This window comes from Streptomyces sp. NPDC088745, from assembly GCF_044751045.1.
In the GTDB taxonomy this organism is placed as follows: domain Bacteria; phylum Actinomycetota; class Actinomycetes; order Streptomycetales; family Streptomycetaceae; genus Streptomyces; species Streptomyces cremeus.
Window position 1 is genome coordinate 323,400 of the sequence record NZ_JBIVLB010000004.1, and the last position, 225,878, is coordinate 549,277.

Consider the following 225,878-nt stretch of genomic DNA (forward strand, 5'->3'; position numbering starts at 1 on the left):
CGCCGCCGACCACGGCAACTTCCTCTCCCGCACCGGCCCGCTGCGCGCCGAACTCGTCTGGTCCCTGGAGTCCGCATGCTGACGCCCGCCGACGCGCGCCCGCCGGTCCTGGTGGCCCGCGACCTCGTCAAGGAGTACGCCCGGGGCCGCGCCGTCGACGGCGTCTCCCTCACCGTCCGCGCGGGCGAGCGCCTCGGGCTGCTCGGCCCCAACGGCGCGGGCAAGACCACCACCCTCCTGATGAGCCTCGGCGCGGTCGAACCCGACGCGGGCAGCGTGGAGATCCTCGGCCACCGGCTGCCCGCCGAACGGGCCCGCGCCATGCGGGGCGTCGGCTTCGTCGCGGGCTACCTCCCGCTGCCCGACCGGGTCAGGGTCTCGGAGTACCTGCGCCTGTACGCCGACCTGTACGGGCTGCGCGACCCCCGGTCGGCGGTCTCCGAAGCCCTGGAACGCTTCGGCATCGGCCACCTCGCCGCCGCCATCGGCACCCAGCTCTCCAGCGGCCAGCGCACCCTGGTCGGCATCGCCAAGGCGGCCCTGCACCGGCCGCGCCTGATGATCCTGGACGAGCCCACCGCCTCCCTCGACCCGGACATCGCCCTGCGGGTCCGTACCGCCCTGCTCGCCCTGTCCGCCGAACGCGGCACCGCCCTCCTGGTCACCAGCCACGACATGACCGAGGTCGAGCGCCTCTGCGAACGCGTCGTCTTCCTGCACGGCGGGCGCATCGCCGCCGACGGCACCCCCGAGGGCGTCGCCCGCGCCTTCGGCCGCGACGACCTCGAAGGCGTCTTCCTCCACCTCGCGGCCGAACGGGACGAGGACCGCGCCCGCCGGGACCGCGCCCGGGAAACGGCGGCCACCCCATGAGCAGCAGCCCCACCCGCACTCCGTTCCCGGACACCGAGGGCCCCGCCCTCCGCTCCCCGGCCGCCGCCTCCGCCCACCGGGTGCGGGCCGTCGCCCGCCGCCACTGGCTGGTGCTCAAGCGCAGCCCGCACCGCTTCTTCGACGTGCTGGTCTGGCCGCTCGTCGACACCCTGCTGTACGGCTCGATCGGACTCTTCGCCGCCGAGGCGGCCGGGGACGGTCCGAACGCCGCCACCGCCGTCGCCGTCTACCTGCTCAGCGGCACCGTCCTGTGGCACCTTGTGCACCAGACCCAGATCTCGCTGGCCACCGGCTTCCTGGAGGAAACCTGGTCGCGCAACGTGCTGGGCCTGCTGGCCACCCCGATGCGGGACTGGGAGTACCTGGCGGGCGTCGGCCTGTTCGCCCTGGTGCGCACGGCCGCCAGCACCGTCGCGGTCGCCGCCCTCGCCTTCGCCGCGTACGCCTTCGACGTCACGCGCCTGGGCCTCGGGCTGATCCCGGTGGCCGCCCTGCTCCTCGCCTCGGGCTGGGCGGTGGCGCTGCTGGTCGTCGGGCTCGTCCTGCGGTACGGCAGCGGGGCCGAGGCCCTGGTGTGGGGCGCCCTCTCGGTGGTCATGCCGCTGTCCGGCGTCTTCTACCCGATCACCACCCTGCCCACCGTCCTCCAGCCCGTCGCACAGGTCCTGCCCACCACCCACGTCTTCGCCGTCGGCCGCACGCTGGCCGCCGGGAAGCCGATGCCGTGGGGCGAGTTCGCGCCGGCCGCCGGGGGGACCGCGGTGCTGATGCTGCTGAGCCTGCTGGCCCTGCGCCGGATGCTCCGCACCTTCCGGCGCAGGGGGCTGGTGACCCGCTACTCCTGAGGGCCGCCCGACACGGGCGGGACCCCCGGTCCGGGGGGACCGGGGGCCCCGCTCACCCGTACCGCCTGCGGGAGCGCCGCGCGCTCACGCCTGCGGCGCCGGCTCCGCCGCCAGGGCCGCCACCAGCAGCGGGGTGACCAGCTCGACCTGCCAGGGGCGCGCCCCGTACGAGGCCAGCGTCCCGGCCACCTGCTCCGGCGTCGCCGGCTTCGGCGGCTCCCAGCAGACCCTGCGCACCGTGTCCGGCGTGATCAGGTTCTCCTGCGGCATGTTGAGCTCCTCGGCCAGCGCCGAGACCGCGGCCCGCGCCGCCGAGAGGCGGGCCGCCGCGGCCGGGTCCTTGTCGGCCCAGGACCGCGGCGGCGGAGGGCCCGCCACCGCCTGGCCCGGCTGCGGGAGCTCGACGTCGGGGAGCGCCTTGGCCCGGTCGATGGCCGCCTGCCACTGTTCGAGCTGACGGCGGCCCATCCGGTGGCCGAAGCCGGGGAGCGCGGCGAGCGCGTTCGCGTTCAGGGGCACCGCGAGGGACGCCTCGACGATCGCGGCGTCGCTGAGGACCTTGCCGGGGGAGACGTCACGGCGCTGGGCGATCGTGTCGCGGGTGTTCCACAGTTCCCGCACGACCGCGAGGCGGCGGCGGCCGCGCACCTTGTGCATCCCGGACGTGCGCCGCCAGGGGTCCTTGCGCGGCGGCGCGGGCGGGGCCTCGGCGATGGCGCGGAACTCCTGGAGCGCCCAGTCCAGCTTGCCCTGCCGGTCCAGCTCCTTCTCCAGGGCGTCCCGCAGGTCCACGAGGAGCTCGACGTCCAGCGCGGCGTAGCGCAGCCACGGCTCGGGGAGGGGGCGGGTGGACCAGTCGACGGCGGAGTGGCCCTTCTCCAGGGCGTACCCGAGCAGGTTCTCGACGATCGCGCCGAGGCCCACGCGGGGGATGCCCGCGAGGCGGCCCGCCAGCTCCGTGTCGAAGATCCGGGTGGGGATCATGCCTATTTCGCGCAGGCAGGGGAGGTCCTGGGTCGCCGCGTGCAGGACCCACTCCGCGTCGGCGATCGCGTCGCCGAGGCCGGAGAGGTCGGGGCAGCCGACCGGGTCGATCAGCGCGCTGCCCGCGCCCTCGCGGCGCAACTGGACGAGGTAGGCCCGCTGGCCGTACCGGTAGCCGGACGCGCGCTCGGCGTCGACGGCGACGGGGCCGGTTCCGGCGGCGAATGCCGCGATCACTTCGTCGAGGGCCTCCTGCGTCGCCACGACGGGCGGGATGCCCTCCCGTGGCTCCAACAGTGGGATCGGCGCCGGTTCGACGTCGTCCGGGGGGCCGCCCCCGGTGGTTCGCAGGTCTGCTTCTGCTGCGGTCTCTTGGGCGTCGGTCACCTGTCAAGGGTATAGGGGTATGACAGCGGCACGACGCCCGAGCGTACGGAAGAGCCCGGCGGCGGAACGTTCCGCCGCCGGGCTCCGGTGCCGCGGGGTCACCGGGTCCGCCGGGAACCCGGAGGTTCACCCGGCGAGGACGCCCGGGGCGGAAGACCCGCGGGCACGGCCGTGACCGGGAGAACGAGAGACGCAGGGAAAGGACGGGAAGGAGGGGGAGGGAGGGGAAGGGGGGAGGGGGGGAAGGGACGGGGGAGAGGTCAGTGGATGATGCCGGTGCGGAGGGCCACCGCCACCATGCCCGCCCGGTCGCCGGTGCCCAGCTTGCGGGCGATGCGCGCCAGGTGGCTCTTGACGGTGAGGGCGGACAGGCCCATCGAGACGCCGATGGCCTTGTTGGACTGGCCCTCCGCGACGAGTCTCAGTACTTCGACCTCACGGCCGGAGAGTTCGCGGTAGCCGCCCGGGTGGCTCGGGGCGCCCGGGGGGCGGCGGTGCATACGGGCGGCTGCGGCGCCGATGGGGGCGGCCCCGGGGCGGCCGGGGTGCTGGCCGATGTTGTTGCGGGTGCCGGTGACGACGTAGCCCTTCACACCGCCCGCGAGGGCGTTGCGCACGGCGCCGATGTCGTCGGCGGCGGACAGGGCGAGCCCGTTGGGCCAGCCCGCGGCACGGGTCTCCGACAGCAGGGTCAGACCCGAGCCGTCGGGCAGGTGGACGTCGGCGACGCAGATGTCGCGGGGGTGGCCGACGCGCGGCCGGGCCTCGGCGATGGAGGACGCCTCGATGACGTCACGTACCCCGAGGGCCCACAGGTGGCGGGTGACGGTGGAGCGTACGCGCGGATCGGCCACGACGACCATGGCGGTCGGCTTGTTCGGCCGGTAGGCGCCAATGCTTGCGGGCTGCTCAAGGAGAACGGACACCAGGCCTCCGGAAGAGTGGCGGAAGGCACCGGCCTGATGGGGGTCAAGCCGGGGCGAACCGTGCTGGAAGGGTCAATGACTCCTTCGGCAGCAACCCCGCCCGGCTTTAGGGAAAGATCACGAATTGATGAGTAACATTTCGGGCAATTCGGACGGGCGATCGAGAGGGCCCCCGGTGGGAGCGACTCCCGAACGCCCCGTCAGCGCACCGCCGCAGAAGCCGCCGCGGACCGGCTGACGGGTCGTCACCCCAGGTCAGGGCAGTTGCGGGCCGCGCCGCTGCGGCAGTGACACCACGCCCGGCAGGCCCGAGAGGCCGGTCTCGGGACCGTTCACCGGCGCCGGGGGCAGACCGGCGACCTGGCACAGCAGATCGCACCAGGCCGCCAGATAGGACGCCGTGTCCGGCACCCCGCCGAGTCCCTCGCGCGGGGTCCAGGAGGCCCGGATCTCGATCTGGGTGGCGGGCCTGCGGTCCGAGAGGCCCCCGAAGTAGTGCGAACCGGCCCGGGTGACCGTGCCGCTGGCCTCTCCGTACGACAGGTTGCGGGCGTCCATCGCGCCCGTCAGCCAGGACCAGCAGACCTCCGGCAGGAGCGGATCGGCGGCCATCTCCGGCTCCAGCTCCGCCCGCAGCAGGGTCACCAGGCGGAAAGTGCCCTGCCAGGCGTCGTGCCCGGCCGGGTCGTGGAGCAGGACGAGACGGCCGTCGGCCAGGTCCTCATCGCCGTCGACCACCGCCGCCTCCAGCGCGTACGCGTACGGGGCGAGCCGTTTGGGGGGCTTCGTCGGGTCGATCTCCACCTCGGGACGCAGCCGGGCGGCGCGCAGCGCGTCCACCGCCTGGCGGAAGGGGAGCGGGGCGGTGTTCTCCTCCATGCCGTCCCTGTCGTTGCTGCCATGCGAGTGACCGTGCGCGTCATCTGAAAATCGTCCCTGAGCCGGAGCCATGCGGGGAAGGGTAGGCGGAAGGCGGCCCCTACGGCGGGAGGGACACCCGGCCCGGGGCGAGTGCTTCCGCGCGCGTGCGAAGATTTGGTACGTGAGTGCCAACGAAGCCCCCACGGGCCGCCCGCAGAGCAAGACGTACGACTCGGCCTTCCTGAAGGCGTGCAGGCGCGAAGAGGTGCCGCACACGCCGGTGTGGTTCATGCGGCAGGCGGGGCGCTCGCTGCCCGAGTACCTGAAGGTGCGCGAGGGCATCCCGATGCTCGACTCGTGCATGATGCCGGAGCTGGTCAAGGAGATCACCCTCCAGCCCGTGCGCCGCCACCAGGTGGACGCGGCGATCTACTTCAGCGACATCGTCGTCCCGCTCAAGGCCATCGGCGTCGACCTGGACATCAAGCCCGGAGTCGGCCCGGTCGTCGCCGACCCGATCCGCACCAGGGCCGACCTGGACCGGCTGCGCGACCTGACCCCCGAGGACGTCTGGTACGTCACCGAGGCGGTCGGGATGCTGGTGGAGGAGCTCGGCGGGACCCCGCTGATCGGCTTCGCGGGCGCGCCGTTCACCCTCGCGAGCTACCTCGTGGAGGGCGGCCCGTCCCGCAACCACGAGAACACCAAGGCCATGATGTACGGCGACCCGCAGCTCTGGGCCGACCTCGTGGACCGCCTCGCGCACATCACCGGCGACTTCCTCAAGGTCCAGATCGAGGCCGGCGCCTCGGCGGTCCAGCTCTTCGACTCCTGGGTGGGGGCGCTGTCCCCGGCCGACTACGTGAAGTCCGTGATGCCCGCCTCCGCGAAGGTCTTCGAGGCCGTCGCCCCCTACGGCGTGCCGCGCATCCACTTCGGCGTGGGCACCGGCGAGCTGCTGGGGCTGATGGGGCAGGCCGGTGCGGACGTGGTGGGCGTCGACTGGCGGGTGCCGCTGGACGAGGCGGCCCGCCGGGTCGGCCCCGGCAAGGCGCTCCAGGGCAACCTGGACCCGGCCGTCCTGTTCGCCGGTCCCGAGGCCGTCATGGCCAAGACGGACGAGGTGCTGGCGGCAGCGAAGGACCTGGAGGGGCACGTCTTCAACCTCGGGCACGGGGTGCTGCCGTCGATGGACCCGGACGCGCTGTCCCGGCTCGTCGAGTACGTCCACACCCGGACCGCGCGCTAGGACCGGCGTTCCCCGGCCCGGCCGTAGTGCCGGGCCAGGGTGTGGAAGGACTCCTTCGGCTCCCAGTGCCAGGCCGCCGTCGGCCGGTCCTGCCTCTTCCAGAGCGGCTTGACCAGGGCGTAGGACGCCAGGTCCAGGTCGTGCCGCGGATCGTGCGGGCGGTGCGGGGCGTCCGGCGCCACGAACTGGTAGGCCTGCGCGGCGTACAGGTTCAGTGACTCGAAGACGTCGAGCACGTCGGCGAGGTACGCGGCCTGGGCGCGTTCGCTGCGGACCGGGCCGCCGACGATCTCCGGCGGGTCCTTGGTGTGGTCCACGGCGTCCCAGCCCATGCCGCCCTTCTCCGGTGCGCCCTCGAAGGTGCAGGTGCCGAACTCCGTGACGGCCACGGGCTTGCCCCACTTCTGATGGCGCGTCAGGTCCTTGACGTATCCGGAGCGTCGGCGGTGGTGTCCGTAGTAGTTGACGCCGACCACGTCGAAGAGGCGCCAGTCGACGTCGTCCTCGTGCGCGGCGCCGTACGTCAGCGGGCCCCGGAAGACCGACCGGCCCGTGCTCGCCGCGCGGGCGATGAACTCGCTCAGCCCGCGCGCCAGTCGCACCGGGTCGAAGTTCCCCTCGGTGAGGTTCTTGATCCGTTCGACGGCGTCGGCCCCCGGCGCGATGCCGGGCACGAAGAGGACGAACTCGCAGCCCACGCTGAGTTCGACCCGTGCGCCCTGGCGGCGCAGGCGCTCCGCGACCCGGCCGGTCTCGGCGAGGTGGTCGAGGATGTCCGCGTGCGGGGCGTCGGCGAGCCGGGGCTGGAGCCACAGGTGCAGGCCGCGTTCGGCGGCCTCGGCCGCCGTGGCGGCGAGGCGGTCGATGCCCGTGCCGAACAGGGAGACCGAGCTCGCGTGCAGGCGGTCGGCGATGACCCGCAGGTCGCGGCGCATCCGGTCGGCGTGCCAGCCGGTCTCCGGGTGCTCGCCGTCCTCGATCTCGTAGCCGACGCCGTGGTGGGTCAGGCCGGGGCGTCCGCGCGTCCGCGGCGCGGCGCCGCGTCCGGCGGCCGGGGCCGGGCCCGTCGCCGCCGTGAGCGCGGCCGCCGCCGTGCCGGTCAGGAACGCCGCTCTGCTGAGTTCCGCGTCGCGCATGGTGCCTCCCGTGGTCCGGTGTCCTACCGGTCGCACTCTGGCCCGGCGCGGGTCCTCGCGGGCATCCGCCGATGGTCTACGGCGCGCAGACCTCGGGAGGAGGGGCGGACCGCCCCGGATGTACGGTCCGCCCCTCCCAGGCGCTATCCCCGCGCCCTGCGCACCGCCGCCACCGCCTTGCGGGCCGCCACCAGGACCGGGTCCCAGACCGGCGAGAAGGGCGGGGCGTACCCCAGGTCCAGGGCGGTCATCCGGTCGACCGTCATGTTCGCGGTGAGGGCGACCGCCGCGATGTCCACCCGCTTGGCCGCGCCCTCGCGGCCGACGATCTGGACGCCGAGCAGCCTGCCGGTGCGGCGTTCGGCGGTCATCTTGACCGTCATCGGGGACGCCCCGGGGTAGTACCCGGCGCGGCTCGTCGACTCGATCCGTACCGTCACGAACTGGAGGCCCTCCGCGCGGGCGTCCTTCTCGCGCAGGCCCGTGCGGGCGATCTCCAGGTCGCAGACCTTGCTGACCGCGGTGCCGACCACGCCCGGGAAGGTGGCGTAGTCGCCGCCCACGTTGGAGCCGATGACCTGACCGTGCTTGTTGGCGTGCGTACCGAGCGGGATGTGGCGCAGCCGGCCCGAGACCAGGTCCAGGACCTCCACGCAGTCGCCGCCCGCCCAGATGTCCTCGTGGCCGCGCACCCGCATGGACAGGTCGGTGACCAGGCCGCCGGAGGGGCCGACGGGGAGGCCCGCGGCCTTCGCGAGCGTCGTCTCCGGGGTGACGCCGACGCCCAGGACCACCACGTCGGCGGGGTAGGTGGCCGCGCCGGCGGCCACGCCGCTCACCCGGCCGTCCGCGCCGGTGAGGATCTCGGTGACCTCGGCGTCGGAGACCACGGTGATGCCCATGCCGGTCATCGCTTCGTGCACCAGGGCGCCCATGTCGGGGTCGAGGGTGGACATCGGCTGCTCGCCGCGGTTGATGAGGGTGACCTCGTAACCGCGCTTCATCAGGGACTCGGCCATCTCGACGCCGATGTACCCCGCGCCGACCACGACCGCGCGGCGGCCCTCGGTGCCGGCGAGGGTGTCCAGGAGGGCCTGGCCGTCGCCCAGGTTCTGCACGCCGTGGACGCCCGGGGCGTCGATGCCCGGGATCGGCGGGCGCACCGGGCGCGCGCCGGTCGCGATGACGAGCTTGTCGTACGAGGTCCAGACGTCGTTGCCGGTCTTGAGGTTGCGGGACCTCACCCGGCGGCCCTCCACGTCGATCCCGACGACCTCGGTCTGCATGCGCAGGTCGATCTCGCGGGCCCGGTGCTCTTCGGGCGTACGGGCGATCAGGTCGTCCCGGTCGGAGACGTCGCCGCCGACCCAGTACGGGATGCCGCAGGCGGAGTACGAGGTGAACCGTCCGCGCTCGAAGGCGATGATCTTGAGCTCGGCGGGGCTCTTGAGCCGGCGCGCCTGGGAGGCGGCGGACATGCCGGCGGCGTCGCCGCCGATGACGATCAGGGTCTCGGGGGAGGTGGAAGTCATGAGCACACGCTATGGCCTCTCCTTGACGGAGGGTGGCGGGCGGGTTCCTCGCGCGTGGTGCGGGGTGTTTCCTGGCGGCCCCGTGCCCGGCCCGGCTGCGGCGTGCGGCCGGTGGCCCGGTTGCCTGCGGCGACGCCCCGGCCCCGCCCCTTCACCCGGAGCGCACCGCCACGCGGCCCGGTGGCGGGCTGCTCGCGCGGTTCCCCGCACCCCTGGCAGGGGCGCGGGGCCGTGTGGGTGTGCGGCTCCGCCGCGCGCGAGCGACCAGCCGCAACGCATCCGCGCGGAACCGTCCACCCCCCGACCGGGCTACCCCTCCTCCGGCGCCCCGCCCTCCCCGGGAGCCGACGGCCCGCTCCCCACGGCCCTGCGCGGGACCCGCGGGGCGAGGACCTTGCGCCACAGGAGCCAGAGCAGGGCGAGCGCCGCCGCGAAGGGGGCCACCGCGCCGGCCACCACCGCGATCCACCTGACCGTGGTCAGGAACGCGTCCCAGCCGCCGCCCAAGGCGTCGAGGAAGCCCGGTCCGTCCTCCTCCGGCTCCTCGGCGGGCTTCTTCGGCGGCGTCTCCGTCAGCACCAGCGTGATCGTGCTCATGCCGGTCTGGTCGGCCAGGGTGTTCTGCCGGGCGAGCAGCGACTCCAACTCCGCCTGTCGGTTGGAGAGTTCGGCCTCCAGTGTGACCACGTCGCTCAGCTTCGTCGCGCGGTCCATGAACTCCTGGACCCGCGCCACGCTCACCCGCTGCGACTTGATCCGGCTCGCCAGGTCCACCACCTGGCCGGTGACGTCCTTGGCGTCCACCTTGCGGCCGAGGATCTTGCCGGGCTTCTTCTCCAGCGCGGCGAGGGTCTCCGAGAACCTGTCCTGCGGAACGCGCAGGGCGATCCGGGAGTGGATGTGGTCGCCGTCGTCGCGTTCCGTCGACTCGTTGCCGACGTAGCCGCCCGCCGTCTCGGCGGTCGCCCGTGCCTCGGTCAGCGTCCGGACCGTGCTCTTGACCTCCATGTGGAGCTCCGCGGTGCGGATCACGTGGGCCCTGGCCACCGGGGCCGTGGGCCGCGCGGCGGACGGCGCGCCCGGCTTCGCCGCGTCCGCCCCGGCCCCCGCCCCCGTGCCTGGCTGCTTCGCGGCCGCTTCGGGCGCCGCGGCCTTGTCGTTGCCGTGGTCGGAGCGGCCCCCTTCGTCGCCCGCCCCGCAGCCGCCGAGCGCGAGCGCCGCCGCCACCACCGCCGCCCCGATCATGGACGTCCGCCGTGTCCTGCCGCCCGCCGTCGTCACTGTTGCCCGCATCTCGGTCCCCCCGGAAGTGGTGAAGGATGTTGCCGGTTCGACGTGTGGGGTGGCGGCGCGGGTTGCCGGTTCCCGGTTCCGAAGCGGCCCCGAACCGGTCACGGTCGGGACTCGAAGGTCACGGTCGGGACGCGGCGCGTCGTTTGAGACAGTGGACACATGAACGGTACGGACAGCCCCCCCAGCACCGGTGCGCACGCGGGAGCGAGCGCCCCGCACGTCGTCGTCGTCGGAGGCGGCATCGCAGGCCTCGCCGCCGCCCACCGGCTCACCGGCGCCGGGGCCCGGGTGACCCTCCTGGAGGCCACCGACCGGCTCGGCGGCAAGCTGGAGACCGGGGAGATCGCCGGGACCCGGGTCGACCTCGGAGCCGAGTCCATGCTGGCCCGCCGGCCCGAGGCCGTCGCCCTGGCCCGCGAGGTCGGGCTCGGCGACCGGCTCCAGCCGCCGTCCACCGCCACCGCCTCCCTCTGGAACCGGGGCGTCCTGACCCCCATGCCCCGGGGGCACGTCATGGGTGTGCCGGGCGACCCGGCCGTGCTGGGCGGCGTGCTGTCCGCCGCGGGTCTCTCCCGGGTGGCGGAGGACCGGACGCTGGCCCGCACCGAGGTCGGGGAGGACATCGCCATCGGCGAGTACATCGCCGCCCGGCTGGGGCGCGAGGTCGTCGACCGGCTCGTCGAACCGCTGCTCGGCGGGGTGTACGCCGGGGACGTCTACCGGACCTCGCTGCGGGCCGCCGTGCCCGCCCTCTTCGAAGCCGCGCGCACGCACGCCTCGCTGCTGGAGGGCGTCCGCGAGGTGCAGGAGCGCGCCGCCGCCCAGCAGCGGACCGGGCCCGTCTTCATGGGTATCGACGGCGGCATCGGCAGCCTTCCCGAAGCCGTCGCGGACGCGGTGCGCGCGCGGGGCGGGCAGATCCGTACCGAGACCCCCGTACTCGCCCTGACCAGGACGGACGGGCAGTGGACCGTACGCACCGAAACCGGCGGACTGCGGGCCGACGGCGTCGTCCTCGCCGCTCCCGCCTGGTCCGCGTCCGCGCTGCTCGCCGAGGTCGCGCCGGCCGCCGCCGCCGAGCTCCGGGAGGTCGAGTACGCGTCCATGGCCCTCGTCACCATGGCCTTCGCCCGCGAGGAGGTGGAGGACGTGCTGCCGGCCGGGTCCGGGTTCCTGGTGCCGCCCGTGGACGGGCACACCATCAAGGCGTCCACCTTCTCCTCGCGCAAGTGGGGGTGGGTGAGCGAGCGTTCCCCCGACCTGTTCGTGCTGCGCACGTCGGTGGGGCGGTACGGCGAGGAGGAGCACCTGCACCGCGACGACGCCGAGCTGGTGGACGTGTCGCTGAAGGACCTGGGGGCGGCGACGGGCCTGGCCGCGAGGCCCGTCGAGACCCGGGTGACCCGGTGGATCGGGGGACTGCCGCAGTACCCGGTGGGCCACCTCGCGCGCGTCGCCCGCATCCGGGAGGCCGTCGGGCGGCTGCCCGGACTGCGGGTCTGCGGGGCCGCGTACGACGGGGTCGGCATCCCCGCCTGCGTCGGCAGCGGGCAGCGGGCAGCCGACGCGCTCGCGGAAGAGATCTTGGTCATGCCCACCCTGGTGGAGGGCACGGCAGGCGGCACGGGACAATAGCCTCATGACTGCTCAGGAGAACGCCGCGAACGAGGTCCCCGCCAATGGCGGCAAGGCCCCGAACGCCGGCAAGAAGGCCAAGGACCTCAACGAGGTCATCCGCTACACCCTGTGGTCCGTCTTCAAGCTGCGCGACGTCCTGCCGGAGGACCGCGACGGCTGGGCCGACGAGGTCCAGGCGCTCTTCGACAAGCTCGCCGCCGAGGACGTCACCGTCCGCGGCACCTACGACCTCTCCGGGCTGCGCGCCGACGCCGACGTCATGATCTGGTGGCACGCCGAGACCGCGGACGAGCTCCAGAGCGCGTACAACCTCTTCCGCCGCACGAAGCTGGGCCGCGCGCTGGAGCCCGTGTGGTCGAACATGGCGCTGCACCGCCCCGCCGAGTTCAACAAGTCGCACATCCCGGCGTTCCTCGCCGACGAGAACCCGCGCGACTACGTCTCGGTGTACCCGTTCGTGCGGTCGTACGACTGGTACCTGCTGCCCGACGAGGACCGTCGCCGCATGCTCGCCGACCACGGCAAGATGGCCCGCGGCTACCCCGACGTGCGCGCCAACACCGTCGCCTCGTTCTCGCTCGGCGACTACGAGTGGCTGCTCGCCTTCGAGGCCGACGAGCTGTACCGCATCGTCGACCTGATGCGCCACCTGCGCGCCTCCGAGGCCCGGATGCATGTCCGCGAGGAGGTGCCCTTCTACACCGGCCGCCGCAAGAGCGTGGCGGACCTCGTGGCGGGGCTCGCCTGACCCTTCCCGTACGGTCGGCTTCCGTACGGAACACCTGACTTGGCGGTCTCCCTGGTGCGTATTCACCAGGGGGACCGCCCCAGCCCGGAAGATCAGACGGCGGCCGGAATCCCCCGCAGGGGGAGGGCACGTCCGTCCAGCGACACCGGGTTCGGCTCCCGGTGCGGCGCGCACACAGCGCGCCGCACCGGTGTGGCACCGGTCAGCAGATACGTCTCCAGGTGTTTGTTGACGCAGGCGTTCGCGCCGCCCCCGATGCCGTGCGTGCCCGCGTCCTCCTCCGTGACCAGCGCCGCGCCCGGCAGCCGCTTCTGGAGTTCGAGCGCGCCCCGGTACGGGGTCGCCGCGTCACGTTCGGCGGCCAGGATCAGGGTCGGCGGCAGGGCCCCCTTCGCGACCCGGACGTCCACCGGCCGCTGCCGGGGCTGGGTCCAGTAGGCGCACGGCAGGTTCATCCACGCGTTGTCCCAGGTCTCGAACGGGGCGCGCTTCGCCAGCCGCGTGTTGTCGCGGTCCCAGGTCCGCCAGTCGCCCGGCCAGGGGGCGTCGTTGCACTCCACGGCCGTGTAGACGGCGGTGCCGTTCTCGTTGTCCCGGGCCGCCTCGGGGCGGGGAGCCGCCTGGTCGACCAGCGGCTTCGGGTTGCCCTTGAGGTACTCGGACAGGGCGGTGGCGCGCATCGCCCACACGTCGTCGTAGTAGCCCGCCTGCAGGTACGCCGCCTGGAGCTGGCCGGGGCCGACCCTGCCGCCCGCGGGCCTGTGGGCCAGCTCGGCGCGGACCTTGGCGTAGCTGTGCTGCACGGCCTCCGGGGTGTCGCCCAGCCCGTACGTCGTGTCGTGCTTGGCGACCCAGGTGCGGAAGTCCTCCCAGCGGCGCTCGAAGGCGGCCGACTGGTCGAGGTTGTTGCGGTACCAGATCTGCGCGGGATCGGGGTTCACCGCCGAGTCGAACACCATCCGGCGCACGTGCGAGGGGTGGAGGGCCGCGTACAGCGCGCCGAAGTAGGTTCCGTACGAGGCGCCCATGAAGGTGAGTTTCGGCTCGCCGAGGGCGGCGCGCAGGACCTCCAGGTCACGGGCGTTGTTGAGCGAGTGGTAATGGCGCAGCGCGTCGCCCGCCTTCCGCGCGCAGCCCTTCGCGTACGTCTTCGCGCGGGCGATCCGCTCCTTCTTGTACGACTCCGAAGGGTGCACCGGCGCCTGGGTGGGGGCCTGGCCGAAGTCCTCGGGGTCCGCGCAGGACAGCGGGGCGCTGCGGGCGACGCCGCGCGGCGAGTAGCCCACCAGGTCGTAGGCGGCGGCGATGTTCCGCCACTCCGGCATCCCGGAGACCAGCGGGAAGTACATGGAGGAGGCGCCCGGGCCGCCCGGGTTGTAGACCAGGGCGCCCTGGCGGGCGACGGGCTTCTTCGTCTTCGGGTCCTTGCCGCCGGCCTTCAGGCGGCTGACGGTCAGTCCGATCTGCCTGCCCCCGGGCTTCGCGTAGTCGAGGGGGACCTTGACGGTGGCGCAGCGCACCGCCTCGGGCAGTTGCTCCGACTCCGGGCACGGGCCGAAGGACGTCCCGGAGTCCGAGGCGCGCTGGGCGGCCAGGGCGACGCCGCGCGCCTCCGGGGACCCGCCGGGACCGCCCGCCGCCCCGGTGGGGGCCGCCGCGAGGGCCGTCAGGACCAGGGAGCCGAGGGTGGCGGCTCCGTACAGCGCTAGTGCTCTCATCGCGATCCCTGATCCCTTGTTCCGGCCGCTGCTGTGGGCGTCGCGCCCGGGGCGGCTGTCGTGCTCGGCTGGCGTGCTGGACAAAAGGGATACTTGGCAAGGCAGTTGGCTATGTAAAGCACCGGTGTCCGGTGTCGGGCTCATTGACCCCGTTGCTTCACGGCCCTGTCAGCGCGGTGCGCAGCCGCGGGTCGGGTATCGCCCGGGCGCCCGACACGGCGACGGCGGTGAGCAGGGCGCGGCGGTCGTCCCCCGGCGCGTCGCCCCGCAGGGCACGCAGCCGGATCCGGCCCGCCGTGGACGCCCACTGGGTGTACGGACGCACCTCGAAGCGGGCGACGGCCAGGCAGCCGAGGGTGAGGAGCAGGGGCAGCGAGAACCAGAGCGCGACCGGGGTGGACCCGCCGGGTTCCTGCGGCAAGGCGAACGAAGCCGCCGCGCCCAGCGCGAGGATCAGCGCGCTCGCGGCGCGCACCGCGCGGACCCCGTGCCGTTCCGCCTGCCGGAGGGGGGCGGGGACGGCCAGCCCGGAGGCGGTCAGGCGGTCGGCCAGGGCCCGTACGGCGTCGGCGGCGGCCACCGCGGCGCGTACCGCTGACGTACGGGAGCGGCCCTCCGGGCCCGCCGCGGCGATGACCGCGCGCTCCAGGGCGTTGTGGCCGTGCGGGGTGACGACGGTGGCCCAGCCGGTGTGGGCGAGCAGCAGGCGCCGGTCGGCGTGCATGGTCAGCAGGGTCAGGTCGGCCACCCGGTCGGGGCCCCCGCACAGGAACGCGGTCTCGTGCAGCGTGAGCGGGCCGTCGTGCGGCGGGACGTCGGGCGCGTGGTCGCCCACGGCCGCCACGGCGGTGGCGGCACGGAGGAGCCGGGTGCAGGAGCCGATGGCGGCGGCCCAGGCGAGGGCGAGGAGCGGGAGCCAGAACATGGCGGAGTTCTACGTGAGGAGAACACCCCGCCGTTGTGTCGTGTCCATGATGTCGACGGGGTGTTGTGGATTCGTGACCGGGCGTGGGGGATGTGGGGTGCGGTGGGGTGTTTGAGCGCGCGGCGCGCGGGGGTCAATCACCGCCCCCGCCGCCTCCGCCGCCACCTCCTCCTCCTCCGCCGTCGCCCCCGCTTCCGCCGCCTCCGCCGGAACAGCCCCCTCCGCCGGAGCAGCCGCCACCGCCGGAGCAGCTCCCTCCGCCCGAGCAGCCTCCTCCGCCGCCCGAGCAGCCTCCCGCGCCGCCGCCGCACCCTGCTCGGGGGTTGCCGCTGCCCGGCGCGTGGGCGGCGCACCAGACCGTCGCCACAGCCGGGACGTACGGGACCGGCGAGCCCGAACGCGCCCGCGTCCTCCCCGGGCGGACGCGGGCCGCCGCGAGGAGCTGGTGGCGCAGACCGGGGTCGGGAACGGCCGCGAGGCCGCCCAGCGCGACCTGCTGAGCGGGCGTCAGGGCGTTCGCCGGGTCGGCGCGGTGGGCGAGCAGCGAGGCCCGGCCCGGATCGGTGACCCGGCGCTTGGCACGGATGCCCCACCTGAGGCCGGTGAACACGCCGAAGAACAGGGCGGGCAGCGTCGGCGCAGCGAAGGGGACGTAGTCCACGAACGGGGTCCCGTCGTCCGACACGACCAGCAGGACGACCGCGAGGGGCACGGTGAACACCGTCCCGATCCAGCACAGGAGGGCCTGCACATGGCCCCAGACGGACCACAGGTTGCTCCGGTCCGGCGGCAGGAGCAGCCCGCGTGCGGCCAGGCTGTCGCCGATCTCCTGCACGGCGGGGTGGTGGGCGGCCGCCAGGCGCAGGGTGTGCAGGGCCCCGCCGCCCGTGGTCCCGTACGCGTGGAGCACGGCGCGTTCGACGGTGTCACGGGCCCTCGGTCTGTGCACCACGACGACGCCGGGCGCGCCGACGCTGATCCGGCCGTCCTGGTGCAGGGCGGTCAGGGCGGCGTCCACGGCACGCAGGGGACCGCCGATCAGGAACGCGGCCTCCATGGGGTCGAGACGGCCAGGTCCGACGCCCTCGGGGCGGTGCCCCCGGCGCACGGTGGCCGCCAGGCGGAGGCCGGAGCCGAGGGCGCAGCAGGTGACGAGGACCGCGAACATCAGAACGAGTGGGTTCTCCACGGCTACGGCTCACCTCCCGACCAGGGCCGCCGCCGCCCGGACGAGGCGGGTGGCGAGGGACGGCGGCCGGGCGTCGGCCCGGTCCCGCCACCAGTGCGTCAGCTCGCGGCGCCGCGCGGGGTCGAGGTCCGCGTGGAGGAGGGCGTGCGCGGCGAAGTCCAGGGCGTCCCGGCGGTATCCGCCGCACAGCGGGCGCGGCCTGGCGTACGCGACGAACGCGGGCCGGAACCCGTCGCCGAGGATGCGCGGCAGCTCGGGCGCCACCTTGGCGACGATCCCGGCCCGCTTGGCGACGAGGGCCCTGGCCTGCACCCGGATGCGCGGCCCGTCGAACCCCTCGGGCACGGGCCCGCCGGCGACGAGGGCTTCCAGCAGGGAGGCCTGCGCGATGGCGAGACCGCCCCGGGCGGCCTCGGCCGCGGGGTCGCCGGTCGCGCCGCCGCTCGCCACGGGCCGCGCGGGCACCGCGACAGCACCGCCGGTCCGGGCCCGCTCGCCGCCGTGCGCCGGCGAGCCGACCGTGCTCTCCGGAGCGGTGCGGGCGGGCGTGCTCTCCGGTGCGGTGCGCGCGGACGTGGCGGTGCGGCCTGTCGTACGGGCCTGCGCGGACGTGGCGGTGCGGGCTGACGTACGGGCCTGCGCCGGCGTGGCGGTGCGCGCCGCCGTCCCCCTCGACGGGGTGCCGCCCGGGGCTCCCGCGCCCACCAGCCGCGGAGAGTCCAGCACGCCGCGGATCAGGTCCAGTTCCCCGGCCAGCTCCGCCGCCTCCGGGAAGTTCTCGTCGCGCTCCAGCAGGACTCCGGGCGGCGAGATCCGCGAGCGCAGTTCGGCGAGCACCTCCAGGACCGGTTCCGTGACCGGGTGGGCGTGCGTGTCGTGCCACACGCCGTCCCGCTCGACGCCGCCCGCCACATGGACGTACGCGATCGACTCGACCGGCAGCTCGTCCAGCGCCCGCGCCGGGTCCTCGCCCCGGTTGACGCGGTTGGTGTGCAGGTTGGCGACGTCGACGAGCAGCCGTACACCGGTGCGCCCCACCAGCTCCGCCAGGAACTGCCCCTCCGTCAACTCCTCGCCCGGCCAGGCGAACAGGGCCGCGATGTTCTCCAGCGCGAGCGGCACCGGCAACTGGTCCTGGGCGATCCGCACGTTCTCGCACAGCACCCGCAGCGCGTCCCAGGTGCGCGGCATCGGCAGCAGGTGCCCGGCCTCCAGGGGCCGGGACGCGGTCAGCCGTCCGCCCGCCCGTACGAACGCGATGTGCTCGGTGACCAGCGGCGCGCCCAGCGCCTCGGCGCGCGCGGCCAGGGACGCGAGGCGGTCCGGGTCGGGGCGCTCCGCCCCGCCGATGCCCAGCGACACGCCGTGCGGGATCACCTTCGTGCCGCGCTCGCGCAGCCGCAGCAGGGAGGCGGGGAGGTGGCCGGGGCAGATGTTCTCCGCGACCACCTCCACCCAGTCGACGCCGGGCAGCGCCTCGACCGTGTCGGCGATCTCGGGCCGCCAGCCGATGCCGACGCCGAGCCTCAGTCCCTGGTCCTCGCGTTCCATACCGTCCCCCTCGGTGCGTGCCGTGCAGGGGTCATGGCCCCGTCGCGGGGCGCTGAACCCACGAGGGGGGACGTTCAGAGGTTGATTTGAGGTTCCGCCCCGCGCGTCACGGCCGGGCGGCCGGGCTGCCGATCTCGCCGACCGCCGGCGCGGACGGCAGCGAGGTGAAGGTCTGGGTGCCGGTCGGCCGGGCGGGCGGCGGAACCGGGACGGGCACGCCGGGCACCGGCGGGGGAGGGCCCGTCGGGGCGGCGGTGGCGTTGCCCGCCGCCTCGTTGGCGATCGCGTCGAAGTCGACGAGGCCGGTCGCCTCCAGCATGGTGATGTGGTCCAGCACGGTCTGGTTGGAGGCGTCCGCGAGCTGCCGGACCAGCGCGTTGCGGGTGGAGTGGCGGACCTGGGCGATGACGGCGAACACCTTGCCGTGGGCGCGCCGCAGCAGGTTGGCGAAGAGACGCTCGTACGTCGTCCCGCTCGCCGCCGACAACTCCCGCAGCCAGCCCTGCTGTTCGGGGGACGGCTGGTTGGGCAGCTCGACGCCCAGCCGGGCGGCGACCGCGCGGACCCGGGCGTCCAGGTCGGTGTGCCCGACCACGAGGTGGTCCCCGGCGGCCTTGACGGACTGGCTGGGCGCGCGTTCGATGGCCTGCTGCCCGGCGGGCAGCTCCCACAGCCCGGCGAGGCGCACCTTGACCAGCAGGTCCCGGTCGGCGGCCGACAGCGGACCCCACTTGGTGGGCACGGAGGACGCCGCGAGGTCCGCCTGCCCGGTGCCGGAGCGGTCGGCGTACGACCAGATGGGGAAGGCCAGCGCGGCGAGGGTGGCGATCAGGGCGGTGACGATGAGCGCGGTGCCGTTGATCCGGCGCAACAGGGCGAAGAGGACGGGGGGCATGGACGAATCTCCCGGACGCTGTGCGTGGTGCTGCGGTACGCGAACGAATCAACCGCCAAGTGCCTTGATCCTTCAGGGGTTTGGCGGCATCCGTGCGTACGTGTGAGACACCCGACACGTTCAGGGGAGCGTGGTGCGGGGGCGGAGGGGGGCGCTGTCAGTGCTGCCCGGCCGGCCGGCTGCCGAGCGCCGGATGGTCCGCGATCACCGTCTCGGAGCCCGGGGCGATCTCCGTGAAGCCCGCGTCGCGGACCACCGGCAGACCGGACGCGGTCAGCCGCCGCCACTGCTCGGGGGCGGCCGTGCGGACGGCGAGCGGGAAGCCCGCCGCACGCCACGCCGCGCGGTCCGCGTCCGCGAGGTCCCACCAGGCGAGCTGCGCGCCGTGCCCCGCCTGGGCCATCGCCTTGCCCGCCGACATGTCCAGGTCCGGGCTCGTCCAGAGGACCGGAACGCCGGGGTCCGGGGCGCCGGGGTCCTGCGGGTCGTCCAGGTCGGTGCCCGACACCTGGAGCTTGGCCAGCTCCTTGGGCCAGCCGTCCAGCGGGACGGGCGGGAAGACCCGTACCTCCGCCGCCTTGCCCGTGACGGTGATCCCGGGCAGCGCGGACGCCTTGCGCCACTCCGCGCCGCGCGCCCGCCGCACCACCTTGCGGATGCGGGCGTCCTGCCAGTCCCGCATGGCCGCGGCCCATTCGCCCTCGCCCAGCGAACGCTCGTCGGCCAGGATCGTCAGGACCGCCCGCGCGGCCGTCTCCAGTGCGTCGGTGCGGGCCGGCGGATCCGTCTTCTCGATGTGCGCCACCAGCGGAAGGACGAACTGCGGCGCGGCGTCGCGCTCGGCGGAGACGGACTGGACGTCGGCGGACGCGGGCGGCGCGCCGGTGGTGTCGTTGCTGCTCATGGGGCCAAGTTTGCCAGGGCGTGACGTGCGGCTCCTTGTCGGACCAAAACCCGGCGCGCGAGGATGAGCCGCATGAAGAGCGAGATCTTTGCCTCCGAGAACATGGTCCAGCCGGCGACCGCCCCCGGCATGACCCTGCAGAACGCGAAGTCGGTGAAGTACGCCGTCAACGGCGAGATGCACGCCCGCCAGGGCTCCATGATCGCCTACCGCGGAAACCTCCAGTTCGAGCGCAAGGGCCAGGGCATCGGCGGCATGCTCAAGCGCGCCGTGACCGGCGAGGGCCTGCCGCTGATGGCGGTGCGCGGCCAGGGCGAGGCCTGGTTCGCCCACGAGGCGCAGAACTGTTTCATCGTCGACCTGGACCAGGGCGACGCCCTCACCGTCAACGGCCGCAACGTGCTCTGCTTCGACGCCACGCTCAGCTACGAGATCAAGATGGTGAAGGGCGCCGGCATGACCGGCGGCGGCCTCTTCAACAGCCTCTTCACCGGTTACGGCAGGCTCGCCGTGATCTGCGACGGCAACCCCATCGTCATCCCCGTCACCGGGAACATGCCGGTGTACGTCGACACCGACGCGGTGGTCGGCTGGAGCGCCCAGCTCAACACCTCGCTGCACCGTTCGCAGTCCGTGGGGTCGATGATCCGCGGCGGCTCCGGCGAGGCCGTGCAGCTCGTCCTCCAGGGCGAGGGCTTCGTGATCGTCCGGCCGAGCGAGTTGACGCAGACGAAGCCCACCGCGAACTGAGAAGATCCCCGGATGCGATGCGTACGGGTGGGACGGCGCTACGGGCTGCGCGGCGACTGGATCCTGCGGGACCTCGACCTGGAGCTGCGCCCCGGCTCCCTGGTCCGCTTCCGGGGGGCCAACGGCACCGGGAAGTCGACCCTGTTGCGGGTGCTGGCCGGGATCGACGCGCCCACCGAGGGACGCGTCGAGGACCGCCCCCGCCGGGTCGCGTACGTGCCCGAACGCTTCCCCGGCGCCCTGCCGCTGACCGCGCTCGGCTACCTCGTCCACCTCGGCCGCATCCACGGCCTGGGGCGGGCGCGGGCCCGCACGGAGGCGCTGGCGTGGCTGGAGCGTTTCGGCGCCGCGAGCCACGCCCGCACCCGCGTCCGCGAACTCTCCAAGGGCACCGCGCAGAAGGTCGCCGTCGCCCAGGCCCTGCTCGCCGCCCCCGGACTGCTGGTCCTGGACGAGGCGTGGACCGGCCTCGACGAGGCCGCCCGGGGCGAGCTGGACCGGGCCGTCGCGGAACGCGTCGCCGCCGGGGCGACCGTGGCCTTCGTCGACCACGACCCGCGCCGGCTGGCCGGCGCGGTGGACGCCGCCTACGAGGTGGCGGGCCTGGGGCTGCGAGCCGTCGACCACCGCCCGGCGGAGCCGGATTCGGGTCCCCGGGTACGGATCGTCGCCGCCGGCCCGCCCGGCGCGGTGCTCCCGGCCGCACTTCCCGGCGCGCCCCTCGTCGTACCGGAGGGCGACGGGACCACGGCGCTCACCGTGGCCGCCGTGCACTCCGACGGAGTGCTGCGGACCCTGCTCGCGGCCCAACCCCCCTGGCACGTCGAGACGGTGGCCCCGGCCGCCGCCCCGGCCGTACGAGAGCACCCGCCGGCGGACCGGGCCCGCCTGCCCGAACCCGCCCGGGCGCCGGAACGGAACCAGGCATGACCGCCCTCGCCCCCCTCACGGGCTACCAACTCGCCCTGCTCGCCCGGTCGCAGCGCTGGCTGGCGCCCGTCCTGCTGTACGCGGCCTTCGTCGCCGTCGGCGTCCAGGGCGGGCAGCCGGTCCTCGACTCACTCGGCTACGGCGCGGCCGCCCTGCTGCCCGTCGCCGCCTGGCTCACCCGCCTCTGCGTCACGGGCGAGCCGCCCGCCGCCCGGCACTGCGCCGCGGCCGCCGCCTCGCCCGCCCGGACACACCTCGCGGCGCTGCTCACCGCGTTCGGCTGCGCGGCGGCGCTCGGCGCCCTGGCCACCGCCTTCGTGGTGCTGGTCAGCAGGTGGGCGGACACGGACGGGCAGGTACGGATCAACCCGCTGAGCGCCGCCGGGGCCGGCCTCCTCGCCGTCCTCACCTGCGCCCTGCTCGGCACCGCCGTGGGCGCGCTCGGCAGCCGCCCGGTGCTGCACGGCACCGGCTGGAGCATCGCCCTGACCGCCATCGGCTCGCTGCTCGCCCTGGTCACGGCGGGCTCCCCGGCCCGCCTCGCGGTGAACGCCCTGGTCGACGGCTCGCACTCGGGGGCGGTGGTCCTGTCGCCGGTGCCGTTCGCGGTGGCGGTGCTGCTGACGGGGGCCGTCGGGGCCGCGGTGTGCGCGCTCAGCTCCCGGCGGGACTGAGCGGGCACGCGTACGACAGGCCCCGGTTCCGGGCGGTGCGCCGGCTAGCCGCGGGCGATCAGGTCCGAGACCTTGACGAAGCGGTAGCCCCGCTTCCGCAGCTCGGGCACCACCCGCCGCAGTGCCTTCTCCGTCGTCGGGGCGGCGCTGCGGGTGCAGTGCATGACCACCAGCGAGCCGGGCCTCACCCCGGCCAGCACCTGCTCGGCGACCGCGTCCGCGTCGGTGGCGAAGGCGTCGCCGCTGACCACGTCCCACTGCACCGCCGTCACCTTCGCGGGGGCCAGGCTGCGCAGCGCGCGGTCGTCGTAGCAGCCGCCGGGGAAGCGGAAATACGGCACCACGTTGACCGCCCCCGCCGCGCGGAACGCGGCGAACGCCCGGTCCACGTCCGCCTTCATGGCCTTCGGCCCGACCGTCGGCAGCCCGTAGCAGGGCGAGGAGAAGGCGTGGTGGCTGTAGGAGTGGTTGGCGATCTCGAAAAGCGGATCGGTGCCGATGGAACGTGCCTGGTCCGGGTACTCCTCGGCCCACCGCCCCGTCATGAACACCGTCGACGGCACCTTCCACTTCCGCAGTGACGCGATGAGCCGCGGGTTGTCGAAGTGCTCGCCGAGGGCCGCCCGGGGCCCCTGGTCGGCGGTCATGTCCGCGTCGAAGGTGAGCGCCACGACCTTGTCGCCGCCCTTCGTGCGCGCCCGTTCGAACACGGGGGTGAGCCCGCCGGGGCCGGCCGCGATCGTGGGGGCGGGGGCCGGGGCGGCCGGGGGAGCGGCCGGCGTCGACGGTGCGGGCGCGGAGGGCGACCGGCGGGACGCGGCGCCGTCGCTGCCGGTCCCGCCGTCGGTGCTGCCGGTCCCGCATCCGGCGAGAGCCGCGCCCAGAGCAGTCGCCGCGAGCATTCTTCGTACAAAAGTGGTCACCGACGGAAAGTAGCCGATCAGAACGAGCGGGTACGGCTGCGGCACGGCGTACCCCGGGCAGGTCATACTCCCGGAGTGATCTCAGACATGACGCCGGAAGGGCCCGCCCGCGTCCGGCGTGCCGTCGCTCGGGACGCCAAGCGCCTCACCGGCCTCGTCCGCACCTCGCGCGCCTACGAGGGTCCGTACGCCTCGATGGTCGAGGGGTACCGGGTCGGCCCGGACTACATCGAGCACCACGAGGTGTACGTCGCCGAGTCGCCGGACGGACGGGTCCTCGGTTTCTACGCGCTGGTCCTGGACCCGCCCGAGCTCGACCTGATGTTCGTCGCCGACGCCGCGCAGGGCACGGGCGTCGGCCGCCTGCTGTTCGGCCACCTCACCGGGCGGGCCCGGGAGGCGGGGCTGACCGAGGTGCGGATCGTCGCCCACCCCCCGGCGGAGGGCTTCTACCGGAGCGTGGGGGCGGTGCCGGTCGGCACGGTCCGGGCGAACCCGCCGGCCGTGCGCTGGGACCGGCCGGAACTGGTGCTCACCCTTCGCTGAGCAGCCGCCCGCGGCACTCCCGCACGTCGAAACCGGCCGGCGGGAACCGCGGATCGAGCGCCGTGAGGTGTTCCTGGAGGAGGCTGCTGACGGCCCAGTCGCGGTACCACTTGCGGTCGGCCGGCACCAGGTACCAGGGGGCGGCGGGGGTCGAGCAGCGGGCGAGGGCGATCTCGTACGCCTCCTGGTAGGCGGGCCACAGGGCGCGCTCCTCGATGTCGCCGGGGCTGAACTTCCAGTGCTTGTCCGGGTTGTCCAGCCGTTCCAGGAGGCGGCGTTTCTGCTGCTCGTAACTGATGTGCAGGAAGACCTTGACGACGGTGACGCCGCTGTCCGCGAGGGACGCCTCGAAGGTGTTGATCTGCTCGTAGCGGCGCTCGATCTCCTCCAGCGGAGCCAGCGAGCGGACCCGGCCGATCAGGACGTCCTCGTAGTGCGAGCGGTCGAAGATGCCGATCTCGCCCGCTTCGGGCAGCGCCTTGGCGATCCGCCAGAGGAAGGAGTGCGCGCGCTCCTCCTCGGTGGGGGCCTTGAAGGCGCGGATGCGGCAGCCGGACGGGTTGAACAGGCCGATCACGTGTTTGACCGTGCCGCCCTTGCCGCTGGTGTCCATCCCCTGGAGGACCAGGAGGAGGCGGCGCCTGTCGCCCGCGGTGCTGGCGGCGTACAGGCGTTCTTGCAGGTCGGCGAGGGGTCCGCCGAGCAGGGCGGTGGCGGCCGCTCCCGTCGCCTTGTCCTGCGGGCCGACGGGGGTGGCGTTCGCCGCGTACGAGGCGAGGGAGACCCGGGAGCCCGGCGGGACGCGCAGGCTGTCCCGTACGGAGGGCTGCGGACGGGCCTGCTGCCGGTCCTGCTCCGGCCGGCCCCTCCCTCGGCGGTTCTTCTCCGGCCGGTCCTTCTCGTGCGGGTCCTTCTCGTGCCGTTCCTTCTTGGGCATGGGGCTCCTTGTCCGGGCGGGCGGCTCCCTCGATCCTGCGCCGTATCCTTCCCCTCCGCGAGCCCTGGAAGCCGTCCTCAGCCGCCTTGCGGCGGACGAGGGGGCCGGCGGGGCCGGGGGAGCGCGGACCGGCCCGCCCGCCCCCGGCCCCTCGGGTCAGTCGTCCCAGGGTCCCGTCACCGCGAACGTCGTCCCGGGGGTGTAGCAGTTCACGTACATCGTCGACTCGTCCGGCGAGAAGGTGACCCCGGCGAACTCGCCCCACTCGGGCGCCTCGGGCGTGCCGATGTTCTGCCGGTTGCGGGCCATCGGGTAGACCTGGCCCCGGCGGCTCAGACCGAACACGTGCTGCGCGCCGTCGCCGTCCTCGCACACCATCAGGCCGCCGCTCGGCGCGAGACAGATGTTGTCCGGGTACTCACCGGGCAGCCGGTGGTCGGTGTCCGGGCCGAAGACCACCACCAGGGTGAGCCGGCGCCGGTTCGGCTCGTACTTCCAGACCTGCCCGAAGTGGTCCTTGAGCGAGCCCTCCTTGGTCCTGGCGTAGCTGGAGACGAAGTAGACGGCGTTGTCGCCCCAGTAACAGCCCTCCAGCTTCTGGGCGTGGGTGATGCCCTTCTTGCCGAAGTCCTGGAGCCGGACGGGGGTCTGCTCGGCGAGCGGGTCCGGCACCGGCACCCACTCCACCCCGCCGAAGCTGCGGCCGGCCTCGTGGACGGCGGAGAGGTCCGGCACGCCGGGGACCCGCATGGCCTCCAGCGCGCCGCCCGCCCGCAGCGAGTTCACGCCGCCGCAGGGCTTCTCGGGCAGGAAGCGGTAGAAGAGGCCGAAGGGGAACGCGAAGGCGTCCTCCGTCTCGTACACGATGCCGCTCTTCGGGTCGACGGCGATCGCCTCGTGCTGGAAGCGGCCCATCGCGGTCAGCGGGACCGCGCCGGTGCGGTGCGGGTCGGCGGGGTCCACCTCGAAGATGAAGCCGTGGTCCTTGGTGTACCCGGCCGTCCCGGCCTTGTCCTCGTTCTCCTCGCAGGTGAGCCAGGTACCCCAGGGGGTGGGCCCGCCCGCGCAGTTGACGGCCGTGCCGGCGATGCCGACGCGCTCCTCCAGGACGTTGCCGCGGCCGTCCAGGGTGAGCGAGGTGCAGCCGCCCTTGGCGGCCGGGTCGTAGGTCAGGCCCTTGACGGTGGGCACGCCGTACCGCGCGCTCTGCCGGTTCTCGTGGTTGCGGACCAGGTGGACGCGGCCGCGGCGGCCCCGGAGCGCCGTCATGCCGTCGTGGTTGCCGGGCACCGGGCCCTCGCCGGATCTGAGCGGCTCGCCCTCGCGGGAGAGGACCCGGTAGCGGAAGCCCCGGGGCAGGTCGAGCAGGCCCTCGGGGTCGGGCACCAGCGGCCCGTATCCCGCGCGGTGCCGGCCCCCGCCGCCGCGCGGTCCGGCCAGGGCCGTACCCGCGAAGACTTCGGAGAGGGCCCCGGTGAAGGCGATGCCCGCACCCAACGCGCCCGTGCGGGCGAGGACCTGGCGTCGTGAGGCGTCGGCGGCCGGGGGCTTTTCGGACGCCGGAGACGTGCCGGGCGTCGGGGACTTCTCGGTTGCTGACATGAGGCAACTCCCTGCTGGCGGACAGGAATGTGACCCGCACGTGTGTATCACGCAACCGGTGACACGTGAACCATGCGGGCCACAACTCCTCGCCGGACGCCCGGAGTCACCCGAAAACACCCCTGGATCAGCGGACGCCCGGAGTCGCCCGGAAGCACCGCTGGATCAGAGGGCTCCCGAAGTCACCCGGACACGCCCCGGGACCTCAGACCAGCTTGGCGTCCAGCGTGATGTTCTTGACGCCCGCGAGCGCCTGGCTGACCGGGCAGTTGGCCTTGGCGTTCTCGGCGGCCTCCTGGAAGCCCGCCTCGTCCAGACCCGGGACCTCGCCCTCCACGGTGAGGTGGATGCCGGTGATGCCCTCGCCCGGCTGGAAGGTCACCGCGGCGGCGGTGCTGATCCGGGTCGGGGTGTGACCCGCGCCGGACAGGCCGTGCGAGAGGGCCATCGAGAAGCAGGACGAGTGGGCGGCGGCGATCAGCTCCTCGGGGCTGGTCTTTCCGTTCGCCTCCTCGGCGCGCGACGGCCAGGACACGGCGTAGCTGCCGACCCGGGAGGAGTCGAGGGAGACGGTGCCCTCGCCCTCCATGAGGCTGCCGGTCCAGTCGGTGTGCGCGTTACGGGTGGTGGCCATGGTGAAACCCTTCGCAGATTCGCAGAAATGACGGACAACACCCAGAACCTACTGCGCCACCAGCCCCTTCGCGTCCCGCGCCAGGGCCGTCAGCCGGGAGATCGCCCGGAAGTACTTCTTCCGGTAGCCGCCGTTCAGCATCTCGTCACTGAAGAGCCTGTCGAAGGGCACCCCGGACGCGAGCACCGGCACCTCGCGGTCGTACAGCCGGTCCGCCAGCACCACGAGCCGCAGCGCCGTCGACTGGTCGGGCACCGGGGTCACCCCGGTCAGGCAGACGGCCCGCAGGTCGTCGGTGAGCGCCCCGTACCGGCTCGGGTGCACCTTGGCCAGGTGGTCCAGCAGCTCCGGGAAGGCGTCCAGGCTGGCGCCCTCCGTCGCGTGCGCGGCCCGCGTGACCTGCTCGTCGGTGTACGGAGGCGGCGCTTCCGGCAGGCCCCGGTGGCGGTAGTCCTCGCCGTCGATGCGCAGCGGACGGAAGTGCGCGGACAGGCCCTGGATCTCCCGCAGGAAGTCCGCGGCGGCGAACCGGCCCTCGCCCAGCTTGCCGGGCAGGGTGTTGGAGGTGGCGGCGAGCGCGACCCCGCTCTCGACCAGGCGGCTGAGCAGCGAGGACACCAGCACGGTGTCGCCCGGGTCGTCCAGCTCGAACTCGTCGATGCACAGCAGCCGGTGCCCGCTCAGGGTCGCCACCGTCTGCTGGAAGCCGAGCGCGCCGACCAGGTTCGTCAGCTCCACGAACGTGCCGAAGGCCTTGAGCTGCGGCTCGGCGGGCGTCGCGTGCCAGAGCGAGGCCAGCAGGTGCGTCTTGCCGACGCCGTAGCCGCCGTCCAGGTACACCCCGCGCGGCCCGGTGGCCTTCGCCGGGGCCTTCTTGCCGAACCAGCGCCGCTTCCCGGCCGACGGCGCGGACCCGAGCCCCGCCGCGAAGGCGCTCAGCACCCGGACCGCCTCGGGCTGGCTCGGCTGCTTCGGGTCGGGGATGTACGTATCGAACCGTACGGAGTCGAAGCGCGGCGGCGGCACCATCTCGGCCACCAGCCGGTCGGCCGGGACGTGCGGCTCGCGGGCGGACAGCGAGAGGGGGGCCGCGTCGGCTATGGGGCTGCCGGGGCCCTGAGCGGCGGATTTCGACGGAGACGGCTGTGAGGACGACACAACCGTCCACTCTATGTGCCGTGCCAGACTGCCCCCATGCGACGCCTGTTCCCTGTGACCGACGAAACATCCCGCGCTGCGGCGGAAGCTTCCGTGGAAGCGCCGACGGAAGCCACGGCGGAAGCGCCGGCGCGGACCTCGGCGGAAGTCCCGGAGGAAGTCCCGGCGGCCGGGACCTGGAGCCTGGACGCACTGGCCGACGCCTACGCGTACCCCACCGGGCCGGACGTCTGGCTGCGCGCCAACATGGTCTCCACGCTGGACGGTGCGGCCCAGCACGACGGCCGCTCCCAGCCGATCTCCTCCGACACCGACATGCGGATCTTCGGCACCCTGCGGGCGCTGGCCGACGTGATCGTGGTGGGTGCGGAAACGGTACGGCAGGAGGGCTACCGGCCCGCCCGCGCCCGGGACGCCTTCGCCGCCCGCCGGAAGGCCGCGGGCCAGGGCCCGGCCCCCGCCGTCGCCGTGGTCAGCGCGAGCCTGGACCTGGACTTCGCCCTGCCGCTCTTCACCGAGCCCCTCGTCCCGACCCTGGTGCTGACCGGCGCCACGGCCCCTCCGGAACGGGTGCGCGCGGCCCGCGCGGCGGGGGCCGAGGTGCTGATCGCCGGGGACGGCGCCGGGGTGGAGACGGGCAGGGCGGTACGGGTCCTGGCCGAGCGGGGCCTGAAACGCCAGCTCACCGAGGGCGGGCCCAGGCTGCTGGCCCAGTTCGTCGCGGACGGCGTGCTGGACGAGCTGTGCCTGACCCTGTCCCCGATGCTCACCTCCGGGCACGCCCAGCGGATCGCGGACGGACCGGGGCTCGCGGTTCCGGATCGTTTCGTCCTGGCGTCGATTCTGGAAGAGGCCGGGTTCCTGTTCACCCAGTACCGTCGGAAACAGCGCCACATGTGATCATTTGCCACAGGCCGACAAACGGTGGAATTTGTCGTTCCGCTTTAGCCCGGGTGGGCACACTTAACCCCAGCGGTTCCCGTGCCCGCGCGGGGAACGATGGTTTCCGCGAGGTTTCGCGCCGGCCGGAGCGCGCAGACGTACAGGTCAGGCGTACAGACCCAGGCGTACAGACCCACTGGCGTACAGGGCCAGAGAAGGAGAAAGGGCGCCCGACATGTTCACGAGCGTATTGATGATCGAGAAGCCCCTCACCGCGGCCGACGTGGAGTTCGTCACGACCCTGCACGGGGAGGAGCAGGTCTCGTTCGTGGTGCTGATGCAACCACGGGGCGATCAGGCCGACGTCCTGCTGAGAGCCATTGACGACGTGGCGATGGGCGAACTGGACGAGGCGGTCCGCGAGGGCGACGAGCCCGAGGGCGAGGACGCCCGGCCGATCGCCGAGCGGGGCCTCGCGGTCTCCCTCACGGCACTGCGCGCCACGGGCAGCGAGGCGGTGGGCCGGGTGGTCGAGGACCACCCGCTGGACCTGCTGAAGTCCGTCGTCGACGAGACGGGCGCCGACGAGGTGATCGTCCTGACCGCACCGCACTACGTGGAGGAGTTCTTCCACCGCGACTGGGCGTCCAGGGCGCGTCACAAGGTCGGCGTCCCGGTGCTCAAGCTCTTCTCGCACAGCGAATAGGGTGGGGCTGCCTTCCGCCGAGAAGGCCGCAAGCGGCTTGCACGAAGTCCGCAAGACGACCGCCTGACGACCGCAAGACGACCGAAACGTACGGAGAACCGCATGGCACCCGGCATTCCCACCGCCCTGGACCGACCGCACTTCATCGGCATCGGCGGCGCCGGAATGTCGGGCATCGCCAAGATCCTCGCCCAGCGCGGCGCGAAGGTCGCGGGCAGCGACGCCAAGGAGTCCGGCACCGCCGAGGCCCTGCGCGAACTGGGCGCCACCGTGCACATCGGCCACGCGGCCGGCAACCTCGCGGACGACGCCACCGCCGTCGTGGTGTCGTCCGCGATCCGGGCCGACAACCCGGAACTGGTCCGCGCCGCCGAGCTGGGCATCCCCGTCGTCCACCGCTCCGACGCGCTCGCCTCCCTGATGGACGGCCTGCGCGCCATCGCCGTCGCGGGCACCCACGGCAAGACGACCACGACCTCCATGCTCGCGGTCGCCCTCACCGACATGGGCCTGGACCCCTCGTACGCCATCGGCGGCGACCTGGCCGGGCCCGGCACGAACGCCCTGCACGGCGAGGGCGACATCTTCGTCGCCGAGGCCGACGAGAGCGACCGCAGCTTCCAGAAGTACGACCCCCAGGTCGCGATCGTCCTCAACGTCGAACTCGACCACCACGCGAACTACGCCTCGATGGACGAGATCTACGAGTCCTTCGAGACCTTCGCCCGCAAGATCGTCCCGGGCGGCACGCTGGTCGTCAACGCCGACCAGGGGGGCGCGGTCGAACTCGCCCAGCGCCTGCGGGGCGAGGAACTGCTCAACATCGTCACCTACGGCGACTCCGCCCAGGCCGACGTCCGCGTCCACAAGATCACCCCGCGCGGCCTGTCCAGCGAGGTCACCGTCCTCCTGAACGGCAAGTTCCTCACCTTCACGGTCTCCGTCCCCGGCGCCCACTACGCCCACAACGCGGTCGCCGCGCTCGCCGCGGGCGTCGCCCTCGGCCTCCCGGCGCACAACCTGGCCTCCGCCCTCGGCACGTACACGGGCGTCAAGCGCCGCCTCCAGCTCAAGGGCGAGGAGCAGGGCGTGCAGGTCATCGACTCGTACGCGCACCACCCGACCGAGATGACCGCCGACCTGGAGGCCATGCGGGGCGCGGCGGCCGACGCCCGCCTCCTCGTGGTCTTCCAGCCCCACCTCTTCTCCCGCACCCAGGAACTCGGCCAGGAGATGGGCGAGGCCCTCGCCCTCGCCGACGCCTCGGTGGTCCTGGACATCTACCCGGCCCGCGAGGACCCGGTCGAAGGCGTCACCAGCGCCCTGATCATCGACGCGGCGAAGGCGGCGGGCGCGCAGGTGACGGCCGTCTCCGACATGTCCGCGGTCCCCGACGTGATCGCGGGAATGTCCCGGCCCGGTGACCTGGTTCTCACCATGGGCGCGGGCGACGTGACGGACCTGGGCCCGCGGATCCTGGCCCGCCTGGCGAGCCCGGCCGACAAGTAAGGGGACTCAAGGTCATGCCGTACGACATCGAAAAGCCCGACGAGCAGTGGCGCGAGGAACTGACCCCCGCCGAGTACGCGGTCCTGCGCCGGGCCGGCACGGAACCGGCCTTCGTCGGCGAGTACACCGACACGAAGACGACGGGCGTCTACTCCTGCCGCGCCTGCGGCGCCGAGCTGTTCCGCTCCGACACCAAGTTCGAGTCGCACTGCGGCTGGCCGTCCTTCTACGACCCGAAGGACACCGACGCGGTCGAGCTCGTCTCCGACACCTCGCACGGCATGGTCCGCACCGAGGTCCGCTGCGCGCGCTGCGGCTCGCACCTGGGCCACGTCTTCGAGGGCGAGGGCTACCCGACCCCGACCGACCAGCGCTACTGCATCAACTCGATCTCCCTGCGGCTGACGCCCGACGAGGGGTGACCGCTCACCCCCGGTCCGTACGTTCGCGGCGCGGCCGCAACCGGTGGAAGAGGAAGAAGCAGAGCCGTACGTACTGTCCGACGAGGACGCCGTTGATGACGGTGCCCTCGCGGACGAAGTGCGGTGCGCCGAGGCAGATCAGGCCGACCGCCGCCGAGACGACGAGCAGGGTGCAGTCGAAGGCCGTCTTGATGTTGCCCCACTTCCAGCCCTTCCGCCGGAAGACGGTGTTGACGAACATGTCGACCGGCATGAGGACCAGGTTGGCGCGGATCATCAGGAACAGGCCGAAGGCCAGCAGCGCGTCCGCGAAGACCAGGAGCGCGAACCTGGCGGCGTAGGCGTCCGGCACGATCCACTGCGTCAGCCTCAGGTTCAGGTCGAGGAACGTGGCCAGGGCGAGGGCCGGGACCAGCGACAGGAAGTTCCTGAGCCGGAAGGCCTTCGGCATGACCAGGTAGGTCAGCGCGAGCATGACGAGTTCGAGCAGGAAGTTGAATGTCCCCTGGCTCATCCCGGGAAACACCAGGGTCATGGTGCGGGTGAGGCTGCTCTGCGGCGAGATGCCGATGCCGGCCCTGATGGCGAGGCTGACGCCCAGCGTCAGCAGGTAGATGCCGGCCGCGTAGGTGATCCACCGCCGCGGCAGACCTCCGGTGTCGACGACTCCGACTTCCTGTTCGTGCCGTTCGTGCTGCAACACGGGCTTCTCCTGTGTCTGCTGACCGGATGGGGAGGCGGTGTCTGCTGACCGGACGGGAGGCGTTCGTCAGATCATGAACCCGAAGCGGTCGAGCGAGATGAAGAGCGTCAGGAGCTTGTTGACGACCGGTTCGCCCTCGTTGTGGTGGCCCAGCTTCTCCAGTTCCGCGTCGATCGAGCGGGTCGCGGCGAGGAGTTCGGACAGGTTCATGTCGGCCATGACGCCGTAGATGTCCAGCGCCAGCTCGGCCTTCACCTGTCCCCCCTCGGTCACCAGGCAACCGCCGACGCGGGTGTCCAGCCGGGTGAGGCTGTCGTGCATCTCGGTGCTGTCGGAGCCGACGGCCACGAAGTAGGCGCGGGGCGCCGGCCAGAACGTCGAGACCGCGCCGCGGGAGATCGACACGCCCCTGAAGAGGCCGTTGACCACGTGGCGCTCGCCGTCCGCGTACCGCTGCACGACCGAGATCCGGTTGAGCGGCTCGCCGTCCAGCTCCGGGACGACCGCGCCGTCCCGCAAGGGCACCCAGACCTCCTGGGCGAACTTGAGGTGGCCGCGCCCGTACACGTCGAAGAGCAGGACCTTGGCCCGGCTTCCGTCGGCGGAGACCTCGGTCGGGGTGAGGTCGAGCTGCCCGGGGGACAGGCCGGCGAGCCCGGGGCGGGGCTCCTGCACCATGCCGGAGTAGTCCAGTTCGGCGGCCTTGAGGAGCCTGCGGTCCCGGGCGACGAGTTCGCCGCCCTTGAACACGTACAGCGGATTGATCCGGGAGAGGCTGTCGGTCAGCACGATGTCGGCGAACCGGCCGGGGGCGAGGGAGCCGAACTCGTTGTCCATCCCGAAGGAGCGGGCCGCGTAGAGCGTGCCCATCTTGATGGCGTGGATCGGGTTCATGCCCATCTCGACGGCCAGGGAGATCACCCAGTCGATGTGGCCCTTGGTCAGGACGCGGTCGACGGAGATGTTGTCGGCGCACAACTGGAAGTTCTCGGCCGGCCAGCGGCGTTTCACGAGGGCGCGCAGCATCGTCCTGATGACCTCGGGGCTGCCCACGCCGAACTTGATCTGGGTGCGCAGGCCGTAGCGGACGCTCTTCTCGATGTCGTCCTCGTTCCAGACGTCGTGGTTGTTGTGCGCGCCGATCGCGGGCAGGTAGTTGAGGAGCATGTCCGGCAGCGCGGTCACGCCCCAATGGCTGTTCACCCAGCCGCCGTTGGCGCGGCCCAGGGCCGCCCTGCGGAAGTCGTCGTCGTTGCCGGTCATGTACGAGAGGTGGGCGAGCTCGCCGAGACCGATCACCGGGTCCATCTTCAGCATGGCCTCGGTGACCTCGACCGAGGTCTTCTTGCCCGGTGCGAAGGCGTAGATCCGGTAGGGCAGCTTCTCGTGGTCCCGGAACAGGGCGCGGACCGCCTCGACCGCCTCGTCACCGGCCGCGCTCGCGAAGTCCAGGGTCTCGGCGAAGATGGTCGTCGTGCCGCTCGGTACGATCGCCTCGCCGAAGGCGGCGGGGTGCGCGAGCTGGGCGTCGAAGTGCAGGTGCGCGTCGATGAGTCCGGGGATGGCGTACAGGCCCTGCCCGTCGAACACCTCCCGGGTCCGGACGACGGACTCGTCGGGGTCCAACGCGATGATGCGTCCGCCGTGCACGAGAATCGACCCCTGGAACACCGCCTCGCTGTGCACGTCCAGAATGCTCAGATTCCGCAGCAGGAGATCGGCTTCCCGCTCGCCGTGCAGAATGCCGAACACCGTCCGGACGTGTTCGTCGTGAAGGGGAACGGAATGCGCGATGTCCGTCCGGTTGTCCCTGTGCGCCTGCACCATGATGTCCTCGCCTCGTCGTCGGTCTGCTGTGTGCCGTCGTCCGCCCACCACGCATTCATTGCCGACCGCGGACCGCCGATCGCCGTGCGGGAGACGGAAATGCGTTGTGTGCGGTGAGGACATGAAAGGGCAGGCGACTGTTGCTGACAAGCAGCCGTTTTCGCACGGACCGTGCGCTTTTTGTGTACGGTCGGGCTCGGGGAGGCCGACATGCTGCACTCACGCCTGCTGCTCTACATCGACGAGGTGGCGCGCTGCGGATCCATCCGGGCGGCGGGGGCCCGGCTGCACGTCGCGCCGTCGGCCATCAATCGCCAACTCCTGCTGCTGGAGAAGGAGTTGGGGGAGAAGCTGTTCGAGCGCATGCCGCGCGGGATGCGGCTGACGCCCGCCGGTGAGGTGCTCCTCGCGCACGCCCGGCGGACCATGCGGGACTACCGCGAGGCAGTGAGCGCGATGCGCGACCTGCACGCGCTGCCCAGCGGGGAGGTGGCGATCGCCACGATGACCGGGCTGGCCAGCGGTGTGGTCGCCGCCGCGACGGCGAGTTTCCGCGCCCGTTATCCCGAGGTGCGGATCTCGATCCGGGTGATGTCGAGCCACGACATCCTGCGGGCCGTGCAGAACGGCGAGGCCGACCTCGGCCTGGGATTCAACGTCCCGCCCTCCCCGCAACTGGAAACCTGCTGGCAACTGGCCACCCGCCTCGGAGCGGTGCTCGCCCCGACCCACCCCCTGGCTCCCATGGAAACCATTCCGCTGGCGCGGTGTGCGGCCCATCCCCTCGTTTTCGCGGACCGCTCGATGACGATTCACGGAATCATCGCCGACACCTTCAACGAGGCCGGAATCAAGGTCGAGCCGGCGTTCCGCACCAATTCCATCGAGACGATGAAAAAGCTCGCCGTCTCGGGCGACGCCATCGCCTTTCTCAGCAAATTCGACATGGCCGAGGAGCGGCAGAGCGGAATCCTGGTGTTCCGGCCGGTACGCGACCGGGCGTTCAGCAACAACATCCTCGCCCTCGTCCGCCGCGAAGGCCACGGCCACGGCCCGGCCGGGCTGCTGTTCGCGGAGGAGGTGCTGGGAACGCTGGAATCGGTGGTCAGGGGGCCGGTGGGATGAGGCTGGTCGCTTGAGACTCCCCCCGCCCCGAGGGCCCCGGCCGCCGAGCGCCGGGTTCGGGAGCGGTTCGGCGGCCGCGGTTACCGGCTTGTCGCAGCAGCGCGGGCCCGGCCCGGTGAACGGGAGCATCCGGAACGGCTCCGGCACCGTGATCACGCCGGCCGCACTGCCGTGAGCCCCTCGCACGCTCCGGCAGATGGCCGGCCCCGGCTACATGTTCCGGATGTGTTCGAGCGCGGTGTCGAGGAGCTCGCCCACCTGGTGGAGAGTGGTGGCGGTGGCGGTGGCCAGGTAGGCGGGGTGCCGGGCGAGCGGGGTGAGAACGGCGTGGCCCTTCTCCCGGTCGTCGCCGATGAGGACCGATGGGCGGTCGGCGGGGAGGCGGGGGTCCACGACGAGGAGCTGGCCGGCGGCGCGGTGCCCGCCCAGCACGGCGGGGCCGTCCCAGGCGGGCGTCGTCCCGCCGTAGGCGGTGTGCTGGTCGAGTACGGGGCGGCCGCCGCGCAACACGGTGAGGCGGGTGGAGAGGCGACCCGGGGGCTCAGCCGTGCGGCCGAGGAGTTGCTCCTCGCGCAGGAGGACGGCGGCGGTGGACGCGAGGTCGACCGTGCAGCTCTGGTGAAGGGTGCTGCCCGAGGCGCTGATCAGGGGTTTGGGCAGCCAGGACAGCATGGCGTGGTCGGCGACGGTGAGGCGGACGTCATAGGTGGCCGGGGCGGTGGTGGCGCCGGGCAGCGCGATGGTGGCGGTCGGCGTGGTCACCTCCAGTTCGGCGCGTTCCCCGGCGGTGATGTCGAGGGCGAGCCGGTCCCCGCCGAGGGGTGCGCACATGGAGCTGATCACGCTGACCCGGGCCCACCCGTTGTGGGGTTGCGTCTGGTGCAGGTGGAAGGGGCCGCTGTTGCGCATGAGCGGCACGGTCGTGGTGGAGCCTTTGCGGACGGCTCTGATGACGGCGGTGGCCCGCACCCCGGAGTGTTCGGGGTCCGTGGGGTGCACGCGCCCGGCCATGTGTGTTCCGACTGTCTGACCGCTGGCCGTCTCGTTTCCCGCGGCGGCCGGCGCGGGGGGTGCCATGGTGGGCGGTGGGCCCGGATGCGGTGCGGTGGCTGTCATACGGCGGCCTCGGTGCGCCAGGCGGCCAGGCAGCCGTCGACCCAGTCGGCGACGGGCTGAATGCCGTCGTCGGAGGTGAGACTGGTGAAGACGACGGGGAGCTTGCCGCGCTGCCGGCCGGCGTCGGAGGCCATGGTGGCGAGGTCGGCGCCGACGTAGGGCGCGAGGTCGGTCTTGTTGACGACGAGGAGGTCGGCGGTGGTGATGCCGGGGCCGCCCTTGCGGGGGATGTCGTCGCCGCTGGAGACGTCGATGACGAACACCTGGTGGTCGACGAGGCCCTTGGAGAAGGTGGCGGTGAGGTTGTCGCCGCCGGACTCGATGAGGATCAGGTCCAGCGGAGGCAGTGATTCCTCCAGCTCCTCGACGGCTTCCAGGTTGGCGGAGATGTCGTCGCGGATCGCGGTGTGCGGGCAGGCGCCGGTCTCGACGGCGGTGATGCGCTCCGGCGGCAGCACGGCTTCGCGGAGCAGGAACTCGGCGTCCTCGCGGGTGTAGATGTCGTTGGTGACGACCGCGATGGACAGCCGGTCACGCAAGGCGCGGCACAGTGCGGCGACGGTGGCGGTCTTGCCGGATCCGACGGGCCCGCCGAGGCCGATACGCAGGGCACGGCGGCTGCCGTCGGGGTGCAGCGCCTCGGCGCTGGGCGTGTGGTGGTGCGGCGGCATCGTGTCGTGGTCGAGGTGCATGGCGTACTCCGAACGGTCTGGGGGTCAGGAGGCGAAGAGCCGCATGGGCCAGGCGGCGTGCTGTTCGCCGGTGATGTCGAGGAGCGGCGAGGAGGCGGCGGGCAGGACCGCGACACCGTCGGCCGCGAGCCGTGCTGCCGCCCTGGCGGCGGTGTGGGCGACGTCGTCGAGTTCGCCGGCGAGCCGGGCGAGGAGGGCGGTCGCGTCGAACGGGTTGAGACTGAGCAGCCGCACCGCCGCCGTCGCCGGGCCGCCGATGCTCTCGTACGCGGCGCACTGGGCGGCGTCCAACGGGGTCAGACCGGCGGCGCGGGCGGCGACGCCCAGCACCACGGGCTGGTGGGCGCCCTGCGGCAGGCGCTGGGCGATCTGGTCGAGCTCGGGGCAGGGCCAGGCGGCCCGGGCCGCGCGCAGCATCTGCCGGCCGAGCTTGCGGGCGACCTGCCGCAGCGCCGGCACGGGGGTGCGGGCGTCGGCGGCCTCGTCCAGCGCCATCGCGTCGTACCCGGTGGCGGCAGCGGCGGCGAGGCCGGCCGCGGTGAGCCCTGCGGTGTGCAGGCGGCCCCGGCAGAACGCCTCCAGGCTCGCGGCGTCGTGGACACCGCGCGAGGCGACCGCGGCCTCGACACCGCCGGAGTGGGCGTGCCCACCGGCAGGGAAACGGCCGTCGGCCAGGACGAGCAGAGCGGCATGGCTCATGGGAACGGTGGCCTGCCTTTCACAGGTACTGAGCTCAGGAAAAGGACTGCTTGCCGAGCAGGCGGTCCGGGGGAGGGGGCGCCGCCGGACCGACGGCATGCTCAGAAGAGGAAGTACCGTTGCGCCATCGGCAGTTCGGTCTCGTAGAGCTCCGGATCCCTCTGCGGGTGATCCTTGTCGAACATCAGCTTGTCGTCGGGCTCGTCGCCGTCGTCGGCGCCGTCCGCAAGGGCCTTCTTCAGCACGGTGCGGGCGTCAGTCGTCGTACCCCTGTTCGCGCCCGGTTCCCCTGTTCCGGGCTCTGTGCCCGTACCCGTGCCCGTGCCGGCACCCTCTCCGATGGTGACCTGGAAGGTCTCGGGGCCGATCTCGATCTCCGGCGACTCACCGTTGAGCTTCATGCTCCGCTTGGTCAGGCCGCGAGTGGACTTGGTCTCTTTCACTCCCTTGGTCAGGTCGTACTTCGCCTTGATGCCGACCGCCTCGGGCACCACGAAGTTGAAGGAGTTGCCTCCCGGGGCCCGGCCGCACGCCCCCCACACCGGGCGGGGCAGGTACGGCTGCGGTGTCGGGATCGACGCGTTGGCGTCGCCGACCTGCGCGTAGGCGATCTGTCCGCCCTTGATGACCATGTGTGGCCTGACGCCGAAGAACTTCGGCTCCCACAGCACCAGATCCGCGACCTTGGACGTGCCCAGAGGCCCGGTTGTCTCGACGGAGCCGACGTGCTCGTCGATGCCGTGGGCGACGGCCGGGTTGATCGTGTACTTCGCGATGTAGCGCCTGATGCGGTGGTTGTCGTGCCTGTCGGTGTCCTCCGGCAGGTGGCCGCGGCGCTTCTTCATGACGTGCGCGGTCTGCCAGGTCCGCATGATCATCTCGCCGATGCGCCCCATGGCCTGCGAGTCGGAGGACATCATCGAGATGGCGCCGGTGTCGTGCAGCCAGTCCTCGGCGGCCATGGTGGAGGGCCGGATGCGCGAGTCGGCGTACGACTTGTCCGCGGGGACCTCAAGGTTGAGGTGATGGCAGATGACCATCATGTACATGTGCTCGGCGACGGTGTTGACCGTCAGGGGCCGGGTCGGATTGGTCGACGCGGGCAGGACGCTTTCGTAGCCCTTGCCGACCAGTTTCATGATGTCCGGTGCGTGGCCGCCGCCGGCGCCTTCGACATGGAAGACGTGAATGCCCCGGGGCTCTCCGGTGCCGGGGTCCCTGGTGGCGTTGTAGGTGTCCTCGACGAACCCGGACTCGTTCATCGAGTCGGCGTGCAGGGCGACTTGGGCGTGATAGGTGTCGCAGATCTCCAGCGCCCTGTCGATGGCCGCGGGGGTGGCTCCCCAGTCCTCGTGGACCTTGAGGCCGATGGCGCCGGCCAGGATCTGGGCCTCCAGCGCCTCGTAGGAGATCGTGCCGCCCTTGCCGAACAGGCCGATGTTGACCGGGTAGGCGTCCAGGGCCTCGAACGTCCGCCGGAGGTGCCACTCGCCGGGCGTCACGGTGGTGGCCCGGCTGCCTTCCGCGGGGCCGGTGCCACCGCCGATGAGCGTGGTCACTCCCGACGCGAGTGCCTCGTGGATCTGCCCGGGGCCGATGAAGTGCACATGGGTGTCGATGCCGCCCGCGGTCAGGATCCGCCCGTTGCCGGAGATCACCTCGGTCTCCGGCCCCACCACGAAGTGCGAGGCACGCCCGCCCCGGTCCTCCTCGGCCGGGTAGGGCTTCGGTGTCATCGTTTCCGGGTTGTACGCCTGCCCGATCGCCTTGATCTCGCCGTCTCGCAGGCCGACGTCGGCCTTCACCACACCCCAGTGGTCGATGATCAGCGCTCCGGTGATCACCGTGTCCACCGGGTTGTGCGTGGTGTCGCTCCTCGGGAAGTGCGACTGGCCCATCGACTCCCGGATGACCTTGCCGCCGCCGAAGAGCATCTCGTTGCCGCTACGGCCCGGCCCCCCGCACCAGTCCTCCTCGATCTCGACGACGAGGTTCGTGTCGGCGAGCCTGACCCGGTCGCCCTTCGTCGGGCCGTACAGCGTGGTGTAATCCTGCCGCCACAGCGGCACCGGAGGACGCACGGTGAAGCTGAGCTCGCGCGGCGTCGACCGCGCAACACCACTCGCCTGGCTGGAGCCACCGCTCATCGGGCCACCGACCAATCGTCGTCGGTCTTGCCGCGTTGAAGTCCCTTGACCACTTGGTCTCCCCTGATGGGCACCACCCACACTCTGCACACGTGCTCCGGCTCGATCCGCTCCGACGTGCCGGCCGCGATGTGCAGCCGCTTCCCCTTCACGTCGGCCTCGTCGGTGCACTCCTCGTCCTTGAAGAACTTGAGGCACGCGTTGACGTCGCCCAGGTGGAAGTGGGAGCCGACCTGGATTGGGCGCTTAGCGGTGTTCTTCGCCCACAGCGGCCCCTCCCGCAGGGAGTCCTCGTGGTCGTCCGCGTCGAACGTCACCGCGTGCTGGCCGTCGTCCGCGAGAAGTTCGTACTTGCCCGGGTAGACCTGCGCACGAGGGTCCGCCTTGCCGAGCGGGTCCGGGATGGTCACCAGCTTCGTGCCGTCCTTGAACGTCGCTTCGACCTGCACGTCGCGGATCATTTCCGGCAGGCCGTCCATGACCTTGAAGTCCGTCAGGTCGACGCCGGCGGTCTTGCTGGGGATCTTGAGCGACTTGGCCACATCGCTGAGTTTGGTGTCCATGAGTTCCGCGACCGTCTTCGTGCCGTGGCGGGCCTCCTCCAGCACGTAGGCCGCCAACAGTGCCATGACCTCCGGGTAGTTCAGTGCGAGATCAGGCTGGCGCCTGAGTCGCCGTTCGGCCAGATCCGCCGCGACACGGATCATGAGCCGTTCCTGCTCGTGGGGCGTCAGGTGCATGCGGGTTCTCCTTCCTGGTTCGGCGTGACGTGCGGCGGCGAGTCACCGAAGGAGAAACCGGTGCGGACGCCACTCATGTGCTCAACGACCCAGGCAGGGATAAAAGCGGAAGTAGTACATGCATTCATGCTTTCGGATGTAGCTTGATCAGCGAGTCTTCAGCGCCGCCCTCGTCGGGTACTACCTGCGACGGCTTCTGCCGCGCCCCAGGGATGCCGGCTCGTTCTCAGTCGCTCGCTCTGCGGTGCTCCTGGTGCTCGGCTGGACACAGGCGAAGCGGCGCTGCGGCGTCGTCCTTCGCGCGCGCTCGTGCACGTCCTGCTGGAGCGGCGCGGTCAGTTGGCAGAGCAGTACGCGTCGCAGCGCTCCCGAGTCCCGGGCATGCAGGGAGATCAACTGCTGTACGTACGGGCCGGGGTCCGCCGCCGTGACGGGGCGCACGTGCCGGATCACCTCGGTGTCCACCCGCTGCCATCCGCGTGGAACCCCTGGCACGTACAGGCCGCCGAGTACGCGCACGGTCTTCCCGACCCCCACCGGGTGCCCCAAGGCCGCGTGGACCTCACCTGTGATCGGCCATCCCGGCGCGTGCCGTCACGGACGGATACGGAATAGGGAAACCTCCCCGGCCCGGAGCGAGTTGTTGCACAGATCCCGACCGTAAGATATTGCTCAACAATCCCACAATGGGTTTCGCGTGCGACGGGGTGCGTCGTCGGCCCCCGCCGCCCTGGTCCGGGAAACCCTGCCGACATCGCGGAGGTCTGACATGACCGACAAGCCCGGCGTCATCGATCTGAACGCCGATCTCGGGGAGGGGTTCGGACGGTGGACCCTTACGGATGACGAAGCCCTGCTCGCCGTGGTGACCAGTGCGAACGTCGCCTGTGGGTTTCATGCCGGTGATCCCGTGACCATGCGCCGAGTGTGCGAGACAGCCGTCGCGCGAGGGGTGCGGATCGGGGCGCAGGTGTCGTACCGGGATCTGGCGGGCTTCGGGCGGCGGGCGATGGATGTTCCGGCGGAGGAGTTGGCCGCCGAAGTCGCCTATCAGGTGGGGGCGTTGGACGTGTTCGCGCGGGCCGCCGGGGGTCGGGTCGCGTACGTCAAGCCGCACGGTGCGCTCTACAACCGCACCGTGCACGACGCCGAGCAGGCTGCCGCGGTCGTGGCCGGTGTGCGGCTGGCGGGTAGGCTGCCCGTGCTCGGGCTGCCCGGGTCGCGGCTTCTGGCGGCGGCGGAGGGGGCCGGACTCCCGGCCGTCAGCGAGGCGTTCGCGGACCGGGCGTACACCGCGCGGGGGACGCTGGTTCCGCGCGGGGAGCCGGGGGCGGTGGTCCATGATCCGGACGCGGTCGTCGCCCGGGCCCTGGCGATGGCCACCGAGCACGCGGTCACCGCCCTGAGCGGCGAGAGGGTTTCCGTTCGGGCCCGGTCCCTGTGCCTGCACGGGGACACCCCGGGGGCGGCGGGGCTGGCCGTGCGGGTGCGGGACGAACTGGTGCGTGCGGGAGTGGAGTTGGGGGCGTTCGCGTGAGGGGAGGAGTGCGTGGGGGTGGAGCTGGAGGTGGTGCTTCGCCCCTTCAGGTGTTTGCCGTCGGGCGCCGGGCCCTCCTCGTCGAGCTCGGCGACCTCGCCGGCGCCCAGGCCCTGCACGCCGAGGTGCTGCGGCGGCGGGCCGCCGGGACCCTGCCCGCCGTGCGGGACGTCGTGCCGGCCGCGCGGACCGTTCTGCTCGACGGCGTCGAGGACCCGAAGGGGCTCGCGGCCGAGATCCGGGCGTGGGAGATCCCGCCGCTCACCGCTGACGCGGGACCGCTGATCGAGATCCCGGTCCGGTACGACGGGCCCGATCTGGCGGAGGTCGCCGGGCTCTGGGGAGTGCCCGTCGGGCGGGTCCCGGCGATCGTCGGCGGGCTCGAACTCCGGGTCGCCTTCTGCGGGTTCGCCCCGGGCTTCGGCTACCTCGGCGGGCTGCCCGAGGAGCTGCGTCTGCCGCGCCGGGCCACCCCGCGCACCGCCGTGCCCGCCGGGTCCGTCGCCCTCGCGGGCGAGTACGCGGGCGTCTACCCCCGCTCGTCCCCCGGCGGCTGGCAACTCGTCGGGTCCACCGACGCCGTCCTGTGGGACCCCCGCCGCGAACCGGCCGCCCTGCTCGCCCCCGGCACCCGGGTGCGCTTCACCGAGGAGCCCCGCACGTGAACACCGCCGCCGTCCTCGACGTCGTACGGGCCGGAGCCCTCACCACCGTCCAGGACGAGGGGCGTCCGGGCCAGGCCCACCTGGGGGTGCCGCGTTCCGGCGCCCTGGACGTCCCCGCCCACCGGCTGGCCAACCGGCTCGTCGGCAACCCCGCCCGCGCCGCCGCCACCCTGGAGACCACCCTCGACGGCGTCGCCCTCCGCCCCCGTACCCCCGTGATCGTCGCGGTCACCGGCGCGCCCGCCCCGGTGCGCGTCGACGGGCGGCCCGTCGCGTGGGGGGCGCCGGTGCGCGTTCCGGCCGGGGCCGTCCTCGACGTCGGGCGTGCGACGGACGGGCTCCGTTCGTACGTGGCGGTGGCGGGCGGCGTCGACGTCGAGCCCGTGCTCGGCAGCCGGGCCACCGACCTGCTCTCCGGGCTCGGGCCCGCCCCGCTCGTGGACGGTGCTGAACTACCGCTGGGCGCCGCCCGCTTCACCCCGCCCGCCCCGGACGCCGCCTCGTTCCGGGCGCCGCCCCGCGAGCTCGTCCTGCCGTTGTTCCTCGGTCCCCGCCACGACTGGTTCACCCCCGAGTCGCTGCGGACCCTCGCCGGGGGCGGCCATCGCGTCTCCCCGGCCGCGAACCGTATCGGCCTGCGTACCGAGGGGCCCGCCCTCACCCGTGTCAAGGAGGACGAACTGCCCAGCGAGGGAATGGTGTTGGGGGCCGTCCAGGTGCCCCCGGACGGCCTTCCGGTCGTCTTCCTCGCCGATCACCCGGTGACGGGCGGCTACCCGGTGGTCGGCGTCGTCCCCGAGCGGTGCCTCGCGGCGGCCGCCCAGGCGGTCCCCGGCACCCCGGTCCGCTTCACGGTGCGGGACGCCTGACGGCTGTCGCGTACCGGGTCACCGTCGCCCCCGGAGGGCGGCCGCCGGCCGGGCCGTCGCCCCCGCACTCCCGCTGTCACGGGCAGGCCGCTCAGCCGCCCGGCCCCGAGCGCGCCGGCGGGGTCTCGGGCGGGGGCGCGGCCTCCTGGGCGTGGCCGCGCAGGGCGAGCAGGTAGCCCGCCTGGAAACGGCTGTCGGCGCCGAGCTCGGCCATGAGCCGACCGGTACGGGAGCGGGGCGTTTCCCAGCGCGGTGTCAGTGCCCGGCGGAGGTGTGCGGCCGGTGCAGGCACTTGCGCGGGGGGCGGCACCCGGGTGGGCCGTGGGCGGGAGGGCGTCGGTCAGCGGCGGCCGAAGCGGCGGGCCAGGCGGCCCAGGGTCCCCCCTGGCCTGTGCCAGGCGCGGAAGTCCGCCGCATGCGTCCCGCCGGAACGGTCCAAGTGCTCCAGGAGGGAGGCGATCTCACGACTCGTCATGTGTTGCAGCGCCGGTCGCAGCACCTCCTCCAGCAGGGCGCCCCGCGTCTCGTCCCACACCCCGCTCGCCCCCACGTGCGACGTCCACGCCACGAAGCAGTCCGCCGCGTAGGAGGGCGCGGTCCGCAGCCGGTCCAGGAGCGGGGCCGTGCGGGCCGCCGTCCCGTACGCACCGATCAGGTCGGCGTCCCCCGACCGGGCGAGCGCCGACAGCTCGCCCACCGGACGCTGTTCCGCCAACAGGTCCCGCGCCACCAGCCCGAACGTCCGCCGGAGGACGGTCGGCTCCACCGGGTGCGCCGCCGATCTCAGCGTGAGCGCGGTGGCCACCGGCCCCGCTCCCGCCCGCCCCTCGGCGAGGGACTCCGCGAACTCCAGCATCCGCAGCGCCCCCAGTTGCCGCGCGTCGATCTCGTGCGGGAAGCACCGGATCAGGTCGGCGGCCAGCGGCGTCACGTCGGGGTCGTCCGCCGGACCCTCCAGCGCGGCCCGGATCAGCTCGGGATAGGTCCCCGCCGTGCGGTGCGCGTCCGAGCCGGTCTCGCCGAGGATCCACCGGGCCTCCTGCGGCGTGGGCAGCAGGTTCTCGGGCCACACCAGCCGGAATCCGGTCCGCAGCACCAGGGGTTCGACCATCGGCGACACCCCGGCCGCCCGCAGCACCGTGTGCAGCGTGGACTCCCGGTCCTCGTCGGAGCCCTGCCGGGAAGCCCCCGGCAGCGAGTAGGCGGCGCACATCCGCAGGTGGGGCAGCCCGTCCGGGACGCCCCGCACCAGGTCCGCCGTGTGCAGCAGCCGCACCACCGAGAAGGGGTTGTCCGGAGCCAGGCCGTCGAGGTGGAAGAGGAGTTGGGCGTGCAGGTCCGTGTGGCGGTCCAGGGCCTCGCGGACCGCCGCGCTGCGGGCCCGCTCCGGATCGGCGAGGAGTTCGTGGGCGAGCTGACGCGCCAACTCCGGTACGGCGGCCGGGTTGTCGTCCTCCGCCGCGAAGAGCGCCGCCAGCGGGGCCAGGATCTCGGTCGGCACCTTGCCGTCGACGCGCTCGGCGAGGCGTGCCAGGGCGTCGAGTTCACCGTCCGGGCGGGGCCCGGGGACCGGCGCGCACAGGGCTCCGACCAGGGCCGGCCAGTCGGAGGCGCTGAGCCCGTCCGCGTGCTGCTCGGCCCACCGGGCGGCAGCCGTCCGCCCTCGCGAGTCCAACGGCACCCCGGCGCTCAGCGCGGTCGCGGCGAGCGGTCCCTCCTCGAACTCCCCGTTGGAGAGCGAGGGTTGGGCGGCGGCACGCTTGAACAGCTCGGGCCGCCCCGCCCGCCACACCTGCGCGGCCACCGCGGCCCACGCGTCGTCGCCGCCGCGGGCCGGTCCCGCACCCGTATCGGAGGAGTCCGGCCCCGCACCCGTATCGGAAACCGCCGACCCTCCGTCCGTAACGGACGGGACGGACCCCGCGCCCGTGACCGACGGGCCGGAATCGCAGCGGTGGACGCGGAATCCCGCCGTCGGGAACACCACGTCCGGCGACGTGCCGATGATCTGCTGGAGCGCGTGCTCCGGGCGTTCGGCGTACGTCGTGAAGGTCAGCCCGTGCGCGTGCTCCCGCGGCAGGGCGGCCCCCACCACCGCCACCCAGCGCGCGATGTCCGCCGGGTCCTGTGCCACCAGGACCACCGGCTGCGCGCCCGGGTCCTCGCACAGGGCGCGCACATCGGCCAGCACGCCCGCCAGCCGCCCCCCGCACGCCGCCGCGAAGGCCGCGAGCCCCTCCCGGTCGAAGAAACCGGCGGCCGGGGTGAGCAGGTCGAGCGGCTCCGGGGTGCTTCCCGGCGCAGGCGCGACAGGCGCCCAGCGCGGCGAGTCCCACGCGGTGACGGGCAGCGCGCCGCCCGGCAGGCGCTCCCCGGCGGGCAGGTGGACGGCGTGGGTGTGCGCCGCGCCGGACTCCGGGTCCGTCGTCGTACGACTCAACAGGCGGCTGCCGTCGGACAGTTGGGTGAGCGAGAAGGCCGGGGCGGGGAACGCCGCGAGGACCTCCTCCGCCTCGTCGAGCAGCTCGCGGGGGACGTCGGGGCTGACCGCCGTGAACCCGGCGGCCGAGGTGTAGTGAAGCTGGGCCAGGCTCATGCGGGTCGCTCGCTCCCTTGGTGCGGTGGGTGGGACGACGGTGGTGTCGTGCCGGGCGTACCTCGACAGGGACGTCGTACCGGCGGACCTCCATGATCACTCGTCCCTGCGACGGACCCATACCAGCAGATCCCGGCGCTGCTTGCTGCGCTTTGCGGGATTTTCATGCTCGTAAGGGAGCGGAAACGGTCGAGGACGGCCCGGTCGCGCTCGTGGGCCTCCTCCTGCTGTCGGCGGCCCGTCCCGCCCCCGCCGGTGTCCCCGGGGTGCGGAGGTACGAGAATTCTCGAACCCGTCACGTGTGAACCCACGTCTGAACCCCACGTCTGAACCCAGGAGTCCGTCATGACCACCCCCCGGCCGGTCGTCGCCGTCCTCGGCACCGGAATCATCGGCGCCCCCGTCGCCCGCAACCTCGCCCGGGGCGGCTTCACCGTCCGCGCCTGGAACCGCACCCGCATCAAGGCCGACGCGCTCGCCGCCGACGGCGTGCACGTCGCCGACACCCCGGCCGACGCGGTCGACGGGGCCGACGTCGTCCTCACCGTCCTCAACGACGGCCCCCGCGTCCTGGAAGCCGTCCGTGCCGCCGCCCCGAAACTGGCCGCCGGCACGGTCTGGGTGCAGGTCAGTACGGTCGGCGAGGACATCGACGCGATCGCCGCGCACGCCGCCGAGGCAGGGCTCGTCCTCGTCGACGCCCCCGTGCTGGGCACCCGCCGGCCCGCCGAACTCGGCGAGCTGACCGTCCTCGCGGCGGGACCCGAGTCCGTACGGGAGACGGTCCAGCCGCTCTTCGACACCATCGGCTCGCGCACCGTGTGGGTCGGCGAGGACGGCGCCGAAGGCCGGTCCAGCCGTCTCAAGCTGGTCCTCAACACCTGGGTCGTCGCCCTCACCAACGGCGTAGGCGAGGCCCTCTCGCTCGCCAAGGGGCTCGACGTCGACCCGAAGCTCTTCCTGGACGCCATCACCGGCGGGCCGCTCGACAGCGGGTACCTCCAGGGCAAGTCCGGGGCCATCCTGACCGGCGACTTCACCCCCAGCTTCAGCGTCGACAACGCGGAGAAGGACGCGCGGCTCGCCGCCGAGGCCGCCCGCCGCACCGGCCTGCGCCTGGACGGCATCGAGGCGGCCCGCGACCGCTTCGCGCGCGCGTCCGCGCAGGGGCACGGCGGGGAGGACATGGCCGCCGTGTACTTCGCGAGCTTCGAGGGGGAGGGGACGGCCGGGGACTCCGACGGGTCCGGCCGTTCCGCGGACGCCGGGCCGCGTGCCTGATCCCGGGGTGGGGGGCGGCCCGGAAGCCCGGGTGGCGGAACGGCCGACCACCCCCGGGGCAGGGCGGGCGGAACTGCCTGGCGGCGGTCTTCCGGGCCCCCTACCGTGGCGTGCATGACGACGCAGATGATCGTGCTCAACGGTGGTTCCAGCTCGGGGAAGACGGGCATCGTCCGCTGCCTGCAAGCGGTGCTGCCCGATCCCTGGCTGGCCGTCGGCACGGACGTGTTCGTCGATCTGCTGCCGCTGTCGATGCGCGAGCCCGAGGCGGAGGGGGCGGGTTCGGGCAAGGGGCTGGTGATCGCCGCCGACGGGACGGTGACCGTGGGGGAGGAGTTCCTGCGGTTGCAGGACGCGTGGGTCGCCGGCGTCGTGGCGATGGCGCGGGCCGGGGCCCGGGTGATCGTGGACGAGGTGTTCCTCGGCGGCGGGGCCGGCCAGGAGCGCTGGCAGAAGGCGCTCGGCGGGGACGTCGAGGTGCTGTGGGTCGGCGTGCGGTGCGACGCGGAGGTGGCGACGGGGCGGGAGATCGCCCGCGGCGACCGGGTGCCGGGGATGGCTGCCGGGCAGGCGGGACAGGTGCACCGGGGGATGCGGTACGACCTGGAGGTCGACACCACGCACAGCGAGTCGCTGGAGTGTGCGCGGCGTATCGCGGCGCACGTGAAGTGAGGGGGCGGGGGCGGGGTGGCCGGCCCCGGTCCGGGCCCTGCACCCGGAGTGCTCGGCCGGCCGGGCGCGGGGCACAGGGAGGGCGGAGGTCCCCCCGGCACCGGGTGCCGGTGAGTCGCCGCGCATCTCCATCACCCGGGTACTTGAGCTCCGCGACACCTGTCCCTTCCGGTGCCGGGGGCAGAGGAGCCGCCGCGCACCTCCCCTGCCCACACTCTTGGGGACCTCAACCCCGCGTCATCCCCAGCCTTCCGCCGCCGGGTGCCGATGAGCGGCTCGCACATCCACCACCCCACGGGCACCGGAGCCCTACGTCACGCGTGACCTCCCTGGCGCCGGGTGCCGACCAGCCGCCCGGCGCCTCCACCTCCCCCCCCGGGGGGGGCCTCATTCCCGTGTCATGCGCAGCCCCCGGCACCGGGTGCCGATCAGCCGCGTCGCACCTTCGCCTCCCGCCCCGGGGAGGGCCTCAGCCCCGTCCCACTCGCAGCGTCAGGATCTGGAACGGTCGCAGGGACACCTCCACCTCGCCCCCGGCGCCGAGCGCATACGTCCCCGCCTCCGGCAGTGCCCGCTCCAGCAGGTCCGTCTCCGTGACGGACGACGCCGGGAAGTCCACGGTCAGCGTTCCCGTCGCCCGTCCGCCCGCCGACTCGTAGAGCCGTACGACCACGTCCCCGCTTCCGTCCTCCGCCAGCTTCACCGCCTCCACGACGATCCGCTCGTCGGAGACGCGGAACAGCGGCGCGACCTCCGCGCCGGAACCGGACACCGTCCGTTCCGGAAGGTTGATCCAGTGGCCCTCGCGGACCGCGTCCGTCACCGAGGCCCCGGGCGCGAGCGCGAAGCGCAGCCGGTGGGAGCCCTGGTCCGTCTCCGGGTCCGGATAGCGCGGAGCCCTGAGCAGGGAGAGGCGGACGGTCGTGGTCTGGCCGCCGTCCTCCCGTACGTCACGCGTCACGTCGTGCCCGTACGTCGAGTCGTTGACCAGCGCCGCGCCCCATCCCGGCTCCTCCACCTGGATCCACCGGTGCGCGCAGATCTCGAACTTGGCCGCCTCCCAGGAGGTGTTGGTGTGCGTCGCCCGGAAGACGTGCCCGAACTGCGTCTCCGCTGCCGACCGGTCCGCCTTCACGTCCAGCGGGAACGCCGCCTTCAGGAACTTCTCCGTCTCGTGCCACTCCACGTCCGTCTCGATGTCGAGCACCTTCGCCCCGGCCCGCAGGGCGAGCCGCTGGACGACTGTCGACGCGCCGAAGGAGCGCGACACCGTGACCGCCGCCAGGTCCTCGCCGGACGCGGTGAGTTCGAGGGAGTCGACCGCCGTCAGGTCCGTCACGTTGTGGCGGTAGAACTCGTCGATGTCCCACGCGTCCCACATGTTCGGGAAGTCCGGGTGCACCTGGAGGAGGTTGGCCGCCAGGCCCGGCGCGACGGCCTCCCGGCCGCTCTCGACGTCGTACGCCGACACGACCAGCCCGCGCCCGTCGATCACGACGCGCAGCCGCCCGTTCGCCAGCTCGAAGCCGCCGTCGCGGGCGGCCGCCGTGACCGCACGGGCCGTACGCGCCGGAACGGCCGCAGCTCCCATCGCCGCCACCGTGTTCCGTTCGTGCGGGGCCGAGTTGAAGACCAGGGGAGCCGAGCCCTCGCCCGCGAGCGCCGTCTGCGCGGCCAGCGTGATCGCCTCCAGCTCCGCCCGCACCCGCGCGTACGTCTCCCGCGCCTCCCGGTGCACCCAGGCGATCGACGAACCCGGCAGGATGTCGTGGAACTGGTGCAGCAGCACCGTCTTCCAGATCCGCTCCAAGTCCGCCCGCGGGTAGGAGAATCCGGGCACGCGGACCGCCGCCGTCGCCGACCACAGCTCCGCCTCGCGCAGCAGCGACTCGCTGTGCCGGTTGCCCTGCTTGGTCTTCGCCTGCGAGGTGTACGTCCCCCGGTGCAGCTCCAGGTACAGCTCGCCCGCCCACACCGGCGCGTCCGGGTACTCCGCCTCCGCCTTGGCGAAGAAGGCCGACGGCTTCTCCACCGTCACTTTCGGCGAGCCCTCCAGGTCCCGCAGCCGCTCCGCCCGCGCCAGCATCTCGCGGGTGGGGCCGCCGCCGCCGTCGCCCCAGCCGAAGGGGGCCAGCGAGCGCGAACCCCGGCCCTTCTCACGGTAGTTGCGGGCCGCGTGCGCCATCTGCTCGCCGCCCAGGTCCGAGTTGTACGTGTCCACCGGCGGGAAGTGCGTGAAGACGCGCGTCCCGTCGATGCCCTCCCACCAGAAGGTGTGGTGCGGGAACGTGTTCACCTGGGACCACGAGATCTTCTGCGTCAGGAACCACTTCGACCCGGACAGCTTCACCAACTGCGGCATCGCGGCGGTGTATCCGAAGGAGTCCGGCAGCCAGACCTCGTTGGTCTCGATGCCGAACTCGTCCAGGAAGAACTTCTTGCCGTAGAGGAACTGGCGCGCCATCGCCTCCCCGCCGACCATGTTGGTGTCCGACTCCACCCACATGCCGCCCACCGGCACGAACTGCCCGTCCGCGATCTTCTTCTTGACCTTCGCGAACACCTCCGGCCGGTGTTCCTTGATCCAGGCGAGCTGCTGCGCCTGCGACATCGCGAACACGAACTCCGGGTGGTCGTCCATGAGGTTGACCATGTTGGACGACGTCCGCGCCACCTTGCGCACCGTCTCGCGCAGCGGCCACAGCCAGGCCGAGTCGATGTGCGCGTGCCCGACCGCGCTGATCCGGTGCGCGGAGCGCGAGGCGGGCGAGGCCAGTACCTCGGCCAGTTCGGCGCGGGCGCGGGCGGCGGTGCCCGCGACGTCCGTCAGGTCGACCGCGTCCAGACAGCGCTCGACGGCGCGCAGGATCTCCCAGCGCCGGGCGTCGTCCTTGGAGAGGTTGCGCATCAGGGAGTCCAGGACCTCCAAGTCCTGGACCAGCTCCCAGACTTCGGTCTCAAAGACCGTCAGGTCCATCCGCTCGATGCGGTACAGCGGGTCCTGGCGTGCCGTCAGGCGGTCGCCCTCGTACGTCGGGGCGTGGTCGACCAGGATCGGGTTCGAGGACGCCTCGACATAGAGCAGCACTTCCTCGCCGCCCGTCACCCGGTCCCCGCCGATCCGCACCCAGTCGTTGCGCGGATTGAGCGCCTTCACGGCCTCGCCGTCGGGGCGGTAGACCAGGCCCTCGCACTGGAAGCCCGGCATGTTGCGGTCGAAGCCCAGGTCGATGACGGCCTCGACGGTCTTCCCCGCCCACTCGGCGGGCACCCGCCCGGTCACCCGGAACCAGGTCGTGCCCCACGCCGGCCCCCACGGCTCACCGGCCGCGGCCGGACCGTACTCGGCGGCCAGCCCCTCCGCCACGGGCACCGGCTCGCCCGGTGCCTCCCAGCGTTCGACGGTGAGCGGGAGGGGTTGGGTGTGGACGGCGGGGCGGATGCGGTCGCGCAGTACGCGCTGGAGGCGGTGTTCCACGATGCTGCGGTCGTCGTGCATGGGGTTACTCCGTAGGTGATCGAGGGGATGGTGCCCCTTTCAGGGGCGCGGGGAACTGCGCGACCAGCCACGCACTCACCTGCACGGGAACCGTGCGCTGGCCGCGCGGCGAGCGCTTTAGGTGGAGGGGCGGGTCCGGGGCCTCTTCTGCCCGAGCCGGGCGGGGCTGCCTGGTCCGGTGCCGGGGTTGAGCTCTCGGCTTTGGCGGGGTCGCGCGTCCGGCGCAGGCGCTCGGGCAGGGGGGCGGCACCCGGGTGGGCCGGGAGCGGGAGGGGCCGCCCCCTTGCCCGCCCGTCCCGCCCCCTTGGGGCGGCCCCGTCGCCCAAGGGGGCGGGGGTGGCAGGGCGGCCGTGATGCCCGAGGGAACGGGGACGGGAGGGCGGCCCCGTCGTCCAAGGGAGCTCGCGGGCGGCAGGGTGGCTGCGATGGGCAAGGGGAGGGGGCAAGGAAGCAAAAGTGAAGGGGAGTCGAAGCGGGCGAGGGTGCTTCGGGGGAGCGGGTCACGGGGAAGCGAGACGCGTGCGGCCCGGCACGTCCGGCACCCGAAGCAGCTCCTCGATGCCCCGCTCCGCCAAGTACCCCCCGTCCTCCGCCCGTTCCGCCAGCACCACCCCCGCCCGCACCCCCTCCGCGGCCAACCGCCCCCACGCCTCGAAGAAGTCCCCACCGGGCGCGCACACCTCCCGGCCCGGGGCCGTCTCCGCGTCCCCCACGTCGAGCACCAGCGCGGTCGTCCTGCGCACGGGGGCGGGAGCCGTGCCCGCCCGCACCCGCGCCGCCATGTCCCCGAGCGCCTTGCCCTGCGGCTTCACCACCCGGTCCGAGGTGAGCAGCCCGAGCCCGTACTCCAGCTCGGGGAAGTCCGCCAACGACCGCGACACGTCGTGCGAACACCACCAGGTGACCCCGTACACGTCCGCACAGCTCAAGACGTTCTCCACGGTCTCCGTCACGAACTCCGCCGCGTGCTCCGCCGGTATCAGCGGCGCCGGGGCCCCCACCTCCTGGAGCCACACCGGCCGGCCCGCCGGCGCCCACGCGCGCGACAGCTCGACCAGGTACTCCGCGAGGTGGACCGTCGCCGCCCCCGTCCGCCCGTGCCGCTGCGCCGTCCCGTTGAACACCCACGAGTGGATCGTGGTGATGTCCCCGAGCCGCGAGGCATGCGCCGGGGTGAAGGGGTGCCCGGGCTGGAACCACACCGCGTCGTACTCCGAGTGGGTGTGCAGCTTCCCCGGCGCTCCGCGCTCGCACGCGGCGAGCAGCCGCTCCAGCCACCGTCCCGCCTGCTCGTACGTGCACGGGTCGGGGTCCGGATGCGGCCGGTCGGAGAACTGGTTGACCTCGTTGCCGAGCGTCATGCCGATGAAGTTCGGCCGGCCGGCCAAGGACGACGCGAGCGTCTCCACGTACCGTGCCTCCGCCTCCACCACCTCCGGGTCCGTGAACATGTTCCGCCGGTGCCACGTCGTCAGCCACGACGGTACGAAGTCGAAGCTCGACAGGTGTCCCTGGAGGGCGTCCACCGCGACGTCGAGCCCCCGCTCGCCCGCCGCGTCCACCACCTGTCCGAGCTGCTCGACGGCCCGCCCCCGAATCAACGACCGGTTCGGCTGGAACAGCGGCCACAGCGCGAAGACCCGCACGTGGTCGAGCCCCAGTTCCGCCAGAGAGTCGAAGTCGCGCCGCACGTCGTCGAGTTCGAAGTCCAGCCAGTGATGGAACCAGCCCACCGACGGCGTGTAGTTGGCCCCGAAGCGCGGGCGCGGAGGTACGGCGGCGTTCATCTGCGGAATCCCCATTTCACGTGCGCGGAAAGGAAGTTCGGAGAAGGAAGGAGGGGCGGGTCAGGTTTTGATCGCGCCCTCTCCGACCCCCCGGAAGAAGTACCGCTGCAACGCGAAGAACAGCAGCAGCATCGGCAGCAGCGCGGCCATCGCCCCGGCGGCGATCAGCCGCTGGTCATTGACCGTGGTGGCCCCCGCCAGCGTCTTCAGCCCGAGCTGCAAGGTGTAGTTGTCGCTGTCCGTCAGCACGATCAGCGGCCAGAGGAAGTCGTCCCACGCCCCCATGAAGCTGGTGATGCAGACCACCGCGAGCGCGCCCTTGGCGCTCGGTACGAACACCCGCCGGAACCGCTGCCACTCGTTGGCCCCGTCCAGCACGGCCGCCTCCTCCACCTCCTTCGGCACGGCGAGGAAGGCGGCCCGCATGATCATCAGGTTCAGCACCGACACGGCGCCGGGCAGCCACACGCCCACCAGGGTGTCCACCAGACCCATCTCCCGCACCGTCAGGAACATCGAGATCATCACGGACTCGAACGGGAACATCAGCGTCGCGATCAGCACGGTGAACACCGTCTTGCGCCCCCGCCATCCGGCCCGCGACAGCGCGTACCCGCCCATCGCCGCGAACAGGCAGTTGGAGGTGATGGCCAGCGCGGCGACGACCAGCGTGTTCCCGACGTACTGGAACAGCGGGAACGCCTCCGCGACGCGCGTGTAGTTGTCGAGCGTGGGGTCGCTGGGCAGCACCCCCTCGTACACGTTCTCGCCACGGCCCTTGAGCGAGGTCAGGAACTGCCAGACGATCGGCCCGACCAGCACCACCAGCATCAGACACAGCGTCAGGTACCGGCCGGACAGGCCGACGACCACCCGCCTGCTGTACCGCTTCGGCTTCCGGGCGCCGGCGGCCGGCTCCTCCGGGCCGGCCCCCGCGACGGCCTGCGTGCCGGCCTCCGCGGCGGTCTGTGCGGCAGCCTTCGCGGCGGCCGGGCCTGTCGTGCTCAATTCTCGTCCCCCTTGGACAGCCGGTGTCCCAGCACGCTGAACACCAGCGTCAGCAGGAACAGCAGAATCGAAATCGCCGCCGCGTACCCGGTCTCGCCCGCGAACCCCAGGCCCACCTGCCGGATCAGGAACGGCAGCGTCCGGGAGTCGCCGCCCGGACCGCCGCTCTCGCCGCCCAGGATGTAGATCTCGGTGAACACCCGCAGCGCGGAGATCGCCGACAGCGTCCCCACCAGCAGCATCATCGGCTTCACCGTCGGCACGGTGATCGAGAAGAACCGGCGCACCGGCCCCGCGCCGTCGATCGCCGCGGCCTCGTACAGCGAGGTCGGCACATTCCCGAGCGCGGCCAGGTAGAAGACCATGTAGTAGCCGAGGCCCTTCCACACCGTCACGATCATGGCCGAGACCAGCAGCATCGTGGAGTCGGTCAGGAACGGAACCGGCTCGCTGATCAGGCTCAGCTTCTGGAAGACCGTGTTGACCAGCCCGTCACTGCGCAGGATCCACTGCCACATCAGTCCGACCACCACGGCCGACGCGATCACCGGCGTGTAGAAGGCCGACCGGAAGAACCCGATCCCGGGGATCTTCTTCTGTACGAGCACGGCCAGCGCCAGCGGCAGGAACACCAGGCACGGCACCACCACGACCGTGTAGACGACGCTGTTGACCAGCGCCAGCCAGAACGTGTCGTCCTGGAGCGCCCGCACGTAGTTGTCGAATCCCACGAACCCGCCGCCCCGCAGGATCTGGGCGTCCGTCAGCGACAGGATGACGGTGTTGACGAACGGCCACAGGCTGAACAGGACCACCAGGGCCAGCCCCGGCAGCAGGAACAGGTACGGCGTCCACCACCGCCGGTGCACCAGCCCCGGCTCCTGGCCCGTCTCCTTCTTCGGCCGCCGCGCCCGCCGCGCCCTCGGCGGGCCCGCGACGCGGCCGGCGTCCAGCGTCCCGGCGGCCGCGCCCCGTTCCGTACCAGCGATCTGCGCCATGGTTCGCCCGCCGCCTACTTCTGCTTCTGCTCGGCCTGCTGGGCCAGGATCTTGTTCGCCTCGTCCTGTGCCTTCGTCAGCGCGGTCTTCGCGTCGACCTCGCCCTTGATGGCCTTCTGCATCTCGCGCACCACCGCGTCACCGATCTGGTTGGTCCACTCGACCGGCGTGTTCGCGTCGAGCTGCGCCTCCTTCAGCTCCTCCGCGCCCAGGGCCCGCGCCAGGGTCTCCGGGTCCTTGCCGTCGCCTTTGTCGGAGAAGTACGGATCGGCCAGGCCCTTCGCGTTGGAGGGGTAGATCGCGACCTCCTTGGAGAAGGCGACCTGGTTGGGGCCGTTCGTCACCCACTTCGCGAACTCGGCCGCCGCGTCGGGGGACTTGGTGTCCTTGCGGACGCCCAGCGACTGCGTGTAGATGCCGATGTGCCCCAGCACTCCGGTGACCGCCTTCGCGACCTGCGTCTTGGCGTACACCTTCGGCGCGTTCGCCTTCACGTCCCGGATGAAGCCCGGCGAGCCCGGGCCGAAGACCAGCTTGTCGGCGCCGTAGAGCTGGCTGGTGTCGTCGGACTTCGTCAGCGACTCCTTGGGCATGGCGCCCTTGGCGTACAGCTCCTTCATCCGCTCGATCCACTCGACGGCCTTCGGCGTGTCGAAGGTGAAGGCGTCCTTCTCGGCGTTGAGGACCGGCACGCCCATCTTCTGCCAGTCGCCGGGCAGCCGGGACTTCGGGTCGGCCATGAAGACCGCGTACTTGCCGCCGGACTTCTCGGTGATCCTCTCCGCGTAGTCGAAGAACTGCTCCACCGTCGTCGGCGGCTTGTCGACGTCGAGCCCCGACTTCGCGAAGAGGTCCTTGTTGTAGGTGAGGATCTCCGGCGTCACGTACCAGGGGTAGGCGAACACGCCCTGCTCGCCGTTCAGTTTGTACTGGTCCCACGCGCCCGGCACGTAGTCCTTCTGCACCGCCGGGTCCAGCTTGGCCACATCGGCCAGCATGCCCCGGTCGGCGAGGAGCTGGAAGGAGTCGGTGTTGAGGTTGACGACGTCCGGCAGCGCGCCGGCCTGCGCGTCCGCGACGAGCTTCTCGTTGTAGCCGTCGCCCGGAACGTCCTCCCACTTCACCTTCACGTCCGGGTACTTCTTCTCGAACGCGTCGATGACGCCCTGGACGTACGCGGTGAAGGTCGGCTTGAGCTGCAGCGTGCGGAAGCTGATCTCGCCGGACACCTTGCCCGACTTCTCGGGCTGTTTGACATCGTTGTCAGAGCCGCTGCCGCCCAGGCCGCAGGCGGCGGTGGACAGCAGGGCTGCCGCCGTGGCGGTGGCGATGGAGATGCGGGACAGTCGCCCACGGGACATCGTCGTTCCTCCTCTTCGCACCGGCCGCGCTGCCGGATCGCGCAACACACGATGGAACGGCGGAAGACATTCGTCAACAGGTAGGTCCGCGTGGGTTTTTGCGCGTCGCTGAGCTGGACTAAAGCGGTTGAGCGGGGAGTTGACAGCCGATGGTGGGCACGGTAATGCTTCTTCGCGCCAACGCGGTTCAGCCGGTCGTGCGCCCTGGGTGCGCCGCCCCTCTTGCCGTGTGACCGCTCATGCGGTTCAGCTTCTTCTCGCCCAGAAACGAACGGAGTTGGGGGAACGGGTGGACGGCAGGCGTACCGGCGTCACCATCACGGGTGTCGGGTCCCCGAGCCTCTTCACCGGCCCCGAGGAGCGCCCGTTGCAGGTGGTGCGGGTGGGGGTGCGGCGGAGCCGGCCGGTCGGCCCCCTCGTCGTCTCGCTCTCCGGTCCACGCGTCGAGACGCCTCATCCGCGCTGGCTGCGTGCGGACGCGGTGGAGGCGTACGCGGGGGTGGACGCGGCCTCCGAACTGCCGGGCACGTCGGGCGACTTCGCCCGGGACGAGACCGTCGAGGTCTCCGTCGACCTGCGCGGGGCCGCCCCCGGCAGCCGCCTGCCCGCGACCGTCCGCGTCAGCACCCCGGGCGGCACGGTCCTCGCCGCCCGCTCCTGCGAACTGACCGCCGCCGAACCCGGCTGGACCGTCCGCCTGGTGCCGCACTTCCACTACGACCCGCTCTGGTGGAACACCCAGGCCGCCTACACCTCCCAGTGGGACGCCCCCGCCCGGGAGGGCGAGCCGCAGAAGGGCTGGGAGTACGTCGGAGTGCCCGCCTTCACCCTCGTGCCGCTGCACCTCCAGCAGGCGCGCGACGACCCCGCGTACCGCTTCGTCCTCTCGGAGATCGACTACCTCAAGCCGTTCTGGGACACGCATCCCGCATACCGGGACGAGCTGCGGCGTCTGATCGCCGAGGGCCGCCTGGAGATCGTCGGCGGCACCTACAACGAGCCCGCCACCAACCTCACCTCCGCCGAGACCACCGTCCGCAGCGCCCTGCACGGCCTGCGCTTCCACCGGGACGTCCTCGGCGCGGACCCCCGCACCGCCTGGCAGCTCGACGTCTTCGGCCACGACCCCGGCTTCCCCTCGCTGATGGCGGGCGCGGGCCTGGACTCGGCGGTCCTGGCCCGCGGTCCGTACCACCAGTGGGGGCCGATGGCGGACACCTGGGGCGCCGCGCTGCGCCCCCCGACCGCCATGCAGCTCCCCGCCGAGTTCGAGTGGATCGGCCCCGGCGGCGGCCCGGGGCTGCTCCTGCACTACCTCCCGGCGCACTACTCCGCCGGCTGGTTCTCGCACGCCGAACCCGACGCGGACGCCGCCGCCGCCGAGCTTCTGGAACTCTTCGAGCTGCTCAAGCAGTCCGCCGCCACCCGCAACGTCCTCATCCCGATGGGCACGGACTTCTCCTGGCCGCATCCCTGGGGCCCGGCCGTCCAGCGGGACTGGGCCGCGCGCTACACCTGGCCGAAGCTGGAGCACGCCACTCCGCGCGAGCACTTCGCCGCCGTGCGGGCCGAGCTGGAGTCCCGGGGCGAGCGTCCGCTCCCGGTGACGCGCGAGATGGGGCCCGTCTACACCGGCAAGGACGTCTCGTACGCGGACGTGAAACAGGCCCACCGCGCCGCCGAGAACCTCCTCCAGGAGGCCGAGACCCTCGCCGCCCTCGCGCACGCGCACAGCGGGCTTCCGTACCCGCAGGACGCCCTCGACAAGGCCTGGCGGCACCTGCTGCACGCCGCCCACCACGACGCGGTCACCGGCACCTTCTCCGACCAGGTCTACCTGGACCTGCTGCCGACCTGGCGCGAGGCCCATGAACTCGCCGAGGAGGTACGGGAGTCGGCGCTCCTCGCGCTGGCGGGGGAGCCGGCGGGAACCTCCGTCACCGTCGTCAACGCGCTGTCGTGGGCGCGGACGGACGTCGTACGGGTGGAACTTCCCGGACTCGCCGCGCGGGCGGACCGGCTCGCCCTGCGCGACGAGGCCGGCGGACTCGCGCCGGTGCTGGTGGAGGGCGTCTCCCCGGAGGGCGCGGTCGGCATCGCCTTCCTGGCGGTGGACGTGCCGGGGCTCGGGCAGCGCACCTGGTCGGTGGTCACCGACGGGACGGGACTGTCCGGAGGGTGGACCGTCCAGGAGGGGGCCGCACCCGTCGTGCGGAACCAGGCGTACGAGGTCGAGGCCGATCCCGCCCGGGGCGGCGGCCTGTGCCGGGTGACCCGACTGGATTCCCCGTGCGAGGTGCTGACGGCGGGGGAGGTGGACGGGCTGGTCGTGCAGGACGAGTACCCGGCCCATCCCTTCTTCGAGGAGGGACCCTGGCACCTGCTGCCCAAGGGGCCGGGGGAGTCCTCGGAGTCCGCGCCCGCCGACGCGGTGCGGGTCGAGCGCTGCCCGATCGGACGGCGCATCGTGGCCTCGGGGCGCACCGGCCCGGTGGAGTGGACCCGTACGACCACATTGTGGGACGGCGTGGACAGGGTCGAACTGGGTACCCTCGTGCGCGACTTCACCGGAAGCGACCAGCTCGTCCGGCTGCGCGTGCCGGTGGACGTGCCGGGAGCGCAGCCCGTCGCCGAGACGGCCACGGCGGCGGTCGGGCGCGGCTTCGCGTTCCCCGAGGCCGACACGGGCGCCGACCGCACCCGGGCCCCGTGGACGCTCGACGCCCCGTGCCTGAACTGGTTCGGCCTCTCGACCATGACCCGGGCGGTGCTGAGCGGCCCCGACGGATCGGCGGCCGGCACGCGGGCGCTGGGCGCGGGCGAGATCGTCCTGCCGGACACCGGGCCGCCCGAGGGGCTGCGGGAGTGCGTCACGGCGCTGGGCGCGCTCGGCGTGACGACGACGCCCACCCGGCCGGACGGGCCGCGCTGGGGCGACCTCGCGGTCGACAGCAGCCTGCCCGACTTCCGGCTGGCCGTCGGCGGCCCCGACGCCAACGCCTTCACCGCCGCCGTGCTGGCCGCCGCCGACCCCCGGTACGCGGACGCCGTGCGGAGCGGCGCGCCGGTGGTGTGGGTGCCCGCGCTGCGGCCGCTGCGGGAGACCTGGCGGCCCGGGTGCGACCTCACCGGGGTGCGGGACCTGCCGGTGCTGGTGCTCGCGGGCTCCCTCACGGAGTTCACGGACGCGCTGGTGCGCGAGCACCGCGTGGCGGCGCTGCATCCGCTGCCGCGGGAAGGGGCCCGGGAGTGCGCCGAGGCGGCGGACCGCACGGTCGCCCTGCTCGTGCGCGGCACGCCGGGCTGCGCGGTGGACACCCGGGGCCGCCTGCACAGCTCGCTGCTGCGGTCGTGCACCGGCCGGCCGAGCGGCGCGTGGATGGACCCGCCGCGCCGCACCGCCCCCGACGGCAGCTCCTTCCAGCTCCAGCACTGGACGCACGAGTTCGCCCACGCCCTGGTGGCGGGCGCGGGCGACTGGCGGGACCTCGACCTGGTGCGCAGGGGACGGGAGTTCAACTCCCCGATGGCGGCACGGGCGACGGGCGCGGAGCCCGGGACCCGGCGCTTCCTGGCGGTGGAGGGGCTGCTGGTCGAGACGGTGAAGCGGGCGGCCGACGGAGGGCTCGCGGTACGGCTCAGGGAGGCACGGGGGCGGACGGCCACCGGCACCGTGCGGGCGCCCTTCCCGGTGACGGCCGCGGCCCGGGCCGACCTCCTCGACGTACCCCGGCAGGCACTGGCGGCGGACGCGGGCGACGGCGCGTACCGGGTGACCCTCGGCGGGAACCGGTGGACCACCCTGCACCTCGCCCTGCCGGACGGCCCGCGCCCCACCGCCGTGCACCGCGAGCCGCTGCGGCCGGGCTTCAGCCGGTACTGGCTGCACAACACCGGCACCGCCCCGCTGGGCGACGCGCCGTACGCGGTGACGGTGACCCCGGACGCGGTGACGGTCGCCTCCGGCGGCCCGGCGGGCGATGCCACGGTGACGGTGCGCGCGCCCGCCGGCTGGGAGATCTCCTGGGCGACGCGGACGGTCGCCCTGGAGGCGGGCGGCCACGAACGGCTGCCGCTCTCGGTGGAACCGCCCCACGGGGCGCCGGGGGGCGACTACGTGGTGCGGGTGACGGCGGAGTTCCAGGACGGCACGGCCGTGGAGGACAGCCTCACGATCACCGTGACCGGCGACGGCGGGCCCGCGCCCGGCATGGGCGACGGCGGGTCCCCGGCACCCGGCGCCGGTCGCGGCGGCCCCGTACCCGGGATCGCCGTGACGGTGCCCGAGGGCCCGGTCCGCATCGTCGCGGGCGCGAGCGCGCCCCTGCCCGTCCGCCTGTCGAACACGCTGCGCAGCGCGCTCCGGTGCGAAGCCGTCCTGGTCTCGCCGTACGGTGGCTGGCAGGTGGCCGGTCCCCGCTCGTGCGTCGTCGACGTCCCCGCGGACGGCTCGGCCGAGGCCCGCTTCACCCTGCGCCCGCCCGTCACCACCGCACCCGGCAGGTACTGGGTGCTGGTCAAGGCGGTCGGGCAGGGCCGCGTCGCGTACAGCGCGGCCGTCGACGTACGGGTGGGAGCACCCGCCCCCGGCGCACCGCACCCCGCCCCCGAGAGGACCCCCGCCCCATGACCGCTGCTGCCGCGTCCGGTGACGGCGCCCGGCCCCGTCCGGCGCGCAGGCCCACCATGAAGGACATCGCCCGCCGCGCCGGAGTCTCCGAGAGCGCCGTGTCCTTCGCCCTCAACGACCGCCCCGGCGTCTCCTCCGACACCCGCGAGCGGGTGCGCAGGGTCGCCGAGGAACTGGGCTGGCAGGCCAACAGCGCCGCCCGCGCGCTCTCCGGCGAACGCTCCGGGTGCGCCGGACTGGTGCTGGCCCGCCCCGCGCACACCCTCGGCGTCGAGTCGTTCTTCCTCCAGCTCGTCTCCGGCATCCAGGAGGCGCTGTCCGCGCGCCGGGTGGCGCTGCTGTTCCAGGTGGTGGAGGACCTGGACACCGAACTGGCGGTGCTGCGCCGCTGGTGGGCGGAGCGGCGCGTGGACGGCGTCCTGGTGGTCGACCCCAGGACCGAGGACCCCCGGCCCGGCCTGCTGGCCTCCCTGGGGCTGCCCGCCGTCGTCATCGGCGGCCTGGAGGCGGACCGGCACCACGCGGAGACCCCGCTGCCCGTCTCCAACGTGTGGGCCGACGACGCGGGGGCCATGGCCTCCGTACTGGACCACCTGTACTCCCTCGGGCACCGCCGCATCGCGCACGTCGCCGGAATGCGCGGCCTCGCGCACACGGAACGGCGCATCGTGTCCCTGCGGGCGGAGGCCGCCCGCCGCGGCCTCACCGGGGAAGAGGTCCGTTCGGTGGCCACCGACTACTCCGACGCCGAGGGCGCCGAGGCCACCCGCCGCATCCTCGACGAACCCGCGCGCACCCGGCCCACGGCGATCGTCTACGACAACGACGTGATGGCCGTCGCGGGCGCGTCCGTGGCCGCCGGACGCAGTGTCTCCGTACCCGCGGAACTGTCCGTCGTGGCCTGGGACGACTCGGCGCTCTGCCGCGTCACCCACCCCCGGCTCACCGCCCTGGTCCGCGACACCCCCGGCTTCGGCAGGCTCGCCGCGCAGGAGCTCCTCGCCGCCCTCGACGGCGCGCCCGTACGCAGCGTCCAGGGCGAACTGCCGCACCTGGAGCCGAGGGAGAGCACGGGACCGCCGCCGGGCGAGTGATCCGCCGGGCACCGCCACCCCGCGTCCGGGGGTCTAGACACGCCCCTCCACGCTGTTGATCCAGTCGTACGGATACGGCACCGGCCGCGCGCTCGCCGCGTCCAGCCTCGCCACCTGCTCCGCCGTCAGCGCCCACCCGCTCGCCCCCAGGCTCTCGGTGAGCTGCTCCGCCGTGCGCGCCCCCACGATCGGCGCGGCCACCGCCTGCCGGTCCATCAGCCACCGCAGCGCCACCTGCCCCGGCATGCGCCGTGCCTCCTCGGCGACCGCGACCAGGGCGTCCACGACCCGCCAGGTCTCCTCGGTGTCCCGCTCGCCCCACGACTGGTCACCCGCCGCGTCGCGCCGCCGGGCCTCCCGTGAGCCCTCCGGGGCGGCCGGCATCGAGCGCCGGTACTTCCCGGTGAGCCAGCCGCCCTCCAGCGGGCTGAACGGGATGATCCCCAGCCCCTCCTCCGCGCACAGCGGGCCCAGCTCCCACTCCACCTCCCGGTGCAGCAGGTTGTAGAGCGGCTGGAGGGAGCTGTACGGCTCCCAGCCGTGCGCCCGCGCCACGTCCTGCGCCTTCTGCAAGCGGGACGGTGCGATGTTGCTCGCGCCCAGGTAGCGGACCTTGCCCGCCCGCACCAGGGAGTCCAGCGTCGACAGGGTCTCCTCGACCGGCGTCGTCCGGTCCCACATGTGGGTCTGGTAGAGGTCGATGTGGTCGGTGCCCAGCCGCCGCAGACTGGCCTCCACCGCCGGGACGACGTGCTTGCGGCTCAGGGAGCTGTCGTTGGCGCCCTCGCCCGTCCGCGCCCACACCTTGGTGGCGATCACCAGGTCGTCCCGGCGGCGGCCCTTCAGCCAGCGCCCGAGGACCTCCTCCGAGACGCCCCGCCCGTACATGTCGGCGGTGTCGATGAACGTGCCGCCCGCCTCCACGAACGTGTCGAGAACGCGGTGCGCCTCCCTCTCGCCGTCCCCGTCGCTGAAGATCATCGTGCCCAGGCACAGTTCGCTGACCCGCAGACCGGTGCGCCCCAGATTCCGCTGCTCCATGAGATTCCCCTCCGTGGTCCCTGGGGAGGGACCGTAGGGGCTGGAGCGCACTCCAGGTCAAGCGCCGGTGCGGCGCGGCGGGCCGCTCAGCTCCCCAGCACCACGCACGAGTGCGCCGGCAGCACCAGCACCCCGTCGCGTCCCGGCGCCTCCACCGGCTCCCACGCCGCGAGCACCCGGGTGCGTCCGTTGCGGCCGAGTCCGATGGTCGCCGGGTCCGGCGCCAGGTTCACCGCCACCCTGACGTCGCCCCTGCGGTACGCGATCCAGTTCCCCGCTCCGTGCGCCGCGTGCGCGACGCGGACCGCCGCCAGGTCCGGGTCGGACAGGTCGGGGTGCGAGCGGCGCAGGGCGATCAGCTCCCGGTGCCAGGCCAGCAGCCGGGCGTGCGGCTCGCGGTCCGGCTCCGACCAGTCCAGGCAGGAGCGCTCCCGGGTGCGCGGGTCCTGCGGGTCCGGAATGTCCTCCGCCGCCCAGCCGTGCGCCGCGAACTCCCGGCGGCGGCCGGTGCGTACCGCCTCCGCGAGCTCGGGATCGGTGTGGTCGGTGAAGAACTGCCAGGGGGTGCGCGCCCCCCACTCCTCGCCCATGAACAGCATCGGCGTGAACGGGCTCGTCAGCACCAGGGCCGCCGCGCACGCCAGCAGCCCGGGGGGCAGCGAAGCGGACAGCCGGTCGCCCACGGCCCGGTTGCCGACCTGGTCGTGCGTCTGCGCGTACCCCAGGAAGCGGTGCGCGGACGTCGTCGCCCGGTCGACCGGCCGCCCGTGCGCGCGCCCCCGGAACGACGAGTACGTGCCGTCGTGGAAGAACGCCCGGGTGAGGGTCTTCGCGAGCGCCTCCAGGGGCGCTCGCGCGAAGTCCGCGTAGTAGCCCTGCGACTCACCGGTCAGGGCGGTGTGCAGGGCGTGGTGGAAGTCGTCGTTCCACTGGGCGTGCAGACCGAGCCCGTGCGCCGCGCGCGGGGCGGTGGTGCGCGGGTCGCCGCTGTCCGACTCGGCGATCAGGAACAGCGGCCGGCCGGTCTCCGCGGCCAGCCCGTCCACGGCGGCCGACAGCTCCTCCAGGAAGTGCACCGCCCGGGTGTCGACGAGGGCGTGCACGGCGTCCAGGCGCAGCCCGTCGATCCGGTAGTCCCGCAGCCACGACAGGGCGCTCTCGCGCAGGTAGGCGCGCACCTCGTCGGAGCCGGGCGCGTCCAGGTTCACCGCCGAGCCCCACGGCGTGTGGTGGGTGTCGGTGAAGTACGGCCCGAACACCGGCAGGTAGTTGCCGGACGGGCCCAGGTGGTTGTGCACCACGTCCAGCACCACCCCCAGCCCGGCCGCGTGCGCCGCGTCCACGAACCGCTTGAGCCCGTCCGGGCCCCCGTACGGCTCGTGCACCGCCCACAGCGACACCCCCTCGTACCCCCATCCGTGGGTCCCCGGGAACGGGCACACCGGCATCAGCTCGACGTGCGTGATCCCGAGCTCCGCCAGGTGCGCGAGCCTCTTCGCGGCCGCGTCGAAGGTGCCTTCGGCGGTGTACGTGCCGATGTGCAGCTCGTACAGCACCGCACCCGACAGCGGCCTTCCGCGCCACTCCCGCGCCCATGCGTACGCCGCGTGGTCCACCACGGCGCTGTGGCCGTCGGGGCCCTCCGGCTGGCGGCGCGAGCGGGGATCGGGGCGGACCGGGCCACCGTCGAGCGAGAAGCCGTACGGGCTGCCGTGCGTGGCCTGCACCCGCGCCGACCACCAGCCGTCCCGGTCCGGATCGCGTTCCATGGGGTACGTCTGCACCTCGGCGTCCGGCAGGTGCAGCGTGACCCGCTCCTGTGCGTGCGGCGCCCACACGTCGAACAGCACTGGCGGCTCCTCTTCGTCGGCGAGCTCTGGTCGAAGACGGCTCTGTCCGGGGGAGCTCGCTCGCCCCGGGTCATATTTCAGTGCCCGTTCGAAGGTGACACAACCGGCGCGCGCGAACGCCGCAGCCGACGGCATGTCGCCGGGGCCCGTCACGGCGCGGTCTCACGGCACGGTCGCGCGGTGCGTCCCGGCGGGCCGCACGCGCCCGCCCGGCCCGGGCGGGCGACCTCCTCCGGCGCTCTCCGGCGCTCTCCGCGGGGCTCGCGGCGGCGGCCGGTGCGCGACGCCGGAATCCCCGGCCCGCTGGACACCTCGGCCGTGTCGGCCCGACAATCTCCCCTGTGACGCCCTCCTACGAGCCCCACACCTACCCGGCGCGGCTCTCCGACGCCGAACGGGACCGTGCGCTGGCCGTGCTCCGCGAGGGCGCCGCCCAGGGCAAGCTCTCGCACGAGACCTTCGTCCGCCGCATGGAACTGGCCCTCGCGGCCCGGCAGTCCGCCGACCTCGCGCTGCTCACCTCCGACCTGGACACCGAGGGCCGCTTCTCCCGCCGGATGTTCGGCGCGGTGAGCCGGGCCTCCGCCTTCACGGTGCGCCTGCGCCGGGCCTGGACCACCGAACGGCTGCCGAAGCTGCTGCTGCCGGAACCCGGCCCCACTCCGCTGCTGATCGGCCGCGACATCGGCAACGGGCTGCGGCTGAGCCACGAGACGGTCTCCCGCCGGCACGCGGAACTGCTGCGCCAGGGCGGCCTGTGGATCCTGCGCGACCTCGGCTCGACCAACGGCACCTGCGTCAACGGCCGCCGGGTGACCGGCACCGCGGTCGTCAACGACGGCGACCAGGTCAGCTTCGGCCGCATGTCCTTCCGGCTCTCGGCGAGCTGACGGCAGGACCCCACCGCCGTACGGGCCGCGCGGGTGCGCCGCCGTGGGCCGTTCGGCCCAGCGCGGGTTCAACGCCGGGCGCCCCGGTGCCGATGCACGCAGCGGTGCGGGCGACCGTCCGCGCGGCACCCGTGCACAGAACGGTGACACCCATGTCGGCAGTACGGAACGCAGCACGCAGGGCCCTCGTCGCGGCCGCCGCCTCCGCGGCCCTCTTCGCCTCCGCGGGCGGCGCCACCGCCCACGAGACCCCGGCCCAGGAGACCCCGGCCCGGACGGCCGCCGACCGGCACTCCGGCAACTGGATGCACGTGGCGGTCGTCGAGGGCGAGGACGCCCTGAGCGAGGTGCGGGGCGTCCTGCTGAGGTGCCCGTCGGCGACGGTCCCCGGGCACGAGAACGCCGCCGAGGCCTGCCGCCGGCTCGACGCCGTCGACGGGGACATCGCCAGGATCGAGCGCGCCGACGTCGTCTGCCCGATGATCTACCAGCCGGTGACGGCGATGGCGTACGGCAACTGGGACGGCCGCCGGATGGCGTTCGCCAAGACCTACCCCAACCCCTGCGTCCTGCGGGCCTCCACCGGCGCCGTCTTCACGACGGGCCACCAGTACGGGAGTTGACCCCCGGGGCCCGGCGGGGGCTGTCCCCCGCAGGGCCCTGGAGGTACTGCCAGTGACGCAGCACCACCCCCGCGACGAAGCTGAGCACGACGATCACGCTTCCACGGGAGGAGCCCTCATGCGGGGCAGCAGCAGACAACCGGTCACCGTCCGCACAGCACGGTGGTGCGCCGCGCACCCCTGGCGCGCCGTCGTCGGCTGGGTCCTCCTCGTCGTCCTGTGCGTCGGCCTCGGCTTCCTGACCGGCACCGACAAGGGCACCTTCGCCGACTTCCGGGTCGGCGAGGCCGGCCGGGCGGAGGCACTCGCGGCGGACGCGAAGCTGACCCCGGCACCGGTGGAGAAGTTACTGATCACCGGAGACGGGGGCGAGCCCGCCGCCGCCGACCTGGACCGCCGGATGCGCGACCTGCCCGCGGTCATCGGCGTGGCCGCCCCGGTCCGCTCCGCGAACGGCGACTCCCTCCTGATCACCGTCACCCTCAGGGGTGACAGGGAGACCGCCAAGAAGGACGTCGGCGCACTGCTGGCACAGACCGCCGCCGTCCAGAAGGCCCACCCCGGGCTCCGCGTCGAGCAGACCGGCAGCGCCTCCGTCTCCGACGGGATCAACGACCGGCAGAGCAAGGACCTCCAGCGCACCGAGATGATCAGCCTCCCGGTGACCTTCCTGATCCTGCTCGTCGTCTTCGGCGCGGTGCTCGCCGCCGGAATCCCCGTCCTGCTCGCCCTGCTCGCCTTCGCCGGGGCGGTCGGCCTGTACGGACCCGCCTCCTGGCTCTTCCCCGACGCGGGCGGCGCCGCCCTCAGTGTGATCTTCATGCTGGGCATGGCGGTCGGCGTCGACTACTCGCTCTTCTACCTCAAGCGGGTCCGCGAGGAACGCGAAAGGTCCGGCGGAGCCCTCAGCCACGCCGCCGCCGTCGAGCTGGCCGCCGCCACCTCGGGCCGCGCCGTCGTCGAATCCGGACTCGCCGTCGCCCTCTCCCTCGGCGGCCTCTACCTGATGGACGACGTGATCTTCTCGTCCATCGCCACCGGCGCCATCCTCGTCACCCTGGTCGCCGTCGGCAGCTCGCTCACGATCCTGCCCGCCCTGCTCGCGGGGCTCGGCCCCCGGGTCGACGGCCGCAAGGGACGCGCCGACCGCCGTTCCGGCCACAGCAGGGCCTGGACCGCCCTGCTGCGCCCCGTGCTGCGCCGCCCCCTCGCCACCCTGCTCGTCGGCCTCGCGGCGACCGCGGCGCTCGCCCTGCCCGCCCTGAACATGAAGCTCGGCACCGAGGGCAAGGAGACCTTCCCCGACAGTGTGCCCGCCGTCGCCTCCTACGACCGGCTCACCGCGGCCTTCCCCGGCCAGGGCGCCGCCCACCTCGTCGTCGTCCGCACCGACCCGGCGCACGCCGACGCCGCCGGGCAGGCCCTGCGCGCCCTCGCCGACCGGACCCAGGGCGACCCCCTGTTCGTACGACAGGGCCCCCCGCTCCTGAGGACCGCGGCGGACGGGCGGACCGCGCTGCTGGAACTTCCCGTTCCGCACGCCCAGAACTCGCCCGCGGGACTGCGCTCGCTGGAGCGGCTGCGCGCCGAGCTGATCCCGGCCACCGTCGGCGCGGTGCCCGGCGCGCAGGTCGCCGTCAGCGGTGAGATCGCCGGTGGCGTCGACTACGCCGAGCACCAGTCGGAACACCTGCCCCGGGTGATCGTCTTCGTGTCGCTGGCCTGCCTCGCCGTGATGTACGCGGCCTTCCGTTCCGTGGTCCTCGCGGTGCTGGGCGTCGTGCTCAACCTGGCGGCGGTGCTGGTCTCCTGGGGCGTGCTGACCCTGGTCTTCCAGGGCGCCTGGGCCGAGGGCCTGCTCGGCTTCGAGTCCTTCGGGTTCGTCGGCTCGCGCACCCCGCTGATGGTGTTCGCCATCCTGGTCGGGCTCTCCACGGACTACCAGATCTTCGTGGTCAGCCGGATCCGGGAGGCCGTCCTGCGCGGGGCGCCCACCCGGCAGGCGGTGGTGGACGGCATCGCGGGCTCGGCGGGCGTGGTGACCAGCGCCGCCGTGATCATGGTGTCGGTGTTCGTCAGCTTCCTGTTCATCGACCGTATCGAGATGAAGCAGCTCGCCGTGGGCCTGACGGTGGCGGTCCTCTTCGACGCGGTGGTGCTGCGCGCCCTGATCCTGCCGTCGGCACTGGCGCTGCTGGGGGAGCGGACCTGGTGGCCGGTGCGGGTCCCGGCCCGGGGCGTGCGGGAGCCGCGGCGACCGGTCCCGTACGAGAAGCCCGTCCGGCTCTGACGACCGGCGGCGGGGCCGGGGCGGACGCACCCCCGGCCCCGCCGCCCGCGTGCCTCAGGAAGCGCCGCCCGCCGCCCGCACCAACAGCGCCACCGGCCGCTCCGAGAACAGCTCCCGCAGCGGCACCGCCCCCTCGAACTCCCGGCCGCCGCCCAGCCGGTCGGCCCACCGGCCCGCGGGCAGGGACAGCACCGTGTCCCGCCAGCCGCCCGCCTCCGCGAGCCGCAGCGACAGACGCGTCACGGCGGTCACCGTCTCCCCGGAACGGGCGAACGCCACACAGTGCCGGGCCGCGGCGCCCGAGACCGGCAGCGGGGCGTACGTGGCGCTCTCGCCGAAGACCTCGGGCCGCTCCCGGCGCAGCGTGAGGGCGGTCGTCGTCAGGTGCAGCTTCTCGTCGTCGAGGGTGCCGCCGGTGGGCGCGTCCGCGAGGGCGTCCGGGTCGAGGGCGACCGGCCGGCGGTTGTCCGGGTCGACCAGGGCCAGGTACTCGCGCTCGGTGCCCTGGTACAGCTCCGGCACCCCCGGCATCGTCAGGTGCAGCAGCGCGGCGCCCAGCGCGTTCGCCCGCGTGTGGGGCGCCAGCTCGCGCGAGAAGAGCGCGAGTTCGTGCTGTGCGCTCCCGCACGGCCCGGAGCGCACGAACGTCTCCAGGGCCTGTTCGTAGCCCGCGTCCTGCTCGGTCCAGCTCGTGTGCAGGCCCGCCTCGCGGGCGGCCTTCAGCAGGGCGGGAACGAGCCGGTCGGGGCCCGCGTCCGGGACGGCCGCGGCCGTCTGCCAGGCCGTCCACGCCGCGTGCGGGTCCGGTGCGACGGCCGTCTGCGCCCAGCGCCGCAGCAGGCCCGCCCAGCGCTGCGGGCACTCGGTCAGCACCGCGAGCCGTGCCCGTACGTCCGCGCTGCGCTTGGTGTCGTGCGTGGACAGCACGGTGCCGGTGGCCGGCCAGTCGCGGGCCAGGCGCGCGCAGAACGCGTGGAACTCGTCCGGCGACACCGCGGGCCGCCCCGGGTCCCCGCCCACCTCCGCCGCCGACAGCAGCGGCGTGTAGCGGTAGAAGGCGGTGTCCTCCACCGACTTGGCGCGCAACGCCGACGAGGTCTGCGCGAACCGGGCGCAGAAGGCCCGGTGGTCGGGCCCCGACCCCAGCCGCCCCAGCGCCAGCTCCCGTACGACGTCCACCGCCGTCGCCTCCTCCGGCACGGAGAACGCCGCCTTCGCCTCGCGCACCGCCTCCGGCGGCAGCGTCGCCTCCGCCTCCTCGGGGGTGGGGCCGCCCGCCGCCACGTAGGGGCGGTACACGGGCATCCGTACCAACAGCTCGTGCAGGGCGGTGTGCAGTGCCCACGGGGCGTGGTCCCGCAGGGCGGGGTCGGCGGCGCAGATCCGGCCGGCCGCCCGCACCAGGAAGGCGGACTCGGCGGCCAGTTCGTGCGTGAGCACCCGGTGCGCGGCGCGGCGCACGGTGGCCGCCCAGTAGCCGCCCCGGTCGCCGGGCGGATCGGCGAAGGCCCGGTACAGCTCGGTCAGTTCGTCGGCGCCCGTGGGATCGTTGAACAATCCGTCGATCCGGTGCAGGGCGTCGTAACCGGTGGTGCCTGCCACCGGCCAGTCGGCGGGCAGCCGTTCGTCGCCGGTGAGGATCTTCTCCACCACCGTCCACACCGGGCCCTCCAGGCCCTCCTCGGTGGCCCGTGCCAGCCGGCGCAGGTAGTCGCCGGGCGCGGCGAGGCCGTCCGGGTGGTCGATCCGCAGCCCCTCCACGACGCCGTCGCGCACGAGCTGGAGGATCTTCGCGTGCGAGGCGGCGAACACCTCGGGGTCCTCCACCCGCACCCCGATGAGGTCGGAGATGGTGAAGAACCGGCGGTAGTTCAGCTCGGTGCGCGCCAGCCGCCACCAGGCGAGCCGGTACCACTGGGCGTCGAGGAGCTCCGGCAGCGGCAGCTTCCCGGTGCCTTCGCGCAGGGGGAAGGCGTGGTCGTGGTAGCGCAGCTCCCCGTCCGTCACGGACAGGTGCTCCAGCTCCTCGCCGAGTCTGCCGCCCAGGACCGGCAGCAGGATCTTGCCGTCGCCGCCCTCCCAGTCGAGGTCGAACCAGCCCGCGTACGGCGACGCGGGACCCTCCCGCAGCACCTCCCACAGCGGCACGTTGAGCCGTTCGGGTGCGGGGACGGCCATGTGGTTGGGGACGATGTCCAGGACCAGGCCGAGCCCGTGCGCGCGGGCCGTGCGGGAGAGCGCCCTGAGGCCCTCCTCACCGCCCAGCTCGGCGCGCACGCGCGCGTGGTCCACCACGTCGTACCCGTGCGTGGAACCGGGCACTGCTTCCAGCACCGGGGACAGGTGCAGGTGGGAGACCCCGAGGGCGGCCAGGTACGGCACCGCTTTCTCGGCGGCCGAGAAGGGGAAGTCGGGCTGCAACTGGAGGCGATAGGTGGAGGTCGGCGTCATGCGAACGTACGTACCCGGATTCGGAGCTTCTGTGTCATCGACCCATGCGTCCACTTGGGTGCACGGGGCTAATTTCACCTGATGGCTTCAGAGACCGAGACACCGAAGAAGAGGGAAGGTTCAGGCGCTCTGCGGACGTACCGGAGGAGCTATCGCGAGGCGATGGCGCTCACCGGCCCTGTACTGCCCCTGGTGTCCTTCCTCGGAAGGCTCCCGCTGGCCATGTGCCAGCTCGGCACGCTCCTGCTGGTCGCCGAGACCAGCGGCAGCCTCGGCACCGCCGGACTCGTCGGCGGCGCCCTGGCGGCCGGACAGACCGTCGGCGGGCCTCTGCTCGGCCGGGCCGCCGACCGGCGCGGACAGCGGCTTGTGGTGCTCTGCGCGACCCTCGTCAACGCCGTCGCCGTCACCGCGCTGGTGCTCGCCGCGCTCGCCGGGACCGGCACCTGGCCGCTCGCGCTGGTCGCCGTGGTGGCGGGGGCCTCGGTGCCGCAGATCGGCCCGATGTCCCGCACCCGCACCCTGGCCCTGGCCCGCCGCGAGGGCGCGGACGACCGCCTCGTCGGCACGGTGCTCTCCTTCGAGGGCACCCTCGACGAGGTCACCTTCGTCCTCGGTCCGGCCCTGGTGGGCCTCGCCGTCGCCGTCGCGCACCCCGCCGCCGCCCTGCTCGGCGCGGCCGCGCTCCTCGCCGTCTGCGGTACGTGGTTCGCCCTGCATCCGACGGCGGCCCTGCTGCGCCCCGCCGCGCACACCGCATCCGGCGAACGTACGAAGATCACCGGAACGGTGTACGCCCTGCGGCTCGCGATGGCCCTCCAGGGCGCCGTGTTCGGGGCGTCCCAGGCGGGCATCACCGCCCTCACGGAGGATCTCGGCAAGCCCGAACAGGCGGGGCTGGTGTACGCCGCGATGGGCGTCATGAGCGCCGTCGCCGGGTTCTCCATGGCCGCCGTCCCGGCGAGCGTGGGCCTGAGCACCCGCTGGCGGACCGCCACCGCCGCCCTGGTGGTGCTCTCGGTGCCGCTCCTGTTCGTGTCGCAGTTGTGGCCGCTGTACGCCGTCGTGGTCGTCCTGGGGGTCGCCTGCGCCCCCAACATGATCACGATCTTCGGGCTCACCGAACGCGCCGTCCCGGCGGGCAGGCTCGCCGAGTCCATGGCGTACCTGATGAGCGGCATCGTCGGCGGCCAGGCGCTCGCCCTGGCGCTCTCCGGCCGCCTCGCCGAGTCCAGCGGGCCGCCCGCCGCCTTCGCGGTGGTGACCGGCGCGGCGGTCCTGTGCGCGGCCCTGTCCTGGGCGGTACGCCCCCGGGCGGGCCGGGGGCGTACCGCGGGCGACAGGAGCCGTCAGGCGGGGCGCTGAAGCACCGTCAGGCACCGGCCGACGAGCGTGAGGTGCTCGCCCGCGTCGAGCTTCGCGCCGGCGCCGGGCGGCACCCCGTCCTCCCGCGCGGTGTCCACCACGACCTCCCACTGCTGCCCGTGGTCGACCGGGACCCGGAATTCCAGGGTCTCCGCGCTGGCGTTGAACATCAGCAGGAACGAGTCGTCCGAGATGCGCTCGCCGCGCGGGCCGGGCTCCGAGATGGCCTCGCCGTTGAGGAACACGGTCAGCGCCTTGGCGTGCGCGGCCTCCCAGTCCTCGTGCGTCATCTCCTCGCCCTCCGGCGTGAACCACGCGATGTCGGAGAGCTCGTCCTGCGTGCCGCGCACCGGACGCCCGTGGAAGAAGCGCCGGCGCCGGAAGACGGGATGGTCGCGCCGCAGCGCCACCATGGCGCGCGTGAACTGCAGCAGGGTGCCGTCCTCGGTCTTGTTCCCCTCCTCGTCGGGGCCCGGCCACGGCACCCAGGAGATCTCGTTGTCCTGGCAGTAGGCGTTGTTGTTGCCTCCTTGCGTGCGCGCGAACTCGTCGCCGTGACTGAGCATCGGCACGCCCTGCGACAGCATCAGCGTCGCCATGAAGTTGCGCATCTGCCGCTGCCGCAGCGCCAGGATCTCCGGATCGTCGGTGGGGCCCTCCGCACCGCAGTTCCAGGACCGGTTGTGGCTCTCGCCGTCCCGGTTGCCCTCGCCGTTGGCACTGTTGTGCTTGTCGTTGTACGCCACCAGGTCGTGCAGGGTGAAGCCGTCGTGGCAGGTGGTGAAGTTGATCGAGGCGAGCGGTCGCCGGCCGTCGTCCTGGTAGAGGTCCGAGGACCCCGTCAGGCGGCCCGCGAACTCCGCGATCGTCCGCGGCTCGCCGCGCCACATGTCGCGCACGGTGTCCCGGTACTTGCCGTTCCACTCCGTCCACAGCGGCGGGAAATTGCCCACCTGGTAGCCGCCCTCGCCGACGTCCCACGGCTCGGCGATCAGCTTGACCTGGCTGACCACCGGGTCCTGCTGCACCAGGTCGAAGAACGAGGACAGCCGGTCCACCTCGTGGAACTGCCGGGCCAGGGTCGCCGCCAGGTCGAAGCGGAAGCCGTCCACCCGCATCTCGGTCACCCAGTACCGCAGCGAGTCCATGATCAGTTGGAGGACGTGCGGGGAACGCATCAGCAGCGAGTTGCCGGTGCCGGTGGTGTCCATGTAGTACTTCGGGTCGTCCGCGAGCCGGTAGTACTGCGCGTTGTCCAGGCCCCGGAAGGACAGCGTCGGCCCCAGGTGGTTGCCCTCCGCCGTGTGGTTGTAGACGACGTCGAGGATCACCTCGATGCCCGCTTCGTGCAGCGCCTTGACCGCCGTCTTGAACTCCAGCACCTGCTCGCCCCGGTCGCCCCAGGACGCGTAGCTGTTGTGGGGGGCGAAGAAGCCGATGGTGTTGTAGCCCCAGTAGTTGTTCATGCCCGCGTCGACGAGCCGGTGGTCGTTGACGAACTGGTGCACCGGCATCAGCTCCAGAGCCGTCACCCCCAGTTCCACCAGATGGCTGATGATCGCCGGGTGCGCCAGCGCCGCGTAGGAGCCGCGCAGCTCGTCGGGCAGGTCCGGATGGAGCATCGTGAGGCCCTTGACGTGCGCCTCGTACAGGATGGTGTGGTGGTACGCCGTACGGGGCGGCCGGTCGTCGCCCCAGTCGAAGTACGGGTTGACCACCACCGACGTCATGGTGTGCGGGGCGGAGTCCTGGTCGTTGCGGTCGTCCGGCTTGCCGAAGTGGTAGCCGTACACCGCCTCGCCCCACTCGATCTCCCCGCTGATCGCTTTCGCGTACGGGTCGAGCAGGAGCTTCGCGGAGTTGGCCCGCTGCCCCTGGGAGGGGTCGTACGGGCCGTGGACGCGGTAGCCGTAGCGCTGGCCCGGCATGATGCCGGGCAGATAGGCGTGCCGTACAAAGGCATCGCTCTCCCGCAGCTCGACGGCGGTCTCCGAACCGTCGTCGTGCAACAGGCACAGTTCAATGCGTTCGGCGGCCTCCGAGAAGACCGCGAAATTCGTTCCGGCGCCGTCATAAGTGGCGCCCAGGGGATAAGCCTCTCCCGGCCAGACCTGCATGCGATCGACTCTTCCACTTCTGATCCGGGTGGTGCGGAACAACGGGGGGACGGACGAGCGAGTGACGAACGAGGTGCCGTAGCGTCAGATCTTCCCCCGAATCGTGCCGCAATGCGGCTCATTCGGAGGGTGGTTGTGGCCGTCTGGGGGAACGGCTGCACCGGGTGCCCCTCCCGGAGTACCCTTCCTTGATCGTCGGCGGAGTGCCGGACGACGGGCGGACAGCGGTCGAAGGCAGGCAGAAGGCGGTGCGTGGGTGAGCTCGGGAGGGCTGGAGCTACCCCCAGGTGACACGGGTCACGAGGGGGGCTCGGGCGACATCCCGCCCGGTACGGTCTCGCTCGCGCGGCCGATGGAGATCGGCGCGGAACTGGACTGGGGCACGGACGCCTGGAGCGAGGTCCGTACGCGCGCGCAGCGGGCCGGCCGCGCCTACATCTGGCTCAACCTGGTCGAGCAGCGCATGCGCGCCGTCGTCGCCGCCGTCCTGCGCCCGGTGTACGAACCCGTGCACGGCGACGAGTGGGTGGTGGCCGCCGCCGGGCCCGCCGGACAGGAGTGGGTGCAGCGCGCCGTCGCGGTGCGCGAGGTGAGCCGCCGCAAGGGGTACCTGCTGGACCCCGCCGACGACAACGTGCTGAGCTTCCTGACCCTGCCGCAGTTGCGCGAGCTGATGGTGCAGCACTGGCCGTGCTTCGAGCCGTACTACGACGACCGGCGCGACGTCGAGCTGGCGCTGGACGAGCTGGAGGTCACCCGCAACGTCGTCTCCCGCAACCGCGCCCTGTCGGAGACCGTCCTCGCCCAGGCGGAACGGGCCTCGGCGCGGCTGCTGGAGATCCTCGGCGCGGGCTCGGGCGCGCCGGCGGCGGACCGGCTGCCCGTCGACGCGGTCGAGGACCTGGTGGGCGACCGGTACGCGGACGTCGTCTCCGTGCACCCCGACCGGGTGCGGCTCCAGCGGCAGCTGCCCGCCGAGGACCTCTTCGGCGGGGCGCGGCGGGTCGACGCCATCGGGATAGGCCTCAACCTGCTGGTGCAGAACTTCTCCGGGCGCCGCCTGGTGCGGCTCGCGGAGGCGGGCTGCCGGGTGCGGCTGCTGTTCCTCAACCCGGCCAGCAGCTCGGTGAAACGCCGCGAGCGGGAACTGGGGCTGCGCAAGGGCGAGCTGAGCCGCTCCGTCGAGATGAACATCCTGCACGTGCGGCGGGTGCGGGCCAGTCTGCGCGACCCCGGGGCCTTCCAGATCCAGGTCTTCGACGAGACGCCGCGCTTCACCGCCTACCTGGTGGACGGGGACGGGCCCGGCGGGCTCGCGGTGGTGCAGTCGTACCTGCGGCGGGCGCGCGGCATGGAGGCCCCCGTGCTGGTGCTGCGCGGCGGCGGGCGGGGCGGGCGCGACGGGGTGGTGCGGCACGGGCAGGACACCGAGGCCGGGCTCTTCGAGACGTACCGCGAGGAGTTCGAGTCGGTCTGGACGGACTCGCGGCCGGTCTCCTGATCCCGTTCGGCGTACGCCCCGTCCGGGGCTCCGCCCCGGGCGCGCTCCCCGTCCGGCGCGCCCCGCGGGAACGATCTCCGGGGCCGCGTTGTCAGTGCTGCGTGCGAGGGTGGTTCTCCGTCGGGGGAGAACACTCAAGGAGGCCCGGGACATGGGATGGCACGGGGAATCGCTGGTCGGCTTCGACCTGGAGACCACGGGTACGGAACCGCTGGAGTCACGCATCGTGACCGCGGCCGTGGTGGAGGTGCGGGGCGGGGAGGTGGTGGAGCGGCGGCTGTGGCTGGCCGATCCGGGCATCCGGATTCCGGACCAGGCGACGGCGATACACGGCATCAGCAACGAGCGCGCGAGCGCGGACGGCCGCCCGGCCCGTGAAGTCGCGGACGAGGTCGCCGACGTCCTGGTCGGGCACTGGGCGAAGGGCGTGCCGGTCGTCGCGTACAACGCGGCCTTCGACCTGACGCTGCTCTCCGCCGAACTGGCCCGGCACGGGCTGCCCGCGCTCGGCGACCGGCTCGCCGCGCACACGGGGGAGCAGGGCATCGGGCCGGTCGTCGACCCGCTCACCATCGACCGGGCCGTCGACCGCTACCGGCGCGGCAAGCGCACCCTCGAAGCGGTCTGCGTGGAGTACGGGGTGGAGCTGGCCGGGGCGCACGAGGCGTCGGCGGACGCCCTCGCCGCGGTGCGGGTGGCGATCGCGATAGCCGAGCGGCACCCCACGATCGCCGGACTCGGCCTGCCGGAACTGCACCAGGAACAGGTGCGGTGGTACGCGGACTGGGCCGTCGGCTTCCAGGAGTTCCTCCGGAAGAAGGGCACCGCCGATGCCGTCATCGACCCCGCCTGGCCGCTGCGCGCGCCGGGCCCGCCCCCCGCGCGGAGCTGACCGGGCCGCGCGGCCGCCGGACCCCTCAGAACGGGTACCAGCGCACCTGCGGGTCGTTGTCCCGCAGCGAGCGCACCCGGCGGCGGAACTCCGCGAGCGCCTTCGGGTTGGTGGGCGCGTGCTGGGCCACCCAGGCGCAGCTCGCCGTCTCCCGGGCGCCGCGCAGCACCGTCCAGCCGTCCCACTCGCGCACGTCCCAGCCGTAGGCGGCGACGAAGGCGTCGTAGCGCTCCTCGGGCAGCCCGTAGCGGTCCAGGGACAGCGCCATCACCACCAGGTCGTGCTCCCGGAAGTCCGAGGAGAAGGTCTCCAGGTCGACCAGGACCGGGCCGTCGGGCCCGACCATGACGTTGCGGGGCAGCGCGTCCCCGTGGATCGGCCCCTGCGGCAGGTGCGGCACGAGGGCCGCGGCGGAGGCGGCGAAACCGTCCCTGCGGCCCCGCAGGTACACCGCGTCCTCGGGGTCGATGGCGTCGCCCGCGAGCCGCAGCCACCGTTCGACCCCGTCCAGCAGGTCCCGGGGCGGCAGTGCGAACGGCGGGGCGGGCAGCGCGTGCACCAGGTTGAGCAGCTCGGCCACGTCCCGCGGCTCCGAGGGCCGTACGGCGTCCGGCAGCCGGTGCCACAGCGTCACCGGGTGGCCGTCCACCAGCCACGGCTTCCCGGCGGCGGGCCGCACGGCCGGAACGCCGACGTCCGCCAGCCAGGCGCCGACCGCCAGTTCGCGCTTCGCACGGGCGGCCAGGTCGGGGGAGCCCCGGCCGACCTTGGCCACGAAGGACCCGTCCGCACCCTCGGGACGCTCCACCGCGAACACCGCGTTCTCCCCCAGGGACACCAGTTCCGCCCCCGCGCCGAGGCCGGTGGCCTCCAGCACCTCGCGTGCGCGCTTCTCGTCCATCGTCGTGCTTCTCCCGTGTGCCCGGTGGTGTCCGTTCGGCCCGCCTTCCCGCGGCGGCGAATCCGACAAAGTCTCGCATCCGTGCAGGTTGGCTTGACGAACCCACGGGGCGACAGCACGATGACGGATGCCGCTCGACGGTCAGAACCGTACAAAGAGCCCGAAGTGAGCAGACTGCCCGAAGGAGCCGCATCCGTGTCACTGCCGACCGCGCAGGGGCAGTCCGGGAAACCGCGCCGGGGGAGCCACGGGAACCGGGACAGCCGGGACAGCCGGGACAGGAGGGGGCGGCGGAGGCCGGGCGGCGACGGCCGGGGGACCGACTTCGGGACCTGGTTCCTGGTCCTGCCCGCGCTGATCCCCATCCTGGTCCTCAGCGTCGGCCCGCTGCTCTACGGCATCGCCCTCGCCTTCACCGACTCCCAGTCGGGCCGCACCGCCCCCACCCAGTGGACCGGCACGCTGAACTTCTCCGACCTGCTGCACGACACCCTCTTCTGGGACTCCTTCCGGATCGGCCTGCTCTGGGCGGTCGGCGTCACGGTCCCGCAGTTCCTGCTGGCCCTGGGCCTGGCCCTGCTGCTCAACCAGAACCTCCGCTTCCGCTGGCTGGCGCGGGCGCTCGCCATCGTCCCGTGGGCGATGCCCGAGGTCGTCGTCGGCATCATGTGGCGGCTCGTCTACAACCCCGACGCCGGCATCCTCAACGAGACCCTGCGCGGCCTGGGCCTGGGGGACGGCCGCGACTGGCTCACCGGTCTGGCCACCGCCCTGCCCGCCGTGATCCTCGTGGGCATCTGGGCCGGCATGCCGCAGACCACCGTCGCCCTCCTCGCCGGACTCCAGAACACCCCGCACGAACTCCACGAGGCCGCCGCCCTCGACGGAGCCGGCGCCTGGCGCCGCTTCCGCGCCGTCACCTGGCCCGCCCTGAAGCCGATCGCGCTGTCGATCACCGCGCTCAACTTCATCTGGAACTTCAACTCCTTCGCCCTGGTCTACGTCCTGACCAGCGGCGGGCCCGGCGGCCGCACCCGGCTGCCGATGCTCTTCGCGTACGAGCAGGCGTTCCGCTACGGCCAGTTCGGCTATGCCGCGGCCATGGGCTGCGTCATGGTCGCGGTCGTCTCCGTGCTCCTCGCCGTGTTCCTGGTGGGCCGACTCAAGGGAGGCGACGACACATGAGCCTCTCCTCGGGACCCATGCGCACCGGCGGGCCCGCCCGCGCCGGCCAGTACCTCGCGCTCCTCGCCTATCTGGTCTTCCTCGCGTTCCCGTTCCTCTGGCTGATCTCGACCTCCTTCAAGTCGCCCCGAGAGCTGGGCGACCTGCACCCCACCTGGATCCCCAAGGACCCGGGCCTGGACAACTTCCGGCAGGCCTTCGAGGAGCAGCCGCTGCTGGAGGCCGCCGGGAACAGCCTGCTCGCCGCGCTCGCCGCCGCCCTGATCGCCGTGGTCGTCGCCACCCCGGTGGCCTTCGTGACGGCCCGGTACCGCTCCCGGCTCACCGCCGCCGCCACCGGGTGGGTCGTGGTCAGCCAGGCGTTCCCGTTCGTACTGGTGATCATCCCGCTGTTCCTGATCCTGAAGAACCTGCACCTGGTCAACTCGCTGCCCGGCCTGGTCATGGTGTACGTCGTCTGGTCGCTGCCCTTCGCGCTGTGGATGCTCGTCGGATACGTCCGTGCCGTTCCGCGCGAGCTGGAGGAGGCGGCGGCGGTCGACGGCGCGAGCCGTTTCCGTACGCTCGTCTCGGTCACGGCGCCGCTGCTGACGCCCGGGCTGGTCGCCACCGCGCTGTTCGCGTTCATCACCGCGTGGAACGAGTTCTTCTTCGCGCTCGTCCTGCTCAAGTCCCCGGAGAAGCAGACCTTGCCGGTCGTCCTCACCCACTTCATCGGCGCGGAGGGGGCGGCCGACCTCGGGCCGCTGGCCGCGGCCGCGTTCCTCGCCACCCTCCCCTCCCTGGTGGTCTTCGCGGTCATCCAGAAGCGGATCACGGGCGGCATGCTGGCCGGGGCGGTGAAGAGCTGATGCGCACCTTCCGTACGCTCGCGGTTCTGGCGGCGTCCGCCCTGCTGCTCACCGGCTGCGCGCAGGCCGAGCGCGGGCCCGACAAGGACGGCGTGGTCCGCCTCCGCTTCCAGTCGCTGGCCTGGCAGAAGGAGTCCGTCGCCATCAACAAGCAGTTGGTGAAGGAGTGGAACGCGGCCCACCCCAAGGTCCGGATCGACTACGTCCAGGGCAGTTGGGACAGCGTCCACGACCAGCTCCTCACCTCCTTCGAGGGCGGCGAGGCGCCCGACATCATCCACGACGCGTCCGACGACCTCGCCGACTTCTCCTACGGCGGCCACCTCGCCGACCTGACGAAGCTGCTGCCCGCCCGCCTCAAGGCCGACATCCCGCAGCGGAGCTGGGACACGACCACCTTCGACGGGAAGGTGTACGGAGTCCCCTTCCTCCAGGAACCCCGCGTCCTGATGGCCAACGAGAAGCTCCTCAAGGCCTCCGGCGTCCGCGTGCCCACCCCCGAACAGCCGTGGAGCTGGGCGGAGTTCCGCCAGGTGGCCAAGAAGCTCACCGCCGACATGGGCAGGGGCAGGTACGGCGTCGCCTGGCCGCTCAAGGAACCGGTCTCCGCCGCTCTCAACCTGGGCCTGTCGGCAGGCGGCGAACTCTTCGGCAGGGGCTCGGACGGCAAGGTGAAGATCCGCTTCACCGACGCCGACGCGGTCGTCCCCGGCACCGTCCGCGCCCAGGTCAACACGGACGGCTCCGCCTCCGCCGCGACCCTCGGCATGGGCGGCTCCGACACCCTCCCCGGCTTCTTCGGCGGCAAGTACGCGATGGTCCCGCTCGGCTTCTCCTACCGCCAGCAGATCGCGCAGCAGGCCCCCGAGGGCTTCTCCTGGAAGGTGCTCCCGGCGCCGGCGGGCCGGGACGGGCTCGCGCAGGGCGTCAGCCCGCAGACGCTTTCGGTCGCCGAGGACAGTCCGTTCAAGAAGCAGGCGGTGGAGTTCATCGACTTCTTCCTGGCCCCGGACAACATGACCCGCCTCGCCAAGGGCGACTGGATGCTCCCCACCGGCGAAAAGGCCCTCAAGGACCCGTCCCTGCGCACGCCCGAGGACGGCTGGGCCACCGGAGCCGCCCTCGCCGCCCACCTGCGGTCGGCCCCCGCGCAGTCCGTGCGCGGCTACCCGGAATGGAAGGACAAGGTCGCCACCCCCGCCTACCAGGAGTTCTACAGCGGCGCGATCGACGAGGCGCAACTGCGCCAACGCCTGGAGAGGGACGGCAACCTGGTGCTCGCCCGCTACCAGCGCTGACCCTTCCCGCACAAGAAGCGGCCGCGCGCCCTCGATATCACTTGCACGAGACGTATCGTCTCGCGTACGGTCCGGAGCATGACCGCCACGCCGCGCGCCGCCGCGCACATCGTCATGTTCTCCGTCGCCTTCCCCGGCCACGTCAACCCGAGCCTCGAAGTCATCCGTGAACTGGTCGCCCGCGGCCACCGGGTGAGCTACGCGATCCCGGAGACCTACGCGGAGAAGATCGCCGCGACCGGCGCCGAGCCGGTGATCTACACCTCGACCCTCCCCGACGAGGGCGCCGACCCCGAGGTCTGGGGCACCGAACTCGTCGACAACCTGGAGCCCTTCCTGGAGAACGGCATCCAGGCCCTCCCGCAGTTGATCAAGGCCTTCGAGGGGGAGCGGCCCGATCTGGTCATCCACGACATCACCGGCTACCCGGCCCCGATCCTCGCCCGCCGCTGGGGCGTCCCGGCCATCTCGCTGTCGCCCAACATGGTCGCCTGGCAGGGCTACGAGGAAGAGGTCATGAAGCCCATGTACGAGGGCCTCCTGGCGTCCGAGCGCGGCCAGGCGTACCTGAACCGCTTCCGCGACTGGCTGCGGGAGAACGACATGCCGGCGGACGACTTCTTCTCCTTCGTCGCCCCCACCCGCTCCCTCGTCCTCATCCCCAGGGCGCTCCAGCCGAACGCCGACCGGGTCGACACGGCCGTCCACACCTTCGTCGGCGCCTGCCAGGGCGAGCGTGCCGACCAGGGGGAGTGGCACCGTCCGGCCGGCGCCGGGAAGGTCGTCCTGGTCTCCCTCGGCTCCTCCTTCACCAAGCAGCCCGCCTTCTACCGCGAGTGCCTGAGGGCCTTCGGCGATCTGCCCGGCTGGCACCTGGTGCTCCAGATCGGCAGGTTCGTCGAGGAGGCCGAACTCGGCGAGATCCCCGTCAACGTGGAAGTGACCCGCTGGGCACCGCAGTTGGCCATCCTCAAGCAGGCCGACCTGTTCGTCACGCACGCCGGTGCGGGCGGCAGCCAGGAGGGCCTCGCCACCGCCACCCCGATGATCGCGGTCCCGCAGGCCGTCGACCAGTTCGGCAACGCCGACATGCTCCAGGGGCTCGGCGTCGCCCGGCGCATCGACACCGAGGACGCCACCGCCGAACTCCTGCGCACCACCGCCGAGTCGCTCGTGTCGGACCCGGACGTCGCGCGGAAGCTGGCCGGCATCGCGGCCGAGATGGCACAGGAGGGCGGCACCCGGCGCGCCGCCGACCTCATCGAGGCGGAACTCCCGGCATGACGCGGTGAATTCCCGCTCGGTCCGCTTTCCCGCTCTGCGAATCCCGCCCTTCACCGACGCGTATGCGGAGAACATCTGAAGAAACGAAGGAGCCCGCCCCTCGCGACATTCGCAAGAGGCGGGCTTTTTGTGTGGAACACATTACGGCGGCGGGGAACTCTTGATCTGACGCCGTCAATCGGCCAGTGTTTCGACCCAACCCCCGGAGGACTTCCGGTCCTTGAGGGTTTACCCCCCACATTTCCCCCCACAGCAGAATGGCGAGGAGAACCCTCTTCATGGCCTCACACAAGACCGGCAGGACCAGGCTGATCGCGGCGATAACCACCGTCGCCGCCGTGGCGGGCATGTCCGCCCTCTCCGCCCCCGTGGCGGGTGCGGCTCCCGCCGAAGGCACCGTTCACGGTGCGAACGCCGAAGGCGCGGTAGCGGGCAGCTATATCGTCATGCTCGACCAGAAGGCCGACAAGAAGGCCCTCGCCAAGACCTACGGCGGGGAACTCAAGCGGAACTACACCGCCGCCATCAACGGTTTCTCCGCCTCCGGGCTCACCGAGACCGAGGCCAAGCGGCTCGCCGCCGACCCGGCGGTCGCCAAGGTCGTCCAGAACAAGAAGTTCCACGCGGACGCCACCCAGGACAACCCGCCGTCCTGGGGCATCGACCGCGTCGACCAGGCCGACACGGCCCCGGACAAGAAGTACACCTACCCCGACAGCGCGGGCGAGGGCGTCACCGCGTACGTCATCGACACCGGGGTCCGCGTCAGCCACCAGGACTTCGGCGGCCGCGCCTCCTCCGGCTTCGACGCCATCGACAACGACGACGACGCCGACGACGGCAACGGCCACGGCACGCACGTCGCGGGCACCATCGCCGGCACGGCGCACGGCGTCGCCAAGAAGGCGAAGATCGTCGCCGTCCGCGTCCTCGACGACTCGGGCTCGGGCACCACCGAGCAGGTCGTCGCGGGCATCGACTGGGTGACCGCCCACCACAAGGGCCCCTCGGTGGCCAACATGAGCCTCGGCGGGAGCGCCGACCCGGCCCTCGACGCGGCCGTCCAGAAGGCCATCGCCTCCGGCGTCACCTTCGCGGTCGCCGCCGGAAACGACGCCGGCGACGCCAAGGACCACTCTCCGGCGCGCGTCCCGGAGGCCATCACGGTCGCCTCGTCCGCCGAGGGCGACACCCAGTCCGACTTCTCCAACTTCGGCGCCCCGGTGGACCTCTACGCCCCCGGCTCGGACATCACCTCGTCCTGGAACGACAGCGACGACGGCACGAAGACCATCTCCGGCACGTCGATGGCGACCCCGCACGTCGTCGGCGCGGCGGCGGTCTACCTGGCCGGACACCAGGACGCCACCCCGGCGCAGGTCGCGGCGGCGCTGACCGGAGCGGCCACCCCGGACAAGATCTCCAACGCCTCCCCGGGCACGGCGAACAAGCTCCTGAAGGTCGTCGGGTAACACCCGCTCCTCCCGGTGGGCCGGGCGAGCCCCACCTCGACCGCCCGCCGCCGGCCGCCGCGCCCTTCCCCCACGGGGCGCGGCGGCCGACCGCTGTCCGGGCCGCACCTCCGCCCCGGCCCCGGCGGGCAGGCCGGTTGTCAGTGGCACCGCCTATCGTCGTTCCATGACGACGAAGAGGTACGCGGCCCTCCTGCGGGGCGTCAACGTGGGCGGCGGCAAGAAGCTCCCCATGGCGGAACTGCGCCAGCTGCTGGCCGAGTTGGGGCACTCGGACGTGCGCACCCTCCTCGCCAGCGGGAACGCCGCCCTCACCACGGACTCCGCCGCCAGTGAGGACGCGCTCGCGCACGACCTGGAGGCCGCCGTCGAGAAGCGTTTCGGCTTCAGCGTCGCCTGTCTGGTCCGCGACCACGCCTATCTGCGCGCCGTCGTGGACGCCTGCCCCTTCCCGGCCGCCGAGCTGGAAGGCAGACAACTGCACGCGAACTTCTCCTCGGCCCCCCTGGACGCCGAGCGCTTCGCGGGCATCGACCCGGCCGCGCACCTCCCCGAGGAGTTCCGCCTCGGCGACCGGGTCCTCTACCTCTACGCACCCGACGGCCTGGGCCGCTCGAAACTCGCCGAGGCCCTCGCCAAGCCCGCGCTCAACAAGGGCCTCACGGTCACCAGCCGCAACTGGAACACGGTGGTGAAACTGGTCGAACTCACCGCCTGAACCCGGCTCCGCTCTCCTCCCACTCCTCCGGAATCCACAGCTCCGCCCTGACCCACGTGGCGTCGGCGGTCAGCCGGGTTCGCGGGATCTCCGGTCCCGGCCGCCCGCCGTACGGGCGGAGCCGTCCTGCCGCACCCGCCGCCCCGGGCCCGCGACGGCGAGGGCATGATCGACGTGATCGGCACGACGGGCGGGGAGGACCTCATGCGGTACGTCATCATCGGAGCCGGAGCGATCGGCGGAGTGGTCGGCGGGCGGCTGGCCGAGGCGGGGCACGAGGTGGTCCTCGTGGCGCGCGGCGCGCACCTGGAGGCGCTGCGGGCGAAGGGGCTGCGGCTCACCACCCCCGAAGGGGCCCGGACGCTGCGGCTCCCGTCCGCGGCAGGGCCGGACGACGTCGAGCTGCGCGCCGACGACGTCCTGGTCCTGGCGGTCAAGACGCAGGACAGCGTCGCCGCGCTGGACGCCTGGAGCGGACGGCCCGTCGAGGGCGGCGGCACGGCGGGGGAGCTGCTGCCGCTGGTCTGCGCGCAGAACGGGGTGGAGAACGAGCGGCTGGCACTGCGGCGCTTCCGGCGGGTGTACGCCATGTGCGTGTACCTGCCCGCGACCTTCGTGGAGGCGGGGGCCGTGTCGGCGGCGGGGGAGCCGGTGAGCGGAATCCTGCACCTGGGCCGCTGCCCCGGGGGCGTGGACGACACGGCGCGGCGGATCGGGGACGACCTGGCGAAGGCGCGCTTCCTGGCACCGGTCGTGCCGGACGTGATGCGCTGGAAGTACGGCAAGCTGCTGAGCAACCTCGCGAACGCGCTCGGCGCGGTGTCGGGTCCGGAGGCGTCGGCCTCCCCGGCGGGCCGGGACCTCGTCGGCCGCGCGGTCGCCGAGGGGCGGGCGGCGCTGGCGGCTGCGGGCATCGCCGTGGCGAGCCCGGAGGAGCAGGCCGAGGCACGGGACGGCCGGATCGCCATGGCCGAGCTGGACGGCGAGGAGCCGACCGCCGGGTCGTCCTGGCAGAGCCTGGTGCGGGGCACCGGCAGCATCGAGGCCGACTACCTCAACGGTGAGATCTCCCTGCTGGGCAGGCTGCACGGCGTGCCGACGCCGGTGAACGACCTGCTGGGGCGGTTGGCGAACGAGTTCGCCCGGGAGCGGCGGGAGGCGGGGTCGCTGCCGGTGACGGAGGTGCAGCGAGCGCTGGAAGTGCTGGAGGCGGGCTGATCGGCGGCGGGCACCCGGCGCCGGCCCTCCCCGCCCGTCCGGTTACGCCGCCGCGGCAGTCCAGGCGGACCCGGCGGCCTCCTCGTAGCGGAGCAGGACGAGGCGGGCCACCTCCGGGCAGGCGCCCAGGACCGGAGCCAACAGGTCGGCTCCGCCCTCCGTCGCGCCCCGCGCGATGCGGTCCGGCAGGAAGCCGGGGGCCAGGACGTACCGGGCGACGGCCACCCGGGACACGCCCGGCGCACTGCGGAGGGCCCGTACCGCGTCCTCCGTACGGGGAGGGGAAGCGGAGGCGAACGCAGGCCGCACGGAACGCCAGCCGGCGTCCCTCAGCTCCCGCGCCATGTCAGCGATCACTGCGATCGCCTCCGGGTCGGTGGAACCCGCCGAGGCCAGGACGACCCCGGTCGAGCTCTTGTCCTCGGGCCGCAGCCCGGTCTCGTACAGACGGCGCTCCACGGCGGCGAGCAGGAGCGGGGACGGGCCCAGCACCCGCGCCCGCACGACGCGCAGCCGCGGCAGCCGGGCCGAGGCCGCGTCGAGCACCGCCGGGATGTCGGCCTTCGCGTGGAAGGCACGGGTGAGGAGGAGCGGGAGGGCGACGACGTCACGCACCCCCGAACGGGCGAGCCGGTTCAGGGCCGCCGGGACGGACGCGGCGTCGAAGTCCAGGAAGGACACCTCCACCCGGGTCCCGGGCCGGCGCTCCCGCAGCCGTTCCGCCAGCGCGTGCACCGTCGCCGCGTGGCGCGGGTCGCGGCTGCCGTGCGCGATGAGCAGGAGGGCGGGGGAGGGTGCGGCGTACACGGTGCGTCAGCTCCTGACGAGGAGGCCGCGGCTGCGGAGCACCCGGCGTTCCAGGGGTGAGAAGAACAGCAGGTCGATGCCGATGCCGACGATCAGGATGAGGATGATCGTGGCGAGGACGCCGGACATGTCGCTGTTGACGCGGAAGTTCTCCATCAACTGGCCCAGGCCGGTGCCCAGGTCCGGCGAGTTGGCGATCAGTTCGGCGGCCATCAGCGAACGCCAGGAGAACGCCCAGCCCTGCTTGAGTCCCGCCAGGTATCCGGGCAGCGCGGCGGGCAGCAGCACGTGCCGGATGCTGTCCAGGCCGCGTGCGCCGAGGGTGCGGCCGGCGCGCAGGTACAGCGGCGGGATCTGGTCGACGCCGGAGACCAGGCCGTTGGCGATCGAGGGGACCGCGCCGAGCAGGACGACCGCGTAGATCGTCGCGTCGGTGAGGCCGAACCAGATGATCGCGGCCGGCACCCAGGCCACGGAGGGCAGCGACTGGAGACCGGAGAGGATCGGGCCGATCGCCGCCCGGACCACCTTGACCCGGGCCACCAGCAGGCCCAGCGGCGTGCCGATGGCGACGGCGACCACGAAACCGAGGGCACCGCGCGAGATGCTCGTCCAGATGTAGCCGAGGAGGGTGCCGTCGAGCCACATCGCGTGGACGGACCTCCCGACGTCGAGCGGGCCCGGCAGGACGTAGTCCGGCTTGAGGTCGGAGGCCGCGGCGAGCTGCCAGAAGGTGAGGACCAGCGCGACGGCGACGAGCGGCGGTACGAGCTTGGCCAGGACGACACGGCCGAGACCGACGCGTTCGCGGGCAGGAGCGGTGTCGAGCGCGTCGAGCCCGGCTTCGAGTCCGGCGAGGCTCTCGGAGGCGTGGTGCGGGTGGGCGGCGGGAGCCGGGGCGGTGGTCTTCGCCTGCGGGACCGGGGAGGTGCCCTTCGCCTGCGGGGCCGGGGTTTCGGCACCGGACTCCTGCTTCCGGGCGGAGCCCTCCGGGTCACGGGCGGAGTCCTCCGTCGCGTCGGCGGCAGCGGTGTGCCGGGTGCCGGACCTGGAGTCCTCGGCGGCGTCGGCCTGCGCGCCCGGAGCCCCCGGTGCGGCGGCGCCTTCGACGGGCGTCCGCGCGTCAGCGGGCTCGGCAGCGGGCTTCCTGCCGTCGGCGGCCTCGGCGGCCTGGGAGGTCTCAGCGACCCCGTCGGCGGGAGCCGCTTCCGTGCCCCCGGAGGCCGGGGTGTCCTCCGGGCCGCCGGCGGCCGGAGCCGTTTCCGTACCCCCCGCGGCCCGGGTCGTCTCAGTGCTGGCCATGTCGGCGGATCTCCCCACGCAGCTGTTCAGTGATCTCTACGGACAGGTCGGCGACCGCCGCGTCCTCGATGCGGCGCGGCTGCGGCAGGCCGATCTGCCACTCGCGGGCGATCCGTCCGGGCCGCGACGACAGCAGGACCACGCGCTGCGCCAGCCGGACCGCCTCGCGGACGTTGTGCGTGACGAACAGGACCGAGACCGAGGTCTGGGCCCAGATGCGCGTCAGCTCCTCGTGCAGGACATCCCGGGTGATGGCGTCCAGCGCGGCGAACGGCTCGTCCATCAGCAGGAGTTGGCTGTCCTGGGCGAGCGCCCTGGCCAGCGCCACGCGCTGGCGCATGCCGCCCGACAGTTCGTGCACGCGCTTGCCGTACGCACCCTTCAGCCGTACGAGTTCCAGCAGCCGCTCCGCCTCGGGGCGGCGGTCCGAGGCCGCCACCCCCCGCAGCTTGAGGGCGAGTTCGATGTTCTTGCCCGCGGTGAGCCACGGGAACAGGGCGTGCTCCTGGAACATCAGGGCGGGCCGTCCGCCCGGTACGTCGATGGTGCCGGCCGACGGCTTGTCGAGCCCGGCGACCAGGTTGAGCAGGGTGGACTTGCCGCAGCCGGAAGCCCCCAGGAGGGTCACGAACTCGCCCGGGGCGACATCGATGCTGATGTCGTCGAGGACGAGCTGGCGGGCCGCACCGGGCCGGCCGAACGACTTCGAGACGTGGTCGAGGCGCGCGGCGTAGGACGACGCCGGCGCCGATGCCTTGTCGGCGACCGGGGCGGCTGCCGTGCCGTCCTTGACGAGTGTGCTGGCCATGGGTCTCACCTCCTGGGGGCGGGGGGTAGCTACGGGCTGAACTGCGCTACGGGCGCGTCTACTTGACGCCGAGACCGGCGTCGGAGACCTCGGGCTTCCCCTCGGCCTGGAGGACCTTGTTCAGCGGGCGCAGGTCGTAGATGCCCTCCAGCAACGGGTCCTTGAGGAGGCCCGCCTTCACCGCGTGCTGGGCCTCGTCGCGCAGGGTCGCGGCCAGCGGGTCGTCGGTCACGTCGACGCTCGCGAACGCCCGGTCGAGAATGCTCGCGGGCAGTTCCTTGCCCGAGTCCTGCTTGAGGCGGGCGTTGATGCTCGCCTTCGCCTTGTCGGGGTTCGCCTTGATCCAGACGTTGGTCCTGACCGAACCGCGCAGGATCGCCTCCACGGCCGCCGGGTGCGCCGTGAGGAACTTCTGCGAGACGATGATGTTCGTGATGACGAACTTCTCGTCCTTCCACAGCTTCTTCTCGTCGAGCAGCACCTTGCCGCCCGCGTCCACCAGGCGTGCGGCGGTCGGCTCCGGCACCCAGGCGCCGTCGATGGCACCGGACTTGAAGGAGTTGGGGATCTCCTTGTTGTCCTGGCGGACCACGGTCACGTCACCCTTGCCGGTGTTCGCGTCGACCTTGTGGCCCTTCTCGGACAGGTAGTTCAGGAGCGCCACGTCCTGGGTGTTGCCGAGCTGCGGGGTCGCGATGCGCTTGCCCTTGAGGTCGTCCAGCGACGTGATCTTGTCGGAGTTCACCACGAGCGAGACGCCGCCGGAGGCCGAGCCGCCGACGATGCGCAGGTTCTGGCCCTTGGACTTGGTGTAGCCGTTGATGGAGGGCGAGGGGCCGATCCAGCCGATGTCGATCGCGCCCGCGTTCAGCGCCTCGATCTCGGAGGGGCCCGCGTTGAAGACCTGGGTCTTGATCCGCGTACCCGCCAGCTCCTTCTGGAAGATGCCTTCCTGAAGTCCCGCCAGGGCGGTGGCGTGCGTGACGTTGGCGAAGTAGCCGACCTTCACCTCGTCGAGGCCGCCGATCTTCTCGCCCTTGGCGACGGGGGCGGCCTTGCCCGGGTCGTCCTTCTTCGCCTGGGAACCGTAGCCGCAGGCGCCGAGCGCGGCGATCAGCAGGGGCAGCGCGGCGGCCGCGGCCAGAGAACGGCGCAGGGTGGTGCGGGGGGCAGTCATGGTGATGGGTCCTCGGGTCTTCGTCTGTGCACGCGTGCGTGCGTGCTGAGGGAGGTGCGGAAGGGTGCGCGGGAGCCGGGGGTGTACGTCATCGCGCACATCGCCCGACCCCGCCCTGTCCGCTGCCGAGGGTGCCGCTGCCTATCCGGCCGCCCTCCTTCGCGAACGTCGCGTAGACGTCGACCACGGTCATCAGAAGTCCCAGCCCTCTTCGTCGGCGACCGTGTTGACGGCCGCGGCGGAGGCGAAGGAGCGGCCCGCCATGCCCGCCGCGAGCGTGGTGCCGTCCGCCGGGTCGATCAAGAGGAAGGAGCCGGTGCGCCGCGAGTCCGCGTACGCGTCGAGCGCCAGCGGCTCGGCGGTCCGTACGACGACCCGCCCGATGTCGTTGGCGGCGAGCTGCCCGGGCGTCGGGTGCTGGGAGAGGTCGTCCAGCGTGAGCCGCGACGGGATCTCCTTGACGATCGCCTTGACCGTGCGGGTGGTGTGCTTGAGCAGCACCCGCTGGCCCACCGACAGCGGCCGGTCCGCGACGTGGCACACGGTCGCCTCGACGTCCTGCGTCAGCTCGGGCGCGTCCGCGCTCGGGGCGATGAGGTCGCCGCGCGAGACGTCGATGTCGTCGGCCAGCCGCAGCGTCACCGACTGCGGCGCCCACGCGATGTCGACGGACGTACCGAGCGCGTCGATGCCCTCGATCGTGCTGGTGCGCCCCGACGGCAGTACGGTCACCCGCTCGCCGACCCGGAAGGCCCCCGCGGCGATCTGGCCCGCGTACCCCCGGTAGTCGGGGTGCTCGGCGGACTGCGGGCGGATCACGTACTGGACCGGGAAGCGGGCGTGGCAGGCGGTCAGGTCGTGCGCGACCGGCACCGTCTCCAGGTGCTCCAGCACGGTCGGGCCGCCGTACCAGTCCATGTGCGCGGACGGCTCGACCACGTTGTCCCCGGCGAGCGCCGAGATCGGAATCGCGGTGATCTCGGGAACGCCCAGCTCGCCCGCGTACGCGGTGAACTCCTCCGCGATGGCGGCGAAGACGGGCTCCGCGTAGTCCACCAGGTCCATCTTGTTCACGGCCAGCACCACGTGCGGCACCCGCAGCAGCGCGGCCACGGCGGCGTGCCGGCGGGTCTGCTCGACCACCCCGTTGCGGGCGTCGACCAGGACGACCGCGAGTTCGGCGGTGGAGGCGCCGGTCACCATGTTCCGGGTGTACTGCACGTGCCCGGGGGTGTCGGCGAGGATGAACCGGCGGCGCGCGGTCGCGAAGTAGCGGTACGCCACGTCGATGGTGATGCCCTGCTCGCGCTCGGCGCGCAGCCCGTCGGTCAGCAGCGCCAGGTCCGGCGTCTCCTGGCCCCGGTTGCGGGACGCGTGCTCGACGGCCTCCAACTGGTCGGTCAGCACCGACTTGGAGTCGTGCAGCAGCCGCCCGACCAGGGTGGACTTGCCGTCGTCGACGGACCCGGCGGTCGCGAAGCGGAGAAGGGTGGTGGTGCTCAACTGCTCGGCAACTGTGGTCATGGTTAGAAGTACCCCTCGCGCTTGCGGTCTTCCATCGCGGCCTCGGACATCTTGTCGTCGGCGCGGGTCGCGCCCCGCTCGGTGAGCCGGGAGGCGGCGATCTCGGCGATGACGGCGTCCAGCGTCGTCGCGTCCGAGTCGACGGCTCCGGTGCAGGACATGTCGCCGACGGTGCGGTAGCGGATCAGCCGCGTCTGGACCTGCTCCGACTCCTTGGGCCCGCCCCACTCGCCGGCGGTCAGCCACATGCCGTTGCGGGCGAAGACCTCGCGCTCGTGCGCGTAGTAGATCTCCGGGAGTTCGATCTTCTCGCGGGCGATGTACTGCCACACGTCCAGCTCGGTCCAGTTGGACAGCGGGAAGACCCGGACGTGCTCGCCGGGGGCGTGCCGGCCGTTGTAGAGCTGCCACAGCTCGGGGCGCTGGCGGCGCGGGTCCCACTGGGAGAACTCGTCGCGCAGGGAGAACACCCGCTCCTTGGCACGTGCCTTCTCCTCGTCGCGGCGGCCGCCGCCGAAGACCGCGTCGAAGCGCTCTGCCTGGATCTTCTCCGTGAGCGGCAGCGTCTGGAGCGGGTTGCGCGTCCCGTCGGGCCGCTCGCGGAGCACCCCGCGGTCGATGTAGTCCTGCACCGAGGCCACGTGCAGCCGCAGCCCGTGCCGCGCGACGGCGCGGTCGCGGTACTCCAGGACCTCGGGGAAGTTGTGCCCGGTGTCGACGTGCAGCAGGGAGAAGGGGATCGGGGCGGGGGCGAAGGCCTTCAGCGCCAGGTGCAGCATGACGATGGAGTCCTTGCCGCCGGAGAAGAGGATCACTGGCCGTTCGAACTCGCCCGCCACCTCGCGGAAGATGTGCACCGCCTCCGACTCCAGCGAGTCGAGGTGGCTGAGCGCGAAGGAGCCGTCGACGGCCTCGTCGGCGGTTGTGGCGGTGGTCGTCATGCCAGACCCCTTTCGGTGAGCAGCGCCAGCAGGGCCGCCGCGGACTCGTCGACGGACTGCGTGTGGGACTCGATGCGCAGGTCCGGGTCGGCCGGCGCCTCGTAGGGGTCGTCCACGCCGGTCAGCCCGGACAGCTCCCCGGCCGCCTGCTTGGCGTACAGGCCCTTCACGTCGCGTACGGCGCACACCTCGACCGGCGTCGCCACGTGCACCTCCAGGTACGCGGTGCCCTGTGCCTGGTGCCGCTTGCGGACCGCCTCCCGGCTGTCGGCGTACGGCGCGATGACCGGGGCGAGGGCCAGCACGCCGTTGCGGGCCAGGAGTTCGGCGACGTAGCCGATCCGCTGGACGTTGGTGTGCCGGTCCTCGCGGCTGAAGCCGAGGCCCGCCGAGAGGAACTCGCGGATCTCGTCGCCGTCGAGCACCTGGACCTTGCGGCCCCGCTCGCCGAGCTTCCCGGCGAGCGCGTACGCGATGGTGGTCTTGCCCGCACTGGGCAGGCCGGTGAGCCAGACGGTGGCTCCGGTCATCTCAGGACTCTCCTGACTGTTCGTCATCCGTGCAGCCCGCATTCGGTCTTGTTGCGTCCGGCCCAGCGCCCGGCGCGGGCGTCCTCGCCCGCCAGGACCCTGCGCGTGCACGGGGCGCAGCCGACGGACGCGTAACCGTCCGTCAGCAGCGGGTTGGTGAGGACGCCGTGCTCGGCGACGTACGCCTCGACGTCGTCCTGGGTCCAGCGGGCGATCGGGGAGACCTTCACCTTGCGGCGCTTCTCGTCCCAGCCGACGACCGAGGTGCCCGCCCGGGTCGGGGACTCGTCGCGGCGCAGCCCGGTCGCCCACGCGTCGTACGGACCCAGGCCGTCCTCAAGGGGCTTGAGCTTGCGGAGCGCACAGCACAGGTCGGGATCGCGGTCGTGCAGCCTCGGGCCGTACTGGGCGTCCTGCTCGGCGACGGACTGGCGCGGGGTGAGCGTGATGACGTTGACGTCCATCACCGCCGCCACGGCGTCGCGGGTGCCGATGGTCTCCTCGAAGTGGTAGCCGGTGTCGAGGAAGACGACGTCGACGCCGGGCAGGGCGCGCGAGGCGAGGTGGGCGACGACCGCGTCCTCCATGGAGGAGGTCACGCAGAAACGGCTGCCGAAGGTGGTGGTCGCCCAGGCCAGGATGTCGAGCGCGGAGGCGTCCTCGAGGTCGCGTCCGGCCTGCTCGGCCAGCGCGCGCAGGTCTTCCTGAACGACTGTCATATCCCTTCCCCTTCGCTCGCGTTGCTCGCGGTGACACCCCGGGCGAGGAGGCCCAGGTACTTCAGCTGGAAGGCCCGGTTGCAGGAGTGGCACTCCCACGCGCCGTGGCCGGTCTCGTTGGGCCGCAGGTCCTCGTCGCCGCAGTACGGGCAGTGGAACGGGGCCGCGCGCTCGCTCACGACAGGTCCCCGTCCGCCGCGCGCGTCGCCCAGGCGGCGAAACGCTCGCCGTCCTCGCGCTGCTCCTGGAAGCGGGTCAGCACCCGCTCCACGTAGTCGGGCAGCTCGGCGGCGGTGACCTTCAGGCCGCGGACCTTGCGGCCGAAGCCGGCCTCCAGGCCGAGCGCGCCGCCCAGGTGCACCTGGTAGCCCTCCACCTGGTTGCCGTCGGCGTCCAGCACGAGCTGGCCCTTGAGCCCGATGTCGGCGACCTGGATGCGGGCGCAGGCGTTGGGGCAGCCGTTGATGTTGATGGTGAGCGGCTCGTCGAACTCCGGGATGCGGCGCTCCAGTTCGTCGATCAGCGAGGCGCCGCGCGCCTTCGTCTCGACGATGGCCAGCTTGCAGAACTCGATGCCGGTGCAGGCCATCGTGCCCCGCCGGAACGGCGAGGGGGTCACCTTGAGGTCCAGCGCCTCCAGGCCCGCCACCAGGGAATCGACCTGCTCCTCGGCGACGTCGAGCACGATCATCTTCTGCTCGGCGGTGGTGCGCAGCCGCCCGGAGCCGTGCGTCTCGGCCAGCTCGGCGATCTTCGTCAGCGTGGAGCCGTCGACGCGCCCGACCCGGGGGGCGAAGCCGACGTAGAAGCGTCCGTCCTTCTGCCGGTGCACGCCGAGGTGGTCCCGCCAGGTCCCCCGGGGCTGCTGCGGCGCGGGTCCGTCGACGAGCTCGCGCTTCAGGTACTCCTCCTCCAGGACCTGCCGGAACTTCGCCGGGCCCCAGTCGGCGACCAGGAACTTCAGCCGGGCGCGGTTGCGCAGCCGCCGGTAGCCGTAGTCACGGAAGATCCCGATGACGCCGCCGTACACGTCCGGCACGTCCTCCAGCGGGACCCAGGCCCCCAGCCGTACGCCCAGCTTGGGGTTGGTGGAGAGCCCGCCGCCCACCCACAGGTCGAAGCCGGGACCGTGCTCGGGGTGCTCGACGCCGACGAACGCCACGTCGTTGATCTCGTGCGCCACGTCGAGCTGGGGCGAACCGGAGATCGCCGACTTGAACTTGCGCGGCAGGTTGGAGAAGTCCGGGTTGCCGATGAAGCGGCGGTAGATCTCCTCGATCGCGGGCGTGCCGTCGATGATCTCGTCCACCGCGATCCCGGCGACCGGCGAGCCGAGGATGACGCGCGGGGTGTCGCCGCAGGCCTCGGTCGTGGACAGCCCGACGGCCTCCAGCCGCCGCCAGATCTCCGGTACGTCCTCGATGCGGATCCAGTGGTACTGGACGTTCTGCCGGTCGGTGAGGTCGGCGGTGCCGCGCGCGAACTCCTGCGAGATCTCGCCGATGACGCGGAGCTGCTCCGTCGTCAGCCGCCCGCCGTCGATCCGCACCCGCAGCATGAAGAACTCGTCGTCCAGCTCCTCCGGCTCCAGGATCGCGGTCTTGCCGCCGTCGATCCCGGGCTTGCGCTGCGTGTAGAGCCCCCACCAACGCATGCGGCCGCGCAGGTCGTTGGGGTCGATGGAGTCGAAACCGCGCCGGGAGTAGATCGTCTCAATGCGTGTCCGTACGTTGAGACCGTCGTCGTCCTTCTTGAACTGCTCGTTGCCGTTGAGGGGCGTGTGGTGCCCAACGGCCCACTGGCCTTCGCCACGGTGGCGTCCGGCCTTGCGGCGGGCGGTGACGGCGGCACCCGCTGCGGGCTTCTCTGGGGTGGCAGACATGGCGGTACGTCCTTCGGGCAAGCGGGGGCTGCGTGGCATTGACGGGCGGGCAGGCGGCTCTGACCTGCACACTCGCGCAGAAAGGGCACGGGTGCGCAACGGTGCGGGGCGCGGGGAGCGAAGAGCTCGGAAAAGAGGCGAGGGCGCGGCAGTGCTGAGCTGTCAGCAGGCCGGACAGATGGCGCTGGACATGCGGCCGAGGTCGACGTGACGCCGACTGATCAAGGCAACTCCAGCTGCAGACATGAGGGAAGCGTGGCACGGGGATCTCGGGCCAGTCCACCACTATCCACCATGTGGACCACATCGTCCCACCAGGTGGGACGATGTGGTCCGGGTCACGCTGTGCGGGGGGTGGCGCGGGCTTCGGTCAGGCGGGGTGGGCGCCCGGCCACGGGCCCGGGTTCGCCACCTCCGGCTCCTGTTCGACCTTCGTGTCGAACAGCCGGAACCCGCGCCGCTCGTAGTTCGCCATGGCGTGCGGCCCGTCCTTGGAGCAGGTGTGCAGCCACACCCGCTTCGTGGCGTCCCGGCCCGGGTGCCGCTCGGCGAGGTCCCAGGCGCGCTGGACCCCGTACGACAGGAGGTGACCGCCGATTCCCCGGCCGCGGAAGGCGGGGATCAGCCCGAAGTAGACGATCTCGACCACGCCGGCGTCCTGGGCGTGCAGCTCGACGTAGCCGGCCGGGGTGCCGTGGTCGTACGCGACCCACGTCTCGACCCCGGGCCGGTCCACGGCCCGCCGCCACTGCTCGTACGACCACGGCAGGCGGTCCGTCCAGCGGATGTCGCCGCCGACGGCGGTGTAGAGGAAGCGGCTGAACTCGGGCGAGGGGACCTCGGCCCGGACGATCCGCAGGCCGCCGCCGGGCGGGGCCGGGACCGGGTTCAGATCGTCCGGGGAGGTCTGTTCGAGGGACCAGGTGGTCACGGTCAGGGTGCTCATGGGAGCCAGGGAACCACGCACTCCGCAGCCGCCGACGCACGGGCCCGCCCCCCCACGCGAGCCCGCAGCCGCCGAGGCACGGGCCCGCTCCCATGCGAGCCCGCGCCCGCCCCCCCGTGCGCCTACACCTGCGGCCGCGCCCGCTCCACCACCGCCCCCAGGTCCAGGCTGTTCGGCAGCGTGCCGAACGCGGAGCCCCAGTCGCCGCCGAGCCGCGAGGCGCAGAACGCGTCCGCGACCTCCGAGGGGGCCCAGCGCACCAGCAGCGAACCCTGGAGCACCAGGGCCATCCGCTCCACGAGACGCCGTGCCCGCCCCTCGATCCCGTCCAGGTCGGCCAGCTCGGTCAGCAGGTTCTTGATCGCGCCGTCCAGGCGGTGATCGGCGCCGCGCGCCTGCCCGACCTCGGTGAGGAAGGCGTTCAGCGCCGACGGCTCCCGCTGGAGCGCCCGCAGCACGTCCAGCGCCTGGACGTTCCCCGACCCCTCCCAGAGGGAGTTCAGCGGCGACTCGCGCAGCAGGCGCGGCATCCCGGACTCCTCGACGTACCCGTTGCCGCCCAGGCACTCCAGGGCCTCCGCCGCGACCGGGGTGCAGCGCTTGGTCACCCAGTACTTCGCCGCCGGCACCGCGAGCCGCAGCAGCGCGCGGTCCTGCTCGGTGTCGCTGTCGTACGCCGCCGCCAGGCGCAGCGCGAGCGTGGTCGCCGCCTCCGACTCCAGGTGCAGGTCGGCCAGGACGTTGCGCATCAACGGCTTGTCGATCAGCTCGCCGCCGAAGGCCCGCCGGTGCGCGGCGTGATGCGCGGCCTGCGCCACCGCCTGCCGCATCAGCGCCGCCGAGCCGACCACGCAGTCCAGCCGGGTCGCCGCGACCATCCCGATGATGGTGCGCACCCCGCGCCCCTCCTCGCCGACCAGCCGCCCCCACGTCCCGTCGAACTCGACCTCGCTGGACGCGTTCGACCTGTTGCCGAGCTTGTCCTTCAGCCGCTGGATGCGGAAGGTGTTGCGGGTCCCGTCCGCCAGCACCCGCGGTACGAGGAAGCAGCTCAGCCCGCCGGGCGCCTGCGCCAGCACCAGGAAGCCGTCGGACATCGGCGCGGAGCAGAACCACTTGTGCCCGGTGAGCGCGTACTCGCCGTCGACGTCCGTGGGCAGCGCCCGGGTCGTGTTGGCGCGTACGTCGCTGCCGCCCTGCTTCTCCGTCATGCCCATGCCGAAGAGGGCGCCGGGCTTCAGCGCCGCGGGCAGCAGTTCCTGTCCGTACACCGTGGAGGTGAGCCGGGGCTCCCACTCGGCGGCCAGCGCCGGGTCCGTCCGCAGCGCGGGCACGGCGGCGTGCGTCATCGACACCGGGCACCCGTGCCCGCCCTCCGCCTGCGTCCACACCAGGAACCCGGCGGCCCGCCGCACGTGCCCGTTCGGGCGACCCCAGGCGTTCGTCAGCCCGGACGAGACGGCGTGCCCCAGCAGCCGGTGCCAGGACGCGTGGAACTCGACCTCGTCGATCCGGTTTCCGTACCGGTCGTGGGTGTGCAGCTTCGGCGGATTCTCGTTCGCCAGCGCTCCCCACTCCTGCACCTGCGCCGATCCGGTGGCCTGTCCGAGCGCGTGCAGTTCCTCCCGCACACCGTCCAGGAGAGCGGGTTCGACATGCCGTTCGACCGCCTCCGTGAGGGCGTGGTCCGCGCCGTAGACGTCGTACCCCACCAGGGGCGGGGCCTGATTGGTGACTGTGTGGGTGGTGGCTGCCATGCGGATACGGTAAGGAGGTGCAGCCAGCAAAAGAAACACCCGGACGGCCGCGGAAACACCGCAAGGAGAACCGGCTCCACCGTGCCCGGGCCCTCTACCGGAACGTGTCGAAGCGGAAGCTGGCCTGGCTGCTCCTGAAGGACACCGTCAACTCCTGCGTCGAGTACCGCATCCTCGGCCTCGCCGCCGAAGCCGCCTTCTTCACCCTGCTCTCGCTGCCGCCGCTCCTGCTGGGCCTGATCGGCCTGCTCGGCTACATCGACGACTGGACGGCCACGGAGACCGTCCAGTCCATCCAGCGGAACATCCTGAACGCCTCGCAGGCGGTGCTGTCGGACCGCGGCGTGAACGAGTTCGCCCGCCCCCTGCTGGAGGACGTGACCCGGGAGGGCCGCCCGGACGTCATCTCGATCGGCTTCGCGATCGCGCTGTGGTCGGGCTCGCGGGCCGTCAACGTCTTCATCGACACCATCACGGTCATGTACGGGCTGGACGGGCACCGGGGGATCGTGAAGACCCGGCTGCTGGCGTTCCTGCTGTACATCGTGGCCCTGCTGATCGGGGCGGTGGTGCTGCCCCTGATGGTGGTGGGCCCCGACCGGGTGGTGGAGCTGGTGCCGTTCGGCACGGAGGTCATCTCCGTCCTGTACTGGCCGCTGGTGACCGTGCTGTCGGTGGTCTTCCTGACGACCCTGTACCACGTGTCCGTTCCCGTGCGCTCGCCCTGGGTGGAGGACGTGCCCGGGTCGCTGATAGCGCTGGGGATGTGGGTGCTGGGCAGCTTCCTGCTGCGGATCTACGTGACGAGCACCGTCGAGGGCGGCACGATCTACGGCTCGCTGGCCGCGCCCATCGCCGTGCTGCTCTGGATCGGGGTGTCCGCCTTCGCCGTCCTGGTCGGGGCCGCCGTGAACGCGGCCATCGACCGGGTCTGGCCCTCCGTCGCCACGGCTGCCGCCCGTGCCGACAACGACCGGCTGCGGACCGCGCAGGCCGCCGCGGTGATAGCGCGGGCGCGGGCGGCGGAGCTGGAGGCGCAGGCGGGCTGGACCGGCGACGAGGACGAGGACGTGTACGGGGACGACGGCGAGGGCCAGTGGACGGGGGCCAACCCGGACATGCCCTCGGAGTTCCCGGAACGCTGGTCGCGCTTCCTGCCGCCGGACGACCTGAAGGCGCGGCTGCACGCGCAGCGGGAGCGGGCGGCGGAGAAGGAGCGGGGTCGGTAGCGCCCGGGGAGACCGGGGCGGCCCCGCTCCGGTCCGGGCGCGCCGGGAGGCGTGGCACCTCACGGAGCGGCGGCTCCGGGCGCGCCGGGCGGCGACGCGGGGCCGGGGACCGTGCCCGGGGCGCGGGCCGCGGTCGTGGCGGGGGGCGTGGCCGCGGGGGCGGCCGTGGCAGGCGCCGCGGCTTCCGGCGGCGCCACCTTCGAGCCCCATGCCAGCTTGACCGTGATGTGACCCTCCATCGAGCTCTTCGCGATCACCGCCCCCGCCTCGCCCGTCAGCTTCACGCCGAACTCCAGCTCCACGCCGTCCGGGCTGAGCGCGCCGTCCCGGAACGTCCGCAGCGCGGACTCGGCGGCCGCGCGGATGCCCTCCAGGGCGCCGTCGAAGCTGCGCCCCGCGTCCAGCAGGTTGTCCCGGCGCGAGACCAGCGTGGCCCCGCGCGGAGCATGGTCGATCTCGACGACCACGTGCCCGCCGTCCGCCGTCTCGAACTGCATCAGCTCACTCACAACAGCCCCCGCCACCACGTCAGTCGTGTTCCGCCAGTGGCCGCACATTGTCCCCGAGGGCGGGTACGAGTGCCAGCGGGCCGGCGCACCGGCCGACGGGGCACAGGGGTGCGACGTAGCCTGGGGGCATGCCCGGCACCTATCGGGAACGCCCGTCCCGGCTGGACGGCGCGGTCCTCTGGCGACGCGAAGCCGACCCCGCCCCCGCTTCCGGCCCCGCACCCGGCCCGGCGGCGTACCCGGTGCTGCCCGACGGCTGCATGGACCTGATCCTCATCGACGGACGCCTGATCGTCGCGGGCCCCGACACCCGCGCCCACGCCGCGTCCGACAGCCCCGGCGGCCGCTACACCGGAATCCGCTTCGCACCGGGCACCGGGGCCGCCTTCCTCGGCGTACCCGCGCACACCCTGCGGGACCGGCGGGTGCCGCTCGACGCGGTGTGGGCGCCGGGCGACGCACGGCAGGCGGGCGACCGGATCGCCGGCGCGGCCGATCCGGCGGGGGCACTGGAGGAGTTCGCGCTGCGCCGGGCCGCCGGCGCCGGACCCCCGGACCCGGTGATGCGGGCCGTCGCGGCCGCACTGGAGGCCGGGGCCACGGTCGGCGCGGCCGCCGAGGCCGTCGGTCTCGGGACCCGGCAACTGCACCGCCGCTCCCTCGACGCCTTCGGGTACGGGCCCAAGACCCTCGCCCGGGTGCTGCGGCTGCGGCGTGCGCTCGGCCTCGTACGGGAGGGAACGCCGTTCGCGGAGGCGGCGCACCGCTCGGGCTGTGCGGACCAGGCCCATCTGGCGCGCGAGACCCGGGAGCTGGCGGGCATGACGCTGCGCGCCTACGCGGCGCTGGCGGCGCGTCAGGCGAGGTCGTCGGCGAAGAGCGAGACCCCGAGCCCGTCCGGGTCGAGCACCACGGCGTAGCGCTGGCCCCACTCCGCGTTCCACGGCTTCCTGCTGCCCGGGTGCCCGGCGGCCGTCAGGGCCTCGTACGTGGCGTCCACGTCGGCGGCGTCGTCGCAGCGGAACGCGAGGCCGGTCCGGTCGCCGCCCGTCGGCCTCTGCCAGGAGGGGTCGACGGAGCGCATCACGTCCTCGGTGTCCCACAGGAGGCGCAGCCCGCCGGGCAGCGGGGCCTCCACGTGCGGCAGCGACTCGGCGCCGTCGGGCACCGGGACGCCGAGGCGGCGGTAGAAGGCGAGGGAGGCGGCGAGATCGGCGGTGACCAGGCTGATGCAGTCGAAGCGAGGAGTCATGCGCGGAACGTATCCCGGGCGGCCCGCGCGGATCTTGAAGAAATCGGACGTGGAACTCCCGTTCCGCCGCGGGTGCGGCGTCCGGGCCGGTCCCGGGCCAGGCCAGGACACCGGCCGGCTGGACCGCGTCGCCCGTGGCGGCCCGGCGCCGGTGTCCCGCGACCGTCCGCTCCAGTACGTGGACGCCCGGGACGCGGCGGTGTGGACGCCGGACGCGGCCGACGTGGACGCCACCTACGAGGCCCTGACGGCCGCCGGGTGCGGACCACGACGCCCCGCACGGGACCGCCGCCACCGGACGCCCGCCGCGGGGCCGCGGTGCCGCCTCGGTCCGGACATCGAGGCGAAGGCGTCCGCGGTGGAGGGGAGTTGACGGGCGGTGGGGAGCCGCGCGTCACTCCGTCCAGTTCTCCGTGGCGATGAGCAGGTCCACCCGGTGCGGCTGGAAGCCGACGAGCTCTCGGCACCTGGCGGTCATCGCCCGGTGCCGCGCCGTCCAGGAGGGCCGTGCCCCGTACGCGTCGAAGAACCCCTCCAGCGCGGCCACCCACTGCGGGTGGTGGGTGCGGACGATCCACTCGCACCAGGCCAGGTCCTCCACCGGGTCGCCCGCGTGCGCCCACTCCCAGTCGAGCAGGCCGGTGAGGTGGGAGCCGTCGTCGGTCAGCAGCATGTTGTTCGGCCCGAAGTCGCCGTGCACCAGCACCGACCCGGGCCGCGCCCGGGGGAACACCTCCACGGCGTCCACCGAGTGCACCGCCCGCAACGCGGCCCCGCAGGTGCGCAGTACGGGGTCCCCCCAGCCCGCGTCGATCAGGTCCTGGCCGTGCACGCCCTCCAGGAAGGTCATGCTGAGGCTCTCCCCGGTGCAGCCGATCAACTGGGGCACCGGCAGGACCGCCCCGAGCGTCTCCAGGCCGCACAGGGCGGCGGCCTCCCGCTCCATCCGGCGCTGGGCGTCCCTGCCCTTGTACGTCTTGGTGACGACTCCCGCGTGATGGGTGGTGTGGTTGGTGTATCCGTGCGGCAACAGTTCCATGGAGCCAGCTTTGCTCATCCGGGAGGGCGCACGGGCGGTTGTGGCGGTACCGGGCGGCGGGTTGACGCCGGGCCGGGGCGAGGGGCGGCCTCGCCCCGGCCGCGCGCCTGCCGGCGCCGAGGGGTGCGGCAGGCGGCGGTCAGCGGCGGCGGGCCAGGACCGTCGAGTCCGTGCGGGTGGCCTCCTCGCCGTCCGGGGTGAGCTGCACGCGGTCGTGTTCCGCGCAGATCAGGATCTCCCAGGCGTCCTCGTCCAGGCGCAGCGACTCCACCACCTCCTGCGGGGACGGCAGGTGCACCTCCGGGTGCGGGTTCGGCTGCCAGGAGGGCCAGCCGGAGTGGCCTTCGACGAGGAGGCGGCCGCCGGGGGCCACCGCCCGCGCCGCCCGGCGGAGGATCTCCTCACGGGGCAGTTCCGTCGGGGAGTGCAGGAACTGGCTGGAGACCAGGTCGAATTCGCCTTCGGGGAAGGTCTTGCCGAGTTCGTGGCGCTGCCAGTCGACGCGGTCGGCGACGCCCGCCTCCGCCGCGTGCCGGGCGGCCCGGTCCAGGGCCACCCGGGAGATGTCCGTCGCCGTGACCCGCCAGCCCCGCCGGGCCAGCCACACCGCGTCCGCGCCCTCGCCGCAGCCCAGGTCCAGGGCCCGCCCGGGGGTCAGCCCGGCGACCTCCCGGACCAGGACCACGTTCGCCTCGCCGCTCCAGACACGGTCGCTCTCCGCGTAACGGCCGTCCCAGAATTCCGTGGAGTCCGTGCGCGTCGGGTCCTGGGTGTTGTCGGGGGTCGTCATCGGGTGCCTCCGCGAAGTGAAGTGGGGTCGCTGTCTGCGTGCCCACAGCCTCCGCCCGCCTCCGCCGCTGCGGCAAAGGTTCTTGCCGGAACGGCAAACCCCAGTCGGGGCGGCCCGCCCGAACAGGGCCGACGGGGCGGGCCTGTTCCGGTCTGCGGTGGTTCTGCCCGCTTTGTTCACCCGGGGTTTTTCGGCCGCGCGGCGGTCAGGGGTGGCGGGTACGCCGGTGGCACCCCCGTGTCGGGTGATCGTAAGGTGAGGCTAGCCTAAGTTTCACCGGGCCGAGTATTGTCGATCTTCATCATGCATTAGGTTAGGCTCACCTAACAAAACCCCGGAAGGACTCTGCATGCCTGAGCACATACCGTCGCAATCGCCGTCCGCCCCGGGTGAGTTCGCGGGCCGCGGCGAATTCGCCGGCCGTGTCGCGCTCGTCACCGGCGCGGGACAGGGCATCGGTGAAGCGGTGGTGCGGGCCCTGGCAGCGCGGGGTGCGACAGTCGCCGCCACCGACCGCGCGGCGGCGGGCGTCGAGGCCCTGGCCGCGGAGCTGGCCGGTGCGGGCGGCCCGGGGAGGGTGGTGGCGTACCCGCTCGACGTCACCGACGCGGCAGCCGTGGACGCGGTCGTCGCCCGGACCGAGGACGAACTCGGGCCGCTGGACCTGCTGGTGAACGTCGCCGGAATCCTGCGCACCGCGCCCGCCACCGAACTCACCGACCAGGACTGGGCCGACACCTTCGCCGTGAACACCACCGGCGTCTTCCACGCCTCGCGCGCCGCCGCCGCCCGCATGGCGGAGCGCCGCAAGGGGTGCGTCGTCACCGTCGCCTCCAACGCCGCCGGGATACCGCGCACCGGCATGGCCGCGTACGCCGCCTCCAAGGCCGCGGCCGCCATGTTCACCAAGTGCCTGGGCCTGGAGGTCGCCCGCAGCGGGGTGCGCTGCAACGTCGTCGCGCCCGGCTCCACCGACACGCCCATGCTGCGCGGCATGGGGGAGGGGCGGCCCGACGCCGAACGCGCCCTGATCGACGGCGACCTCGCCTCGTACAAGAACGGCATACCGCTCGGGCGGATCGCCCAGCCCGAGGACATCGCCGACGCGGTGCTCTTCCTGGCGTCCGACCGGGCGCGGCACATCACCATGCAGGACATCTACGTCGACGGCGGCGCGACCCTGCGCTGACCGGCCCGCCCGCTCCCTCCCTCTTCCTGGTTCTTCCTGGTTGCGCCCTTCTCTCGCTCCCGCCCCCACATCCTCACGAGCATTGGAGAACCCGTGGACACCGTGTCGACGGCCCCCGAAATCGCCTCCGCCACCGCTGCGGTTCCCGCCCCGCGCCCCGGCCGCCCCGCCGGGACGGCGCTCCCCGCCGCCGGTGCGGCACACCCCGCCGTCGGTGCGGCCACCGCGCTGCTGGACGCGTACACCCCCGGCGCGCGCTTCCTCGCCACTCCCACCAGGACCCTGCTGTCCGACGGTCCCGCGCGTGAAGTCCCGCACGGGGAAGCGCCGTTGAGCGAGCGGGTCGCGGAGACCCTGGCGGCCGCCCGGCGCGACGGGCAGCCCCGGCCGGTCGTCATCGGCGCGGTGCCGTTCGACCAGAGCGCGCCCGCCGCCCTCGCGGTGCCGGAGTTCGTCCAGGACGGGCCGCCGCTCGCCAACGACCCGCTGATAGCCCTCCCGGCCGACCTGCCCACCGCCGCGACGTGGCAGGTGCGGCCGGTGCCGGAGCCCGAGGTGTACGGGGCCGGGGTCGCAGCCGTCGTGGAACGGATGTGGCGGGGCGAGTTCAGCAAGGTGGTGCTGGCGCGCACGCTGGAGCTGACCGCGGACGCGCCGCTGGACCTGCCGGTGATGCTCCAGCGGCTGGCGCGGCGGGACCCCTCGGGCTACACCTTCGCGCTGCCGACCGGCGTCGAGGCCGACGGGGCCGTCCGTACGGGTGAGGGGCGCACGCTCCTGGGGGCCAGCCCCGAACTGCTGGTCTCGCGGCGCGGGAACAAGGTCGTCGCCAACCCGCTCGCCGGGTCCACCCCGCGCAGCGAGGACCTCGCGGAGGACGTGCGCAGGGCGGCGGCGCTGCTCGCCTCCGCGAAGGACCTGCACGAGCACGCGGTGGTCGTCGACGCGGTGCACGGGGCGCTGGCTCCGTACTGCACGTCGCTCGACGTGCCGGCCAAGCCGACGCTGATCCGTACCGCCACGATGTGGCACCTGTCGACGACGGTCACCGGCACCCTTCCCGAGGAGGGCGCGGCCTCCGCGCTGGAGCTGGCCTCGGCGCTGCACCCGACGCCGGCCGTGTGCGGCACCCCGACGCTGACGGCACGTCAGGTCATCGCGGAGACGGAGCCGTTCGACCGGGGGTTCTTCACCGGGATGATCGGCTGGGGCGACGCGGACGGGGACGGCGAGTGGGTCGTGACCATCCGGTGCGCCGAGGCCGAGGAGCGCATGCTGCGGCTGTACGCGGGCGCGGGCGTCGTCGCGGCGTCCGAGCCGGAGGCGGAGACGGCGGAGACGGGGGCCAAGTTCCGGACCTTCCTGCACGCGGTGGGGGCGGACGAGGGCTCGCGCGGCTGAGCCCCGGCGTTCCGGTGCGCCCGCGCGCGGGCGGTCGGGCGTGCTCCCGGGCTTCGGTTCCGTCCGCACCCGTGGACCCGCCCGCACCTCCTGCGGGGTGCGGGCGACGGGGCCTCCGGGAGGGCCCCGCGGTGACCCGTCGTGGCGGCGACGGGTGACCGGCGCCGCCCCGGCACGCGCTGCGGCCGTGCCGTGGCGGCGCCGGCGCGCGCACCGGGGTGGTCGCCGCACGGGCGGCGCGGTGTGGGTGCCGGACCCGCTGGGCGATTGGCCCTACCTTGGCCGTTATGACCAAGAATGGACAGGAATCGCACATTTCCCGGTTCGACGCGGTGCAGGCCCTCGCGCACAGCACCCCGGAGAACCGGGAGGACCTGATCGAAGCCGCCTGGCGCGCCGGAGTCCGCAACGCGACCCAGCTGGGATCGCACGCGCAGCTCTCGCGCGACGCCGTGTACGAGGTCCTCGCGGCACGCGGCATCGACTGGAACGACTGGGAGGCCGCCCCCGTCCCGCGCCCGGACGCGCTCACCGCCGAAGCCGCCGACAAGGCGGCCCGTACGACACACGAGCTGACCGAACCCTTCGTCGAGGACACCGCCGACCCCGGACCGCTCAGCACGGTCGCCCACCAGTTGTCCGGGGCCTACCGCAGCATCGCGGCCCTCCTGCTCGACGACCTGCCGGCCGAGGCCCGGCTGGAGACCGGGGAGGAGCTCTCCGACTTCCTCCAGATCGCGCTGCACCACTCGCACGTGTACCGCGCCTCGCGCAACACGGCCCACGAGCTGACCCAGCAGATCAAGCGGGCCGACTCCGAGATCACCTTCCTGCGGCCGATCGCCACGGCCGCCACCGTCACCCTCGCCCTCCCCACGGGACGGTCCGTGGACGTACGGATGGAGATCGGGGAGGGCGACAAGAGGATCACGGTGACGTCGAGCGACCCGGCGCTGGACCCGGTGATCGAAGCCGCCGAACTGCTCGAACTGCACACCGCGCTGGACATGATGGCCCAGGTCTTCACCGGCCATCACTGAAGGGCCCGCCGTCGGCAGACCAGCGCGGCCAGTGCCTGGAACACCGCCGCGGCCAGCAGCGCCGCCGGGACGGACCGTGCGGCCACCGGCCCGGCGAGCGCCGCGCCCAGCGCGAACCCGGTGATCTTCAGACTGGCCCCGGTCGTGAACACCTGGCCGCGCAGCCCTTCGGGAGCCTCCCGGTGACGTATCGCGAAGAGCGCGGTGAGCTGCGGCCCCGTCGCGCAGCCCGCGAGCACGGCGGCGGCGACGAGGAGCCCCGGGTGCCGCGTCGCGGCGAGGAGCATCGCGACCGCGAGCAGGGCCGCGCTCGGCCCGAGCACGGCGTCCGGCCGCGGCGGGAGCGGGCGGCGGGCCAGTGACGCGTTGGCGGCGAGCGCGGCGCCGGCGGACAGCGAGAGCAGCAGGGCGCCCCGGTGCGCTCCGCCCAGCGCCGACGCCCCGAGCAGCGGAGTCACCGCGACGAACACGCCCTCGCCCGCGCAGGACAGCACGGAGGCGGCCGTCGCCCGGGCGAGCGGGCGGCGGCGCAGCAGGACGCGGAATCCGGCGGCGAGGCCCGCCGCCACGGACGTACCGGTCCTCGTGCGGTCCGGGGACGCGGGGAAGCGCCATGCCACCGGGAGCGCCGCGGCGACGAGCGCCGCCGCCACGACGACGGAGGCCTCCGCCCCGGCGGCCGCCGTGACTCCCGCGGCCAGGACGGGACCCGCCAGCGCGGCCGCGTCGAAGGTCATCGCGTCCAGCGCGCCGGCCCGGGGAAGCCCGGACCGCCGGACGGCGTCGGGCAGCCGGGAGGACCAGCCGCCGGACAGCGCCGGGCCGAGGAGCCCGGCCCCGGCGGCCAGCAGGAGCGGAACCGGGGCGGGGGTGCGGCCCAGCGTCAGCAGGACGGCCGCCAACCCCGCGGCGTACAGCGCGAGCGATCCGGCGAGCAGCCGTCCCGGCTTGCGGGCCCGGTCGAGCAGGGCCCCGAACAGCGGTCCGCCCAGCGCCGCCGCGACCGTCAGCGCCGCCAGCAGGGACGCGGCGGTGGACGACGAACCGGTGACGGCGAGGGCCAGCAGCAGGAGGGCGGGGCCCGACATCTCGTCACCGGTGCGGGCGAGGACGGCCCCGGCCGCATAGAACTCCAGGGAGCAACGCTTCGGCATGGCGGGCACGTTACGTCGGTAACGCAAAGACGCACCAGTAGCGTTACATTCGACGGATGCTGACGATGCGCACCGCCCGGCGGACCGTGGCCCTGATCAATGTCCTGAGCGAACGGGGGCAGGACGCCGCCGCGGTGGACGCGGTCGCGGAAGTCCTCCTGGAGTACGGGGAGACGGAGCCGCTCGGCCTCGACGAAGGAGACCTCGCCGGCCTCCGCGCGGCGGCCCTGTCCCTGCGGGAGGTGTTCGCCGCCACCGACGCAGACACCGCGGCCGCCACCCTCAACGGGCTGCTGGGCGAGGTCCGGGGCCAGCTGCGGCTCACCTCGCACGACGGCGGCACCGGATGGCATCCGCACCTGGACAGCGACGACGAAGCACCCTGGGGCGAATGGTTCCTGGCCTCCTCCGTGCTCGCCCTGACCGTGCTCCTGTGGGACCGGCAGGCGCCCCCGGGCGGACTCTGCGCCTCCCCGCGCTGCCCGCACGTCTACCTCGCCCACGGCAGCGGCCCGGAGCGCCGCTACTGCTCCCGCCGCTGCGCCACCCGCGAACGCGTCGCCGCCCACCGCTGGGGGCGGGGGCAGCCGCCCGCCGGGCGGCCGTGACGGAACCCGGGAGAAAACCTGTGGCGCGCCGCCGGAGGGTGCGGTTATGGTTCAGCCTGTTCCTCCGGCGGTGCTCAAGCACTGCCGGTCAGCCGGTCGAAACAAGGCAGGAGGTGGGCCCGATGGCTGCCGTCGTCGTCATGGGTGCCGCGCGCACCCGGAAGCCCGTTCTCCCCACCACCTCCGTGGCCACCGGCTGAATCGCTTCACCTTCCGCGTCCGTGAACGCGGTGCCGGGGCCGTCCCTGAAGGGTCCCACCTTGTCTTCTGCTGCTTCCCCGCAGTCTGCTTCCGCTTCCCCGCTCCACGCTTCCGCGTCCTCGCACCCGCTCTCGCCGTACGGCTGGGACGCGCGGTGGGAGGCCGAGTTCGCCCCGTACGCCGAGCAGGGCCTGCTGCCCGGCCGTGTCGTGCGGGTCGACCGGGGGCAGGCCGATGTCGTCACCGCCGGCGGACTCGTCCGCGCCGACACCGCGCTCGTCACTCCGCACGACCCGCTGCGCGTGGTGTGCACCGGCGACTGGGCCGCCGTCGAGCCCGCCGGTGATCCGCAACTGATCCGTGCGCTGCTGCCGCGCCGTACCGCGTTCGTACGGTCCACCTCCTCCCAGCGGTCCGAGGGGCAGATCCTCGCCGCCAACGTCGACCACGCGGTCATCGCGGTCTCGCTCGCCGTCGAACTGGACCTCGGGCGCATCGAACGCTTCCTCGCCCTGGCCTGGGAGTCGGGCGCGCAGCCGCTGGTCGTCCTCACCAAGAGCGACCTCGTCCCGGACGCCACCGGGCGCTCCTACCTGGTCGAGGACGTGGAGACCACCGCGCCCGGCGTCCAGGTGCTGGCCGTCAGCTCCGCCACCGGGGAGGGCCTGGACGTCCTCGGGGCGATCGTCGCCGGCGGCACCAGCGTGCTGCTCGGCGTGTCCGGCGCGGGCAAGTCCACGCTGGCCAACACCCTGCTGGGCAAGGACGTGATGGAGGTGCAGGCCGCCCGTGACGTCGACGGCAAGGGGCGGCACACCACCACCACCCGCAACCTGCTCGCGCTGCCCGGCGGGGGAGTCCTCATCGACACCCCCGGGCTGCGCGGGGTCGGGCTGTGGGACTCCGAGGCCGGGGTCGGCCAGGTGTTCTCCGAGATCGGCGAACTGGCCGAGGAGTGCCGCTTCCACGACTGCGGGCACGTCTCCGAGCCGGGCTGCGCCGTGCTCGCCGCCATCGAGGACGGCTCGCTGCCCGAGCGCCGGCTGGAGAGCTGGCGCAAGCTGATGCGCGAGAACCGGCGCATCGTCGCCAAGACCGACGCCCGGCTGCGCCAGGAGATGCTGAAGAACTGGAAGCAGATGGGGGCCGAGGGCCGCACCAACGGCGCCCTCAAGCGCGGGCAGCGCATCCGGTAGCGCCCGCCCCGGGGGTTCTTCCGGCCGTACGACGCGACCGCCCCGCCCTCCCCGGCTCCCCGGACTCGATGTCCGAATCCCGCGAGCCCGGGGGGCCGGGGCGGCGCACACTGGGGGCATGAACGCCGCCGACGACACCCGCTACGAGGCCGTGAGCAGCCGGGACGCCCGTTTCGACGGGGTGTTCTTCTTCGCGGTGACCAGCACCGGCATCTACTGCCGCCCGAGCTGTCCGGCGGTCACCCCCAAGCGGGCCAACGTGCGTTTCTTCCCCACGGCGGCCGCCGCCCAGGGCCACGGCTTCCGGGCGTGCCGCCGCTGCCGCCCGGACGCGGTGCCGGGGTCGGCGGAGTGGAACGTCCGCGCGGACGCCGTCGGCCGGGCGATGCGGCTGATCGCCGACGGAGTGGTCGACCGGGAAGGCGTCCCGGGCCTCGCCGCCCGGCTGGGCTACAGCTCCCGGCAGGTCCAGCGCCAGCTCACGGCGGAACTGGGGGCGGGGCCGATCGCCCTGGCCCGCGCGCAGCGGGCGCACACCGCGCGCGTCCTCCTCCAGACGACCCGGCTCCCGGTCACCGACATCGCCTTCGCCTCGGGTTACGGGAGCGTGCGCCAGTTCAACGACACGGTGCGCGGGATCTACGCCCGTACGCCCACCCAACTGCGCGCCGAACGCGGCACCCGGCTCGCCTGCCCCGCCCCCGACGGCACGGCTCCCGGCCACCCCCTCGTCGCCGGTGTCCCCCTCCGGCTCGCCTACCGGGGCCCCTGTGCCGCCCGCGAGACCTTCGACCTCCTCGCGGCGGAGGCCGTGCCCCGGATCGAGGAGGTACTCGGCGAGCCGGGCACGCGCACCTACCGGCGCACCCTGCGGCTGCCGCACGGCACCGGGGTCGTCTCCGTGGACGAGGCTCCGCGCCCCGGCTGGCTCGACGCCCGGGTCAGCCTCTCCGACCTGCGCGACCTCACCACCGCCGTGCAGCGCCTGCGCCGTCTGTTCGACCTGGACGCCGACCCGTACGCCGTCGACGAACGGCTCGGGGCGGACCCGAGGCTCACCGCGCTCGTGGAGGCGCGGCCGGGGCTCCGTTCGCCCGGCGCCGCCGACCCCGACGAGTGCGCGCTGCGCCTGCGGGTCGGCCGGGAGCGGGCCGCCGCGCTGGTCGAGGCGCACGGGGAGGCCCACCCCCACCCGTGCGGCACCCTCGACCGGCTCTTCCCGACGCCGGACGCCCTGACCGGCGAGCCGGACGCCGGTCCGCTGGCCGCGGCGCTCGCGGCCGGGACCGTACGACTCGATCCGGGAGCCGACCGGGAGGCGGCGGCACGGGCGCTGGCCGGTGTGCCGGGCCTGGCGGCACGGACGGCGGCCCGCATCCGGATGCGCGCGCTGGGCGACCCGGACGTCGCGCTCCCGGACCTGCCGGACGAGGAGAGCTGGCGGCCCTGGCGCTCCTACGCCGCCCAGCACCTCGCCCTGGGCGCCCGTGTCCCGGGCGCCGCCCGTCTCACCCCCACGCCGCCCGTACCAGTGCGGTGACCACCACCGCCCCCACCAGCGCCAACGCCAACGGCACCCGGCACAGCCGCAGCCCGATGACGGCGGCGAGGCCGGCGAGCACCGCCGGATCGAGGTCCGACCAGCCGGGGCCCGCGATCTCCACGAGCACGAAGGCGGCCAGCAGCACGGGCGCGAGCAGGGCGATCACCGTGCGCGCCCGGTCGGGCAGTTCGCGGCCCGCGAGGACGGCGGGGCCCGCCGCCTTGCAGGCGAAGCTGACGAGGGCGACCGCCCCGACGGCGGTCCACAGGACGGCGGGGCTCATGCCCGGGCCCCCTTCCGGCGCCACAGGCCCGTCAGCGCCGCCAGCCCCGAGCCGATCAGGGCGAGCCCGGTGGGCAGGAAGGCGATGAGCACGGCGGCGAGCAGCGCGCCCGCGAGCGCCGGCAGGCGGTTGGCGCGGTCCTTGCGCAGCTCGTCCAGGAGGAGCGCGGCGAACAGCGCGGGGGTCAGGACGTCCAGGCCCAGCGTGTGCTGGAGGCCTGCGTCGGGGGCGAGCACGACGCCCAGCGCGGTGCCCGCCACCCACGGCGGCCACTGCGCGAGCGTCGCCCCGAACAGCAGCGACCGGTCGAAGCGGCCGCCGCCCAGGTGCGCCGCCGCCCACGAGGCGTCGACCACCGCCTGCCCCTCGAAGGCCCGCCGCAGCCGCCCGCCGCGCAGGTCGCCCGCGACGGCGACGCCCATCGGCAGGAACCTGGAGTTGATCATCGCGGCGGCCGCCACGGCCGAGCCCAGCCCGCCGGTGGAGAGCGTGGCCACCAGGGCGAACTGGGCCGAGCCCGAGAACACCACCGCCGAGCAGACGATCGGCACGACGACGCCCCAGCCCTGCGCCTGCGTCACCGCCCCGAAGCTCAGCGCGAGCAGGAAGGAGGCCGCGCCGAACCCCGCACCGATCCGCAGCCCGGCCCGGAAACGCGTGCGCGGCGCGGGGGCGCCGGAACCGGGGTCGGAGGGTGCGGGGTTCGAGGGGTCCCCGGGCGGCGGGTCCGGTTTCCGGGGCGTCGGGGCGGCCGGGGGCGTGGGTGAGGCGTCCGTGCGAGAGGAGTCGCTCATCCCGCCACTCTAACAAGCTAAACGCGTTGAGGGTGTTAGAACGCTATCCTGGGGACGTGACCCTCGACAGACCCGAGCCCCAGTTCATCGCCGGACACCCCGTCCTCGACCTCGTCAACACCGTCGCCTGGCGCACCGACGACGCCCGCCGCACGGAGCGCGTGACGGGCGCGCGGGAGTGGGCCCGGTGGGCGGCCGGCGCCGGAATCGACGCGCCGCCGGGCGGGGCCGACGGCCTCCCCGCGTTGCGGAACGCGCTCGGGGAGATCCTGGACGCCCTGGCCGACGGTGTCCGCCCGCTGCCGTCCGCCCCCTGGCAGGAGCTGAACCGGGCGATCGTGGGCGCGCGGCAACGGGCCCGCCTGCCGGCGGAGCTGCCGCTGCGCTGGCGGCCCGCCGGGCTCGCCGACGCCCTCGCCCTGTCGGCCGAGGAGCTGCTGTCGGGTCCGGACGCCGAGCGGATCGGCCGGTGCCAGGGGCCCGGCTGCGGCTGGTTCTACCTGGACCGCACCCGGGCGGGCAACCGCCGCTGGTGCAGTTCCGGCGACTGCGGCAACCGGGCCAGGGCGCGCCGCCACTACGCGCGGAACGCTCAGTCCTCGCCCAGGTAGGCCCTGCGGACGGACGCGTCGTGGAGCAGGTCTGAGCCCGTGCCGGAGAGGACGACCCTGCCGGTCTCCATCACGTGGCCCTGGTCGGCCAGCGCGAGCGCCGCCTGCGCGTTCTGTTCGACCAGCAGGATCGTCGTACCCGTGGACCTCAGCTCCCGGATCGTCTCCATGATCTTCCGCATCATGATCGGGGACAGGCCCATGGAGGGCTCGTCCAGCATCAGGAGCCTGGGGCGGGACATCAGCGCCCGCCCCATGGCCAGCATCTGCTGCTCGCCGCCCGACAGGGTGCCGGCCGCCTGCCGCCTCCGCTCGCCCAGGACCGGGAAGAGGTCGTACGCCCGCCGGACGTCCCGGGCGATGCCCGCCTTGTCGCCGCGCAGGAACGCCCCGAGCCGGAGGTTCTCCGTGATGGTCAGGCGCGGGAAGATGTGCCGGCCCTCGGGGGAGTGGGCCAGGCCGAGGGAGACGATGCGGTGGGCGGGGACGCCGGAGAGCGGCGTGCCGTCGAAGACGATGCGGCCGCCGGCCGGTCTCAGGAGGCCGGAGAGGGTGCGGAGGGTGGTGGTCTTGCCCGCGCCGTTGGCGCCGATCAGGGTCACCACCTGGCCCTCCTCCACCCGGAACGAGATCCCCTTCACGGCCTCGATCCTGCCGTACGAGACACGGAGGTCCTCGACCTCCAGCAGCGCGGTCACGCGGCGGCCCCTTCCGTGGTGCCCAGGTAGGCGGCGACGACGCGTTCGTCGCCCCGTACGACGTCGGCCGTGCCCTCCACCAGCTTCTCGCCCCGCACCAGGCAGGCGACCCGGTCGCAGAGCTCGAAGACGAAGCGCATGTCGTGCTCGATGACCAGCACGGCGGTGCCCCGGTCGCGGATCGCGAACACCAGCTCCTCCGTCACGCGTGTCTCCCGGGGGTTCATCCCGGCGGTCGGCTCGTCGAGCAGGAGCAGACCCGGATCGCTCGCCAGCGCGCGGGCGATCTCCAGCTTGCGCTGCTCGCCGTAGGGGAGGTTGCGGGCGAGCTGGTCCGCCTTGGCGGCGAGACCCGTGAACTCCAGGAGTTCCAGGGCGCGTTCGCGTGACTCCGCCTCCGCGCGCCGGAAGCCGGGGCCCCGCACCAGAGCCGACAGCAGGCCCTCCTTGGTGCGGGTGTGGCGGCCGACCAGGACGTTCTCCAGGACCGTCATGTGCGCGAAGAGGCGGATGTTCTGGAAGGTGCGGGCGATGCCCGCCTTCGTCACCAGGTGGGGCTTGGGCGGCAGGACCGCGCCCCGGTACCGGACGGTGCCCCCGGTCGGGACGTACAGCCCGGTCAGGCAGTTGAAGAAGGTGGTCTTGCCCGCCCCGTTCGGGCCGATCAGGCCCACGATCTCGCCGCCGCCGACCCTCAGGTCCACCCCGCGCACGGCGGTCAGCCCGCCGAAGCGCATGGTGACGCCGGTCGCGTCGAGTACGTACGCGTCACTCATGCCGTGGCTCCCGCCGCGTCGTGGTCCACGCGCCCCCGCCGGTCCGCGACCAGGCCGTCCGGCCGGAACCGCATCAGCAGGATCAGCGCGATACCGAAGGCCATCAGTTGGTAGTCCTGCAGGAACTGGAGCTTCATCGGGATCAGGTAGAGGAGCGCCGCTCCGATCAGCGGCCCCGCCACCGTGCCCGTCCCGCCGAGGACCACCGCGGCCAGCAGGAAGGCCGAGTTGGGCGGCACCGCGCCGGCGAACTGGTACGGGTCGGGGACCACCGCGTACGACACGTGCGCCTGCACGGTGCCCGCGACGCCCGCCAGGGCCGCGCCCAGCGCGAAGGCGGTCAGCTTCAGCCGGAAGCTGTTGACGCCCATCGCGGTCGCCGCCGTCTCGTCCTCGCGGATCGCCACCCACGCCCGCCCGGTCCGTGACTCCCCGACCCGCTGGAAGACGACCACCACCACGGCGGTGACCAGCAGCATCAGCAGGAAGTAGTTGGCGAAGCGGCCCAGTTCGACCCCGGCGACCACATGGGTCGCGCCGAAGTCGAAGCCGAGGAGGGACAGGTCGGGGATGTTGGGGATGCCGCCGGGGCCGCCCGTGATGTTCGGCCCGGAGACCCCGTCGAGGTTGTTCACGGCGATACGGAAGATCTCGCCGAAGCCCAGCGTCACGATCGCGAGGTAGTCGCCCCGCACCCGCAGCGTCGGCGCGCCGATGAGCAGACCGAACAGCATGGAGACGAGACCGCCCGCCAGCACCGCCGCCCAGAAGGGCAGACGGAGACCGAGAGCGGAGGCGGACGCGCCCGACACCAGCGCCGCCGTGTACGCGCCCACGCCCAGGAAGGCCACGTAACCGAGGTCGAGCAGCCCGGCCAGGCCCACGACCACGTTCAGGCCGAGCGCCACCGTCGCGAAGATCAGGATGTTCACGCCCACCGACATGTACGTCTCGTCGGAGCCCGTGAAGGGGAAGGCGACCGCGGCCACGAGCGCCGCCGCGGCGGCCGTCGTACGGTGCCGGGCCGTCAGCCCGGTCAGTCGGGCGAGCAATCCCGCCCTCGCCAGACCGGCCGCCGCGAAACCCGCCGTGACCAGGAACCCGGCGAACAGCGCGCCCTCCGTCCCGATGCCGTACGTGAAGACCAGCAGCCCGGCGCCCGCGGCGGCCGAGATCAGCGACAGCTCGGCCCAGGCGGGAAGCCGTCGCGCCCTCGCGGGCTCCCGCGCGTCCGGCGGCAGCAGGAACGCCCCCGCCATCGGCACCGCCGAGGCCGCCGCCGCGAACCAGCCGCCCCCCACCACGTTCACCGCGCCGCCCAGCGTCCAGGCGATCGACGCCACCGCGAACCAGGTGACGGCCAGCGCGCCCAGCGCGTACCACCGCAGCGCGGCCGTCGCCCCGGCCGGCGCCGCCCACCGGAAGCCCCTCACCCCGTACCCGCCCAGCGAGCCGAGCACCGTCAGCAGCCCGGACACCAGGGTGAGCACCTGCAGCCCGCCCGGCCACCCGTTCACCGTCAGGTCCCCGGGGAACTCCCGCGTCCACGTCCACGCCACGAAGGCGGAGGCGGCGGTCAGCACACCGCCCGCCGCGGTGAGCGCCCGGGCCCGGCCCGCCCGCGCGGACGGCGCGGCGGCCGGCGGTGCGGCGGGGGCCGTCTCCGTCAGGCCGGTCGTCGTGTCCGTCCCCCGCACGCCCTTCCTCCCTGTCGCGGTCCCCATCCCCCTCACGCCCTGTCCGCGGTGAGCTTGCTGAACAGGCCCTGCGGCCGGATCAGCAGCACCACGATCAGCAGCGCGAACGCCCACACGTTCGCCCACGCCCCGCCGCCGAAGAGCTCCAGACCCGGCAGGAACTTCACGTAACCGGAAGCCAGCGCCTCCGCCAGGCCCAGCGCCAGGCCGCCCAGCATCGCGCCCTGGATCGAGCCGATGCCGCCCAGCACGGCGGCCGTGAACGCCTTCAGCCCGGTGACGAAGCCCATCCGGAAGTCCACCTGCCCGTACCGCAGCCCGTGCGCCACCGCCGCCAGCGCGGCGAACGCCGCCCCGATGGCGAACGCGGTGACGATGATCCGGTCGGTGTTGATGCCCATCAGCCGGGAGGTGTCCGGGTCCTGCGCGGTGGCCTGCATGGCGCGTCCGGTGCGGGTGCCGCGGACGAACCACGTCAGCGCGAGCATCGACAGGACCGCGGACGCCACCAGGAACACGTCCCCGGTCTGCACGGTGACCGGACCCACCGCGAAGGGGCCGCCCGGCAGGTGCGGGAAGGTGCGGGCCTGCTTGGCGTCCGGATACCAGGCCCACACCATCTGCTGGACGGCGATGGACAGGCCGATCGCCGTGATCAGCGGGGCCAGCCGGGACGACCCGCGCAGCGGCCGGTAGGCGAGCCGCTCCGCGAGGACCGCCACCGACGTGGACACCAGCACGGCGGCCAGCAGCATCACCGGCAGCGCCAGCCACGACGACACACCGTCCGGCAGCATCAGGAACGCGGTGAGGGCGCCGAAGCCCCCGGTCATGAAGACCTCGCCGTGGGCGAAGTTGATGAGCTGGACGATGCCGTAGACCATCGTGTAGCCGATGGCGATCAGCCCGTACATCGAGCCGAGCAGCAGGCCGTTGGCCAGCATTTGCGGCAGTTCGTGCACTGCGACGCCTCCGTGGAGTCCGTGGGAGAGGGGAACGAGGGGAACGAGCCGGCTACTTGGGGGTGAAGGTGCCGCTGGTGACCGGTGTCCACGCGCCGTCCTTCACCTGGTTGACCGTCAACTGCCGGTTGGTGGTGTCCCCGAACGCGTCGAAGGAGACCTTGCCCGTCACCCCGTCGAAGGAGACCTTCTGCACCGCCGCGGTGACCTTCGCGCGGGCGTCGGCCGGCAGCTTGCCGCCGTTCGCCGCGACCACCGCCTTCACGGCCTCGATCAGCGTGGTCGCCGAGTCGTGCGCGTAGCCGCCGTAGGCGCCGTAGGGGTCCTTGAACTCCGCCGCCTCGTACGCCGCGGCGAAGGCCCTGCCCGCCGCGCCGTCCTCCAGCGGCGCGCCGACCGTGGTGCAGTAGTCGCCCGTCGCGCCGCCGCCCGCGAGCTCGACGAAGTTGGCGTCCGAGATGCCGTCGCCGCCGACCAGCGGGATCTTCACGCCCGCCTTCTTCAACTGGCCCGTCAGGGGGCCCGCGTCCGGGTACTCGCCGCCGTAGTAGACGAACTGCGCGCCCGAGGTCCTGATCTTGTTGATCACCGAGGAGAAGTCCTTCTCGCCGGAGTTGATCTGGTCGGTCTCCACCACCTGCCCGCCGCGCTTCTCGAACTCCGCGGTGAAGGTGGCCGCCAGGCCCGCCCCGTACGCCTTCTTGTCGTCGACGACGAAGACCTTGGTGAGCTTCAGGGTGTCGTGCAGGTGCTGGGCGGCGAAGGGGCCCTGCACCGCGTCCGTGGTGGCGGTGCGGAAGTACGTCGTGAAACGGCGCTCCTTGGCGCCCTTCGCCCAGTTGTCGCCCTGGGTGAGGCCGGGGCTGGTGGTCGCCGGGGAGACGACGGCCAGCTTCGCCTGCTCGAAGATCATCTGCATGGACTTGGCGACGCCCGAGTTCAGCGGGCCGACCACGCCGAGCACCTGCTTGTCGCCGGTGAGCGCGGTGGCGTTCTGCTGGCCGGTGCCGGGCTGGCCCTGGTCGTCCAGCGACTTCAGGGCGAACGTCACCCCGGGCACGGCCCGGGACCTGTTGGCCTGGTCGACGGCGAGCTGGGCGGCGTTCTTCGCCCCGATCGCCAGGGCCGACAGGTCGCCGGTCAGCGGGCCGTCGAAGCCGATGACGACGGTGGTCCCGCCACCGGCCGTGCCGTCCGCCGCGCCGGCCCCGGAGCGGGTGCCGCAGGCGGAGACCAGGAGGGCGGAGCAGACCGCGAGAGCGGGCAGGGCGACGGTGCTTCTGCGCATGGGAGGAGGTCCTTTGCGGGGAGGGAGGAAGATCACGGCTGGCTGTTGCGGAACGGCCGGTCCGGCCGCCCGAGGTTCGGCTCGCCGAGCACCTTGGGGGCGGACAGGGCGTAGATGCCGTGGTTGGTCAGCGCCCACGCGATGTTGCGGTCCCACTCGACGTACACGCCGTGCGTCTGGTTGCCGTACGCGTACTCGGGGGTGTCCCTGCCGTACGCCTTCGGCACGAAGTACGCCGCGACGCGCGGCTTCTGTGGCTTCGTCACGTCGAAGAACTGCACACCGGCGTTGTAGAAGCCGTAGCTCAGGACGCCCGCGTCGTGTTTGCCGGGGTTGGTGTAGTAGCCGGTCCGCTTGGGGCCGAAGCTGCCGCGCCGCTGGCAGTAGTCGGTGAACCCGGCCTCCTTCGGCGGGGTCGGCCGCGGGAGGCGGCCCACGATCCGCGGGTTCGCCGGGTCCTTCGCGTCGACCTGGAAGATCTCCTTGTACGGCTCGTAGCAGTCCTCGGTGAGCGGGTAGCCGGAGACGTAGACCATGCCGGTCCGCTCGTACTGCGACACGTCCACGTTGTCGCCCTCGGTGCCCGCCACCGACGGCGGCAGGTCCAGGTGGCCGACGGCCCGCATCCTCGCCGGGTCCGAGATGTCGAGCACGGTGAGCCCGAGTCCGCCCTGCACCGCGAACGCGTGACGCCCGCCCTGCTCGGGCGGCCTGGGCACGAAGAGCGGCATCCGCGCGCCCAGCCAGCTCGTCCGGTTCCCGCACCGCGGGTTCTGCCGGTACGCGGCGGACTCGCCGGTGACCTGGCCCGGCAGGTGCCAGGTGTCGAGCAGCTTCGGGTGCGCGGGGTCGGACATGTCCCAGGACTGGTAGCCGGCGGAGTGCAGGTTCGTCGGGTACTCGTTGTTCGCGTAGCTGTCGTCGGGCGCGACCGCGAGGAACATGTACCTGCCCCCGGTCCAGTACGGCACGTCCAGCGAACCCGAGCCCTGCTGCGGCCTGCTGAGGTCGCTGTGCAGCGGATCGCGCTGGGTGGAGTCCGTCGAGACGGTGGCCAGCAGCCTCCAGTCCTTCTTCCGCGGCCCGTCCAGGCGGTAGACCTTGAAACCCTTCAGGCCCTTCTTCGCGCGCAGCTTCGCCACGCCGTCCGGGTTGCTGTACTTGTCCTGGCCCGGCTGGTCCTTCAGCTCGCTGATCTGCCGCTTGTCCTCGAAGCTCACCACCATCACATAGGCGTTCAGCTTCTTGTTCCACTGGACGGTGGAGCCGCCCCAGTAGTCCCCGGCGGCCCAGTCCCGGCTCGCCTTCGACTCGTCGCCGCCGACGTCCGCGCGGGTCAGCTTCTCGACGATCCTGACCTTCTTCACGTCGGTCACGTCGTAGACGCGGGCCTCGGAGCGGTCGTACTGGAAGAGGTAGCGGCGGCCGTCGAAGTCCACGACGTTCTGCCAGGTGTGGAAGTGGTCCGGGGTGAAGTCCGCGCCCTCGTAGGCCGCCTCGACCTTCATGTTCCTGCTGTACGACTTCGTGTCGTACCGCGCGTTCCGCCCCGGGAAGGGGTGCGGGTGCTCCTCGTCGAGCGGGGTCAGCGAGGGGTGCAGGAAGCTCTTGTCGAGCTGCATCCCGTACGACTTGGGATCGACCGGCTCCGGCCGGCGGTCCGCGCAGACGGTGGGGATGCCCGGGTCGGCGGGCGCGGCGGCGACCGCGTCCCCGGGGACGGGCGCGAGGAGGGCCGCGGTCACGGCGGCGGCGGCGGTCGCCGCGAGCACGACCTTCGACGGGGTGGGGCGGGGGAGACGCATCCGACGGTCCTTCCGGAAAGACCAAGGGGGACAAAAGCGGAGGAAAGGGATGGTGTGGAGGTGTGGAAGACCGGGGGAGGGGCGGCGGGGGCCGCGCCTCCCCTGACCGGCGAAGGGGGATCAGGTCACGGTGGAGCGCTGCTGGAAGCGCGGCTCCCGGTGCTCCCCGGTGCTGACGATCTCGTGCAACTGCCGTACGCAGTACAGGACATCGGCGTACGACACGTACAGCGCGTTCACCCCGAACCGCAGCAGGTCCGGCGCCCGCATGTCGCCGATGACACCCCGCGCCACCAGCGCGGCCACCAGCGGGTACGCCTCCGGGTGCCGCAGCGCGACCTGGCTGCCCCGGCGCTCGGGCTCGCGCGGGGTGGCCGCGGTGAAGCCGAAGCCGTCGAGCAGGGCGTCCGCGCACTCCTGGAAGAACCCGGTGAGCGCCAGGCCCTTCGCCCGCACGTCCGCCATGTCCACCCCGTCGTACGCGGTCAGCGCCGCCTCCAGGGCCAGCAGCGACAGCAGCGGCGGCGTGCTGATCCGGGCCCGGCCGATGCCGGGCGCGGGGGTGTACGAGCCGTGCATCCCGAACGGGTCGGCGTGCCCGTGCCAGCCCGTGAGCGGCTGGTCGAAGGAACCCTGGTGGCGCTCGGCCACGTACAGGAAGGCGGGCGCGCCCGGCCCTCCCGACAGGTACTTGTAACCGCAGCCGACCGCGAAGTCGGCCCCGACCGCGTCCAGTCGCACCGGCAGCGCGCCCGCGGCGTGGCACAGGTCCCACAGCATCAGCGCGCCCGCCTCGTGCGCGGCGGCGGTCAGGGCCGCCATGTCGTACGCCTCACCCGTCCGGTAGTCCACCGGCGCGTACGCGGCGACCGCCACGTCGAAGCCCTCGGCGGCCAGCACCGACCGGGCCTCCCGGGCGGGCGCCCGCCGCACCTCCACTCCGAGCAGCCGGGCCACCGAGTCGGCGATGTACTGGTCGGTGGGGAAGTGGTCCGGATCGGTGAGCAGCAGGCTCCGGCCGGGCCGCAGCCGGACCGCCGCCACCAGCGCGTTGTAGAGCTGCACGCTCGTGGAGTCCCCGGCGACGGTCTGCCCGGGGGCCGCCCCGATCAGCGCGCCGACCGCGTCGCCGACCCGCAGCGGGGCGCTCCACCAGTCGTTGTCGTTCCACGACCGGATCAGACCGGTGCCCCACTGCCGGTGCACCGCGTCCGTGAGCGCCCCGGGCACCGCGGCCGGCAGCGCGCCGAGGGAGTTGCCGTCGAGATAGACGACACCCTCGGGGAGCAGGAACCGCTCCCGGACGTGGGCGAGCGGGTCGGCCGCGTCCAGTGCCCGGGACCGTGCCCCGAACTCCTTCAACCGCTGTGCGAAGTCCATCAGTTGCGCTCCCTGTCGGCTACGAGATCGAGGGCGATGTCGGTGAGCAGGTCCTCCTGCCCGCCGACCATCCGGCGCGCCCCCGCCTCCACGAGCAGGGAGCGGGTGTCCAGCCCGTGGCGGGCGGCGGTGGTCTCCGCGTGCCGCAGGAAGCTGGAGTACACCCCGGCGTACCCGAGCGTCAGCGTCTCCCGGTCGACCCGCACCGGCCGGTCCTGCGTCGGCCGCACCAGGTCCTCCGCCGCGTCCATCAGCGGGAACAGCGCACAGCCGTGCTCCCAGCCCATCAGGTCGGCGACCGCGATGAACGGCTCCAGCGGCGCGTTGCCGGCCCCCGCGCCCTGCCCGGCCAGCGAGGCGTCGACGCGGTACGCGCCCGCCTCCACGGCGACGACGCTGTTGGCGACGCCGAGCGCGAGGTTGTGGTGGGCGTGGATGCCGATCTGCGTCCCGTCACCGAGCACGTCCCGGTAGGCGCGCACCCGCTCCCGGACGCCGTCCATGGTCAGCCGCCCGCCCGAGTCGGTGACGTACACGCAGGCCGCCCCGTACGACTCCATCAGCTTCGCCTGCCGGGCCAGCTCGGCCGGCTCCGCCAGGTGCGACATCATCAGGAACCCGGCGACGTCCATCCCCAGCTCCCGGGCCAGCGCGATGTGCTGGGCGGCGACATCGGCCTCGGTGCAGTGCGTGGCGATCCGGACGGAGCGCACGCCGAGCGCGTGTGCGCGGCGCAGGTCCTCGACGGTGCCGATGCCCGGCAGCAGCAGCGTCGTCAGCTTCGCCCGGGTGAGGACGGAGGCGGCGGCCTCCAGCCACTCCCAGTCGGTGTGCGCCCCGGGCCCGTACGTGACGGAGGACCCGGAGAGCCCGTCGCCGTGCGCGACCTCCACGGCGTCCACACCGGCCGCGTCCAGCGCGGCGGCGATCGTGCGGACCTGGTCGACGGTGTACCGGTGCGACACGGCGTGCATGCCGTCCCGCAGGGTGACGTCCTGGACGTACACGCGCGTCATGACGCGCTCCCTTCGACGGCGGCCAGCCGCTCGGCGGTACGCAGGGCCGCGGACGTCATGATGTCGAGGTTCCCGGCGTATCCGGGCAGGTGGTGGCCGGCGCCCTCCACCTCCAGGAACACCGAGACCAGCACCCCGCCGGACCCTTCGAGCCCGGCCAGCTCCGCCAGTGGGTCGCCCGCCGCCAGCCTGCGGAACTGCGGCTCCTGCTTCAGCCGGTAGCCGGGCACGTAGGCCGCCACCTCGGCGGCCTTCGCCCGCACCGCGTCCGCCACCGCGTCCGTGTCGCAGTCGCCGGTCACGCAGTGCACGGTGTCGCGCATCAGCAGCGGCGGCTCCGCCGGGTTCAGCACGATGATCGCCTTGCCGCGCCCGGCCCCGCCGACCTGCTCCAGCGCCCGCGCGGTCGTCTCGGTGAACTCGTCGATGTTGGCCCGGGTGCCGGGGCCCGCCGAGCGCGAGGCGATCGAGGCCACGATCTCCGCGTACGCCACCGGGGTCACCGCCGAGACGGCCGCGACGACCGGCACGGTGGCCTGCCCGCCGCACGTCACCATGTTCAGGTTCGGCGCGCCCAGGTGGGCGTCCAGGTTCACCGAGGGCACCACGTACGGGCCGATGGCCGCCGGGGTGAGGTCGATCAGCCGCTTGCCGTACGGGGCGAGGGCGGCGGCGTTGCGGTGGTGCGCCCCGGCGGAGGTCGCGTCGAAGACGACGTCGATCCCGTCGAAGCCGTCCAGGGCGATCAGCCCCGCGACGCCGTCCGCGCTGGTGGGAACGGACAGCCGGGCGGCACGGGCCAGCCCGTCGGACGCCGGGTCGATGCCGATCATCGCGGCGGCCGTGACGGCCCCCGAGCCCCGGACCATCTTGACGAGGAGGTCGGTGCCGATGTTGCCGGAGCCGATGACGGCTGCCTTCAGCGCGCTCACCGCATGGCCTCCTGTCCCGTCCGATGACGTACGAGGCCGAAGAAGCGCACCGCGTTCCCCCCGAGCACGGCCGCCTTCTCGGCGTCCGTGAGCGCGCTCTCGCGCACCAGCCCGCCGATCTCCGCCTCGCCCAGCGGGAACGGGTGGTCGGAGCCGAGCAGCACCTGCTCCGCGCCCATCACCTGCACCAGGTGCTCCAGCGCGCGCTGGTCGAAGACCGCCGAGTCGACGCTGAACCGGTCGGTGTACGCCGACGGCGGGTGCGGGCTGTCCGCCCGCACCAGGTCCCTGCGCCGCCAGGCGTTGTCCGCCCGGCCCACCAGGTACGGGAAGCTGCCGCCGCCGTGCGCGAACAGCAGCCGCAGTGAGCGCGGGAGGTGCTCGAAGGCGCCGGACAGCATCATCGACAGGAGGGTGAGGTGGGTCTCGGCCGCCATGCCGACGAGCCACTGGAGCATGTACCGCTCGACGCGCGGCCCGCCCGGCATGTCCCAGGGGTGCACGAGGACGGGCGCGTTCTCGTGCGCGCAGTGGGTGAGGAACTCCACGACCGCGCCGTCGTCCAGGTCGCGTTCGCCGATGTGGTTGCCGATGTGCACCCCGTGGAAGCCCTGCCCCATCGCCTCGGTGACCATCGCGCAGGCCGCCTCGGTGTCCTGGAGCGGCACCTGGCAGAGCGCGGCCAGCCGCTGGGGGGCGTACGAACCAAACTCCAGGAGACGGGAGTTGACCATGCGGCACCAGTCGGCCGCCCGGCCGGCGTCCGCGTCGTACCCGAAGAGCAGCGGCGTGCTGGACAGCACCTGGACGTCGACGCCCAGCCGGTCCAGGTCGGCGACGCGGGCCGCCGGGTCCCACAGGGTGCGCCGGACGGGCCGGTACTCCCGGGAGCCGCGCATCATCATGCCCCGGCCGGGGCCGTCGGCGCCGTCCGAGCGCAGCCAGGGGCCCTCGTCGTCCTGGAGGAGACGGGACTCGGCGCGGGAGATCCGCGGGAAGACGTGCGCGTGCACGTCCACGACGGGCCCGCCGTGCGCGGGCGTCATGCGACCGGTTCCGAACCGGGCGGGGCGGTCGTCGGGCGCAGGGCGTCCGGCCAGTCCCTGCCGGGGTGCACGGCCGCGCAGTGCGGGCAGGTGCGGGCGGCGTCGTCGCCGTAGAAGGCGTCGAACACCGGCGGCAGGTCGGCGACGATCGACTTGAGCTGCACCTCGCTGCGGTGCACCAGGCGGTGGCAGTTCACGCAGTACCACTCGAAGGCGTCCAACGAGCCCTCGGGGCGCGCGAACTCGACCACCAGCCCGATCGAGCCCTCCTCGGGCCGCTGCGGGGAGTGCCGCAGGTGCGCGGGGGCCAGATAGACGTCGCCCTCGCGGATGTGGAGGTCGCGCGGCGGCGCGCCCTCCTGCTCCATCACCCGGAGCACCATGTTGCCCTTGAGCTGGTAGAAGAACTCCTCGATCGGGTCGTCGTGGAAGTCGGTGCGGCGGTTGGGGCCGCCGACGACGGTGACCATCAGGTCGCTGTCCTGCCACACCTGGACGTTGCCGACCGGCGGCTTCAGCAGGTGCTGGTGCTCGTCGATCCAGGAGCGGAAGTTGAACGGTGCGGTGGGTGACTTCCTCATCGGGCTGGTGCTCATGCGCGGGACTCCTCGGGGAGTGGGGCGAGGGGCAGGTGGGCCACCGCGCTGATCTCGATCAGCAGCAGCGGGTGCGGGAGTTGGTGGACGGCGACCGTGGTGCGGGCGGGGCCCGACGCGTCGAAGTAGGTGGCGTAGACCTCGTTGTAGCCGCCGAAGTCGTTCATGTTCACCAGGTAGGCGGTGACGGAGACCAGGTCGCGCAGGCTTCCCCCGGCGGCTTCGAGCAGCCGGCCGATGTTGTCGAGCACGGCCCGTGTCTGCTCGCGGATGTCGAGGTCCGTGACGCCCATCGGGTCGGCCCGGGCCCCGGCGAAGGTGCCGTCCGGCCGACGGGAGCTGGTACCGGAGACGAAGACCAGGTCACCGGCGCGGCGCAGGTGCGGGAACCGGCCGCGGGGGGCGGCCGCGCCTTCGACGATCACGTCCGGGCCTCCTTCGGCACGGTGCTGAAGCCGACCGTGCCGAGCCCCGACACGGTCGCCCGCACGTGCACGCCGTGCGGCAGCGGGACGGCGGCGGTGGCGGCCCCCGCGAGGACCACCGTCCCGGCGGCGAGGACTCCGCGCGGGGCGAGGCGGGCGGCGGCGGCCAGGGCGCGCAGCGGGTGGCCGAGGACCGCGGCGGTCGAACCGGCCTCCACCAGCCGGCCGTCGATCTCCAGCAGGACCCCCCGGTCGGCGAGCTCGACCGGCGGACGCCACGGCCCGACGGCGTACCCGGCGGCGGAGGTGTTGTCCGCGATGACCTCGGGCAGCGAGAACGCGAAACCGTCGTACCGGGAGTCGATCACCTCCAGTGCGGGGGCCACCGCCGCGACCGCGCCCAGCGGATCGACGGTGCCGGGCTCCAGCGGCCCGCCGAGCAGGAACGCCACCTCGGGCTCCACACGGGGGTGGATCAGGGCGCCCGCGTCGAAGGTGTCGCCGTCGGCGATCCGCATGCGGTCGGTGAGCCGGCCGTGGATGAGGTCGTGCACGCCCATCTGACGCATCTTCGCGGTGCTGGTGAAGCCGAGCTTGAAGCCGGTCAGGCGGGCGCCGCGCTCCACCTGCCGGGCGACGAGACGCTCCTGGACGCGGTACGCGTCCTCGGTCCCGTGCAGCCCGCTGCTGCCGCTCGCGAGCGTGGTGCGGGTGAGCGCGGCGTCGTCCAGGGCCGCCGCGCACTCCTCCAGCCGGGTGCCGCTCATGCGTCCTCTCCCTCCGGGTTCGCCGCGAACGCGGCCCGTACCGAACCGAGGCCCTCGATCCGCGCCTCGACCACATCGCCCGGCGCCACGTCCACGACCGGCCCGAGCGCCCCGGTCAGCACCGTGTCCCCGGCCCGCAGCGGACGACCGAGCGCGGCCAGGGTGCCGGCCAGCCAGAGCGCGGCGTTCAGCGGATGGCCCAGGCAGGCGGCCCCGGCCCCGACCGACACGGGCTCGCCGCGCCGCTCCAGGACCGCGCCGGCGGTCCGCAGGTCCAGGGCGTCCAGGGCGACCGGCCGGGCGCCGAGGACGTACACACCGCTGGAGGCGTTGTCGGCGACGGTGTCGACCAGGCTGATGTCCCAGTCGCGGACCCGGCTGCCGACGACCTCGATCGCGGGCAGGGCGAACGCGGTCGCCCGCACGAGGTCCGCGACGGTGCTGTGCCGGTGCGGCAGGTCCGCGCCGAGCACGAGCGCGACCTCCACCTCGGCGCGCGGCTGGAGCACCGCGCCGAAGGGGACCTGCGCGCCGTCGCAGAACGCCGTGTCGTCGAAGAGGGCGCCGAAGTCCGGGGATTCCACGCCGAGTTGGCGCTGTACGGCGGCGGAGGTCAGGCCGACCTTCCACCCGGTGACGCGGCGCCCCGCGGCGAGCCGCCGCCCGGTGGTCAGGTGCTGCACGGCGTAGGCGGCGGCGAGGTCGCCGGGCGGGAGGAGGTCCCGCACCGGAGCGGTGGGGACACCCGTGCTGCGGGCCTCGTCGAGCCGGTCGGCGGCCTCGGTGATCTCCTTCGAGAGGTCCGGCCGGTCTCGTACGGGGTCCTTCGCGCGGTCGTGGCCGGTCATATCTTCACGCACACATTCATCGGCTCGGAGAAGAAGTCGAGGGAGTGGTGGCCGCCCTCGCGGCCGATCCCGGAGGCCTTCACCCCGCCGAAGGGGGTGCGCAGGTCCCGCAGGTTCCAGGTGTTGACCCAGGCGATGCCGACGTCCAGGCGCGGCGCGACCCGGTGGGCGCGGCTCAGGTCGCCGGTCCAGACGGTGGCGGCCAGCCCGTACGGCCCGGCGTTGGCCAGGGCGAGGGCCTCCTCCTCGGTGTCGAAGGGGGCGAGGTGGACGACCGGCCCGAAGATCTCCTCCCGTACCGCGGGGTGGTCCTCGGGCAGCCCGGCCAGCACGGTCGGCCGCACCCAGAACCCGCCGTCGCGGTCGTCCCCGAACACGGGGGCGTCACCGCCGGCCAGCACCGTGCCGTCGGCGGCGGCCCGCGCGAGGTACCCCGCCACCTTGTCCCGGTGCTCGGCCGACACCATCGGCCCGTACGTCACGGACCCGGCGCCCTCGGCGAGCGCGGCGGCGAACTCCGCGAAGACGGGACGCTCGACGTACACCCGCTCGGTGCACAGGCACACCTGGCCGCTGTTGGTGAAGGCGGACCGCAGCGTGCCCTCGACGGCCCGCTCCAGGTCGGCGTCGGCGAACACCAGCCCGGCGTTCTTGCCGCCGAGTTCGAAGGAGACCGGGGTGAGGTGGTCGGCTGCGGCCCGCATGATCGCGCTTCCGGTCCTGGACTCACCGGTGAAGGCGATGGCGTCCACGCCGGGGTGGGCGGTCAGCCACGCGCCGGCGGCGTCCGCGCCGTGCCCGTGGACGAGGTTGAACACCCCGGCGGGCAGACCCGCCGCGTCGATCACCTCGGCCAGCAACTCGGCCGTCGACGGCGTGAGTTCGGACGGCTTGGCCACGACCGTGTTGCCCGTCGCCAGCGCCGGGGCGACCTTCCACGTGAGCAGCAGCAGCGGAAGGTTCCACGGCGCGACCACCGCGACCACGCCCAGCGGCTTGTGCACGGTGTAGTTCAGCGCGCCGCGCCCGTCGGGCGTCCCGGTGTGCCAGGACCGCTCACCCCGGGAGGCCGAAAGGTCGGCGTAGGCACGGAAGTTGGCGACGCCCCGTGGAATGTCGACGGCGGCGGCCAGCTCGCGCGGCTTGCCGGTGTCGGAGCACTCCGCCGTGACGAACTCCTCGAAGCGGACCTCGATGCCGTCCGCGATCCGGTGCAGCGCGCGGGAGCGGTCGGCGGGGGAGTACGCGGCCCACGGCCCGGAAAGAGCCGCGCGGGCGGACCGTACGGCGGCGTCCACGGTCGCCGCGTCCGCCTCCGGGACCAGCCCCACGGTGCGCCCGTCCACGGGGTCCACCAGGGGGAAGACGTCCCCCTCGGCGTGGAACCGTCCGGCCGTGTAGTGCCGCACCCTCCGCACCTGCCCTGCGGGCGAACTCACCGTCGTGACCTCCCTGTTCCGGCGTGCGTGACAGAACCCGGGGAGACCGGACGTGGGTGACGAAACCTGCCACTGGTGTCCGGTTCCCTGCGTGTGCATCATGAGCCGGGTCACATATGCCGAGCCAATGCCGGAACGGGCCCCTGCCATACCGGAGTCGGCATGGCACCAGGTCACGGGACGAGGGGCGCACGGATGGACCTGCTCGACGGCCGACTCAAATTCCGGCATCTGACGCTTCTCGCCGCCATAGCCGAGCACGGGACGGTGGTGCGGGCGGCCGAATCCCTCCACCTCACCCAGCCCGCCGCGACCCGCACGCTGCGCGAGCTGGAGAAGCTCGCGGACGTCGAGCTCTTCCACCGGGAGCCGCGCGGGATGCGGCCCACGGTGTACGGGGAGGCGCTGGTGGGCCACGCCCGGGCGGTGATCGCGGAGGTGCGGCGGGCGGGGGACCACCTGACCGGCCTGCGCGACGGCCAGACGGGCACGGTGACGGTGGGCACCCTGCTGGCGGGGGCGAACCTGCTGCTGCCCCGCGCGGTGGCGCGCCTGAAGGCGGAGCGCCCCCACCTCACGGTGGTCGTCCGCGAGGGCACCTTCGACGTACTGCACCCGGCGCTGCTGGCGGGCGACCTGGACGTGATCGTGGGCCGGGTGGACCCCACGTCCGAGCCGGGCCGGCTGCGCCGGCGGGCCCTCTACCGCGAGCCGATCCGCCTGGCGGTGCGGGACGGACACCCGCTGCTGCGGGGACCGGCGAACGCCCTCGCCGACACGGTCGGCCACCCGTGGATCCTGCCGCTGGAACAGACGGCCCTGCGCCGCGAACTGGCGGCGGTCTTCGAGTCCCAGGGCCTGGAGCTGCCGCCCAACCGGGTCGAGTGCACCTCCATCCTGACCCTGCGGACCCTGCTGGTCTCCACCGACATGGTGGCGGCCCTGCCGGAACTGGTCCTCCGGGAGGACGACCGCCTGGTCGCGCTGCCGGTGGAACTGCCCTCGGTGGGACGCACGGTGGGCACCACGGAGGCCGACTCCCGCATCCGCACCCCGGGCCTGCTGGCACTGCTCGCCGCCCTGGACCACGAAGCGGGCGTCCTGCGGGCGGCTCTGTCGGGGTCGTGGAGCACGCCGTAGGGCTCCTCACCGCCGGGGACGCGGCGCGAGGCTCATTGATCCCGGGGCGCGGTTCCTCGGCCCCGGGGGCGCGGGGCGCACCGCAGCGGCGGGGCGGTCCCTACCTCTCCACCCAGCCGCGTTCGTACGCCTGCCAGCCGAGCTGGAGCCTGGTCGTCACGCCCGCCGCCTCCATCAGCCCCTTCACCCTGCGCTGCACCGTCCGCAGCCCCACCTCCAGTTGCTTGGCCACGCTCGCGTCCGTCATCCCCGCCAGCAGCAGCGACAGGATCCGCAGGTCCACCGGGTCCGGTCCGGCGGGCGCCAGCTCGACGCCCGGTGCGGCCGTGCCCAGCCGCACCGGACGAGCCTCCCGCCACACCGCCTCGAACAGGCCCGTCAGCGACTCCAGCAGCCCGCTCGCGTGCACCACCAGCGCCGCCGGGTCCGCGTCCCGGCCGGTCGTCAGCGGCACCATCGCCAGCGAGCGGTCCGCGACCACCAGCTTCGCCGGGACCCGGTCCACCACTCGCACCTGCTCGTTCCGCGCCAGCGCCGCCGTCAGCTCGGCCACGCCCCGGGGCAGGTCGAGCACCTCCCGTTCGACGACCACGCGACACGTCACCCCGCGTGCCGAAGCCCGCCCCTCGGCGTCGTACCCCGTCGCCGCCACCGACCGCCCCGTGACCAGCGCGCACACCTCCTCCACCGCCCCCAGCCGCAACTGCGCGAAGCGCTGCGTCACCGCGCCGGCCCCCGTCACCACCTCCACCAGGTCGTGCACCGCGGGCTCCGCCGCCTCCGCCCGGTACTCCTCCGCGAGCAGCACCGCCGCCAGCTCCGCCTGCTCCAGCTCGTGCCGCTGCCGGTTGAGCAGCGCGCCGAGCGCGACACCGGGCGGCGCGGCGACCCACCGCCGCGCACCGGAGGAGGCGGAGGACGACGCCTGCGCGGCCAGCCCCTGCCGTTCCAGACGGCGCAGCGCCCGCTCCGCCGCCGCCTCGGCCACCCCCAGCCGGTGCGCCAGGTCCCCGACCTCGGCCGCACCCACCGCGACCAGCGTCCGGTAGGCCGCCTCCTGGGCCTCGTCCAGACCTATCGCACCCAGCACCTCAGCAGTCCCCCTCACCACACACGACACACCGTTGGCGGAAATCGGCCACGGCGCAAACCCGCCTCATCTCATCATCCCCGCCTCACCCGCCCCTCTGCCAGCCTGTCGCCATCGGCCACCCCCCAGGGTCCGGACCGGGCCGAGGCCGGGACGGTTCGCTTGGGCGGGAGTTGCACGGCGGTGGCCGGCCTCGCCCGAGCCACCGGCGGGGCGGTCGAGCTCAGGGCCGAACTGACGGACGTACGCGGCGACTTCGTCGCCCGGCTCGGCAGCCTTCCCGCGGGACCGGGGTTGCCCGGCGGGCCGCTTTTTTTCGTCCCGCCCCGTTTCCGAATCGCCTCAGCGGTGGACAATAGGGGCATGAGTCAGCAGGGGGAGCGGCGCACCGACGCCGAGGACGACTGGTGGGACCGGCTGTACGACGAGGCGGCTCCGGACACCGGCCCGGCGCCGACGGGCCACACCGTGGACGACCACTTCGACTCGACCCCGGGCGCCCCGGCGGTGCTGAGCACCGCGGAGCCGGAACCGCCCCGCCCGCTCTCCAAGGAGCCCCGGGCCAGGGGCCCTTGGGAACCTCCCCTGGACCCGCCCGAGCGACCGCCCACCGCGGCCTCCGGCCGGGCGGCCCCGGACCCCAGGTCCGCCGCGGTGGCCGAACGGGGGTGGGACGCCTGGCTGCCGGGGCCCCGCCGCGGGCAGCGCGCCGACGCCGACCCGGTGTCGGGCACGGACCCGGCCCCGCCCGCTCCGGAGCCCCCGACACCGGCTGAGGACCCGCTCGCCCCGGCCCCCCGCCCGACCGACACCGGTACGCCCGCCACGACCGGCACCGGTGTCGCAGCCACGACCGGTCCCGGTGCCGCCACGCCCGCCATGACCGGCCCCGAGGCCGGGACGCCCGGTGCACGGGACTCGGCCGGCCCGACGGGGTCACGGCGCCCGGAGACCCCGCCCCGGAAACCGGCCGACACGCCATCCGCCCCGCCCGTCCCGCCCGCTCCGCCCGGCGAGCCGCCCCGCCCCGCGCTTCCGCCCGACCCCCCGCTCCGGGCAGCCCCGCCCCGCCCCGGCGCCCCGGCCGACGCACCCCCCGGCCGCGACCCCGCCGACGTACCACCGCCCCGGGAGGACACGGCCGCAGCCCCGCCCCCGGACCGCGGCACCGCGCCGCCGCCCCCGGCCCCCGACGGCTGGGGTCCGCCGTCCCCGCTGCCCGGGGCCCCCGGGCAGCGGCAGAACCTCCGCCGGACCCGGCGGCTGTGGGACGAGCCCTCCCCGGACGCCTACGGCCGACGCCCCGGAACACCCACCGGTCCCGATCCCGATCCCGACCCCGGCCCCGCCGCCCCGGCCGCGGACGCCCCCGGCCCCGACCGCGCCCAGGACCCGCCCGCGGACGCCCCCGTCGACCCGCGCCACCCCGCCCCCGCCCGGCTCCGCGACGTACCGCCGCTGCCGACCTCCTTCCCGCCCCGGCGGGACGACCCGCAGCACCCGGCCGGGGTCTTCGGCCCGCCGCCCCCCGCCGCCCCCGGTCCCACCCGCCCCGCCGTCACCCACCTGGGCGACGGGCCGCCCACCTACGACGCCGAGCCCACCGCGCTCGCCGCCGCCGACCCGCAGGACCTCGGCGCGCTCGTCCCGGACACCGTGCTCGACGGCGCCCGGTACGGCTCGTACACCCTGCGCGCCGCCTCCGTGCGCGGCGACTCCGCCCGCTTCCGGGGCGAACCCCGGCGCGACGCCCTGCTCACCGCCCGGTTCGGCAGCGGGGACGGCGCTCTCGTGCTGGTCGCCGTGGCCAGCGGGGCGCGAGCGGCGGAGGGGGCGCACCTGGCCGCCGCCGAGGCCTGCCGGTGGATCGCCGGCGCCGTCGGCCGCAGCCACGCCCGGCTGGCCGAGGACATAAGGGCCGCCCGGCGCGGCGACCTCAAGTCCGGGCTGCACCGGCTCACCGACCGCAGCTACGGCAAGCTGCGCGCCCGCGCCGCCGAGCTGGGTCTCGAACCGGGGGAGTACACCGCCGACCTGCGCTGTCTGCTGCTCTCCGCCGACCCGCTGTGCCGGACCCGGATCTACTTCGGGGTCGGCGAGGGCGGCCTGCTCCGGCTCCGGGACGGGGCGTGGCAGGACATCGAGCCGCCCGAGCCCGCCCCCGAGGCCCTGACCGGTGAGCCGGTGGTCGGCTTCGGCTCCGTACCGCGGAACGGGAGCGAACCCGAGGCGGGCCCGGACGGCGACCGGCTGACGATGGACCTCGGCATCCCGACCCCGCCGTCGCCGTACGTCGACACGGCGCCCCCGAGCTCCCGGTTCCGCTTCCGGGCGTCCGTGGCCCGTGCCGACGACGTCCTGCTGCTGTGCAGCGCGGGCCTCGCCGAGCCCCTGCGCGGCGAGGCGGCCCTCGCCGGGGAACTCGCGGAACGCTGGGGCGAGGGGCGGCCGCCCGGCCTCGCCGCCTACCTCGCGGACGTACAGCTACGGGTGAAGGGCTACGCGGACGACCGTACGGCCGTCGCGGTCTGGGAGGACTGACCACCACGAGGAGACCCAGAACACAAGAGGCAAAACCGAATATTTCGTGGGTTCATGGACAGGCGACCGCACAGCGTCAGTCCGTCCAACCGAAGGGTGCACCCACGTCATGGCGAAGCAGAAGGTGGCCGAGCAGTTCGTCGACATCCTCGTGCAGGCGGGGGTGGAGCGCCTGTACGGGGTCGTCGGCGACAGCCTCAACCCGGTCGTGGACGCCGTCCGGCGCAACGACGCCATCGAATGGGTGCACGTACGCCACGAGGAGACCGCCGCCTTCGCGGCCGGCGCCGAGGCCCAGGTCACCGGCAAGCTGGCCGCCTGCGCGGGCTCCTGCGGCCCCGGCAACCTGCACCTCATCAACGGCCTCTTCGACGCCCACCGCTCCATGGCCCCGGTCCTGGCGCTGGCCTCGCACATCCCCTCCGCCGAGATCGGCCTGAACTTCTTCCAGGCCACCCACCCGGACAAGCTGTTCGACGAGTGCAGCCACTACAACGAGCTGATCTCGACCCCGAAGCAGATGCCGAGGGTCCTGCAGTCCGCCATCCAGCACGCGGTCGGCCGGGGCGGCGTCGGCGTCGTCTCGCTGCCCGGCGACGTCGCGGGCGAGACCGTCGCCGAAGAGGCCCTGGAGCAGTCCCTCATCACCTCGCGCCCGGTCGTCCGCCCCGGCGAGAGCGACCTGGCGAAGCTCACCGACCTGATCGACGGCGCCGAGAAGGTCACGCTGTTCTGCGGCTCCGGCACGGCGGGCGCGCACGCCGAGGTGATGGAGTTCGCCGAGCGGATCAAGTCCCCGGTCGGGCACGCGCTGCGCGGCAAGGAGTTCATCCAGTACGACAACCCGTACGACGTGGGGATGAGCGGCCTGCTCGGCTACGGCGCCGCCTACGAGGCCATGCACGAGTGCGACCTGCTGATCCTGCTGGGCACGGACTTCCCGTACAACGACTTCCTGCCCAAGGACGTGAAGATCGTCCAGGTGGACGTCCGCCCGGAGAACCTGGGCCGGCGCTGCAAGCTGGAGCTCGGGGTCTGCGGCGACGTCCGCGAGACGCTGCGCTGCCTGACCCCCCGGGTGCGGGCCAAGTCCAGCCGCAAGTTCCTCGACAAGATGCTCAAGAAGCACGCCGACCAGCTCGAAGGCGTGGTCAAGGCCTACACCCGCAAGGTCGAGAAGCACACCCCGATCCACCCCGAGTACGTCGCCTCGGTGCTGGACGAACTCGCCGACGACGACGCGGTGTTCACCGTCGACACCGGCATGTGCAACGTCTGGGCGGCCCGCTACCTCACCCCCAACGGCCGCCGCCGCGTCATCGGCTCCTTCTCGCACGGCTCGATGGCCAACGCGCTCCCGCAGGCCATCGGCGCGCAGTTCGTGGACCGCGGCCGTCAGGTCGTCTCCATGTCCGGCGACGGCGGCTTCTCGATGCTGATGGGCGACTTCCTGACCCTGGTCCAGTACGACCTGCCGGTGAAGGTCGTCCTGTTCAACAACTCCTCGCTGGGCATGGTCGAACTGGAGATGCTGGTCGACGGCATGCCCTCGTTCGGCACGGAGATGCGCAACCCGGACTTCTCCGCGGTGGCCCGCGCCTGCGGTGCGTTCGGCGTGCGGGTCGAGAAGCCCAAGGAGCTTTCGGGCGCGCTCAAGGACGCCTTCCGGCACAAGGGCCCGGCGCTCGTGGAGGTCGTCACCGACCCGAACGCCCTGTCGATCCCGCCGCACATCAAGGCCGCCCAGGTGAAGGGCTTCGCGCTGTCCGCCGGAAAGGTCGTCCTGGACGGCGGCGTGGGCCGCATGGTCCAGATGGCGCGCTCCAACCTGCGGAACGTCCCGCGCCCCTGAGCGGTGCGCGGGAAGGGCGGCGGCCCCGGGGCCCCGGAGCCGTGCGGGCGGGCTCCGGGGCGGGGCTCCGCGCGCGCTGTACGGATTCCGCGCATCGCGTACGTCCGGAACGGCAGCTCCGCCTAGGGCGTTGGGGCGAATCGGTGCGCTCCGGTCCCACCCGGATCCGGCCCGGCATGAGTGCGGCCCGTGAGCGCGGGCATGCATTGCGTGAGGGTGTTCGACCAGGAGGGGATTGACGGGGTGTGGGTGGGGGTTATGACGAGGCAACAGCCGGGCCGCAGCGGACCGGTGAAGCAGGGCCGCACCGTACCGGGGGACGTGGCCGACACGACCGGGGGCGGACGCGCGTCACCCCAGATGCGGTGCCGGCTGGGACGGGCGGACCTGACCGCGGTGGCCGACGTCCGGCACGCGCTGCGGGAGCTGCTGCGCACCTGGGGACGCCCGGACTGCGCCGATGTCGCGGAACTGCTGACCAGTGAACTGGTCACCAACGCGCTGATCCACACCGAGAGCGACGCGGAACTGACGGCCACCCTGGCCGCCTCCACGCTCCGTGTCGAGGTGCACGACCACCTCGCCCGCATGCCGGAACCGCCGTCGGCGAGCAGCGAGGAGAACACGAACGGCCGCGGCCTGCTCCTGGTCCAGGCCCTCGCGGACGCCTGGGGCGTGCGCATGCAGGGGCACGGACCCGGCAAGGTGGTCTGGTTCGAACTGGACGGGGGCCCGGCCGGTTCGTGAAACCGGCCGGACCCCCGTACCCCGCAGGTGAACCGGTGCGCCGTCACCCGAACTGCTGCTCGAGGTCCTTGAGCTTCTGCTCCAGCGAGTCCAGCCGGGGCAGTGCCTGGGTGTCGTCCTCGGCGGTCAGGTCCACCGTCCGGGTCTCAGCTCCCTTGGCCCCGGCGCCTTTCACGGCCTGGAGGGAGGGCCGGTTGCGAAGCGGCAACTGTCCCGCTTCTGCTATGGCGGGCTCCGCGACGGCGTGCGGCGCGGAGCCCGCCCCCGCGGACGGGAGCTGTACGTCGACCTGACGGCCGCCCCGGCCGCGCCCCCAGGCGCGGTGCTGGCGGTTGATGGCCTTCAACTGGGCCCGCTCCAGCTTCTCGTGCTCCTTCCTGCGCTGCCGGCTCTGCTGCTTCTGCCGCTGGTCCTCACGGACCTCGTCGACCGCCTCGTCCAGCGTCCGCACGTTCTCCAGCAGCATCAGCGACCAGGCCCCGAAGGTCTCCCGGGGGGCCCGGAGCCACCGGACGATCCGGATCTGCGGCAGGGGCCGCGGGACGAGGCCCTGCTCGCGCAGCGCCGCCCGGCGCGTCTGCTTGAGCGCCCGGTCGAAGAGCACGGCCGCCGAGAGCGACATTCCGGCGAAGAAGTGCGGCGCGCCGTCGTGCCCGAACCCCCGGGGAGCGTGCACCCAGTTGAACCAGGCGGCCGCCCCGGCGAACGTCCACACCAGCAGGCGCGAGCCGAGCGCCGCGTCGCCGTGGCTGGCCTCGCGCACCGCGAGCACGGAGCAGAACATCGCCGCCCCGTCGAGCCCGAACGGCACCAGGTACTCCCAGCCGCCGGAGAGGTTCAGGTTCTGCTGCCCGAACCCGACCAGGCCGTGGAAGGACAGCGCGGCGGCGACCGCGGCGCAGCAGAACAGCAGGACGTAGGACGCGCTCCCGTAGAAGGCTTCCTTCCTTCTGCGCCGCTCCTCGCTGCGCTCCCACGAGTCCTCGCTGGTGGCGGCGGCCTTCCCGCCCGCACGTCTGCCGCGCGCGATCACCGCGACGGCCGCCAGAACACCCGCGATCATCACGACGCCAGGAAGCAGCCAGTCCAGCGGTATGTCGGTCATTCTCATGCGGAGTCCCTTTGCGTCAGCGCGGCGGCGACGCGTCCGTGAGCTGCGTGAGGTACGGATCGCGGACCACGCATCGCGCCTGATTGCGTTTCGGCGACATATTGGCCCACACCGCGAGACGCACAAGGGGTTTCGGGGCAAGAGAACGCCATCGGGACTCCGCACTACGCGGATAGGTGGCGATAAGTCGAACTGCCGCTCCCACCGGCCCTGTTGGGTTCGATTTTCGCCACCCGAACGGGTGGCGTGGCGATCAGGCGGAGGTCACGGCCGGTTCGTCGGGCTCGGTGAGCTTCCTGATCCGGTCCGCGTCGCAGGTCCGGGGGCAGGTGGTGCAGGTGTCCTCGGGGCGCAGGGTGTAGAAGAGGCAGCAGGCGGCGCGGTCCCGGGTGGGCAGCTTCTCCCCGTTCGGACCGGTCAGCTCGCGGAAGCCCGCGGAGGCGCGGTAGGGGGCCGTCGCACCGGGCAGCAACAGCTCCAGCTCCGCCATCGCGCGCCGCTCGTCGCCGAGCAGGTGGGCCACGTACCACAGGCCCTCGACGATCTCGTCGGTCACCATGCCCCACAGGGCGTGCCCGCGCCGCCGCATCCGCGGCCCGAAGCCCGCGAGCACCGGCTCCAGGTGCTCGGCCACCGCCTGGCGCACCTCGGCGCGCAGGGCCTCCTCGTCCGCCACGACCCGCGCGCCGGGCAGGGCCGCCGCCGGGTCGCCCGGCAGGCACGCGAACTCGTTCACCCGTACGGTCAGCCGCCCCAGCACCCGCTGGAAGGCCACGTCGGCGACGGGCACCCGGGGCACCCTGCGGTGCAGGAACCACGGCACGGTCACCAGCAGGCAGGCGGGCCAGGCGTACCGGTGCAGGGCGAAGCTGGCGATCACGTCGGGACGGGCCTGCTGCCCGTAGTCGCGCAGCACCTGCGCGTTGTCCCAGGCCATGAACGCGTCCAGGGCCGCACCGCCGGCCGCGAGCTCGTCCGCGCCGACCCAGCCGCCGCCGCGCGGCGCGCTCTCGTCGCCGAGGAGCTCCTTGATCACCAGGGAGGGGAAGACCTCGGTGAGGCGCGCGTAGGAGTCCGCCACGGGGGAGGAGGCGGCGGGGCGCCCGGCGTGGGACGGCATCAGGGCGGGGACGGTCATGCAGGGGACCACCGAATCGCTCACGGGGCTAGTGCAGGTAAGCCTTACCTTAGCTGATTCTCGTGAGCTGTGAACTGCGGGGTTGCTCCATCCAGGCTGTACGGACGTCTGTACGAGTCCGGATGTGGGGTCCATCGGGTGCCGTGAGCCCGGTCGTACGGGCCCGCCACCCGTCGCGGGGCCGGTCATACGGACTCGTCACCCCGTCACCCCGTCACCCGTCGCGCGCCGCGGCGCCGCTCCGGTCGGCGGGTGCGAGCACGCGTCGACCGGAGCGGGCCGGCGGCCCCTACGCGGTGGCCGGCGGCGGTGGCGGCAGTTGCGCCGCCAGCCAGGTCGGGACGCCGTCCAGCAGATGGAAGAGGCGGGAGGCCTCGGCGCGCAGCCGGCTCGCCTCGGGCTCCGGCTCGGCGTCCGCGAGCGCGGCCAGCGCGGGAGCCGTGCCGACCAGGTAACCCAGCTCCTCCCTTATCCGCAGCGACTCCGCGAACCCGTGCCGCGCCTCCGCCAACTCGCCCTCGCGCAGGGCGAGTCCGGCCAGATGGCGCCAGGTGAAGGAGAGCAGCAGGGTCTTGTTGTGGGCCGTCGCGCCCGCGTGCGCCCTGCGGTAGGCAGCCCGTGCCGACTGCGGCGAGTCGGAGATGTGCTCGGCGACCAGTCCCCGGCGGAAGTCCAGCAGCGGCCGGCCGGGGGAGTCGGGGTGCAGCAGGGCGGCGGCCCTGCCGAGTGCCGAGCGGGCCTCGTCGGCGCGGTCCCGTACCCCCAACACCGTGGCCGCGTACGCGAGATGGCCGCGCTCGCAGGCCGCACTGCCGCGTTCGTCGTCGTCCTTGGCGAGGGCCTCCGCGCCGCGCAGCGCCTCCTCGGCCTCCGGCCAGCCGTTCTCCGTGAACAGGCAGCGCTCCACGAGCAGAGCCGCCCGCTGGAGCGCCGCCGCCGCCCCCGGCCGGGACTCCAGGAGGGCCGCCGCGTCGGCCCAGCAGCCGCGCGAGCGCAACCGCCACACCGCCGTCTGGAGCGGACCGCCGGGGAAGCCGGGACCTCCCCTGTCGAGCCCCTCCGCCTCCGCCCCCTCTGCACCGGACTCTGTTTCGGAAGTGGAACCCGACATGGCGGTGTCCGCCACATTGCCCTCCCCGAGCGCGCCATTGAGCTGTGAAGTGCGACCGCCGCGACATCCGTGCCGTCGTGCCGCCGTTCGACGGACGGTCGTGCGCGCATCACAGCATGAAATGACACGTGGGGCCAAGGGGCCGGGTGATTGTTTTCACAAAGGGCTGCCCGGAGTCGGGGCGTGAACGCCCCGTGGAGCGGCGGCGACTTTCCGTCAACTCATGCGCAGGGCCAGGAAGAAGTCCAGTTTGTCTTCCAGCCGGGAGAGGTCGCGGCCCGTCAACTGCTCGATCCTGCCCACCCGGTAGCGCAGCGTGTTGACGTGCAGGTGCAGCCGGGTCGCGCAGCGCGTCCAGGAGCCGTCGCTGTCGAGAAACGCCTCCAGGGTGGGGATCAGCTCCGCCCGGTGGCGCTGGTCGTAGTCGCGCAGCGGGTCCAGGAGCCGCGCCGTGAACGCCCGGCGCACGTCGTCCGGCACGAAGGGCAGCAGCAGCACGTGCGACGCCAGCTCGTGGTGCCCGGCCGCCGCGACCCGCCCGGGCCTGGCCGCCGCCACCCGGCGCGCGTGCCGGGCCTCCTCCAGCGCCCCGCGCAGCCCCTCCGCCGAGTGCACCGGGGCGCTCACGCCGAGGGTCAGGCGCCCGTCGTCGGCGAGGCCGCCCGACAGCGGCCGCTCCACGGCGGCCAGCAGGCTCTCCGCGTGCAGCCCCGGCCCGCGGTCCTCGGCCGCGCCGTCCCCGTCCGGGTGGTCGGCCGCCACGGCGGGCAGCGGAACCAGCGCGATGGCCTCCTCGCCGCTGTACGCCACCGCGATCCGGTCGGCGGGCTCGGCGGCCGCCGCCATCGAGTCGGCCGGAACCGTGGGATCCACCAGGACCTCCTCCAGCAGCGCCTGCGCCGCCGGACCGCTCTCCACCGAGCCGCCGTCCCACTCCACCCGCGCCACCACGACCTGCCAGTGCGGGGCCGCCCCCAGCCCGGGCAGCAGCACCGGGGCCGCCACCCGCAGCCGCGCCGCGATCTCGGAGGGCGCCGCGCCCGCCTGCACCAGCTCCAGCACCTCCTGGGCGAGCCTGCGCCGCACCGTACGGGCCGCGTCGCGGCGGTCGCGCTCGACGGCGATGAGCTGGGTGACGCCCTGGAGCAGGTCCAGCCGCGCGGCCGGCCAGTCCCCGGCGTCCGCCTCCACCGCCAGCAGCCAGTCCGACAGCACGCTCGTCCGCACGTCCCGGGAGGCCGCCGTCCCGGCGAGCCGCTCCGGCCCCCGGTCCGCCGCACGGATCGGGAAGAGCGAGTACGCGGTGCCGCCCACCAGCACCCGGTGCGGGCTGCGCCTGCCGGTGCGGCTGGCCGCCAGGTGCTCGGCGGCCAGCGCCGGGCCCACCCCGGCGGGCAGCGGGGTGTCCGAGCCCGCGACCTGCCGGCCGACCGGGGAGAGCACCCAGGCGTGCAGGTCCAGGTCCGAGGTGAGCAGGTCCAGCACCACCTCCGGGCCGCCGCCCGCCGGGCCCGAGGTCATCAGACGGCGGTGCCGGTCCACGACCGCGGCCAGGTCCCCGGCGCGCTCGCCGGACACCTGACGTACCACGTGCTCGGTGATCGTGGCGAAGGCAACCGACTCCATGACCGAAAACAGCGGCAGCCGGTGCCGCTCGCACGCCTCCACGAGGTCCTGCGGAACGCTGCCCAGCTCCGCCTCGCCCGCCGCCAGCCCCACGACGCCGGCGGCGGCCAGAATCCGGACGAAAGGTTCCGAGTCCTCGGCGGTGCGCCGCCACGCGAGACCCGTCAGGACCAGCTCGCCGCCGGACAGGTACCGGCTCGGATCGCGCAGGTCGGTGGTCATGACACCGCGCACGGTGCGGTCGAGCTCGTCCGCGCCGCCCAGGAGGCGCAGGCCGAGCGCATCGGTTTCCAGCAGGGCGCGCAGCCGCATGGTCGTGTCGCCGCCGTTTCTGTGTCGGGGAGGGGTGGGGGTGAGGTGTGCAGGTCGAGAGCTGTGTTTATTTGGAACGAATGTGAATAACGGAGAGGCCGATGATCCCCGTCATTCGTTCGAATCTACAAGACGAGACAGGCGACCAGCCAACTCCTTCATGGTTTCGGTGACTGCACCGGGCCTGCCACGGCTTGTGTACTTGGGCCACCCCCGCATGAACGGCACATGGCTGGAATGTTTCACCAACGCCATGGTCCGGATCCTGCGGACGGTGAGCAACTGAGCACGCGATCACGCAACTGAACAGTCGCCCCCGAAACGAAGAGAGAGCCACTCATGGACTTCCTTCGCCCCGCCAGCTGGGAGGACGCTCTCGCCGCCAAGGCCGAGCACCCCACGGCTGTCCCCGTCGCGGGTGGCACCGATGTCATGGTCGAGATCAACTTCGACCGCCGTCGTCCCGAGCACCTTCTGGACCTGGGCCGCATCGGTGAGCTGCGGGAGTGGGAGGTGGGCCAGGACAGTGTGAACCTCGGTGCCTCCGTTCCGTACACCCAGATCATGGAACACCTGCGGGCCGAACTTCCCGGCCTCGCACTCGCCGCCCACACCGTGGGCTCCCCGCAGATCCGCAACCGCGGCTCCGTGGGGGGCAACCTCGGCGCCGCCTCCCCGGCCGGCGACTCGCACCCCGCCCTGCTGTCCGCGGGGGCCGAGGTCGAGGCGCAGTCCGTGCGGGGCACCCGCAGGATTCCGGTCGAGGAGTTCTTCACGGGCGTCAAGCGCAACGCCCTGGAGCCCGACGAGCTGATCCGCGCCGTGCACATCCACAAGGCGGACGGACCGCAGCAGTTCTCCAAGGTCGGCACCCGCAACGCCATGGTCATCGCCGTGTGCGCCTTCGGCATCGCCCTGCACCCCGAGACCCGGACGGTGCGCACGGGCATCGGCTCGGCCGCGCCGACGCCGGTCCGCGCCCGGGCCGCCGAGGACTTCCTGAACGCCGCGCTCGACGAGGGCGGCTTCTGGGAGAGCGGAAGGACCATCACGCCGTCCGTCGCCAAGCGGTTCGCGGAGCTGGCCTCCGGCGCCTGCGACCCCATCGACGACGTGCGCGGCACCGCGGCCTACCGCCGTCACGCGGTCGGCATCATGGCCCGGCGCACGCTCGGCTGGACCTGGGAGCAGTACCGGGGCACCGCCCCCGCCCGCCTGGAAGGAGCTGCCTGATCATGCGCGTCAACTTCACGGTCAACGGTCGTCCGCAGCAGGCCGACGACGTCTGGGAGGGCGAGAGCCTGCTCTACGTCCTGCGCGAGCGCATGGGCCTGCCCGGCTCGAAGAACGCCTGCGAGCAGGGCGAATGCGGTTCCTGCACGGTCCGGCTCGACGGCGTCCCGGTCTGTGCCTGCCTGGTCGCCGCCGGTCAGGCGGAGGGCCGCGAGGTCGTCACCGTCGAGGGCCTCGCCGACTACGCGCAGCACCGGTCGGACGCGCATCCGGGGCAGGCGTGCGGATCGCGGCAGGGCTCCTGCGGTACGCCGCTGGACCCGGCCGGGCGCCGGCAGGCCCGCCCGGCGGACGGGCAGGGCGGCGAACAGGGCGGACTGGCGCCCGTCCAGCAGGCCTTCATCGACGCCGGAGCCGTCCAGTGCGGCTTCTGCACCCCCGGTCTGCTGGTCGCCGCCGACGAGCTGCTGGAGCGCACCCCCTCGCCGTCGGACGCGGACATCCGGGAGGCCCTCTCGGGCAACCTCTGCCGCTGCACCGGCTACGAGAAGATCCTCGACGCGGTCCGCCTCGCGGCCGCCCGCCAGACAAGCCGTACAGCACAAGAAGAAACGGTCTAGCACCATGGGCGTCACCGGCTCACCCACCGACATCCGTCAGGGCGCCGCCAGCAGGACGAAGGGCGGCGACGGCGCATCCGCGCCGCGCCCCGACGGCACCCTGAGCGGCCACCGGCGAGTCCGCGTACCCGTCCGCCGCCCCACCGGGCGGGGCGACGGGCACGTCCGGCACCCCCTCGCCGCCCACCGCGCGGTGGGGGAGGCGGACACCGGACCCGGCCTCGCCGAGGCCGTCGCACTCGCGTGCGCACAGGGCGTCGGCGAGGCCCCCGCCCCGTCCTCGGCTCCCGCCGTGCCGGCGGCGATACGCGCCGCCGCCGGGCTGGAGCCGAACCGGGTCTTAGCACGCCCGGAACACCTGACCGGGACGTGATCCCGGAACCCGACCGGCCCTGACCCACCGTCAGGGCACCCTCGAACTCCCCGGGCGGCGCAGCCTCCACCGGACGTCACCCGTCCACCCGCCCCGCCGCCCGGGGCCCCAAGCCCGCTGTTCAGGCGGCAGTCGCACCGCAGCTCACCACCACGTGCTCACCTCGGACCGTCCTCCGGTCGTGCAGCCCTCGTATCAGTCCCCGAATTCCCATACCGCGCGCGGTGTTTGGGATGCCCCTTTGAACCTTGGGAGACAAGGCACCATGACCCAGCAGTCCACTGAGCCGAAGACGACGGCGGAGGACGCCGGCGCGGGTACGCGCCAGCCCGCCGGCCGCTCCTGGCTCGACCGGTACTTCCACATAACCAAGCGCCAGTCCACCGTCGCCCGGGAGGTGCGCGGCGGCATCACCACCTTCATGGCGATGGCGTACATCCTCCTGCTCAACCCGGTCATCCTCAGCGGACCGGACGCGAAGGGCGGTGTGCTCGGCAACGCCGCGCTCATCACCGCGACCGCCTTCGCGGCGGCCGTCACCACCCTCCTGATGGGCTTCGTCGGCAAGGTGCCGCTGGCCCTGGCCGCCGGACTCAGCGTCTCCGGCGTGCTCGCCTCGCAGGTCGCCCCCAACATGACCTGGGGACAGGCCATGGCGATGTGCATCATGTACGGCGTCGTGATCATGCTCCTGGTCGTCACGGGCCTCCGCGAGATGATCATGAACGCCATCCCGCTCGCCCTCAAGCACGGCATCACCATGGGCATCGGCCTCTTCATCGCCCTGATCGGCCTGGTCAAGGCCGGTTTCGTGCACCCGGGCAAGGCGACCCCGCTCTCCCTCGGCCCGGCCGGTGAACTGGCGGGCTGGCCCGTCCTGATCTTCGCCGTCACCCTGCTGCTGATCTTCGCCCTCCAGGCCCGCAACATCCCCGGCGCCATCCTGATCGGCATCGTCGTCGGCACGGTCGTCGCCGTCATCGTCAACGCGATCACCCCGACCCCGGCCAAGGGGTGGAGCAACGGCCGCCCGCCCGCGCTCGACGGCGTGGTCTCGATGCCGGACTTCTCGCTCTTCGGCAAGGTCGAGTTCACCGGCTGGGGCGACATCGGCGTCCTGACCGTCGGCATGATCGTCTTCACCCTGGTCCTGGCCGGCTTCTTCGACGCGATGGCCACCATCATCGGCGTCGGCACCGAGGCCAAGCTCGCCGACGACAAGGGCCGCATGCCGGGCCTGTCCAAGGCCCTGTTCGTCGACGGCGCCGGCGGTGCCATCGGCGGTGTCACCGGAGCCTCCGGCCAGACCGTGTTCGTGGAGTCCGCGACGGGCGTCGGGGAGGGTGCCCGCACGGGTCTCTCCGCGGTCGTCACCGGCCTCTTCTTCGCCGCCTGCGTCTTCTTCACGCCGCTCACCGCGATCGTCCCGGCCGAGGTGGCGTCCGCCGCGCTGGTCGTGATCGGCGCGATGATGATGCAGAACGCCCGCCACGTGGACTGGGCCGACCGTGCCACCGCCATCCCGGTGTTCCTCACCGTCGTCCTGATGCCGTTCACGTACACCATCACCACCGGTGTCGCCGCGGGCGTCATCGCCTGGACCGTCATCAAGGTCGCCCAGGGCAAGGCGCGCGAGATCGGCGCCTTCATGTGGGCGCTGTCGGCGATCTTCGTCGTCTACTTCGCCCTGCACCCGATCGAGAAGTGGCTCGGCGTCGGGTGATCGAGACCGGGTACGCCGGGTAAGAAGTACGGTTCCGTGCCTTCCACACACCCGTTCCTCGTCCCTGGACCCCCGAAGGAGACCGCCCGTGCTGGACATCGCCGAAGAGCTGGACCGGTGGATTCGGCAGGGACGGGAGTTCGCGGTCGCGAGCGTCGTGGCCACGAACGGAAGCTCGCCCAGGCAGCCCGGTGCGGCCCTCGCCGTCGACAGTGACGGCGAGGCCGTCGGGTCGGTTTCCGGCGGGTGTGTGGAAGGCTCGGTCTACGAACTGTGCAGGCAGGCCCTGGCCGACGGGGCCTGCCTGGTCGAGCGTTTCGGCTACAGCGACGAGGACGCCTTCGCCGTGGGCCTGACCTGCGGCGGCGTCATCGACGTCCTGGTCACCCCGGTACGGGCCGACTCGCCGCAGCGGGACGTCGTCGCCGCGGCCTGCCGGGCCGCGGCCCGGGGCGCGACGGCCGCCCTCGCCCGGGTGGCGCGGGGGCCGGCGGACCTGCTGGGCCGCGCGCTGCTGGTGCGTTCCGACGGGACGTACGAGGGCGGGCTCGGCGGTCCTGGCGCACTCGACCGCACCGCCGTCGCGGAGGCCCGCGCGCTGCTGGACGCGGGACGCACGGCCTCCGTCGAGACCGGCGCCGACGGCTCCCGCTGCGGGGCGCCGGTGACGCTCCTGGTGGAGTCGAGCGTGCCCGCGCCCCGGATGATCGTCTTCGGGGCCATAGATTTCGCGGCGGCGCTGGTGAAGGCGGGGAAGTTCCTCGGCCACCACGTGACCGTGTGCGACGCGCGGCCCGTCTTCGCGACCCGGGCGCGGTTCCCGGAGGCGGACGAGGTGGTCGTCGACTGGCCGCACCGCTATCTGGCGGCGACGCGGGACGCGGGCGGCATCGACGCGCGCACGGTCCTGTGCGTGCTGACCCACGACGCGAAGTTCGACGTGCCCCTGCTGGAGCTGGCGCTGCGGCTGCCGGTCGCCTACGTGGGGGCGATGGGGTCCCGCCGCACCCATCTCGACCGCGACGACCGCCTCCGCGCGGTGGGCCTCACGGAACGGGAGCTGGCCCGGCTGCACTCCCCGATCGGGCTCGACCTGGGCGCCCGCACCCCGGAGGAGACGGCCCTGTCGATCGCGGCGGAGATCGTCGCCGCACGGCGCGGCGGCACGGGCGTCTCCCTGACGGGCGCCCACACCCCGATCCACCGGACCCCGGCCCCCCTGCGCCTCACCGAGACTGCATAGGCCCCCGCCCCGGCGCCGGGGCCACCCCGGACGGGCCGAAGCCCCCGCTCCGACCGAGGAGAACACCCCAGGGGCGCGGGGAACCGCGCGACCGGCCACGGCACACCCGCACGGAACCGCTCAGGCCGCCGCGGGGGCGCGCCCTGACACCCCGTCACCCTTCCGGCACCCCCCGGCTCGCCCCCCTCTCCTTCCTGATGCACCATCAGAACGTCGCCCGGCGGCACCCCCAGAACCCTCCTCACTCTTGACGCGCACATGGCCCTGGGCAACTCTCGTGCGGGAACCGCTCCCGCACGCCCTTGCGACCCCGGAGAGCCCCATGCGACCCGAACCGCACGACCGCCCCGTGCCGCACGATCGCACCACCCGGTACGGCGACCACCCCGTGCCCACCCCGAGCCCTCCCGGCCGACGCCGCCCCCGGCAGCGCGTGATCGCCCTCGCCGCGCTGCCCCCGCTCGCCGCCGGCGTCATCTGGGCCCTCACCTCGGCCCCGGCCTCCGGCGCCCCCGAGCCCGCCGCCGGGCCGCCCGCTCCCGCCCTGGCGGGGAGCCCCCGGCTCTACACCCCACTGGCCAACCCGGACGCGTACAAGCAGGCGCTGAAGCTCCCCGGCAGTGCCGCCGGCGTGCGGGACGCCGCCCGGATCATCCGCATGGTGCGCACCCCGCACGCGGTCTGGTACGGGGACCAGACGCCCGAGGCCGTCGAGAAGGACGCCCGGGCGGTCACCCGGGACGCCGCCGTCGACGGGTCGATGCCCGTGTTCGCGCTCTACAACATCCCCGGCCGGGACTGCTCCAACTACTCCGCGGGCGGCGCGAGCAACACCGCCGAGTACAAGGCCTGGATCGACGGGGTCGCCCGGGGCATCGGCAAGCGCGACGCCGTCGTCGTCCTGGAGCCGGACTCCCTCGCCCTGCTGCCCTCCGAATGCGGAAAGGGCGAGGAGGCGGAGAAGACCGCCGCCCGGTACGAGGAGGTCAACTACGCCGTCCGCAGCCTGGCCGCCCTCCGCAAGACCCGCGTCTACCTGGACACCGGCCACGCGGGCTGGCACGACGTCGCCGGCATCGTTCCCCGGCTCATCAAGGGCGGGATCAAGAACGCCACCGGCTTCTACACCAACGCCTCCAACTACCAGACCGACGAGGCCAACTCCTGGTACGGCAAGCTGATCTCGTCCTGCATCGCCTACGTCGACAAGGGCGGCGACGCGGCGTCCTGCCCCTCGCAGAAGGGCGACAAGGCGGCGGCGCAGGCCTGGCTGGAGAAGAACGTCACCACCCCGCCGTCCCAGATGAAGCACTTCGTGACGGACACCAGCCGCAACGGCAAGGGCGCGTGGACGCCTCCCGCCGGCAAGTACACCGACCCGCAGGACTGGTGCAACCCGCCGGGCCGCGGCCTCGGGGTGCGGCCCACCACGCGCACCGGCGACCCCCTGCACGACGCCAAGCTGTGGATCAAGACGCCGGGCGAGTCCGACGGGCTGTGCCTGCGCGGCACGGCCGGACCCCAGGACCCCGAGCGCGGCACCGTCGATCCCAAGGCCGGTGACTGGTTCGCCCAGCAGGCGCTGGAACTCGTACGGCTGGCGGACCCGCCGCTGCTGCCGGGCGGCCGGGCGGCGGACGGCGAGGAGGAGGCGGACGGCTCCGGAGTGGCCCCGGGCGAGCCCGACCCGGCCGGATAGGAGGGCCCGGGCCCCTGTAGCGTGTGCCGGATGGGAACCGCTGTTCATGTCCCGCAGACCCGGGACATGATCGGGGAGGAACTCTCCGGCGACGAAGCACTGACGGCCCTGCGCCACTACGGCGGCCGTCAGTTGCTGCTCGACGCCTTCACGCGGTTCCGGTACGCCGACGGGTTCAGCAACGCCCGCTCGCTGGGGTACCAGATCGTGCTCGGCATCGTGCCGTTCCTCGTCGCGGTGGTCGGGGCCGCCGCCACCGTGCACAACGAGGCCGTCGGACGGGTCGTCGAGCGCACGCTCGTCGGGATCGTGCCGGGCGACAGCGCCGACCTCGTCGCGGACGCCTTCCGCGAGACCCGGCGCAGTGCCGGCTCCGGGGTGTGGACGGCCGTCGCCATGTGGACCGGGCTGGTCTTCGCACTGGTCAACCTCGCGTCCGCGATGGCCCAGATAGAGCGCGGGGCCAACCGGATCTACGGGATCGAACGGGACCGCCCCTTCGCGCCGAAGTACGGGCGCAGCCTGCTGCTCGCCATGGCGGCCGGGATGCCGCTGGTGCTGGGGTTCCTGGCACTGGTCGCCGGGGACGCCGTCGGGGACGCCCTGGTGGGCGCGCTCGGGTGGCCGGAGGCGTGGCTGGGGTGGTGGCACGCCATGGACATCCCCGTCGGCGTGCTGCTGGCATGGGTGGCGTCGGCGGTGATCCTGCGGTGGTCGCCGCGCAGGCGGCAACCCGGTTACACCTGGCTGGCGTTCGGGTCTGCGGTGCATCTGGTGCTGTGGGTCGGGGCGACCTGGCTGCTGACGTTCTACGTCTCCAGGAGCGGGTCCTTCGGGGCGCTGTACGGGCCGCTGACGGCCTTCGTGGCACTCCTGCTGTGGGCCAACCTCACCGGCGTCGCCCTCTTCCTCGGCATCGCCTTCGCCGCCCAGTTGGAGGCCGCCCGCGCCGGGATCACCGACCCGGTGCGCCCCGACCCGGGGCAGGGCGGCGAGGGGGACTCGCCGCACCCCACCGACCCGGGGACCGCACAGCCCACCGGGACCGGCCCTACAGGTAGCGCCGGATCGGCGTGACCGACGCCTCCCGCAGGCGCTGCACCGCACCCCGTCGCCGCCACCGGGAGCCCACGATCCGCTCGCTGCGCGTCACGTCCTCGTCGAAGTGCTCGTCGAGCAGCGCCGTGAAGTCCTCGTCCAGGACCGCGAGCATGACCTCCTCGTCGTGGTCCAGCGAGCGGCGGTTGAAGTTCGTCGAACCGGTCAGCGCGGCCACCCCGTCGACCGTGATGACCTTCGCGTGCATCATCGTCGGCTGGAAGTGCCAGATCTTCACACCGCAGGCCGTCAGCTCCTCGTAGTGCTGCTCGCCCGCGAGCTGGCAGACCCGCTTGTCGGTGTACGGGCCCGGCACCAGGATCTCCACCTCGACGCCGCGCCGGGCCGTCGCGCAGAGCAGCTCGATGAAGTACGGGTCGGGCGAGAAGTACGCCGTCGCGAGCCGCACCCGTACCTCCGCCGACTCCAGCACCACCCGCAGCAGGGTCTGCATGTCCTGCCAGCCGAAGCTGGCCGAGCCGCGCACCACCTGCACCACCGCGTCGCCCTGGCGGGTGTGCTCCACGAACCGGTCGTGCTCGTCGAAGAGCTCGTCGGCGCACTCCGCCCAGTTCTGCGCGAAGGCCGCCGCTATGCCGTCGACCGCCGGGCCGCGGACCTCGACGTGGGTGTCGCGCCACTCGTTCGGGTTGCGGGCGTCGCCGCACCACTCCTCGGCGATGCCGACCCCGCCGGTGAACGCGACCTGCTCGTCCACGACCAGCGCCTTGCGGTGGCAGCGGTGGTTCTGCTTGAGCGGCGAGAGCCACAGCGGCTTGCGGAACCACGCGACGCGCACGCCCGCCGCGTCCATCTCCGTCAGGAGCTCCTTGTCGATGAGCCGGCTGCCGAACCCGTCGAGCAGCAGCCGCACCCGTACGCCCGCCCGGGCCCGCGCGGACAGCGCCAGCGCGAAGTCCCGCGCGATGTCGCCCTTCCAGTACACGAACGTCATCATGTCGATCGTGTGCTCGGCGTCCTCGATGGCCTTGAGCATCGCCGGGAAGATCTCGTCGCCGTTGCGCAGCGCGGTGAGGCGGTTGCCCTCGGTGGCCGCGATGCCGATCAGCCGCTCCAGGCGACGGCGCAGGCGCTGCTTGCGGGCGGCGTCGTCGTCGCCGGGGGCGGTGGCCTGGGCGGGTATCAGCTCAGCGGTCATGACAAGCGTGCTCCTGAGGGGGGAAGACGAAAGGGGGCGGAGGCGGCGGACGGGGGGCTCAGCGGACCTCGATGCCGATCAGGCAGGTGTCGTCGTCGGTGTCCGAGCGGCTGTGGGTCAGCAGCCGGTCCAGGTGCTTCTCCAGCTCCGGCGGGGCGGTGCCCGCCAGCGCGAGCAACTGCTCCAGGGACTCCTGGACCGTGCGGTCGCGCCGCTCGATGAGCCCGTCCGTGTACATCAGCAGCCGGTCGCCCGGCTCCAGCACGAGTTCGTTCTCCGAGTACGGAGCCTCGCCCACCGCACCGAGCAGTATGCCCGGCGGCATCGGCAGCGCCGCCGCCGCCCCGTCGCGCACCAGCACCGGCGGCGGGTGGCCGGCCCGCGCCCAGCGCAGCAGCCGGGTCTCCGGGTCGTACACGCCGCAGATCGCGGTGGCGGTGACCTGCTCGGTGAGGTGGTGGGCCACCGAGTTCAGCCAGCCCAGCAACTGGGCCGGGCCCGAACCGGTCGCGGCGAGGCCGCGCAGCGCGTTGCGCAGGACGACCATGCCGGTCGCGGCGTCGATGCCGTGGCCCGCGATGTCGCCCACGGCCAGCAGGACCTTGCCGTTCGGCAGCGCCACCGCGTCGTACCAGTCGCCGCCGACCAGGTGCTCCTCCTCGGCGGGCCGGTAGCGCACCGCCACCAGCAGCCCCGAGGTCTCCACCGCGTCACGGGTCGGCGGCATGATCGCCTGCTGGAGCTGGAGGGCCAGCTTGTTGCGGGCCGCCGACTGCTCCTCGGAGTCCGCGAGCCGGTCCCGGGTCGCGGCGAGCGCCACCTCGGTCCAGTGCTGCGAGGAGACGTCCTGGTAGGCGCCCCGGATGGAAAGGATGTTGCCCGCCGGGTCGGTGACGGGTTCCGCGACGATACGGATGTGCCGCATCACCCCGTCGGCACGGCGCAGCCGGAAGGCCGTCGACGCCGAGTGGCGGTGGTGCAGCAGGGTGCGCAGGAAGCGGCCGATGGCCACCGAGTCGTCGTCGTGCGCGTGGTGGTGCAGCCGCTCCAGCGGCACGGGCGAGGAGGTGGGCGGCAGCCCGAACAGGGTGAAGAGCTGGCCGTTCCACAGGATGTCACCGGTGACGGCGTTCTCCTCGAACCCGCCGATGCGGCCCAGGCGTTGGGCGTGCTGGAGCAGGGAGGCGAGCCGGGAGGCCTCGTCCTCCAGCCGCCAGCTCAGCAGCACGCTGTCCCCGTACCGGCCGACGCCCACCGAGGCCACCGACACCAACGGGACCTCGTCCACCTGGGAGTTGAGCGTCATCCGCCCGGCCCGGAACGGCTCGCCCGTCGCGTGCACCCGCAACAGGTGCTCGTACAGGCCGCCCTGATGGGCGCTCAGCGGATACGCCTCCAGCCAGCGCATCCCCGTCAGTACGGCCCGGGAGCGGCCCGCGAGGTCGGCGAAGCGCTCGTTGGCGTACGCGATGTGGAAGTCGACCACCTCGTTGCGGTCGTCCAGCAGCGGCAGCAGCACGAGCGCCGGGTCCAGGAGGCCGTCGGCGAGGTCGGCGAGCGGGCCCGCCTGCTCGTCCGGCGGGAATCCGGCCGAGACGGCCGACACGTCGGTGCCCGGCAGGGTGTGCGCGCACAGGTCGGCCAGCGCGTCGAGCTGCCGGGTGGCCGCGGACGTCAGCGGCGGCTGCGGCTGCGGCCAGCACACCTCCAGTACGCCCAGGATGCGGCCGCCCACCTCGGCGGGCAGGATGCTGCGCGCGCCGTCGGTGCCGTGCCGCAGGCCGATGCCGGGGACACCGGCGGGCAGCGTTCCGTACCAGCGCGGACGGCGCTCGGTGAGCACCTGCTGCGACCAGGTCCCCACGCCCGGGGGAACGTATCGCCAGCGCTCGGCCTCGCCGCGCGAGAAGCCCGCGTGTCCGGCCAGTATCAGCGCGCCGTCCCGCCCGGCGGCCCACAGCGCCAGCGCGCTCGCCCCCAGCGGCGCGAGCGCCTGCTCGAACAGGGACTGCACGGCGGTCTGCGCGTCGCCGGTCATCGACCCGGTCTCGGCGGCCCGCAGCCGCAGCACCGTGCCGGGCTTGGCGCCGGTGTCCCGGGCGGACGGTGACGGGTACGCGGACGCCGGGAGCGCGTCCGCCACGTGGTCCCCGGCGGCCCCGTTCACGATGTCGGCGGCGAGCTCCAGCAGGGGCACGCGGGCGGACTCGGCGAGGTGCTCCAGGTGCAGGGCGGACTCCGCCGGGCCCCCCTGTCCGCGCTCGACCAGGATGCCGGTGGCGATGCCGATCAACGCCCGTGCGTCGGCCGACTCCTGAGCGAGCGTCAGGTCCCGCCGCAACTGCTCGATGGTGGACGCGAGGGCGTCCAGCGGCCGGGGCGGGGGATGCGCGCCACGGGCCGACGGGAAGGGGGCGGGGTCACCTGCGCCGTCGAAGGGCTCCCCGACGGGAGGGAACCCGGACTCCGGTCGTGCCCCGTGCGCCGCGACACCGGCGAGGAAGCCGGCGCCGGGGACGAGGTCCAGGCCGTAGGGCGGATGACTGGCGAGGAAACCCGCCCCGGGCAGGTCGGCGGGGTCGCCGACGGCGGCCGGGCGGCCGAGGGGCGTGCCCGGGGCCGCCCCGGAGCCGGGAGGCGTTCCGGGAACCGCCGCCCCGGCCGGGCCGTCGGGGGGCGTGCCTGCTCCGGCCGCCCCCGAGTGCCCGCTCTCCTCGCCGGACCGAGGCTCCGCGGGGAGGCGGGGGGCCCCGGCGGCGGCGTCCGCCGCCGGGACCGGACCGGCCGGACCGGGCTCCGTCGTCGGGTGCCCGTCCTCCCCGTCCGCCGGGGCGGGGGCCCCGTCCGGCGCGCCGGGGGTGTGCGCGGCGTCCGCCGGGAGCGCCGCGTCCTGGCCGCACGCGGGCTGTTCCCCGCTCATCGGGCGAGCCACGTGCGCATGCGGGACACCAGGTCGCCGGCGTCCACCGGCTTCGTGATGTAGTCGCTCGCGCCCGCCGCCAGGCACTTGTCCCGGTCGCCCTCCATGGCCTTCGCGGTCACCGCGATGATCGGCAGGTCCGCGTGCTCCGGCATGGCCCGGATCGCCGCGGTCGCCGCGTACCCGTCCATCTCCGGCATCATCACGTCCATCAGGATGAGCTCCACCCCGCCGTGCAGGGCGAGCACCTCAAGACCCTTGCGGCCGTTGTCGGCGTGCAGGACGCGCATGCCGTGCAGTTCGAGGATGCCGGTCAGCGCGTACACGTTGCGGGCGTCGTCGTCGACCACCAGCACGACCCGGCCGGACAGATCCAGGCCGCCGTCCGGCGCCGGCTCCGCCTGACGCGGCACCTCGGCGGGCAGGACCGCGGGACGCACCAGCGGCAGCACGTCCGCGGGGCGCTCCGCCGTCAGGTGCAGGGCGATGCGCTCCCGCAACTCGTCGAGGCTGGGCAGGAGTTCGAGCGGCTTGGAACGCGACCACTCCAGGATCTGGCGCTCGTGCGACGCCTCCAGCGGCCGGGTGTGGTGCGCGAGCACGGGGACCTGGCGCAGCGCCGGATCGCCGTCCAGCGCGGCCAGCAGCCGCATCGCGGAGCCGTCGGGCATGTCCAGGCCGATGACGACGCAGTGGCACGGGTCGGAGGCCAGGGCGGCCGCCGCCTCCTCCGGGCCGACCGCGGTACGCACGTGCACCGGACCCCGTGCGTCGGGCAGCGACCCGTCGCCCAGCTCCGAGACCGCGCTCTCCGCGACCAGCGACAGCAGCCCGCGCGGCCGGTCCTCTATCACCAGCAGCCTGCGCTGCTGGGCGGGCACGGCGGGGGAGGGCACGCCCGGCGACGCGGTCTCCCGCTCCTTGTCCGCCGGGTCGGCGTACGCGCTGGGCGACTCGAAGCGGGCGACGGGGATGTACAGGGTGAAGGTCGAGCCCTCGCCGGGCGCGCTGCTGACCTGGATCGCGCCGCCGAGCAGGTGCGCCATCTCGCGGCTGATGGACAGGCCCAGGCCCGTGCCGCCGTACTTGCGGCTCGTCGTGCCGTCCGCCTGCTGGAACGCCCCGAAGATCGCTTCGAGCTGCTGCTCGGCGATGCCGATGCCGGTGTCCATCACGCGGAACGCGACCGCCGGGCCGTGCGGACGCACCAGCGGCGGCAGATCCGCGCCGACCGCCGGGTCGATGCGCAGCTCCACCGCGCCCGCCTCGGTGAACTTCACCGCGTTGGACAGCAGGTTGCGCAGCACCTGACGCAGCCGGGAGTCGTCCGTGACCAGCTCGGCCGGGGCGCCCGGCGCGACGCTGATCCGGAAGTCCAGGCCCTTCTGCGCGGTCATCGGCCGGAAGGTGGCCTCCACGTAGTCGAGCAGCTTGCGCAGCCCGACCGGCTCCGGGTTGACGTCCATCTTGCCCGCCTCGACCTTCGACAGGTCGAGGATGTCGTTGATCAACTGGAGCAGGTCGGAGCCCGCCGAGTGGATGACGCCCGCGTACTCGACCTGCTTGGCCGAGAGGTTGCGGGTCGGGTTCTGGGCGAGCAACTGGGCCAGGATCAAGAGGGAGTTGAGCGGGGTGCGCAGCTCGTGGCTCATGTTCGCCAGGAACTCCGACTTGTACTTCGAGGCGATGGAGAGCTGCTGCGCGCGGTCCTCCAGCTCCTGCCGCGCCTGCTCGATCTCCAGGTTCTTGGCCTCGATGTCCCGGTTCTGGGACGCCAGGAGAGCCGCTTTCTCCTCCAGTTCGGCGTTGGAGTGCTGCAACTCCTCCTGCTGCGACTGGAGTTCCTCCGAACGCGACTGCAACTCGGCCGCCAGTCGCTGCGACTCGCCGAGCAGCTCGTCGGTGCGGGCGTTGGCGACGATCGTGTTGACGTTGACGCCGACCGTCTCCATCAACTGCTCCAGGAAGTCCCGGTGCACGGGAGTGAACCCGCCCACCGAGGCCAGCTCGATCACCCCGAGCACCTGGCCCTCGACGGCGATCGGCAGCACCAGCAGGCTGCGCGCGTCCGCCGACCCGAGGCCGGACGACACGGTGACGTACCCCGACGGCAGCTCGTCCACGGCGATCGTGCGGCGGCTGCGGGCCACCTGCCCGACCAGCGACTGGCCCAGCTCGAAGCGGACCGGACGGTCCTGGGAGCTCATGAAGTGCCCGTACCAGCCGATGAGTTCGAGCTCGGGATGGCGGCCGGTGTCGTGCGCCAGGTAGAAGGCGCCGTACTGCGCGCCGACCAGCGGCGTCAGCTCGTCCATGATCAGCTCGGCGACGACGGTCAGGTCGCGCTGCCCCTGCATCAGGCCGGAGATCCGGGCCAGGTTGGTCTTGAGCCAGTCCTGCTCCTGGTTGGCGCGGGTGGTCTCGCGCAGGGACTCCACCATCGAGTTGATGTTGTCCTTGAGCTCGGACACCTCGCCGGACGCGTCCACCGTGATGGAGCGGGTCAGGTCGCCCTCGGCGACGGCGCTGGTGACCTCGGCGATGGCGCGCACCTGCCGGGTGAGGTTCCCGGCCAGCTCGTTGACGTTCTCGGTGAGGCGCTTCCACGTCCCGGAGACGCCCTCCACCTCGGCCTGGCCGCCGAGGCGGCCCTCGGAGCCCACCTCGCGGGCCACCCGGGTGACCTCGGCGGCGAAGGAGGAGAGCTGGTCGACCATGGTGTTGATGGTGGTCTTGAGCTCCAGGATCTCGCCCCGGGCGTCCACGTCGATCTTGCGGGTGAGGTCGCCCTGGGCGACGGCGGTGGTCACCTGGGCGATGTTGCGGACCTGCCCGGTGAGGTTGTTCGCCATCGAGTTGACGTTGTCGGTGAGGTCCTTCCAGGTGCCCGCCACGTGCGGCACGTGGGCCTGGCCGCCGAGGATGCCCTCGGTGCCGACCTCGCGGGCGACGCGGGTGACCTCGTCGGCGAAGGCCGACAGGGTCGTGACCATGGTGTTGATCACACCCGCGAGCGCGGCGACCTCGCCCTTCGCCTCGACGTTGATCTTCTGCGAGAGGTCGCCCTTGGCCACGGCGGTCGCGACCTGCGCGATCGAGCGCACCTGGCCGGTCAGGTTGGACGCCATCACGTTGACGTTGTCGGTGAGGTCCTTCCAGGTGCCGGAGACGCCGCGCACGGTCGCCTGGCCGCCCAGGTTGCCCTCGGTGCCGACCTCGCGGGCGACGCGGGTGACCTCGTCGGCGAAGGCCGAGAGCTGGTCGACCATCGTGTTGATGGTCTCCTTCAGCTCCAGGATCTCGCCACGGGCGTCGACCCGGATCTTCTGCGAGAGGTCGCCCTTGGCCACGGCGGTGGTGACCTGGGCGATGTTGCGCACCTGGGAGGTCAGGTTGTTCGCCATGACGTTGACGGACTCGGTGAGGTCCTTCCAGGTGCCCGAGACGCCCTGCACGTCGGCCTGGCCGCCGAGCCGCCCCTCGGTGCCGACCTCGCGGGCGACGCGGGTGACCTCGTCGGCGAAGGAGGAGAGCTGGTCGACCATGGTGTTGATGGTGTTCTTGAGCTCGTGGATCTCGCCCTGCGCGTCCACGTCGATCTTGCGGGTCAGGTCGCCCTTGGCCACGGCGGTGGCGACCTGGGCGATGTCCCGCACCTGGGTGGTGAGGTTGCCCGCCATCGCGTTGACGGAGTCGGTGAGGTCCTTCCAGGTGCCGTCCACGCCCGGCACCTCGGCCTGGCCGCCGAGCCGGCCGTCGGTGCCGACCTCGCGGGCGACGCGGGTCACCTCGGAGGTGAAGAGCGAGAGCTGGTCGACCATGCCGTTGAAGACCTGCGCGATCTCGCCCAGGAGGCCGTCGCGGTCGTCGGGTAGCCGGGTGCCGAAGTCTCCGTCGCGCACGGCGGTCAGCCCGGCCAGCAACTGGCGCAGCTCGGGCTCGCCGACGGAGCCGTCGGAGTGCGGGGAGTGCCCGTTGGGGAGGACCGGCACGGGGACGGTGGTGACCCCGGCCGTCTTCGCCTTCGCGGGGGTGCGGCGGGCGGCCCGGGGCTTGGCGGAGGCGGTGCCGGGCTCGGTTCCCGTGCCGGTACGGCTGCGCGTGGTCTTGGCGCGGGGCGCACGGGGGGCCGGGGAGACGCCCGTGAGGGAGGAGTCACCGACGCCGGACGCGGCGGGGCCCGCGCTGCCGGCGCGGGACGTCGTACGCGTGGCACCGGACGCCGTGTCGACCGCGCCGGACGTCGCTCCGGCCATGTCGGGCGTCGCTCCGACCGCGTCGGGCGCTGTGCCGCTCGTCGCGTCCGCGGCGCCGTCGGCCGTGCCCGACGGGGGCGCTTGCGCGCCCGCGAGCTGCGACGCGGCGTCCACCCCGTCCGCCGTCGCGGCGGCGTCGGGACGTCCGCCCGTTTCGGAACCCGTTGTTCCCATGGTCTGACCCACCCCTTTGTGACGTGCTCTGTACCAGCCCGCGCAGGGGGCGGCACCAGTACGACCAGCTCACTTCCGAACGGGCGTTCCGTGGGTCATGGTGCCACAGTTGCCATACGACAATTTTTGCCGTTCCCCTGCTCGTCATTCCGCGCCCACACGGGTCGGACGGCGAGCGAGGGCGCGCGTGAGCTCATAGCTGCCGCTCGAAAGGGTATGCGTTCGATTGCATGCTCGATACGGGCGGGCACGGTGCGCGGCAGCGGGTCAGGCGCGAGGAGGGTCGGGACATGCCAGAGGCGGAGACCGGACAGCGGGAGGACCGCCCCAGGGGCGCCTCCGACGAGGAGCGGGCCGGGGGTTCCCGGGGCCGCTCCGAGGACGGGGCCGAGCGGGCTGAGCGCCCGCCTGGCCGCTCCGGGGACCAGGACGAGCGGGACGCCCGCCCGCGGGGCCGCTCCGAGAGCGAGGACGAGCGCGCCGACCGGCAGTGGTCGGAGCTGGTCCAGGAGATCCGGGTGGCCCAGACCGGGGTGCAGATCCTCTTCGGCTTCCTGCTCACGGTGGTGTTCACGCCGATCTTCCAGGACATCTCCGAGACCGACAAGAACATCTACATCCTCACGGTGATCCTCGGCTCGACCGCCACCGGCGCACTCATCGGCCCGGTCTCCTTCCACCGGATCGTCTCGGGCCGCCGGATCAAGCACAAGGCCGTCACCTGGGCGTCCCGGCTCACCTTCCTCGGCCTGGTCCTGCTGCTGGCCACCCTGTGCTCGGCGCTGCTGCTGGTGATGCGGGTGGTCACGCACGACTCGTTCGCGCCGTGGCTCGTCGCAGGGGTGTTCGCCTGGTACCTGCTGTGCTGGTTCGTGCTGCCGTTCTGGGCACGCTGGAAGCACACGGACTGAAGCGGACCCCACGGCGTGCGCCCGGACGGGGGGCGGGCCCGGAAGCCCCCGCCGCACTCCGGAAGTTCACTCTGTCGGATGACCCACGGCGCGGCGGCACGGGGTTGACCCAGCGGTCCGGACCGGTCGGAGGGCGAGCGGCACCCGCACCCGGGCCCGACCCCGCTCCCGCCCGCCCGGCACCGGGCCGCACCCCGGATCTCGTACGAGAAGCGGACGCGGAAGGGCGAGCGGGCCCAACGGCGTCCGATGCGGGACCTTCGGCCCCCGGAGGCGGTGCGGCGGGCCTCCTGCCGTGAGGGACCGGCCGGTCGAACCCCGGCCGTGCCCGGTCTCCCGGAGGTACGGGGAAGAATGCGCCGCACCGTCACGTCCGCCGTCCGCACACCCGTCGTGGCGGCGGCGCTCGCCCTCGCCGCCACGGCCTGCGCGGCGGAGGGGAGCCGGGCCCTCACCCCCACGGACCAGGTGCCGGTCGCCGACGTCGAGCCCAAGGCCCCCGCCGCCACCCCCGCGCCGGGCGCGGAACCCGCCCCGCCCGCCGAGAGGCTGGCCGCGCCGCGCCGCGCCGCACGGCCGCCCCGCGGATCGCCCCGCTGGACGGCAGCACGGTCGGCGTCGGCCAGCCGCTCGCCCTGGTCTTCCCGGGCCAGAAGGTCGACGCGTCGCTCCGCGCGGGCATCGAGGGCGCCCTCGCGGTCACCGCCTCCACCCCGCTCACCGGCGCCTGGCACTGGACGGAGTCCAAGGGCGACACCCTGGTCCACTTCCGCCCCGAGCACTACTGGCCCGCCCGCACCAGGGTGACGCTCGACGCCCGGCTGTCCCACGTGAAGCTCGCCGACGGCACCGCGGTCGACCGCTACCGCAGGCTCTCCTTCACCACCGGCGACTCCATGATCAGCAAGGTCGACCTGGCCGCCCACACCATGACCGTGGTCCGCGACGGCCGGACGCTGCGGACCATCCCCGTCAGCGGCGGCGAGAAGCGCTTCAAGACCCGCGAGGGCATCAAGACGATCCTCTCCAAGGACGGCCGCGTCCTCATGGACTCGCGCACCATCGGCGTCCCGCGCGACAGCCCGGACGGCTACTACGCCCCGTACGACTGGAGCATGCGCGAGACGGTCAGCGGCGAGTACCTCCACGCCGCCCCCGACCACGCGGAGTCCTTCGGCAAGGAGAACGTCAGTCACGGCTGCATCGGCATGTCGGAGGCCGACGCCAAGTGGCTGTACGGCCTCAGCCGCGTCGGCGACGTCATCGAGGCCACCGGAACGACCGGCAAGCCGATGGACCACTTCGGCAACGGCTACGGCTTCGGCAACGGCTACGGCGACTGGAACCTCTCCTGGTCCGACTGGCCGGCGGGCAGCGCACTGGGCGAACGCCCCGCGGTCTGACCGAAATCGTCTGTGAGGCGCCTGCCGCGGACATAACGTCTCTCCCATGCGCCTCACCAAGTTCACCCACTCCTGCGTCCGCCTGGAACGGGAAGGCCTCGGCGTCCTGGTCATCGACCCCGGCGCCTGGAGCGAGCCCGAAGCGCTGCGGGGCGCGGACGCGGTCCTCGTCACCCACGAACACGCCGACCACATCGACGCCTCGCACCTGCGCGGCCTGGACATTCCGGTGTACGCCCCCGAGGGCGCCGCGCTGCCCGGCCTCCCGGACCTCCCCGTCACCGAGGTCGGGCCGGGCGACGCCTTCACCGCCGCCGGCTTCCGCGTCACGGCCCACGGCGGCGTCCACGCCCCCATCTACGGCGACCTCCCGGACTGCGCCAACCTCGGCTATCTGATCGAGGACGCCGTCTACCACCCCGGCGACTCGTTCCACACCCCCGACGCCCCGGTCGAAACCCTGCTGGTCCCGCTGCACGCCCCCTGGATGCGCATGAGCGAGGCCATCGACTTCACCCGCGCCCTCCGCCCGGAACGCGCCCTCGGCATCCACGACGCCCAGCTCAACTCCCGCGGCCTGGCCAGCGCGAACGGCTGGCTGGCGGAACAGGGCACGGCGAACTACCGCTACCTCGAACCGGGTTCACGGCTCTGACGGCGCGGCCGACAGGGCCGGCGGAGCGCCTCCGGGGCACGGCGTCCCCGTGACCGGTGAGGTCGCCCCAGTGCTTCACGGGGGCCGGCCACCGGGCCGGTCCCCGCCCCGGCGCGCATGACATGCGCCTTACGCCGCGATCCCTAAGCTCGGCCCATGCCGAACCCCGCGACCGACTGCTATCCCTGCGCCCAGGAGGCCCGCCTCCCGGACGCCCCGCCCCGGGAACGCGTCGCCCGGGACGAGCACTGGCGGGTCGTCCTCGCCTTCAACTCCGCGCTGCCCGGCTGGCTCGTCCTGCTGCCCCGGCGGCACGTCACCGCCGTCCACGACCTCACCGACGCCGAGGCCGCCTCCCTCGGCCTGTGGCAGGTGCGGCTGTCGCGGGCGCTGCGGGAGGTCACCGGGTGCGTGAAGTCGTACGTGGTCCAGTTCGCCGAGGCAGAAGGCTTCGGGCACGCCCACTTCCACGTCGTGCCCCGCATGGCCGACCAGCCCGCCGACCGGTGCGGGCCCGCCGTGTTCGGGTACCTGGCCCGGCCCGAGGCGGAGTGGGTGTCCCCGGAGCGATGCGACGAACTGGCCGGACTGCTCGCCCGCGCGCTCGAAGGCTAGCTAGGGCAGCAGTCCCGCCCGGCGGGCCGCCACCACCGCCTCCAGCCTGGTGTGCGACCCCAGCTTCCGCATCGCGGAGCGCAGATAGCCCTTCACCGTCTCCGGCCGCAGCCCCAGCTTCTCGCCCGCCGCCGCGTTCGTCGCGCCCGAGGCCACGCACACCAGCACGTCCGTCTCGCGCGGGGTGAGCACCACGTCGTATCCGGCCGGCTCCCCGTCGCGGCACGTTCCCGCCAACCTCCCGCACACGGCGAGGAGTTCCGCCCGGAGCTCCGGGTCCACGATGCGCGGCGCGAGCGCGCGCAGCTCGCCGTGCGCCTCCCGGACCTCCTCCCACGCACCGGCCCCCGCACCCGGTTCCCGCGCCACCTCCAGCAGGCGGCGCACCTCGTCCCGTACCGCGAGCGACTGCTCCACCTCGCGCGCCGCGTCCAGCACCGCGCCCGCCGCCCGGTCACCGAGGGACTGCGGGGTGCGCAGGGCCGCGTACAGGACGCCGCGCACCCGCCGCCGCACGATCACCGGCACCGCGATCACCGAGCGCAGGCCCTCCGCGGTGACCGCCGCGTCGTACTCGTGACTGATGTGCCGCGAGGAGAGGTACTCGGTGACCGCGCACGGGCGTCTCAGCGCGATCGACTTGCCGCCGAGCCCGATGCCCGAGGAGACGAGCAGCCCCTCCAGGGCACGGGTGGAGGCCCCGCTCAGCTCCGCGATGCACAGCTCGGCCGGCCCGGTCAGCAGCCCGCCGAACGCGACCGGGACGCCGGTGACCCGCCGCAGCCGCAGCAGCGCGGCCCGCATCTCGGCGGCGTGCGCCCCCGAAGCACGGCCCGGGTGACGCCGCCCCGCCCCGGACATGCCGGAAACGTCCCTCACGTGCGCTCCCTTCCACCCCCGTTCGGGGGTAGTGAGATCCAGGCCACTGGAACAGGATGTTAGCGACCAGGGCCGACACAGGGAGAGCACGATGCGGACGCCGATGACCATCTCCGACTTCCTCGACCGCGCCGAGCTGGGATTCGCCTCCAGCCCCGGCGTGATCGACGAACCCCGCCAGCCCGCGCCGCCCGTTCCCACGTCCACGTACGGCGAACTGGCGACCCGGGTGCGTGCCTGGCAGGCCGGGTTCGACGCGCTCGGCGTCGGCGAGGGCGAACGGATCGCCGTCGTCAGCCACAACTCGGCGCGGCTGCTGGAGCTGCTGTTCGCCGTCCCGACGAGCGGACGGATCTGCGTGCCGATCAACTTTCGGCTGAAACCGGAGGAGATCGCCTACATGGTCCGCCAGAGCGGCGCCCAAGTGCTGCTCGTCGACCCCGAACTCGACGACGCGCTCAGCGGGGTGAAGGCCCGTCACCGTTTCGTGCTCGGCGAGCAGAGCGACACCGAGCTGATGCGGTACGGAGTCGAGCCGCGCCCCTGGTCCCGGCCCGACGAGGACGCCACCGCGACCATCAACTACACCTCGGGGACGACCGCCCGCCCCAAGGGGGTGCAGCTCACCCACCGCAACATCTGGGTGAACGGGCTGACCTTCGGCCTGCACACCCGCGCCTGGGAGCGCGACGTCTACCTGCACACCCTGCCGATGTTCCACTGCAACGGGTGGGGGATGCCGTTCGTCATGGCCGGGCTCGGGGCCAAGCAGGTCGTGCTGCGCAAGGTCGACGGCGCGGAGATCCTGCGGCGGGTGCGGGAGCACGGGGTGACGCTGATGTGCGGCGCGCCCGCGGTCTGGAACGCGGTCCTGGACGCCGCCGCGTCCTGGGAGGGCGAGATCCCGGGCCGCGACCGGGTCCGGGTCGTCTGCGCGGGCGCCCCGCCGCCCACCCGCACCATCCGGCGCATGGGCGAGGAGCTGGGCTGGGAGTTCACCCAGATCTACGGCCTCACCGAGACCTCCCCGCTCCTCACCTTCAACCGCACCCGGCCCGCCGACGAGGCCCTGCCCGCCGAGGAGCGCGCCCGCAAGCTGTCCCGGGCGGGCGTTCCGGCCCTCGGCGTGAAGCTCCGGGTGGCCGAGTCGGGCGAGGTGCTGGCCCGCTCCAACGTCGTACTGGACGCGTACTGGGAGAAGCCGGAGGAGACGGCGGAAGCCCTCGCCGACGACTGGTTCCACACCGGCGACGGCGGCTTCCTCGACCCGGACGACGGCCACCTCACGATCTCGGACCGCAAGAAGGACGTCATCATCACCGGCGGCGAGAACGTCTCCTCGATCGAGGTCGAGGACGTCGTCTTCAGCCATCCCTCCGTCGCCGAGGTCGCCGTCATCGGCGTTCCGCACGAGAAGTGGGGGGAGACCGTCAAGGCGCTGGTCGTCCTCGCGGAGGGCGCGGACGCCGACGAGGCCGCCATCATCGCCCACTGCAAGGAGCGGATCGGCGGCTACAAGGCCCCGACGTCGGTGGAGTTCCGGTCGGAGATCCCGCGCACCGCCACCGGCAAGATCCAGAAGTTCAAACTGCGCGAACCGTACTGGACGGGCCTGGACCGGGAGGTCAACTGAGATGCGGGAGAAGGGGATCCACGCTTCGGCGCCCGGCCGGGAGCCGCTGTCGTACGCCCATGGAACCGGCTCCGTCCCCCTCACCGGCGACACCATCGGCGCCAACCTGCTGCGCACCGCGGCCGCCTTCCCCGACCGGGAGGCACTCGTCGACGTGCCGTCCGGCAGGCGGTGGACGTACCGGCAACTGCGCGCGGACGTCGACGAGCTGGCGCGCGGACTGCTCGCCCGGGGCGTCGGGAAGGGTGACCGGGTCGGCATCTGGGCGGTGAACTGCCCGGAGTGGACCCTGCTCCAGTACGCCACCGCCCGCATCGGGGCGATCCTGGTGAACATCAACCCCTCCTACCGATCGCACGAGTTGGCGTACGTCATCGACCAGGCGGGCGTCTCCCTCCTCGTCGCCTCCCGCACGCACAAGAGGAGCGACTACCGGGCCCTCGCCGCCGAGGCCGCCGGCCGCTGCCCGAGCCTGCGCTCCGTCCACCACATCGGCGACCCGAGTTGGGACGCGCTCCTCGCGGACCCGGCCGGGGAGGCCGAACTGGAGGCGCGCGCCGCCGAGTTGTCCTGCGACGACCCGATCAACATCCAGTACACCTCCGGCACCACCGGCTTCGCCAAGGGCGCCACCCTCTCCCACCACAACATCCTCAACAACGGCTACTTCGTCGGCGAGACCATCGGCTACGACGAACACGACCGCATCTGCCTGCCGGTGCCCTTCTACCACTGCTTCGGCATGGTCATGGGCAACCTCGCCGCCACCTCCCACGGGGCCTGCGTCGTCATCCCCGCCCCCTCCTTCGACCCCGCCGCCACCCTGCGCGCGGTCCAGGACGAGCGCTGCACCTCCCTCTACGGCGTCCCCACCATGTTCATCGCCGAGCTGAACCTCCCCGACTTCGCCGCCTACGACCTCTCCACCCTGCGCACCGGGATCATGGCCGGTTCCCCCTGCCCGACGGAGGTCATGAAGCGGGTCGTCGCCGAGATGCACATGGCGGAGGTGTCCATCTGCTACGGCATGACCGAGACCTCGCCCGTCGCCACCCAGACCCGGCGCGACGACGACCTCGAACGCCGCACCGGCACCGTCGGCCGCGTCCTGCCCCACCTGGAGGTCAAGATCGTCGACCCGGCCACCGGCGCCACCGTGCCCCGCGGCTCCTCGGGCGAACTCTGCACCCGCGGCTACAGCGTGATGCTCGGCTACTGGGACGACCCCGGCCGCACGGCCGAGGTCGTCGACCCCGCCCGCTGGATGCACACCGGCGACCTCGCCACGATGCGCGAGGACGGCTGCGTCCAGATCGTCGGCCGCATCAAGGACATGATCATCCGCGGCGGCGAGAACGTGTACCCGCGAGAGATCGAGGAGTTCCTCCACGCCCACCCGAAGATCGCCGACGTCCAGGTGGTCGGCGTCCCCGACGCACGCTACGGCGAGGAGATCCTGGCCTGCGTCGTGCCGCGGGACCCCGCCGACCCCCCGACCCGGGACGAGATCGCCGCCCACTGCGAAGGCAGGCTCGCGCACTACAAGATCCCGCGCCGGGTCGAGGTCCTGGACGCCTTCCCGATGACCGTCAGCGGCAAGGTCCGCAAGGTGGAACTCAGGGAGCGGTACGGAAGCTGAGGCCCACCGGCCCCGTCCCCTCGCGGCGCATGCACACCCGCGGCCAGCGGTCGAGGCCCATCGACGCCTCCTCGGCGACGATCTCCCGCAGGCCGTGGGTGAGTTCGGCGTCGGCGAGGGTGCGGAAGCCGAGGCGTGCGTAGTACGGGGCGTTCCACGGGACCCGGGCGAAGGTCGTCAGGGTGAGGGCGGGGAGGCCCGACTCCTCGGCGAGACGGGAGATCAGGGCCCGGCCCGCGCCCTGGCGGGCGAGGCGCGGATGCACGGACACCTGGTCGATGTGGGCCGCGCCGTCCACCTCCTGCCAGATGAGGTACCCGCCGGGGACGTCGGACGGGTCGGTGAACACCCAGGCTCGGGCGTCGAGTTGATAGAGAGTCAGGAAATCGAGCGACGGCGGGTCGTCGTCGGCGACCTCCGTCATGCCGATGTCCCGGAACGGCTCACCGGCCGCCCGTTCGATCTCCTGGAGCAGGGGCAGCTCGGCGGCCCGGGCGAGCCGGATCGCGGAGCGCGCCCCGACGGGCACGGGCCGCGTCCGCGGCCGGGGGCGAAGTGCTGACATGAGTCGAGTATCGCGCGGACGCCGGGGGCGCACCCGCTTCCGCCGGCGGCTTTCCCGTCCCGTCAGCCGCCCGCCGGGCCCGTGCTGCTGCCCGCCAGGTCGTCGGCGGCGCGGGTGGCCGGTTTCGGGGTGCCGGTGAGGTCGAGGACGAACAGCGGGACGCCCAGTTCCTCCGCGCGGGCCCGGGCCGCCGGCTCGTACCCCGTCAGGGAGAAGAAGACCGCGACGGCCGACTGGTTCAGCCCGTGCAGCCACAGGCACTCCACGTCGCGCAGCGTGGACGGCTCCGTGCTCGGGTCGACCTGTGCGACCAGGCCGGGCGCCCGCAGGTCGATGCCCGACGCCGGGTGCTCGGGGGACTGCAGGATGCCCCGGAAGCCGAGCCACTTCAGGTAGAGCGCGGCCGCGGTGACGGCGTCCCGGGCGGTGCGGATGGTCAGGGGACGGAAGGGCGGGCGGGGGGCGCGGGAGCGCTCCCGCGGGGCGTCGGGGTCCGCCTCGCGGTCCGCCGCACCGGCCAGGACCTCGTCCGTGCGGAGCGGCTCGGGGCGCGTCACCGGGGGCCCGGCGGCCCCGGCGGCCGGGGGCACGGTCGGGGCGGGGCGGACCGGGATGCGCAGCACCGTGCCGCAGCCGCAGCCCAGCTCCGGTTGCGGCCACTGGTCGGTGCGGCCGCAGGCGGGGCAGCGGACCGTCACCCAGGAGTCCGTCCAGGTCCGGTGCGTGATGGGCTGCGCCGGCGCGCCGCGCTGGAGCGGCGGGGCCAGCGGCGCGCCGCACGCGCAGGGGAAGACGGGCGGTTCGTACGCGTGGTCACGGCGGCAGGCGGGGCACCGCACCGGCACGCTGCTTCCCATGGGGGGACCTCCGGAACGTCGCGTCCGGCGGGCACGTCCGGCGGTGCGCGACCGGGCGTGAACGCAGGAACGACTGATGCGCTGTGTCACTCCATGGTCACACCAACTGTGAAGCCTTGGCAGGTACTTCACGTCTTTTCCGCCGACGTTTCGGTCCGTGGACCCCTCCGTGCGGCCTTCCCGGTTTCCGGCGTGCCCCTTTGTGCGGTCCGCCATGCGCGCCGCTCCCGTTCCGTGGACTCCTCCCTTGACGGCGGCACCTCCGCATCCTATGTTGCTTCCACATAGCAGAACAGTTATTCCGCATTACGGAAACCCGGCCTGAAGCACAGGAGTGACCCGATGCCCCGTATGACCGCCGCCCTCGCGGCTGTTGAGATCCTCAAGCGCGAAGGCGTCAGCCACGCGTTCGGCGTGCCCGGCGCGGCGATCAACCCCTTCTACAAGGCCCTCCAGACGGGCGGCGGGATCAAGCACACGCTCGCCCGCCACGTCGAGGGCGCCTCCCACATGGCGGAGGGCTACACCCGCAGCAACGCCGGCAACATCGGCGTCTGCATCGGTACGTCGGGCCCCGCCGGCACCGACATGATCACCGGCCTCTACTCGGCCATCGCGGACTCGATCCCGATCCTGTGCATCACCGGCCAGGCCCCGGTCGCGAAGCTCCACAAGGAGGACTTCCAGGCCGTCGACATCGCCTCGATCGCCAAGCCGGTCACCAAGAAGGCCACCACCGTCCTGGAGGCCGCGCAGGTCCCGGGCGTGTTCCAGGAGGCCTTCCACCTGATGCGCTCCGGCCGGCCGGGACCGGTCCTCATCGACCTGCCGATCGATGTGCAGCTCACCGAGATCGAGTTCGACCCCGAGACGTACCAGCCGCTGCCGGTCTACAAGCCGGTCGCGACCCGCCCCCAGGTCGAGAAGGCCCTCTCCTTCCTGCTGGAGTCCGAGCGCCCGCTGATCGTCGCCGGCGGCGGCGTCATCAACGCCGACGCCTCCGACCTGCTGCTGGAGTTCGCCGAGCTGACCGGCACGCCCGTCATCCCGACCCTCATGGGCTGGGGCATCGTCCCCGACGACCACGAGCTCAACGCCGGCATGGTGGGCCTGCAGACCTCGCACCGCTACGGCAACGCGAACTTCCTGGAGTCCGACTTCGTCCTCGGCATCGGCAACCGCTGGGCCAACCGCCACACCGGCGACCTGGCCGTCTACACCGAGGGCCGCAAGTTCGTCCACGTCGACATCGAGCCCACCCAGCTCGGCAAGATCTTCGCGCCGGACTACGGGATCGCCTCCGACGCCAAGGCCGCCCTGGAGCTCTTCGTCGAGGTCGCCAAGGAGCTGAAGGCCGCGGGCAGGCTGCCCGACCGCAGCGCGTGGGCCGCCTCCACCCAGGACCGCAAGGCCAAGCTCCAGCGCCGTACGCACTTCGACAATGTGCCGCTCAAGCCGCAGCGCGTGTACGAGGAGATGAACCGCGCCTTCGGCCCCGAGACCCGGTACGTCACCACCATCGGCCTCTCGCAGATCGCCGGCGCGCAGATGCTGCACGTCTACAAGCCGCGTCACTGGATCAACTGCGGCCAGGCGGGCCCGCTCGGCTGGACCATCCCGGCCGCGCTCGGCGTCGCCACCGCCGACCCGGAGGGCCAGGTCGTCGCGCTCTCCGGCGACTACGACTTCCAGTTCATGCTGGAGGAGCTGGCCGTCGGCGCGCAGCACCGGATCCCGTACGTCCACGTCCTGGTGAACAACTCCTACCTGGGCCTCATCCGCCAGGCCCAGCGGAACCTGGACATCAACTTCCAGGTCAACCTGGAGTTCGAGAACATCAACTCGCCGGAGCTGGGCGTCTACGGCGTCGACCACGTCAAGGTGGTCGAGGGCCTCGGCTGCAAGGCCATCCGCGTCACCGAGCCGGACCAGCTGCTGCCCGCCTTCGAGGAGGCGAAGAAGCTGGCCCAGGAGTTCCGGGTGCCGGTCGTGGTCGAGGCCATCCTGGAGCGCGTCACCAACATCTCGATGAGCGGTGCGGGCATCGACGCCGTCAACGAGTGGGAGGACGTCGTGACGGAGCCGGGGCATGCGCCGACCGCGGTGCGGCCGTTCGTGGGGCAGTAGCGCGCAGCACGCGCCCTTGAAGGGGGCCGGTACGCCATGGTGGCGTGCCGGCCCCCTTCGCGTTGCGTTGCCGGGGGGGTGAGGTGGGGCGTGGCGGGGTGCGCTGGCCGGGGGACCGGCGGGGCCGGGGGCCGTGACCGGCGGCCATGGCGGGGCCTGTGGCCGGGGGGAGGGGCGCGGCGACGAGGGGGTGGAAGCCGGTGGGGAGGGGGCGGGACGGGGGTGGGCCGGGAGCGGGAGGGGCCGCCCCCTTGCCCGCCCTCCCCCGAGCTCTCGGCTTCGCTCGAGCAGGGGGTACCCCCCTCGCCCCCTTGGGGCGGCCCCGTCGCCCAAGGGGGCTGAGGCGGCAAGGCGGCTGCGACGTCCGAGGGGATGGAGGCGGCGGGGTGGCTGCGATGTCCGAGGGGGCTGGGCGCTGGAGGCTGGGCGCTGGGCGATGGTTGCCCTTGGCCAGGGGGCCGGAGGCTGAGCGGCGGGCTCGGAAGGTGGGGGTACGGCGAAGGGCGCGGAGTACGGGACCGTCCGTACTCCGCGCCCTGGTTCGGCACACGTGCAACCTCGTGCGAAAGAGGCCGCGGTGGGGGCGATGAGCCGCCGCGCGCTCCTTCTCTCAGGTCAAGAAGGAGAGACGCGCCGGCCTTCACCACCGCACTGGCTCACCCGCCACCGCGGGCCCCGTATCGGTCCTTGCCGCCGGCCACCCCTCATTTCGGGCCGACGGCAAGGACAGCGGTCGGGGCCTGACCTCCCGTCAGACCCCTTCCGCAGTCAGGGAATTACTGGTCCTCACGCAGGCTGCGAACAGCCTCTTCGACGCGCTTGCCGTACTCCGGGTCGGCCGCGTGGAAGTGCGCGAGGTTCTTCTCGATCACGTCGTCGCGGGAGACCTGGGAGAGGCCGCCGGCGATGTTGGCGATCAGGCGGTCCTTCTCGTCGGACGACATCAGGCGGTAGAGCTCACCGGCCTGGAAGAAGTGGTCGTCCTTGACGTGCTGGGCGTAGGCGTAGGTGCCCGTCCAGCCGGAGACCTCGGCCGGGGCGCCCAGCGGGGCGTCCGTCTGCGCGGGACCGTCGTACGAGTTGGGCTCGTAGTTCTTGTCGTGGCGCGAGCCGTAGCGGGTGGCGTAGAAGCCGTCCCGGCCGTAGTTGTCGGCCGGCGCGTTCTTCGGCGCGTTCACCGGGAGCTGGGTGTGGTTGACGCCCAGGCGGTAGCGGTGCGCGTCCGCGTAGGCGAACAGGCGGCCCTGGAGCATCTTGTCCGGGGAGGCCGTGATGCCGGGAACGAAGTTGTTCGGCGAGAACGCGGCCTGCTCGACCTCGGCGAAGACGTTGTCCGGGTTGCGGTCCAGGACCAGCCGGCCCACGCGCTGCAGCGGGTAGTCCGCGTGCGGCCACACCTTCGTGACGTCGAAGGGGTTGAAGCGGTAGTCCGCGGCCTCGGCGGCCGGCATGACCTGGACGTACAGGGTCCAGGACGGGTTGACGCCGCGCTCGATGGCCTGGAGCAGGTCCGTCTGGTGCGAGTTGGCGTCCTTGCCCGCGATCTCCGCGGCCTGGTCCGAGGACAGGCAGCGGATGCCCTGGTTCGTCTTGAAGTGGTACTTGACGAAGAAGGCCTCGCCCTCGGCGTTCGTCCACTGGTACGTGTGCGAGCCGAAGCCGTCCATGTGGCGGTACGAGGCGGGGATGCCGCGGTCGCCCATCAGCCAGGTGATCTGGTGCGTGGACTCGGGGGAGTGCGCCCAGAAGTCCCAGACGTTGTCCGGCTCCTGCTTGCCCGTGAAGGGGTCGCGCTTCTGCGAGTGGATGAAGTCGGGGAACTTGATCGGGTCCTTGATGAAGAACACCGGGGTGTTGTTGCCGACGAGGTCGTAGTTGCCCTCTTCGGTGTAGAACTTCAGCGCGAAGCCGCGCGGGTCGCGGACCGCGTCCGCGCCGCCGAGGTTGTCCGCGACGGTGGAGAAGCGGATGAACGTCTCGGTGCGCTTGCCGACCTCGGAGAGGAAGTCGGCGCGGGTGAAGCCGGTGACGTCGTCGGTGACCTCGAAGTAGCCGTACGCACCGGAGCCGCGGGCGTGCACGACACGCTCCGGGATGCGCTCACGGTTGAAGCGGGCGAGCTTCTCCAGCAGGTGCTGGTCCTGGAGGAGGAGCGGGCCACCGACACCGGCGGAGGCGGAATTCTGGTTGTCGGCGACCGGGGCGCCTGACTCGGTCGTGAGCACACGCTTCGACATGGTGACCTTGGGACCTTCCTGCGGGATCTGCTGGCGGCGTGAGGAGCGTAAGTACGCGGAGAACGCGGCGTCAACAGTTTGTTGAATTTAAGGGTGGAGCACGTGTGGGACCCGGGCCGCGGCAGCGCCTGGGCGCGACAGGACAGGTGTCAGCGCTGCCGCAGCCCGGAGTTCGAGGGCGGCTTCACGACGGAAGCCGCAGGTCAGGCCGTGGGGCCTGAGGGATTTCAGACCTGCTGGCCGGAGAGGCGCTCGACGGCGCGCAGCAGGGCCGAGTGGTCCAGGCCGCCGTCGCCCTGGGCGCGCAGCGAGGCGACCAGCTGGGCGACGACCGCGCCGACCGGAAGGGCCGCGCCGACGTTGCGGGCGGCGTCGGTCACGATGCCCATGTCCTTGTGGTGCAGGTCGATCCGGAAACCGGGCGCGAAGTCGCGGTTGAGGAAGTTGTCCTTCTTGCGGGTCAGCACGGTGGAGCCGGCCAGACCGCCGTTGAGGACGTCGAGCGCGGCCTTCAGGTCCACGCCGGACTTCTCCAGGAAGACCACGGCCTCGGCGCACGCCTGGATGTTGACGGCGACGATGAGCTGGTTGGCGGCCTTCACCGTCTGGCCCGAACCGTGCGGACCGCACAGCACGATGGTCTTGCCGAGGGCCTCCAGGACCGGCTTGGCGGAGTCGAAGTCCGCCTGCTCGCCGCCGACCATGATGGACAGCACGGCCTCGATCGCACCGGCCTCGCCGCCGGACACCGGCGCGTCCAGGACGCGGATGCCCTTGTCCTTGGCGGCCTTCGCCAGGTCGATCGAGGTCTGCGGGGTGATCGAGGACATGTCGATCAGCAGCGCGCCGGACTTCGCGTTCTCCAGGATGCCGTCCTCGCCGTAGGCGATGGCCTCGACCTGGGGAGAGGCGGGCACCATCGTCACGATGACGTCGGCGTCCCTGACCGCCTCGGCGATCGAGCCGGCCCCCTTGCCGCCGGCCTTGACCAGGCGGTCGATCTTGTCCTGCTCCAGGGTGTATCCGGTGACCTCGTAACCGGCCTTCAGCAGGTTCTCGGACATGGGGGAGCCCATGATGCCGAGGCCGATGAAACCGATCGTGGGAAGGGTGCTCATGAGGGTACTGCCTCTCTCAAAACGCGTGTCAAGAAGTTCCGTTGGCGCCCGCGGGCGTCACGTGGCGGCGCGGGCCGACCGGTCGAGCCACTCGAAGGCCTCGGCGCTGGGCCGGTCGCCCGGCTTGTACTCCAGGCCCACCCAGCCCTCGTAACCGGCCTTCTTCAGGCGGTCGAGCAGGGCTTCGAGGCCGAGGTCGCCGGTGCCCGGCGCGCCGCGGCCCGGGTTGTCGGCGATCTGCACGTGGCCGGTCTTGTCGGCGTGGGCGTCGATGACCTGGGCCAGGTCCTCGGCGTCCAGTCCGTTCATCGACAGGTGGTAGAGGTCGAGCAGGAACTTGGCGTTGCCGAGTCCCGTCGCCTTGTTGACCTTGTCGACGACCTCGACCGCGGAGGACGCGCTCACCAGCGGGTAGAGCGGCGACTCCGGCTTGTTGAGGGCCTCGATCAGGAGGACCGCGCCGACGCGGTCGGCGGCGCGGGCGGCCAGGACGAGGTTCTCCAGCGCCAGGGTGTCCTGGATCTGGGCGTCCACGCCCTCCACCCGGTTGCCGTAGAGCGCGTTGAGCGCCCGGCAGCCGACCGAGGCGGCGAAGTCGGCCGCCACCTCGATGTTGGCGCGGAAGCGGTCGGACTCCTCACCGGGGAGGGAGAGCGCGCCGCGGTCCGGGCCGGGAAGCTGTCCGGCGTAGAAGTTCAGCCCCACCAGCTGGGTGCCGGCGTCGTCCAGCGCCTTCTTCAGGGCGTCGAGCTCCGACTGGTCGGGGGTCGGGGTCTCGATCCAGGGCCACCACAGCTCGACCGCCGTGAAGCCGGCCGCGGCGGCTGCCGCCGGGCGCTCCAGGAGCGGGAGTTCCGTGAAGAGGATCGAGAGGTTCACATCGAAGCGGTGGTCCGAGTAGCCCATGGGGTGTTCGGCGCTCCTTCCGTATTGCGGAAGTTAGTTTCTGCTTGATGGAAGGTTGCAGCCGGTCCCGAGGACTTGTCAAGAGGGGCTGCCGGATTTCGTGCTCGTCGCAGTAGGTTGTGCGCGTGCGATTGAGAGTGGAGTTCACGACCGAGCCCTTCGATCTCGACGAGGCGCCGCCGCACGCGGTGGCGGCCCGTGAGGTGATCCAGGTGGCCGAGCTGGACGCCGTCGACGTGGGCCCCTTCGGCAATACGGCGGAGGGCGGCGCCGACGCCGTGCTCACCGCCGTGGACGCGCTGCTGCGCACGTCCCTCGCCGCCGGGGCCACCCGCGTCTCGTTGCAGGTCAACGTGATCGACGAGCAGGCCCGGAACGAGCAGGCCGAGAACGAGCAGGTCCAGAGCGACCAGGCCCAGAGCGACCAGGCCCAGAGCGAGCAGGCCCAGAACGGGGAGGCCGACAAGTGACGGCAGACAGCGGGCCCGGCGGGCCCGGGGATCACCCCCTGGTCACGGCGGTCAAACCGCTGGTCGACGCGATGGGTGCGGAGATGCTGGAGCCCGCAGGGGCCGGGCGGGACGACGTGGTCCTCGCCTGGGAGGGCGTGGACGTCGTCGCGGTCCGCCTCCCGCAGCTCTCCGACTCCCTCGACCACATCCTCCTCGCGCTGGAGCGCCGGCACGGGATGCCGCTGGCGGAGCTGGACCGCAAGGCCAAGCAGTCGGTCGTACGGACCCTGGAGGCGCGGGGCGCCTTCTCCGTGCGGCACGGGGTGGAGACGGTGGCCGGCGCGCTGGGCGTCTCCCGCTTCACCGTCTACAACTACCTGAACAGGGAGAACGCCGCCAAAGCGGACTAGACTCCCGACCCGTCACGTCTCGGAACCTCTCGGGCGGACGCCAAGTTCCTTGATCCACAGGCCGTTTGATCGATCATTTTGAGACGCCGCCGCCCCCGCTTGGGGACGGCGGCTTTTGTCTTCGCGAACTTTCAACAAACTGTTGACGTCCAGTTGTCGAGGGCGTTAGCTATGCCCAGCCCGTCCAGCACAAGGCCACGGAGGCTCCCGTGACTTCGGTCCAGACACCGGGCCTTTCCCGGTTCAACCACCTCCCCGAGAGCGCGGCCCAGGCCGAACTCCACGAGGTGTGTGCCAGCTCGGCGTGGGGGAGCAAGCTCATCGCTCAGCGCCCGTACGCCTCCGCCGAGGAACTCCTTCTCGCCAGTGACGCCGCACTCGCGGAGCTCACCGCCGAGGACCTGTCCGAGGCGATGGCGGGACACCCGCCGATCGGCCGCCCCAAGCCCGGGGACCCGACCTCCTCCCGCGAGCAGCGCGGAATGGCCGGCGCCTCCGAGGAACTCAAGGCCGAGATGCTCGAACTGAACCTGGCGTACCAGGAAAAGTTCGGACACGTCTTCCTGATCTGTGCGACCGGCGCCACCGGAGAGCAGATGCGCGACGCGGTGCGTGAGCGGAGCGGCAACTCGCCCGAACAGGAGCGGGAGATCGTCCGCGCCGAACTGGGCAAGATCAACCGCATCCGGCTGACCCGCCTCGTGGAATCCCCCGCGGATTCAGGAGAAGAGAACTGAGATGAGTACCGCAACCACCGCCTCGGTGTCCACGCACATCCTGGACACCAGCATCGGCCGCCCCGCCGAGGGAGTCGCCATCACGCTCACCGCCCGCAGCGGCGCGGACGCGCAGTGGCTGGCGCTCGGCGGTTCGAAGACCGACGCGGACGGGCGCTGCAAGGACCTCCCGGCCCTGCCGGAGGGCACGACCCACGTCCGGCTCGACTTCGAGACCGAGACCTACTTCGCGAACAAGCACCGCACGAGCGAGACCGAAGCCGAGGCTCAGCAGGACGCCCCCCGCGTAAGGGACAGCGGCGCGTTCTTCCCGGAAGTGGCGATCACCTTCGCCGTCGTACCGGGCGAACACTTCCACGTACCGCTGCTGCTCAACCCGTTCGGCTACTCCGTATACCGAGGGAGCTAGCACCGATGCCCACCATTCTCGGCCAGAACCAGTACGGCAAAGCAGAGAACCGCGTCGTCAAGATCACGCGGGACGGCGACACCCACCACATCAAGGACCTGAACGTCTCGGTCGCCCTCTCCGGCGACATGGAGGACGTCCACTACTCCGGCTCGAACGCCAACGTCCTGCCGACGGACACCACCAAGAACACGGTGTACGCGTTCGCCAAGGAGTACGGCATCGAGTCCGCCGAGCAGTTCGGCATCCACCTCGCGCGTCACTTCGTGACCTCGCAGGAGCCGATCAAGCGGGCGCGCATCCGGATCGAGGAGTACGCCTGGGAGCGCATCGCGACCTCGGACAACAACTCCAAGTTCATCGGGTCCGACGAGGTCAACCACTCCTTCGCCCGCAAGGGCCAGGAGCTGCGCATCACCCAGATCACCTTCGACGGCGAGAACTGGGAGATCATCTCGGGGCTGAAGGACCTCACGGTCATGAACTCCACCAACTCGGAGTTCTGGGGTTACGTCAAGGACAAGTACACGACGCTCAAGGAGGCGTACGACCGCATCCTGTGCACCGACGTGTCGGCCGCCTGGCGTTACAACTGGACCAGCGACGACCAGCGGATGCCCAACTGGGAGAAGTCGTACGAGCAGGCCAAGAAGCACATCCTGCAGGCCTTCGCCGAGACGTACTCGCTCTCGCTCCAGCAGACGCTGTACCAGATGGGTTCGCGGGTCATCAACAGCCGGAGCGAGATCGACGAGATCCGCTTCTCGCTGCCCAACAACCACCACTTCCTGGTCGACCTCGAACCGTTCGGCCTCAAGAACGACAACGAGGTCTACTTCGCCGCCGACCGCCCGTACGGCCTGATCGAGGCCACCATCCTGCGGGACGGAGTCGAGCCGCAGATCCCGGTCGACATGACCAACCTCTGACGCGGTCGGTCCTCCTCGACCACCTCTGACGCGGTCACGGCCGCGCCGTCCCCAGCCCCGCCGGGCGGGGGGCGGCGCCGCGGACCGGAGGGAACGAACATCCATGGCACAGCCAGCAAAGGGGCCGGCAGCAGAAGGCCCGTGTTTTTCCCAGACGGACGAGCCCGCCCGGCAGGACGAGTCCACCGTCATCAGCGGCGACTCGCCGTCCCTCGGAAAGCCGGTCGATCTCCTCGATCCCGTGCACCCGGTGGATGAGAAGCTCCCCGCCAAGCGGCTCGTCCCCGCCGCGCTCCAGCACATCGCCGCCATGTACGCCGGCGTCGTCACCCCTCCGCTCATCATCGGCCAGGCCTGCGGCCTGGACGCCGCCGGGATGACCCGGCTGATCGCCGCCAGCCTGCTGATCGCGGGACTCGCCACGATCCTCCAGACGATCGGCGTCGCGAAGTTCGCCGGAAACCGGCTCCCCTTCGTCAACGCCGCCTCCTCCGCCGGCATCGCGCCCATGCTCGCGATCGCCGAGACCAGCGCCCCCGGCCACCAGCTCCCGGCCATCTACGGCGCGGTGATGGTCGCCGGAGTCTTCTGTCTCGCCGTCGGCCCGTTCTTCGGCAGGCTGCTCCGCTTCTTCCCGCCGCTCGTCACCGGCGTCGTGATCACCCTCATCGGCGTCACGCTGATGCCGGTGCCCGTCGCCTGGGCGCAGGGCGGCGACAAGGAAGCCGCCGACTTCGGCGACATGAAGTACCTGGCGCTCGCCGCCTTCACCCTCGTCGTCATTCTGATGATCCAGCGCTTCGGCACCGGCTTCGTCAAGCAGGTCGCGCTGCTTTTCGGCATGCTGCTCGGCACGCTCGCGGCCATCCCCTTCGGGCTCGCCGACTTCAGCGGCCTCAAGGAAGCCCCGATCGCCGCGCTGCCCACGCCCTTCGCCTTCGGCGCCCCCGAGTTCCAGCCCGCCGCGATCCTCTCGCTGTGCATCGTGATGCTGGTGCTGATGACCGAGTCCTCGGCCGGGATGCTCGCCCTCGGCAAGATCTGCGAACGCGACTGCGACGGCAGGACCATCACCCGCGGCCTGCGCACCGACGGCATCGCCACCCTGGTGGGCCCCGTCTTCGGCGGCTTCCCCACCAGCGCCTTCGCCCAGAACGTCGGCGTCGTCACGCTCACCCGGGTGCGCAGCCGGTACGTCGTCGCCGTCGCCGGCGGCGCGCTGCTCTTCCTCGGCGCCTTCCCGGTGCTCGGCGCGGTCGTCTCCATGGTGCCGATGCCCGTCCTCGGCGGCGCCGGAATCGTCCTCTTCGGCTCGATCGCGGTCAGCGGCATCCGTACCCTCTCCGAGGCCGGACTCGACGACAGCTCGAACATCATCCTCGTGGCGGTGGCACTCGGCGCGGGCATCATCCCGCTCGCGGCACCCACCTTCTACGCGGACTTCCCCGCCTGGGCGCAGACCGTCCTCGGCTCCGGCATCAGCGCCGGCGCACTGGTCGCCGTCCTGCTCAACCTGTTCTTCCACCACCTCGGCACCCGCGCACGCCGCACTCCGGCGGCGTCCGTGGCACTCAAATCCTCCTAGGGTCCTGCCGTGCCCGATCAGCACAGAGGTAAAGGAAGCAGCCTTATGGCAGCACCGGCAGCAACAGCTTCGCGCAAGGACGACGTCTCCCGCGTCGTCATCGAGAACTGCGCGATCGCGACCGTCGACGCCGACGACACGGAATACGCGTCGGGCCACCTCGTCGTCGCGGGCAACCGGATCGAGTCCATCGGCGCGGGCACGGCGCCCGCAGGTCTGGACAACGTGGTCCGCCGCATCGACGGCACCGGCCACCTCGTCACTCCCGGCCTGATCAACACGCACCACCACTTCTACCAGTGGATCACCCGCGGCCTGGCCACCGACCACAACCTGTTCGACTGGCTGACCGCGCTCTACCCCACCTGGGCGCGGATCGACGAGCAGATGGTGACGGCGGCCGCCCGCGGCTCGCTGGCCATGATGGCCCGCGGCGGTGTCACCACCGCCATGGACCACCACTACGTCTTCCCCCGCGGCTCCGGCGACCTCTCCTCGGCGATCATCGGGGCCGCCCGCGACATGGGCGTACGGTTCACCCTCGCCCGGGGCTCCATGGACCGCGGCGAGTCCGCCGGCGGCCTTCCGCCGGACTTCGCGGTCGAGACCCTGGAGGGCGCGCTCGCCGCCACCGAGGCGACCGTCGACCAGCACCACGACGCGTCCTTCGACGCCATGACCCAGGTCGCCGTCGCCCCCTGCTCGCCGTTCTCCGTCTCGACGGAACTCATGCGCCAGGGCGCGGAGCTGGCCCGCCGCAAGGGGGTACGGCTGCACACCCACGGCAGCGAGACGGTGGAGGAGGAGAAGTTCTGCCACGAGCTGTTCGGCATGGGCCCCACCGACTACTTCGCGTCCACGGGCTGGCTCGGCGAGGACGTGTGGATGGCGCACTGCGTCCACATGAACGACTCCGACATCGCCGCCTTCGCCCGCACGGGCACCGGCGTCGCGCACTGCCCCTCCTCCAACGCCCGCCTCGCCGCAGGCATCGCCCGCGTCCCCGACATGCTGAGGTCGGGCGTACCGGTGGGCCTCGGCGTCGACGGCACCGCCTCCAACGAGTCCGGCGAGCTGCACACCGAGCTGCGCAACGCGCTGCTCATCAACCGCCTCCACACCGAGCACCGCGAGCGGGCCCTCAACGCCCGCCAGGCCCTCCGCCTCGGCACCTACGGAGGCGCCCAAGTCCTGGGCCGCGCGGACCAGATCGGCTCACTCGAAGCCGGCAAGCTCGCGGACCTGGTGATGTGGAGGATCGACGGTCTCGGCCACTCCACCATCGCCGACCCGGTCACCGCCGTCGTCTTCGGCGCGGCGGCACCGGTCACCCTGTCCCTGGTCAACGGCGAACCCGTCGTCGAGGGCAACCACCTGATCACGGTGGACGAGGACGCCATCGCCCGCGCAGCGCGGGACGAGGCGCAGCGCCTGGCGCGCGTGGCCGCGCAGCCGCGCTGACGCAGGCCACCTCGTCACCACCGCACAAGAATTCCGGCCGGGAGGGACGGCTCCCGGCCGGAACCGAGCAGCCGAGCGGGCTGCTCGGAAGCCGTTCCCGGGGACGTGGCCCAACACTTCACGTCCCCGGGGCGGTCCGGCGTATCCGGGCGAACGGCAGCAACAGCACCACCCTCCGCACCCCCCTGAGCACCACCTGCTTGAGCACCACCAGCACCTTGCATCGCGCACCACCTCCCCGAAGCACGTGCCAATCCCGGCACTGGAAAACGACAGGAGGACGCTGTGGCCAAGTCGCCCAGGTTCACCGCGCAAGGCTCTTCGACGGACGACACCGCCGAGGAGAGCACGACCACCCCTACCGAGAAGCACCCGGTCGACCAGGGCATGCCGCCCCTGAAGCTCGCCACGACCGGCCTCCAGCACGTCGCCGCCATGTACGCCGGCGTCGTCGCACCCCCGCTCATCGTGGGCGCGGCCGTGGGTCTGTCCGGCAAGGAACTCACCTTCCTCACCGGCGCCAGCCTCTTCATGGCCGGTCTCGCCACCCTCCTGCAGACGCTCGGCGTCTGGAACATCGGCGCCCGGCTGCCCTTCGTCAACGGCGTCACCTTCGCCGGTGTCGCACCGATGCTCGCGATAGCCGGCGGCCAGTCCAAGGAGGACGCGCTCCCGGTCATCTTCGGCGCGATCATCGTCGCCGGAGCGATCGGCTTCGTCGCCGCGCCGTTCTTCTCCAAGCTGGTCCGCTTCTTCCCGCCCGTCGTCACGGGCACGGTCATCACCCTGATCGGTGTGTCCCTCCTCCCGGTCGCGTTCGGCTGGGCGCAGGGCCCCAACCCCAAGGCGGACGACTACGGTTCGACGACCTTCCTGGGCCTCGCGGGCATCACCCTGGTGATCGTCCTGCTGCTGCGCCGCTTCACCCGCGGCTTCGTGAAGCAGATCGCCGTGCTCCTCGGCCTGGTCATCGGCACGCTCATCGCGATCCCCTTCGGCGCCACCGACTTCACGCCGATCACCGAGGCGGCTGTCGTCGGGTTCCCGACGCCGTTCCACTTCGGGGCCCCGCAGTTCGTGGCCGCCGCGATCATCTCGATGTGCGTGGTCATGCTGGTCTCGATGACCGAGTCGACGGCCGACATGCTGGCCCTCGGTGAGATCGTCGAGCGGCCCGCCGACGAGAAGACCATCGCCGCGGGCCTGCGCGCCGACGCCCTCGGCTCGGCGATCAGCCCCCTGTTCAACGGCTTCATGTGCAGCGCCTTCGCCCAGAACATCGGCCTGGTCGCCATGACCAAGATCCGCAGCCGGTTCGTGGTCGCGGCGGGCGGCGGCTTCCTGATCCTGATGGGCCTGTGCCCGATCGCCGCCTCGCTGATCGCGGTCGTCCCGCGCCCGGTCCTCGGCGGAGCGGGCATCGTGCTCTTCGGCTCGGTCGCGGCCAGCGGCATCCAGACCCTCGTCAAGGCGGGCCTGGAGAAGGACAACAACGTCCTGATCGTCGCCGTCTCCCTCGCGGTCGGCATCATCCCGATCGCCGCGCCGACCTTCTACCACCACTTCCCGGAGACCGCGAAGATCATCCTGGACTCCGGCATCTCCACCGGCTGCCTGGCGGCCGTCGTCCTCAACCTCGTCTTCAACCACATCGGCAAGCGCGCCGACGACGACGAGGTCACGGCCCCCATGGAGCCGGGCGAGGAGATCTCCCACCGCAGCGAGAAGCCCGCGGTGGCGGCCCACTGAAACCCCGTCACCAACACGCGGTGGCCGTACGGAACTCCCGTACGGCCACCGCGTGCTGACTGCCCGTCAGTCATTTTCACGCAATGCTGACACACCGTCAGTCGATTCGGTAGCTGTCCCCGTACACCTGCCACGCCAGCGGCGTCCGCAGGTCGAAGTTCCCCTCGCGCACGAAGACGCGCTGCGCCGTGTCGATCCGGCTGGTGTCCTCGTGCGCCGCCTCGCGCTTCATCGTCTTCCTGCGCACGTCGAGGAAGGCGTCCAGGTACGTCCCCTGGTCACCGCCCCGGGCGGGGGAGGCGGCCCGCTCCAGCGCCGCCCGCCGGATCGCGTCGAAGCCGTCGGGGCCGCCCGCCCCGTGCATGACCATCGCGTCGTAGTAGACGAACTGCCCCAGCGCCCCGAGCCCGTCCTGCTCCGCCTGCCGCACCGCCGGGTCGAAGTACACCCGGTCCCGCTCGTGGTCCTGCGCCTCGCAGAAAACCCGGTCCTGCGCCGCCCGCTGCCAGTCGCGTACGAAGCCGGAGCCGAGCCCGCGGTGCGAGTCCGACCCGTTCACCTGCCGCAGCGCGGGCAGGTACCGCTCCAGTGCGTTGCCGGGGCGAGCCGCGCCGTAGTGCTCGACCAGTTCCAGCATGTCCCCGGTTCCCGAGCAGAACCCGATGATCCCGGCGGTGTATCCGCGCCCGTCCCCGATGTCCTCGATGTACCGGTACTGCTCCCGCCACTGGAGCGAGGAGTTCTCCGCGCTGGACACGAGCCGCATCGCGATCTCCTTCTTCGCGGGATCGCGCAGACCGGGCGCGGCACCCGTACGGGGACCGCCCTCCCGTGCCCCGGCTGCGGCGGGGCTCAGGTCCAGCAGGGCGCGGACGGTGTTCTGGAGGCGGCGGGCGAACGGCAAGAGGTGCTCCGGTACGGGTGGGGGGTGCGGGTGGGAAAAGCGCGGCCGGGCCCGCTTTCAACGGGGCCCGGCCGCGGGAGTTCCTTCATCTCACCCGGAAGGTGTCGCCGTAAACCTTCCACACCAGCGGTGTGCGGAGCGTGAGGTTCCCCTCGCGCAGGAACACCCGCTGCGCCGTGTCGATCCTGCTGGTGTCGCGGTGCGCGGGCTCCTTCCTCATCGAGGCCGCGCGGGCGTCCAGGAAGGCGTTCAGATACGCCTTCTCGTCCCCGCCGTCGGCCGGCAGCGCCGCCCGCTGCCGGGCGGTCCGGCGCATCGTGCGAAAGCCGTCGCCGCCCATGCTGTCCCCGTACCCGTGCATGACGTACGCGTCGAAGTAGACGAACTGGCCCAGCGTGCCCAGTCCGTCCGCCTTGCCCTGGCGGACCGCCGGGTCGAAGTAGTCCTTGTCCCGCTCGGCGTCCTGCGCCGCGCGGAAGGCCGGATCGGTGTCGGCGGCCTGCTGCCAGGCCCGGACGAACGGCGGCCCGAGCCCCGCGTGCGAGGCGCTGCCCCGCACCCCGCGCAGCGCGGGCAGGTACCTCTCCAGTGCGCTGCCGGGCCGGGCGGCGGCGTAACGCGCGACCACCTTCGCCATGTCGCCGGTCCCGGAGCAGAAGCCGACCAGGCCGCCGGTGTACCCGCGCCCGTCCCCGATGTCCTGGATGTACCGGTACTGCCGGCGCCAGTCCAGGGAGGAGTTCTCCGCGCTCGACACGAGCCGCATCGCCAGGTCCTTCTTCGCCGGCTCGGCGAGACCCGCGGCCGCCCCGCGCGGTGCGGGCGGCGGACCCGTCTCCGTCCGCACGGGCGCCGGACCCGCCCTCGGTCCGCTCTCCCCGCCCCCTTCGAAGGCGCCCCCCTCCGTGACACTCGCACACCCCACCAGAACCATCGTCAGGACCAGCGCCGCCGGTCCCGCCCCACGCACAACGGACGTCACCCGACGACCGTGCCACCCCCGGGGCCCCTGTACGGTCGGAGTCATGGAAGATCACTCCGTCGTCGACGTGGGCGACGTACGCATGGCGTACCGCTCTTGGGGCGACCAGCACGGCGCGCCCGTCATCCTGCTCCACGGAATCGGAAGTTCCGCCGCGAGCTGGGAGAAGACCGGGCAGGCGCTCGGCGAGGAATGGCGGGTGTACGCACTCGATCTGCGCGGCCACGGCGAGAGCGACTGGCCCGACGAGTACGACCTGGACCTCATGAAGGAGGACGTCCTCGGCTTCATCGAGGAGGCGAAGATCGACCGCGCGGGCGTGGTCGGCCACGGCATGGGCGGCGTCGTCGCCTACCTCCTGGCCCAGGACCACCCGGACCGGGTGGAGCGCCTGGTCCTGGAGGAGACCCCGGCCCCCTTCGACGGCGCGGCGGACGTCCTGCCGGGCTCGGGGCCGGTCGACTACGACGAGAACGCGGTCCCGGAGATCCAGGCCCAGCTCGCCTCGCCGCCGGAGGAGTGGCTGGAGCGCCTGGGTGAGATCGTCGCCCCGACGCTCATCGTCACCAGCGGCCCGGAGAGCGCCATGGACGTCACCGACGTCCCCGAGATGGCCGACCGCATCCCGGACTGCGCGCAGGTGACCCTGCCGGGCGGGCACTGGATCCACGAGCGGAACGCGCAGCAGTTCGCGGACCGGGTGAGCGACTTCTTCAGCAGCTAGGCAGGCCCCCCGGGGCCCCTGCGGACGGCGCCGGCCGGGCCCCGGGCGGGAGCGGGGCGGGACACGGCCCGGCGGCTCACGTCCGGGAGGCCCCGGCGCCGCGCAGGCTCTGGAGGAGCGCGGCGACGAGCAGGCAGCCGCCGACGGCCATGAGGACCACCCCGGCCTTGGTCGGCGTCACCCACACGATCTGCTCGTCGGTGCCGAACAGCTTCAGGGCGAGACCGGCCAGGAAGGTCACGGCTCCTTCGAGGAGGGTCTTGACGGCACGGTTCATGGCGGGCTCCTTGTGCGGCTGAGTTGCCGGTCGGGGGGGGTGTCCCCACCGTAGGGACGCGGGCGGGGGCGGGGCGTCGTCCGCCGGAACGAAGCCGCGCTGCATCGTTCGGCGGACCGCGCGCGGTGCCCAGCGGCCGGGAGCGGGTGCGGACGGGACCGGGGGACGTCCGTGCCGCCGGGGGAGTTCCGCCGCACGGCGCGTGCGGATGCGGGCGCGGAGTCCCTGTGGTCCATTGGCCCCACAGGTTCAGGGACGACACGCAGGGGCTGGACGATGAGTACCGCAGCGTCACCGGAGCGCGAACCGGACCCGGAGCAGGACGGCGGGCGGACGTTCCGCTTCCCCAGCGCGCTGACCGTCCTGGTGCTGGTCACCCTCGGCGTCTGGCTGCTCGCCTTCCTCGTCCCCTCCGGTGCGTACGACCGCGACGAGAACGGTGCGCCGGTCCAGGGCACCTACCACCGCGTCGACTCCGGGCAGTCCTTCGCCGACCGGCTGGGCGACCTCTTCCTGTCCCCGGTCAACGGCCTGTACGGCGTGCAGGACGAGCGGACGGGCCGGGTCGGGCCCGACCTGGCCGGCTCGCTGTACGGCAGTGCGGGCGTCTTCCTCTTCGTCCTGGCCATCGGGGCGTTCATCACCGTCGTCTTCGCCACCGGCGCCCTGGACCGGGGCATCGGCCGGCTCGCGCACCGGCTGCGCGAGCGCGGGGCGCTGCTCATCGCGGGCGTGATGCTGGTCTTCGCCCTGCTGGGAACGGTGGAGGGGTTCGCGGAGGAGACCCTCGGCTTCTACGGACTGATCGTCCCGCTGATGCTGGCGCTCGGGTACGACCGGATGGTGGCGACCGGCACGATCATCCTGGGCGCGGGCGTCGGCGTGCTGTGCTCCACGGTGAACCCCTTCGCCACCGGCGTCGCCTCCTCCGCCGCCGGGATCTCGCTCGGCGACGGCATCGTGCTGCGCGCGCTGATGTGGGTGGTGCTGACGGGCGCCACGATCGCCTACGTGATCCGCTACGCCCGCCGGGTGCGGCGCGACCCGGCCCGCTCGCTCTCCGGATTCCGGCCCGGCGACCGCGAGCGGTCGGCGGCCGAGACCGAGGAGCCGCCGCCGCTGACCCGGCTGCACCAGGTGCTGCTGGTCCTGGTGGCGGTCACCTTCGCGTTCATGATCTTCTCGGTGGTGCCGTGGTCGAGCGCCCTGACCGGCGACGCCGACGCCACTCCGTACGGCTTCGAACTCGGCTGGTCCTTCCCGCAGTTGGCGGCGCTCTTCCTGGTGGCGGCGGTCGTGGTCGGCCTGGTGGCCCGCTTCGGCGAACAGCGGCTGAGCTCCACGGTCGCGCAGGGCGCGGCGGACTTCATCGCGCCGGCGCTGGTGATCGTGCTCGCGCGCGGAGTCACCGTCATCATGAACAACGCGCGGATCACGGACACCGTGCTGAACGCCGTCGAGGACGTCGTCACCGGCACCTCCTCCGCCTTCTTCGCGGTGATCGTCTTCGTCGTCAACCTCCCGCTGGCCTTCCTGATCCCCTCCACCTCCGGGCACGCCACGCTCGCCATGCCGATCCTCGCGCCGCTCGCCGACTTCGCGGGCGTGCCGCGCGCCGTGGTGGTCACCGCCTGGCAGTCCGCGAGCGGGCTGATGAACCTGTGGGTGCCCACCACCGCCGTCACCATCGGCGGGGTCGCGCTCGCCGAGGTCGGCTACCACCCCTACCTCCGCTTCGTCTGGCCGCTGCTGGCCATCCTGTTCGTCCTGATCTGCGGCTTCGTGGCGCTGGGCGCGGTCATGACGTGATGCCGGGCCCCTTGTCCCGGGGCGGCCGGGCATGGCATACAGGTCTGGACCAATATTCCCTCGGAGGAGGTCCGGCTGTGCAACGCCCCACCGTTCGCACCGTGTTGACCTGTACGACGCTCCTGCTCGCGGGCACCACCGCGTGCGCCGGAGCCAAGGCCCAGCCCGCCCGCGACACCACCCCGCCGACCGCCCCCACGGGAGTCACCGCCCAGGCGGGCAGCGCGCACTCCGTGCACGTCATGTGGAGCGCGGCCGCGGACGACCGGGGCGTCGCGGGCTACGACGTCTTCGAGAAGGGGCGGAAGGTCGTCTCCCTCCCCGCCCGGACCACCATGGTCGACGTCGACCGGCTGACCCCCGCGACCTCCTACTCCTTCACCGTACGAGCCCGGGACGCGGCCGGGAACCGGTCCGCGCCGAGCACCGCCGTCACCGCCCGGACCCGCGCCCCCGCACCCGACGACCGCACCCCGCCGACGACGCCGACGGCACTCACCGGCGAAGTGGTCGACGGCACGTCGGTCCGGCTCGCCTGGACGGGCGCCGCCGACCCCGGCGGCGCCGTCACCGCGTACGACGTCTACCAGGAGGACTCCCGCATCCACAGCGTGCCGGGCACCGCGACCGGCACGCGCGTCACGGGCCTGCGGCCGGGCACCGTCTACACCTTCACCGTGCGCGCGCGGGACGCCGCCGAGAACTCCTCGAAGGACAGCAACGCCCTCGACCTGACCACCGCCCGCGCCCCGGGCGGGCGGGCCTCCACCGCACCCACCGGCCTGACCGCCACCGCCCACACCGACGGGGTCGAGCGCACGATCCGGCTCCGCTGGACCCAGCCCCGCACCGGGGGCGAGGTCAAGGAGTACCAGCTCCACGTGAACGGCAGGTTCGCCACCACCGTCGTCTGGGGCGCACCCCCGCCGCCCGGCCCGGTGACGTACACCTTCACCGTCTCGGAACCTCCGGGCACCCGGTACAGCGTGAAGCTGCGGGCCAAACTGCCGGACGGGAAGTGGGGCGACTTCTCGGCGCAGCGGACGGTGGTGGGGGCGGGCTGAGGAGCCGGGCCGGGCCCGCGCGGGTCCACCCGGCCCGGGGCGGCCGCGGGTGCGCGGTGATGGCATGGTGGTCCGATGGACGCGAGCGTGGACGTGGTGGGGGACGGGACCGACGGGGAGCCCGAGGAACTGCTCACCGTGGCCGAACGGGTCGACCGGGTGTGGGGCGTCGTCCTGGAGGGTGAGCTCAACTCCCGCTTCGAACAGCCCGGTTGGAGCTACCAGGAGGAGGTCGGCAGGGCCTGCCCCGCCTGCGCCGCACCGCTGCACTCGCTGCGCCGCCCGTACGAGTCAGGGGGCCGCCAGTACCGGTACGTGGCCGTCGTCTGCCCGGTGTGCCCCGCCGCGTACACCCTCGAAGACCTCGGGGCGAAGACGTACGACCAGCTCACGAAGAAGGCGCGGGCGGCCGCAACCGGCAGGACGCGCAAACGGAGGGGCGAGGCGCCCCCGACCGGGGCCGAGGCACCCGAGGCGCCCGCGGCACCGGAGACGGCGCGCACGGCCGCCCGGGGCGGCGGGGGCGGTGGGGGCGGCGGGGGATTCGAGCGCAGGCCCCCGCGCCCGGAGTGGCCCGCCGACCTCGTGCCGCCCGCCGAGGCCGAGACCCGGCGGCTGCTGTGGTGCAAGGTCGCCGGCCCCGGCTGGCGGCCGGAGCCCGCCGCGCTGGCCGCCGCCGACGACGTGCGCGTGATCATGCCGGAGGGGACGCCGTACGACGCGCTGCGCGCGGAGCTGGACGCGCTGGCCGTGCCGCACCGCAGCGTCCGCCACTGGCAGGAGTCCGAGCAGGTCGCCACCGTCAACGACCTGGGCGAGAGCACCGGCCTCGTCGCGTACGCCGCCGCCGGGGCCGCCCCGGCCGCCGGGCCCGCCGCACTCGCCGCCCGGGACGCCTTCGCGCTCCAGTGGGACGCGCTGGAGCCGGCCGAGGAGGAGACCGCGTACGTCCCGGTGGCCGAGCTCGTGCCCGAGGAGTGGGCCCGGCTGCTGCCGCACCCCGCCTTCAACCCGGCCCAGGCCGCCGCCGTGCCGGTGATCCTCGGCGAGCGCGCGCACACCGTCGTGGTCGCCCCGACCGGCGCGGGCAAGACCCCCATCGGCATGGTCGCCGCCCTGCACGCCCACGCGCAGGGCCGTAAGGCCGCCTGGCTCGTCCCGCAGCGCTCGCTCACCGACGAACTCGACCGGGACCTGGAGTCCTGGCGGCGCGCCGGTCTGCACGTGGTGCGCCTGACGGGGGAGTTCGCGGTCGACGCGGAGGCGATCCGGGCGGCCGACGTCTGGGTGGCGACCACCGAGAAGTTCGAGGCGATCTGCCGCACCGGCTCGCTGCGCACCGCGCTCGCCGAGGTCGGCTGCCTCGTCGTCGACGAGATCCACCTGCTGGGCGACCCCACCCGCGGGCCGGTCCTGGAGGCGCTGCTGGCGCGCGTACGGGAGGACGCCGGGCAGGTCCGCATCGTCGGCCTCTCCGCGACCGTCGCCAACGCGGACGAGGTCGCCGAGTGGCTCGGGGCGCGCCAGGTCCGGGTCGCCTGGCGGCCCACCCGGCTGACCTGGCAGCTTCCGGTCCTCCCACCCACCGAGGACAGTTGGGCGGCCCGGAGCGCGGCGCGCACCGCACAGGCGGTGCGGCTCACCCGCGCCGTCACCGAAGAGGACGGCAGCACCCTGGTCTTCTGCGGCAGCAAGCGGGGCGTGCGGATGACGGCGCTCGCGCTCGCCGGGGACCGGGGCGTGCCCGTCAAGGGCGCGGACGTGGACGACGAGGACGAGGTCGAACGGCTCACCACCAAGGCGGGCGTACGGCTGCACTACCGGGACTGGCCCTACAAGCGGGACGCCGAACAGGCCTTCCGGACGCGCGCGGCGGACGTCCTGGTCGCGACCTCCACGGTGGCCGCCGGGGTCAACCTGCCCGCCCGGGCCGTCGTGGTACGGGACACCCAGATCGGCCTGGACCGGGTCGAAGTCTCCATGGTCCAGCAGATGTTCGGGCGAGCGGGGCGGGTCGGGGCGGGGGAACGGGAGGGGTGGGCGTTCCTCCTCGCGGAGGGACCCGAGCGGGCGCACTGGCAGGCACGGCTGGCCGCCGGGTACACGGTCACCTCCCGGATCAGGGACGCACTGCCCGACCACGTGCTGGCGGAGGCGGTGCAGGGAAGCATCAAAACGCTCCGGGAGGCGGAGAGTTGGTGGACCCGCACGCTCGCCTTCCACCAGGGGCACGAGAGCTTCGACCCGCTGTACGACGCGGTGGGCTTCCTCGTCACGGGCGGCTTCCTGCGCCGTACGGCGGGACCGGACGGGGACGACCTGCTGGAGCCGACGCCGACCGGCATGCTGACCAGCCGGTTCATGGTGGCGGCCGACCTGGCGGACAGTGTGCGCTCGGCGCTCGCGGCGGCCCGGGTGCCGGAGTCGGCCGACGAGGCGGAGGAGACGCTGATCGGGGTGCTCGGCACGACGCTGCCCGTGCTGGAACAGGCGCCGTTCACGGAGCGGGCGAAGAAGGCGCTCCTGGGGGTGCTGCGGAACCGGGGGATGCGGGAGGAGGAGGAAGGAGCCCCTTCGGAGGGCGAACCCAAGCCGGTGGCGGGGGACTTGGCGCGGGCCGTGCTGCTGCTCGTCGCGAACAGCCCGCAGCTCTTCCGCACCCGGAGCGGGTACGTGCTCGGCGTGCCGCAGGGCAGCATGGCGCAGATCCTGGAGGAGGCCCAGCGCTACCTCGCCTGGCTCGGCGCGCAGGGCGACCTGGGCACCGTGCACCCGTGGGCGGCGGTCGTGGCGTCCGACCTGGCGCAGCGGGTGCGGTGGCGGGCGCTCGGGCCGGAGCGGGGCGCCGGGCGGCTGCTGTGGATGTGCGAGCAGATGGCGACCGCGCCGCACGCGCAGCGGCTGGTGCCGCAGATGTGGAGTGCGGCCCGCGCGCGGGACGTCGGCGCGCCGGACTGGCCGGGGACGCGTCCGCCCACGGGGTGCGCGCTGACGCCGGACCGGTACGCGGCGCTGCTCGGGGAACGGGCGACGGGGTCCTGCCTGGACACGACGCCGTCGGGGGTACGGGCCGAGGCTCCGCCGGGGGCGGTCGTGCGGGTCTGGGACGGCGCGGCGGTGGCGGAGCGGGCGGCGGAGGGGCTGCCCGCGGAGGTCCCCCACCCGTCCCCGGCCGCGACCGACGCGTCGGCGGGGCGGCGCGGCGCGGCGGTCTTCACCCGGGGCGACCACTGGGGCGGCGGCTGGCTGACCCCGTACAACGGACTCCGCTGAGCCAGGGCGGGGACGGGCTTCCAGGGGCGCGGAGAACTGCGCGTCCCGTCACGAAGCACCCGCACGGAACCGTTCCCGGCCGGCCGGGGGCCCGTACGAGGAGCGTTCCGCCCCCGCGTCCGCACGGAACCGTCTCCGGCCGGGCGGGGTTCCGTACGAGGAGCGCCCCCCGATGCCGACGACCTGCCCCCCGCCACAGCCCGGCGGCCACGCTCAGCCGCTCCCGGCCCCCACCTCGCCCGGCAGTCCCGGCACCTCCCCGAGTACCGACCGCGCCCTCTCGCTCAGCTCTCCGCCGGCCCTGCCCGCCCGGGAGCCCAGCAGCCCCTCCCGTCGCGCCTTCTTGAGGTGGTCCTTGACCGAGTCGGCCTTGCGGCCCACCCGTTCCGCCAGCCACGGCACCGGTGCCTGAACCCCCTTGTCCACCAGGTCCCGGTAGGTGAGGCACAGCACCGCCAGGTACCGCTCCGACACCCCCTCCGCCCCGAGCAGCTCGCCCGCCAGCGCGGCGAGTTCGGACAGACGACTCTCCTCCGCCCGCCACGGCGGGGTCGTCGGCGCGACCTCCTGGGCCCGCCGCACCACGTCCACCAGGTCCAGCCTGCGCAGCACCGTCGTCGAGATGCCGCGCGCCACCTCGCCCGCCGGGGCCTCGGGGCAGGCCTCGACGACGAGCTTCTGCGGCCCCCCGGAGACGGCCCCCTCGGGCCACCACGCGGTGATCATCCACGGGCCCTGGAACCGGACGACTTCAAGTCCTTCACTGAATGCCATGACGACACCCTAGCCCCGTCCACCCTGGGTGGTCAATGGTGGGTGCGCGGTGGGGTCCCGGCGTCCGGACCCCGGGTCAGGCGCGCTTCAGCTCCCGTCCGCCGAAGGCCCCGCTCCCGTCCGCCCGTCTCCAGAACGCCTCCAGGTCGCCGTCGCGCATCCCCGCCCAGTCCGGCGTCCCGTGCACCAGCGCCTTCCCCAGCGTGCGGCCCAGGTCGACCATGGTGCGGCCGACGGGGGAGCGCCGCGCGTCGTACGCGGCGAAGGCCTCCGCCGGGGTGGCGGCGGCCCGCAGCGCCTCCTGGAGGGCGGTGGCGTCCTGCAGCGCCTTCACCGCGCCCGCACCGGTGTGCGGGCGGGCGACCGTGGCGGCGTCGCCGACGAGGGCGAGGCGGTCGGTGGCGTAGCGCGGGGCGGTGAAGTCGTACAGCGGCTGCATGAAGCGGTCGTCGGCCGGGGTCGCCTCGATCAACGCGGCGAAGAACGGCGGGAGTTGCTTCCTGGTGACCTCGGCGAGCCGTTCCGCCAGGTCGTCGGTGAGCGTGCGCCGCCCGTCCGGGGGCAGGACGTGCCCGGCGGGCGGGGCGGTGTAGAGGACCCAGTTGACCCGGTGGCCGCCGCAGTCGTCGGGGATGCGGTAGATGACGACGTGGCCGCCGTCGAAGACGACGTAGGCGCAGTCGTCCGCCGGCCACAGGTGCGCGTCGGGCAGGTCCGCCCCGGCGTACGCTCCGCGCCACGCGAGGTATCCCGAGTACGCGGGCACCGTCCCGGGGCAGGCGGCGGTGCGCACCACCGACCGGTGTCCGTCCGCTCCCACGACGGCGTCGAACGGCTCCCCGTCCAGCTCCACGCCCCGGCTGGTGAGCCGCACCTCCTTCACGGCGGACCCCGGCCGGAACTCCACCGAGCCGGGCACCCGCTCGCGCAACTCCCGCCAGAGCGACCCCCAGCCGTACGTCCGGAACCCGAAGGGCATGACGCCGAGCGTCCGCCCGAGCGGGGAGGGCGCGGCGGCGTCCTTGACGTACCACGTCCGCCGGGCCAGCGGCACGTACGGCATCCGGGCGTCCAGGAACCCCGCGGCCTCCAGCTCCGCGTACCGCTCCCCGTGCACCGCGAGCCCGGCGCCCCGCGCGGCGAGCCGTCCGCCGCTCCGCTCGAACACGGTCACGGAAGCGGCCCCGGCCCGCTGGGCGGCGAGGGCGGCGGCGCATCCGGCGATGCTGGACCCGATGACAGCGAGACGTGTGGCGGTGATCATCTGCCCATTGTCCCAGCGGAGGAGAACGGGTCCGGCGCGAAACCCGTTGGTCCGGGCCGGAGTTCGCGGCCCGGGCAGAGCCGTCCGCCCGCACGGCGAACGGCCGGTGGCCGCGTCCCGCACGTCGTGTGCGAGCCGCGGCCACCGGCCGTCACGGCGCGGGGGTCTCAGCCCACCAACTGCTCGTACGCCGGCAGCGTGAGGAAGTCCGCGTAGTCCGCGTCCAGCGAGACCGTCAGCAGCAGGTCGTGCGCCTGCTGCCACTTCCCCGCGGCGAACGCCTCCTCGCCGATCTCCGCACGGATCTTGCCGAGCTCCTCCGCCGCGATCTTCCGCGTCAGCTCGGCCGTCGCCTTCTCGCCGTTCTCGAAGACGACGCCCGCGTTGATCCACTGCCAGATCTGCGAGCGCGAGATCTCGGCGGTGGCCGCGTCCTCCATCAGGTTGAAGATGGCGACGGCGCCCAGCCCCCGCAGCCACGCCTCGATGTAGCGGGTGCCGACCTGGACCGCCGACACCAGGCCCGCGTAGGTGGGCCTGGCGTCCAGCGAGTCGATCGCGATCAGGTCACCGGCGGCGACGGACACGTCCTCCCGCAGCCGCTCCTTCTGGTTCGGCTTCTCGCCGAGCACCGCGTCGAAGGAGGCCATCGCGATCGGCACCAGGTCCGGGTGCGCGACCCACGAGCCGTCGAAGCCGTCGGCGGCCTCGCGGTCCTTGTCCGCCTTGACCTTCTCGAAGGCGACCTTGTTGACCTCGGCGTCGCGCCGCGAGGGGATGAACGCCGCCATGCCGCCGATCGCGTGCGCGCCGCGCTTGTGGCAGGTGCGCACCAGCAGCTCGGTGTACGCCCGCATGAAGGGGGCGGTCATCGTCACCGCGTTGCGATCCGGCAGGACGAACTTGGCACCGCCGTCACGGAAGTTCTTCACGATCGAGAACAGGTAGTCCCAGCGGCCCGCGTTCAGGCCGGCCGCGTGGTCGCGCAGCTCGTAGAGGATCTCCTCCATCTCGTACGCGGCCGTGATCGTCTCGATCAGGACGGTCGCGCGGACGGTGCCCTGCGGGATGCCGACGTGGTCCTGGGCGAAGACGAAGATCTCGTTCCACAGCCGTGCTTCGAGGTGCGACTCGGTCTTCGGCAGGTAGAAGTAGGGGCCCTTGCCGAGGTCGATGAGGCGCTGGGCGTTGTGGAAGAAGTACAGGCCGAAGTCGACCAGCGCGCCGGGGACGGCGTTGCCGTCGGCGTCGCGCAGGTGACGCTCCTCCAGGTGCCAGCCGCGCGGCCGCATCACGACGGTCGCCAGCTCGGAATTGTCCTTCAGGGCGTACGACTTGCCCGACTTCGGGTCGGTGAAGTCGATCTCGCGGGTGTAGGCGTCGATCAGGTTGCGCTGGCCGAGGACGACGTTCTCCCAGGTGGGGGCCGATGCGTCCTCGAAGTCGGCGAGCCAGACCTTCGCACCCGAGTTCAGGGCGTTGACGGTCATCTTCCGGTCGGTCGGACCGGTGATCTCCACCCGGCGGTCGTTCAGCGCGGCCGGGGCCGGTGCGACCTGCCAGGAGTCGTCCTCGCGGATCGCGGCGGTCTCGGGGAGGAAGTCCAGCGAGGAGGTGCGGGCGATCTCGGCGCGGCGCTCGGCACGGCGGGCCAGCAGCTCGTCGCGGCGCGGGGTGAACCGCCGGTGGAGCTCCGCCACGAACGCGAGGGCGGCGTCGGTCAGCACCTCGTCCTGCCTCGGCAGGGGCTCGGCGTCGACGATGGCCAGCGGGGACGGCGCTGGTGCGGACATGAGCTGTCACTCCTTCGCGGGCGGTGCCTTCGCGGCCGCCGGGCAGTCGCCCCGGCACGGGGTGCCGGGGGTGCCGAGATACGGACACGGGCGCCGTTCGATGTGTTTCGGGCGATCAGGCGCTTCTGATCAGTGGATATTAGTTTCCTCATGGTGGAAGTTCAATGGTTTGTTGATGTCGAGATTCTTCGAGTCGACAGAACGTGGCCCTGCGTGCCGCCCCGCTCACCGCACGTGGATGTCACGGTTCCAGCCGGGCCAGGTCCTCCGGCAGATCGATGTCGTACGGCTGGGCCACGTCGCCGCACTCGACGAGGGCGAGCTCCGCCGCGTGCTCCCTCAGATAGGCGCGTGCCCCGCGGTCGCCGGTCGCAGTCCCCGCGACGTCGTCCCAGCGGTCCGCGCCGAAGAGCACCGGGTGGCCGCGTTCCCCGCCGTACGAGGCGGCCGCCAGCCCGGTGGCGCCGCCCGCCGCGAGGACCCGGGCGACCGCCGCGGGCCCGATGCCGGGCTGGTCGACCAGCGAGGTCAGGGCCGCTGCACAGCCCCCGTGCGCGGAGAGCCGGCGCAGGCCCGCGCGGAGCGAGGAGCCCATGCCGTGCTCCCAGTCGGGATTCTCGACCAGCACGCACCCGGTCAGCTCGGCGCGCTCGCGCACCTCGGCGGCGGCCGCGCCCAGGACGACGTACACCTGACGGCAGCCGCCCTCCCGCAGCACCCGGACCGCGTGCTCGACCAGCGGGCGGCCCCGGAAGCCGAGCAGCGCCTTGGGCCTGCCGCCCAGCCGGCGGCCCCCGCCCGCGGCGAGGAGGAGTCCGGCGGTGGCGGGGGGCGGAGCGCTGTGGTGGGTCATGGGCCCTGCTTACCAGGCCCCGTCAGTCCTGGAAGGAACCGTCCCCGCGGCGCTCGTGGCGGCGCATCACATGCCCGCACTGCGGGCAGTTCCGCAGAAAGACCGGCTTCACGAGCCAGGAGAGGGTGACCGCGTACAGCACGCCCCGCGCGGTACGGCCCAGCAGGCTCTTCGTGCACGTACGGCAGTCGCGGCAACCGTCCGCCATGACCACTCCTTCCCCACGGCGCGCACCGGCTGCGCGCGCTCTGCCTTCACGTTAGGACCGCCGGGGCCGCCGGGCGCCGGGGCCGGTCCTGCTGTGCCAGGACCGGGGCGGGGCCGCAGCACGAACGTGACGGCGGTCCGCTCAACCCCACCGGCCGGATTACGGTCCGTACGGTGGCGCACACGCGGTGAGAGCGTTAACGTGCCCGTCGCCCGGGGTCGTTCGCCCAGGAGCGACCCCGACGAGCAGCACGACGGCGTGCGAGGAGGAGAGCTTTGTTGCGAAGCGCTGAGGAGCGAGGCGTGAGCGGCCTGGACGGCGACCCGAGGGTGGCGGCGCTGCATGTGGTCGTGGCCCGGCTCCGGCGTGAACTCGCCGCGCACCCCGCCGAGTTGTCGGACCGGGCGATAGCCGAGGACGAGCTGGCGGCACTCGCCGCGATGCTGCTGAGCGGCTCCCCGGACGTCCTGCGGCTGCGGCGTTCGCTGTTACTGATCGTCGGTGCGATCGGCTCGGTGAGCGCGCTGGCGCCGGGTGTCGGGCTGGTCCGCGAAGCGGTCGAGAGCTTCGGGAACGGGTGGACGGAACTCACCGGGCAGGAGCAGACGCCCGGCACCCGGTGACGGCCGGCCGAAGTGCGCGCCCCCGCGGCCCGGGACCGGTGCCCGGTGACGTCTCACCGAAGGGCGCCCCGGGCGCCAGGACCCCTACACCCCCGACGTGCTCGGCGCCCCGAGGCGTCCGTCCTCCATCCGCAGCACCCGGTCCGCCACCCCCAGATGCGCCACGTCGTGCGTGACCAGCACCGTCGCCACCCCCCGCCCCCGCGTCAGCTCGGCCAGCAGGTCGAGCACCGCCGCGCCCCGCTCGTGGTCCAGGGCGCTCGTCGGCTCGTCCACCAGCATCACCGCCGGCTCGTTCATCAGCGCCCGCGCGATGTTGACCCGCTGCCGCTGGCCCCCGGACAGCTGGTGCGGCCGGCGGTCCGCCTTGTCCGCCAGGCCCACCGCGTCCAGCAGCTCCAGCGCCCGCGAGCGCACCGAGCGCGGGGGACGGCCCGACAGGTGCGCCATCACCTGGAGCTGCTCCGCCGCCGTCAGCGAGGCGAGCAGGTTCGGCTGCTGGAAGACGATCCCGATCCGGCCTCGCCGCAGCCGCGCCTTGTCCGCCCGGCTCAGCGGCCCCGTCGGCGTGCCGTCGACGACGACGCCGCCCGAGTCCGGCGTCACCAGCGTCGCCGCCACCGCGAGCAGGCTCGACTTGCCGGAGCCCGACGGGCCGACCACCGCCGCGAGTTCACCCGCGCCGACCTCCAGCGTCACCGCGTCCAACGCGGTCAGCCGGGACGCGTCGCCGTCCGGGTAGGTGAGGGTGACGTCCTGCAGGGCGAGGGTCATCGGGCACTCCCGAGCGCGGTGAGGGGGTCGACGGCGGTGATGCGCCGGATGGACAGGGCGGCGCCGACGATGCCGAGCGCGATCATCACGAGGGCCGGAACGAGCAGCGTCGCCGCTTCCAGCACGAACGGGACGGCGCCGCCGATCAGCGCGCCCAGCCCCGTCGCCAGCGCCGTGCCGAGCAGCGTGCCCAGGCTCAGCATGACGACGGCCTGGCCGAGCGCGTCCTTCAGGAGGTGGGGGGTCGACGCGCCGAGCGCCTTGAGCACCGCGATGTCACCGCTGCGCTGGATCGTCCAGACGGTGAAGAAGGCCCCGACGACGAGCGCCGAGATGGCGAAGAGGAAACCGCGCATGAGCTGGAGGGAGCCGTTCTCCGCCTGGTAGGAGGCGAGTGCGGCCAGGGAGTCGGCCAGGGGCACCGACCGCGTTCCGGTCGCCGCGTCCCCCGCCGCCCAGTCCGCCGAGCCCGTCAGCGCGACGACGGTCGCCTGCTTCTGCGCCGACGCTCCGCTGCGGCCGAGCCGCTGCCAGTCGTCCAGCGACGTCCACACCACCGGCTGGTGGCTGTACATCGCCCCGCCCTCGACGGCGGCCACCCTCTCCTCGGTCTGGCCCAGGCGCACCGCGTCGCCCACGCCGACGTCCAGGTCCTCGGCGGCCTGCGCGGACAGGACCACCTTGCCCGGACCCAGCTCCGCCGACGCCGGGGCGATCCGCGCGGACGGCTCCACCCCGAAGGCGGCGACGGCGACCGTGCGGTCACCGGCCCAGCCGTTGACCGTGCGGATGCCGATCGGCGCGGCGCTCCGCACACCGGGCTGCTCCGCCCAGGCGCGCCAGGAGCTCTCCCCGACGGAGGAGTTCGTGAACGACACCTCCTGGCCGTCGGGCGGCGGGGCGAAGGCCAGCCGGTCGGCGGGCAGCGAGGTGAGGGCCACGGTGTTGTCCCTGGCCAGCCCCGCGGTCAGCCCGGACAGCAGGCCGACGAGCAGGGTGATCAGGACCACGACCGTGCCCATGAGGGCAAAGCGCCCCCTGGCGAACCGGAGGTCTCTCCATGCGACGAACATGCTCACCAGGCTGGCCGCGGAGCGGGCCGGAGACATCGGGCGCGAGTTCGCTTCCGTATCCATCCTTTGGTTGATACGCCGCGCGGACGTCCCCTCTAGGCTGGTACGAACCATGGCTCCGCTCCCCGTGCCCCCGGCTCCCCTCTCCCTCACGCCCCTCACCCCCGTCCTGCGCGTGCTGCGCCTGTGCCTGCACGCACTGCTCGCCGGGCTGCTCGCGCTCGCCGCCGTCAAGGCCGTCGCCGCCGGCGGGCCGCACGCGTACGCGGTCGTCGCGGCCGCCGCGGTGATGGCCGGGGTGTACGCCGCCGGAACGCTCAGCCCCGCCGTGGCGCGCGCGCCACGTGCCGCCGCCTGGTGGCTGGCGGTCCTCGGCGGGTCCTGGCTGGTGCTGCTCGCGCTGTCGCCCGACGGGCTGTGGGCGGCGTTTCCGCTGTACTTCCTCCAGCTCCACCTGCTGCCGACGCGCTGGGGGCTCTCGGCCGTGGCCGGCACCGCGGCCGCCGCGATCGCCGGCTTCGTGCTGCACGGGCAGCGGGTCACGCCGGGCACGTTCATCGGGCCGCTGCTCGGCGGCGCGGTCGCGGTGGCGACCGTACTCGGCTATCAGGCGCTGTACCGGGAGAGCGAACGACGGCGCGAGCTGATCGACGAGCTGCTGTCGACCCGCGCCGAGCTGGCCGAGGCCGAACGCGCCGCCGGAACGCTCGCCGAGCGCGAGCGCCTCGCCCGCGAGATCCACGACACCCTCGCCCAGGGCCTGTCCAGCATCCAGCTCCTCCTGCGCGCCGCCGAACGCGCCCTGCCGCCCGGCGACCCGGCCCTCGCGCACATCCGGCGGGCCCGCGAAGCCGCCCAGGACAACCTCGCCGAAGCACGCCGTTTCGTACGGGCCCTGAGCCCGCCGGACCTGGAGCACGGCTCCCTCGCGGCCGCCCTGGAACGCCTCTGCGCGCCCGCGCCCGGCGGTCCCGCCGTGCAGTTCGGCGTCAGCGGGACCCCGGTCGAGCTGCCCACACCGTACGAGGTGGCTCTGCTGCGCATCGCGCAGTCGGCCCTCGCCAACACCGTCCGGCACGCGCGGGCGGACCGCGCGGAGATCACCCTGAGCTTCATGGAGACCTCGGTCGCGCTCGACATCGTCGACGACGGCATCGGCTTCGACCCGGGTGCGGCCGACCCCGGCGCGGTGCGCCGCACACCCGCCGCCGACGGCTCCGACGGCGGCTTCGGCCTGCCCGCGATGCGCGCGCGGGCCCGTTCGCTCGGCGGCACCCTCAGCGTGGAGTCCGCGCCGGGACAGGGCACGGCCGTCGCGATCACCCTGCCCCTGCCCGTGTCCCCCGCGCCCGTCGGAGCCGCCCCGTGAGCACGCCCCCGCCCATCCGGCTGCTGCTGGCCGACGACCACCCGGTCGTACGGGCCGGGCTGCGCGCGGTGCTGGACACGGAGACCGACTTCGTGGTCGTCCAGGAGGCCTCGACGGCGGAGCGCGCGGTGGAGCTGGCCGGTGCCGGCGGCATCGACGTCGTACTGATGGACCTCCAGTTCGGGCCCGGCCGCATGCACGGGTCGGAGGCGACGGCGGCCATCGCCGGGCGGCCCGGCGCCCCCCGGGTGCTCGTGCTCACGACGTACGACACGGACGCGGACATCCTCGCGGCGGTCGAGGCGGGAGCCGCCGGATACCTGCTCAAGGACGCGCCGCCGGAGGAGCTGGCGGCGGCGGTGCGCACGGCGGCGGCCGGTCGGTCGGCGCTCGCGCCCGCGGTCGCGCACCGGCTGATGGACCGGATGCGGATGCCCGCGGAGGCGCTCACGAAGCGGGAGCTGGAAGTGCTTCAACTGGTCGGCGACGGGCTCTCCAACCAGCAGATCAGCAAGGCCCTCTTCCTCAGCCAGGCGACCGTGAAGTCCCACCTGGTGCACATCTACGCCAAGCTCGGCGTCGACTCGCGCACCTCGGCGGTCGCGGCGGCCACCGCACGCCGCCTGATCAGGCGCTGACCCGGTGGGATAGTGGGGCCATGACCTATTTCATGTACGACGTCCACGGCACCGCGGTGGACGAACCCGACGCCGAGACGCTGCGCGCGCTGGTGGTGGACGGTCTGGCCGACCCGGAAGCGGTCAATCCGGAGGTTTCGCTGACGCACGAGAGCGGCTGGTCGCTGACCGCGTACGCGGGCGGGCTGCTGCTCTGGGAGAACATCGAAGACGCCGAGGACGCCAAGAACGCCGAAGATGCCGAGAACGCCGAGCGCGCCCCGGACACGCGGGACGGCGTGGCACGGGACGAGGTGGTCCGGCTGTTCGAGCTGCTGGCCAAGGGCGAGACGGCCGCGGTGGCGGCTACCTTCGCGGGCTGAGGCCCGCGCCCGGCGGGGGAGCCGGTGGAACGCGCCCCCGCCGCGGGGCTTCAGGCCTGGCTCGGGCCCGTGTTGGCCAGGGCCACCGCGAGGTCCTGGGCGACCTCCTGGAGGATGGGCACGATCCGCTCCGTCGCCGCCTCGGTGACCCGGCCGGCCGGACCGGAGATCGAGACGGCCGCCGCGGTGGGGGAGTCGGGGACGGACACCGCCAGGCAGCGGACCCCGATCTCCTGCTCGTTGTCGTCCACCGCGTACCCCACCCGCCGCACCTGCTCCAGCGCCTCCAGGAAGCCGTCCGGGGTGGTGATGGTCTTCTCGGTGGCGGCCGGCATGCCGGTACGGGCAAGCAGCGCCCGCACCTCGTCGGCGGGCGTGTGCGCGAGGAGCGCCTTGCCCACGCCCGTCGAGTGCGGCAGCACCCGCCGCCCGACCTCGGTGAACATCCGCATCGAGTGCTTCGACGGCACCTGCGCCACGTACACGATCTCGTCGCCGTCGAGGAGCGCCATGTTCGCCGTCTCGCCGGTCTCCTCGACCAGGCGCGCCAGGTACGGACGGGCCCAGGTGCCCAGCAGCCGCGACGCGCTCTCGCCGAGGCGGATCAGCCGGGGGCCCAGCGAGTAGCGCCGGTTGGGCTGCTGGCGTACGTAACCGCAGGCGACGAGCGTGCGCATCAGGCGGTGGATGGTCGGGAGCGGCAGACCGCTGCTCGCGGACAGCTCGCTCAGGCCGACCTCACCGCCCGCGTCGGCCATACGCTCGAGGAGGTCGAAGGCACGCTCCAGTGACTGCACGCCGCCAGTCGCGGCGGCAGGCTTGGAAGCGTCGGTGGTGCTGGCGCTGGACGTCGGCACGGAGCGGTCCTTTCGGGGCTGGCAGGCAAGGCAGCAGCCTACCTGTGGTGGTCCCGGAAGCCCCTCTGGGCAGGAGCTACATTCTATGAAGCGGAAGTCTAATTCCATTCTGTGGAAACATCCAAGACGGGTGTCGGTGATCACATCACCTCCCGCCCGGCCTGTCGACCCCTTGACGAGTCCCCGGCGCACAGAAAGACTCCGCTTCAACAGAACGTTGAAGTAAGGAGACGTGAGTGACTGAGTCGGCCGTGCCCAACACCACCGTGGACCTGGTGCTGCGCTCCTCGCGCGTCGTCACCCCCGAGGGCACCCGCCCCGCCTCGGTCGCCGTCGCCGACGGGAAGATCGTCGAGGTGCTCCCGTACGACGCCCACGGGCCCGGCGGCGTGCGGCTCCCCGACGGCGTCCGCTTCGAGGACCTCGGCGAGCACGCGCTGCTGCCCGGCCTCGTCGACACCCACGTCCATGTGAACGACCCGGGCCGCACCGCCTGGGAGGGCTTCTGGACCGCCACCCGCGCCGCCGCGGCCGGCGGCATCACCACCCTCCTGGACATGCCGCTGAACTCGCTGCCGCCGACCACCACGGTCGAGAACTTCGAGGTCAAGAAGGACGTGGCCCGCCCCAAGGCGCACGTCGACACCGGCTTCTGGGGCGGCGCCATCCCCTCCAACGTCGCCGACCTCAAGCCGCTCCACGAAGCGGGCGTCTTCGGCTTCAAGTGCTTCCTCTCGCCGTCCGGCGTCGAGGAGTTCCCCGAGCTCGACCAGGACCAGCTCGCCCGCTCCATGGCCGAGATCGCCGGGCTCGGCGGCCTGCTGATCGTGCACGCCGAGGACCCGCACCACCTGGCCGCCGCCCCGCAGAAGCCCGGCGCCAAGTACGCCGACTTCCTCGCCTCCCGGCCGCGCGACGCCGAGAACACCGCCATCGAGGGCCTCATCGCGCTCGCCAAGCGCCTCGACGCCCGGGTGCACGTCCTGCACCTCTCCTCCTCCGACGCGCTCCCGCTGATCGCCCGGGGCAAGGCCGAGGGCGTCCGGGTCACCGTCGAGTCCTGCCCGCACTTCCTCACCCTCACCGCCGAGGAGGTCCCCGACGGCGCGACCGAGTTCAAGTGCTGCCCGCCGATCCGCGAGGCCGAGAACCAGGACATCCTCTGGCAGGGCCTGGCCGACGGGACGATCGACTGCGTCGTCTCCGACCACTCGCCCTGCACCACCGACCTCAAGACCCCGGACTTCGCGTCCGCCTGGGGCGGCATTTCCTCCCTCCAGCTCGGCCTGCCCGCCATCTGGACCGAGGCCCGCAAGCGCGGCCACTCCCTCGACGACGTGGTCCGCTGGATGTCGGCCGCCCCCGCGAAGCTCGCCGGGCTCACCCAGAAGGGCGCCATCGAGGCCGGCCGCGACGCCGACTTCGCGGTCCTCGCCCCCGAGGAGACCTTCACGGTCGACCCCGCCCACCTCTTCCACCGCAACCAGGTCACGGCGTACGCGGGCAAGACCCTGCACGGCGTGGTCAAGCAGACCTGGCTGCGCGGCACCCGCATCAACGACGAAGGCGCCCTCACCGAGCCCGTCGGCCGCCTGCTCGAAAGGAACGCGTGAGCCATGCCGGAGAACGCCCAGGGGACACCGTCCTTCACCGGAGACGCCAGCCCGTACGGCGGCGGCGACCCGTACGCCGACTACCGCACGGCCGTCTTCCCCTTCACCCACCACGCCGACCTGGCCGACCGCCGCCTGGGCGCGGGCGTGATCGCCGCGAACGACGAGTTCTTCGCCGAGCGCGAGAACATGCTCCTCCCCGGACCCGCCCACTTCGACCCCGAGCGCTTCGGGCACAAGGGCAAGATCATGGACGGCTGGGAGACCCGCCGTCGCCGCGGCGTCTCGGCCGAGCAGCCGCACCCCGCCGAGGACGACCACGACTGGGCGCTCGTACGCCTCGGCGCGCCCGGCGTCGTACGCGGCATCGTGATCGACACGGCGCACTTCCGCGGCAACTACCCGCAGGCCGTGTCCGTGCAGGGCACCTCCGTTCCGGGCTCGCCCTCGCCCGAGGACCTGCTCTCCGACGACGTGAAGTGGACGACCCTCGTCCCGCGCACGGCCGTCGGCGGCCACGCGGCCAACGGCTTCGAGGTCACCGCCGAGCAGCGCTTCACGCACCTGCGCGTCAACCAGCACCCGGACGGCGGCATCGCCCGCCTGCGGGTTCACGGCGAGGTCGTCCCCGACCCGGCGTGGCTGGCCACGCTGGGCACCTTCGACCTGGTCGCGCTGGAGAACGGCGGCCGCGTCGAGGACGCGTCCGACCGCTTCTACTCGCCCGCCACCAACACCATCCAGCCGGGCCGCTCCCACAAGATGGACGACGGCTGGGAGACCAGGCGCCGCCGCGACAAGGGCAACGACTGGATCAGCTACCACCTGGTCGCGCAGGCCGAGATCCGCGCCGTCGAGATCGACACCGCCTACCTGAAGGGCAACTCGGCGGGCTGGGCCGCCCTCTCGGTGCGCGACGGCGACACGGGGGAGTGGACCGAGATCCTGCCCCGCACCCGCCTCCAGCCCGACACCAACCACCGCTTCGTGCTCGCCTCCGCCCCGGCGGCCACCCGGGCGCGGATCGACATCTTCCCCGACGGCGGCATCTCCCGGCTGCGCCTCTTCGGCTCGCTCACCGAGTCCGGCGCGGCGTCGCTGGCCGCCCGCCACCAGGAACTCGGCGGCTGAGCGACGGCGTTGACGCCACGGCGACGGGGCCCCCGGTGCTCGGCACCGGGGGCCCCGTCGCCGTACCGCTCAGCCCTCCGCCTCGGTGCGGTCGGCGGACTCCTGCCCGTCCGGGCGGCCCAGCCAGTCCAGGCACACGATCATCGCGTCGTCCTCCGCCATGACCTCGCCCCGGTGGCCCGCCAGCTCGTGCAGCACCGCGCGCGGGACCTGCGGCGGGGGCAGCAGACGGGTGGCCTGGATGGCGCGGGCGAGCGCCTTCTCGCTGTAGCGCTCACCCGCCGGGGAGGCCACGTCGTACACCCCGTCGCTGACGAACAGCAGCCGGTCGCCCGGCAGCACCTCCCAGTTCTGCGTGGTGTAGACGGAGTCCTCGAACATGCCGAGCGGTAGCTGCCCGTCCATCTCGACCGCCTCCACCACCCCGTCCCGCAGCCGCCACACCCGCGGCGAACCCGCGTCGACGACCTCCACGTTCCCCGACGGCAGGTGGAAGCGCAGCAGCAGCACGGACACGTGCAGCGCGCCCCGGTGCTGGCCGTAGATGGCCTGATCGGCCAGGCACGCCTGGTCGGCCAGGTCCAGGCCGGCCCGGCGCGCGTTGCGCAGGGCGTTGATGGCGAGGCTGGTGAGCAGGGCCGCGTCGATGCCCTCGCCCATGCCGTTGGTGAGGGCGAGGGTGAGGTGGTCGGCGGAGGTCGACCAGTCGAAGTTGTCGCCGTGGATGGCGTACGCCGGCTCGAGCTGCGCCCCGAGCTCGTACTCCTCGCGGGCGCAGGAACGCCCGGGCAGCAGCTCCCACTGGATCTCGGCCGCCAGTGTCAGCCGCTCCGCCCGGCGCGCCTGGAGGTAGAGGTCGGTGTCGCGCTCGGCGACCACGATCTGGTGGCCCAGGGCCTCGGCGACGTCCGCCAGTTCCGCCAGGACGTCCGCGTCGTAGCGGTCCTTCAGCACGGTGACGGACAGCACCCCGAGCCGGTCCCCGCGGACCGTCACCGGCAGGTGTGCCGTCACGGAATCGGGGAAGGGGCCCTCGCACGGATAGGGCTCCTGCGCCCCGAAGGCCCGCCCCGGCGCGCCTGTGTGCGCCGATACGGGCTGGAAGGTATGGGGGAGCGCTCCGACCGGTTGCAGTATCGTCATGGCGTAGTCGGCCATGAGCAGGTCGACCTCGGGAGCACCGTAGAGGTCCGCGAGGACCTCGCGCACCGCGTCGAGCAGTGCATGGGGGTCGGCGGCACGCAAAGTGCGTTCCACGGACGCGAGTCTGTCCAACGTCGGAGATTCACTTTCTCGAAGGATGTACGGGGAGGGCAAGCGTGGACCTCCAGGGCTCACACCGCCGCGGCGAGAGCGCCCCGGGCGCCCCGGCTCCGGTGACCGCTGCCGCGGGTGCGCCGGATGCGGCCGCCGACCGGGCCCCGGCTGCCGCCGAGGCCGTCGCGGGCGCGGCCTGCGAGGTGATCGCACTGCTGGAAGTGCTGTGGGAGCGGGGCCGCGACGCGGTCTCCCCAGCGCCGGTCTCGTCTTCGCAACTGCGCGTGATGCACATCCTGGAGCGGGCCGAGGGCATCAACCTGCGCACCCTCGGCACGGTGCTGGGCGCCGCGCCGCCGTCGGTCAGCAGACTCTGCGACCGGCTGGAGGCGCTGGGCTTCGTGAAGCGCTCGGCCAGCCTGGTCAGCCGCCGCGAAGTGGAGCTGCGGCTGACCGCCCCCGGGCGCAGCTACCTGCGCGATCTGCGCGCCCGGCGTGAAGAGGCGCTGGTCGCGGCGGTCGCGGCGATGCCGCCGTCGGCGCGGGAGGCGCTCATCCACGGGCTCGGCGAGTTCCGGGCGGCCGTGGAGACGGGCATCGTGGGACGCACCTGGCCGCTGGCCGGGGACGCCGGCCCGGCGACGGGCGCCCACCCGGGCGGGACCGCACGGACCGCGTAGCGGAGTGCGTTGGCGGGGGCGCCGCGGGGTGCCCGGGCGGTCGCCGCGGAAGGTGGTGGAACCACCCGCGGAGACACCGGTCTTCTGCATCACGGTTCCTGCCTCTCCCGACTGCTGCGAGCTTCCGCCCGGTGACAAGCCGGCTAGCCGGTCCGCGCGCGCATCGTATCCGGTGTGTGGAACCCGTGCATACGATGGTGCGGAACGTCCCGATATGGCCGGACAGTTCGGTATTCATTGTGAAGGTCCTGTGGGCTCCGCTTGCCAGGCGGCTACCGAACGCGAGACGGTTGCCGCGCGACAACAATTGTCGTCGCGCCACGATATCCCGATAGCTCGGAGAGGGTGACAGGGGCCGCACGGCCGAGGCCGTCGTGGGCTTCGTCTTCCGTTGTGACTTCCTTCCCACGCTCCACCGACCGCCCCGCCGAGGGCGCGCCTCCCGTCACCGCACCCGGTGCGGCGCAGGCGCACGCCCTGGTGGAGAGCGGGCTCGGCGCCGTCGTGATGCTGGACGGAGCCGGGCTGGTCCGTCTGCTCAACGAAGCGGCGCGCATCCTCTTCCCCCTGCTGCGTGAGGCGGAGCCGCTGAGCCGGCCGCGGGTCCCTGGCTGGCTGGCCGACGCCCAGGACGGACTGCTGCCCGAGGCCCGAGGAATCGTCGGAGCGCGGCAGATGACGGCCCGGCGGCTGGCGCTGCCCGACGGGTACGGGGCCTGGCTGCTGGACGACGTCACCCGCGAGCTCGTCTGGCAGCGCCGCTGGCAGGAGGAACGGGAACGCGCCGAGTTCCTCGCCAGGGCCTCCGCCCGGCTGCTGACCTCGCTGAACTGGCGCAAGTCGGTGCAGGCGGCGGCCGAACTGGCCAGCGAGCGGATGGCCGACGCGGCGGTCGTGGTCGCCGGGACGGGAGCACGCCGCATGTGGTTCACCTCGGCCGTCGACGGCCGGGTCACAGAGGAGCGCGTCCTCGGCGAGGACGTCGCCGAGGTCCCGGGGCTCGCCGACGCCCTGGCCGGCTTCCCGCCCCTGCCGGCGCGCTGGCTGGACCCCGAACTCGCCCCCGGCTGGCTGGTCCCGGACGGCTTCGGGCCGCTGGGCTCGGTCCTCGTCACGCCGATGCCGGGCAACGGGGTGCCCGCCGGGGCGCTGGTCCTGCTGCGGCGCACCCGCACCCCGGCCTTCAACGAGGACGAGGAGGTGTTCGCCCGCGTCTTCGCGGCACGGGCGGGGGCGGCCGTCTCCGCGGCCGCCCTGTACGCGGAGAAGGCCGAGACCACGGCGGTCCTCCAGCGCTCGCTGCTGCCTCCGGTCCTGCGTCGCTCCAGCGGCCTCGACCTGGCCGCCACCTACCGGGCGTCCAGGGCCACCGACCTGATCGGGGGCGACTTCTACGACGTCCACCCGGGGACCGACCCGGGCGACGAGACCTTCCTCGTCCTGGGCGACGTCTGCGGCAAGGGAGCCAAGGCCGCCGTCCTCACCGGGAAGATCCGCAACACCCTCTCGGCCCTGCGGCACCTGGAGAGCGACCACGGCCGCCTGCTGGGGCTCCTCAATTCCACGCTCCTGGAGGACACCGACAGCCGGTTCGCCACCATGGTGCTGGCCGGGGCGACCCCGCTGGCCCACGGCGAGGTCGCGCTGCGGCTGACCGCCGCGGGACACCCGCGGCCGCTCGTCGTGCGCGCCGACGGAACGATCGAGGAGATCCCCACCGGCGGCACCCTCATCGGCGCGCTCCCGACGATCACCACCCGCACATGCCGCACGGTCCTGCGCGCGGGCGACGTCTGCCTGCTCTACTCCGACGGCGTCACGGAGGCGAGGGGCGGGCCGGACGGCAGGGAGATGCTCGGCGACGACCGGCTGCGCGCCGCCCTCTCGGAGTGCGCGCGCATGCCGGTGGAGGCGGTGATCGAACGGGTCGAGAGCCTCACCACCCAGTGGCTCGGCACCCGGGAGCACGACGACATCGCCCTCCTCGGCATCGCCGCCCCGCGCGGCGCCCACCTGAGCATGGTCAACGGCACCGGCCGCGGCCGCTTCACCGGCTGACCGGGATGTCGCAGTGCGCCCGGCACGTGGACGGAGCACGCCCCACGGGTCCGGCATGCCTCACGCGTCCGGCACGTCTCGCGGACCCGGCGTGCGCGGAGGGCGCGGGGCGGGCTCGCGGGCGCGGTGCGGGCCCGCCGTACTCGCGCTCGCCGCACGGGTCTCGTACGGTGCACGGGTCCCATACGACGCGCGGGTCGCGCTCGCGGCACACGTCTCGTACGGCGTACGGGTCGTGCTCGCCGCACACGTCACGTACGCCGCACCCGCCGCAGACCGTCCGCGCGCTACGGGCCGGGCCCCGTGCCCCGGCCGCCACGCCGGCCGAGCGGCATGCCCGAGCAGGCCCCGCCCGTCGGCGGGCGACCGCAGCAGCGGTGAACCCGCGCCCCGCGCCCCGAACCCCATCCCTGCCCACCACCCCCGGTCCGCGCTGCGGCCGAACACGGAAAGCGCCTTCCGAACATGATGAGCGGCTCCCCCCTCGACATCACCGCCCGGCAGAACGAGAACCGGCTCACCGGCGAGCGGGAGACGGTCCTGGAGCTCCGTGGCGACTGCGACTTCGTCACCGCCGAACTGCTGCGCGCGGCCGTCCTGGACGTCCTGCCGGACCTCCCCCGGGGCTCCGAACTGATCCTCGACCTGAGCGGGATCGGCGTGTTCGACTCCTCCGGCCTGTCCGCGCTCATCATGGCCCACCGCCACACCACCCGGGCCGGTGTGGCGCTGGTCCTCCAGGGCGCCGGTGACCACCTCCGCCACATCCTCGAACTGACCGGCGTCGCCGCCCACTTCGCCGCCACCCGCGCCGCGGCCGCGGCCGGGCCGGAACGCGAGTCCCGCTCCTCGGCCGCCTCCGCCGACTAGTGACGACCGGCCCGCCCCGCTACGCCGCGTGGCCTCCGTCCATCACCAGTTCCGCTCCCGTCATGTAGGCGCCCTCGTCGCCCGCCAGGAAGGAGACCAGGGCCGCCACCTCCTCCGGCCGGCCGAACCTGCCGATCGCCGTGTTCGCCCGCTGCGGCTCGGCGTTCGGGCCGTCCGCCGGGTTCATGTCCGTGTCGACCGCGCCCGGGTGGATGAGGTTGACCGTGATGCCCCGGTCGCCGACCTCCCTGGCGAGGGCCTTGGTCAGCCCGGTCAGCGCGGACTTGCTCATCGCGTAGAGGCTGCAGCCCGGCCCGCCCGTGTAGCGGGTGAGCGCGGAGCCGGTGGAGATGATCCGGCCCCCGTCCTCCAGCACGGCCGCCGCCGCCTGGGAGGCCAGGAAGACCGCCCGTACGTTGACCGCCAGAACCCGGTCCACCTCCGCGAGCGTGAGCGCTTCGACCGGGCCCAGCACGCCGATGCCCGCGTTGTTGACCAGCACGTCCAGCCGCCCGAAGGCGTCGGCGGCCGTCGCCACGGCGGAGGTGACCGACTCCGGGTCCGCCGCGTCCATCCGCACCGCGAGCGCCCGTCGGCCCGCGGCCTCGATCTTCCGCACCACGTCCTGCGCCGCCCGTTCCCCCGCCACGTAGGTGATCGCCACATCGGCCCCGTCCTGGGCCAGCCGCAGGGCGACGGCCGCCCCGATGCCCCGGCTGCCGCCCGTGACCAGGGCGGTCCTGCTGATGGTCGTCGACATCGCGTCGTCCTCTTCCTGATGTGTCGCATGAGTCGCATGCCCGAAGCGGTGCTTGCGTGTTCAAGGAAACGTCCGGGCCGCCTTCCGTGCTGGCGCCATTCGGACATCGACTCCACCCCCTCGGCGCCGGTCCCGGCGGCGGGCTTCCCACCGCCCACGAGGACGCCCCGTACGACGAAAGGGCCCGGAAGGACGGCCGGGGAGGGGTCCTGGCGGCCCCGTCCGCCTGCTGGAACCTCCCTTCCCGGGGCGATCGGCCACCGAGTACGGTGAGCGCTCCGCGTGCGAGCCGCCGAAGTCTCCACACCGTCCCGCCCGTTGGAGACCTCGCCGTGGCCGCCGCACCGACCGCCGTCCGCACCCCCGCGCCCGCCCGGGCGGCCCGGTACGCCGATCTGCCCGTGCTGGCGGCGGCCGCGGTGTGGGGCTCCAGCTACCTCGCCGCCAAGGGGATCACCACCGCGCAGACCGTCGTCGCGGTGCTGGTGCTCCGGTTCGCGATCGTGCTGCCCGTGCTCGCCGTCGTGGGACGCCGGAGGCTGCGGGCGCTCAGCGTGGCGCAGTGGCGGGGCGCCGGGCTCCTCGGACTGGTCCTCAGCGGGATCTTCCTGCTGGAGACCTACGGCGTCGTGCACACCTCGGCGACCAACGCGGGCCTCATCATCAGCCTCACCATGATCTTCACCCCGCTCGCCGAGGCCGCCGTCACCAGGACCGCGCCGTCCCGGGGGTTCCTGGCCGCGGCGGGGCTCTCCGTGCTGGGCGTGGTGCTGCTCACCCAGGGCGGCGGCTTCACCGCCCCGTCCCTCGGCGACCTGCTGATGCTGATGGCCGCCCTGGCCCGTACCGCGCACGTGCTGCTCATGGCCCGCGTCCCGGCGGTCCGGGGCGCCGACGCGCTGTCCCTGACCACCGTCCAACTGGGGGTGGCGACGGCGGTGTTCGCGGTGCTGGCCGCAGCGCCCGGAACCGGTCCCGCGCCCTGGAGCGTGGCGGCGGGGTTCGGGGCGGGGGAGTGGGCGGGGCTGCTGTTCCTGGCCGTGTTCTGCACGCTGTTCGCGTTCGCCGTGCAGATGTGGGCGGTACGCAGGACCTCGCCGTCCCGGGTGAGCCTGCTGCTCGGTACGGAACCCGTGTGGGCGGCGGCCGTCGGCATCGCCCTCGGCGGGGAGCGGCCGGGCGCGCTCGGACTGCTGGGCGGCGTCCTGGTGCTGGCGGGCACCGCCTGGGGGAGGCGCGCGTCGGGCCGGGACCGTACGGACTGAGGACTCGGCGGTGCAGTGGCGGGGTCAGGGAGTCCCGTCGCCCCCCGGGGTCCCGCGGGTCACGACGCTCGGGCTGCGGCCGCCGTTCCCGCCGGCCCGCCCGACGCGTTCCGACGCGACCATCAGCACGATGCCGACCACCGCGATCACGATGTTCGCGTAGACCTCGTACCCCTCGAACCAGCCCAGCCGGTCCACGACCTGCAGCAGCTTGAACCAGTCGAACCACTCATGGACGAGTCCGGCCACGCCGCACAGCGTCAGCAGGAAACCGGCGGCCTCGAAGATTCGCTTCATGGCCCCGAGTCTGGGTGGCGGGGACGGTCCCCGCCATCGTCCTCAGGACGGTCCACCGGAGCCGCCTCCCCGTCCGAAGTCGCCGGTTGCCCGACTTTGGTCGCTGCCCATGCCGCACGGCGGCCGGCACCGCTCCCGCCTGCGTAGTTTTGTGCGTATGAGCGAACAGGAGTACCGGTGGCTGCTGCCGTCGGCGATGGGCGGCCCGGAGCCGCACGCCCGGCCGGGCCGCACCCCCGCCCCGGCCGGCCAGGGCGCCGCCCGCCCGCGCCGGACCCTGCGGGACTGGGTCGTCGACCTCCTGATGTTCCTGATCGCGGCCGCCATCGGACTCGCGGCGGTCGAGGACGCCTCCGGGCTCGGCGACAGCCGGCTCGTGCTGGTCTTCGACCAGGTCCTCGGAGCGCTGGCCTGCTGCGCCCTGTGGCTGCGGCGGCGCTGGCCCACCGCGGTCGCCCTGGCGCTGACCGTGCTGTCCGTCGCCGTGCCGGCCGCCTCCGGGGCCATGGGCATCGCCCTGTTCGGGGTGACCGTGCACCGCCCGTTCAAGGTGGCGGGCCCGCTGTCGGCGGCGGGGATCGCCGTCGGCGTCCTCCAGGCGCTGGTGCGCCCCGACCCCGCCGTCTCCTTCCGCGTGGCCGTCGTCGTCACCCTGGTCTTCACGCTGCTGATCTTCGGCTGGGGCATGTTCGTCCGCGCCCGCCGCCAGCTCGTCCTCTCGTTGCGCGAGCGCACCGTACGCGCCGAGACCGAGGCCGCGCTCCGGGCCGAACAGGCCCAGCGGCTCGCCCGCGAGGCCATCGCCCGCGAGATGCACGACGTCCTCGCGCACCGGCTGACCCTGCTGAGCGTGCACGCCGGGGCCCTGGAGTTCCGTCCCGACGCCCCGCCCGCCGAGGTCGCCCGCGCCGCCGGGGTCATCCGCGACAGCGCCCACGAGGCCCTCCAGGACCTCCGCGAGATCATCGGCGTCCTGCGCAGCCCGGGCGCCGCGGACGACGACCGCCCGCAGCCCACCCTCGCCACCCTCGACGCCCTGGTCGCCGAGTCCCGCGAGGCGGGTGCGAAGGCCACCCTCGACAACCGCATCGCCGACCCGGACGCCGTTCCCGCCGCCGTGGGCCGCACCGTCTACCGCATCGCCCAGGAAGCCCTCACCAACGCCCGCAAGCACGCCCCCGGCGCCGAGGTCGCCGTCACCGTCACCGGCCGCGCCGGCGACGGCGTCACGGTCACCGTCCACAACCCCGCCCCCGACGGCGACGTGCCCCGGGTCCCCGGCTCGGGACAGGGACTCATCGGCCTCACCGAGCGCGCCCAGCTCGCCGGCGGCCGGCTCGACCACGGTCTCGAACCCGACGGCGGGTTCCGGATCACCGCCTGGCTACCGTGGGCACCATGACGACCGACCCGCTCCGACCGCCGGGAGCACTCCGACCGCCGGGAGCGCCATGACCAGCACCGCCCCGATCCGGCTGCTCCTCGTCGACGACGACCCGCTGGTGCGCGCCGGACTGACCTTCATGCTGGGCGGCGCCGACGGCATCGAGATCGTCGGCGAGGCCAGTGACGGCTCCCAAGTCCCGCAGGCGGTGGCCGAGTCGGCGCCCGACGTCGTCCTGATGGACATCCGGATGCCGGTCGTCGACGGCCTCACCGCCACCGAGGAGCTGCGCGCCCGGCCCGGCGCCCCCGAGGTCGTCGTCCTCACCACCTTCCACGCCGACGAACAGGTGCTGCGCGCCCTGCGCGCCGGCGCCGCCGGGTTCGTCCTCAAGGACACCCCGCCCGCCGAGATCGTCGCAGCGGTACGGCGCGTGGCCGCGGGCGACCCGGTGCTGTCCCCGGCCGTCACCCAGCAGCTCATCACCCATGTCGCCGCGGCCGGCGGCGCCGAGGACCGCAAGGGGCGTGCCCGGGCGAGGCTGGGCCTGCTCGCCGAACGCGAGCGCGAGGTCGCCGTCGCCGTCGGCCGCGGCAGCTCCAACGCCGAGATCGCCGCCGAGCTGTACATGAGCGTTCCCACCGTGAAGACCCATGTCTCCCGCATCCTCGCCAAACTCGGCCTGAACAACCGGGTCCAGATCGCCCTGCTCGCCCACGACGCCGGGCTCCTGGACTCCGCGCAGGAGCTCTGAGGCACGGCCCGAGGGCTGACGCCGGTCCGACAGGGCGGCGACGTAGGCTGATCCGCAAGCCGGACCGAGGGGCGGGACCCGGCTCGACGGAGAGGCGAACCATGGCGATCGTGGATCTGCGGGACGAGACCGAGGCCTTCACGGCGAACCCGTACCCGTACTACGAGAAGCTCCGCGAAGCCGGACCCGTGCACCACGTCCGCACCGCCGACGTGGACGAGATGTGGCTCGTCGTCGGGTACGAGGAGGGCCGCAGGGCCCTCGCCGACCCCCGGCTCTCCAAGAACTGGCGCAACTCCGAACTCTGGGACCCGGAGCAGGCGTCCCCCATGAGCAGCAACATGCTGGAGACGGACCCGCCGCAGCACGCCCGGCTGCGCAAGCTGGTCGCCCGCGAGTTCACCGTGCGGCGCGTCGAGGCGCTGCGGCCGCGCGTGCAGCAGATCACCGACGACCTGGTCGACTCCCTGCTGGCGAAGGGGAGTTCGCACGGTCCGGCCGATCTGATCGACGCGCTCGCCTTCCCGCTGCCGATGACCGTCATCTGCGAGCTCCTCGGCGTCCCCGACCTGGACCGCGACCGCTTCCGCGCCTGGTCCAACGAGGTCGTCGCGCCGACCGGCACCGAGGCGAGCGTCGCCGCCGTGGGCGAGATGGGGGCCTACCTCGTCGAGCTGATCGAGGACAAGCGCCGTTCGCCCGCGGGCGATCTGATGAGCGACCTCATCCGGGCCCGCGACGAGGACGGCGACCGGCTGTCGCCCGACGAACTCGTCGGCATGGCCTTCCTGCTGCTCGTCGCCGGACACGAGACCACCGTCAACCTGATCTCCAACGGCGTCCGCGCCCTGCTCTCCCACCCCGACCAACTCGCCGCGCTGCGCGCCGACTTCGACGGTCTGCTGGACGGCGCGGTGGAGGAGATGCTGCGCTACGAGGGCCCGGTGGAGAACGCCACCTTCCGCTTCACCCGCGAGCCCCTGGAGCTCGCCGGGGTCCCCGTTCCGGCGGGCAAGCCCGTGCTGGTCTCGTTGGCCGCCGGCGACCGCGACCCCGCCCGCTATCCGGACCCCGACCGCTTCGACATCCGCCGCGCCCCGCAGGGCCACCTCGCCTTCGGGCACGGCATCCACTTCTGCGTGGGCGCCCCGCTGGCCCGCCTGGAGGGCCGCATCGCCATCCGCACGCTGCTGGAACGCTGCCCGGACCTGGCGCTCGACCCCGGCGCCGGCACGCTCGACTGGCTGCCCGGACTCCTCATCCGGGGCGTCCGCGAACTGCCGGTCCGGTGGTGACGCGTGACCGGGACCTTCGATCTGACGATGGCTCAGAAGACGCTGGCGGCACAGCCGTTCAGCGTCCTGCTCGGCGCCCGCGTCACGGCGTTCGGCGGCGGTGAAGCCGTGCTGGAGCTGGACGCCCGGGACGACCTGCGCCAGCAGAACGGCTTCCTGCACGGCGGGGTCCTCGCCTACGCCGCCGACAACGCCCTCACCTTCGCCGCGGGTTCCGCCCTCGGTCCCGCCGTCCTCACCGGCGGATTCTCCATCCAGTACATCCGTCCGGCCACCGGCCCCACCCTGATCGCCCGCGCCTCCACCCTGCACGGCGGGCGACGTCAGGCGGTGTGCCGTTGCGAGCTGTACGTGGCGGACGCGGGCGGCGCCGAGACCCTGTGCGCGGTGGCCCAGGGCACCGTCCTCACCGTGCGGACGTAGGCCCGGGGCCTCCGCCCCTGGCCGTGGTCCGGAACCCCAACGGGCTCTCCCCGGTGCGCTGTTGGAAGTACTTCCCGAAGTTCGCCGCGTCCCGGAAGCCCAGCAGCGCCGCCACCCGGGACGCGCTGTGGTCGCTGTGCGCGAGCAGCCGCTTGGCCTCCAGCACCACACGCCGGTCGATGAACTCCTTCGCGCCGACCCCGGCCGCCGACAGCGTCGCCCGCGACAGGGTGCGCGGCGCGTACCCCAGTTCCCTGGCGTAGTCGTCGACCCGCCGCGTGCGCGCGAAGTCCCGTTCCACGGCGGTCCGGAAGCGCAGGAACGCGTCCGGTTCGGCGCAGCCCGCCGCGGACTCCCCGACGGGCGCGAGGCGCAGCAGCAGGACGGCCAGGAGGTGGCGGAGCACGGAGAGGTGGGCGTCCAGCGCGAGACCGGACTCCGCCTCCGCCTCCGCGTCCGGCGGGAGTCGGGGATCGGCTCCCGTGTCCGGCGGGAGGCCGGGGGCCGTGCCCGTGCCCGTGTCCGGCGGGAGGCCGGGGCCCGCCCCCGCGTCCCGCAGCGCGCGGTACTCCGCGTGCAGGTGCTCCAGCGCGCGCCCGGCGGCCTCGGCGGCCGCCGCGCCGGGCCCGCGCACCGTCGGCCCGAAGGGGTCGTCGAGGCGGGCGGCCGCGCTGGTCGCCGGATCGGGGAAGCCCGCCTCGAACAGGACGAGCGTGCCTTCCGCCCCGTACAGGCCGTCCCAGCGGTGGACCTGCCCCGGCCGCACCCACAGCCACTCGCCCGGCCGGACCCGGTACGACGCGAAGTCGACCATCAGGGGGAGGTCGCCGCGCTCCAGGCGGAGGAGGTGGTGGAAGTCGGGGCGGTGGGTCGCCGCGATCGAGTCGGCACAGGCGTTCGCGCGCAGCGCGGCCAGGGTCAGCACCTCGACCCCGGCCGGCGCCCCGCCGGGCGCGTGGAACCGGACCTCGGGGATGCCGGGAGTGCCCGACGGGTCCGACTGTCGTTTTTTCACCACCATGTGTCCCGAGCGTACCCGGCATTCGTGCCCGTCACCTCCTATGTTGGAGGGGCGACAAGAGATCACCGGGCGCTGAGCCCGGAAATTCACCATCCCGGACAGCCCTCTCGGAAGGACCCCCCATGGCCAAGATCGCCCTCTTCGGAGCCACCGGCACCATCGGCAAGCGCATCCTGCGCGAGGCCCTCGACCGCGGCCACCACGTCACCGCCGTCGTCCGCGACCCCGCGAAGCTCGCGGACCAGCAGCACCAGAACCTCGCCGTCGTGGTCGGCGACGTCCTGGACCCGACCTCCGTCACCGAGGCGGCCACCGGCCAGGACGTGCTGGTCAGCGCGGTCGGCGGCGGCCAGGGGGACGGCCCCGGCCACCTCGCGACCGTCCAGCCCTCGGCGAAGGCCCTGGTGGGAGGCGTGCGCACGCTCGGCGACGAAGCACCCCGCCTGATCATGGTCGGCGGCGCGGGCTCGCTGCGCACCCCCGACGGCAAGCAGGTCTGGGACGCCGAGGGCCTCCCGGAGCCCGTCCTGCAGATCATGCACGCGCACGGCGACGCCCTCGACTTCCTGCGCACCGTGACCGACGTCCGCTGGACCAGCCTCAGCCCCGCCGCCCTCATCGAACCGGGCGAGCGCACCGGCGTCTACCGCACCGACACCGACAACCTGGTACTGGACGCCGAGGGCGCCAGCCGCATCAGCGCCGAGGACTACGCGGTCGCGCTGCTCGACGAGATCGAGCGCCCGCAGCACGTGGGGGAGCGGTTCACCGTCGGCTACTGAACCCCGCGCCGGTCGCTCACCGGTCCGGGATCTCCGCCAGCCGCACCGCCCGCCCCTCCCGGCGCGACACCTCACACGCCTCCGCCACCCGCAGCGCCTCCAGCGCCTCGCGCCCGTCGCACGGGTTCGGCCGCAGCCCCCGTACGACAGCGAGAAACGCGTCCAGTTCCGCCTCGTACGCGGGCGCGAACCGCTCCAGGAACCCGGACCACGGTTTCGCCGGGGCGGGCGGGCCCGAGGGCTCGACGGAGGTGAGCGGGGTGCGGTCGTCCAGGCCGACCGCCACCTGGGCCACGTCGCCCGCCAGTTCCATGCGGACGTCGTACCCGGCGCCGTTGCAGCGGGTCGCGGTCGCCGTGGCGAGCGTTCCGTCGTCCAGCGTCAGCAGTGCGGCGGCCGTCGCCACGTCGTCCGCCGCCGCGAACATCTCCGGCCCGGCCGCCGACCCGACCGCGTACACCCGCGTCACCTCGCGCCCGGTCACCCAGCGCAGGATGTCGAAGTCGTGCACCAGGCAGTCCCGGTAGAGGCCCCCGGAGAGCGGCAGGTACGCGGCGGGCGGCGGCGCCGCGTCGGAGGAGACGGTACGGACCGTGTGCAGCCGCCCCAGTTCCCCGGCGCGCACCCGCGCCCGCGCGCCGGCGTACCCGGCGTCGAAGCGGCGCATGAAACCGAGCTGGAGCACCGTGCCCGCCGCCGTCACCTCGCGCAGCGCCTCCAGCGTGCCCGGCAGGTCGACGGCGATCGGCTTCTCGCAGAACACCGGCAGCCCGGCCCGCGCCGCCCGCCCGATCAGCTCCGCGTGCGCGGCCGTCGCCGACGCGATCACCAGCGCGTCAAGACCGGTCAACAGGTCCTCCGCGGGGGTGAACTCGGCGCCCACCCGCGCGGCCACCTCCGCCGCCCGCCCGGCGTCCGCGTCCGCCAGCACCAGCGAGCCCACCGCGGGGTGCCGGGACAGCACCCCGGCGTGGAAGGAACCGATGCGGCCCGTGCCCATGAGTCCGATACGCATGCGGCCCAGCCGACAACAGCCCCCGGGCCCTGTCAAGAACATTGTCCGGACAACAGGACGTGCGGACAATGCGCCGTACGGACAGCAGGACGTGCCGACAACAGGACATACGGACAACGGGACTTGATGACGCACCCGTGCCCCGGCACTACGCTCGCCCCGTGCCGAAACCCGCGACCGACCCCACCGTCGCCCTGCGACTCGGCGTGGACCGCAGCAGCCCGGTCCCGCTCTACTACCAGCTCTCCCAGCAGCTCGAAGCCGCCATCGAGAAGGGGCGGCTGTCGCCCGGCAGCCGCCTGGGCAACGAGGTCGAGCTCGCCGCCCGCCTCGGCCTGTCCCGCCCCACCGTCCGCCAGGCCATCCAGTCCCTGGTCGACAAGGGGCTCCTGGTGCGCCGCCGGGGCGTGGGCACCCAGGTCGTGCACAGCCAGGTCAGACGCCCCCTCGCGCTGAGCAGCCTGTACGACGACCTGGAGGCGGCCGGCCAGCGCCCGACCACCCTGGTCCTGCACAACGCCGTCGAGCCCGCGGCCGCCCCCGTCGCCGCCGCGCTCGGACTCGCCGAGGGGGCCGAGGTGCACCGCGTCGACCGGCTCCGCTCGGCGCACGGTGAGCCCATGGCGTACCTCCGCAACCACCTCCCGCCCGGTCTGCTGCCCCTCGACAGCGCAGAGCTGGAGTCCACCGGCCTGTACCGGCTGATGCGCGCCGCCGGCATCACCCTGCACAGCGCGCGCCAGTCCGTCGGCGCGCGGGCGGCCGGGGCGGCGGAGGGCAAGCTCCTCGGGGAGGACACGGGCGCGCCGCTGCTCACCATGGAGCGGCGGACCTTCGACGGGGCGGGGCGCGCGGTCGAGTTCGGCTCGCACCTCTACCGGGCGTCCCGGTACGCCTTCGACTTCCAGCTCCTCGTGCGGACGTGACGTGCGCACCCGGCGAATGTCCGGACGAACCATTGACGCCGTCGCACGCCCCCCGTTAGAACTCCCCCAGCCGCAACCGGGCGGCGGGGGACACGAGGCGGGCCCACGATGCGCACCACTCGTCAGACGACCGGCAGAGCACCCCGCGGGGCGGTGGTCCTGGCCGCGGCGGCGCTCGTCCTCACCGGACTCACCGGATGCAGCGGCTCCGGCGGCAAGGGCTCCGAGGAGAAGCCGCCCCCGGGGCGGGGCGCGGACGGCAGGGCCGCCGACACCCCCCGCATGAAGATCGCGATGATCACCCATGCCGGCGCGGGCGACACCTTCTGGGACATCGTGCAGAGCGGCGCGAAGGCCGCCGCCAAGGACAACGTCGAGTTCCTCTACTCCGCCGACAAGGAGGGCAAGGAGCAGGCCTCCCTCATCGAGGCGGCGGTCGACCAGAGGGTCCAGGGCATCGTCGTCACCCTCGCCAAGCCCGAGGCGGTCGGCGCGGCCGTGAAGAAGGCCGTCGCGGCCGGCATCCCCGTCGTCACCATCAACTCCGGCGGCCGCCACTCCCGGGCCCTCGGCGCCCTCGGCCACATCGGCCAGGACGAGGCCGTCGCCGGTGAGGGCGTCGGCGAGGAGCTCAACACGCGCGGCCGGAAGAAGGCCCTCTGCGTGATCCACGAGCAGGGCAACGTCTCCCTCGAGGAGCGCTGCGCGGGCGTCCGGAAGACCTTCAGGGGCACGGTCGAGAACCTCACCGTGGAGGGCACGAACATGCCCGCCACCACCTCCTCCATCGAGGCCAAGCTCCAGGCGGCCAAGGACATCGACGTCGTGGTCACCCTCGGTGCACCCTTCGCGGACGCAACGGTGAAGGCCAAGGAAGGCGCAGGCAGCACGGCCGAGGTCAACACCTTCGACCTGAACGCGGCCGTCGTGAAGAGCCTGAAGTCGAAGGCGGTCGGCTTCGCCGTCGACCAGCAGCCCTACCTCCAGGGCTACCTCGCCGTCGACGGGATCTGGCTCAACCGCACCAACGGCAACGTCCTCGGCGGCGGCCGGCCCGTCCTCACCGGACCCGCCGTCGTCACCGGAGAAGACGTACCGGCGCTGGAGAAATACACCGCCCGCGGCACCCGATGACGTACCCGCCGACCACACGACGGACCCCCATGCCGGATACTTGGGCGGCCGGGGTCTGGCTCAACACCCCCCGGCCGCACCCAGGAGTACAGCGAGAAGGGCACGACGTCGTGGCAAGGGTTCGGACAGGGGTACGCGCGCTGGGCGCCGTGCTGGCGGCGGTGCTCGGGGTCTCCCTCACCGGTTGCAGCAGCACAGGTGGCAAGCGGGCCGAGGAGCGCGCGGCCGCGGCCGCCGCCCAGGGCAGGGCCGCGGTGAACACCCCCAGGTGGACCTTCGCCATGGTCACCCACTCGGGTGCGGGCGACACGTTCTGGGACATCGTGCAGAACGGGGCCAAGCAGGCCGCCGTCAAGGACAACATCGACTTCCTCTACGCGAACAACGCGGAGGCCCAGCAGCAGGCCCAGCTCGTCGACACGTACATCGACAAGAAGGTCGACGGGCTGATCGTCACGCTCGCCAAGCCGGACGCCATGAAGGACGTCCTGGCAAAGGCGAGGAAGGCCGGGATCCCGGTCGTGACGATCAACTCCGGCACCGAGGAGTCCAAGGCCTTCGGGGCGCTGACCCACATCGGTCAGGACGAGCGGATCGCCGGTGAGGCCGTCGGCGAGGAGCTGACCGGGCGCTCGAAGAAGAAGGCCCTGTGCGTGCTGCACGAGCGCGGCAACGTGGGCCACGAGCAGCGCTGCGAGGGCGTCAAGAAGTCCTTCCGGGGGACGGTCGAGAACCTCTACGTCGACGGCACCAACATGCCCGACGTCCAGGCGTCCATCGAGGCCAAGCTCCAGACCACCAAGGACATCGACTCCGTCGTCACCCTCGGCGCCCCCTTCGCGGACGCCGCCGTGCAGGCCAAGCAGCAGGCCGGCAGCGCGGCCGAGATCGACACCTTCGACCTCAACGCCAAGGTCGCCGACTCCCTCGCCGCGGGCACCCTGGGCTTCGCCGTCGACCAGCAGCCGTACCTCCAGGGCTACGAGGCCGTGGACCTGCTCTGGCTCTACCGCTACAACGCGGACATGCTCGGCGGCGGCAAGCCCGTCCTGACCGGCCCGCAGATCATCACCAAGGACGACGCGGCCGAGCTGAAGGCGTACACGAAGCGAGGGACCCGATGACCACACCGGCACCGGCACCGGATGCGGAGGCCGACGAGCGCCTCGTCCACTCCTCGCCCCTGCGCAAGCTGATGGGCCGCCCCGAGCTGGGCTCGGTCGTCGGCGCGATCGCGGTGTTCCTGTTCTTCGCGATCGCCGCCGACAGCTTCCTGCGCGCCTCCAGCCTCGGCACCGTCCTGTACGCGGCGTCGACCATCGGCATCATGGCCGTGCCCGTCGCGCTGCTGATGATCGGCGGCGAGTTCGACCTGTCGGCGGGCGTCATGGTGACCAGCTCCGCGCTGGTCTCCTCGATGTTCAGCTACCAGATGACCGCCAACGTCTGGGTAGGCGTCCTGGTGTCGCTGCTGGTCACGCTGCTGATCGGCGTCTTCAACGGCTTCATGCTGACCCGCACCAGGCTGCCCAGCTTCATCATCACGCTCGGTACGTTCCTGATGCTGACCGGCCTGAACCTCGGCCTCACCAAGCTCATCAGCGGCACCGTCTCCACCAAGGCCATCGGCGACATGGAGGGCTTCGAGTCGGCCCGGGCCGTCTTCGCCTCGCAGCTCACCGTCGGCCCGGTGAACCTCAAGGTCACCATCCTGTGGTGGTTCGTGCTGATCGCCCTGGCCACCTGGATCCTGCTGCGCACCCGCGCCGGGAACTGGATCTTCGCGGTCGGCGGCGAGAAGAACGCGGCCCGCGCCACCGGCGTCCCCGTCGACAAGACCCGCATCGGCCTCTACATGGGCGTCGCCTTCGCCGCCTGGGTCTCGGGCCAGCACCTGCTGTTCAGTTACGACGTGGTGCAGTCCGGCGAAGGCGTCGGCAACGAGCTGACGTACATCATCGCGGCCGTCATCGGCGGCTGCCTGATCACCGGCGGCTACGGCTCCGCGATCGGCTCGGCGGTCGGCGCGTTCATCTTCGGCATGACGAGCAAGGGCATCGTCTACGCGGAGTGGAACCCCGACTGGTTCAAGTTCTTCCTCGGAGCGATGCTCCTTCTGGCCACCCTGCTCAACGCATGGGTACGCAAGCGCGCGGAGGCACGGTCATGAGCACGGTCGCGGAGCAGACACCCGGAACCCCGCTCGTCCAGCTCGACGGCGTCTCGAAGTTCTACGGCAACATCAAGGCCCTGGAAGGCGTCTCCCTGGAGGTCCACGCGGGTGAGATCACCTGCGTCCTCGGCGACAACGGCGCGGGCAAGTCCACCCTCATCAAGATCATCGCCGGGCTGCACCAGCACGACGCGGGCACCTTCCGCATCGAGGGCGAGGAGACCACCCTCGTCAACCCGCGCGACGCCCTGGACCAGGGCATCGCCACCGTCTTCCAGGACCTCGCGGTCGTCCCGCTGATGCCGGTCTGGCGCAACTTCTTCCTCGGCTCCGAACCCACCAGGGGCCGCGGTCCCCTCCGCCGGCTGGACGTCGCGTACATGCGCGAGACCACCCGCGCCGAGCTGCTGCGCATGGGCATCGACCTGCGCGACGTCGACCAGCCCATCGGCACCCTCTCCGGCGGCGAGCGGCAGTGCGTCGCCATCGCCCGCGCGGTGCACTTCGGCGCGAAGGTCCTCGTCCTGGACGAGCCGACGGCCGCGCTCGGCGTCAAGCAGTCCGGGGTGGTCCTGAAGTACGTCGCCGCCGCCCGTGACGCCGGCCTGGGTGTCGTGCTCATCACACACAACCCGCACCACGCCCACCTCGTCGGCGACCGCTTCGTCCTCCTCAAGCGGGGCGCCATGTCCGGCAGCAGCACGAAGCAGGACACCACCCTCGACGAACTCACCCGGCAGATGGCCGGCGGCAGCGAACTCGACGAGCTCAGCCACGAACTGGAACGGGCCCCGGCCCCCGCCCGGGTCGGCGGCCACCCGGTCGACCCCGCGGCCGGCAAGCCCGCGCCGTAGCCCTCGCGGCACCGTCCGGGGGCCCGCCGGAGCGCACGCGGAGCACCCCGCGGCGGCCCCCCGGACGCTCGCCCGGACAGGTTCCTCATGCCCACGGATGGCAGAATCGGCGACGGCGGGCGCCGTCCGCCGCCGGCACATCGGCCCAGCCCCGAGCCGCCGGCCCCCCGACACCCCGCAGGGACGATCCCCCTCGTGCGTTCCCCCCGCCCCTCCCGGACGCCCCACGCGGAAGGCTCCCGGACATGAGCAGCAGCTACCGCGACTTCGCGAACCGCGGCGCCGCCCGCGCCACCGTCCTGCGCACCGTGGGACCCCGCGAGCGCCGCTCCCACCTCACCGCGCCCCGCGTGCCCACCGTCGGCATCGACATCGGCGGCACGAAGGTGATGGCGGGCGTCGTGGACGCCGACGGAAACATCCTGGAGACCCTGCGCACCGAGACGCCGGACAAGTCCAAGAGCCCCAAGGTCGTCGAGGACACCATCGTCGAACTGGTCCTGGACCTCTCCGACCGGCACGACGTCCACGCGGTCGGCATCGGCGCGGCCGGCTGGGTCGACGCCGACCGCAACAAGGTCCTCTTCGCCCCGCACCTGGCCTGGCGCAACGAACCCCTGCGCGACGCGGTCTCCGCCCGCCTCGCGGTCCCCGTCCTCGTCGACAACGACGCCAACACCGCCGCCTGGGCGGAGTGGCGCTTCGGCGCCGGACGCGGCGAGGACCACCTCGTCATGATCACCCTCGGTACCGGCATCGGCGGGGCCATCCTCGAGGACGGCCAGGTCAAGCGGGGCGAGTACGGCGTCGCCGGCGAGTTCGGGCACATGCAGGTCGTGCCCGGCGGCCACCGCTGCCCGTGCGGGAACCGAGGCTGCTGGGAGCAGTACAGCTCCGGCAACGCCCTCGTCCGCGAGGCCCGCGAGCTGGCCGCCGCCGATTCCCCGGTCGCGTACCACCTCATCGAGCGCGTCGGCGGCAACATCCACGAGATCACCGGCCCCCTCATCACCGAGCTGGCCCGGGGCGGCGACGCCATGTGCGTCGAGCTGCTCCAGGACATCGGCCAGTGGCTCGGCGTCGGCATCGCCAACCTCGCCGCCGCCCTCGACCCGTCCTGCTTCGTCATCGGCGGCGGCGTCAGCGCCGCCGACGACCTCCTCATCGGCCCCGCCAGGGACGCCTTCCGCCGCCACCTCACCGGCCGCGGCTACCGCCCCGAGGCCCGGATCGCCAAGGCGCAGCTCGGCCCCGAGGCCGGCATGGTGGGCGCCGCCGACCTCGCCCGCCTGGTCGCCCGCCGCTTCCGGCGCGCCAACCGGCGGCGGGTGGAGCGTCACGAACGGTACGAGCGCTACGCCCAGGTCCTGCGGACGGCCACGACCCCGGCTGCCGCCGCCGCGCCGGGCGGCCCGGAACGTACCGTGGAAGGGGAAGCGACCGCTCCGGCTCCCGCGCACCGGACGGCGCCCGGCACCGCACCCCCCTCCGACCGCGCCGAGAACGCCCAGGGAACCACCGAATGACATCAGCGATTCCGCGCCAGACCCCCTCCCAGGACGCCCCCCACGGCCCCGGGCGCGACGGCAGGGGCAAGAAGGCCAAGCCGCCGGAGACCCGTCGTCACGTCATCGTGCGCCGCACCCTCACCCTGGCCATCATCGTGCTGCTCATCGGCATCCCCGCCGGGTACCTGCTGGTCTCCGCCGAGCAGAGCCGCGAGGGCGGCGTGAACAAGGAGCGCGAGGCCGCCAACGCGGGGCTCACCGTCGGCTGGCCCTCCCAGGTGCAGCGCCGCATCTACCACCTGCCGATCCCGCTGATGGCGCAGAACCTCGCCTACTACGAGACCAACAACTGGAAGACCAACCGGCTGTACGCGCGGTGGGCCACCACCCCCGCCGACCTGGACACCTTCCTCAAGGACATGGGCACCTCCACCGCCGCCCTCAAGGAGGGCGAGGTCACCATCAAGCCGCACGACCGCGCCACCGTCGGCTGGGTCTTCACCCCGCGCCGCAAGTGGTCCGGCCTGGTCTACGCGCAGCAGAAGCCGCTGCCCACCGTGGACATCACCGTTGACCGCACCATCCCCCAACGCCCCTGGGTGTACGCGGTCTCCACCGCCACGCCCTGACTCCTCCCCCTGACGGGGCGGCGCCCCGGTGCCGGCGGGGCCCAGAAGAACGCGCCGTCCTTCCGGGCAGTGGGGGCCGCCGCGCTATGACAAAAGTACGTTTCGCGAGGAATGCGGTCGCGATTGCAGGGCACTCAATGAGCATCGAAGGACTCCGCTTCCCTCTCACGGCAAGGAAACGAACGTGCTGGTGCCCGATCTCAAGACCCTCCGTACCCTCCTCGCCCGGTTCGCCGACGCCCGTGTCGCGCACGCCCAGCACGCGCGGCCCGGCACCGAGGAGGAGCTCCGTGACCTCGCCTACACGCTGTGTGTGATGACGGGAACCAGGGACGTCCGGGACGCGCTCGCGGCGGCGGACCACATGCTGGCGCCGGCCGAACTCCCGGCCACCCCGGCCGCGTCCGAGCGGTCCGGTGAGAGCCTGCCAATGGCGGCCTGAACCCGATGGCGGCCTGACCCCGAGGGCGGGCGCGGGGCGGTCCCGGGGCGCGGGTCCGGAGGGCCTCAGGACCCCGGCTTGGTCCAGGTCGCGGTCGCCGACAGCAGCCGGTGGTCGGAGACCGCGCGGTCCTGCTTCCGCACGTCGGCCTTCACGTTCCGGAAGTCGCCGTCGCTGAAGAAGACGTAGTCGATCTTCTTGCGCTGGAACGTGGGCTCGCCGGACCGGCACCGCGTGTGCTGCGCCGGGTCGCAGGCCCTGCGGTCGAAGTACCGCTTGTCGCGCTCGTCGCCCT

197 protein-coding genes and 4 pseudogenes (2 of these 201 cut by a window edge) are annotated in these 225,878 nt (G+C 73.2%); 99 read left to right on the plus strand and 102 right to left on the minus strand.

Features of this window, described 5'->3' with window-relative positions; translation table 11 throughout:
• The 3 genes in view from ACIP93_RS14255 to ACIP93_RS14265 are tightly spaced (each overlapping or abutting the next) and all read left to right on the plus strand, a layout consistent with a single transcriptional unit that may run on beyond the window.
• On the plus strand, positions 1–82 hold the 3' portion of the coding sequence (locus ACIP93_RS14255) for a PIG-L deacetylase family protein (RefSeq protein WP_401758414.1). It extends 662 nt beyond the left edge of the window; the window shows 82 of its 744 coding nt (coding positions 663–744); its start codon lies beyond the left edge, outside the window; it ends in the stop codon at positions 80–82.
• Positions 76–873: an ABC transporter ATP-binding protein gene (locus ACIP93_RS14260; RefSeq protein WP_345217654.1), complete on the plus strand. Its 798-nt coding sequence runs from the start codon at positions 76–78 to the stop codon at positions 871–873. Before ACIP93_RS14255 ends, ACIP93_RS14260 begins: the two co-directional genes overlap by 7 nt.
• Entirely contained in the window at positions 870–1,739 is an 870-nt protein-coding gene (locus ACIP93_RS14265) for an ABC transporter permease (protein WP_345217656.1), read from the plus strand. The genes ACIP93_RS14260 and ACIP93_RS14265 overlap by 4 nt, the downstream gene beginning before the upstream one ends.
• A gap of 84 nt (positions 1,740–1,823) precedes the next feature.
• Here ACIP93_RS14265 and ACIP93_RS14270 read toward each other — a convergent pair whose 3' ends face one another.
• From ACIP93_RS14270 to ACIP93_RS14280, 3 genes are all read right to left on the minus strand, one after another.
• The gene (locus ACIP93_RS14270; protein ID WP_345217657.1) at positions 1,824–3,110 is read right to left on the minus strand and encodes a ribonuclease D; all 1,287 of its coding nucleotides are present in this window, start codon (positions 3,108–3,110) and stop codon (positions 1,824–1,826) included.
• A 260-nt stretch (positions 3,111–3,370) separates the two neighbouring features.
• Positions 3,371–4,036, minus strand: coding sequence for a response regulator transcription factor (locus ACIP93_RS14275; protein WP_345217659.1), 666 nt, complete (start codon positions 4,034–4,036; stop codon positions 3,371–3,373).
• Between the two features lie 255 nt (positions 4,037–4,291).
• Positions 4,292–4,987 (minus strand): DUF3000 domain-containing protein, encoded by a 696-nt coding sequence (locus ACIP93_RS14280; RefSeq protein WP_345217661.1) that lies wholly within the window; start codon positions 4,985–4,987, stop codon positions 4,292–4,294.
• A gap of 91 nt (positions 4,988–5,078) precedes the next feature.
• Between ACIP93_RS14280 and hemE the strand changes: the two genes are divergently transcribed.
• Entirely contained in the window at positions 5,079–6,146 is a 1,068-nt protein-coding gene (hemE, locus tag ACIP93_RS14285) for a uroporphyrinogen decarboxylase (RefSeq protein WP_345217663.1), read from the plus strand.
• Here hemE and ACIP93_RS14290 read toward each other — a convergent pair.
• The 3 genes from ACIP93_RS14290 to ACIP93_RS14300 form a co-directional block, all read right to left on the minus strand.
• The gene (locus ACIP93_RS14290) at positions 6,143–7,282 is read right to left on the minus strand and encodes an abortive phage infection protein (RefSeq protein ID WP_401758418.1); all 1,140 of its coding nucleotides are present in this window, start codon (positions 7,280–7,282) and stop codon (positions 6,143–6,145) included. The genes hemE and ACIP93_RS14290 overlap by 4 nt on opposite strands.
• Positions 7,283–7,425: 143 nt before the next feature.
• Positions 7,426–8,814, minus strand: a complete 1,389-nt coding sequence (locus ACIP93_RS14295; RefSeq protein WP_401758421.1) for an FAD-dependent oxidoreductase — start codon at positions 8,812–8,814, stop codon at positions 7,426–7,428.
• A gap of 309 nt (positions 8,815–9,123) precedes the next feature.
• The gene (locus tag ACIP93_RS14300; RefSeq protein WP_401758424.1) at positions 9,124–10,107 is read right to left on the minus strand and encodes a DUF4349 domain-containing protein; all 984 of its coding nucleotides are present in this window, start codon (positions 10,105–10,107) and stop codon (positions 9,124–9,126) included.
• A gap of 159 nt (positions 10,108–10,266) precedes the next feature.
• Here ACIP93_RS14300 and hemG point away from each other — a divergent pair, with 159 nt between their 5' ends.
• Positions 10,267–11,742, plus strand: a complete 1,476-nt coding sequence (gene hemG, locus ACIP93_RS14305; RefSeq protein ID WP_401758427.1) for a protoporphyrinogen oxidase — start codon at positions 10,267–10,269, stop codon at positions 11,740–11,742.
• A 4-nt stretch (positions 11,743–11,746) separates the two neighbouring features.
• The gene (gene hemQ, locus ACIP93_RS14310) at positions 11,747–12,493 is read left to right on the plus strand and encodes a hydrogen peroxide-dependent heme synthase (protein WP_345217673.1); all 747 of its coding nucleotides are present in this window, start codon (positions 11,747–11,749) and stop codon (positions 12,491–12,493) included.
• A gap of 92 nt (positions 12,494–12,585) precedes the next feature.
• On the opposite strand, the gene ACIP93_RS14315 is transcribed toward hemQ, so the two are convergent.
• The 6 genes from ACIP93_RS14315 to ACIP93_RS14340 form a co-directional block, all read right to left on the minus strand.
• Positions 12,586–14,211, minus strand: coding sequence for an alpha/beta hydrolase (locus tag ACIP93_RS14315; protein WP_401758431.1), 1,626 nt, complete (start codon positions 14,209–14,211; stop codon positions 12,586–12,588).
• Between the two features lie 157 nt (positions 14,212–14,368).
• Positions 14,369–15,136, minus strand: a complete 768-nt coding sequence (locus tag ACIP93_RS14320; protein WP_401758433.1) for a TIGR04222 domain-containing membrane protein — start codon at positions 15,134–15,136, stop codon at positions 14,369–14,371.
• Positions 15,137–15,269: 133 nt separating this feature from the next.
• Positions 15,270–16,325: a TIGR04222 domain-containing membrane protein gene (locus ACIP93_RS14325; RefSeq protein ID WP_401758436.1), complete on the minus strand. Its 1,056-nt coding sequence runs from the start codon at positions 16,323–16,325 to the stop codon at positions 15,270–15,272.
• A 9-nt stretch (positions 16,326–16,334) separates the two neighbouring features.
• Complete coding sequence (locus ACIP93_RS14330; RefSeq protein WP_401758439.1) at positions 16,335–17,876, minus strand: DUF692 family multinuclear iron-containing protein; 1,542 nt, start codon at positions 17,874–17,876, stop codon at positions 16,335–16,337.
• Between the two features lie 106 nt (positions 17,877–17,982).
• Positions 17,983–18,747 (minus strand): DUF4142 domain-containing protein, encoded by a 765-nt coding sequence (locus ACIP93_RS14335; RefSeq protein ID WP_401758849.1) that lies wholly within the window; start codon positions 18,745–18,747, stop codon positions 17,983–17,985.
• Between the two features lie 181 nt (positions 18,748–18,928).
• On the minus strand, positions 18,929–19,675 hold the full coding sequence (locus ACIP93_RS14340; RefSeq protein ID WP_401758441.1) for a peptidyl-tRNA hydrolase: 747 nt from the start codon (positions 19,673–19,675) through the stop codon (positions 18,929–18,931).
• A gap of 72 nt (positions 19,676–19,747) precedes the next feature.
• Here ACIP93_RS14340 and ACIP93_RS14345 point away from each other — a divergent pair, with 72 nt between their 5' ends.
• From ACIP93_RS14345 to ACIP93_RS14355, 3 genes are read left to right on the plus strand one after another with little or no spacing between them, the layout of a single operon-like run.
• Positions 19,748–20,425 (plus strand): AIM24 family protein, encoded by a 678-nt coding sequence (locus tag ACIP93_RS14345; protein ID WP_401758444.1) that lies wholly within the window; start codon positions 19,748–19,750, stop codon positions 20,423–20,425.
• Between the two features lie 12 nt (positions 20,426–20,437).
• Positions 20,438–21,355, plus strand: coding sequence for an ATP-binding cassette domain-containing protein (locus ACIP93_RS14350; protein WP_401758447.1), 918 nt, complete (start codon positions 20,438–20,440; stop codon positions 21,353–21,355).
• On the plus strand, positions 21,352–22,029 hold the full coding sequence (locus ACIP93_RS14355; RefSeq protein ID WP_401758450.1) for an ABC transporter: 678 nt from the start codon (positions 21,352–21,354) through the stop codon (positions 22,027–22,029). The genes ACIP93_RS14350 and ACIP93_RS14355 overlap by 4 nt, the downstream gene beginning before the upstream one ends.
• Before the next feature lie 44 nt (positions 22,030–22,073).
• Here the strand turns inward: ACIP93_RS14355 and ACIP93_RS14360 are convergent, their stop codons facing one another.
• Positions 22,074–22,931 (minus strand): polysaccharide deacetylase family protein, encoded by an 858-nt coding sequence (locus tag ACIP93_RS14360; RefSeq protein ID WP_401758852.1) that lies wholly within the window; start codon positions 22,929–22,931, stop codon positions 22,074–22,076.
• A 108-nt stretch (positions 22,932–23,039) separates the two neighbouring features.
• Between ACIP93_RS14360 and ACIP93_RS14365 the strand changes: the two genes are divergently transcribed.
• Positions 23,040–23,498 carry a GNAT family N-acetyltransferase gene (locus ACIP93_RS14365; protein WP_401758855.1) on the plus strand — a complete coding sequence of 153 codons (459 nt, stop codon included), beginning with the start codon at positions 23,040–23,042 and terminating at the stop codon, positions 23,496–23,498.
• Here the strand turns inward: ACIP93_RS14365 and ACIP93_RS14370 are convergent.
• The 4 genes from ACIP93_RS14370 to zapE form a co-directional block, all read right to left on the minus strand.
• Positions 23,485–24,435, minus strand: coding sequence for a PPK2 family polyphosphate kinase (locus ACIP93_RS14370; protein ID WP_401758453.1), 951 nt, complete (start codon positions 24,433–24,435; stop codon positions 23,485–23,487). The two genes, ACIP93_RS14365 and ACIP93_RS14370, sit on opposite strands and share 14 nt — an antisense overlap.
• 156 nt (positions 24,436–24,591) lie before the next feature.
• The gene (locus tag ACIP93_RS14375) at positions 24,592–26,037 is read right to left on the minus strand and encodes an alkaline phosphatase PhoX (protein ID WP_401758456.1); all 1,446 of its coding nucleotides are present in this window, start codon (positions 26,035–26,037) and stop codon (positions 24,592–24,594) included.
• A gap of 205 nt (positions 26,038–26,242) precedes the next feature.
• A complete protein-coding gene (locus ACIP93_RS14380; protein WP_345217695.1) occupies positions 26,243–26,671 on the minus strand; it encodes an OsmC family protein in 429 nt (142 codons plus the stop codon).
• A 48-nt stretch (positions 26,672–26,719) separates the two neighbouring features.
• Positions 26,720–27,829, minus strand: a complete 1,110-nt coding sequence (zapE, locus tag ACIP93_RS14385; protein ID WP_401758460.1) for a cell division protein ZapE — start codon at positions 27,827–27,829, stop codon at positions 26,720–26,722.
• Positions 27,830–27,865: 36 nt separating this feature from the next.
• Here zapE and ACIP93_RS14390 point away from each other — a divergent pair, with 36 nt between their 5' ends.
• From ACIP93_RS14390 to msrB, 4 genes are all read left to right on the plus strand, one after another.
• Positions 27,866–28,729 carry a pyrimidine reductase family protein gene (locus ACIP93_RS14390; RefSeq protein ID WP_401758464.1) on the plus strand — a complete coding sequence of 288 codons (864 nt, stop codon included), beginning with the start codon at positions 27,866–27,868 and terminating at the stop codon, positions 28,727–28,729.
• A gap of 217 nt (positions 28,730–28,946) precedes the next feature.
• Entirely contained in the window at positions 28,947–29,417 is a 471-nt protein-coding gene (locus ACIP93_RS14395; protein WP_345217700.1) for an indole-3-glycerol phosphate synthase, read from the plus strand.
• 102 nt (positions 29,418–29,519) lie between these two features.
• Entirely contained in the window at positions 29,520–30,926 is a 1,407-nt protein-coding gene (murC, locus tag ACIP93_RS14400; RefSeq protein ID WP_401758467.1) for a UDP-N-acetylmuramate--L-alanine ligase, read from the plus strand.
• Between the two features lie 14 nt (positions 30,927–30,940).
• On the plus strand, positions 30,941–31,348 hold the full coding sequence (msrB, locus tag ACIP93_RS14405; RefSeq protein WP_345217703.1) for a peptide-methionine (R)-S-oxide reductase MsrB: 408 nt from the start codon (positions 30,941–30,943) through the stop codon (positions 31,346–31,348).
• A gap of 4 nt (positions 31,349–31,352) precedes the next feature.
• Here msrB and ACIP93_RS14410 read toward each other — a convergent pair whose 3' ends face one another.
• Together ACIP93_RS14410 and ACIP93_RS14415 are read right to left on the minus strand one after the other, a co-directional pair.
• Positions 31,353–32,051: a YitT family protein gene (locus ACIP93_RS14410; RefSeq protein ID WP_401758471.1), complete on the minus strand. Its 699-nt coding sequence runs from the start codon at positions 32,049–32,051 to the stop codon at positions 31,353–31,355.
• 66 nt (positions 32,052–32,117) lie between these two features.
• Positions 32,118–33,737 carry an adenine deaminase C-terminal domain-containing protein gene (locus ACIP93_RS14415; RefSeq protein WP_401758474.1) on the minus strand — a complete coding sequence of 540 codons (1,620 nt, stop codon included), beginning with the start codon at positions 33,735–33,737 and terminating at the stop codon, positions 32,118–32,120.
• Between ACIP93_RS14415 and ACIP93_RS14420 the strand changes: the two genes are divergently transcribed.
• Both ACIP93_RS14420 and ACIP93_RS14425 read left to right on the plus strand, forming a co-directional pair.
• Positions 33,732–33,995: a hypothetical protein gene (locus ACIP93_RS14420; protein ID WP_401758477.1), complete on the plus strand. Its 264-nt coding sequence runs from the start codon at positions 33,732–33,734 to the stop codon at positions 33,993–33,995. The two genes, ACIP93_RS14415 and ACIP93_RS14420, sit on opposite strands and share 6 nt — an antisense overlap.
• A gap of 93 nt (positions 33,996–34,088) precedes the next feature.
• On the plus strand, positions 34,089–35,003 hold the full coding sequence (locus tag ACIP93_RS14425) for a LysR family transcriptional regulator (protein ID WP_401758480.1): 915 nt from the start codon (positions 34,089–34,091) through the stop codon (positions 35,001–35,003).
• Between the two features lie 210 nt (positions 35,004–35,213).
• Here the strand turns inward: ACIP93_RS14425 and ACIP93_RS14430 are convergent, their stop codons facing one another.
• From ACIP93_RS14430 to ureA, 5 genes are all read right to left on the minus strand, one after another.
• Complete coding sequence (locus ACIP93_RS14430; RefSeq protein WP_401758483.1) at positions 35,214–36,014, minus strand: urease accessory protein UreD; 801 nt, start codon at positions 36,012–36,014, stop codon at positions 35,214–35,216.
• 101 nt (positions 36,015–36,115) lie between these two features.
• The gene (ureG, locus tag ACIP93_RS14435) at positions 36,116–36,811 is read right to left on the minus strand and encodes an urease accessory protein UreG (RefSeq protein ID WP_401758486.1); all 696 of its coding nucleotides are present in this window, start codon (positions 36,809–36,811) and stop codon (positions 36,116–36,118) included.
• 24 nt (positions 36,812–36,835) lie between these two features.
• Entirely contained in the window at positions 36,836–37,510 is a 675-nt protein-coding gene (locus ACIP93_RS14440) for an urease accessory protein UreF (protein ID WP_401758489.1), read from the minus strand.
• A 101-nt stretch (positions 37,511–37,611) separates the two neighbouring features.
• On the minus strand, positions 37,612–39,657 hold the full coding sequence (gene ureC, locus ACIP93_RS14445; protein WP_401758492.1) for an urease subunit alpha: 2,046 nt from the start codon (positions 39,655–39,657) through the stop codon (positions 37,612–37,614).
• Positions 39,654–40,397 (minus strand): urease subunit gamma, encoded by a 744-nt coding sequence (ureA, locus tag ACIP93_RS14450; protein ID WP_401758494.1) that lies wholly within the window; start codon positions 40,395–40,397, stop codon positions 39,654–39,656. Before ureA ends, ureC begins: the two co-directional genes overlap by 4 nt.
• Before the next feature lie 769 nt (positions 40,398–41,166).
• On the opposite strand from ureA, the gene ACIP93_RS14455 reads away from it, so the two are divergent.
• The 3 genes from ACIP93_RS14455 to ACIP93_RS14465 are packed head-to-tail and all read left to right on the plus strand — an operon-like array spanning position 41,167 to position 43,468.
• On the plus strand, positions 41,167–41,934 hold the full coding sequence (locus ACIP93_RS14455; protein ID WP_401758497.1) for a LamB/YcsF family protein: 768 nt from the start codon (positions 41,167–41,169) through the stop codon (positions 41,932–41,934).
• A 50-nt stretch (positions 41,935–41,984) separates the two neighbouring features.
• Positions 41,985–42,599 (plus strand): allophanate hydrolase subunit 1, encoded by a 615-nt coding sequence (locus ACIP93_RS14460; RefSeq protein WP_401758500.1) that lies wholly within the window; start codon positions 41,985–41,987, stop codon positions 42,597–42,599.
• Entirely contained in the window at positions 42,596–43,468 is an 873-nt protein-coding gene (locus ACIP93_RS14465; RefSeq protein WP_401758503.1) for a biotin-dependent carboxyltransferase family protein, read from the plus strand. The genes ACIP93_RS14460 and ACIP93_RS14465 overlap by 4 nt, the downstream gene beginning before the upstream one ends.
• A gap of 91 nt (positions 43,469–43,559) precedes the next feature.
• Here ACIP93_RS14465 and ACIP93_RS14470 read toward each other — a convergent pair whose 3' ends face one another.
• Both ACIP93_RS14470 and ACIP93_RS14475 read right to left on the minus strand, forming a co-directional pair.
• Entirely contained in the window at positions 43,560–43,682 is a 123-nt protein-coding gene (locus tag ACIP93_RS14470; RefSeq protein WP_401758505.1) for a hypothetical protein, read from the minus strand.
• 126 nt (positions 43,683–43,808) lie between these two features.
• Positions 43,809–46,064, minus strand: coding sequence for a GTPase-associated protein 1-related protein (locus ACIP93_RS14475; protein WP_401758508.1), 2,256 nt, complete (start codon positions 46,062–46,064; stop codon positions 43,809–43,811).
• A gap of 345 nt (positions 46,065–46,409) precedes the next feature.
• Between ACIP93_RS14475 and ACIP93_RS14480 the strand changes: the two genes are divergently transcribed.
• A complete protein-coding gene (locus tag ACIP93_RS14480; RefSeq protein ID WP_401758511.1) occupies positions 46,410–47,345 on the plus strand; it encodes an NAD(P)-dependent oxidoreductase in 936 nt (311 codons plus the stop codon).
• A gap of 114 nt (positions 47,346–47,459) precedes the next feature.
• Positions 47,460–48,017, plus strand: coding sequence for a chloramphenicol phosphotransferase CPT (gene cpt, locus ACIP93_RS14485; RefSeq protein WP_345217730.1), 558 nt, complete (start codon positions 47,460–47,462; stop codon positions 48,015–48,017).
• A gap of 469 nt (positions 48,018–48,486) precedes the next feature.
• On the opposite strand, the gene ACIP93_RS14490 is transcribed toward cpt, so the two are convergent.
• The 5 genes from ACIP93_RS14490 to ACIP93_RS14510 all read right to left on the minus strand — a co-directional run bounded on the left by ACIP93_RS14490 (position 48,487) and on the right by ACIP93_RS14510 (position 56,670).
• Positions 48,487–51,516, minus strand: coding sequence for an alpha-mannosidase (locus ACIP93_RS14490; RefSeq protein ID WP_401758514.1), 3,030 nt, complete (start codon positions 51,514–51,516; stop codon positions 48,487–48,489).
• 500 nt (positions 51,517–52,016) lie between these two features.
• Positions 52,017–53,303: a glycosyl hydrolase gene (locus ACIP93_RS14495; protein ID WP_401758517.1), complete on the minus strand. Its 1,287-nt coding sequence runs from the start codon at positions 53,301–53,303 to the stop codon at positions 52,017–52,019.
• A gap of 60 nt (positions 53,304–53,363) precedes the next feature.
• The gene (locus ACIP93_RS14500) at positions 53,364–54,176 is read right to left on the minus strand and encodes a carbohydrate ABC transporter permease (protein ID WP_401758858.1); all 813 of its coding nucleotides are present in this window, start codon (positions 54,174–54,176) and stop codon (positions 53,364–53,366) included.
• A gap of 131 nt (positions 54,177–54,307) precedes the next feature.
• Entirely contained in the window at positions 54,308–55,309 is a 1,002-nt protein-coding gene (locus tag ACIP93_RS14505) for a carbohydrate ABC transporter permease (protein WP_401758520.1), read from the minus strand.
• Positions 55,310–55,323: 14 nt separating this feature from the next.
• Entirely contained in the window at positions 55,324–56,670 is a 1,347-nt protein-coding gene (locus ACIP93_RS14510) for an ABC transporter substrate-binding protein (protein WP_401758523.1), read from the minus strand.
• A 289-nt stretch (positions 56,671–56,959) separates the two neighbouring features.
• Here ACIP93_RS14510 and ACIP93_RS14515 point away from each other — a divergent pair, with 289 nt between their 5' ends.
• Together ACIP93_RS14515 and ACIP93_RS14520 are read left to right on the plus strand one after the other, a co-directional pair.
• Positions 56,960–61,300: an NEW3 domain-containing protein gene (locus ACIP93_RS14515; protein WP_401758525.1), complete on the plus strand. Its 4,341-nt coding sequence runs from the start codon at positions 56,960–56,962 to the stop codon at positions 61,298–61,300.
• Positions 61,297–62,394 carry a LacI family DNA-binding transcriptional regulator gene (locus tag ACIP93_RS14520; RefSeq protein WP_401758528.1) on the plus strand — a complete coding sequence of 366 codons (1,098 nt, stop codon included), beginning with the start codon at positions 61,297–61,299 and terminating at the stop codon, positions 62,392–62,394. Before ACIP93_RS14515 ends, ACIP93_RS14520 begins: the two co-directional genes overlap by 4 nt.
• A 33-nt stretch (positions 62,395–62,427) precedes the next feature.
• Here ACIP93_RS14520 and ACIP93_RS14525 read toward each other — a convergent pair whose 3' ends face one another.
• Together ACIP93_RS14525 and treZ are read right to left on the minus strand one after the other, a co-directional pair.
• Positions 62,428–63,435 (minus strand): aldo/keto reductase, encoded by a 1,008-nt coding sequence (locus tag ACIP93_RS14525; protein WP_401758531.1) that lies wholly within the window; start codon positions 63,433–63,435, stop codon positions 62,428–62,430.
• 86 nt (positions 63,436–63,521) lie between these two features.
• Entirely contained in the window at positions 63,522–65,285 is a 1,764-nt protein-coding gene (gene treZ / locus ACIP93_RS14530; protein ID WP_401758534.1) for a malto-oligosyltrehalose trehalohydrolase, read from the minus strand.
• Between the two features lie 341 nt (positions 65,286–65,626).
• Here treZ and ACIP93_RS14535 point away from each other — a divergent pair, with 341 nt between their 5' ends.
• The 3 genes from ACIP93_RS14535 to ACIP93_RS14545 all read left to right on the plus strand — a co-directional run bounded on the left by ACIP93_RS14535 (position 65,627) and on the right by ACIP93_RS14545 (position 69,088).
• The gene (locus tag ACIP93_RS14535; RefSeq protein WP_401758537.1) at positions 65,627–66,175 is read left to right on the plus strand and encodes an FHA domain-containing protein; all 549 of its coding nucleotides are present in this window, start codon (positions 65,627–65,629) and stop codon (positions 66,173–66,175) included.
• 152 nt (positions 66,176–66,327) lie between these two features.
• The gene (locus ACIP93_RS14540) at positions 66,328–66,798 is read left to right on the plus strand and encodes an SSI family serine proteinase inhibitor (RefSeq protein ID WP_401758539.1); all 471 of its coding nucleotides are present in this window, start codon (positions 66,328–66,330) and stop codon (positions 66,796–66,798) included.
• 118 nt (positions 66,799–66,916) lie between these two features.
• Positions 66,917–69,088, plus strand: a complete 2,172-nt coding sequence (locus ACIP93_RS14545; protein WP_401758542.1) for an MMPL family transporter — start codon at positions 66,917–66,919, stop codon at positions 69,086–69,088.
• A gap of 54 nt (positions 69,089–69,142) precedes the next feature.
• On the opposite strand, the gene treY is transcribed toward ACIP93_RS14545, so the two are convergent.
• Positions 69,143–71,539 (minus strand): malto-oligosyltrehalose synthase, encoded by a 2,397-nt coding sequence (gene treY / locus ACIP93_RS14550; RefSeq protein WP_401758545.1) that lies wholly within the window; start codon positions 71,537–71,539, stop codon positions 69,143–69,145.
• A gap of 81 nt (positions 71,540–71,620) precedes the next feature.
• Between treY and ACIP93_RS14555 the strand changes: the two genes are divergently transcribed.
• Positions 71,621–72,904 (plus strand): MFS transporter, encoded by a 1,284-nt coding sequence (locus ACIP93_RS14555; RefSeq protein ID WP_401758548.1) that lies wholly within the window; start codon positions 71,621–71,623, stop codon positions 72,902–72,904.
• On the opposite strand, the gene glgX is transcribed toward ACIP93_RS14555, so the two are convergent.
• Positions 72,889–75,021 carry a glycogen debranching protein GlgX gene (gene glgX, locus ACIP93_RS14560; RefSeq protein ID WP_401758551.1) on the minus strand — a complete coding sequence of 711 codons (2,133 nt, stop codon included), beginning with the start codon at positions 75,019–75,021 and terminating at the stop codon, positions 72,889–72,891. The genes ACIP93_RS14555 and glgX overlap by 16 nt on opposite strands.
• A gap of 256 nt (positions 75,022–75,277) precedes the next feature.
• Between glgX and ACIP93_RS14565 the strand changes: the two genes are divergently transcribed.
• Positions 75,278–76,522 carry an SAV2148 family HEPN domain-containing protein gene (locus ACIP93_RS14565; protein WP_345217761.1) on the plus strand — a complete coding sequence of 415 codons (1,245 nt, stop codon included), beginning with the start codon at positions 75,278–75,280 and terminating at the stop codon, positions 76,520–76,522.
• 151 nt (positions 76,523–76,673) lie between these two features.
• The gene (locus tag ACIP93_RS14570; protein ID WP_401758554.1) at positions 76,674–77,414 is read left to right on the plus strand and encodes an exonuclease domain-containing protein; all 741 of its coding nucleotides are present in this window, start codon (positions 76,674–76,676) and stop codon (positions 77,412–77,414) included.
• Between the two features lie 25 nt (positions 77,415–77,439).
• Here the strand turns inward: ACIP93_RS14570 and ACIP93_RS14575 are convergent, their stop codons facing one another.
• On the minus strand, positions 77,440–78,315 hold the full coding sequence (locus ACIP93_RS14575) for a phosphotransferase enzyme family protein (protein WP_401758557.1): 876 nt from the start codon (positions 78,313–78,315) through the stop codon (positions 77,440–77,442).
• Between the two features lie 195 nt (positions 78,316–78,510).
• Here ACIP93_RS14575 and ACIP93_RS14580 point away from each other — a divergent pair, with 195 nt between their 5' ends.
• The 7 genes and pseudogenes from ACIP93_RS14580 (at position 78,511) to ACIP93_RS14610 (ending at position 86,341) form a co-directional block, all read left to right on the plus strand.
• Positions 78,511–79,500 carry a carbohydrate ABC transporter permease gene (locus ACIP93_RS14580; protein ID WP_401758560.1) on the plus strand — a complete coding sequence of 330 codons (990 nt, stop codon included), beginning with the start codon at positions 78,511–78,513 and terminating at the stop codon, positions 79,498–79,500.
• Positions 79,497–80,351 (plus strand): carbohydrate ABC transporter permease, encoded by an 855-nt coding sequence (locus ACIP93_RS14585; protein WP_401758563.1) that lies wholly within the window; start codon positions 79,497–79,499, stop codon positions 80,349–80,351. The genes ACIP93_RS14580 and ACIP93_RS14585 overlap by 4 nt, the downstream gene beginning before the upstream one ends.
• Complete coding sequence (locus ACIP93_RS14590) at positions 80,351–81,649, plus strand: ABC transporter substrate-binding protein (protein ID WP_401758566.1); 1,299 nt, start codon at positions 80,351–80,353, stop codon at positions 81,647–81,649. The genes ACIP93_RS14585 and ACIP93_RS14590 overlap by 1 nt, the downstream gene beginning before the upstream one ends.
• Positions 81,646–82,933, plus strand: a pseudogene (gene mgt, locus ACIP93_RS14595) (macrolide-inactivating glycosyltransferase). Before ACIP93_RS14590 ends, mgt begins: the two are co-directional and overlap by 4 nt.
• Positions 82,934–83,211: 278 nt before the next feature.
• Positions 83,212–84,405 carry a S8 family peptidase gene (locus tag ACIP93_RS14600; protein ID WP_401758569.1) on the plus strand — a complete coding sequence of 398 codons (1,194 nt, stop codon included), beginning with the start codon at positions 83,212–83,214 and terminating at the stop codon, positions 84,403–84,405.
• A 166-nt stretch (positions 84,406–84,571) separates the two neighbouring features.
• The gene (locus ACIP93_RS14605; protein WP_401758572.1) at positions 84,572–85,123 is read left to right on the plus strand and encodes a DUF1697 domain-containing protein; all 552 of its coding nucleotides are present in this window, start codon (positions 84,572–84,574) and stop codon (positions 85,121–85,123) included.
• 204 nt (positions 85,124–85,327) lie between these two features.
• Positions 85,328–86,341 carry a ketopantoate reductase family protein gene (locus ACIP93_RS14610; RefSeq protein WP_401758861.1) on the plus strand — a complete coding sequence of 338 codons (1,014 nt, stop codon included), beginning with the start codon at positions 85,328–85,330 and terminating at the stop codon, positions 86,339–86,341.
• A gap of 42 nt (positions 86,342–86,383) precedes the next feature.
• Here ACIP93_RS14610 and ACIP93_RS14615 read toward each other — a convergent pair whose 3' ends face one another.
• From ACIP93_RS14615 to ACIP93_RS14675, 13 genes and pseudogenes are all read right to left on the minus strand, one after another.
• On the minus strand, positions 86,384–87,148 hold the full coding sequence (locus tag ACIP93_RS14615) for a sirohydrochlorin chelatase (protein ID WP_401758573.1): 765 nt from the start codon (positions 87,146–87,148) through the stop codon (positions 86,384–86,386).
• A gap of 6 nt (positions 87,149–87,154) precedes the next feature.
• Positions 87,155–88,012, minus strand: a pseudogene (locus tag ACIP93_RS14620) (ABC transporter permease); the annotation flags it as partial.
• A 424-nt stretch (positions 88,013–88,436) separates the two neighbouring features.
• Complete coding sequence (locus tag ACIP93_RS14625; RefSeq protein ID WP_345217780.1) at positions 88,437–89,258, minus strand: ABC transporter ATP-binding protein; 822 nt, start codon at positions 89,256–89,258, stop codon at positions 88,437–88,439.
• A gap of 58 nt (positions 89,259–89,316) precedes the next feature.
• Positions 89,317–90,435 (minus strand): aliphatic sulfonate ABC transporter substrate-binding protein, encoded by a 1,119-nt coding sequence (locus ACIP93_RS14630; protein ID WP_401758576.1) that lies wholly within the window; start codon positions 90,433–90,435, stop codon positions 89,317–89,319.
• Positions 90,436–90,627: 192 nt separating this feature from the next.
• Positions 90,628–91,959, minus strand: a complete 1,332-nt coding sequence (locus ACIP93_RS14635) for a sulfate adenylyltransferase subunit 1 (RefSeq protein WP_401758578.1) — start codon at positions 91,957–91,959, stop codon at positions 90,628–90,630.
• A gap of 2 nt (positions 91,960–91,961) precedes the next feature.
• Positions 91,962–92,900: a sulfate adenylyltransferase subunit CysD gene (gene cysD, locus ACIP93_RS14640; protein ID WP_345217788.1), complete on the minus strand. Its 939-nt coding sequence runs from the start codon at positions 92,898–92,900 to the stop codon at positions 91,962–91,964.
• Entirely contained in the window at positions 92,897–93,457 is a 561-nt protein-coding gene (gene cysC / locus ACIP93_RS14645; RefSeq protein WP_345217790.1) for an adenylyl-sulfate kinase, read from the minus strand. Before cysC ends, cysD begins: the two co-directional genes overlap by 4 nt.
• Positions 93,454–94,149, minus strand: a complete 696-nt coding sequence (locus tag ACIP93_RS14650; RefSeq protein WP_401758582.1) for a phosphoadenylyl-sulfate reductase — start codon at positions 94,147–94,149, stop codon at positions 93,454–93,456. Before ACIP93_RS14650 ends, cysC begins: the two co-directional genes overlap by 4 nt.
• Positions 94,146–94,328: a hypothetical protein gene (locus tag ACIP93_RS14655; protein WP_345217794.1), complete on the minus strand. Its 183-nt coding sequence runs from the start codon at positions 94,326–94,328 to the stop codon at positions 94,146–94,148. Before ACIP93_RS14655 ends, ACIP93_RS14650 begins: the two co-directional genes overlap by 4 nt.
• Positions 94,325–96,031: a nitrite/sulfite reductase gene (locus tag ACIP93_RS14660; protein ID WP_345217796.1), complete on the minus strand. Its 1,707-nt coding sequence runs from the start codon at positions 96,029–96,031 to the stop codon at positions 94,325–94,327. Before ACIP93_RS14660 ends, ACIP93_RS14655 begins: the two co-directional genes overlap by 4 nt.
• A 162-nt stretch (positions 96,032–96,193) precedes the next feature.
• Entirely contained in the window at positions 96,194–96,277 is an 84-nt protein-coding gene (locus ACIP93_RS14665; protein WP_323188103.1) for a putative leader peptide, read from the minus strand.
• A gap of 124 nt (positions 96,278–96,401) precedes the next feature.
• The gene (locus ACIP93_RS14670; RefSeq protein ID WP_345217798.1) at positions 96,402–96,977 is read right to left on the minus strand and encodes a GNAT family N-acetyltransferase; all 576 of its coding nucleotides are present in this window, start codon (positions 96,975–96,977) and stop codon (positions 96,402–96,404) included.
• Positions 96,978–97,099: 122 nt separating this feature from the next.
• A complete protein-coding gene (locus ACIP93_RS14675) occupies positions 97,100–98,734 on the minus strand; it encodes an acyl-CoA dehydrogenase family protein (protein WP_401758586.1) in 1,635 nt (544 codons plus the stop codon).
• 17 nt (positions 98,735–98,751) lie between these two features.
• On the opposite strand from ACIP93_RS14675, the gene ACIP93_RS14680 reads away from it, so the two are divergent.
• Positions 98,752–99,963, plus strand: a complete 1,212-nt coding sequence (locus tag ACIP93_RS14680) for a YihY/virulence factor BrkB family protein (RefSeq protein ID WP_345217801.1) — start codon at positions 98,752–98,754, stop codon at positions 99,961–99,963.
• Between the two features lie 59 nt (positions 99,964–100,022).
• Here the strand turns inward: ACIP93_RS14680 and ACIP93_RS14685 are convergent, their stop codons facing one another.
• Positions 100,023–100,472: a CU044_2847 family protein gene (locus ACIP93_RS14685; protein ID WP_345217803.1), complete on the minus strand. Its 450-nt coding sequence runs from the start codon at positions 100,470–100,472 to the stop codon at positions 100,023–100,025.
• Positions 100,473–100,600: 128 nt separating this feature from the next.
• Here ACIP93_RS14685 and ACIP93_RS14690 point away from each other — a divergent pair, with 128 nt between their 5' ends.
• On the plus strand, positions 100,601–101,392 hold the full coding sequence (locus ACIP93_RS14690) for a helix-turn-helix domain-containing protein (RefSeq protein WP_401758589.1): 792 nt from the start codon (positions 100,601–100,603) through the stop codon (positions 101,390–101,392).
• On the opposite strand, the gene ACIP93_RS14695 is transcribed toward ACIP93_RS14690, so the two are convergent.
• Positions 101,329–101,724, minus strand: coding sequence for a VOC family protein (locus ACIP93_RS14695; RefSeq protein ID WP_401758592.1), 396 nt, complete (start codon positions 101,722–101,724; stop codon positions 101,329–101,331). The genes ACIP93_RS14690 and ACIP93_RS14695 overlap by 64 nt on opposite strands.
• Before the next feature lie 49 nt (positions 101,725–101,773).
• Here ACIP93_RS14695 and ACIP93_RS14700 point away from each other — a divergent pair, with 49 nt between their 5' ends.
• Positions 101,774–102,097, plus strand: a complete 324-nt coding sequence (locus ACIP93_RS14700; protein ID WP_401758596.1) for a hypothetical protein — start codon at positions 101,774–101,776, stop codon at positions 102,095–102,097.
• A 21-nt stretch (positions 102,098–102,118) separates the two neighbouring features.
• On the opposite strand, the gene ACIP93_RS14705 is transcribed toward ACIP93_RS14700, so the two are convergent.
• Positions 102,119–102,763, minus strand: coding sequence for a phosphotransferase family protein (locus ACIP93_RS14705; RefSeq protein WP_401758599.1), 645 nt, complete (start codon positions 102,761–102,763; stop codon positions 102,119–102,121).
• Positions 102,764–102,902: 139 nt separating this feature from the next.
• Positions 102,903–103,553, minus strand: a complete 651-nt coding sequence (locus tag ACIP93_RS14710; protein ID WP_401758602.1) for an SAM-dependent methyltransferase — start codon at positions 103,551–103,553, stop codon at positions 102,903–102,905.
• Positions 103,554–103,902: 349 nt separating this feature from the next.
• Here ACIP93_RS14710 and ACIP93_RS14715 point away from each other — a divergent pair, with 349 nt between their 5' ends.
• The 3 genes from ACIP93_RS14715 to ACIP93_RS14725 all read left to right on the plus strand — a co-directional run bounded on the left by ACIP93_RS14715 (position 103,903) and on the right by ACIP93_RS14725 (position 107,183).
• On the plus strand, positions 103,903–104,742 hold the full coding sequence (locus tag ACIP93_RS14715) for a 2,3-dihydro-2,3-dihydroxybenzoate dehydrogenase (RefSeq protein WP_401758605.1): 840 nt from the start codon (positions 103,903–103,905) through the stop codon (positions 104,740–104,742).
• A gap of 102 nt (positions 104,743–104,844) precedes the next feature.
• Positions 104,845–106,143 carry an isochorismate synthase DhbC gene (dhbC, locus tag ACIP93_RS14720; RefSeq protein WP_401758864.1) on the plus strand — a complete coding sequence of 433 codons (1,299 nt, stop codon included), beginning with the start codon at positions 104,845–104,847 and terminating at the stop codon, positions 106,141–106,143.
• 287 nt (positions 106,144–106,430) lie between these two features.
• Entirely contained in the window at positions 106,431–107,183 is a 753-nt protein-coding gene (locus ACIP93_RS14725; RefSeq protein WP_401758608.1) for a hypothetical protein, read from the plus strand.
• Here ACIP93_RS14725 and ACIP93_RS14730 read toward each other — a convergent pair.
• Positions 107,177–108,337, minus strand: coding sequence for an MFS transporter (locus ACIP93_RS14730; protein WP_401758610.1), 1,161 nt, complete (start codon positions 108,335–108,337; stop codon positions 107,177–107,179). The genes ACIP93_RS14725 and ACIP93_RS14730 overlap by 7 nt on opposite strands.
• A 56-nt stretch (positions 108,338–108,393) precedes the next feature.
• Between ACIP93_RS14730 and ACIP93_RS14735 the strand changes: the two genes are divergently transcribed.
• The 3 genes from ACIP93_RS14735 to ACIP93_RS14745 all read left to right on the plus strand — a co-directional run bounded on the left by ACIP93_RS14735 (position 108,394) and on the right by ACIP93_RS14745 (position 111,882).
• Positions 108,394–108,945, plus strand: coding sequence for a CGNR zinc finger domain-containing protein (locus ACIP93_RS14735; protein WP_401758613.1), 552 nt, complete (start codon positions 108,394–108,396; stop codon positions 108,943–108,945).
• Between the two features lie 260 nt (positions 108,946–109,205).
• The gene (gene rsgA, locus ACIP93_RS14740; protein ID WP_401758616.1) at positions 109,206–110,342 is read left to right on the plus strand and encodes a ribosome small subunit-dependent GTPase A; all 1,137 of its coding nucleotides are present in this window, start codon (positions 109,206–109,208) and stop codon (positions 110,340–110,342) included.
• A 118-nt stretch (positions 110,343–110,460) separates the two neighbouring features.
• On the plus strand, positions 110,461–111,882 hold the full coding sequence (locus ACIP93_RS14745) for a bifunctional transcriptional activator/DNA repair enzyme AdaA (protein WP_401758619.1): 1,422 nt from the start codon (positions 110,461–110,463) through the stop codon (positions 111,880–111,882).
• Here ACIP93_RS14745 and ACIP93_RS14750 read toward each other — a convergent pair.
• Together ACIP93_RS14750 and ACIP93_RS14755 are read right to left on the minus strand one after the other, a co-directional pair.
• On the minus strand, positions 111,851–112,168 hold the full coding sequence (locus tag ACIP93_RS14750) for an AzlD domain-containing protein (RefSeq protein WP_401758622.1): 318 nt from the start codon (positions 112,166–112,168) through the stop codon (positions 111,851–111,853). The two genes, ACIP93_RS14745 and ACIP93_RS14750, sit on opposite strands and share 32 nt — an antisense overlap.
• Entirely contained in the window at positions 112,165–112,962 is a 798-nt protein-coding gene (locus tag ACIP93_RS14755) for an AzlC family ABC transporter permease (RefSeq protein ID WP_401758624.1), read from the minus strand. The genes ACIP93_RS14750 and ACIP93_RS14755 overlap by 4 nt, the downstream gene beginning before the upstream one ends.
• Before the next feature lie 56 nt (positions 112,963–113,018).
• Here ACIP93_RS14755 and ACIP93_RS14760 point away from each other — a divergent pair, with 56 nt between their 5' ends.
• Complete coding sequence (locus ACIP93_RS14760) at positions 113,019–113,573, plus strand: CGNR zinc finger domain-containing protein (RefSeq protein ID WP_345217832.1); 555 nt, start codon at positions 113,019–113,021, stop codon at positions 113,571–113,573.
• On the opposite strand, the gene ACIP93_RS14765 is transcribed toward ACIP93_RS14760, so the two are convergent.
• The 15 genes from ACIP93_RS14765 to ACIP93_RS14835 form a co-directional block, all read right to left on the minus strand.
• The gene (locus ACIP93_RS14765; RefSeq protein ID WP_401758628.1) at positions 113,555–114,271 is read right to left on the minus strand and encodes an ABC transporter ATP-binding protein; all 717 of its coding nucleotides are present in this window, start codon (positions 114,269–114,271) and stop codon (positions 113,555–113,557) included. The two genes, ACIP93_RS14760 and ACIP93_RS14765, sit on opposite strands and share 19 nt — an antisense overlap.
• On the minus strand, positions 114,268–115,047 hold the full coding sequence (locus ACIP93_RS14770) for an ABC transporter ATP-binding protein (protein ID WP_401758631.1): 780 nt from the start codon (positions 115,045–115,047) through the stop codon (positions 114,268–114,270). The genes ACIP93_RS14765 and ACIP93_RS14770 overlap by 4 nt, the downstream gene beginning before the upstream one ends.
• Positions 115,044–116,744, minus strand: a complete 1,701-nt coding sequence (locus ACIP93_RS14775) for a branched-chain amino acid ABC transporter permease (RefSeq protein WP_401758634.1) — start codon at positions 116,742–116,744, stop codon at positions 115,044–115,046. Before ACIP93_RS14775 ends, ACIP93_RS14770 begins: the two co-directional genes overlap by 4 nt.
• Positions 116,745–116,776: 32 nt before the next feature.
• Positions 116,777–117,706, minus strand: coding sequence for a branched-chain amino acid ABC transporter permease (locus tag ACIP93_RS14780; RefSeq protein ID WP_401758637.1), 930 nt, complete (start codon positions 117,704–117,706; stop codon positions 116,777–116,779).
• A gap of 52 nt (positions 117,707–117,758) precedes the next feature.
• Positions 117,759–118,994, minus strand: a complete 1,236-nt coding sequence (locus ACIP93_RS14785; RefSeq protein WP_401758640.1) for a branched-chain amino acid ABC transporter substrate-binding protein — start codon at positions 118,992–118,994, stop codon at positions 117,759–117,761.
• Positions 118,995–119,026: 32 nt separating this feature from the next.
• Positions 119,027–120,799, minus strand: a complete 1,773-nt coding sequence (locus tag ACIP93_RS14790) for a hypothetical protein (RefSeq protein ID WP_401758643.1) — start codon at positions 120,797–120,799, stop codon at positions 119,027–119,029.
• A gap of 120 nt (positions 120,800–120,919) precedes the next feature.
• Positions 120,920–122,179 (minus strand): kynureninase, encoded by a 1,260-nt coding sequence (gene kynU / locus ACIP93_RS14795; RefSeq protein WP_401758646.1) that lies wholly within the window; start codon positions 122,177–122,179, stop codon positions 120,920–120,922.
• Positions 122,179–123,195, minus strand: coding sequence for a 4-hydroxy-2-oxovalerate aldolase (gene dmpG / locus ACIP93_RS14800; RefSeq protein ID WP_401758649.1), 1,017 nt, complete (start codon positions 123,193–123,195; stop codon positions 122,179–122,181). The genes kynU and dmpG overlap by 1 nt, the downstream gene beginning before the upstream one ends.
• On the minus strand, positions 123,192–124,127 hold the full coding sequence (locus ACIP93_RS14805) for an acetaldehyde dehydrogenase (acetylating) (RefSeq protein ID WP_401758652.1): 936 nt from the start codon (positions 124,125–124,127) through the stop codon (positions 123,192–123,194). Before ACIP93_RS14805 ends, dmpG begins: the two co-directional genes overlap by 4 nt.
• Positions 124,124–125,173: an amidohydrolase family protein gene (locus tag ACIP93_RS14810; RefSeq protein ID WP_401758655.1), complete on the minus strand. Its 1,050-nt coding sequence runs from the start codon at positions 125,171–125,173 to the stop codon at positions 124,124–124,126. Before ACIP93_RS14810 ends, ACIP93_RS14805 begins: the two co-directional genes overlap by 4 nt.
• Positions 125,170–125,769 carry a 3-hydroxyanthranilate 3,4-dioxygenase gene (locus ACIP93_RS14815; RefSeq protein ID WP_401758658.1) on the minus strand — a complete coding sequence of 200 codons (600 nt, stop codon included), beginning with the start codon at positions 125,767–125,769 and terminating at the stop codon, positions 125,170–125,172. Before ACIP93_RS14815 ends, ACIP93_RS14810 begins: the two co-directional genes overlap by 4 nt.
• Positions 125,766–126,194, minus strand: a complete 429-nt coding sequence (locus ACIP93_RS14820) for a RidA family protein (RefSeq protein WP_401758661.1) — start codon at positions 126,192–126,194, stop codon at positions 125,766–125,768. Before ACIP93_RS14820 ends, ACIP93_RS14815 begins: the two co-directional genes overlap by 4 nt.
• A complete protein-coding gene (locus ACIP93_RS14825; protein ID WP_401758664.1) occupies positions 126,191–126,961 on the minus strand; it encodes a 2-keto-4-pentenoate hydratase in 771 nt (256 codons plus the stop codon). Before ACIP93_RS14825 ends, ACIP93_RS14820 begins: the two co-directional genes overlap by 4 nt.
• Positions 126,958–127,809 carry a 2-keto-4-pentenoate hydratase gene (locus ACIP93_RS14830; RefSeq protein ID WP_401758667.1) on the minus strand — a complete coding sequence of 284 codons (852 nt, stop codon included), beginning with the start codon at positions 127,807–127,809 and terminating at the stop codon, positions 126,958–126,960. Before ACIP93_RS14830 ends, ACIP93_RS14825 begins: the two co-directional genes overlap by 4 nt.
• Complete coding sequence (locus ACIP93_RS14835; protein ID WP_401758670.1) at positions 127,806–129,248, minus strand: 2-hydroxymuconic semialdehyde dehydrogenase; 1,443 nt, start codon at positions 129,246–129,248, stop codon at positions 127,806–127,808. Before ACIP93_RS14835 ends, ACIP93_RS14830 begins: the two co-directional genes overlap by 4 nt.
• Positions 129,249–129,443: 195 nt before the next feature.
• Here ACIP93_RS14835 and ACIP93_RS14840 point away from each other — a divergent pair, with 195 nt between their 5' ends.
• Positions 129,444–130,388 carry a LysR substrate-binding domain-containing protein gene (locus tag ACIP93_RS14840; RefSeq protein ID WP_345217869.1) on the plus strand — a complete coding sequence of 315 codons (945 nt, stop codon included), beginning with the start codon at positions 129,444–129,446 and terminating at the stop codon, positions 130,386–130,388.
• 100 nt (positions 130,389–130,488) lie between these two features.
• Here ACIP93_RS14840 and ACIP93_RS14845 read toward each other — a convergent pair whose 3' ends face one another.
• Positions 130,489–131,478 carry a helix-turn-helix domain-containing protein gene (locus tag ACIP93_RS14845; protein WP_345217871.1) on the minus strand — a complete coding sequence of 330 codons (990 nt, stop codon included), beginning with the start codon at positions 131,476–131,478 and terminating at the stop codon, positions 130,489–130,491.
• A gap of 363 nt (positions 131,479–131,841) precedes the next feature.
• Between ACIP93_RS14845 and ACIP93_RS14850 the strand changes: the two genes are divergently transcribed.
• From ACIP93_RS14850 to ACIP93_RS14860, 3 genes are all read left to right on the plus strand, one after another.
• A complete protein-coding gene (locus ACIP93_RS14850) occupies positions 131,842–134,019 on the plus strand; it encodes a protein phosphatase 2C domain-containing protein (RefSeq protein ID WP_401758675.1) in 2,178 nt (725 codons plus the stop codon).
• Positions 134,020–134,128: 109 nt separating this feature from the next.
• On the plus strand, positions 134,129–135,871 hold the full coding sequence (locus ACIP93_RS14855) for a pyruvate dehydrogenase (RefSeq protein WP_401758678.1): 1,743 nt from the start codon (positions 134,129–134,131) through the stop codon (positions 135,869–135,871).
• 258 nt (positions 135,872–136,129) lie between these two features.
• Positions 136,130–136,618 carry an ATP-binding protein gene (locus ACIP93_RS14860; protein ID WP_401758681.1) on the plus strand — a complete coding sequence of 163 codons (489 nt, stop codon included), beginning with the start codon at positions 136,130–136,132 and terminating at the stop codon, positions 136,616–136,618.
• Between the two features lie 43 nt (positions 136,619–136,661).
• Here the strand turns inward: ACIP93_RS14860 and ACIP93_RS14865 are convergent, their stop codons facing one another.
• The 4 genes from ACIP93_RS14865 to ACIP93_RS14880 form a co-directional block, all read right to left on the minus strand.
• Positions 136,662–137,729 (minus strand): DUF2637 domain-containing protein, encoded by a 1,068-nt coding sequence (locus tag ACIP93_RS14865; protein ID WP_401758683.1) that lies wholly within the window; start codon positions 137,727–137,729, stop codon positions 136,662–136,664.
• A 253-nt stretch (positions 137,730–137,982) separates the two neighbouring features.
• A complete protein-coding gene (locus ACIP93_RS14870) occupies positions 137,983–138,867 on the minus strand; it encodes a (2Fe-2S)-binding protein (RefSeq protein WP_401758867.1) in 885 nt (294 codons plus the stop codon).
• Between the two features lie 289 nt (positions 138,868–139,156).
• Positions 139,157–139,993, minus strand: a complete 837-nt coding sequence (locus tag ACIP93_RS14875; protein ID WP_401758687.1) for a hypothetical protein — start codon at positions 139,991–139,993, stop codon at positions 139,157–139,159.
• A 201-nt stretch (positions 139,994–140,194) separates the two neighbouring features.
• Positions 140,195–141,916 (minus strand): PucR family transcriptional regulator, encoded by a 1,722-nt coding sequence (locus tag ACIP93_RS14880; protein WP_401758690.1) that lies wholly within the window; start codon positions 141,914–141,916, stop codon positions 140,195–140,197.
• Positions 141,917–142,255: 339 nt separating this feature from the next.
• Here ACIP93_RS14880 and ACIP93_RS14885 point away from each other — a divergent pair, with 339 nt between their 5' ends.
• From ACIP93_RS14885 to ACIP93_RS14915, 7 genes are all read left to right on the plus strand, one after another.
• A complete protein-coding gene (locus ACIP93_RS14885; protein ID WP_380836595.1) occupies positions 142,256–143,149 on the plus strand; it encodes an FAD binding domain-containing protein in 894 nt (297 codons plus the stop codon).
• 2 nt (positions 143,150–143,151) lie between these two features.
• Positions 143,152–143,769, plus strand: a complete 618-nt coding sequence (locus tag ACIP93_RS14890; protein WP_345217878.1) for a (2Fe-2S)-binding protein — start codon at positions 143,152–143,154, stop codon at positions 143,767–143,769.
• Between the two features lie 4 nt (positions 143,770–143,773).
• Positions 143,774–144,142 (plus strand): hypothetical protein, encoded by a 369-nt coding sequence (locus ACIP93_RS14895; RefSeq protein WP_401758695.1) that lies wholly within the window; start codon positions 143,774–143,776, stop codon positions 144,140–144,142.
• Between the two features lie 265 nt (positions 144,143–144,407).
• Positions 144,408–145,865, plus strand: a complete 1,458-nt coding sequence (locus ACIP93_RS14900) for an NCS2 family permease (RefSeq protein ID WP_345217880.1) — start codon at positions 144,408–144,410, stop codon at positions 145,863–145,865.
• 88 nt (positions 145,866–145,953) lie between these two features.
• Positions 145,954–147,108 (plus strand): XdhC family protein, encoded by a 1,155-nt coding sequence (locus ACIP93_RS14905; RefSeq protein ID WP_401758698.1) that lies wholly within the window; start codon positions 145,954–145,956, stop codon positions 147,106–147,108.
• A gap of 322 nt (positions 147,109–147,430) precedes the next feature.
• Positions 147,431–148,807 (plus strand): glycoside hydrolase family 6 protein, encoded by a 1,377-nt coding sequence (locus ACIP93_RS14910; protein ID WP_401758701.1) that lies wholly within the window; start codon positions 147,431–147,433, stop codon positions 148,805–148,807.
• 30 nt (positions 148,808–148,837) lie between these two features.
• The gene (locus ACIP93_RS14915) at positions 148,838–149,884 is read left to right on the plus strand and encodes a YihY/virulence factor BrkB family protein (protein WP_401758704.1); all 1,047 of its coding nucleotides are present in this window, start codon (positions 148,838–148,840) and stop codon (positions 149,882–149,884) included.
• Here ACIP93_RS14915 and ACIP93_RS14920 read toward each other — a convergent pair.
• From ACIP93_RS14920 to ACIP93_RS14930, 3 genes are read right to left on the minus strand one after another with little or no spacing between them, the layout of a single operon-like run.
• On the minus strand, positions 149,859–151,064 hold the full coding sequence (locus tag ACIP93_RS14920; RefSeq protein WP_401758707.1) for a phosphatidylserine/phosphatidylglycerophosphate/cardiolipin synthase family protein: 1,206 nt from the start codon (positions 151,062–151,064) through the stop codon (positions 149,859–149,861). The genes ACIP93_RS14915 and ACIP93_RS14920 overlap by 26 nt on opposite strands.
• Before the next feature lie 58 nt (positions 151,065–151,122).
• A complete protein-coding gene (locus ACIP93_RS14925; protein ID WP_401758710.1) occupies positions 151,123–153,984 on the minus strand; it encodes a SpoIIE family protein phosphatase in 2,862 nt (953 codons plus the stop codon).
• Positions 153,981–158,414, minus strand: a complete 4,434-nt coding sequence (locus ACIP93_RS14930) for a HAMP domain-containing protein (RefSeq protein ID WP_401758713.1) — start codon at positions 158,412–158,414, stop codon at positions 153,981–153,983. The genes ACIP93_RS14925 and ACIP93_RS14930 overlap by 4 nt, the downstream gene beginning before the upstream one ends.
• Positions 158,415–158,704: 290 nt before the next feature.
• Here ACIP93_RS14930 and ACIP93_RS14935 point away from each other — a divergent pair, with 290 nt between their 5' ends.
• The 4 genes from ACIP93_RS14935 (at position 158,705) to ACIP93_RS14950 (ending at position 161,998) form a co-directional block, all read left to right on the plus strand.
• Entirely contained in the window at positions 158,705–159,325 is a 621-nt protein-coding gene (locus ACIP93_RS14935; protein ID WP_401758716.1) for a DUF6328 family protein, read from the plus strand.
• A 425-nt stretch (positions 159,326–159,750) separates the two neighbouring features.
• Positions 159,751–160,728, plus strand: a complete 978-nt coding sequence (locus ACIP93_RS14940) for a L,D-transpeptidase (protein WP_401758870.1) — start codon at positions 159,751–159,753, stop codon at positions 160,726–160,728.
• A gap of 46 nt (positions 160,729–160,774) precedes the next feature.
• Positions 160,775–161,383, plus strand: coding sequence for an MBL fold metallo-hydrolase (locus tag ACIP93_RS14945; RefSeq protein WP_401758719.1), 609 nt, complete (start codon positions 160,775–160,777; stop codon positions 161,381–161,383).
• Between the two features lie 156 nt (positions 161,384–161,539).
• Positions 161,540–161,998, plus strand: coding sequence for an HIT family protein (locus tag ACIP93_RS14950; RefSeq protein ID WP_345217898.1), 459 nt, complete (start codon positions 161,540–161,542; stop codon positions 161,996–161,998).
• On the opposite strand, the gene ACIP93_RS14955 is transcribed toward ACIP93_RS14950, so the two are convergent.
• Positions 161,999–162,859, minus strand: coding sequence for a response regulator transcription factor (locus ACIP93_RS14955; protein WP_401758873.1), 861 nt, complete (start codon positions 162,857–162,859; stop codon positions 161,999–162,001).
• A gap of 109 nt (positions 162,860–162,968) precedes the next feature.
• On the opposite strand from ACIP93_RS14955, the gene ACIP93_RS14960 reads away from it, so the two are divergent.
• On the plus strand, positions 162,969–164,510 hold the full coding sequence (locus tag ACIP93_RS14960) for an AMP-binding protein (RefSeq protein WP_401758722.1): 1,542 nt from the start codon (positions 162,969–162,971) through the stop codon (positions 164,508–164,510).
• 1 nt (position 164,511) lies between these two features.
• The gene (locus ACIP93_RS14965; RefSeq protein WP_401758725.1) at positions 164,512–166,149 is read left to right on the plus strand and encodes an AMP-binding protein; all 1,638 of its coding nucleotides are present in this window, start codon (positions 164,512–164,514) and stop codon (positions 166,147–166,149) included.
• On the opposite strand, the gene ACIP93_RS14970 is transcribed toward ACIP93_RS14965, so the two are convergent.
• Entirely contained in the window at positions 166,127–166,714 is a 588-nt protein-coding gene (locus tag ACIP93_RS14970) for a GNAT family N-acetyltransferase (protein WP_401758728.1), read from the minus strand. The two genes, ACIP93_RS14965 and ACIP93_RS14970, sit on opposite strands and share 23 nt — an antisense overlap.
• Before the next feature lie 62 nt (positions 166,715–166,776).
• Positions 166,777–167,571 (minus strand): hypothetical protein, encoded by a 795-nt coding sequence (locus ACIP93_RS14975; protein ID WP_401758730.1) that lies wholly within the window; start codon positions 167,569–167,571, stop codon positions 166,777–166,779.
• A gap of 342 nt (positions 167,572–167,913) precedes the next feature.
• On the opposite strand from ACIP93_RS14975, the gene gcl reads away from it, so the two are divergent.
• Positions 167,914–169,698: a glyoxylate carboligase gene (gene gcl, locus ACIP93_RS14980; RefSeq protein ID WP_345217910.1), complete on the plus strand. Its 1,785-nt coding sequence runs from the start codon at positions 167,914–167,916 to the stop codon at positions 169,696–169,698.
• Positions 169,699–170,474: 776 nt separating this feature from the next.
• Here gcl and ACIP93_RS14985 read toward each other — a convergent pair.
• The 3 genes from ACIP93_RS14985 to ACIP93_RS14995 all read right to left on the minus strand — a co-directional run bounded on the left by ACIP93_RS14985 (position 170,475) and on the right by ACIP93_RS14995 (position 173,959).
• On the minus strand, positions 170,475–171,935 hold the full coding sequence (locus ACIP93_RS14985; RefSeq protein ID WP_345217912.1) for a catalase: 1,461 nt from the start codon (positions 171,933–171,935) through the stop codon (positions 170,475–170,477).
• Between the two features lie 227 nt (positions 171,936–172,162).
• The gene (locus ACIP93_RS14990; protein WP_345217915.1) at positions 172,163–173,053 is read right to left on the minus strand and encodes a 2-hydroxy-3-oxopropionate reductase; all 891 of its coding nucleotides are present in this window, start codon (positions 173,051–173,053) and stop codon (positions 172,163–172,165) included.
• A 57-nt stretch (positions 173,054–173,110) separates the two neighbouring features.
• The gene (locus tag ACIP93_RS14995; RefSeq protein ID WP_401758735.1) at positions 173,111–173,959 is read right to left on the minus strand and encodes a TIM barrel protein; all 849 of its coding nucleotides are present in this window, start codon (positions 173,957–173,959) and stop codon (positions 173,111–173,113) included.
• Between the two features lie 125 nt (positions 173,960–174,084).
• On the opposite strand from ACIP93_RS14995, the pseudogene ACIP93_RS15000 reads away from it, so the two are divergent.
• The 8 genes and pseudogenes from ACIP93_RS15000 to ACIP93_RS15035 form a co-directional block, all read left to right on the plus strand.
• Positions 174,085–174,333 (plus strand): annotated as a pseudogene (locus ACIP93_RS15000) (hypothetical protein); the annotation flags it as partial.
• Between the two features lie 167 nt (positions 174,334–174,500).
• Positions 174,501–174,821, plus strand: a complete 321-nt coding sequence (locus tag ACIP93_RS15005; RefSeq protein WP_345219040.1) for a helix-turn-helix domain-containing protein — start codon at positions 174,501–174,503, stop codon at positions 174,819–174,821.
• A 209-nt stretch (positions 174,822–175,030) separates the two neighbouring features.
• On the plus strand, positions 175,031–175,558 hold the full coding sequence (uraD, locus tag ACIP93_RS15010) for a 2-oxo-4-hydroxy-4-carboxy-5-ureidoimidazoline decarboxylase (protein ID WP_345217919.1): 528 nt from the start codon (positions 175,031–175,033) through the stop codon (positions 175,556–175,558).
• A 1-nt stretch (position 175,559) separates the two neighbouring features.
• A complete protein-coding gene (gene uraH, locus ACIP93_RS15015; protein ID WP_345217922.1) occupies positions 175,560–175,967 on the plus strand; it encodes a hydroxyisourate hydrolase in 408 nt (135 codons plus the stop codon).
• Between the two features lie 5 nt (positions 175,968–175,972).
• The gene (gene pucL, locus ACIP93_RS15020) at positions 175,973–176,896 is read left to right on the plus strand and encodes a factor-independent urate hydroxylase (protein WP_345217924.1); all 924 of its coding nucleotides are present in this window, start codon (positions 175,973–175,975) and stop codon (positions 176,894–176,896) included.
• 103 nt (positions 176,897–176,999) lie between these two features.
• A complete protein-coding gene (locus tag ACIP93_RS15025; protein ID WP_345217926.1) occupies positions 177,000–178,481 on the plus strand; it encodes a nucleobase:cation symporter-2 family protein in 1,482 nt (493 codons plus the stop codon).
• Positions 178,482–178,526: 45 nt separating this feature from the next.
• Positions 178,527–179,942 (plus strand): 8-oxoguanine deaminase, encoded by a 1,416-nt coding sequence (locus ACIP93_RS15030; RefSeq protein ID WP_401758741.1) that lies wholly within the window; start codon positions 178,527–178,529, stop codon positions 179,940–179,942.
• Positions 179,943–180,329: 387 nt separating this feature from the next.
• Positions 180,330–181,691, plus strand: a complete 1,362-nt coding sequence (locus ACIP93_RS15035) for a nucleobase:cation symporter-2 family protein (protein ID WP_345219041.1) — start codon at positions 180,330–180,332, stop codon at positions 181,689–181,691.
• Between the two features lie 97 nt (positions 181,692–181,788).
• Here ACIP93_RS15035 and ACIP93_RS15040 read toward each other — a convergent pair whose 3' ends face one another.
• Positions 181,789–182,595: a chitosanase gene (locus ACIP93_RS15040; protein WP_401758744.1), complete on the minus strand. Its 807-nt coding sequence runs from the start codon at positions 182,593–182,595 to the stop codon at positions 181,789–181,791.
• Between the two features lie 85 nt (positions 182,596–182,680).
• Positions 182,681–183,529: a chitosanase gene (locus tag ACIP93_RS15045; RefSeq protein WP_401758877.1), complete on the minus strand. Its 849-nt coding sequence runs from the start codon at positions 183,527–183,529 to the stop codon at positions 182,681–182,683.
• 91 nt (positions 183,530–183,620) lie between these two features.
• Between ACIP93_RS15045 and ACIP93_RS15050 the strand changes: the two genes are divergently transcribed.
• A complete protein-coding gene (locus ACIP93_RS15050) occupies positions 183,621–184,301 on the plus strand; it encodes an alpha/beta hydrolase (protein ID WP_345217932.1) in 681 nt (226 codons plus the stop codon).
• A gap of 76 nt (positions 184,302–184,377) precedes the next feature.
• Here ACIP93_RS15050 and ACIP93_RS15055 read toward each other — a convergent pair whose 3' ends face one another.
• On the minus strand, positions 184,378–184,578 hold the full coding sequence (locus tag ACIP93_RS15055; RefSeq protein WP_401758747.1) for a DUF5708 family protein: 201 nt from the start codon (positions 184,576–184,578) through the stop codon (positions 184,378–184,380).
• A 276-nt stretch (positions 184,579–184,854) separates the two neighbouring features.
• On the opposite strand from ACIP93_RS15055, the gene ACIP93_RS15060 reads away from it, so the two are divergent.
• From ACIP93_RS15060 to ACIP93_RS15070, 3 genes are all read left to right on the plus strand, one after another.
• Positions 184,855–186,387: a YfcC family protein gene (locus tag ACIP93_RS15060; protein WP_401758750.1), complete on the plus strand. Its 1,533-nt coding sequence runs from the start codon at positions 184,855–184,857 to the stop codon at positions 186,385–186,387.
• A 77-nt stretch (positions 186,388–186,464) separates the two neighbouring features.
• Entirely contained in the window at positions 186,465–187,451 is a 987-nt protein-coding gene (locus ACIP93_RS15065; protein ID WP_401758752.1) for a fibronectin type III domain-containing protein, read from the plus strand.
• 75 nt (positions 187,452–187,526) lie between these two features.
• A complete protein-coding gene (locus tag ACIP93_RS15070) occupies positions 187,527–190,724 on the plus strand; it encodes a DEAD/DEAH box helicase (protein WP_401758755.1) in 3,198 nt (1,065 codons plus the stop codon).
• A gap of 213 nt (positions 190,725–190,937) precedes the next feature.
• Here the strand turns inward: ACIP93_RS15070 and ACIP93_RS15075 are convergent, their stop codons facing one another.
• The 5 genes from ACIP93_RS15075 to ACIP93_RS15095 all read right to left on the minus strand — a co-directional run bounded on the left by ACIP93_RS15075 (position 190,938) and on the right by ACIP93_RS15095 (position 195,616).
• Positions 190,938–191,498: a hypothetical protein gene (locus tag ACIP93_RS15075; protein ID WP_345217936.1), complete on the minus strand. Its 561-nt coding sequence runs from the start codon at positions 191,496–191,498 to the stop codon at positions 190,938–190,940.
• Positions 191,499–191,574: 76 nt separating this feature from the next.
• A complete protein-coding gene (locus ACIP93_RS15080; RefSeq protein ID WP_401758758.1) occupies positions 191,575–192,762 on the minus strand; it encodes an FAD-dependent monooxygenase in 1,188 nt (395 codons plus the stop codon).
• A 167-nt stretch (positions 192,763–192,929) separates the two neighbouring features.
• Positions 192,930–194,555 (minus strand): malate synthase A, encoded by a 1,626-nt coding sequence (gene aceB, locus ACIP93_RS15085; protein ID WP_345217944.1) that lies wholly within the window; start codon positions 194,553–194,555, stop codon positions 192,930–192,932.
• Between the two features lie 241 nt (positions 194,556–194,796).
• Positions 194,797–195,408 carry a nucleotidyltransferase family protein gene (locus ACIP93_RS15090; protein WP_345217947.1) on the minus strand — a complete coding sequence of 204 codons (612 nt, stop codon included), beginning with the start codon at positions 195,406–195,408 and terminating at the stop codon, positions 194,797–194,799.
• Between the two features lie 22 nt (positions 195,409–195,430).
• Positions 195,431–195,616, minus strand: a complete 186-nt coding sequence (locus tag ACIP93_RS15095) for a hypothetical protein (RefSeq protein WP_345217949.1) — start codon at positions 195,614–195,616, stop codon at positions 195,431–195,433.
• Positions 195,617–195,891: 275 nt separating this feature from the next.
• Between ACIP93_RS15095 and ACIP93_RS15100 the strand changes: the two genes are divergently transcribed.
• Positions 195,892–196,239, plus strand: a complete 348-nt coding sequence (locus ACIP93_RS15100; protein ID WP_345217950.1) for a DUF5955 family protein — start codon at positions 195,892–195,894, stop codon at positions 196,237–196,239.
• 84 nt (positions 196,240–196,323) lie between these two features.
• Here ACIP93_RS15100 and ACIP93_RS15105 read toward each other — a convergent pair whose 3' ends face one another.
• Together ACIP93_RS15105 and ACIP93_RS15110 are read right to left on the minus strand one after the other, a co-directional pair.
• Positions 196,324–197,013 (minus strand): ABC transporter ATP-binding protein, encoded by a 690-nt coding sequence (locus ACIP93_RS15105; RefSeq protein ID WP_345217953.1) that lies wholly within the window; start codon positions 197,011–197,013, stop codon positions 196,324–196,326.
• Positions 197,010–198,086 carry an ABC transporter permease gene (locus tag ACIP93_RS15110; protein WP_380836634.1) on the minus strand — a complete coding sequence of 359 codons (1,077 nt, stop codon included), beginning with the start codon at positions 198,084–198,086 and terminating at the stop codon, positions 197,010–197,012. The genes ACIP93_RS15105 and ACIP93_RS15110 overlap by 4 nt, the downstream gene beginning before the upstream one ends.
• A 112-nt stretch (positions 198,087–198,198) precedes the next feature.
• Here ACIP93_RS15110 and ACIP93_RS15115 point away from each other — a divergent pair, with 112 nt between their 5' ends.
• Genes ACIP93_RS15115 through ACIP93_RS15125 form a run of 3 tightly spaced genes read left to right on the plus strand, consistent with a single transcriptional unit; the run spans position 198,199 to position 200,455 of the window.
• Positions 198,199–199,455, plus strand: coding sequence for a sensor histidine kinase (locus ACIP93_RS15115; RefSeq protein WP_345217956.1), 1,257 nt, complete (start codon positions 198,199–198,201; stop codon positions 199,453–199,455).
• The gene (locus ACIP93_RS15120; protein WP_345217959.1) at positions 199,452–200,093 is read left to right on the plus strand and encodes a response regulator transcription factor; all 642 of its coding nucleotides are present in this window, start codon (positions 199,452–199,454) and stop codon (positions 200,091–200,093) included. The genes ACIP93_RS15115 and ACIP93_RS15120 overlap by 4 nt, the downstream gene beginning before the upstream one ends.
• A gap of 20 nt (positions 200,094–200,113) precedes the next feature.
• Positions 200,114–200,455: a hypothetical protein gene (locus tag ACIP93_RS15125; protein ID WP_345217961.1), complete on the plus strand. Its 342-nt coding sequence runs from the start codon at positions 200,114–200,116 to the stop codon at positions 200,453–200,455.
• 50 nt (positions 200,456–200,505) lie between these two features.
• Here the strand turns inward: ACIP93_RS15125 and ACIP93_RS15130 are convergent, their stop codons facing one another.
• Entirely contained in the window at positions 200,506–201,312 is an 807-nt protein-coding gene (locus ACIP93_RS15130) for an IclR family transcriptional regulator (protein WP_345217963.1), read from the minus strand.
• Between the two features lie 236 nt (positions 201,313–201,548).
• On the opposite strand from ACIP93_RS15130, the gene allB reads away from it, so the two are divergent.
• Positions 201,549–202,925: an allantoinase AllB gene (gene allB / locus ACIP93_RS15135; protein ID WP_401758766.1), complete on the plus strand. Its 1,377-nt coding sequence runs from the start codon at positions 201,549–201,551 to the stop codon at positions 202,923–202,925.
• 3 nt (positions 202,926–202,928) lie between these two features.
• A complete protein-coding gene (gene alc, locus ACIP93_RS15140; RefSeq protein ID WP_345217966.1) occupies positions 202,929–204,056 on the plus strand; it encodes an allantoicase in 1,128 nt (375 codons plus the stop codon).
• 69 nt (positions 204,057–204,125) lie between these two features.
• Here alc and ACIP93_RS15145 read toward each other — a convergent pair whose 3' ends face one another.
• A complete protein-coding gene (locus ACIP93_RS15145; protein ID WP_401758769.1) occupies positions 204,126–205,331 on the minus strand; it encodes a PP2C family protein-serine/threonine phosphatase in 1,206 nt (401 codons plus the stop codon).
• A 185-nt stretch (positions 205,332–205,516) separates the two neighbouring features.
• Here ACIP93_RS15145 and ACIP93_RS15150 point away from each other — a divergent pair, with 185 nt between their 5' ends.
• The 3 genes from ACIP93_RS15150 (at position 205,517) to ACIP93_RS15160 (ending at position 208,921) form a co-directional block, all read left to right on the plus strand.
• Positions 205,517–205,993, plus strand: a complete 477-nt coding sequence (locus ACIP93_RS15150; protein WP_401758880.1) for a MarR family winged helix-turn-helix transcriptional regulator — start codon at positions 205,517–205,519, stop codon at positions 205,991–205,993.
• A gap of 393 nt (positions 205,994–206,386) precedes the next feature.
• Positions 206,387–208,051, plus strand: a complete 1,665-nt coding sequence (locus ACIP93_RS15155; RefSeq protein ID WP_401758772.1) for a PP2C family protein-serine/threonine phosphatase — start codon at positions 206,387–206,389, stop codon at positions 208,049–208,051.
• Positions 208,052–208,516: 465 nt separating this feature from the next.
• Positions 208,517–208,921: an STAS domain-containing protein gene (locus ACIP93_RS15160; protein ID WP_345217973.1), complete on the plus strand. Its 405-nt coding sequence runs from the start codon at positions 208,517–208,519 to the stop codon at positions 208,919–208,921.
• 19 nt (positions 208,922–208,940) lie between these two features.
• On the opposite strand, the gene ACIP93_RS15165 is transcribed toward ACIP93_RS15160, so the two are convergent.
• Positions 208,941–209,681, minus strand: coding sequence for an SDR family NAD(P)-dependent oxidoreductase (locus tag ACIP93_RS15165; RefSeq protein WP_401758775.1), 741 nt, complete (start codon positions 209,679–209,681; stop codon positions 208,941–208,943).
• Between the two features lie 332 nt (positions 209,682–210,013).
• On the opposite strand from ACIP93_RS15165, the gene ACIP93_RS15170 reads away from it, so the two are divergent.
• Positions 210,014–210,946, plus strand: coding sequence for a DMT family transporter (locus ACIP93_RS15170; RefSeq protein ID WP_401758778.1), 933 nt, complete (start codon positions 210,014–210,016; stop codon positions 210,944–210,946).
• Positions 210,947–210,970: 24 nt separating this feature from the next.
• On the opposite strand, the gene ACIP93_RS15175 is transcribed toward ACIP93_RS15170, so the two are convergent.
• Positions 210,971–211,243: a hypothetical protein gene (locus ACIP93_RS15175; protein WP_401758781.1), complete on the minus strand. Its 273-nt coding sequence runs from the start codon at positions 211,241–211,243 to the stop codon at positions 210,971–210,973.
• Positions 211,244–211,400: 157 nt separating this feature from the next.
• Here ACIP93_RS15175 and ACIP93_RS15180 point away from each other — a divergent pair, with 157 nt between their 5' ends.
• From ACIP93_RS15180 to ACIP93_RS15195, 4 genes are all read left to right on the plus strand, one after another.
• Entirely contained in the window at positions 211,401–212,645 is a 1,245-nt protein-coding gene (locus ACIP93_RS15180; protein ID WP_401758784.1) for a sensor histidine kinase, read from the plus strand.
• 49 nt (positions 212,646–212,694) lie between these two features.
• Positions 212,695–213,381, plus strand: a complete 687-nt coding sequence (locus tag ACIP93_RS15185) for a response regulator (RefSeq protein ID WP_401758786.1) — start codon at positions 212,695–212,697, stop codon at positions 213,379–213,381.
• A 101-nt stretch (positions 213,382–213,482) separates the two neighbouring features.
• The gene (locus tag ACIP93_RS15190) at positions 213,483–214,676 is read left to right on the plus strand and encodes a cytochrome P450 (protein ID WP_401758789.1); all 1,194 of its coding nucleotides are present in this window, start codon (positions 213,483–213,485) and stop codon (positions 214,674–214,676) included.
• Between the two features lie 27 nt (positions 214,677–214,703).
• A complete protein-coding gene (locus ACIP93_RS15195; protein WP_345217989.1) occupies positions 214,704–215,099 on the plus strand; it encodes a PaaI family thioesterase in 396 nt (131 codons plus the stop codon).
• Here ACIP93_RS15195 and ACIP93_RS15200 read toward each other — a convergent pair.
• The gene (locus ACIP93_RS15200; RefSeq protein ID WP_401758883.1) at positions 215,083–216,117 is read right to left on the minus strand and encodes a helix-turn-helix domain-containing protein; all 1,035 of its coding nucleotides are present in this window, start codon (positions 216,115–216,117) and stop codon (positions 215,083–215,085) included. The genes ACIP93_RS15195 and ACIP93_RS15200 overlap by 17 nt on opposite strands.
• Before the next feature lie 125 nt (positions 216,118–216,242).
• Between ACIP93_RS15200 and ACIP93_RS15205 the strand changes: the two genes are divergently transcribed.
• Positions 216,243–216,902 carry an NAD(P)H-binding protein gene (locus tag ACIP93_RS15205; protein ID WP_345217994.1) on the plus strand — a complete coding sequence of 220 codons (660 nt, stop codon included), beginning with the start codon at positions 216,243–216,245 and terminating at the stop codon, positions 216,900–216,902.
• 16 nt (positions 216,903–216,918) lie between these two features.
• Here the strand turns inward: ACIP93_RS15205 and ACIP93_RS15210 are convergent, their stop codons facing one another.
• Complete coding sequence (locus tag ACIP93_RS15210; RefSeq protein WP_401758792.1) at positions 216,919–217,917, minus strand: Gfo/Idh/MocA family oxidoreductase; 999 nt, start codon at positions 217,915–217,917, stop codon at positions 216,919–216,921.
• Between the two features lie 206 nt (positions 217,918–218,123).
• On the opposite strand from ACIP93_RS15210, the gene ACIP93_RS15215 reads away from it, so the two are divergent.
• The 8 genes and pseudogenes from ACIP93_RS15215 (at position 218,124) to ACIP93_RS15250 (ending at position 225,583) form a co-directional block, all read left to right on the plus strand.
• Positions 218,124–218,843: a GntR family transcriptional regulator gene (locus tag ACIP93_RS15215; protein ID WP_345219046.1), complete on the plus strand. Its 720-nt coding sequence runs from the start codon at positions 218,124–218,126 to the stop codon at positions 218,841–218,843.
• 108 nt (positions 218,844–218,951) lie between these two features.
• Positions 218,952–219,977, plus strand: a complete 1,026-nt coding sequence (locus ACIP93_RS15220; RefSeq protein ID WP_401758793.1) for a substrate-binding domain-containing protein — start codon at positions 218,952–218,954, stop codon at positions 219,975–219,977.
• 110 nt (positions 219,978–220,087) lie between these two features.
• Positions 220,088–221,101 (plus strand): sugar ABC transporter substrate-binding protein, encoded by a 1,014-nt coding sequence (locus ACIP93_RS15225; RefSeq protein ID WP_345218003.1) that lies wholly within the window; start codon positions 220,088–220,090, stop codon positions 221,099–221,101.
• Entirely contained in the window at positions 221,098–222,147 is a 1,050-nt protein-coding gene (locus ACIP93_RS15230) for an ABC transporter permease (protein ID WP_401758797.1), read from the plus strand. Before ACIP93_RS15225 ends, ACIP93_RS15230 begins: the two co-directional genes overlap by 4 nt.
• A complete protein-coding gene (locus ACIP93_RS15235; RefSeq protein WP_401758800.1) occupies positions 222,144–223,004 on the plus strand; it encodes an ATP-binding cassette domain-containing protein in 861 nt (286 codons plus the stop codon). Before ACIP93_RS15230 ends, ACIP93_RS15235 begins: the two co-directional genes overlap by 4 nt.
• Before the next feature lie 245 nt (positions 223,005–223,249).
• Positions 223,250–224,410 (plus strand): annotated as a pseudogene (locus tag ACIP93_RS15240) (ROK family glucokinase); the annotation flags it as partial.
• Between the two features lie 116 nt (positions 224,411–224,526).
• Positions 224,527–225,141 carry a sugar kinase gene (locus tag ACIP93_RS15245; RefSeq protein ID WP_345218011.1) on the plus strand — a complete coding sequence of 205 codons (615 nt, stop codon included), beginning with the start codon at positions 224,527–224,529 and terminating at the stop codon, positions 225,139–225,141.
• A 184-nt stretch (positions 225,142–225,325) separates the two neighbouring features.
• Positions 225,326–225,583, plus strand: coding sequence for a DUF5133 domain-containing protein (locus ACIP93_RS15250; RefSeq protein WP_345218013.1), 258 nt, complete (start codon positions 225,326–225,328; stop codon positions 225,581–225,583).
• 65 nt (positions 225,584–225,648) lie between these two features.
• Here the strand turns inward: ACIP93_RS15250 and ACIP93_RS15255 are convergent, their stop codons facing one another.
• Positions 225,649–225,878 carry the final stretch of an endonuclease/exonuclease/phosphatase family protein gene (locus ACIP93_RS15255; protein ID WP_401758802.1) on the minus strand. The gene runs 679 nt beyond the window's last position, so the window shows 230 of its 909 coding nt (coding positions 680–909); its start codon lies beyond the right edge, outside the window — the gene reads right to left on this strand; its stop codon occupies positions 225,649–225,651.

What these genes read in the sequence shown, in the direction of transcription:
- ACIP93_RS14355 (WP_401758450.1), top strand. Translation starts at nt 21,352, where the DNA reads ATGACCGCCCTCGCCCCCCTCACGGGCTACCAACTCGCCCTGCTCGCC.
- ACIP93_RS14750 (WP_401758622.1), bottom strand. Translation starts at nt 112,168, where the DNA reads ATGAGCCCCGCCGTCCTGTGGACCGCCGTCGGGGCGGTCGCCCTCGTC.
- ACIP93_RS14545 (WP_401758542.1), top strand. Translation starts at nt 66,917, where the DNA reads ATGCGGGGCAGCAGCAGACAACCGGTCACCGTCCGCACAGCACGGTGG.
- ACIP93_RS14395 (WP_345217700.1), top strand. Translation starts at nt 28,947, where the DNA reads ATGTTCACGAGCGTATTGATGATCGAGAAGCCCCTCACCGCGGCCGAC.
- ACIP93_RS15075 (WP_345217936.1), bottom strand. Translation starts at nt 191,498, where the DNA reads ATGGCATTCAGTGAAGGACTTGAAGTCGTCCGGTTCCAGGGCCCGTGG.
- ACIP93_RS14365 (WP_401758855.1), top strand. Translation starts at nt 23,040, where the DNA reads ATGACGCCGGAAGGGCCCGCCCGCGTCCGGCGTGCCGTCGCTCGGGAC.
- ACIP93_RS14380 (WP_345217695.1), bottom strand. Translation starts at nt 26,671, where the DNA reads ATGGCCACCACCCGTAACGCGCACACCGACTGGACCGGCAGCCTCATG.
- pucL (WP_345217924.1), top strand. Translation starts at nt 175,973, where the DNA reads ATGCCCACCATTCTCGGCCAGAACCAGTACGGCAAAGCAGAGAACCGC.
- ACIP93_RS14885 (WP_380836595.1), top strand. Translation starts at nt 142,256, where the DNA reads ATGGACTTCCTTCGCCCCGCCAGCTGGGAGGACGCTCTCGCCGCCAAG.
- ACIP93_RS15175 (WP_401758781.1), bottom strand. Translation starts at nt 211,243, where the DNA reads ATGAAGCGAATCTTCGAGGCCGCCGGTTTCCTGCTGACGCTGTGCGGC.
- ACIP93_RS14260 (WP_345217654.1), top strand. Translation starts at nt 76, where the DNA reads ATGCTGACGCCCGCCGACGCGCGCCCGCCGGTCCTGGTGGCCCGCGAC.
- ACIP93_RS14830 (WP_401758667.1), bottom strand. Translation starts at nt 127,809, where the DNA reads ATGACCGGCCACGACCGCGCGAAGGACCCCGTACGAGACCGGCCGGAC.
- ACIP93_RS14930 (WP_401758713.1), bottom strand. Translation starts at nt 158,414, where the DNA reads ATGGGAACAACGGGTTCCGAAACGGGCGGACGTCCCGACGCCGCCGCG.
- ACIP93_RS14650 (WP_401758582.1), bottom strand. Translation starts at nt 94,149, where the DNA reads ATGACAGTCGTTCAGGAAGACCTGCGCGCGCTGGCCGAGCAGGCCGGA.
- ACIP93_RS14990 (WP_345217915.1), bottom strand. Translation starts at nt 173,053, where the DNA reads ATGAGCACCCTTCCCACGATCGGTTTCATCGGCCTCGGCATCATGGGC.
- treY (WP_401758545.1), bottom strand. Translation starts at nt 71,539, where the DNA reads ATGACGCCGACCTCCACCTATCGCCTCCAGTTGCAGCCCGACTTCCCC.
- ACIP93_RS14600 (WP_401758569.1), top strand. Translation starts at nt 83,212, where the DNA reads ATGGCCTCACACAAGACCGGCAGGACCAGGCTGATCGCGGCGATAACC.
- ACIP93_RS14590 (WP_401758566.1), top strand. Translation starts at nt 80,351, where the DNA reads ATGCGCACCTTCCGTACGCTCGCGGTTCTGGCGGCGTCCGCCCTGCTG.
- ACIP93_RS14520 (WP_401758528.1), top strand. Translation starts at nt 61,297, where the DNA reads ATGACCGCTGCTGCCGCGTCCGGTGACGGCGCCCGGCCCCGTCCGGCG.
- ACIP93_RS14950 (WP_345217898.1), top strand. Translation starts at nt 161,540, where the DNA reads ATGCCGAACCCCGCGACCGACTGCTATCCCTGCGCCCAGGAGGCCCGC.
- ACIP93_RS14425 (WP_401758480.1), top strand. Translation starts at nt 34,089, where the DNA reads ATGCTGCACTCACGCCTGCTGCTCTACATCGACGAGGTGGCGCGCTGC.
- ACIP93_RS14865 (WP_401758683.1), bottom strand. Translation starts at nt 137,729, where the DNA reads ATGAGAATGACCGACATACCGCTGGACTGGCTGCTTCCTGGCGTCGTG.
- ACIP93_RS14690 (WP_401758589.1), top strand. Translation starts at nt 100,601, where the DNA reads ATGCCCGGCACCTATCGGGAACGCCCGTCCCGGCTGGACGGCGCGGTC.
- ACIP93_RS15185 (WP_401758786.1), top strand. Translation starts at nt 212,695, where the DNA reads ATGACCAGCACCGCCCCGATCCGGCTGCTCCTCGTCGACGACGACCCG.
- ACIP93_RS14660 (WP_345217796.1), bottom strand. Translation starts at nt 96,031, where the DNA reads ATGTCTGCCACCCCAGAGAAGCCCGCAGCGGGTGCCGCCGTCACCGCC.
- ureC (WP_401758492.1), bottom strand. Translation starts at nt 39,657, where the DNA reads ATGAGCGGTGGCTCCAGCCAGGCGAGTGGTGTTGCGCGGTCGACGCCG.
- ACIP93_RS15070 (WP_401758755.1), top strand. Translation starts at nt 187,527, where the DNA reads ATGGACGCGAGCGTGGACGTGGTGGGGGACGGGACCGACGGGGAGCCC.
- ACIP93_RS14300 (WP_401758424.1), bottom strand. Translation starts at nt 10,107, where the DNA reads ATGCGGGCAACAGTGACGACGGCGGGCGGCAGGACACGGCGGACGTCC.
- ACIP93_RS15050 (WP_345217932.1), top strand. Translation starts at nt 183,621, where the DNA reads ATGGAAGATCACTCCGTCGTCGACGTGGGCGACGTACGCATGGCGTAC.
- aceB (WP_345217944.1), bottom strand. Translation starts at nt 194,555, where the DNA reads ATGTCCGCACCAGCGCCGTCCCCGCTGGCCATCGTCGACGCCGAGCCC.
- ACIP93_RS14850 (WP_401758675.1), top strand. Translation starts at nt 131,842, where the DNA reads ATGAGTCAGCAGGGGGAGCGGCGCACCGACGCCGAGGACGACTGGTGG.
- ACIP93_RS14370 (WP_401758453.1), bottom strand. Translation starts at nt 24,435, where the DNA reads ATGCCCAAGAAGGAACGGCACGAGAAGGACCCGCACGAGAAGGACCGG.
- ACIP93_RS14675 (WP_401758586.1), bottom strand. Translation starts at nt 98,734, where the DNA reads ATGGCAGCCACCACCCACACAGTCACCAATCAGGCCCCGCCCCTGGTG.
- ACIP93_RS15125 (WP_345217961.1), top strand. Translation starts at nt 200,114, where the DNA reads ATGACCTATTTCATGTACGACGTCCACGGCACCGCGGTGGACGAACCC.
- ACIP93_RS14755 (WP_401758624.1), bottom strand. Translation starts at nt 112,962, where the DNA reads ATGAGCGACTCCTCTCGCACGGACGCCTCACCCACGCCCCCGGCCGCC.
- ACIP93_RS14265 (WP_345217656.1), top strand. Translation starts at nt 870, where the DNA reads ATGAGCAGCAGCCCCACCCGCACTCCGTTCCCGGACACCGAGGGCCCC.
- ACIP93_RS14815 (WP_401758658.1), bottom strand. Translation starts at nt 125,769, where the DNA reads ATGAGCACCAGCCCGATGAGGAAGTCACCCACCGCACCGTTCAACTTC.
- ACIP93_RS15235 (WP_401758800.1), top strand. Translation starts at nt 222,144, where the DNA reads ATGAGCACGGTCGCGGAGCAGACACCCGGAACCCCGCTCGTCCAGCTC.
- ACIP93_RS14390 (WP_401758464.1), top strand. Translation starts at nt 27,866, where the DNA reads ATGCGACGCCTGTTCCCTGTGACCGACGAAACATCCCGCGCTGCGGCG.
- ACIP93_RS14770 (WP_401758631.1), bottom strand. Translation starts at nt 115,047, where the DNA reads ATGAGTGACGCGTACGTACTCGACGCGACCGGCGTCACCATGCGCTTC.
- ACIP93_RS14900 (WP_345217880.1), top strand. Translation starts at nt 144,408, where the DNA reads ATGACCCAGCAGTCCACTGAGCCGAAGACGACGGCGGAGGACGCCGGC.
- hemG (WP_401758427.1), top strand. Translation starts at nt 10,267, where the DNA reads ATGAACGGTACGGACAGCCCCCCCAGCACCGGTGCGCACGCGGGAGCG.
- ACIP93_RS14540 (WP_401758539.1), top strand. Translation starts at nt 66,328, where the DNA reads ATGTCGGCAGTACGGAACGCAGCACGCAGGGCCCTCGTCGCGGCCGCC.
- ACIP93_RS14895 (WP_401758695.1), top strand. Translation starts at nt 143,774, where the DNA reads ATGGGCGTCACCGGCTCACCCACCGACATCCGTCAGGGCGCCGCCAGC.
- ACIP93_RS14340 (WP_401758441.1), bottom strand. Translation starts at nt 19,675, where the DNA reads ATGAGCAGCAACGACACCACCGGCGCGCCGCCCGCGTCCGCCGACGTC.
- ACIP93_RS14670 (WP_345217798.1), bottom strand. Translation starts at nt 96,977, where the DNA reads ATGAGCACCCTGACCGTGACCACCTGGTCCCTCGAACAGACCTCCCCG.
- ACIP93_RS15115 (WP_345217956.1), top strand. Translation starts at nt 198,199, where the DNA reads ATGGCTCCGCTCCCCGTGCCCCCGGCTCCCCTCTCCCTCACGCCCCTC.
- uraH (WP_345217922.1), top strand. Translation starts at nt 175,560, where the DNA reads ATGAGTACCGCAACCACCGCCTCGGTGTCCACGCACATCCTGGACACC.
- ACIP93_RS15095 (WP_345217949.1), bottom strand. Translation starts at nt 195,616, where the DNA reads ATGGCGGACGGTTGCCGCGACTGCCGTACGTGCACGAAGAGCCTGCTG.
- alc (WP_345217966.1), top strand. Translation starts at nt 202,929, where the DNA reads ATGCCGGAGAACGCCCAGGGGACACCGTCCTTCACCGGAGACGCCAGC.
- ACIP93_RS14860 (WP_401758681.1), top strand. Translation starts at nt 136,130, where the DNA reads ATGACGAGGCAACAGCCGGGCCGCAGCGGACCGGTGAAGCAGGGCCGC.
- ACIP93_RS14575 (WP_401758557.1), bottom strand. Translation starts at nt 78,315, where the DNA reads ATGGACGAGAAGCGCGCACGCGAGGTGCTGGAGGCCACCGGCCTCGGC.
- ACIP93_RS14880 (WP_401758690.1), bottom strand. Translation starts at nt 141,916, where the DNA reads ATGCGGCTGCGCGCCCTGCTGGAAACCGATGCGCTCGGCCTGCGCCTC.
- ACIP93_RS14945 (WP_401758719.1), top strand. Translation starts at nt 160,775, where the DNA reads ATGCGCCTCACCAAGTTCACCCACTCCTGCGTCCGCCTGGAACGGGAA.
- ACIP93_RS14295 (WP_401758421.1), bottom strand. Translation starts at nt 8,814, where the DNA reads ATGACTTCCACCTCCCCCGAGACCCTGATCGTCATCGGCGGCGACGCC.
- ACIP93_RS14470 (WP_401758505.1), bottom strand. Translation starts at nt 43,682, where the DNA reads ATGGCCGAGCTCGGCGCCGACAGCCGTTTCCAGGCGGGCTACCTGCTC.
- ACIP93_RS14290 (WP_401758418.1), bottom strand. Translation starts at nt 7,282, where the DNA reads ATGCGCGACGCGGAACTCAGCAGAGCGGCGTTCCTGACCGGCACGGCG.
- ACIP93_RS14665 (WP_323188103.1), bottom strand. Translation starts at nt 96,277, where the DNA reads ATGTCTGCAGCTGGAGTTGCCTTGATCAGTCGGCGTCACGTCGACCTC.
- ACIP93_RS14910 (WP_401758701.1), top strand. Translation starts at nt 147,431, where the DNA reads ATGCGACCCGAACCGCACGACCGCCCCGTGCCGCACGATCGCACCACC.
- ACIP93_RS15035 (WP_345219041.1), top strand. Translation starts at nt 180,330, where the DNA reads ATGCCGCCCCTGAAGCTCGCCACGACCGGCCTCCAGCACGTCGCCGCC.
- ACIP93_RS15210 (WP_401758792.1), bottom strand. Translation starts at nt 217,917, where the DNA reads ATGCGTATCGGACTCATGGGCACGGGCCGCATCGGTTCCTTCCACGCC.
- ACIP93_RS15060 (WP_401758750.1), top strand. Translation starts at nt 184,855, where the DNA reads ATGAGTACCGCAGCGTCACCGGAGCGCGAACCGGACCCGGAGCAGGAC.
- ACIP93_RS14315 (WP_401758431.1), bottom strand. Translation starts at nt 14,211, where the DNA reads ATGAGAGCACTAGCGCTGTACGGAGCCGCCACCCTCGGCTCCCTGGTC.
- ACIP93_RS15080 (WP_401758758.1), bottom strand. Translation starts at nt 192,762, where the DNA reads ATGATCACCGCCACACGTCTCGCTGTCATCGGGTCCAGCATCGCCGGA.
- ACIP93_RS14375 (WP_401758456.1), bottom strand. Translation starts at nt 26,037, where the DNA reads ATGTCAGCAACCGAGAAGTCCCCGACGCCCGGCACGTCTCCGGCGTCC.
- ACIP93_RS14730 (WP_401758610.1), bottom strand. Translation starts at nt 108,337, where the DNA reads ATGCCGAAGCGTTGCTCCCTGGAGTTCTATGCGGCCGGGGCCGTCCTC.
- ACIP93_RS15190 (WP_401758789.1), top strand. Translation starts at nt 213,483, where the DNA reads ATGGCGATCGTGGATCTGCGGGACGAGACCGAGGCCTTCACGGCGAAC.
- kynU (WP_401758646.1), bottom strand. Translation starts at nt 122,179, where the DNA reads ATGGACTTCGCACAGCGGTTGAAGGAGTTCGGGGCACGGTCCCGGGCA.
- ACIP93_RS15030 (WP_401758741.1), top strand. Translation starts at nt 178,527, where the DNA reads ATGGCAGCACCGGCAGCAACAGCTTCGCGCAAGGACGACGTCTCCCGC.
- ACIP93_RS14705 (WP_401758599.1), bottom strand. Translation starts at nt 102,763, where the DNA reads ATGGAACTGTTGCCGCACGGATACACCAACCACACCACCCATCACGCG.
- ACIP93_RS14330 (WP_401758439.1), bottom strand. Translation starts at nt 17,876, where the DNA reads ATGGAACGCGAGGACCAGGGACTGAGGCTCGGCGTCGGCATCGGCTGG.
- ACIP93_RS14475 (WP_401758508.1), bottom strand. Translation starts at nt 46,064, where the DNA reads ATGAGCCTGGCCCAGCTTCACTACACCTCGGCCGCCGGGTTCACGGCG.
- ACIP93_RS14695 (WP_401758592.1), bottom strand. Translation starts at nt 101,724, where the DNA reads ATGACTCCTCGCTTCGACTGCATCAGCCTGGTCACCGCCGATCTCGCC.
- ACIP93_RS14635 (WP_401758578.1), bottom strand. Translation starts at nt 91,959, where the DNA reads ATGACCACAGTTGCCGAGCAGTTGAGCACCACCACCCTTCTCCGCTTC.
- ACIP93_RS14735 (WP_401758613.1), top strand. Translation starts at nt 108,394, where the DNA reads ATGCTGACGATGCGCACCGCCCGGCGGACCGTGGCCCTGATCAATGTC.
- ureA (WP_401758494.1), bottom strand. Translation starts at nt 40,397, where the DNA reads ATGCACCTGACGCCCCACGAGCAGGAACGGCTCATGATCCGTGTCGCG.
- ACIP93_RS15025 (WP_345217926.1), top strand. Translation starts at nt 177,000, where the DNA reads ATGGCACAGCCAGCAAAGGGGCCGGCAGCAGAAGGCCCGTGTTTTTCC.
- ACIP93_RS15005 (WP_345219040.1), top strand. Translation starts at nt 174,501, where the DNA reads ATGGGTGCGGAGATGCTGGAGCCCGCAGGGGCCGGGCGGGACGACGTG.
- ACIP93_RS14360 (WP_401758852.1), bottom strand. Translation starts at nt 22,931, where the DNA reads ATGCTCGCGGCGACTGCTCTGGGCGCGGCTCTCGCCGGATGCGGGACC.
- ACIP93_RS14920 (WP_401758707.1), bottom strand. Translation starts at nt 151,064, where the DNA reads ATGACCGCTGAGCTGATACCCGCCCAGGCCACCGCCCCCGGCGACGAC.
- ACIP93_RS15110 (WP_380836634.1), bottom strand. Translation starts at nt 198,086, where the DNA reads ATGTTCGTCGCATGGAGAGACCTCCGGTTCGCCAGGGGGCGCTTTGCC.
- ACIP93_RS15090 (WP_345217947.1), bottom strand. Translation starts at nt 195,408, where the DNA reads ATGACCCACCACAGCGCTCCGCCCCCCGCCACCGCCGGACTCCTCCTC.
- hemQ (WP_345217673.1), top strand. Translation starts at nt 11,747, where the DNA reads ATGACTGCTCAGGAGAACGCCGCGAACGAGGTCCCCGCCAATGGCGGC.
- ACIP93_RS15160 (WP_345217973.1), top strand. Translation starts at nt 208,517, where the DNA reads ATGATGAGCGGCTCCCCCCTCGACATCACCGCCCGGCAGAACGAGAAC.
- ACIP93_RS14960 (WP_401758722.1), top strand. Translation starts at nt 162,969, where the DNA reads ATGCGGACGCCGATGACCATCTCCGACTTCCTCGACCGCGCCGAGCTG.
- ACIP93_RS14725 (WP_401758608.1), top strand. Translation starts at nt 106,431, where the DNA reads ATGACCAAGAATGGACAGGAATCGCACATTTCCCGGTTCGACGCGGTG.
- ACIP93_RS14570 (WP_401758554.1), top strand. Translation starts at nt 76,674, where the DNA reads ATGGGATGGCACGGGGAATCGCTGGTCGGCTTCGACCTGGAGACCACG.
- ACIP93_RS14320 (WP_401758433.1), bottom strand. Translation starts at nt 15,136, where the DNA reads ATGTTCTGGCTCCCGCTCCTCGCCCTCGCCTGGGCCGCCGCCATCGGC.
- ACIP93_RS14430 (WP_401758483.1), bottom strand. Translation starts at nt 36,014, where the DNA reads ATGGCCGGGCGCGTGCACCCCACGGACCCCGAACACTCCGGGGTGCGG.
- ACIP93_RS14965 (WP_401758725.1), top strand. Translation starts at nt 164,512, where the DNA reads ATGCGGGAGAAGGGGATCCACGCTTCGGCGCCCGGCCGGGAGCCGCTG.
- ACIP93_RS14455 (WP_401758497.1), top strand. Translation starts at nt 41,167, where the DNA reads ATGACCGACAAGCCCGGCGTCATCGATCTGAACGCCGATCTCGGGGAG.
- ACIP93_RS14610 (WP_401758861.1), top strand. Translation starts at nt 85,328, where the DNA reads ATGCGGTACGTCATCATCGGAGCCGGAGCGATCGGCGGAGTGGTCGGC.
- ACIP93_RS14625 (WP_345217780.1), bottom strand. Translation starts at nt 89,258, where the DNA reads ATGGCCAGCACACTCGTCAAGGACGGCACGGCAGCCGCCCCGGTCGCC.
- ACIP93_RS15165 (WP_401758775.1), bottom strand. Translation starts at nt 209,681, where the DNA reads ATGTCGACGACCATCAGCAGGACCGCCCTGGTCACGGGCGGCAGCCGG.
- ACIP93_RS14840 (WP_345217869.1), top strand. Translation starts at nt 129,444, where the DNA reads ATGGACCTGCTCGACGGCCGACTCAAATTCCGGCATCTGACGCTTCTC.
- msrB (WP_345217703.1), top strand. Translation starts at nt 30,941, where the DNA reads ATGCCGTACGACATCGAAAAGCCCGACGAGCAGTGGCGCGAGGAACTG.
- cysD (WP_345217788.1), bottom strand. Translation starts at nt 92,900, where the DNA reads ATGACGACCACCGCCACAACCGCCGACGAGGCCGTCGACGGCTCCTTC.
- ACIP93_RS14710 (WP_401758602.1), bottom strand. Translation starts at nt 103,553, where the DNA reads ATGACGACCCCCGACAACACCCAGGACCCGACGCGCACGGACTCCACG.
- ACIP93_RS14505 (WP_401758520.1), bottom strand. Translation starts at nt 55,309, where the DNA reads ATGGCGCAGATCGCTGGTACGGAACGGGGCGCGGCCGCCGGGACGCTG.
- ACIP93_RS14280 (WP_345217661.1), bottom strand. Translation starts at nt 4,987, where the DNA reads ATGGCTCCGGCTCAGGGACGATTTTCAGATGACGCGCACGGTCACTCG.
- ACIP93_RS14555 (WP_401758548.1), top strand. Translation starts at nt 71,621, where the DNA reads ATGGCTTCAGAGACCGAGACACCGAAGAAGAGGGAAGGTTCAGGCGCT.
- ACIP93_RS15180 (WP_401758784.1), top strand. Translation starts at nt 211,401, where the DNA reads ATGAGCGAACAGGAGTACCGGTGGCTGCTGCCGTCGGCGATGGGCGGC.
- gcl (WP_345217910.1), top strand. Translation starts at nt 167,914, where the DNA reads ATGCCCCGTATGACCGCCGCCCTCGCGGCTGTTGAGATCCTCAAGCGC.
- murC (WP_401758467.1), top strand. Translation starts at nt 29,520, where the DNA reads ATGGCACCCGGCATTCCCACCGCCCTGGACCGACCGCACTTCATCGGC.
- ACIP93_RS14785 (WP_401758640.1), bottom strand. Translation starts at nt 118,994, where the DNA reads ATGCGCAGAAGCACCGTCGCCCTGCCCGCTCTCGCGGTCTGCTCCGCC.
- ACIP93_RS14790 (WP_401758643.1), bottom strand. Translation starts at nt 120,799, where the DNA reads ATGCGTCTCCCCCGCCCCACCCCGTCGAAGGTCGTGCTCGCGGCGACC.
- ACIP93_RS14345 (WP_401758444.1), top strand. Translation starts at nt 19,748, where the DNA reads ATGAAGAGCGAGATCTTTGCCTCCGAGAACATGGTCCAGCCGGCGACC.
- ACIP93_RS14995 (WP_401758735.1), bottom strand. Translation starts at nt 173,959, where the DNA reads ATGGGCTACTCGGACCACCGCTTCGATGTGAACCTCTCGATCCTCTTC.
- dmpG (WP_401758649.1), bottom strand. Translation starts at nt 123,195, where the DNA reads ATGACGCGCGTGTACGTCCAGGACGTCACCCTGCGGGACGGCATGCAC.
- ACIP93_RS14480 (WP_401758511.1), top strand. Translation starts at nt 46,410, where the DNA reads ATGACCACCCCCCGGCCGGTCGTCGCCGTCCTCGGCACCGGAATCATC.
- ACIP93_RS14855 (WP_401758678.1), top strand. Translation starts at nt 134,129, where the DNA reads ATGGCGAAGCAGAAGGTGGCCGAGCAGTTCGTCGACATCCTCGTGCAG.
- ACIP93_RS14440 (WP_401758489.1), bottom strand. Translation starts at nt 37,510, where the DNA reads ATGAGCCATGCCGCTCTGCTCGTCCTGGCCGACGGCCGTTTCCCTGCC.
- ACIP93_RS14495 (WP_401758517.1), bottom strand. Translation starts at nt 53,303, where the DNA reads ATGAACGCCGCCGTACCTCCGCGCCCGCGCTTCGGGGCCAACTACACG.
- ACIP93_RS14970 (WP_401758728.1), bottom strand. Translation starts at nt 166,714, where the DNA reads ATGTCAGCACTTCGCCCCCGGCCGCGGACGCGGCCCGTGCCCGTCGGG.
- ACIP93_RS14715 (WP_401758605.1), top strand. Translation starts at nt 103,903, where the DNA reads ATGCCTGAGCACATACCGTCGCAATCGCCGTCCGCCCCGGGTGAGTTC.
- ACIP93_RS15195 (WP_345217989.1), top strand. Translation starts at nt 214,704, where the DNA reads ATGGCTCAGAAGACGCTGGCGGCACAGCCGTTCAGCGTCCTGCTCGGC.
- ACIP93_RS14955 (WP_401758873.1), bottom strand. Translation starts at nt 162,859, where the DNA reads ATGTCCGGGGCGGGGCGGCGTCACCCGGGCCGTGCTTCGGGGGCGCAC.
- ACIP93_RS15230 (WP_401758797.1), top strand. Translation starts at nt 221,098, where the DNA reads ATGACCACACCGGCACCGGCACCGGATGCGGAGGCCGACGAGCGCCTC.
- ACIP93_RS14350 (WP_401758447.1), top strand. Translation starts at nt 20,438, where the DNA reads ATGCGATGCGTACGGGTGGGACGGCGCTACGGGCTGCGCGGCGACTGG.
- ACIP93_RS14985 (WP_345217912.1), bottom strand. Translation starts at nt 171,935, where the DNA reads ATGTCGAAGCGTGTGCTCACGACCGAGTCAGGCGCCCCGGTCGCCGAC.
- ACIP93_RS14585 (WP_401758563.1), top strand. Translation starts at nt 79,497, where the DNA reads ATGAGCCTCTCCTCGGGACCCATGCGCACCGGCGGGCCCGCCCGCGCC.
- ACIP93_RS14510 (WP_401758523.1), bottom strand. Translation starts at nt 56,670, where the DNA reads ATGTCCCGTGGGCGACTGTCCCGCATCTCCATCGCCACCGCCACGGCG.
- ACIP93_RS15105 (WP_345217953.1), bottom strand. Translation starts at nt 197,013, where the DNA reads ATGACCCTCGCCCTGCAGGACGTCACCCTCACCTACCCGGACGGCGAC.
- ACIP93_RS14870 (WP_401758867.1), bottom strand. Translation starts at nt 138,867, where the DNA reads ATGACCGTCCCCGCCCTGATGCCGTCCCACGCCGGGCGCCCCGCCGCC.
- ACIP93_RS15245 (WP_345218011.1), top strand. Translation starts at nt 224,527, where the DNA reads ATGACATCAGCGATTCCGCGCCAGACCCCCTCCCAGGACGCCCCCCAC.
- ACIP93_RS14890 (WP_345217878.1), top strand. Translation starts at nt 143,152, where the DNA reads ATGCGCGTCAACTTCACGGTCAACGGTCGTCCGCAGCAGGCCGACGAC.
- ACIP93_RS14745 (WP_401758619.1), top strand. Translation starts at nt 110,461, where the DNA reads ATGAACGCCGCCGACGACACCCGCTACGAGGCCGTGAGCAGCCGGGAC.
- ACIP93_RS14605 (WP_401758572.1), top strand. Translation starts at nt 84,572, where the DNA reads ATGACGACGAAGAGGTACGCGGCCCTCCTGCGGGGCGTCAACGTGGGC.
- ACIP93_RS15205 (WP_345217994.1), top strand. Translation starts at nt 216,243, where the DNA reads ATGGCCAAGATCGCCCTCTTCGGAGCCACCGGCACCATCGGCAAGCGC.
- ACIP93_RS14490 (WP_401758514.1), bottom strand. Translation starts at nt 51,516, where the DNA reads ATGCACGACGACCGCAGCATCGTGGAACACCGCCTCCAGCGCGTACTG.
- ACIP93_RS14935 (WP_401758716.1), top strand. Translation starts at nt 158,705, where the DNA reads ATGCCAGAGGCGGAGACCGGACAGCGGGAGGACCGCCCCAGGGGCGCC.
- ACIP93_RS15045 (WP_401758877.1), bottom strand. Translation starts at nt 183,529, where the DNA reads ATGGTTCTGGTGGGGTGTGCGAGTGTCACGGAGGGGGGCGCCTTCGAA.
- ACIP93_RS14630 (WP_401758576.1), bottom strand. Translation starts at nt 90,435, where the DNA reads ATGACTGCCCCCCGCACCACCCTGCGCCGTTCTCTGGCCGCGGCCGCC.
- glgX (WP_401758551.1), bottom strand. Translation starts at nt 75,021, where the DNA reads ATGCAGGTCTGGCCGGGAGAGGCTTATCCCCTGGGCGCCACTTATGAC.
- ureG (WP_401758486.1), bottom strand. Translation starts at nt 36,811, where the DNA reads ATGCACCTCGACCACGACACGATGCCGCCGCACCACCACACGCCCAGC.
- ACIP93_RS15220 (WP_401758793.1), top strand. Translation starts at nt 218,952, where the DNA reads ATGCGCACCACTCGTCAGACGACCGGCAGAGCACCCCGCGGGGCGGTG.
- ACIP93_RS14810 (WP_401758655.1), bottom strand. Translation starts at nt 125,173, where the DNA reads ATGACGCCCGCGCACGGCGGGCCCGTCGTGGACGTGCACGCGCACGTC.
- ACIP93_RS14825 (WP_401758664.1), bottom strand. Translation starts at nt 126,961, where the DNA reads ATGAGCGGCACCCGGCTGGAGGAGTGCGCGGCGGCCCTGGACGACGCC.
- cpt (WP_345217730.1), top strand. Translation starts at nt 47,460, where the DNA reads ATGACGACGCAGATGATCGTGCTCAACGGTGGTTCCAGCTCGGGGAAG.
- ACIP93_RS14915 (WP_401758704.1), top strand. Translation starts at nt 148,838, where the DNA reads ATGGGAACCGCTGTTCATGTCCCGCAGACCCGGGACATGATCGGGGAG.
- ACIP93_RS15055 (WP_401758747.1), bottom strand. Translation starts at nt 184,578, where the DNA reads ATGAACCGTGCCGTCAAGACCCTCCTCGAAGGAGCCGTGACCTTCCTG.
- ACIP93_RS14925 (WP_401758710.1), bottom strand. Translation starts at nt 153,984, where the DNA reads ATGAGCGGGGAACAGCCCGCGTGCGGCCAGGACGCGGCGCTCCCGGCG.
- ACIP93_RS14525 (WP_401758531.1), bottom strand. Translation starts at nt 63,435, where the DNA reads ATGGAGCAGCGGAATCTGGGGCGCACCGGTCTGCGGGTCAGCGAACTG.
- ACIP93_RS14975 (WP_401758730.1), bottom strand. Translation starts at nt 167,571, where the DNA reads ATGGGAAGCAGCGTGCCGGTGCGGTGCCCCGCCTGCCGCCGTGACCAC.
- cysC (WP_345217790.1), bottom strand. Translation starts at nt 93,457, where the DNA reads ATGACGAACAGTCAGGAGAGTCCTGAGATGACCGGAGCCACCGTCTGG.